The sequence below is a fragment of the Paraburkholderia sp. CNPSo 3076 genome, assembly GCF_026343935.1.
Classification (GTDB): Bacteria; Pseudomonadota; Gammaproteobacteria; order Burkholderiales; family Burkholderiaceae; genus Paraburkholderia; species Paraburkholderia nodosa.
This window is the reverse complement of sequence record NZ_JAPMAL010000010.1, coordinates 1-230,686: the sequence shown is the minus strand read 5'-3', so window position 1 is coordinate 230,686 and position 230,686 is coordinate 1. Positions and strand designations below refer to the sequence as shown.

Below are 230,686 nucleotides of genomic sequence, written 5' to 3'. Positions count from 1 at the left end.
GGCGGCCTCGCGCTCGCGGTCGGCATACTGGTCGACGACGCCACGGTCACGATCGAAAACATCGAACGGCATCTGCATCTGGGCGCGAAGCTGCACGACGGCATTCTCGAAGGCGCGGGCGAAATCGCGGTGCCCGCACTCGTCTCGACGCTGTGCATCTGTATCGTGTTCGTGCCGATGTTCTTCCTCACCGGCGTGGCGCGTTTCCTGTTCGTGCCGCTCGCGGAAGCCGTGGTGTTCGCGATGATCGCGTCGTACATCCTGTCGCGGACGCTGGTGCCGACGCTCGCCATGCTGCTCTTCGAGGGTCACGATCCCACCGCGCATGCGCAGCGCGCTCGAGGCTCGCTGTTCGCGCGCATACACTGGCGCTTCAATCATGCGTTCGAGCGCGTGCGCGCCAATTACATCGCGCTATTGAGCTTGCTGCTCTCGCGCCGCAAGCTTTTCGGAGGCACCTTCCTCGCGTTTTGCCTGCTGTCGCTCGTCCTCGTATTCTTCCTTGGACGCGACTTCTTTCCTTCGGTCGATGCAGGCAATATTCGTTTGCACATGCGTGCGCCAACGGGTTTTCGCATCGAGGAAACCGCGCGCCTGGCCGACCAGGTCGAGCAGGTGGTTCGCGAAGTCGTGCCGCCCGATCAACTCGAAACGATCGTCGACAACCTCGGGCTTCCCTATAGCGGCATCAACCTCTCGTACAGCAACGCGGGGACGATGGGCACGCTCGACGGCGAAATCCAGATCGCACTGAAGCCCGATCACGATCCCTCGCGCATTTATATCGACAAGCTGCGGACCTTGCTGCCGCAACGTTTTCCGGGCGTCGAGTTCTTCTTCCAGCCCGCCGACATCATCACGCAGATTCTCAACTTCGGTCAGCCCGCGGCGATCGACGTGCAGGTGGTGGGTGCGAATCTGAACCAGGACATGGCGCTTGCGAGCACGCTGCTCAAGCAGGTACGGCAACTGCCGGGCGCCGTCGATGCGCACATCGAGCAGCGCAACGACGAGCCCGCGCTCACGCTCGCCATGGATCGCACGCGCATGCAGCAGTTGAACCTGAGTCCGCAAAACGTAGCGCAGGACGTGCTGATCGCGCTCTCGGGCAGCACGCAGACTTCGCCCGCGTTTTGGGTGAGCCCGCAAAACGGCGTGGAATACCCGCTCACGGTGCAAACGCCGCAGTATCGCGAAACCTCCATGAACGAAGTGATGGGCACGCCCGTTTCCGCGCGCGCGACGAATCCCAATGCGCCGCTGCAACTCGTGAGCAACCTCGTGCAGCTCAAGCCGCACGGGGGGGCGGCCATCGTCACGCACTACAACATCCGTCCCGTGATCGACCTGCTCGTGAGCGTAGAGGGCAGCGATCTGGGTTCCGTGGGCGTGAACATCAACGACATCATCCGGCATGTGCAGGCGCACGCGCCGCGCGGCACGACCATCACCATGCGCGGGCAGATCGGCACGATGCGTTCGTCGTACGTGGGTCTGGGCGTCGGCATTGCGATGGCGGTAGTGCTCGTATATCTGCTTATCGTCGTGAACTTCCAGTCGTGGGCCGATCCGCTCATCATCATCAGCGCGCTGCCCGCTGCGCTCGCGGGCATTGCGTGGATGCTGTTCATCACCGGCACGCACCTGAGCGTGCCAGCGCTCACCGGCGCGATCATGACCGTGGGCGTCGCGACCGCGAACAGTATTCTCGTGGTCTCGTTCGCGCGGCAGCGTCTTGCTGCCGGCGCGTCGCCGCTTGCCGCCGCGCTCGAAGCGGGCGCCACCCGCATACGCCCCGTGCTGATGACGGCGTTCGCCATGATGATCGGCATGGTGCCGATGGCGCTCGGCCTCGGCGAAGGCGCGGAGCAGAATGCGCCCCTCGGGCGCGCGGTGATCGGCGGCCTGCTGTTCGCTACGGTCTCTACGCTTTTGTTCGTACCCCTGATGTTTGCGACCGTGCATACCCGGCTCGCCCACCGCGCCGCCGCGAAACGCGAGCGCGCGGCGCAGCGCCGCGGTGCGCGAGGCGATACCCGTTAAGTCACTATGGCCGAAGACATGAACGAACCTCACCACCATTCATCTCTCGACATCGCCGTGGGCGGCGAGCAGGGCATGGACCTGCCGGCGCGCGGCCAGGCGGGCAAGCGTGCACGCTTTGTGCTGATCGTGGTCGCGCTGCTGCTGGCTGCGGGCGCCACGCGCACGATCGTGTCGAACCTCATGAACGCCCACCATCTCGCCGACGTCACGAAACAGAACGCGAAGCAGTACGTGAGCGTCGTGCAACCGGTGGCCGCGGGCACGGACGGCCGCATCGTGCTGCCGGGCACGCTGCGCGGCTTTGTCGAAGCGCCGATCTACTCGCGCGCGAACGGCTACGTGCGGCGCTGGTACGCCGATATCGGCGCGCATGTGCAACAAGGGCAGTTGCTAGCCGAGATCGATACGCCCGAGATCGATCAGGAACTCGCCCAGGCGCAGGCGCAGCGCGATCAGGCCGCCTCGACGCTCGCGCTCGCGAAGACCTCGTTCGATCGCGCACAGCAATTGCGCCAGCGCGATGCGGTCTCGCAGCAGGAACTCGACGACCGCCAGGGCGCCTTCAACACGGACCTGGCGAATCTCGCCGCCGCCGACGCGAACGTGCGCCGCCTCACGGAGATGAAGTCGTTCCAGCGCATCGTCGCGCCGATCACGGGCATCATCACGCAGCGCAACGTCGATATCGGCGACCTCGTGAACGCGGGCAACGGCGGGGCGGGTCATGCGCTCTTTTCGATCGCGCAGTCCGACCCGCTGCGCCTCTACCTCGACGTGCCGCAGACCTACGCGCAGCAGGTAGCGGTCGGCCAGCACGTGAGCGTGACCGAGCAGGAGCTGCCGGGCGTCACCTTCGACGGCACCGTCACGCGCACGGCGCAGGCCATCAACGTGGCCACGCGCACGCTGGAGGCCGAAATCTCGCTGCCCAATCACGACGGCAAGCTGCTGCCCGGTGCCTACGTGCAGGCCGCCTTGCAGACCGACGCGAAGGGCTTGCTCACGGTGCCGGGCAACACGCTGCTGTTCCGCTCGGAAGGCCCGCGTCTTGCAGTCGTCGATGCGGATGGCAAGATCAAGCTCAAGGCGGTGGAAATCGCGCAGGACCTGGGGCAGACGCTCGAAATCAGCGGCGGGCTGGCGCCGACCGATCGCGTCGTGCTCAACCCGAGCGACTCGATCGCAGACGGCGACAGCGTCGTCGTGGTCGCGCCGAACAAGACCGAATCGGCGCGCGAGGCCGCCAGGCGGAGCGCGACGTGACGATGCGGCAAAACACGCGGCAACGGCCGCTCGCTTACGTCACGGCGCTCGGCGCGCTCGGTCTCGCAGCTTGCACCGTGGGCCCCGACTATCACGCGCCGCAAACGCAAAGCCCCGCGGCCTGGCGTGTCGATTCCGCCGATTCATACTGGCACGCGGCACAGCCTTCGCATGCACCGCTCGATCCGCAATGGTGGAACGCATTCGACAACGCCGAGCTCGACAGTCTGGAAACCGCGGCGCTCGCTGAGAACCAGACGCTGCGCGTGGCCGCCGCGCACTACGCGCAGGCTCGCGCGACGCTCGCTTCGGTGTCGTCGCAGCAAAGCCCGCAGGTCGGGCTCGACGCCGGCCTCGCGCGCGAGCGCATTTCCGCGAACCGGCCGCTCACGAACTACGCGACGCCCAACACGTCGACCGTGCAGAACCAGGTGAGCGTCGGCGCGACCGTGAGCTACGAGCTGGACCTGTTCGGGCGCATCCGGCGCATGGTGGAGTCGGCGCAGGCGTCGACGCAACAGGCCGGCGACGATCTCGCCAACGCGCGCCTCGTGCTCACCGCCGAACTCGCCACCGACTATTTCGCCATGCGCGAACTCGACAACGAGATCGACGTGGTGAACCGCTCGGCGCAACTGCAGCAAAAGGCCCTCGATTTCGTGACCGCGCAGCACGATCTCGGCGCGGTTTCCGGTCTGGAACTGCTGCAGCAAAAAGCCCAGCTGGCGGCGACGCAAACCCAGGTGCATCTGCTCGAAAACCAGCGGCAGCAGGAGCAGAACGCCATTGCCGTGCTAGTCGGCAAGCCCGCGCCCGAATTCACGATTGCGCAGAAGCTCACGCCGCTGCCGATGCCCGCGCTTCCCACCGGGCTGCCGAGCGAGCTGTTGCAGCGGCGGCCCGACGTGGCCTCGGCCGAGCGCGCGATGGCTGCGGCCAATGCGCAGATCGGCGTGGCGCGCTCCGCGTACTTTCCGGACATCACGCTTTCGCCCACTTTCGGCTGGGAATCGACGCGTTTTGGCGGTCTTTTTTCCGTGCCGAGCCTCATGTGGTCGGTGGGCGCGACGGCCAGCGAGGTGCTGTTCGACGGCGGCAAGCGTGCGGCGGGCGTGGATTTCGCGCAGGCCGGCTACGAGTCAGCCCAGGCGTCTTATCGTCAGACCGTGCTCACCGCGTTCCAGGAGGTGCAAAATGCGGTAACGGGCCTTTCGGTGCTGGAACGCGCCTCGACCGATGGCCAGGCGGCCGTGGACGACGCACGCAAGTCCTTCGATCTCGCCAACGACCGCTATCAGGGCGGGCTCGTCGCGTTCATCGACGTGCTAAACGCGGAGCAGCAGTTGCTTGCCAGCGAGCGCCAGGAAGTGCAGATTCACGGCCAGCAGGTCGCCACGGTGGTCTTTCTCGCGAAGGCGCTGGGCGGCGGCTGGAGCGCCGACGACCGCGAGATGGCCTGCAGCGCGGGCACGTGCCGCGCAGTGCCGAAGGCAGAGGGCAGAAGCTGAGTCGCATGCAAGGACTGAAAGCGGGGCATACAAGAGGGCTTGAGCGGGCCCGGCACCAGGGTATATAAAAGCGCGCAACGGCGGTCACGCGCCGCGTCGGCCGGCAACGCCAGGGCAGCGCGCAAAGAGGAGGGCGGGCATGAAAGTATTGGTAATCGAAGACGAGCGCAAGGTCGTGGACTATTTGCGCAGCGGACTCACGGAGCAGGGCTGGGTCGTGGACGTTGCCATGGACGGCGAGGAAGGCGCGTGGATGGCCACGGAGTACGACTTCGACGTGATCGTGCTCGACGTCATGCTGCCGAAGCTCGACGGCTTCGGCGTGCTGCGCGCCGTGCGCACGAAGAAGGACACGCCGGTCATCATGCTGACGGCGCGCGACCGTGTGGACGACCGTGTGCACGGCCTGCGCGACGGCGCCGACGACTATCTCACGAAGCCGTTCTCGTTCCTCGAACTCGTCGAGCGGCTGCGCGCGCTCACGCGGCGCGCGCGCACGCAGGAGTCCACGCTGATTTCGGTGGGCGATCTGCAGGTGGACCTCATCAGCCGCCGCGCGACGCGCGACGGCGTACGCCTCGATCTCACGGCGAAGGAATTCCAGTTGCTTTCGGTGCTCGCGCGGCGGCGCGGCGAGATTCTCTCCAAGACGCTCATCACCGAGCTGGTCTGGGACGTGAATTTCGAAAGCAACGCGAACGTGGTGGAAACGGCGATCAAGCGGCTGCGCGCCAAGCTCGACGGCCCGCACGCGGCGAAACTGCTGCACACCATACGCGGCATGGGCTACGTGCTCGAAATGCGCGAGGAAGGAGGCCAGACGTCATGAAACGCTCGATCTCGCTGCGGCTTTCGGCGATGTTCGCAGCGGTGTCGCTCATCGTGTTCACGCTCACGGGCGCGGGCCTCTTCTTCCTGATGCAGCGTCAGCTCTTCAACGAGCTGCGCGAAACGCTCGACACGCGCGCGCGCATTGCGAGCCTGATCATTTCGCACGCACCGGACGTGCAGAAGTGGGCCTTCGTGCAGGAAAAGCTGCGCGACCTCTCGCCCGCGGATAGCCGCATGCATTACTACGTCGAAGGCCCGGATCCGCGCTTTCGCTTCGGTACGCCCATCGTCGGCAAGATCACCGGTGACGTGGGCCCGAATCATGTGCTCGTGCGCCCGCCGGGTTGCAGCTACGACATCATCACGACGACCTTTATCGTGCCCGCGAGCGGTGACCGGCCCCAGGTGAAACTCGTGGTCGGCAGCGACTGTGTGCGCACCGAAGGCATGCTGCGGCGCTTTGGCATTGCGCTCGGCGTGCTGATCGCGCTGTCCACCATCGCGGTCGCACTGCTGAGCCGCGCGGTGACGCGCTTCGGACTTGCGCCGCTCACGCGCCTCTCGCGCGAAGCCTCGCAGTTGAGCCCCTCGAACCGGCGCCAGCGGCTGCATGCGGACGAGCTGCCCGAGGAACTGCACGAACTCGCCACGTCGTTCAATGGCGCGCTGGAGCGTCTCGACAAGGCTTACGAGCGCCTCGAGTCGTTCAACGCCGACGTGGCGCACGAGTTGCGCACACCGGTGAGCATCCTGATTGGCCAGACCCAGGTGGCGCTCACGCGCGACCGTTCGGTCGAGCAGCTGCAACAGACGCTGCAATCGAATCTTGAGGAATTCGAACGATTGCGTGTGATCGTGAACGACATGCTGTTCCTCTCGCGCAGCGATCGCGGCGAACGCGCGACGGACCTCACGGAAGTGTCGTTGCGCTCGGAGATCGAACGCATGCTCGATTTTCTGGAAATGCCGCTGGAAGAGGCGCAACTGCGCGTGGAAGTGCAAGGCGACGCGCGTGCATGGGTGAATACGTCGCTGATCGGGCGCGCCGTGAGCAACCTGTTCGTCAACGCGATCCAGCATTCGCAGTCCGGCACGACGCTGCGCGCCACGGTCGCGCCGCAGAACGGTCACGTCGAGATCGCCGTTTCGAATCCCGGCGAGCCGCTCGATCCGGTGACGCGCGAGCATATTTTCGACCGCTTCTACCGCATTCAGGAGGCGCGCTCGAACAGCCACGAAAATCACGGGCTCGGGCTGTCGATCGTCAAGGCCGTGGCGGAAATGCACGGCGGCACGGTGTTCGTGCGCAGCGCAGACGGCGTCAACACGTTCGGGTTTTCGGTGGCCGTGGACGGCGCCGAAGCACCCGAAGCGCCCGTTACCGGTATTGCACGCCAGGGCCGCGCCGGCGTGCCGCTGCACGTTTCGCCCTAGCGCTGAACTAATGCGGCCCGGAAGCTGCGCTTACACGGGCTCGTCTTCCACGGGCGTGCTTTCGTTTTCGATGTAGTGCTGGTCCTTGCGCAGCAAGTCCCAGCAACTGATGAAAAGCGCGGCGACGAGCGGCCCGATCACGAAGCCGTTGATGCCCATGAGCGAAATGCCGCCGAGCGTCGAGATCAGCACGACCCAGTCGGGCAGGCGCGTGTCCTTGCCCACGAGCAGGGGGCGCAGCACGTTGTCCACGGTGCCGATCACGACGGAGCCGAAGATGATCAGCCCGACCCCCTTCGCCACCGCGCCAGTGGAGAGGAAGTAGATCGCAATGGGCCCCCACACTAGCGCCGCGCCCACGGCGGGCAACAGCGAGAGCAGCATCATCACGAAGCCCCACAGCAGCGCGCCCTGAATGCCGAGCACCCAGAGCGCGATACCGCCCAGCCCGCCCTGCACGACCGCCACCGCCACATTGCCCTTCACCGTCGCGCGGATCACCGTCGTGAACTTGCGCATGAGATGCAGTTTGTGCTGCTCGTCGAGCGGAATGGCGTCGCGCACGAGCCGCGAAATTTCGCGGCCGTCGCGCACGAGGAAGAAGAACAGATAGAGCATCACGCCGAAGCTCACCAGAAATTGCAGCGTGTTCTGCCCGACGGAGAGTGCACGCGTGGCCACGAACTGGCTGATCTGCGCGGCGCCCGCAGAAAGGCGCTGCTGCAGCCCCGGCAGATCCATGAGGTTGTAGCCCGCGAGCAGGTTCTGAATCGACTCGGGCATGGCATGGACGATCTGCGTGAAGTACGCGCCGAAGTCGAGGCTGCCGCTGCGCACCTGCTGATACGCCGAGGCGACCTGCTGCACGAGCGTGGCCGTCACTAGTGTGAGCGGAAAGATCACGATGACGAGGCAGATGGTGAGCGTAATGAGCGCGGCGACATTGCGCCGCCGCCCGAGCCGCGCGACGAGCCGGCGCTGCACGGGCTGGAAGATCAATGCGAGTATGGCGCCCCAGAGCACCGTGCTGAAGAACGGCGCGAGGATGAAGCAAAGCGCGATGGACACCGTGAACAGCAGCAAATAGAACGATGTCTGGTGAAGGTGCTTGTTGCCTTCCATGTGCGATGAATTCCGGTTAAAGCTGCCAGGCGGACGAACGGCGGCATCGTCCGATGATACCGGCAAGGCCGAGCGGGCCATCGGGCGCAGCGCGCGCCCAGTGGTTCACTGTGCGCCCACGAGCCGCACGCGCGTGATTTCCGAAGGCGCGCCAAGGCGCTTGGGCGGCCCCCAGTAGCCCGTGCCGCGGCTCGTATAGACCCACAGGCTGCCGAGCTTTTCGAGGCCCGCCGTGAACGGCTGCTGCAGCCGCACGAGAAAATTCCACGGGAAAATCTGGCCGCCGTGCGTGTGGCCGGAGAGTTGCAGCGTGAAGCCCGCGTCGACGGCGGCGTGGGCCGTGCGCGGCTGGTGCGCGAGCAGCACGCGCGTGTTGACGTCGGCGGGCGCGCCGCGCAGCGCTTCGGCCGGATCGCTGCGGTGCGCGGGATCGAACTGGCCGCCCGTGTAGTCGGTCACGCCGGCCAGCACGAGCCGCGCGCCGCCATGCTCGATCACCACATGCTGGTTCATCAGCACCGTGAGGCCGATGCGGCGGAACTCGGCAATCCAGGCGTCTGCGCCCGAATAGTACTCATGGTTGCCGGTCACGAGATACACGCCGTGATGCGCGTTGAGCTTGCCGAGCGGCGCCGTGTGGTCGGCGAGATGCGCCACGCTGCCGTCCACCACGTCGCCCGTGATGGCGACCACGTCGGCGTCGAGCTGGTTCACGGCGCGCACGATGGCATCGACGTAGCCGTGCTTGATCGTCGGCCCGACGTGGATGTCGCTCAGTTGCACGATGGTGAAGCCGTCGAGCGCGGCGGGCAGGCCGCGAATCGGCACCTCGACGTTGCGCACGCGCGCACGCCGCCGCGCGTTGAAGAAGCCGAACCCGGAGGAGAGGAACGCAAGCACGATCACCGCGGCGGCGCTCACGGTGCGCCAGCCGGCGAGATCGATGGCCTTGGGCCAGAGCGCCTCCACTGTCATGGCCGAGGCGAGCACGATGTCGCGCGCGATCGTCAGCATGAGCAGCGACGAGAAGAAGCCCATGGCGAGCATGCCGATCCAGGCGAGGCGGTCGCCGAGCGGCTGGCGCTTGAAGCGCCGCGCAAGCATGCCAGGCGGAATGAACAGCACCGAGAGCACGAGCCACAGCACGGCGAGCCATTTGCCGGCGGCGGCCACGGGCAGGTCGGGAATCAGGCGAAAGCCGACATAAGCATGCAGCAGCACGCCGATGGCAATGAAGCGGACCAGAAACGAGAGTCGGGGCATGGCGGCGCAAACGGATGGGAGCGGACCGACGCGGGTTGGCGCGCCGGGCACGGCGCGCTGCAGCAAAGCCCAGTCGTCGAGGCCCGCTCGGAAACCCGGTGGACGGGGCAGCACAGGTAGGCTGCGTTGCATTTTACCGGCGCAGCAGACTTCGTGCCGCTCGGTGGCGGCGATTTTCGGATGGGGATGCTGCGACGCAGCATGAAGGGGTTGATCGTTCATGCAAGAACATACATGCATGCGTGTATGCATGGGCCTTGATGCTTTATCGCCTACGCGTGTGGCAGTGCGGCATTTCCCTGGATTGCCAGCGCGATCCCACTCGTCGCACTATGTTCTCGTGGGGCCGGGCACACTCTATTAAACGTCCATTGAATCGGCCCCTGCGATGGACTATGCTCGAAACGAGGCCCGCGCGGTTTCGGGCGCTCTGGGGGAGACGGATCATGAAAGGTATCCGGCCGGTCACACATGGGCTGCATGAGGGTCTGCATGGTCGTCACGTCGGGCACGAGGGCAGCCACGTCATGCTGCCGATGGTCGTTCTCTCGATCATGGCCATCGCGCTGTATATCGCGGTCAAGCACATCGATATTCTCGATATTGGCCGAAGTGCGTTATTCGATGTCGTGATGGTGTTCGTCGCGCTCGGTATTGCGGGCATGTTCGGCGTGCTGGGTGCCTGGCTGCGGTCCCGTACCACCGACGAACCCGCCGAAGGCTTCTGCTTCATCGGCGCCCTCATCGGCGCGGCGGTGTTCTACATCGCGCTGCTCACCTGAGTCGTTTGCTTGCAGTGTCGGTTGATTCGCTATCCTGCGGGAAGCGAGGGCGCGCGGCGGCCAGGTCCGCGCCATGCGAAACTGCGTGTTTTCCCGCTCGATTGAAGCACGCTCGATGTTTGATCTTTTCGACGATACGCCTGCCCCCGACGTGGCATGGCATCCGTCATGGCTCGCGCCAGAGGCGGCCGCCGAGGCGCTCGCGCGCATCATCGCCGAGGCCGACTGGCGCCAGGAACGCATCCGTACGCCTGGCGGCTGGGTGGACCAGCCGCGCCTCACGGCCTGGCAGGGCGACCAAGGCGCGGTGTACGTCTATTCGGGCATCCGAAACATCCCGCAGCCGTGGACCCGCCAGGTCGCCGAACTGCGCGACGCCGTCTCGGCGCTTTGCGGCGTGCGCTTCAACAGCGTGCTGCTCAACCGTTACCGCACGGGCACGGACAGCATGGGCTGGCACGCGGACCACGAACCCGAACTCGGCCCCGAGCCGGTGATCGCCTCGCTGAGTCTCGGCGCGACGCGGCGCTTCGACTTGCGCCACAACGCGACGGGCGTGGTGCGTTCTTTCCCGCTGACGAGCGGCAGCCTGCTCGTGATGCAGGGAAAGACCCAGGCGCAATGGCGCCATCGCGTGCCGAAGGAGCCTGCCGTGAGCGGCGAGCGCTTGAATCTCACGTTTCGTCTGGTAACGCCGGGTTTGCGGAAATAGGCGTCGAGAACGCTGCAGATGGGTGATAAATCGCCGATCTTCGACGCGAAGTCTACGCGCGCACGAGCGGCTTTTCGCTAAAAAGCGAATAAGAATTTATGCGCATAAACGCCAAAGTCGGCATTGGCGCGGCGATCAGACGTCCTCGCCGAGCCGGCGCCGCACGATCGCGACGAGACGCTCCAGCGGCAAACCCGAGCCCGCGAGCGCGGTCACCTCGGGATACTGCTCGCGCGCGATGTCCGTGAGCACCTGGCCGGGCGGCGCTTCGACCAGCACGCTTGCGCCCGATTCGATCATGACCGTAAGCGCGTCGTACCAGCGCACTGTGAAGCGCATGTTGGTGGCGAGATCGGCGCGGATGGCGTCGGCGTCGTAGAGCGGCCGGCCGCCGCGATTGTCGACATACACGCTACGCGGCGTACGAAACGGTATGTCGCGTGCCCACTCGGTGAGCGTATCGGCGGCATCGGCCAATAGTTCGCAATGCGAAGGAACGGCCACTGCGAGCCGTTGCGCCTTGCGCGCGCCAGCGGAGAGCGCACGGGCCGCGAAGGCTTCGAGCGCGCCATCGGCGCCGGCTACGACGATCTGGCGCGGCGCGTTGACGTTCGCCACGTACACTCGCTCGCCGCCTTCACCTGCATGCGCATCCGCGAGCGTTTCCACTTGCGTCTCGCTCAGCCCTGCGACGGCCGTGAGGCCATAGCCCGATGGCCACGCGTTTTCCATCAGCTCGGCGCGTTTGCGCACCATGTGCAGCGCGTCGCCAAACGCCAGGGCCTCGCAGTTTACCGCGGCCGCATAAGCGCCCACGGAAAGCCCGGCGCTGAATTGCGGCGCGAGTCCTTCGTGCGCCAATGCTCGCGCAACGGCTACGCCCGCGACCGTGAGGCCGATCTGAACGGCAACCGTGGAGCGCAAGGCGTCGTCGCTATCGAGCGTGAGGACGTCGAAGCCGAGTACCGCCGACGCCTCGTCGAGCGTCGCCCGCACGGGGTCGTGCTGCGGCAGTTTGTGGAGGAAGCCAGCGTTTTGCGCGCCCTGGCCGGGAAAGAGCAGGGCGAGCGTCATGGCGCTTGCCACGGGTCGGCGACAAGCAGTGCGCCGCTGGAAGCGCGCGCCAGCACGCGCGGCGTGTGCGCCGCGAGTTCGGCGAGCGCGACTCCGCCTGCGGGCGTTTCGAGTTGCGCGTCGATGCGTGTGCCGGAGCGGGTGGCGGCTTGCGCGAACGTCTGCGCCAGCGCGTCGATCGCCGCGCGTGAGACGCGCTGCGGCAGGCGAATCAGGATATCGAGATCGCTCGATGCCGTGAGGGTGGGAACGCCCGTGGCGAGTTCGAAACCGGCGCTGCCCGTGGGGCCCCAGACGTAATGGCGCAACGGCGCGGCGCTTGTGCGCAGGGTGGCGAGCGCGATGAACGCGGGCAGTGCGCGGCGTGCGCGAAGCGGATCAACGCCGAGCAGATCCTCCGGAGCGGAAGATGATTCGATATCCTCAGTATTGAGCCAGATGCCGAAACGCTCCGAACGTACGCTGCCGCGCACGCCTACCGCCACGAAACCCGCCGCCGCGCGCGTGCGTCGCACGACCACCCAGGGCGCGCGAGCAAGCGCGGCGCGTACCCAATCCGGCTCGTCGCGTGACGGTGTATGGCGCGCGACGCGCAGCAGGTCGTGCGCGCGCCAGCGCGCGTCGTCCACACGCGGCGTGTCAACGGCAAACGGCGGGGCCGCGCAGACGCGCATCAGCTAGCGTCCCACTGTTGCGCCAGGCGCTTGCGCACCTCGATCGACGCCGCACGCGTACGCTGCGCCGACTCGCCTTGCAGACGATGCGCGAGCCCGCTCGTGTTGCCGCGTGCCTCCCGCACCTTCTGTGCGAGCACATCGCGCACGCGGGCGATCTGCGCAACGCTCGGCGCGTCCGCATCGACGCCTTCGATCAGCTCGTCGAGCAGACCGAGCTTCGCGAACGAAGCCATCGAATACGACATCGGCACGATCTTTTCGCCCAGCTCGTCGAGGTCGTCGACGCTGCGCCGCGTGACGCGTGCTGCCGCTTCCTTGCCCATGGCGTGGACCATCGTGCCGGGCGCGTCGAGCGCGACGATGCGATTGGCCTGATAGCCATGCGCGAGAAACGCGCCCGACATGGCGGGCCCGACGATCAGCGCCACCACGGGATGCCCCGCGAGCCGCGCGCTTGCGTAGGCGTCCACGGCCGAGGCGCAGGCGAGGTGAATGCCGAGCATCTCCTCGCGATAGCCGTAAGCCTGGCTCTTCACGTCGACGATCGCGATGATGGGGCGGCGCTTGCCGCTCGCGGCGTCTTCGGCAATCGCTTCGCGCACGGCCTTCGCGAGACGCCAGCCTTGCTCGAGGCCCACCACATTCTCGCGCGCGCGCGGAAAGCGGTTCGCGGGATCGGGCGCGACGGTGATGAAGCGCGCGGTCTCGTTGTCGAGCGGCGCGTCGGCGTATTGCACGCACGCGCCCTGTGTGTCGGCGCCCGCGAGGGCGCGCAACCAGCGTGCGCCGCGGCTCGTCGTCGTGTCGTTCATGCGTTTTCTCCGCTCAGGTTCAGGGGCGAAGCGGTGAACACCGCACGCATCGTTTCGGGGGTGACGCTGGCGGGATCGATCTGCGCGAGTTTCGCGAGCGTGGCATCCACATCGGCCGAGCGCGGCGTGTGGGGCGCGCCTTGCGAAAACGCCGCGCGCACGGCGGCGCGCACGTCGTCCACGGCGTCTTCGACGAGGGCATCGGCGAAACCCGTTTGCGCGCGCTGCTCGCCGCCGATCAATTGCCACACCTGGCGGCGGTCGCTCGAATCGAGTTCCTCGATGCCGGCTTCCTGCTCGATCACCTCCGGACCATTCATGCCGAGGCGGCCTTGCTTCGTCATCACGAGCGTCGAACACAGGGCCGCCGCGAGCGACATGCCGCCAAAACAACCCACCATGCCCGCGATCACGCCGACCACGTTCACGTGCGCGCGCAACGCGACGATGGCGGCCTGGATCTCCGCAATCACGGCGAGGCCGAGATTGGCCTCCTGCAAGCGCACGCCACCGGTTTCGAACAGGATGACGGGCCGCACGATCTTGCCGCGCTCGCAGTCGGCGAGCGCCAGTTCGAGTGCGGCGGCGATCTTGCTGCCCGACACTTCGCCGATGCTGCCGCCCTGGAATGCCGATTCGATCGCGGCGACGACGGCGGGCTCGCCGTCGATGGTGCCGCGCGCGATCACCGCGCCGTCGTCGGCTTGGCAGACGATGCCCTGCAACGGCAGCCACGGCGATTCGATACGGTCGAACGGCCCGAGCAGTTCGCGAAACGTGCCCGCGTCCAGCACGGCGGCTGCGCGTTCGCGCGCGCTCAATTCAATGAAGCTCTCGCGCAGCAGCGTGGCGGGTGTCAGTTGACGAGTGCTGCTCATGATTGCGCCTCCTGCGCGGCTTCCACGGCTTCCGCGAGCCGTAGCGCCACCACGCCGGGCGTGGCGCCGAAGTCGTTGATCTCGATGAGCGCCGCGCCGTCGTAGCGCGTGAAGAAGCGGTCGAGCACGCTCTTCCAGATGTGGCTATAGCCGTCCACGCTCGTATGCACGACCACGCGCGCCTGCATGTCGCTCGCGGGCTGCAGCAGCACTTCGAGATCGCCCGAGCCCACCACACCCACGTGGGCGCGCGTCGTCACAGCGCGTTGCGCCGGATAGTCGAATGTCAGTTGTTCCATGAAACCGTCCTCCCGCCCATGCGGTGCTGAACCAGTCTGTCGATGAAGAGCGTCGCGGCGAGCAGATCGGCCGCGCCACCCGGCGATGCATTGAGTGCGAGCAGCGCGCGTTCGAGCGCATCGAACGCGGCGCGGCCGGCTTGCGTGGCAAGGCCGCCCGCCTCGCGCACGCGCTGCGCGCCCGTTTGCGCGGCCTCGCGCCCGGCGAACCCCGCGCGATGCAGCAGGCAGGTGTCGTCGAGCGAGGCCATGATCGCGAGCAGGGCGTCCACGCGCGCGTGGGCTTCGTCATGGCCTTGCGCGCGTGCGGCGTGCAGTGCGGGCAGGCCCACGCGCACGACGTGCGGAAAGCCGTCTTGCGCTTCGCTGCGCGCGCCGCCCACGTTGTAGCGCTGACGCACGCGCTCGCCGTTGCTTTGCGCGGGCTGCGCGAGCAGGTCGTCGAAGCGCGCGATCTGCGCGGCCGTTTCGCAGATGTGCGCCGCGTGGGCACACTCGCTGTCGCGGCTTTCGGGCGTATGCACGATCGCCGCGCCCGCCACCAGCAGCCCGACAATCCAGATCGCGCCGCGATGCGCGTTGCTGCCTTGCGTCGCGCGCATCATCGCGGCTTCGCCGGCGCGGCCGATGCGCGCGAGATCGGTGCGCAGCGCCGTGCCGGGCGCGGCGCCGCGCGAAGCGCGCGCGAGCGCTTCGAACGTGGGTTCGAGCGCGTGCGCGGAGCGCTGCATCGTCGCGAGATCGAGATCGTTGTGCGCGCCACTACCGCGCGCGTCCACGAGCGCGGGCTTGGGCGTGAGGCGCGCTTCTTCGATCAGCGCGTCGCGGGCGAAGCGTGCGAGCTGCGCGTCGGAGGAGGGCAGCCGCGAGTCGCCAGCGGACGACACGCGCCGCACGAGACCCGCCGAGCCTTCGGCAAGCACCGTAAAAGGAAGCGTGCGCATCGCGCTTACCAGCTACGGAAGCGGGCGGGCGGTGTGTAAAGCCCGCCGGACCACGTCACCAGGTCGTCGATGCTGCGCGCCGCGAGCAGCGAGCGCTTGGCCTCGCCGCGCAAAATGCCGAGATCCTCGGGGAATTGCACGATGCCGCGGCGGCGCAGTTCGTCGGTTTTTTGCTGCTGCGCGCGCAGGCCGATGGGCGTCACGCCCGCCACGGCCGCGAGCGCGGCGCGGCGCTCGTCGATGCCCTCTGCGCGATGCAGGTGCGCAATGCCCTCTTCGGTCACGACATGGCTCACGTCATCGCCGTAGATCATCACGGGCGCAACGGGCATGCCGCTCTTCTGGCCCACGGCGATGGCGTCGAGTTCATCCACGAAGGTCGGCTCGCCGCCTTTCTTCCAGGTTTCCGCCAGTTGCACCACCAGCTTGTGGCCGCGCGAAACCGGGCCGTTGTCCTTGAGCAGCTTGAGCCACGCTTCGCTCGCATGGCGCCGTCCGCGCGGATCGTGGCCCATGTTCGGCGCGCCGCCAAAGCCCGCGAGCCGGCCGCGCGTGACGGTGGACGAATTCGCGTCCGCGTCGATCTGCAGCGTCGAGCCGATGAAGAGATCCACGGCATATTGCCCTGCGAGCTGGCACAGCACACGGTTCGAGCGCAAGCTGCCGTCGCTGCCGGTGAAGAACACATCGGGCCGCGCGGCGATATAGTCTTCCATGCCCACTTCGCTGCCGAAGCAATGCACGCTTTCCACCCAGCCCGATTCGATGGCGGGAATCAGCGTGGGGTGCGGATTGAGCGTCCAGTTGCGGCAGATCTTGCCCTTCAGGCCGAGTGAATCACCGTAGGTGGGGAGCAGCAATTCGATCGCGGCGGTGTCGAAACCAATCCCGTGATTGAGCGCGGCGATGCCATAGGGCGCATAAATGCCCTTGATGACCATCATCGCGGTGAGCACCTGCAAGTCGCCGATGTGGCGCGGATCGCGCGTAAAGAGCGGCTCGACCGCGAACGGCCGGTCGGCCTGCACGACCACGTCGACCCACGAGCCGGGAATGTCCACGCGCGGCAGTTCATCGACGACTTCGTTGACCTGAACGATCACGATGCCCTGACTGAACGCGGCGGCTTCGGCGATGGTCGGTGTGTCCTCGGTATTCGGGCCGGTGTAGAGATTGCCGTGGCGGTCGGCTTTTTCGGCGCACAGCAGCGCGACCTGGGGAATCAGGTCGACGAACATGCGCGCGTACAGCTCGACATAGGTATGGATCGCGCCCACTTCGAGCTGGCCGTCTTCGAGCAACTGCGCCACGCGCAGGCTCTGCGGCCCAGCGAACGCGAAGTCCACGCGGCGCGCAATGCCGCGCTCGAACAGCGTGAGATGCTCAGGGCGGCTGATGCTCGAGATCAGCAGGTGAACGTTGTTGACCTTGGCCGGATCGGCCTTGGCCAGCGAGCGCGAGAGGAAGTCGGCCTGCTTCTGGTTGTCGCCTTCCAGTGCGACGCGATCGCCGGGGCGGATCAGCAGTTCGAGCGCATCGGTCATGCGCGAGGCGGGCAGGACGCCGTCTTCGAGCCAGCCCGAAACGGCGGTGAGGCGGCGGGCCTTTTCGTCGCGGCGCGTGGTCCACGAACGCGGCGCGAGGTCACGCGAGGTTGGCGTATCAGCTTGAGGCTTCATCGGCAGTTCGGCTCCGTGAGCGGGAAGAGGCGGCGCGTGGCTTTGCGGCGGCAGTGTGCCCCGAAGGCGGCACAGCCGGCAGCGCGGCGCGCTCGGTCAGGAAACGGTAGATAAGTTCGCCGGTGCCGAGCAGGTGCTCGGCCACGAGCTTTTGCGCAGTGGGCATGTCGCCGCGCTTCACGGCGTTGAGAATTTCGGTGTGCTCACTATCGGAATCGCCCTTGTATTCGGGGAAGCCAAATTTCAGGCGCAGATAACGTTCGCCGCGCCGATGGAGCGCGGTGAGCATCTCCATCAACTGCGGGCGGCCGGCGGGCGCATAGAGGCTCATATGAAAGGCCTCGTTGCGCGCGACATAGAGCGACGGATCGCGCTCGCGCTTCGCGGCGGCGGCCAGCGCGGTCACCTCGCGCAGCGTGGCACTCGTGTGATTCGGAATGGCGAGGCCGAGCGCGAGGCTTTCGAGCGCGGAGCGGATCTCGTAGATTTCGCGCGCTTCGTCGGCGGAGAGGGAGGCCACGCTCGCGCCCTTGTTCACCTCGATCTTCGCCCAGCCTTCGCTCGCGAGCTGGCGCAGCGCCTCGCGCACGGGGATGGCGCTGACCGAAAAATGCCGCGCGATCGCGTCCTGGCGCAGCGGCGCATTGGGCGCGAGCTTGCCCTCGACGATCGCGCTGCGCAGGGCGTCGGCGATCATGCGCGAGGTGCTGGTGCGAGGCGCGGCAGCGCCTTCCAGGGGAAAACCATTCGTTGCGTCGCTCATGAGATCAAATATTATATATAAAACGACCAAGGCGAAAGCCTCGAAAACCCGGAACACAGAAACACCAGTTTCACTATAGACGGGTAAGAAGAACGGGGGCTTACAGGGAGTTCCTGAAGGGGGCCGGCACTGCCGCGGCCTGCATTTCCGCGTTTCGCGGCGCGCGTGCGCATCCGGCCGCGCGGGCTGGCGAGGCATCAAAGGAGAGAGGAGCATCATGAATTCGATCACCGAGTCCGCGCGGCGAACCCGCACCAAGACACCGCTCAACCGGTCGCAGATCGCCGGTTTCTGGGGCGCCTGGGCAGGCTGGACGCTCGACGGGATGGACTCGTTCATCTACGCCCTCGTGCTCACCCCCGCGCTCACGGAGTTGTTGCCGCGCTCGGGGTATGAGGCGAGTGCGGCGAACATCGGGCTTGCCGGCTCGATCCTGTTCGCGCTCTTCCTCGTGGGCTGGGGGCTGTCGTTCATCTGGGGGCCGCTCGCGGACCGTTTCGGGCGCACGCGCGTGCTGGCCGGCACCATCTTCATGTTTGCGATCTTCACGGGACTTTCGGCCACCGCGCAGAGCGTGTGGGCGCTCGCCATCTACCGCTTTCTCGCGGGCGTGGGCATAGGCGGGGAGTGGGCGCTCGCGGGCACCTACGTGGCCGAATCGTGGCCCGAAGACCGCCGCAAGATGGGTGCGGGCTATCTGCAGACCGGTTATTACGCGGGCTTCTTCATTGCGGCCGCGCTCAATTACACGGTCGGCGTGCACTTCGGCTGGCGTGCCATGTTCCTCACGGGCGCGGTGCCGGTGGTGGTGGCCATCCTCGTGCTCACGCGTGTGGAGGAACCAGCCACGTGGCAGAAGTCGGAGGCAAGCCATGTGCATCGCGGCCGCCCGCTGCGTGAAATCTTTGGCGACGTCTACCGCCTGCGCACCGTGGTGGCGTGCGCGTTGCTGACCATCGCAATCATCGGGTTGTGGGCAGGTGCGGTTTATGAACCGTCCGCCGTGATCCAGCTGGCGACGAAGGCGGGTGCGAACAAGGCCGAGGCGATCCGCACGGCGTCCATCGCCACGGGCATCCTGTCGATCGGCACGATCCTTGGTTGCCTCGCACTGCCACCCATGGCCGAGCGCATCGGCCGCAAGTGGACGCTCGCCGTCTATTTCACGGGCATGGCCGTGACGATCGCGGCGAGCTTCGGCTGGGCGTTCTACCTGGAGAACGGACTCGTGCCGTTCATCGCGCTGCTCTTCGTGCTGGGCTTCTTTGGCGGCAACTTCGCGCTGTTCAGCCTCTGGTTGCCTGAACAGTTCGAAACGCGTGTGCGCGCAACGGCGTTCGCGTTCTGCACGTCATTTGGCCGCTTCGTGGGTGCGGGCGTGAACTTCCTGCTGGGCGCGGCCGTGCTGCGTATGCACACACTCGGCGTGCCGGTGGCGCTCACGGCGCTGGCCTTCGTTCTCGGGCTCCTGATCATTCCGTTTGCGCCGGAAACGAAGGGTCAAACGCTGCCTTCCTGATCCCGATATGCGGCGCGTTGATTAGCGCCGCGCCTTCACGAGCCTCGGCGGCAACAGGCGCCAGCCGAGATTGACCCCGAGGCTCGCCGCTACGATCAGCGCCATGCCCGCAAGCTGGGGCACGCTCAGCGCCCGACCGTAGACGATCGCATCGACGGCGATCGCGGTGAGCGGATACACGAACAGCAGCACGGCGATCACGGGTGTCGTCAACATCGGCAGCGCGCCGTAGATCAGCACGTACGAAAGCCCCGTGTGCAGCACGCCCATGCCCACGAGCCAGCCCCATTGCGTTGCCGAAATATGCGCGAGTTCTAGCGGCGCGAGAAACGGCGCGATGAGCGGCAGGCACACGGAGCCCACCACGCATTGCGTCAGCGTGAGCAGATGCGGGCGAAAGTTGCGCAGGCTCTTGGCGATCAGCGTGACGCTCGCATAGAGCACCGAGCCGCCCAGCGACTCGCCAATGCCGATCATGTAGCTCGTGCGATCGGCCACGTGGGTTTCCGCGAGCACGCCGGAAGCGAGCACGAGTCCCACGAAGGCAATGCCGATCCAGCCCAGCCGGTCGGCGCCGAGCCGCTCGTGAAAGAGCGCTGCGCCCATCAGCACGACCCAGAACGGCTGCACATGGAACACGACTGTCGAAACGGCAATGCTCGTGCGATGGATCGCGTCGAAGAAGGCGACCCACTGCGTGACCATCAACACGCCTGAAATCAGCGCGAGCGTGAGCGTGCGGCGCGTGAACTGCCGCGGCGAAAGCCAGCCCTTGAACGCGCAATACCCGGCGAGCGCGAGCATGCCGAAAAAGCAGCGGAAGAACACGAGCGTGAGGGCGCCGAGACGCGCCTCCTCGACGAACACGCCGATCGTGCCCATCAGGAGGCCGCCGCCCGCGAGCATGAGGACGCCTTGCTGGCGCTTGCCGTGATGTTCGGATTGCATGGCCGGAACTGGGGAATCGAAAGCGGGTTGGAGACAGCTTAAGTATTCGCCGGTTGCGGGGCGCGGGCAAACGAATTAAATTGAAGAATTCCATCAACGCAGCTTATGAATAGGCTGCCACCCGGCCCTCTCGCGTATGAACCCCGAATTCGACATCGATTTGCTGCGCACCTTCGCCGCCGTGGCGGACGCGGGCAGTTTCACGAAGGCCGCCGTCTCCGTGCATCGATCGCAGGCGGCCGTGAGCATGCAGATCAAGCGGCTCGAGCAGATGCTCGGCACCACGCTATTTACGCGCGACACGCGCAATCTCGCGCTCACGCGCCCGGGCAACACGCTGCTCGAATATGCGCGGCGCGCGCTCGATCTGCAGGAAGAGGCGTGGGCGGCGCTGGTGCGGCCCGAGGTGACGGGGCGCGTGGTGCTCGGCGCGCCCGACGACTACATGGCGTCGCTGCTTTCGCCAGTGTTGCGGCGTTTTTCTACCCTCTATCCGCATGTGGAGATCGAGATCGTCTGTGCGCAGAGCGTCGCGCTCGGGCCGATGCTGGCCGACAACAAGATCGACATCGCCTTCGTCACGCGCGACCGCAAGATGCGCGGCGAGTTCGTGCGGGCCGAGGAGATGGTCTGGGTGGGGTCTGCCACCGACCCCGCGCCGCTTGCCATGTCGCCGCTGCCGGTGGGGCTCTACGAGCATGGCAGCGTGGCGCGCGCGCATACCGTGGCGGCGCTCGATGCCGCGCACATCCACTACCGCGCCGCGTATAGCAGCGCGAGTTTGATGGGTTTGACGGCGACGGTGGAGGCGGGCATTGCGATCGTCGCGCTCACGCGTTGCAGCGTGCCGGCGCGCTTCGCGATCCTTGGCGAGGCGCAGGGCCTGCCAAAGATCGAACCGCTGGAAATCGTGGTGGCGCGCAGCGTCAAGTCGAACCGGCCGACTTGCGACTACCTCGCGCAGCAGATGGTGCAGGACCTTTCAGTACCGCGTCAGCGCGGGTAGACGCTCACTTCGCCGCCCACCGCAATCCGCACGCGCTCGCCTTCGCGCGGCGTGCGATAACCGGGCACGCGCGCGCGGACCGTTGCGTGCGCATCGATCAGTTGCAGCGTGAGCGCGGCGTCCTGACCCTGGAAGGTGATGGCGCGCACCACGGCTTCCAGCGCGCCGTCGCGTTGCGCCGTGTCGGGTAGCACGTCGATCTGCTCGGGGCGCAGCATCACGTCCACGGCGCCTTCTTGCGCATGCTGGTCTTGCTGGATCGGCAGCGCGCCGAGCACGCAATGCGCTCGCCCGTTGGCAACCGTACCCGGCAGCAGCACCGCCTCGCCGATGAAGGCCGCGAGTTCGCGCGTGGCCGGGCGGCGATACAGCGTTTGCGGCGGCCCGCTCTGCAACAGCTTGCCGCGCCACAGCACGGCGACTTCGTGGCCGAGCGAGAGCGCCTCGGCCTGGTCGTGCGTGACGAGCACGGCGGTCGCGCCGGCCGCGGCGAGCGCGCGCGCCACGGCTTCGCGCGTTTCCACGCGCAGCGCGGCGTCGAGCGACGAGAACGGCTCGTCGAGCATCACGAGGCCGGGAGAGGGCGCGAGCGCACGGGCGAGCGCCACGCGCTGCTGCTGGCCACCCGAGAGCTGTTGCGGCGCCCGCGATGCATAGGATTCCGGAAGACCGACGAGTTCGAGCAATTCGGCTACGCGATGCTGCGCGCGCCGCTGCGCACGCGGCAGGCCGAACACGATATTCTCGGCGACCGTGAGGTGCGGAAAGAGCGCACCCTCTTGCGGCACGTAGCCGATATGACGCTGCTCGGTCGGCAGATGCAGGCGGTCGCCGGCGACGCGGCGGCCGTCGATCTCGATCGTGCCGGCGTCGGCGCGCTCGAAGCCGCACAGCACGCGCAGCAGCGTGGTCTTGCCGCTGCCCGAAGGTCCGAGCAGCGCGACGAGCGAACCCGAGCGCACGGAAAGGTCGATGCCGTGCAGGACCGGGTGGCCGTCGAAGGCCTTCTGGAGGCCGGAAATGCGAAGTGTGCTCATGGGGCTAAGTGAGGCTCAGGCGTCGTCGGGCGGCGCGTTGATCGTATCGACCGGCATGTTGACCGTTGCATGGCCCGCGAGCGCGGAACGGCCCGCAAACGCGAACAGCAGGCCCGACGCTGCGAGCGAAAGCGCGGTGAGCAGTGCGGCATAGGGCGCGGCGGCCGCGAAGGCGAGCGTCGAGGTGTCGGTCCAGACCTGCGTGGCGAGCGTGTGCGTGCCGATGGGGGCGAGCAGCAGCGTGGCGTTGAGTTCGGTGACCACCGAGATGAACACCATCGAGGCCGCGGCGCCGAGGCCGGGACCCGCGAGCGGCAGCACGACGCGGCGCAGTGTTGCGAACCATCCCAGGCCGAGCGCGCGCGCGGTATCTTCGAGGCGCTGCTGCGCTTGCATGAGCGCCGCGCGCACGCTCACAAGCGCAAGGGGCAGACAGAGGATCGCGTAGGCCGTGATCAGCAGCGTGGTGCCCTGGTAGAGCGGTTCGAGCGCGCGCACCGCGAGCGAGACGATGGCAAGCGCGATGACGAGACTGGGCACGCCCTGCGCGATGAAGGCCGTGCGTTCGAGAAACGTGGCGGCGCGGCCGGGATAGCGCGCAAGCAGGTACGCGAGCGGCAGCGCGAGCAGGGTGGTGAAAAACGCGGCGGTAAGGCCGAGGCGCAGCGAGGCGAACGTGGTCGAAACCAGCAACTCCGGCGAGACATCCGCGGGCGTGATTGCCGCCGCGCCGGGCTGCGTGAGCCAGTAGCCGATCATCGCGAGCGGCACGCCGAGCGTCGCCGCATTGAGCGCGACGAAACCCGCCGCGACGGGCCAGCGCCAGCGGCCGAGCGCATGGCGCACGCTCGCGCGGCGCGCGCCGCGATCCACGCGCTCGTAGCGCGCGCGCCCGCGCACGCGAAACTCGAGCACGAGGCACACAAGGCAGAGCAGGATCAGCACGCAGGCCAGCAGCGATGCGCCGCCCCCATCGAAGCTCGTGCGGTATTCCGCGTAGATTTCGGTTGTGAACGTGCGAAAGCGCAGCAGCGTAAATGCACCGAATTCGGAGAGCACGCCAAGCGCGACGAGCAGCATCGAGCCGAACAGCGCGGGTCGCAATTGCGGCAGCACGACGCGCACGAAAACGGCCCAGCGATTGCAGCCGAGCGCGCGCGCCGATTCTTCGAGCGCGGGGTCGAGGCCGCGCAGCGCGGCGGCCACGGGCAGGTAGACGAGCGGGAAGTAGGCCGTCGTGATGACGATGAATGCGCCGAGAAAGTCCTGCAAATCGAGGCTCAGCGAGACCCACGCGTAGCTCGTGACGAAGGCGGGCATGGCGAGCGGCGCGGCGGCGAGGAGCGCCCAGGCCCGTCGCCCCGGCACGTCGGTGCGCTCGACGAGCCATGCCACCGCGGTACCGAGCACGGCGCAGGCGAGCGTGGCCGAAACGGTGATCGAGAGCGTGTTGACGAGCAACTCGCCAACCAGCGGCCGGAAGATCAGCTCGGCGGCGTCGACCAGACCAAAGGACAGCGCGCGCCAGAACGTCAGGGCGAGCGGCAGCAGCACCAGCAGCGGGCCGAGCGCGGCGGCGGCGAGGAGCGCGCGCGGCGCACGCCGCCGCGCGCGGGGGGGAGGGCCCCCCGCGACATCCACTTGATGAGACTCAGGCACGGCTTGCGCCGTCGTAACTGCTTCACTCACGATCTTGCTTCGTACTCCATGCCGATTACAGCAGGCCAGCCTGACGCAGCAGCTTGCCCGCCTGGCTGTCGTCGCCGAGCTGCTGGATGCTCAGCGCGGGCGGCTTCAGCTGGTCGAACGGCTTGTTGATGGGATCGCTCGCCACACCGGGCCGCAGCGGGTACTCGAAGCTGATGTGGTCCTGCGCCATCAGCTTCTGCGCGCGCTCGCTCACAAGGTAGGCGAGGAACTTCTGCGCACCGTCCACATTGTGCGCGGACTTCATCACGGCGGCACCCGAAACATTGACGAGCGCGCCCACGTCGCCATCGGCGAAATGCGCGACGGCACTCTGCGTTTTCTTGTCGCCGATCTCGGCGTGCAGGCGGTCCCAATAGTAGTTGTTGATGATGCCGGCGGCGACCGCGCCGCGATTCACGGCAGCAACCACGCCTTCGTCGTCGTCGAAGATCTGCGAGTTGGTCTTCAGACCCTTGAGCCATTCGAGCGTTGCGGCCTCGCCCTTCACGGCGAGCACGGCGTCGACGAGCGGCAGGAAGTCGGCGTCGCTCGGTGCGATGCCGACCTTGCCCTTCCATTCGGGTTTGGCGAGATCGAAAATCGACTTCGGCAGTTGCGCGGGCTGCACCTTGGCCGTGTTGTACGCGAGCACGTTCTCGCGCGCGGTCACGCCCACCCATTGTCCTTGCGGCGAGTTGTAGCGAGCGGGCACGGTCGCGAGCGTCGCTTGCTGCACGGGGGAGAGCAGGCCCTTTTCTTCCAGCAGCATCAATTCCGGCGAGTTCTCCGTGAAGTAGACGTCGGCCGGCGTCTTCTCGCCTTCGGCGACGAGCTGCGCCGCGAGCGCCGGACCTTCGCCGCTGCGGATCTTCACGTCGATGCCAGTCTGCTGCCCGAAGTCCTTCGCAAGCTGGTTCACGACCTGCTCGTGCTGTGCGTTATAGAGCGTAATCGAGGCCGCGTGCGCGGCCAGCGGCAGCATGCCGGCAAGCGCGAGCGAGAGGGCGGCGGCGCGCAGCGGTGCGCGCATCATGGAAATTTTCATATTACTTCGTTGTCCGTTGTTATCGATGGATCTCAGGCGCTGAACAGCTCCGCGCCGATGAACGAGCCCGCTTTCGCACCGGGCGGGCATGCGAAGATCGCGCTGCCGACGTGCGTCGTGAACTGGTTCATCATGTCGAACTTTGCGAGGCGCTCGTTGATCGGAATGAAGCCCGTACGCGGGTCGCCCTGGTGAGCGACGAAGATGAGGCCCGCGTCATATTCGGTTTCCTGGCGCCACGGCGGCCAGCGCTCGATATAGAAGTCTGTGCTGTCGTTGTACGAGTACGAGCGGCGCAGGATCTGCGCGCCATTATTCGACGCGCGGTTCGACAGACGCACGTGCGAGTTCTCGGGTATCTGCGGATTGCCGTCCTTATCTTGCGCGTCGAGATCGACGTTGTCGAACTCCTTCTTCTGGCCGATAGGCGCGCCGCTGTACTTGTGGCGGCCGAACACCTGCTCCTGGAAGCCCAGTTCCATCTGGTCCCAGTGCTCCAGCGTGATGCGGATGCGGCGCACCACCGTATAGGTGCCGCCCTGCATCCACGGCGCGTCGGCGGCGGTGGCCCAGACGTACTGATTCATCGCCTTCGGGTCCGTGGTCGGCGGGTTGTTCGTGCCGTCCTTGAAGCCCATGAGGTTGCGCGGCGTTTGCGCGCGCGGGCCCGAGAGAAAGCCCGCCTGGCCCCAGCGCATCGTCAGGATTCCATAGCCCTGGCGCGCGAGCTGGCGCACCGCGTGGAAAGCGACTTGCGCGTCGTTGGCGCACGCCTGCACGAAGAGATCGCCGCCGGTCTTTTGCGCGATCAGCTGGTCGCCGTTGAAGCGCGGCAGGTCGACGAGCGCGGCAGGGCGCTTGTGCGCGAGACCGTAGCGGTCCTTGTCCTGCGATGTGAAGAGGCCGGGGCCGAAGCCGAAGGTGACCGTGAGGCCAGCCGGGCCGAGGCCCAGCACGTCGCCGGAATCGGGCGCGGGGTGGTCGTCGCCAGTACCTTCCAGCGAGGCCACTGGCTGCGCCTGGCTCATGCGCGCCGCGGACTCGGTCCACTTGCGCAGCAGGTTGATGACGTCGTCGCGCGAGGTCGTCGTGAGGTCGAAGGCCGCGACATACGTGTGCGCCTGCTGCGGCGTCACGATGCCGCCCTGGTGCTCGCCGTAGAACGGCTCGACGGCGAGCATCGGGTCGGCAGGCATCGCGTGGTGCTTTGCCTCGGCGGCCTGGGCGAGGCCGCTCGTGGCCGCGCCTGCGCCGAGGCTCGCACCGAGCGCGGCACCGGCTTTCAGGAAGCCGCGCCGCGCAGGGCGCGATGGTTGGTTGGGGGTATCGTCGGAGGACATGATTATTTAGCCAGCACGAGAGTGTTTACGTCGTCTTGCACGTAATAGAAGCCGTCGCCTGCCGGGGTCAGCGCGATGCCGAACAGGTCGCCGTTGCCCGGAGGAGTTTGCGCCTTGTCGGTATCGATCCAGCGCGCGTAGAGCTGCTTTGCCGCGGCCGGGTCGATCTCGACGACCTGGCCGTTCAAGGCATTCGTCACGAGCAGGTGGCCCTGCGGTGTGGCGATCATGGCGAGCGGGCGGTGCAGCAGGCCGTCGGCGGTGAGCTGGCGGCCCACGCCCGCGCTTGTGTCGCGCGTGAGCGGGTCTTCGATCACGTTGATGCGGTTGCCGATTGCGTCGGACACGTAGAGCAGCTTGTTGTCCGCCGAAAGCGCGAGGCCGGTCGGGCCGACGAGGAACACACCCTTGTCCGCCTGCGCGCCGAAGCCGCTCGCCACCACGGTTTCGCTCTTCAAGGCCGGCGCCTGGCCGCTCGGGATGTCGAGATCGAGGCGCAGCACCGTGGCCTGCTTGAACACCGGCGGATTGCCGTCCGCGCCGCCCACGCCAAAGCCCGCGTTGCTCACGAACAGCGTGGCGTGGTCGCCGTTGTCGACCACGGCCATGTTGCCCCACGGGTCATTGATGTTCGGACTGCTGATGACCTTGGCGATCTTGCCGCCGCTGTCGAGCACGATCATGCAGCCCGCGCCCTTGGTGCCGGTCGTGCCGTCGTTGCTCGGCGTGCTCCCCACGATGACCCAGCCCGACTTGAGCATCGTCATCGCGGTCGAAAGCCCGACGCCGCCCGGGCATTCCTTGAGATCGCGCGGAATCGTCGCGAACAGCGTCATCTGCTTCGTGTCGGGACGATAGTCGACGATCGTGCTGCCGGTGCCCTGCAGGTTGGCCGCGTTGTTGAAGTTGTCGACCAGCACGTCGCCTTCTTTCACGGTGCCGGAGGAGACCGGCGCGACGAAGATCGCATACGGGTTCTGGTCGCCGTTGTCGGGCACGGTGTTGATGAGCGTGGTGTGGTGCTTGACGGTCTCGAGCAGGCCCTGCGGGTCGGCGTGAGCGGCCAGCGGCGCGCCGGCGAGCGTCGCCGCGGCGGCAAGCGCGAGCGCGGAGCGGACCGCGTGGACCGTGCATTGCAGGAGCGTGCGCGTAGCGTGTTTCATACTGAATCTCCGTGCCTCGCGCGGCCGACGCACACGCCGGTAGAAAAACGCGAGGACCTGGTGTTGGACATGGTTTCGATCGCGAGGCTTAGAACGTGATGTTCGTCCGCACGCCGATCACGAACGTATTGCGCAGCGGCGCGGTCGGATCCTGCGGATTCTGGCCGGCGCCCGCGTTGAACGTGTATTGCGCGTCGGCCTGGAGAATCCACCATGGCGTGACCTGGTACTGATAGGTGGCTTCGAGCGCCGTTTCCTGCGTGCGCACGCCGTAAGGACCGCCGGTGAACATCTGCTGGTCGAGGTCGAGGTTGTGCACGTTGTTGCCGACCTTGATGTACGTGGCGGCGAGGCCCACGCTGTCGTTATCGCGGCCCTTGAGCGGCGCCTTCATCACAATGCCGAGGTTGGCCGCGAGGCTCACGAGATTGCGGTCGCTGGGCGCGCCCATCACGCGCGCGAACACGCCGATGCTGCGCGGCTCGTCCGGGTCGGGACGCCAGATCATCTGGTCGGCCACCGCATAGAAGCTGTAGTTGCCCTGGTGCTGCGCCGGGATGCCGGTCGAAGCCGGATTCGCGAGCGAAAGGCCCGTGTTGTCGAAACGCTGGTCGGCGAATGAGTTGTTGTTGTACCAGAAGCCAAGCTTGTAGGTACCGGGCAGGCCGTGACTGTCCGCACTGACCAGCTCGCCTTCGGACGGCTGGTTGATGGCGTACTGCAACTCGCCGATCCACAACGTGCCGTTATGCAGATTAAAGTTCGTACCACTAAGGTTGTTCGGATCGTTGCCGAGCGGGTCGCCGGAGAACACGCCGGCGAGCGCCGTCAACGAAGGCGTGATCTGTCCGCGCACGCGCACGCCGAGACCCGCGAGCGGATAGGCGGGGCCGCCCGAGGGCATGTCGTACGAAGGCAGTGCCGGCCAACCGAACATCGTGTTGATGAAGAGCGCCCCGTACTGGCTCACGATGAATTCCTGGTCGAGACTCTGCTGACCGATCTTCACGTCGAGGCGCTTGTTGAAGAACGATTGCTGATACCACAGCTCCCACAGGCGCGTGGTCGGCGTCGCTTCAATGCCGCTTGCCGTGTTCAGCGTGCCGAGGTTCGACGTGCTCAGGTTGGTGCCGTGGATCTGCAGGGCGCTCACATTGAAGAGGCCGCCCGGAATGCCGAGCGCCTTGCTCGTGTCGACCTGGACCGTCGCCGTCGTGAGGCCGTCGTACGCGCCACCGGTCTTGAGACCGCCGCGCAGGTTCGCGAGGTACTCGCTCGTCTCCGTGAGCTGGAATGTGACACCGTATTTACCGAGCCACGGCCGCAGGCCGCCCATGTCGCCGAGCATGGTCTGGCGCGACCAGAAGCCGGTCCAGAAATTCGACGGCTGCGCCTGAATGGCGAGATCGGCTTCCGGTGCTTCAGGGGCGGCGTCGGGGTTCGCGTTGCTTTGTGCGCGGGCGGCTCCGCACGCGAAAGTGGCGCTCGCGGCAAGCACGGCAATGGCGCGCAACGCCGGTGCTCGCCGACGCGCCGGGCGGCCCGGCGCTGCGCTGCGCGAGCAGGCCAGCGCAGACACGCGGACGGTTCGGGTCGATTCCATCGTATTCCTTACTTATTGAAATGATTGCTTGATTGATCGCGTTTGTTATTCGCAAGCCGCTGAATACCCGACATCTCCAGACGGCGCCATCGTACTAATAGTGAATGCGAGCGTCAACAAAAACGAGAATGATTCTCAACTGTTTTACGCTTGCTTTACACTGAGTCATCGACATTCTTACTAAATGCTGTCGTTCGTGTGTTTGCGCATTACAGATCGTTAGTTTTCGACGAGTTAGTCAGGTGAATGAAGTCGCTTATCATCACAGCTGTGAACGCAGGCTCGACGCTCAAACTTCAAAACAAACTGGCTCCATGACCGGCTACGAACTCGATCTCGACATGTACTTCGTCCGCATCGGATACGACGGTCCGCGCGCCGCGACCCTCGCCGTGCTGCGCGAATTGCATCGTCTGCACCCGCTTGCCATTCCGTTCGAGAATCTCGATTCGCTGGCGGGCCGGCGCGTGTCGATCAAGCTGCCGGACATCGTTGCAAAGCTCGTGACGCAGCGCCGCGGCGGCTACTGCTTCGAGCACAACACCTTGCTCGCGCACGTGCTCATGCAACTGGGCTTTACGGTGGCCCCGCTCGCCGCACGTGTGCTGTACGGGCGTGAACCCGACGCGCGCACGCCGCGCACGCATATGCTGCTTCGGGTGGAGGCGGAAGGCGACACGTGGCTTGTCGACGGGGGCTTCGGTGCGGCGACGCTGCGCGCGCCGCTCTCGTTTTCGACAGATGCGGAACAGCCGACGCCTCATGAACCGGCGCGGCTCGTGACGTTGTCGGCGAACGAGCGCAAGCTGCAATTGCACGATGGCGAGAAGTGGATCGATCTCTATCGCTTCGAATTGACGCCCGCGGAGTGGGTCGATTACGAAGTAGCGAACTGGTACACGTCGGCTTCGCCCGATTCGTTCTTCACGTTCAGCCTGATGGCGTGCATCGCGCGCGAAGGCGGCCGCGCGATCCTGTTCAACGAGCGCTTTACCGAGCGCGACGCACGAGGTCAGGTGAGCGAGGAGCGTACGATCGCAACTGGAGCGGAACTCGCGCAGTGTCTGCGTGAACGCTTCGGCATCGATCTCGCACGCGGCGAAGCGGGGCAGCGTATCGACGCCGACACGCTATATGCGCGCATGATGTCGCACAGCGTGCAACAGTAGGCGCGAGTCGGCGTCCGACGCGACGCCGCGCCCGCACGCAAGGAGGGCATCATGACTGAGCTGAAAATGACGAAAGCGCTGATGGCGAAGCTGTTCGTGCAAGTCGTGGTCTGGTTCGGATTGATGGGCGTACTGTTGTTCGTTTCGGCGGGCACGCTGGCGTGGACGGCGGCGTGGCTGTGGCTCATCGAGTGGGCGTTGTGCGGCGTGTGGATCGGCCTGTGGCTCGGGCGCGAAGATCCGGGCCTCCTCGTCGAGCGGCTCGCGCCGTTCGCGCAACGCACGCAGCAGCCGTGGGACCGCGTGTTCATGCTGTGCGTTTCCGTGGGTTTTTGCGCGTGGCTGTGCCTGATGGGAATCGACGCCGTGCGCATGGGCTGGTCGCGCGTGCCGCTGTGGCTCAGCGTGCTCGGCGCCATCTTCATCTTCGTCGATATCTATGCGACGCGCGCCGTCTTCGCCGCGAACCGCTTTGCGGCGCCCGTGGTGAAGATTCAGAGCGAACGCGGCCATACGGTCAGCGACACCGGCCCGTATGCGTACGTGCGTCATCCGATGTATGGCTTCGCGCTGCTCTTTCTCGTCGGCACGCCGCTCATGCTCGGTTCGTGGTGGGGGCTTGCGTGCGTGCCCGTCATGGTCGTGGGGATCGGCTATCGCGCGGTGCGCGAAGAACAGACGCTGGCGGAGAATCTGCCCGGCTACCGCGAGTATCTGGCGCGTGTGCGTTATCGCTTCGTGCCGGGCATATGGTAGTGCGAGATTAGCGCGTGGCGGGCGAAGTCAGAGCTTGCGCGTAACGGCGATAGAGCCAGGCGAGCGCCGTGGTGGTGAGCAGCGCGAACACGATGTTGCCGATGCTCTGGCCAATGGCGAGAGCGGTGAGCCAGCCCGGCTGCCGTACGGTTTCAGGCGTGACGCCCGCGAGGCCCATGCCGATCAGCACGAGCAGGCCGCATACGGCAATGGGTAGCGCGGCGACGAAGGTGACGCCAAAGAGGCTCCAGAAGTGCCCACGGCTGTCGCGCCATGCGGCGCCGAAGGCGATCGGGCTGCCGACTGCGAGCGCCGGAAAGAGCAGCGAGAGACGCACCGCCACGAACATCCAGATCGCAATGACCACCAGAAAGAGGAACGCCGCGCCGCCCTGGTATTGCGGGCGCAGCACGACCCACAGCAAGAGCGCGAATGCGCCGAGCGAGACCGCCAGAATGAGACCGACCGCGAAAATGCGCAGGAACGGCTTGGCTCCGGCCGGCATGAGCGGCGCGCTGCGCTCGCCTAGCAGCACGAAGCGCGAAATCTTGAGCGTGAACCAGAGGTAGACAAGCGAATTCAGGAGCGAGGCGAGATTGCCGAGCGCAATGAGTCCGGCGGAGGGCGTCGCGCCTTCGGCCGGCACGGGCCGCCCGGCGAGCCCGAACCAGCCGAGCGCCGCGTAGATCGCAAAGGTCCCCGCGACGAGAACCGGCATTTGCACGGCAGCCTGCCAGGCGCTCGCCCATGCGCGCTTGACGCATTCCATGAAGGTCATCTGTTGCATGAAGTTTTCGCACGAGTGACAGGGAGCCTACAGTCTAACGCGGCGTGGTCAAATCGAGTGCACTCGTGCAAATCACTTCACGGCAAACAGCGTGAGGTTCATGAAGACCTTGAACGCGAACCCGAGCGACACGGCCGCGGCAACGCCCGCACACCAGAGGAGTGCGAACCACAGCCAGCCGGGCAGCGCCCGGCGCGCCGTGTTAGTGGTAGTGATGGGTGTCGCCATGACGCACCTTGCCTCTAAAGACCCAGTAACCGAGCATCGTGTACGCAAGGATGACCGGCAGAATGAACGCTGCGCCCGCGAGCGTGAACATCTGGCTCTCGCGCGGCGCCGCCGCTTCCCACAGCGTGAGGCCCTGCGGAATCGCGTAGGGCCACAGGCTCACGAGCAGGCCCGCATAGCCGAGCAGCACGAGCCCGATGGCCGCGATGAAGGGCGTCTTGTGATGGCGCGCATGCACGGCCCAGCGCATCCATGCGGCGCAGGCGAGCACGAGCAGCGGCACCGGCGCGAGACGCCAGAAGAGGCCTGAACGGAACCAGCGTTCGGCGATGGCCGGGTCCTGCAGCGGCGTCCACAGGCTCACGAGCGCGATGAAGCCGAGCAGCATCACCGTGAGCGGCCAGACGAGCTTGCGCAGGCGGCGCTGCAGGTCGCCCTCGGTCTTCGCGACGAGCCAGCAGCAGCCGAGCAACGCGTAGGTCGCGACGAGCCCGAAACCCGAGAGCAGGCTGAAGGGCGTGAGCCAGCCGAAGGCGTCGCCGGCGAACTGGCCGCCGTCCATCGGAATGCCTTGCAGGAATGCGCCGAGCGCGATGCCCTGGAAAAACGCTGCGCCCGTCGAGCCGCCGATGAACGCGAGGTCCCACAAATGCTTGGTACGATTGGCCTTGGCGCGGATCTCGAACGATACGCCGCGGAAGATCAGGCACGCGAGCATGAACACGAGCGGCAGGTAGAGCGCGGAAAGCACGGTCGAGTACACCACGGGGAACACGGCGAAGAGTCCCGCGCCGCCGAGCACGAGCCAGGTCTCGTTGCCATCCCATACGGGGGCGACCGTGTTCATCATGAGATCGCGCTCATCCTCGTCGGGAAAGAGCGGAAACACGATGCCGATGCCGAGATCGAAGCCGTCCAGCACCACGTAGAGGAGAAGGCCGAGCGCGATGATCGCGGCCCAGATGACGGTGACATCCATTTGCTTGCTAGCCTCGTAACGATGAATGCGGGGGAGCCTCAGGCGTCGATCAGCTGATCGGCGGCGGACATGGGACGGCGCGCGGTCTGACCCACGGTGAGCGCAGGGTGGGCCACGCGCGGCTCACGTGGTTCGTGGGGCGAATGTGGCCGGGTGTCGGGCAACGCAGGACCTTTGCGCAGAAGCTTGAGCAGGTAGTAGACGCCCGTGCCGAACACGAGGCAGTACACCGCCACGAACGCCATCAGCGAAACGCCCACCTGTTGCGCCGTGAGCGGCGACACCGCTTGCGCCGTGCGCATCACGCCGTAGACCACCCAGGGCTGACGGCCGGCCTCGGTCGTGACCCAGCCCGCGAGCAGCGTGATGAAGCCCGTCGGTCCCATGGCGAGCACGAAGCGCTGGAATCCGCGCGATTCGTAGAGCGTGCCGCGCCGGCGCAGCACCCAGCCGGTCACGCCGAGCAGAATCATCAGGATCCCTAAGCCGACCATGACGCGGAAGCTCCAGAACAGCAGCGGCGAATTGGGCCGCTCGTCGGCGGGGAAGGACTTGAGGCCCTTGATCTCGCCGTCCCAGCTATGCGTGAGGATCAGGCTGCCCAGGTGCGGAATGGAAACGGCGTAGCGCGTCGTCTCGGCCTGCATGTCGGGAATACCGAACAGATTGAGCGCGGTGCCGCCTTGTTCGGTGTCCCAGATGCCTTCGATCGCGGCGATCTTGGCGGGCTGATATTCGCGCGTATTCAGGCCGTGCGCATCGCCCACGAAGGCTTGCACCGGCGCGAGCACGAGCAGCAGGCCGAGCGCCATCGAGAACATCTTCTTGATGGCGGGGTCGCGCCGCCCCTTGAGCAGATGCCACGCGCCGCTCGCGGCCACCACGAGCGCGGCCACGATGAACGCGGCGATCGCCATGTGCGCGAGACGGTACGGGAACGACGGATTGAAGATGATCTTGAACCAGTCCACCGGCACGACGTGGCCATCGACGATCTTGAAGCCTTGCGGCGTCTGCATCCAGCTATTCGAGGCGAGGATCCAGAACGTGGAAATGAGCGTGCCGATGGCGACCATCAGCGTTGCGCCGAAGTGGGCGCGCGGGCTCACGCGGTTCCAGCCGAACAGCATGATGCCGAGGAAGCCCGCTTCGAGAAAGAACGCGGTCATGACTTCGTACATCAGCAGCGGTCCGGTGATGGGGCCCGCGAACGACGAAAAGCCCGACCAGTTGGTGCCGAACTCATAGCTCATGACGACGCCGGACACGACGCCCATGCCGAACGCCACGGCGAAGACCTTCGACCAGAACAGGCAGAGGTCCTTGTAGAACGGTTGACGCGTTTTGAGCCAGCAGGCTTCGAGTACGGCGATGAAGCTCGCGAGGCCGATGGAGAGCGCCGGAAAGACGATGTGAAACGAGACGGTGAAGGCGAACTGCAGCCGGGCCAGGTCGAAGGCGGATAGTGACGTGTGCATGTGCGTGCCTGTTGCTTGCTTACCGGGAAAAGCGCGGAAGAAACGTCGCACGGCGAGGCAGTGGGGGCGCTGCGCTTCTCGTGCAATGGACGTAAGCGTAGGGGAACGGCGGCAGTTTTGCTGCACTGCGACGTGCGCCAGCGTGTCGCAGTCGTCAATATCAATGAGACGAAAACATGCGCTAACGCATTGATACAGATCAATTTAGATTAAACGCTCGTTGTGCGGCGGGGGCGTGCGAAGGGTGTCGCGCTGCGTCAATACACCGCGCAGCCGCATTGGGTGCGGCAATGTGCCTCGGCGAGCGGCGTCAGGACTCGTGCGGGGGAGAAGTCAGGCGCGCCTGGCGGCGCGAGCGGTGCGTGCGACGCCAGGCGGAAACGATCAGGAATGCGATGAAAATGGCGGCTTTAGCGTGGATCGCTCCACAGCTTGCCGGCCGTCGCCCAGTTTTCCGGCTTCACGTCGTGAAAAATGATGTCGACGGATTGCGGTTCGACGCCGAGCACCTTGCACGTGGTCTCGGTCAGGGCGGCGGCGAGCTGGCGTTTTTGTTCGACGCTGCGGCCTTCGAACATTTCGATGTGGAATGTCGGCATGCGGGTCTCCTTGAAAAGTTAGCGAAGCGATGGAATGGGCGCGATCAGTCGCGGTATGACGAATCGATGCGATCGAGCTTGCGCAGCAGCGCCGGCCATTCGAGCACGCCTTCGATCGCGCCGCCGTCGCGCAATTGCTCGGCCGTGCGTTCGGCCACCTCGGGTGGTGGCAAGACGAGCGGCACGCCGCCGGCCTGCGCCTGCAGCTGAATTTCGCAGGCCTTGATGAGCGTCGCCATCAGCACATAAGCCTCGGCCACCGTGCGGCCGGTGGTGAGCGTGCCGTGATTGCGCAGCAGCATGGCCGGTTGCGCGCCCAGGCTTGCCGTGAGGCGCGTGCCTTCGGCGGGCGTGAAGGCGAGGCCTTCGTAGTCGTGCCACGCGAGCTGGCCGTAAAAACGCAGTGCGTGCTGCGAGGCGGGCAGGAGGCCGTCGCGCTGGATCGACACGGCGATGCCCGCCGTATTGTGCAGATGCATCACGCACACGGCGTCGGGCCGCGCGAGATGGACAGCCGCGTGCAGCGCGAAGCCGGTGGCGTTCACGGGATGCTCGCTTGCGCCGACGATACGGCCTTCGGTGTCGATCTTCACGAGGTTCGAGGCGCGCACTTCGTCGAAGGCGAGGCCGAACGGATTGATGAGGAAGCGGCCTGTCTCGCCGGGTACGGCGGCGGAGACGTGCGTGTAGATGAGGTCGTCCCAGCCGTTGAGTGCGATGAGGCGGTAGGCGGCGGCGAGATCGACGCGCAGTTGCTGCTCCGCGGCGGAGCGCGGCGCGGTCTCGGCGCAGGTGCTCGTCGGGCGATGGGCGAAAGACATGGCGATTCCTTCAGCGGACGATGGACTCTTCAGACGGCGTGGAAGACGCAGGGCGCAGGCGCCGCGCCGCCGCGTGCACGCTCCAGCTTGCCAGCACGAACGGTGCGGTCAGCGCGGGCAGTCCATAGCGTACTGCGGCCAGATGCAGGGCCGCGGCGAGCATGGTCGCACAGATTGCGGCGCGTGTGCCGAGGGCGCAGACCGCGAGCGCGGCGAGCGCGCCGTTGAAGCCCGCGAGGCCCGCGGCGAACGCGTCCGGGCTCGCGCCGCACGCGAGTTCGAGCGTGCTCGCGAGCGCCGCGCCGCCGAGCGCGTAGGCGGCTGCGCGCCGCGACGACCAGGCGAGGCCCGCGAGCACGCATAGGCCTGCCGCCGCGCCCGATGCAAAGGTGGTTTGCGCAAGGCCGCTCAACACGCCGGCGGCGGCGTGTGCGGCGGCTGCGAGCGGGGTGCCGTGTGGGGCCAGCGGTGCTGCGGCGATTGCGCTGGCGACGGGAGCGCTGCCGGGGTGCAGCGGCAGCCAGATGCAGGTCGCGATGAGGCAGGGCATGGAATACAGGCCGAGCCGGGCGCGCGCGAGGCGGCGGTTCAGCGGCCCGGCGAGCCACGCGCTCGCACCGGCCGCGATCAGCGCAAGCGCGGCCGCCGTGCCCGCATCGCCGACGAAGGTGAACGCCGCGAGCGCGGCGAGCGCACCGTTGTAGCCGGCAAGGCCGTCGCGGATCGCCGCTTCTGCGTGGCCTGCCACGACCGCGCAGACGTTGGCCGCCGCGGCGCCAAGCAGGGCGGCGAACGCCAGCCGCCAGTCGGTGAGCGCGAGCGCCGCGAGCAGGCACGCGCCCGTTCCCGCATGCGCCTGCAGCACGATCTGGCCGAGGCTGCGCAACAGTGCGCCAACGGCGGCGGTATCGGCAGTGGCGCCGGCAGCGGCGGAAAATCGGGCGGACATGGCGAAGGCGTGACGTGCGGGTGCGGGCGGGTGCGGCCCCCGGTGCGAGGCGCACGGCGGCCAGAGTGCGAGCATAGGCGATGCAGACCGCCTCGCGCATGCGCGCGTGTTGATAGTCGCTATTTGTCGCCGGGTTACGATATGCGCAAGGTGGTTATCGAGGTCATCCAGAGACAGCTTTGCATGGGACCAGAGTAAGTGCTAAAGCACTAACTCTGGTCGACAGCGTTATATGGGAGGCGAACGATGCGTGAAGTGCGTTGGGCATCCGAGACGGGCGAGGGTATTGAGCATCTGGCGTTCGATGCGCATTGCGGCCCGAAATTTGGCGAAAAAGGTGACACGATCCGTGCGGAAAGCGTGGTCATCGGCGAGCGCTACGGCAAGTCGTATGGCCTGTGCTACGCCATCGAGTGCGACGCGCACTGGCGCGTGCGCTGGGCGGCGTTTCGCGTGATGGGCGGCCGCTCGCTCGTGCTCCACAGCGACGGCAAGGGCCACTGGACCGACGGCGAGGGGCGCGCACTGGAAGCGCTCAACGGCTGCATCGACATCGACATCGCCGCGACGCCGTACACGAACACACTGCCGATCCGGCGTCTGGGCCTCGCGCGCGGCGAGCGCCAGCCGATCCGCGTGGCGTACATCGCCGCGCCCGAGCTGGAGCCCAAGCCCGTCGAGCAGGCCTATGTGTGCATCGAGCGCGACCGCGAGTATCGCTACGAGGGGATCTTTCGCGACTTCACGGCGAACCTGCGCGTGGACGAAGACGGGCTCGTGATCGACTATCCCACGCTGTTCCGGCGCCTGCCGCTGCCGGACCGATAGAAGGCGGCGACCAGACGCTTATGCCGCGCCGCCCGCGCTCTTGCCGAACAGCAACTGTTCGACCAGCGTGTTGTCGATGGTTTCGTTGTTGAGCGTGCGCGCGAGCAGTTCGCCCGCGAGCAGCTGCGGCGAAAACACCATGTCCGGCTGCAACAGGCGCAGCCGCTGCAGGTTGCGGCTGTCGTTGACGAGCGCCACGGTGCGCACCTTCGGCGCGATCTCCTTGATCGCGAGAATCACGAAGGCGTTCTCGGCGTCGTCCGTGCGCAGCGCGAGCGCGGCGAGCGCGGTCTCGGCGCCCGCGTTGTGCAGCGTGGCGGTGTCGCTCGCATCGCCGACGATGAGATCGGCCTCTGGCGGATAGTTGTGCGGCGTATTCGGCGCGACGATCACGGTCGCCGTGTAGCCGCGCTTGAGGAGCCCCGCGTACACGCTGTGCGCGAGCGGCGACGCGCCGACGATCAGATAGTGGTTCTTGCGGGTCACGTTGGAAATGCCTCCCTTCACGATGCGTTTCAAATGGCCGCCGATCACGGGCCCGATCACGGCGCTGATCGAAGTCGCGAACACGGTGATGCCGAGCACGACGATCGAAGCCGTGAAAAGCCGGGCGGTGTCCGTGCGCGGCACGATATCGCCGTAGCCGACCGTGGACATCGACACGATCGAGAAATAGAACGCCGTGACGAGATTGCGGATAGGTGGCGCAAAGTCGTCGCCGAGGTATAGCGAGCCGAACACCGCATAGACGACCAACGAGCCAATGCTCAGGAATGCGAACAACGAGCCCACGGCGACGCTCGCGCGATCGAAGTGGCGCCAGTAGTAGATGAGCGCGCAGGCCAGTGCGAGCGAGAAGCCGGCGAGCGCGTGGCTGCGATAGTCGCCCCACAGGCAGATGCTGGCTGCGCCGGCGAGCAGCACCAGTGAAAGCACCCACGCCACGCGCGCCCGCAGCGCGATGCCGAACGACATCATCGTGAGGCCGGTCGCAACGAGCGCCTGGGGCAGCGCGAGCACGCCAAACGCGTTGATGAGCGTGATCCAGTCGTCGAACCAGTTGCCGCGCGCGTGTTCGAGCGCTTTCTGCGCGACCGGGCGCACCAGCAGCAGGCCGTCGATCACCAGCAGCAAGGCCAGGTAGCCGTGCGGCACGAGCCCTCTGGCGTAGCTGCGCAGGCGGCGCGCGTACGCCTTCATTGCTGCGCTTGTTGCGTCGATTGCGCCGATTGCGTCGGGTGCTCAGGTTCCGCCGGTTGCGTCTGCACGATGTGCAGCTCGCGCGTGCGCAGGGGCAGCGAGCACTGCGCGTCATTGAGCGCCTGGCGCACCTTGCGCGAAAGCTCCCAGCGCATGTCCCAGAAGGTGTCGATGTTCGACCACACACGAATGTTGAGCACGGCGGTGCTGTCGTCGAAGCGCGCCACCATCACTTGAGGCGCGGGCGAGGCCAGCACGCGCGAGTCGGCGGCGGCGAGCGTGCGCAACGCGTCGATGGCGCGATTCACGTCGTCGCGCACCGACACTTCCACTTCGAGGTCGAGCCGGCGCGTGGGATTGCGGCTGAAATTTCGAATCGAATTGCTCCACAGCGCGCCGTTCGGCACGTATTCGCAGATGCCGTCGGGTTTCGTGAGGCGCGTGGTGAAGAGGTTCACGGCCTCTACGGTGCCCGCGACGCTCCCCCCGCCGCCGTCGATATAGTCGCCCACCTTGAACGGCCGCAGCAGCAACAGCATGATGCCGGCCGCGATGTTCTGCAGCGTGCCTTGCAGCGCGAGACCGATCGCGAGACCGGCCGCGCCGAGCACCGCGACGATGCTGGCGGTCTGGATGCCGATTTGCGAGAGCGCGCCGATGACGGCGACGAGGCGCACGCCCCACACGGCGGTGTCGCGCACGATGGGGCGCAGCGTGGGGTCGATGCCGCCGCCGCGCCGCGCGATCCAGTTGGCTACGCGCCGGGAGAACCACCAGCCGAACCAGAGGATTGCCGCTGCCGCGCACAGGCGCAGCGCGAGCGCGGAGAGCGCGTCCCACAGGAAGCTCCAGTTGGCCGGGTGCAGGTGTTCGAGGAGGGGTTGCATGGCGAATCAGTCCTTGTCTGCGGAGCCTTGGGTCTGGCTCCGTTGCGAAAGGACGTATTGTACGAGCGGCGTTTCGCTTGCGGCGCGCGTATGGCGTGCCGCGATGCTGTTGAGCGTCGCGCGTCAGCCCTTGGGCGGCGTATCCGCGCCCGGCCCGAGCGTGCGCTGCATGAGCGCGGTGTCGCGCCACTCGCCGTGCTTGAAGCCTACGCCGTGCAGCGTGCCAGTCAGTGCGAAGCCCAGGCGCTCGTGCAGCTTGAGCGAGCCGCCGCGCGGGTCGGCGACCACGGCGATCATCTGCCGCCACGGGCCTGCCTCGCAGCGTTCGATCAGCGCATCAAGCAGCGTGTGGCCGAGTCCGCGGCCGCGAAACGCCTCGTCGATATAGATCGAGTCTTCGACCGTGAAGCGATACGCCGGACGCGGCCGGTAGGGCGTGGCGTAGCAGTAGCCCGCCACGCGGCCGTCGATCTCGGCGACGAGCCAGGGCAGGCCGTGTTCGCGCACGGCGGCGTAGCGGCGCAGGAGTTCGTCGAGCGAGGGTGGCGTCTCCTCGAACGACGCCGTGCCGTGCAGCACGTGGTGCGCGTAGATCGCGGCGATGGCGGGAAAGTCTTCGGCGGTGGCGTCGCGCACGAGCGCGTCGGAGTGTGGGTTCATCGGTTGGATCGAGGCGCGAAGGCAAAGGGGAAGGAGGTTTGCGTTCCTCACTATGCCTCGCGCGGGCGCGCTTTTGAAGCGCGCCAAAAAGCCCGACCTAGACGCGCTGCGTGCCCGCGCGATTCGCGACAGCGGAAGCGCCGCTCGCGCGCCCGAAGCGCCGCGCGCCTGCCACGCACGCGATCACCACGGCGGTGACGGCGATCATCGCGGGCGGCACGGACTCGTGCAGCAGCAGCGCCGCGAGCACGAAGCCGAAGAACGGCTGCAGCAACTGCAACTGCCCAACACCCGCAATGCCGCCGAGCGCGAGCCCGCGATACCAGAAGACGAAGCCAATCAGCATGCTGAAGAGCGACACATAGCCAAGCCCCCACCACGAGGCCGCGCTCACTGCGACGAGCGACGCGGGCCGCAGCCACCACGCGAGCGGCGCCATCACGGGCAGCGAGATTACGAGCGCCCAGCAGATCACCTGCCAGCCGCCCAGACGCCGCGAGAGCCGCGCGCCTTCCGCATAGCCGAGCCCGCACACGACGATCGCGCCGAGCATGAGCGCGTCGCCGAGCGGCGAGGCGTCGATGCCGTGGCGCAGCGCGAACGCCACCACTGCGGCGCTGCCCGCAGCGGAAAAGATCCAGAAGGCCGGCTGCGGACGCTCGCCCCCACGCAGCACCCCGAACCCGGCCGTGGCGAGCGGCAGCAAGCCGACGAACACGATGGCGTGCGCCGAACTCACGTGCTGGAGCGCGAGCGCCGTGAGGAGCGGGAAGCCCACCACGACGCCGAGCGCGACGATGACGAGCGGCCAGACCTCGGCGCGCGCGGGCCGCGCCGCGCGCAGCGCAACAAGCAGCAGCACGCTGAGGATGCCCGCGATGGTCGCGCGCACGCTGGTGAGGAACACGGGGCAAAGCCGAGCACAGCGAGCCGCGTGGCGGGCAGCGAGCCGCTGAAAATGAGGACGCCTGCAAGGCCGCAGAGCCAGCCGTCGGTGGTGGAATCGAGCGTTTTGCGCATGGGCGTGGGCAAGAGGAAAGATCGGAGATCGATCCGCGATGATGCGCGCCGCGCCGCGCGAAGGTAAGCTACAGATCAGTACAATTTGTTCAAACTGTATTGAACACGGAGCAGTACAGATGAAAGACAGAGCGAGGGCGCAAGCGCTGCCCATGACGCGCGTCGAGCAGGTAATGCAGGCGCTGCGCGAGCGCATTGCCGCGCGCTCGCTGGCTGCGGGCGCGCGCGTGCCGTCCATCCGGGCGATGAGCGAGCAGCTTGGCGTGTCGAACTCGACGGTGGTGGAGGCCTACGAGCGCCTCGTCGCCGAAGGCGTGCTCGTCGCGCGGCGCGGCGCCGGTTTTTTCGTGGCCGGGCACGCGCCGCCGCTCGCGCTCGCCGCGCTCGGGCCGCAGCTCGACCGCGAGATCGATCCGCTCTGGCTCACGCGCCAGTCGCTGCAGACCGAGGCCGACGCGCTGCGGCCCGGCTGCGGCTGGCTGCCCGCCTCGTGGCTGCCGCAGGACGCCGTGCGGCGCGCGCTGCGCGCGCTCGCACGCGACCCGCGCGCGCCGCTCACCGATTACGCCTCGCCGCTCGGCCTGCCGGCGCTGCGCCAGCAGTTGGCATGGCGGCTCGGCCAGCACGGCGTGGAGGCGGCGCCCGGGCAGATCGTGCTGACCGACGGCGGCACCCAGGCGCTCGACCTCCTGTGCCGATTTCTGCTGGAGCCGGGCGACACCGTGCTCGTGGACGACCCGTGCTACTTCAATTTCCAGGCGCTGCTGCGCGCGCATCGCGTGCGCGTGGTCGGCGTGCCGTACACGCCGACGGGCCCGGATCTCGCCGCGTTCGAGCGCACGCTGGCCGAATCGCGCCCGCGCCTCTACGTGACGAACTCGGCGGTCCACAACCCCACTGGCGCGACGCTCGCGCCCGCCGTTGCGCATCGCCTGCTCAAGCTCGCGGAGGAACACGACCTCCTGATCGTCGAGGACGACATCTTCGCCGACTTCGAGATCGAGCCCGCGCCGCGCCTCGCGGCCTTCGACGGGCTCGCGCGCGTTGTGACGATCGGCAGCTTCTCGAAGACGATGTCGGCGGCGGCGCGCTGCGGTTTCATCGCGGCGCGCGCCGACTGGATCGAGCCGCTCGTGGATCTCAAGCTCGCGGTCTCGTTCGGCAATGGGGAGATGGTGGCGGAACTCGTGCATCGCCTGCTCGTGGACGGCACCTATCGGCGGCACCTGGACGGCTTGCGCGCGAAGCTCGCCGACGCCATGGGCGAAACGCTGCAGCGGCTTTCGGCGCTGGGCCTGACCGCATGGACGCGTCCGCAGGCGGGACTATTCGTATGGGCGCAATTGCCGGACGGACTCGACGCCGCGCAGATCGCGCGCGAGGCGCTGGTGGAAGGCGTGGTGCTCGCGCCGGGCAACGTGTTCAGCGTGTCGCGCAGCGCGGGCGATTTTCTGCGCTTCAATGTTTCGCAGTGCAATCGTCCGAAGGTCTACGAAACATTGCAGCGTGCGATGGAGCGGGTGGCGCAGCCTGCATGAAGCGGCCGCGCCCGTGCGTCACGGTTCGTGACGCAGATAGCCTTCCTTCGACGGATCGCGCATGCGCCACGAGACGATCAGCGAAATCGCGCACAACGCGGTCACGTACCAGTAGAACGTGGACTCGCTGCCGACCGACTTGAACCACAGCGCGACGTATTCGGCCGAGCCGCCGAACAGCGCGTTGGCCACCGCGTACGAGAGGCCCACGCCCATCGCGCGCACTTCGGGCGGGAACATCTCGGCCTTGATGAGGCCGCTGATCGACGTGTAGAAGCTGACGATCGCCAGCGCCACCGTGATCAGCGCGAACGCGGCCACTGGGCTCGACACGTCCTTGAGCGCGTGCATGAGCGGCACCGTGCCGATCACCGCGAATGCGCCGAACAGGATCATCGACGTGCGGCGGCCGATCTTGTCGGACAGCGCGCCGAACACCGGCTGCATCAGCATGTAGACGAAGAGCGCGCAGGTCATCACGCTGCTGGCGGTTTTCGCGTGCATGCCGGCCGTGTTCACGAGGTACTTCTGCATGTAGGTCGTGAACGTGTAGAAGATCAGCGAGCCGCCTGCCGTGAAGCCCACCACCGTGAAGAACGCCCCCTTGTGCTGCCACACGCCGCGAATCGTGCCCGCGTCGCGCTTGTGGCGCGACTCGCTCGTCGAGGTTTCGTCGAGCGATTTGCGCAGATAGAGCGAGATCAGCGCGGCGAATGCGCCGACCACGAACGGAATGCGCCAGCCCCAGGCCTTCAGATCTTCGGTGGAAAGCGTTTGCTGCAGGATAACGAGCACGAGCAGCGCGCAGAGCTGGCCGCCGATCAGCGTGACGTACTGGAACGACGCGAAGAAGCCGCGCCGGCCCTTGAGCGCGACCTCGCTCATGTAGGTCGCGCTCGTGCCGTACTCGCCGCCCACCGACAGCCCCTGGAAGAGCCGCGCGAGCAGCAGCAGGAACGGGGCGAACGCGCCGATCTGCGCGTAGGTGGGCAGCATGGCGATCACGAGCGAGCCGCCGCACATCATGAGCACCGAGATCATCATCGCGGTGCGGCGGCCGTGGCGGTCGGCGATGCGGCCGAACAGCCAGCCGCCGATGGGGCGCATGAGGAAGCCCGCGGCGAACACGCCGGCGGTGTTGAGCAACTGCGTGGTGGTATTGCCGCTCGGGAAGAACGCGGGTGCGAAATACAGCGCGCAGAACGAGTAGATATAGAAGTCGAACCACTCGACGAGATTGCCCGACGAGGCGCCGACGATGGCGAAGACGCGTCGCCTCGTGTCTTGCGCGGATAGCGTGGTTTGGTCGGTCTGGACGTCCATGGGCGGGTCTTCTCCTGGTTTGTGTGTTTTGTGGCGAGCGGCCGTCATGCGGCCGTCGCGAGAGTTGGAACGCGCGCCGCCGGGTCCCGGCGCGCGATGCCCGCGATTTTAGCTAACTGTAATTAAAAGTGTGGAAAATGTAATGATGGTGCGAACGGGCTCCATCGGGCCCCATCAGGTCGATGTAATGCCGGTTCGCGAGGCACAAAAAAGCCAGCGGGGAGCCGCTGGCTGGAAGGGAGAAAGCGAGGGAAACGCGCTCAATGCTGCTTGCGCAGCGGCACGTCGCGCAGCAGCCAGGACAGCGCGAACGAGAACACCACCACGACCGCAGCCGAGAGATAAACCGTGTGCAGCGCGCCGGCGAACGCGTCGAGATACTGCGCGTGCAGCGTGGGCGGCAGATGGTGGATCACGTCGGGCGTAAGCGGCTGCGGCAGTTCCACGCCGGCGGTAAGCACCTTTTCGAGCCGCGCGTTCAGCCCATGCGAGAACACGGCGCCGAACGCGGCCACCCCCACCGAGCCGCCAATCGAGCGGAACAGCGTCGCGCCCGACGTGGCCACGCCCATGTGGCGAAACTCCACAGCGTTCTGCACGGCGAGGACCAGCACCTGCATCACCATGCCGAGGCCGCAGCCGAGCAGGCCCATGTAGAGATACATGAGGTGAATGGGGGTGTCGATCCGCAGGCGCGCGAGCAGCATCATCGCCACGGCCACGAGCGCCGTGCCCGCAATCGGGAACATGCGGTACTTGCCGATCTTGCTGATGATGCGGCCTGTGATGATCGACATCACGAGCACGCCGCCCATCATCGGCAGCATCTGCATACCGGCCTGCGAGGGCGTCGAGCCCTTCACCACCTGCAGATAGAGCGGCAGGAACGTCACCGAGCCGAACAGCGATACGCCCACGATGAAGCCGATCAGGCTCGCGAGCACGAAGGTGCGCTCGCGAAAGAGTTCGAGCGGGATGATGGGCTCGGCAGCGTGCTTTTCCTCGTGGATGAAGCCCGCCACGGCGACGATGCCGAGCAGCAGCGTGAGCCAGAGCGTGGGCGAAGTCCACGGCAGCAGCGAGCCGCCCTCGCTCGTGAAGAGGATCAGGCAGGTGAGGGCGGCGGCGAGCCAGCCCGCGCCCATGTAGTCGATCACGTGCTTCACGTGTGCGGCGCGCGGTTTGAACACCGCGCCGATCACCACGAGCGCGATCGCGCCGAGCGGCAGGTTGATGTAGAAAATCCAGCGCCACGACAGATGCTCGACGAGAAAGCCGCCAAGCAGCGGCCCGATCACCGTGGCGATGCCGAACACGCCACCGAACATGCCCTGATACTTGCCGCGCTGCGCGGGCGGGATCACGTCGCCGATGGCGGCCATCGTCACGACCATCAGGCCCCCGCCGCCGATGCCCTGGAGGGCGCGCAGCACGATGAGCTGTTCCATGTTCTGCGCCACGCCGCAAAGCGCCGAACCGATCAGGAAGATCACGATGGCGGCCTGCAGCACGATCTTGCGCCCGAACAGGTCGCCGAACTTGCCGTAGAGCGGCACGACGATCGTCGAGGTGAGCAGGTAGGCCGTGACGACCCACGAGAGCCGGTCGAGCCCGCCCAGCTCGCCGACGATGGTGGGCAGCGCCGTCGAAACGATGGTCTGGTCGAGCGCAGCCAGCAGCATGACGAGCAGGAGCGCCGGAAACAGCAGCCGGATCGGCGGGTGGCCGTCCCGCGGGTGGCCGCCGGCATCGGCAGCCGCCGGGCCCGACGGCTGCGCCGCCGCTTTCGAGTGAGCGCCAGCCCCCGCCGTAGCGGGCACAGGGTGTTTCGTGCTGGGTTCCATCGTGTCCATCTGCCTTGAAATTAATTAATTCGGAGGTTAATATTAGGACAATTGTTCCAGTTGGTCAAAATTCAATTCGTTACCCGATAAAACATTCATGAAAGTGCCAGAAACCACCCTCGACAGCGCAGGCGGCACATCAGGCCGGCCGGCCGCGCGCCGTCCCGGCCGGCCGAGTGGCGGCGCGGGCGGGGCGGAGCAGCGTGCGCGTCTGATCGACGCGGCGCTTGCGTTGTTTGCGCGCCAGGGCATTCTCGACACGTCGCTTGCCGCCATCGCGCGCGAGGCAGGCGTGACGCCCGCGATGGTCCACTACTACTTCAAGACGCGCGATCAACTGATCGACGTGCTGATCGACGAGCGTTTCGTGCCGCTGCGCGAGGCGCTTGGCGACATCTTCGCGGAGCATCCCGACGATCCCGTGGCGGCGCTCACCGCGCTCGCGCAACGCTTCGTGGCGTTGGGGCAGCGCAATCCCTGGTTTCCGCCGCTGTGGGTGCGCGACGTCATCAGCGAGGGCGGCGTGCTGCGCCAGCGCATGCTCGAGCGCCTCGGCCGCGAGCACCAGGAAGCGGCCCACACGGCAATTGCGCGCTGGCAGCGCGAGGGCCGGCTCAATGCGGCGCTGGAGCCTTCGCTGCTGTTCCAGTCGCTGATGGGCCTCACGCTGCTGCCGCTCGCCACCAGCCAGATGTGGCGCGGCGACGCGCAGCAGCCTCACGTGGGCGTCGAGGCGATCGCGCGCCATGCGGTCGCGCTCATTACCGAGGGCGTGGGGCCTCGTCGCGTCGACGTACGCGCCGATACGGGCATTGATACGGATTAATCGCCGCCGTGCGTCGTGGTACGCTCCGTGACCTTTGCGGCACGGCCCGTGCGCTGTGCCGCGCGAATGTTTCCCGGTCGAGGTCCGGTCTGCCTTCTTCTTCGGTTTCTTCCCGCGTTAGTGCCAATCAAGCGCCCGCCATCGTCTGGTTTCGCGACGATCTCCGGCTTGCCGACCAGCCCGCGCTGGCGCAGGCCACGGCGAGCGGCCTCCCGCTGATCTGCGTCTGGATCCACGATCCGCACGCCTCGGGCGAGCGGCCGCAGGGCGGTGCGGCGCGCTGGTGGCGTCATGCGTCGCTGCGCTCGCTCGAAGCGGCGCTGGCCGCCCGCGGCGGCCGCCTGCTGCTCTTGCGGGGCGACGAGGCGGCAACGCTCGACGCCCTCGTCACGGAAACCGGCGCGCAAGCTGTGTACTGGAACCGCCGCTACGGCGGGGCGCAACGCGAGGTCGATCGCGCCCTCAAAACCTCGCTGCGCGAGCGCGGCGTCAGCGTCGAGAGCTTCAGCGCTCAGCTCCTCAACGAGCCGTGGACGGTGCTCAATCAGTCCGGCGAGCCGTTCCGAGTCTTCAGCGCCTACTGGCGCGCCTGCCTGCGCATGGGCGATCCGCCGCCGCCGGAAGGCGAGCCCGAACGGATGATTTTTCAATCGCTGCCAGCACGTCTTACCCAGCGCGCATCGAAACTTGACGCACTCGGCCTCGCACCACGCGCGCCCGACTGGTCGGGCGGCTTGCGCGAGGCCTGGCCAGCGGGTGAGGAAGCCGCGCTGGAGCGTCTGCGCGCGTTCCTCGCCACCGACCTCGACGCCTACGCCGGCGAGCGCGACGAACCCGGCGACGCCGCCACGAGCCGCCTCTCCCCGTATCTCGCCGTCGGCGCAATTTCGCCGCGCCAGGTCTGGGCGGCGCTCAGGGCGGCGCAGCACGCTCACGGACGTGGATCGGCGCGCCGCGCCGCGAGCGCCGAAAAGTTCGCGAGCGAGCTGGGCTGGCGGGAGTTCTGTCACTACCAGCGCTTTCACTACGCCGATCTGGCAACGCGCAGCCTGCGTCCCGCTTTCGACGCCATGCCGTGGCGCAAGGACACGGCTGGCCTGAAAGCGTGGCAGCGCGGGCTGACCGGCTACCCGCTCGTCGATGCCGGCATGCGCGAGCTTTGGCACACGGGCTGGATGCACAACCGCGTGCGCATGGTCGCGGCGTCGTTCCTGAGCAAGCATTTGCTGATTGACTGGCGCGCGGGCGAGTCCTGGTTCTGGGACACGCTCGTCGACGCCGACCCGGCCAGCAACCCGGCCAACTGGCAGTGGGTGGCGGGCTCGGGCGTGGATGCCGCGCCGTACTTCCGCATCTTCAATCCGGTGCTGCAGGGCCAGAAGTTCGACCCGCGCGGCGCCTATGTGCGGCACTGGGTGCCAGAGCTGGCGGGCCTGCCCGACGCGCTCATGCATCAGCCCTGGAAGGCCAGCGCGCAGCAACTCGAGGCGGCGGCCGTGCGCCTCGGCAAAAATTATCCAGAACCTGTCGTCGAGCACGAACTGGCGCGCCAGCGTGCACTCGAAGCCTATGCGCAAACCGGCAGAGCCTGGGGGCTCACCGCTTCGCGACAAGGTTCGAAGCAGGACGCAAAACAGGGCGGCAAAGCATGAGTGCGGCCGTCATCGGGCTGTCTTGTGATGCGGCTATCGTGCGCGGCGCGGATCGGCGCACTCGCAGCGCGCAGGAACCGGACGGCATTAAGATTGCTTTATCAGGACGGCCGGCGTTGCCGTACGCCCGGCGTGACACCGGGCTCGTCGCCTCGCGGCACTCGGCCTGACAGACAGAAAGGCATGTAAGCAAACACAATGAACGCAGTACACAAGCTCGACCGGACGACCATCGTCCTCGTCGAAGACGACCCGCACAGCCGGGCGTCACTGACTTCGCTGCTCGAGGCGGAGGGTGCGCATGTCGTGGCGGTCGAAGACGCTGAAACGGGCGTCGAAGCGGCCCTGAGCCTGCACCCCGACGCCGTGGTCTGCGATCTCGACCTGCCGGCCATGGACGGCTTCTACCTGATCCAGCGTCTGCGCGACTACGAAATTCGCGGCGATCACGCACCGACCGTCGCGGTCGCGCTCACGGGCCATACCGACGAAAGCTGGCGTTTGCGCAGCATCGGCGAAGGTTTCCAGCACTTCATGACCAAGCCGGCCCGGCCGGAAGAACTGGTGACGCTGCTGAGCGACGCGATCGACGCGCGCCAGTCGCTGTGACGCCGCGCGCGTAGCGCGGCGGCAAAGGTGCGGGTGCGGATGGACTGAAGCGCCGCGACATGCGGCGCGGCTGATCTGTTGCCCGCGCTGAACGGCGGGCGAAGACGGTCAGCTAACGGACGAGGACTGCGCGGCGGCTTCGGGCGCGGCGGCGGCCGCCGCCTGTGCAGCCTTGTCATCCTGATTAGCTTGACTCTCCTGGCATTGCGCGCAGAGACCCTTGAGCTCGATGCCGTCGCCGGCGAGCCGGTAGCCCGCGGCCTCGATCTGCGCGACCAACGCCTGGCGCAGCTTGGGCTCGTGCAACTCGGTGACGTTGCCGCACTGCTGGCACACCACGAGAATGCCGTGCTGACACTGCGTGAGGTCGTGGCACACGGCGAACGCGTTGATCGACTCGATGCGGTGGATGAGCCCCGCCGACAGCAGGAAGTCGAGCGCCCGGTAAACCGTGGGCGGCGCCGAACCCGGATGGATCTGGCGCATTTCGTCGAGCAGGGAATACGCCTTGGTCGCGCGTCCCGATGCGAGCAGCAACTCCAGCACCTTGCGGCGGATCGGCGTGAGCTTTTCGCCGCGCTCGCGGCAATAGGCCTCGGCCATCGCGAGCGCGGACTCGACCGAAGCGCCCTCTACGCGGTCGTGCGAGTGGGCGTGGCCGTGATCGTGCGCGTGGTCGTGCGCCTCGCCGTGCGTGTCGCTGTGCAAGGCCGGGGCGTCCGGGGACGGTTTTGCTGTCTTCATGCTCGCGATTATACGGGGCGCGCCGCCGGCCCGCCCGCGCCGCCATGGAGCGACGGCTCAGGTGAGCGGCAGATCGATGTACTTGCGGAAGCCCTGGCGCTGCGCGATGCGCTGATACCAGCGCTCGATATTCGGCAGCGGCTCGCGCTCCACGCCTTCGAGCCCGAACCAGCGCCGCGCGTACGCGCCGAGCACGATGTCGGCGAGCGAGAAGCGCTCGTTTTCCATGAAGAAGCGGCCTTGCAGATGGTGGTCGAGCAGCCGCCAAAGCGGGGTCAGCTGATCGAAGTCGGCCGCGAGCTTCGCCGTGTCGCGCTTTTCGGGCGGCGTGCGCACGAGCGCGAGGAACACCGGGCGCTCGGCGGGCGCGAGCGTGCCGATCGACCAGTCGAGCCAGCGCTCGATCGCGGCGCGCACCTTCGGGTCGGTCGGGTAGAGCAGGCTCGAGGGGCCGTACTCCATCGCCAGATACCGCAGGATCGCGTTCGACTCCCACAGCACGAACGTGCCGTCGGTGATCGTCGGGACCTTGCCGTTCGGATTCATGGCGAGATAGGAAGGCTCGTTGAGATGGCCGAACGGGCCGCCCGCGTCGATGCGCTGGAACGGCAGCACGAGTTCATCGCAACACCACAGGACTTTCTGGACATTCACCGAATTGGCGCGTCCCCAGATCGTAATCATCTGGCGCGTACTCCTTGCAAGGGGAAAAAGGGTCAAGCCTGGCGCAGGCCGCCACGATACACGATTCTCGCGCGGTTTTTTGCGCAGCCCGGCATTTCGTAGAATAGGCGCTGCGCGGCGCTGTGAGTTCCGCTGTCGCGCCCGATTCGTGCGGCGCCGCTCCCTCGCTTTCCTGCGCGGCCGTCCCGCCTCGACCCCCAACTCACGTCCGAGACCCGCCCATGGCCCGCATTGTTCCCGACGACTGGCAACATCTCGAAGCCACCGGCGCCGCCGCGCGCGAGCGCGAAACGCTCGCCGCGCTCGCGCGCGGTTTGCCGAACGGCTACACCGTCTATCACGGCGTGCACTGGACGCGACTCTCCGAAGGCTTTTCGGTCTTCGGCGAGGCCGATTTCGTGATCGTCAGCCCGGCCGGGCGCGTGATGATCGTCGAGCAGAAAACGGGCTTTTTGCGCGAAACGCCGGGCGGGCTCGTCAAGGCCTACATGCAAACCGAGCGCAACGTGGCGATCGCGCTGGCGCGCACGGTCGAAGGGCTGCACCGGCGCTTTACGGCGTCTTTCGGCGCGGGCACCTATGTGCTCGAAGAGCTGTTCTACTGCCCCGACCACGTGGTGCGCGAGCCCGCCATCGCGGGCGTGAACCCGGCGCGCATCGTCGACGCCACGCGCAAGGCGCAACTCGCCGCCATCGTGCTCGAAGCCATGCCCGCCGACGAGCCGCGCCTGCCGTGCGCCGCCAAGATCCATCACTTTCTCGCCGACGAACTTTCGCTCACGCCCGACACCAGCGCGCTGCTCGGCGCGGCGGGCACGCTCGTCACGCGGCTCGCGGGCGGCCTCGCCACGTGGGCGCGGCGGCTCGAATTCGCCCCGTTCCGGCTGCGCGTGATCGGCACGGCGGGCTCGGGCAAGACGCAACTGGCCGTGCAGGTCATGAAGGACGCGGTGGCGCGCGGCGCGCGGCCGCTCTACGTGTGTTTCAACCGGCCGCTCGCGGACCACATCGCGCAGCTCGCGCCGCCCGAGGCGAAGGTGGCGACCTATCACCAGCTGTGCGACTGGGTCGCGCGTGACGGCGGCCACGTGCCCGACTTCGAGAGCCCCGGCGCGTTCGACGACCTCGTGCGACGCTTCGGCGAGATGCCGGTTGCCGAACGCTGGCAGTTCGATGTGCTGATCGTCGACGAAGGACAGGATTTCCAGCAGCCGTGGGTCGGCGCGCTCGAACGCCTGTTGCGGCCGGACGCTGCATGGTGGTGGCTCGAAGATCCGCTGCAGAACCTGTACGTGCGCGAGCCGCTCGCGCTGGCGGGCTGGACCGTGCTGCGCGAGAACACGAACTACCGCAGCCCGCGCGACATCCTCGCGTTCCTGCGCGACGTCGCGGGACCGACCGTGCCCGCCATCGCGCAGCTCGCGGCGGGGAGTCCGTTCGACGGCTCGGACGTGACGGTAGCGAGCTGGGACGAGCATGAACCCGATCCCGGCGCAGAACCCGGGGCGGTTCTGGCGACCAAACGCGCGATTACACAGGCGCTTTCGCTCGGCTTTCGCAAGCAGGACATCGTCGTGCTTTCCTATCGCGGCCGCGAGCATTCGCTGTTCACGGCGCTCGATCAGCTCGGTCCGCACCGGCTGCGCAGTTTCACGGGCCAATATGACCTGTTCGGCAATCCGCAGTACCGCGAGGGCGACGTGCTGCTCGATTCGATCTACCGCTTCAAGGGCCAGTCCGCGCCGTGCGTGATCCTGACCGAGGTGGACTTCGAGTCATTCGACGAGCGCGCCGCGCGCAAGCTCTTTGTCGGCGCTACGCGCGCGGCCTTGAAGCTCATCGTGGTGGCGTCGCCGCGCGCCGCGCGGTTCATCGAGGGCCGGCGCAGCGGCGTCTGAGCGCTTGCTCGCTCAGCTCCAGGCCGAGGCGCCGATCAGCGTGCCCGTGCGCGCCTGGGCGTTCCACCAGATCACGCGCAGGAGCGGCGCGCTCTGGGCGATCAGGATGGCCTGCACCGGATCGCTCTCGATGAAGTGCGTGACGCCGCTGCGGATGGCCGCCGCGGCCTTGTGCGCAGCCACGGCCGCGGCCGTGTCGTCGTGCTCGTCCGGCGTACGCATGATCAGTTCGAGGTGCCCGAAGCCGTGGCGCTCGAGCCACGCGAGCGTGCGCTCGCGGTCGATCTCCGGACGCCCCGTGATGATCGCGCGCGTGCGTTTGATGTCGATGCCCGGCAGGCGCTCGAACGGCACCAGCTCATCGCGCTCGGCGAGCGCGGCGACGAGGTCTTCGTCGTAGCGCGCAATCGGGATGTCGGGCAGCAGGACACCGTCGAGATCGATGGCGTAGACGGCGTACTCGTGGTCGTCGGCCATGCGCGTGCCTTCGCCTTCGCCGTCGCGGATCCAGTCGGCGCGATAGCGGTCGGTGTAGGCCTGGCGCTCCCACGGGAACAGCGCGAAATAGCCGCTTGCGTCGATCGAATAATCGGGGCGCAAACGGCTGAGGTCGTCGTAGGCGCCGGTGAGCGTGCGCACGACGAGCCCGTGCTCGCTCAGAAACGCGATGCAGTCCACGAGCGTATGGCCGCGCCCCGCGATGTCCTCGCAGAGCAGCACTTTCGAGCCCGGTTCGGGCAGCGGCAACGTGGAGTCCCAGCGCACTTCGCGCGTGGTGCGGTCATAGCGCAGGAACGCGACACCCGCACCCGTTGCGTGCGAAACCATCAGCGCCAGCGGCGCGCCGCCGCGCAAGATGCCGACCACGAGGTCGAATTCCTCCGCGACCAGCGCCGGTTGCAGCGACTCGACCCAGTGATCGAGCTGTTCGTAGGTGAGCGGAACGACAGGTTTATCCATGGGGTGAAATGGGTGACGAAGCGCGTGATCGGCAACTGTGCGGCAAATGCGCAACGCGCGTTTCGGATAGCGGTGTACGAGAAAAAGACGGCTGTTGTCAGTGCAATGTTTGACGATATTATGCCTATGCTCACCAGCGCCTGCTGGCATGGCGGGCGGAGGTCGCGGGAAATCGAGGGAAAGCAGCAGAAAAAACGGCGCATTGCCGCAAAAAGCGGCGCAGCGTCGCACGAAGACACACGACAACGACGCGAATCATCGCGCGAAAGGGCTCGGGCAAGATGTGGCATTGGATGGGATGGCCAGGCTGGCGGCGCTGGGCCGCCGTGGCGGGGTTCGCACTCGCGGCTCCGCTTTTTGCACCCTCGGCGCAGGCGGCGGGTTCTACGGGTTCGCTCTCGCTCGACGTCGATGGCGAGGTGCGCGTGACCAACAACGCGGCCCACACGGCGTATCACTTCAGCGAGGCGCAGCTGCTCGCGCTGCCCGCGCATTCGATCACGACGGCTACGACGTGGACGCCGCGCTCGACCTTCACGGGCCCGCTGCTTTCGGACGTGCTCAAGGCCGTGGGCGCTTACGGCAGCCAGATCGAGATCCACACGCTCGACGACTACACTTGCGTGGTGCCCGTGGCCGACGCCGCGCGCTATGGCGTGGTGGTCGCCTATGAGATGAACGGCCAGCGCCTGAAGGTAAGCAATTTCGGCCCGTTGTTCCTGATCTATCCACGCGACCAGCATCCACTCGAGCTCGACGGCGCGGCCGGCGACTCGAAGTTCGCGTGGCAGATCAAGTCGATGACGATCAAGCGGTGAGTAGCGGGTGATACAACGTCCCTTACGACGTCTCCTGCAGGCGATCATCTGGATGGCGGCGCTCGCGCCGCCCGTGGTGGCGGTCGGCTATCTGCTCTATGCGAACCTGCTCAATCCGCAGGTCGTGCAGCGCATCACGGGCAATTACGACGGCCTGTACTGGGACGCCGCGCAGCTCCAGATCGCCTACGCGCGCTTCGAGAGCCAGTTGCTGATGTTCGCGGACGGCATCGACCGCGATCTCGACAAGGTGCGGCTGCGCTACGAGGTGCTGCAGTCGAAGCTCAACGTGATGAAGGGCTCGACGCTCTCGCTCGACTCGACCTCCGGCCTCAAGCGGCGCCAGGACGCCGATCTCGCCATTCTGGCCGCGACGATCTCGCCGTTCGAGGCTGAAATCGCCACGCTCGCGGATAACCCCGAACGCGCGGTGCCGATGCTCATGGCGCTCGACCTGCACTGGACCCAGGTCACCGACCTGGCGCTGAACCGGCGTTTCGCCGATGTGACCGAGCGCGAGGCGATCCGGCACGACTTCATCGCCAAACGCCGGGAACTGTTTGCCTCAGGGCTTGTGCTGCTCGTGCTTTCGGCGGCGGCGGGCGTGCTGCTCGTGATGAACGGCTACCGGCGCACGCGTCTGCTGCACCAGCAGCGCGCGGCGCTCGAAGCCGAGCACCAGGCGAGCCGCGCCGCGCGCGAGGCGAGCATGGCGAAGGACGCCTTCCTCGGCATGATCAGCCACGAACTGCGCACGCCGCTGCACGCGATCGTCTCGTCGATCGAGCTGCTCGGCTTCAACTCGCATTCAGAAGCCGACCGCAAGGTGATCCAGCGCCTCGAAACCGCCGCGCGCCAGCTCGAAGCGCAGATGAAGGACCTCACCGACTACGCGCGTCTCGGCGCGGGCAAGCTCGAATTGCGCCAGGAAGAGTTCGAGCCGCGCGAACTGCTGCAGTCGATCGTCGACGAGAACGAGCAGGCGGCGCGCTCGCGCGGGCTCGTGTTCGAGCATGCGTGGGTGGGACCGCAGCGGCGCGTGGTGGCCGACCCGCATCGTATTCGCCAGATCGCCGGCAACCTGGTCACGAACGCGATCCGCTACACGGAGCGCGGCAAGGTGCGGCTCGAATTCTGGCTGCAGGCGCCCGCGCGGTCCGCGCGGCCATCGCAGGATGAGGAAGGCGCGCTGAGGCCCGCTGGCGGCGACACGCTCGTGATCGTCGTCGGCGATACGGGACCTGGCGTGGCGGCGGACCAGATTCCGCTCATCTTCAAGGAGTTCACGCAGCTCGACACGTCGCGCTCACGGCGCTACGAGGGCGCGGGGATGGGGCTCGCGATCGTGCGGGGCCTCGTCGAACTGTTCGGCGGGACGATCGAGACGCAAAGCCGGGTGGGCAAAGGCACGACCTTCACGGTGCGCATACCCGTCACGCCAGTGGAGCCGCCGGTGCCCGCGGCCATGGCCGAAGCGGCGCTGCCCGCGCGGGCGCTGCCGCAGGTGCTCGTCGTCGACGACAACCCGCTCGTGCGCGATTCGCTATGCGAGATGGTCGCGCACATGGGCTACCGCGCGCTCGCGGCCGGCGACGCCGACAGCGCGCTCGCGCTGCTCGCGCACGAGGCGTGCGATGTGGTGCTGCTCGACCTGCACATGCCGGGCCGCGACGGCTACGACTTCGTGGCGGGGCTCGAAACCGCGCAGGACGTGCTGGCGCAGCCGCGTGTGATCGCCGTGAGTGCCGACGTGGCGGGGCTCGCGGCGCTCCCGGACAATGTGGGCAAGACGGGCGGCGAGGGCGCGCTGTTCTTCGACCGGCTCACGAAGCCGGTGCATTACGAGGTGCTGCGCGCGGCGTTGCAGCGCGCGCTGAGCGCGCCGCGCGCGGCGGCCTGAAAGGCGTGGGCGTGGGCAGAGAGGACAATGCGCGGCGTTAGCCGCGATTGAGCCGCTTCGAAAGGTCGGCGACGAGAATCGCCATGCGCGCCGGCTTTTCGTAGCAGGCCACGTTGTAGTGCCGCACGACCTGGCTGATCTCCGACTCGCTGGCCTTGCCGGTCAGCAGTTCACCGGTGAGCACGAAGATGGGCGCATCGGGGTTCTCGGAGGCGCGCACGCTGCGGATCGCCTCGGCGGCGGTCTGGCTGCCGAACAGCCAGTCGATCACCACGCCGTCGAACACGTTGTTTTCGAGCGCTTCGTTGAACGCCGCGAGGCCGTAGAGCGCGAGCGCCGTGTAGCCGCTGTGCTCGAGGTAGTCGCGCAGGTTATCGGCGGAGGAGCGGTCGTCGTCCACGACGGCGATGAGCGGCTTGTCGGACTCGGCGCGGCGCGGGTAGATCTCGATCTTGTGGACTTCGCGCGCGTTCTGGTAGAGCGCGCCGTCCGGGCGCACCACGCGCCACTGGCCCTGCTTTTCGTAGGCGACGAAGTCGGGGCGGCTGCCCGCCTCGACCGGTGCGCCGATCCACGCGGTGCAGGGCAGCTCGGCGGCGCTGACGCAGAGCATCGCCTCCTGAGCGCTCGCCCCGACCATGCCGGGGTCGAGCAACTGCGCGCCGAACAACTGGCCCGCCGGTTCGCCGAACGCTTCGGCCACTTTCTTGATCTGCGCGAGCGTCCACGGGCTGTTGCCGCGCAGCTTGCGGTGCCCCTGTGAAAAGCTCAGGTCAAGAATCCGGCACAGCTCGGTCGTTTGCTGACGCTTGCCGATGCCGTGACGGCTCATCAGCTCGCGTACGCGCTCCGCCACCGAGGCCGAGTCGGTTGTGTATGCAACGTTCGACATACTGCTCAAAGGAGGGATTCGTGGATTCAGTTTCTGATTGATCATGCCGTGGCGCCGTGAGGCCGGTCTGACCGGACCTCGCGCGGGCCGCACACGGGAGCACGATATTCTAAACGCATAAAATGCCAAACGACGGCGCTATTTTAGCTAAATGTAATGCGGCGCCGAATAACGAGGATGTAAGCGTATATTCGGCTTCGTTTACACCAGGCTTGCGATATTCGCGGCATTGCGGGGAAGACGCGTGGCTGCGAAGATGCACGATTTTGAACGCCGTGCGCTCGCGCGCGGAAGATCAACCTTACTGTCGCGAGGGGTATCGTTTGGACGACGTGCGCAACGGCGGGACATGGCGGCATGAAGGCGTGCCGTATTACAGCCAGTGGGGCAGTGCAGACTGGGTGGCGCCCATCGTCGAGCGTGGCGCCGACCCGTGCGAGGACCCGCACTGGCGGGCGAGCGGCTTCACCGAGGCCGGCGCCTACCGCTTCTGGGCCAAGCGCCTGTGCGGCCTGACCTGCCTCGAATCGGCGCTCGACTATTGGGGCGTCGCGCATGCGCCGCGCGCGCAGATGCTCGAAGAGGCGTTGCGGTACGGCGTGTATCGCGTGCGTGAAGATGGCGGCGTGGACGGGTTGATCTACCGCCCGTTCGCCGGATGGGTGGAAGCCGCGTTCGGCGTGCGCGTGGCGGTGATGACCGACGAGGGCATCGCGGCGAGCGCCGCGCGCATCGATGCCGAAACGCTCGCCATCGTCTCCGTGAGCCCCGAGATCCGCTACCCCGAGCGGATGCATCCCGGCCAGGGCGGCCATCTGATCCTGCTGCACGGACGTGGCGACGGCGGCGTCTGGTTCCACAATCCATCGGGCATCGCGCCGTATCAGGCTGATGCCTGGCTGCCTTATGAGACGGTTGCGCGGTTTCATGCCCGGCGGGGTATGGCGCTTAGCCGGCCGCGCTTTTAGCGTGCGGGACGCTGTATTTTTGGCGCTTTGCGCGTTTTCTTGTGTTCGCGTCTGTACGCGGGTGCCGCCCCGCACAGGGGCAACGCCTGCATACCGACGCGAAAACAAGGAAAGGCGAAAGCACGGACCTTGCTACAAAAACCTCAAACGCTCAGGCGTGCGCCGGCTGCAGCCCCCCCAACAACTGCCGCACCCGCGAGAGATCGCGATTGACCGCGCCCGCGTCCTCGAACAGCTCCGCGAGCCAGTCGACGAACACGCGCACGCGCGGCGACAGCTGGCGCGACTTCACGAACGCCACGGATACCGGCGTGGGCAGCGGCTTCCATTGCGGCAGGACCTCTTGCAGCGCACCGCTGTCGAGGTACGGCTGCGCCGCGAGCAGCGGCGGCTGGATGAGACCATAGCCCTGCAGACCGCACGTGAGGTAGGCGAACTCGTCGGAGACATGCACGAACCCGTCCACCTTCACCTTCGTCGGACTGCCGTCCACCTCGAAGTCGAACTCGAACGGGCGGCCCGTGAGCGGTGAAAGGAAGTTGACGACCGGATGCTGCGCGAGATCGTCGAGCGTTTGCGGCGCGCCGTGCCGCTCGAGGTACGCGGGGCTCGCGCAGGTCACGTGCTCCAGCACGCCGAGGCGCCGCGCGGCGAGTCCCGAGTCGGGCAGCTCGCCGAGCTGGATGCTGCAATCTACCCCCTCGCCGACGAGATCGACGTTGCGCAGGCTCACGCCGATCACGAGGTCGATCTGCGGATAGCGCGCGTGGAAGTCGTCGAGCGCAGGCAGCACGATCGCGTTGGCAATGAGCCCCGGCATCTCCACGCGCAAGCGGCCGCCGATCGCGCCGGGCGACTGGCGCACGCTCGCTTCGGCATCGTCGATGTCGGCGAGAATCTGCGAGGCGCGCTCGTAGTACGCGGCGCCTTCGGGCGTAAGCGACAGGCGCCGCGTCGTGCGCACGAGCAATTGCGTGCCGAGCAGCGATTCGAGGTTTTGCATCACCGTAGTGGCGCTGGCGCGCGGCATATCGAGTGACTGCGCGGCTTTGGTAAAACTATTGGTGTCGACGATGCGTACGAACGTGCGCATCGCCTGGATGCGGTCGATCACGGGCGAGCTCCTGACAATGGGCTTGAGGCTTGAACGAAATCCGCGCTGCTGCAGAAAAAGGGTGAGCCGCGTAGCGATGAATGCGCTTCGCGGTGCCGGCGTCTCGCGGAAAGCGACGCTCAGCGGTTAAACGGCGATGACGATTGGATGGCGGCGCACGCGGGCGCCGGCTCGACTACGGGAGGCCAAAAAAGGAGGCCTCGAAGGGGAAGGGCTGGCGGGCCATCCGGAACGGATGGCCCGGCGGGGCAGGGTGTTACATCTGGATGCGCGGCGCTGGTTGCCTGCGCGGCGTGCGCGTTACTTGCGCAGCGAATCGAGGTCGATCACGAAGCGGTACTTCACATCGCTCTTGAGCATGCGCTCATAGGCGTTGTTGATGTCCTGCATCTTGATCATTTCGATATCCGACGTAATGCCATGCTTGCCGCAGAAGTCCAGCATTTCCTGGGTTTCTGCAATGCCGCCGATCAGCGAGCCCGCCAGACGGCGGCGCTTCATGATCAGGTTGAACACTTGCGGCGACGGGTGATCGTGCTCGGGCGCGCCCACCAGTGTCATCGTGCCGTCACGGCGCAGCAGCTCGATGAGCGGGTTGAGGTCGTGCTGCGCGGCCACGGTGTTCACGATCAGGTCGAAGCTGTTGGCGTGCGCCTTCATCTGCTCCGGGTCCTTCGATATCACCACTTCGTCCGCGCCCAGGCGCTTGCCGTCTTCGATCTTCGAGGGCGACGTGGTGAACAGCACCACATGCGCGCCCATCGCATGGGCGAGCTTCACGCCCATGTGGCCGAGGCCGCCGAGACCCACGATGCCGACCTTCTTGCCGGGGCCCGCGCCCCACGTGCGCAGCGGCGAATACGTGGTGATGCCCGCGCACAGGAGCGGCGCGGCCGCGGCGGCATCGAGGTTCTCGGGCACGCGCAGCACGAACGCTTCGTCCACCACCAGCTGCGTGGAGTAGCCGCCGTAGGTGATGTCGCCGCTCACGCGGTCGGCGCCGTTATAGGTGCCGACCCAGCCGTTCTCGCAATACTGTTCGAGGCCTTCGGCGCAGCTCGGGCAGGTGCGGCACGAATCGACGAGACAGCCCACGCCGACGAGTTCGCCCACCTTGTATTGCGTGACGCCCTTGCCGACTTCGGCCACGCGGCCGACGATCTCGTGGCCCGGCACGACCGGGAAAATCGTGTTGCGCCATTCGTCGCGCGCCTGGTGCAGGTCGGAGTGGCACACGCCGCAGAACAGCACGTCGATACGGACGTCGAGTTCCCGCAGGTCGCGGCGCTGGAATTCGAACGGGGCGAGCGGCGAGGCGGCGTCGCGGGCGGCGTATCCGTAGGTTGGGTACATGTGTTGGCTCTCCTCTAGTGCATGGGTGTTGCGGCAGGGTTCCCATCGTAAGGATCGGGGCCCACCCAGGGAATACCTGAAGCTATCGAAGACTTGCCTGATTCTCCTGGCGCGCAGCGCATCGACGGGTTCGGTGATAGATTGGCAAGCCTGTTTCTCTGCCTGACTTCATCTTTTGGGGCACAACCGATATGGGCTACGTCAAAACCCTCGCCGCGGCGGCCATCGCGCCGGCGGCCGCCACGCAGGCGCGCACGGTCGACCTGCTCATGCAAATCACGCAGCGCGACGGCGTGCACGCCACGGCGGTCGAAGGCGTGCGGCTCTACCGCGGCAGCGAAAGTCATCCGCGCCAGCCGGTCATGTACGAACCGAGCATTTTCATCGTCTGCCAGGGGCGCAAGCGCGGCTTTCTCGGCGACCAGGTGTTCATCTACGACGCCCAGCAATACCTGGTCCTCTCGGTGCCGATGCCGTTCGAGTGCGAGACCGAGGCGAGCCCCGAGAAGCCGATTCTCGCCATCTCGATCCGCGTCGATCTCACGACCGTCGCCGAACTGCTCATGGCGCTCGACGATCCGCGCCGCGCCGTGTCCGAACCCTCCGGCATCTACGCCACGCCGCTCGACGCTACGCTGTCGAACGCCGTGCTGCGCTTGCTCGAAGCGCTCGCGCAGCCGTACGAGGCGCGCATTCTCGGCCCATCGATCGTGCGCGAAATCTGCTACCGCGTGCTCATGGGCGAGCAGGGCGACGCGATTCGCGCGGCGCTCACGCATCAGCATCACTTCGGGCGTATCGCGAAGGCGCTGCGGCGCATTCACACCGACTACCGCGGCGACCTCGACGTCGAAACGCTCGCCTCCGAGGCGGGCATGAGCCTTGCCGTTTTTCACGCGCACTTCAAGGCCGTCACCTCGACGTCGCCCATGCAGTACGTGAAGACCACGCGCCTGCATCATGCGCGCCTCCTGATCACGCACGATGGCCTGACCGTGAGCGCGGCGGCCACGCGCGTGGGCTATGAAAGCGCGTCGCAGTTCAGCCGCGAATTCAAGCGCCTCTTCGGCATGAGCCCGGCCGACCAGATGCGCCGGGCGCGCGACGCCGCAGCCGCCGCGGCCGCGCCGCGCGTCGAGGTGTTGCCGCCGCGCTATGTGACGGCCGTGTGAAGTCTGAGCGCGGTCGCTGCGGCATTCGATTCGCATATCGAAACAATGACGGGGTGACACGACGATGAAGCCATGCCTGCTGATCCTGATACTGCTTGCCGATGAAGACCTCGCCGGGTTTGGCGGACAATTCGACGTGATCTATGCGCCCGATGCCGATGCGCGCACCAAAGCGGTCGCAGAACGCGGCAAGGACGTGCGCGTGGTGCTCACCAACGGTACGACAGGCCTCACCGCCGACGAAATCGATCGCATGCCCGCGCTCGAACTGGCGGGCGCGCTTGGCGCGGGCTACGAGAATATCGCGCTCGACCACGCACGCGAGCGTGGCATCGCGCTGTGCAATGGCGCGGGCGTCAATGCCGACTGCGTGGCCGACCACGCGCTCGCGCTGCTGCTCGCGGCCGTGCGCGCTGTGCCGCAATTCGACGCCGCCTGCCGCACCGGTGTCTGGCGCGACGCGCTGCCCATGCGCCCCACGGTCACGGGGCGGCGGATCGGCATTGTCGGCTATGGGCATATCGGCGAGAAGGTCGCCCGGCGGGCGGCGGGCTTCGGCATGGAACTCGGCTATCACAACCGCAAGCCGCGCGAAGGCGCTCAGGCGCGCTACTTCGAGAGCGTGATGGCGCTCGCGCAGTGGAGCGACTTTCTCGTGATCGCGACGCCGGGTGGCGCGCAAACGAAGCATCTGATCGACCGCGCCGTGATCGATGCGCTGGGCCCGCAGGGTTTTCTCGTCAATGTGTCGCGCGGCAGCGTGGTCGATACGGCCGCGCTTGCGCTCGCGCTGAAGGCGGGGACGCTGGGCGGCGCGGGGCTCGATGTCTACGAGGGCGAGCCGCAGCCGCCCGCTGCGCTCATCGGGTTAGACAACATCGTACTGACGCCGCATGTGGCCGGGACGTCGCCCGACGTGCGCACCGCCACGGTGCGCCACTTCGCCGAAAACGCGGCGCGGCACTTCGCGGGCGAGGCGCTGCTCACGCCGCTTTGAAGGTGCGCGTTGCGGGCTTTTAGCGGCCGCATGCGCCGCCCTGTGTATGCCACCGCGCGCGGACGCCGGCAGCGCATGACGTATCATCCCTTCTGTGCGAGCCACAATCGCTGTTCGAGCGGCCGCTAATGACCACAACGGCCATGAACCTGGCGCGACACGCTGCCCAATTTGCAGATCTGGGCTGTGACGCCAGGGCGGTGATATCGAAGGCTCAAAAATGAAAACGCTGATTGGCGCGCTGCACGAGCACGCGGCCCACGTGGTGAACCGCTTCTACGAGGAGCTGGGCCGCCTGCCCAAATCCCGCCGCATCCTCGAAATGCTTTCGGTTGCGGAACTCGCGCACCTCAAGGCGCGGCAGATCCAGAATCTTCTTGCTCTCGCCGGTCTCGGCCTGACCGCGCGCGAGCACGAGGACATGGCGCTGCGCATTGGCCGCATTCATGCCATCGTCGGGCTCGACAAGGAAGAACTCGTGCGCAGCCGCGGCATTCTTCAGGAACTGATCTACGCGGACGTTGGCCGCACCGTCAGCACACAGCAGCTCTCGCTCTACGCGCGCCGCCTGACCACCGACCTCGCGTGGCAACTCAAGGCGTATCAGGCCGTCCAGGACTCGCAGCAGGAGGCGCTGTTGCGCATCACGCGTCTTGTGTGGGAAGCGGGCAGCTACACGAATTTCATCGACCAGGTGATCGCCGCACTGGCGGCGCACGACGAAGTGAGCGCCTGCGCCATCGGCCGTCCCGACGAAGCGGGCATTTTTCACTTCGAGGCCGGCGCGGGCGGCAGGACGGAAGGCGGCATGCTCAACGTGCTCGCCGGGCACGATCAGGAAATCAGCGTGCGCGCCGATCATCCGCAAGGGCAGGGGGCCATTGGGCGCGCGTGGCGCAGCGGCAAGCCCGAGCGCGTGGTCAACTATCAGACCGATCCGCTTGTCGCGCCGTGGCGCGATCTCGCGGCGCGCGAAGGCGTGCGCTCTTCGGTGGCGATTCCGCTGGCCGCGCCCGGGCAGCCGCCGCTCGCCGTGCTGAGTTTGTACAGCGCGTTTCCGGGCGGCTTCGTCGGGCCCCATCAAGTGGCCTTCGTCGATTTGCTGCAAACGCTGCTGGGCTGCGCCGCGATGCGCATCCCCGCCAACGACGGCCTGCGCGCCGCGGTGCCGGTGAGCGTGCGCCAGCATTGGGCGGCGCTCGTGCGCACCGGCGCGCTGGAAATGCACTATCAGCCGCTGCTCAGCCTCGCAACGGGCAAGGCGACCAAGGTCGAAGCGCTGGCGCGCCTGCGCGACGGCGAGCGCCTGCTCGTGCCCGACGTGTTCCTCTCGGCGCTCGCCTCCGACGATCTGCTCGCGCTCTTTGCACGCGGCATCGACCAGGCGCTCGCCGACCGCGAACGCTGGTACGCCCAGGGGCGCGACCTCGATGTCTCGATCAACTTGCCGCCGGCGGCACTCAACGACATCCGCTATTTCGAAGTCACCCGCACCGCGCTGGCCGCGCACCGGTGCCCGGCTGCGCGGCTCACGCTGGAAGTTCTGGAGAACGAAGCACTGTCGCTGAGCCAGGGGCAGCGCGCCATTCTCGCGAAGTTCCGTGAGCTAGGCGTGCTGTTCGCGCAGGACGATCTCGGTGCCGGGCATAGCGGCCTCACGCGCCTGCGTGAGTTGCCATTCGACTGGATCAAGCTTGACCGCGAGATGGTCAAGGTGAGCGGCGGCGGCGCGCTCAACACGCTGCGCGTGATCTACCAGTTGACGCGTCTCGGCCATTCGCTGGGCAGGCTCGTGCTTGCCGAAGGCGTCGACACGCTCGACCTCCTCCGCGCGCTCGCCATTCTCGGCGTGGACGGCGCGCAGGGCTATGGCATCGCGAGGCCGATGGAGGGCGCACGCCTCATCGAATGGCTCGACACGACACCGGCCTTCGCCGCGACCGCGAACGTCGAAGGCGGCGCCGGAACGGAGAGCCTGCTGGCGCGGCTCGCCCGCTTCGTGATCTGGGAAGAGCGCATGCTCATGATCGCGGCGGTCCCCGCAGCGGCGCAAGACCTCTTGCGCGTGTTGACGCGCGAAGAAGGCGCGGGCGGCAGCGCGCCGCTCGCGCAGTCGCTGGCGGGCTTCGGCGACATTCTGCCTGCGGGCGCACAACGCGATGCGCTGCATCGGGAGGTGGTCGGCGCGCTGCTGACCGAAGGCCCGAACAGCGAAGCGTGGCGCGTTGCGCTGAACGGGCTGATCGAGGCCATCGTGGCGGCCGTGTAGGCGAGGGCACTAATCCTGCAACGCGAACGCCACATCGCTTTGCGTGGCCGACGACTGCTTACGCTGCAGCACCGCGATACACACGAGCGAAATGGCCGCAAGCGCGCTGTAGAACAGCGCCAGCGGCCACCACTGGCCCGGATAGTCATGCGCGAGCAGCGTGCCGACGAGCGGTGTGAGGCCGCCCGCGAGCGCCGCGCAACATTGGTAGGAGATCGAAATAGCCGAGTAGCGCACGCGCACCGGGAACGCATTCGTCATGAAGCCCGCCATCACGGCGTACGAGCTGCACATGCACATCACGGCAATCGCAATGCCGACCACGATGGCGACCGGCCGACCGGTGGAGACGAGCACGAACATCGGGTAAGGCGAAATCATGGCCAGCGCGGCGGCCAACACGAGGAAGCGCCCGGCGCCCACACGCTGGGCAAACCAGCTGGAAAAGAGCTGCGTAAAGAGCTGGATGAACGCGACGACGAACAGGCAGTCGAGAATCAGCCCGCGGTCGAGCCCGAGCGTTTGCGTCGTGTAGTTGAGCATGAAGGTGTTGACGAACCACGCGCCCGCCACGCCGATCACATTCGCGCCGAGGCACAGCAGCACGGCGCGCCACGAGTCGCGCAGCACTTCGACGATCGGCATCGCGGCGGTGCGGCGCTGCGTCCTGATCGCCTCGAATTCCGGCGATTCGCCCACGCCCGATCGAATCAGCAGGCCGACCACGAGCAGCACCGCGCTCGCGATGAACGGCAAACGCCAGCCCCAGGAAAGGAGCGCGTCCCGGTCGAGATGCGCGACGCTGCGAAACGCCAGCAGCGCGAGGATCAGGCCGGCCGGGCTGCCGAGTTGCGCAAACGAGGCGAGAAACGTGCGCTTTTCCCTGGGCGCATGCTCGCCCGCCATGAGCACCGCGCCGCCCCATTCGCCGCCAATCGCAATGCCCTGCGCCACACGCAGCAGCACGAGGAGCGCCGGGGCGAGCGCGCCGGCGCTCGCGTAGGTCGGCAGAAAGCCGATGCCCACGGTGCCGAGGCCCATGATCGACAGCGTCGCGACGAGCGCCTTCTTGCGGCCGATGCGGTCGCCCAGATGCCCGAACACGAGCCCGCCGAAGGGGCGCGCGAAAAATCCCACGGCGAAGGTGCCGAACGAGGCGAGCGTGCTGTAGAACGGCTCGTGGGAGGGGAAGAACAGCTTGCCGAAAATGAGCGCCGAAGCGGTGGCGTAGATATAAAAGTCGTACCACTCGATGGTGGTGCCGACGAAGGCGGCGAGCGAAGCGCGGGCGGGCTGGCGCGCAGGGGTGGTGCCAGGGCGGGTCATGCATGTCTCCTGAATCGGGGTGAGCCGGCTTGGGCCGGTCTGTATTCCGTTAAGATCGGATGGAACGCCAGGCGCTTGGCGTCGTTTCGGGCTCCTTGACAATGCCGGCTTCGAAGAGCCGTTGCTGCGTATCGGCGTCGATGCCGAGCGCGTCCATCACGGCGCGCGTGTCGGCGCCCAGCGCGGGCGGGCGCGTGCGATAGGTCGGCGGTGTGCGCGAGAGCTTCACGGGCGCGCCCGTGCCGCGATAACCATCCATCTCGACGATCATGCGGCGGTGCTGCGTGTGCGGATGCGCGGCCACGGCGTCGACGGTCTGCACGGGGCCGCACGGCACGCCGGCCCGGATCAGGTCGCGCGCGAGTGGCTCGCAGTCGTGCGCGGCAAGCCGCGCTTCGAGTGCAGCCTTGAGTTCCCGCCGATGCGCGCAGCGGCTGCGGTTGTCGGCGAAACGCGGGTCGACGGCGAGGCCGGGTACGCCCAGGTGCGCGCAGAGCTTCGCGAACTGGCGGTCGTTGCCCACCGCGAGGAAGATGGGCGCGCTGAGCGTCGCGTAGCTGTCGTACGGCGCGATGTTCGGGTGCGCGTTGCCGCTGCGCTGCGGCGTGCGGCCATTGCCGAAATAGTTCGGCAAATGCGGATGCAGGAGCGACACGCCGCAATCGTAGAGCGCGATATCTACCGACTGCCCGAGGCCGCTCTTTTCGCGCTCGGCCAGTGCGAGCAGAATGCCGGCGAGCGCGTTCAGACCCGTGACCATGTCCACGATCGGCAGGCCGAGGCGCAGCGCGGGGCCGTCGTGCTCGCCGTTCACGCTCATCAGGCCCGCCATCGCCTGAATCACGGCGTCGTAGCCGGGCAGGCCGCCGAGCGGGCCGTCCGGACCGAAGCCCGAAATCGCGCAGTGAATCAGGCGAGGAAAACGTGGACGCAGATCGCGCTCGTAGTCCATGCCCCAGCGCGCGAGCGTGCCCGGCTTGAAGTTTTCGACCAGCACGTCCGCGCCTTCGAGCAGTTGCCACAGAATCTCGCGACCTGCTTCGCGCGAGAGATCGACGGCGATGCCCTGCTTGTTGCGGTTCACGCCAACATAGTACGACGCCGTATCGCCGACGAAGGGTGGGCCCCAGCCGCGCGTTTCGTCGCCGTCGGGCGGTTCGAGCTTGATGGCTTCGGCGCCATGGTCGGCGAGCGCCTGGGTGCAGTACGGACCGCCCAGCACGCGGCTCAGATCGATTACGCGCAGCCCATGCAGCGCGCCGTTCACCCTGGTTGATGTGGATTCCTGAGTTGTATTCATCGCGTGTCGCCCTGCTGTGCCGGCATAAGTTGCATGGCCTGATCGAGCGTCAGCGCTCGTTCGTCCACCAGCGCGCGCAGCGTTGCCGCGTTTTCGTCGCGTTCGTCGAGCGCGAGCGGGTCGCGCGGCAGGAGCTTGTGGCGCACGAGCAGATGCGCGAATGCGAGGCGCCGGTAATCGGGGGCGTTGTGCGAAATCTGCGCGGCTTCGCAGGCCATGAGGGCCGCCGTCGTGGCGTGATAGAGCGCGCTCGCGGCCTGGCGCACCGATTCGTCGCGGCCGCATTCGGCCACGCTCACGAGCGCCGCGCCCGCGCGGTCGAATACGTCGCGCAGGAGCGCTGTACTGGTTTCAGGCAGGCCGCTTTGCGCAAGCTCCGCATGCACGTGCTGCGTCAGCGCCTCGAGCGCGCCTTCGCGCTTCGCCGCACGCGCGACGTCGAGCGCGACGATATTGCTCGTGCCTTCCCAGATCGAGCCGAGATGCGCGTCGCGCACGAGACGCGGGTCGCTCCACTCCTCGATATAGCCCACGCCGCCGCGCACTTCCATGGCGTCGCCGGTGACGCGGCGCGCGTCGCGGCAGGCGCGGAACTTGATGAGCGGCGTGAGAATGCGCACGCACTTCGCCGCGAGTTCGTCGCCGGTATCGGCGCGCGTGAGCAATGTGGCGATGCGCATGAACATCGAGCGCGCCTGTTCGGCGGGCAGCATCATCTTGAGCAATTGACGCTGCATGAGCGGCATTTCGATGAGCTTGCGGCCGAACGCCTCGCGGTTGCGCGTCACGTGCAGCGCCTCGGTCACGGCGCGGCGCATGAGGCCCGCCGCGCGCACGCCGTTCGACAGCCGCGACATGTTGATCATGTCCGCCATCTGATGAAAGCCGCGGCCCACCTCGCCGATCAGGTACGCCTGCGCGCCTTCCAGCACGATCTCGCCGCTCGCCATCGAGCGGCTGCCGAGCTTGTCCTTCAGTCGCACGATGCGATAGGCGTTGCGCGTGCCGTCGGGGAGCGTCTTCGGCAGCAGGAAAAGCGCGAGGCCCTTGATGCCGGGCGGCGCGTCGTCGGGGCGCGCAAGCACCATCGCGAGATCGGCGTCCGCGTTCGAGCAGAACCACTTGTCGCCGTAAAGACGCCACACGTCCTCGCCATTTGCGTCGCGCTCACGCGTGGCGCGCGTGGCGATACGCGCGACGTCCGAGCCCGCCGCCTGCTCGGTCATGAACATCGCGCCCTGGTAGAGCGTGTCGAAGTCCTGCGACGCGAGCATCGGCAAATAGCGCGCAACGAGTTCGGGCGAGCCGAAGCGGCGCAGCGTGCGCGTGAGCGAGTCGGTCATGCTCACCGGGCAGCATAGCCCGAACTCGGCTTGCACGAACAAATAGGTGAGCGCGTATTTGACGAGCGGCGCGGGCGCGTTCTTGCGATGGCTCATGGCTGCGAGGCCAAGCTCCGCGTAGGCGACGCGTTCGAGCGCCACGTAGTCGGGATGCTTGTCGATGCGCTGGATCGCTTCGCCGCTGCGCGTGCGCTGTTCGAGCGTGGGCGGGTGCTTGTCGGCGACTAGCGCGAGCGCGTCGAGTTCGTCGGAGGCGCGCTGGCCGAGCGCGACGAGGCGCGTTTCGATCGCGCCGAATGCGGTATCGCCGAGATAGCTGCGCAAAAGGGGCGCGAAGCCAGGATCGCTCGTGTAGAAGTTGATGCCGCGGCTATCGGGAATGTTGGCCGAGCCGCTGGCCGCGGGGGCGGGGTTCGCCTGTGCGGGCTGGGTGGCGAAGGCGGGGCGATCGCTCATCGTGTGCTGTCTCCATGCTGTTTTGCTCTGCGATTCGGCGTAGCTTAGGCGCGGCTTCGATAACGGTCCAATACAACCAATGTCATGTACGATAAGCGCTATCTATCGATAAAACGCCGAAGGAGCCCGCCATGGAACTCAAGCAACTGCGCTATTTCGTGGCGGTAGCCGAAGAGCTGCACTTCGGGCGCGCGGCGCGCCGGCTCTTCATTTCGCAGCCGGCGCTGAGCTTCGACATCCGCAAGTTCGAGGAGCAGCTAGGCGTGCAACTGCTCGAGCGCACCAACAAGGCCGTCGCGCTGACCAACGCAGGCAACGTGCTGCTCGAAGAGGCGCGGCGGCTGCTGGAACAGGCCGACGAAGTGCGGCGGATCGCGGCGCGCTCCGCACACGGGTTGGCGGGGCGGCTGCGCATTGGCTTCGTCAATTCGATGCTTTATCGCGGGCTGCCGGAGGCGGTGCGGCGTTTCGAGGCCGATCATCCGGCGGTGGAAGTGGTGCTGCGCGAGATGAACACGGCCGAGCAGGTGCAGGCGCTGCACCGCCTGCAGATCGATCTTGGCTTCGCGCATTGGGGGCGCTTCCCGGCCGAGGTGCAATCGGAGCTGCTGTTTTCCGAGCCGTTTCTGTGCTGTTTGCCAGAAGCGCATAGGCTCGCGCGCAGGCGTCGTATAGAACTTGGCACGCTCGCGCGCGAACCGTTCATCCTGTTCCCGCGCTCGGTCTCGCCGCATTATCACGATCAGATTATCGCGACCTGCGTGGAGGCTGGATTCAGCCCGCAGATTCGCCACGAAGCGCGGCTCTGGCAAACCGTCGTGACGATGGTGGAGTTCGGCATGGGCGTCGCGCTAGTACCCGCCGCGCTCGGCGCTGCGGGCGGCGGGCGCGTGGTATTCCGCCCATTGGCTAGCAATCCTTATGAATCGCAGGTGCTAAGGCTCGTGCGCAGTGGCGAGGCGAGTGCGCTGGCACAGGGGTTTGCGGGGTATCTCGGGGGGCGCAAGGAAAACAGGGCGGACGCGAGGCCGCCCCGTACGTGAACGCCGTCAGACCTCAACCGCAAGTCCCGATCTCTCCGCACGCCGTGCAGAAGTCGCACCCGTCTTTGCGGATCACCGCATTCGCCCCGCACGACCCGCACTTGCGGCCGAGCATCGCGTGGGCAAACGCGTGCTGGGTATCGGCGGGCAGCGCGTTGTCGCCGGCCAGCACCTGGTCGCCGGGATGCTCCGCGCCGGCCCGCGCGTTGCCGGTGAGTTGCGCGGGCAACGCACCGGCGCGCCGCTGCGCGAGCAGCCGTGACGGCACTTGCCGTCCCTCGGCATCGAGAAAGCCGCGCCGATGCAGAATCTGCTGGATCGCGTAGGCGATGGCCGCGACCTCGGAGTCGTGCCACAGCGGAATGCGCCGGCCGTCCAGACGCTGTGTCTCGCCATAGCGCACCTGGCCGCGGTCCCACGACACCTTGCGCAAATCCTGCAGATTGCGCGCGACAAACCCGCCGCGCGCCGCGAGCGAGAGCGAACGCATGGTCGCCGTGATCCATTGCTGCTGCTCGTCGCGCTGGCCCACGGGGATGAAGAATTCGATAGGCCGCTCGATCGTCACGGCTTCGCCGCCCACCTGGCCCGTCACTTCGAGAAACGAGACCGCCACGTAGAGCGACACCTTGCCCGTCTGCGTGATGTATTCGATCTTCTCGATCACGGCGGGCAACTCGCCCTTGGGCCGATGGTCGATCGCCACGCGCAGCGGGTCGAGCAGGGCGTCGCCGAGCGCGTCGTCGGCGCTTGCCCCAGTTTCGGGGGGCAGCGTTTGCAGCACCGCGCCGAGCGTCTCGTTGGGACGGTAGGTCGCGAGGCCCTTGAGGCCGCGCCGCCATGCGTCGAGATAGAGGTTTTCGAAGTCTTCGAACGGATAGTCGGCGGGCACGTTGACGGTCTTCGAGATCGACGTGTCGACGTACGGCTGCACGGCCGCCATCATCGCCACGTGCTCCTGCGCGCTCATTTCCAGCGCGCTCACGAAGTACGCGGGCAGTGCGCTCACGTCGCCGCCCAGTTCGCGGTACACGCGCCACGCGTGGTCTTCGACGTTGAACGTTTCGCGGCTGCCGTCGGCCATGCGGCGCGTGCGCTGATAGGTCCACGAGAATGCGGGCTCGATGCCGTTCGAGACATTGTCGGCGAACGCGAGGCTCACCGTGCCCGTGGGCGCGATGGAAAGCAGATGGCTGTTGCGGATGCCGTGCGTGCGGATCCCGGCCTTGAGGTCGTCGGGCAGGCGTGAGGCGAAGGTGCCTTCTTCGAGGTACGTCCTCGCGTCGAAAAGCGGGAACGCGCCGCGCTCGCGTGCAAGCTCGACGGAGGCGCGATAGGCGGCATCGCGCATCGTGCGTCCCACGCGCGCGCCAAATTCGCAGCCTTCGGGTGAGTTGTAGCGGATGCCGAGCATCACGAGCGTGTCGCCGAGTCCTGTGAAGCCCACGCCGATACGCCGCTTGGCTGCCGCCTCAGCCTGCTGTTCGGGCAGCGGCCAGAGCGTGGCGTCGAGCACGTCGTCCAGAAAGCGTACCTGGGTGCCCGTGCGTTCGGCGAGTTGGTTCCAGTCGAAATTTGCGTTGCCGCCGCGCATTTGCGCGAACGGTTCGGTCACAAAGCGGGTGAGGTCGAGCGGTCCGAGGTTGCAGCAACCGTAGGCGGGCAGCGGCTGCTCGCCGCACGGGTTGGTCGCGCGGATGGCTTCGAGCGCGCGCAGGTTGTTGTCCTCGTTCATGCGCGAGATGAAGACCACGCCGGGTTCGGCTACGTCGTAGGTCGAGCGCATGATCGCGTCCCATAGCGCGCGGGCGCGCGTTTCGGCGTAGACCCACAGGCCGTCGTCGCGGCGCTGCAGGTCGCCCGAGGCGCGCAGCGCGGGCGAGGGCTCGGCGCGATGCACGAGCTGCCAGGGCGTGTCGTTTTCCACGGCGCGCATGAATTCGTCGGTCACCGCGACCGAAACGTTGAAGTTGTTCCAGCGACCCTTCGAATGCTTGGCCTCGATGAATTCGGGCAGGTCGGGGTGATCGCAGTCGAGCACGGCCATCTGCGCGCCGCGCCGTGCGCCCGCGCTTTCCACGGTGCGGCACGAGGCGTCGAACACGTCGATATAGCTGCACGGGCCCGATGCGCTTGATCCCGTCGACTTCACGTGCGCGCCGTGCGGCCGGATCGCCGAAAAGTTGTAGCCCACGCCGCCGCCGCGCCGCATGGTTTCGGCGGCCTGCAGCAGCGCGACGTAGATGCCGGGGCGGCCTTCGTCGTCCACGCCCTGGATGCTGTCGCCCACCGGCTGCACGAAGCAGTTGATCAGCGTGGCTTCGATGCCGGCGCCCGCCGCGCTCATGATCCGCCCCGCGCCCAACGCGCCGTTGCGCAGATTGTCGACGAAACGCGCCTCGACCTCGGCGCGCAGCGCAGGCGGCTCGACCTGCGCGACGCCGCGCGCGACGCGGCGGTAGATGTCGTCGGCGGTCTGCTCGTCGCCTTTGGCGTACTTCTCGAGCATCACGTCGAGCGAGAACTGCTGCGGGGGAAATGGAAGCGGGGGCGTGTTTTCTGCCATGACGGGGCCTCGCGAAGCGCCGCGCGGGAGGCGGCGGTTGAAGGGCGTTCGAAGGGCGTTCGAAGGGCGGCGGCTGCGCCGCGACCGTTCAACCTTACCCCAGCGGCGCGCGGCGTGCACGGCGGCGCGGCCGCGCATGCGGCGGCGCCGGAGCATGCCGGCGTCGCGGCGGCGCGGGCGGGTCTGCGGTTACACTGCTCCCGCCTGCATGCGGGCACCGAATGTGGAGACGGGAGAGGAGACTGGATGACGAACGAAACGGCGCCCGTGGTCTACCGCGACACGGTGCGAGCAGAGTGGGTCGATTACAACGGCCACCTGCGCGACGCGTTCTACATGCTCATTTACAGCTACGCGACCGACGCGCTGCTCGACGCCATCGGGCTCGACGCGGCTGCGCGCGAGGCGCGCGGGCGGTCGATGTACACGCTGGAGGCGCACCTGAACTATCTCCACGAGATCAAGGAGGGCGCGCCGGTGCGCGTCGAGGTCCGGGTGATCGAGCACGACGCGAAACGCGTGCGGCTGTATCTGGAGATGTTCGCGGGCGATCTTGACGATGCGCTTGCCGCGCCCGTCTCGGCGAGCGAGCAGTTGCTCTTGCACGTGGACCGCTCGGGCCCGCGCGCCGCGGCCTTCGACGCCGATGTGCTCGCGCGCGTGGCGGCGTTGTGCGCTGCCTCGGCGGGCTTCGCGCCGCGCCATGCTGCGCGGGCGATCTCGCTCGCGCCTCGTTAAGGCCGCCCGGGCGACGTCGCTGCGCTTACTTCGCCAGTTCCGCGCCGATGAGGTCGCCGAACACTTCGGCGGCGATCATGACGGAGGCGTTGAGCGGCGCGGGACGTTCGGCCGGCTTGAACACGGCGTCGCCGCGGCGGATCTTGCGGCGCGACACCGCGCAGGTGCCCGAAGAATGCGCCGAGCGGCGGCGCCAGCGCTGTTCGCCATAATGGCAGCGACCGGGTTCGACCCAGCGGATCACCAGCGCCGTATCCGTCTGCTCGAGTATTTCGATACGCTCACCGTTGGCTCCGTCAAGCGAGAGGCACGCTTTTTTCTTCATTGTCGGCTCCGTAAGTGTGGTGCCGCGAATGTAGTCCTGCGCGCTGACAAGTGCCATTCTGTCGCCGTTGAAACACCATTCCATTATCAGCAACAATCGCCCTGCGACACGTTGCGATTCACGAAGGAATGGGGGTTTGCGGCGGATTTGGGGTCGACATCTCGAATTTGTGCAACGCACTGTTGTACGTGGCGCGACATCGAGTGGCCCGAAAACGGGCGCCTGGAGGGCGTTCCAGGGTGGGGACGGAACGGCTGGGGGAGATCTGGATCTGAGGTAAGACCGGCCCGGCTGGATGGTTGTACCGCACCAGCGCAGCCACGAAACCCGGGCACCTGTTTTTTGAATTTTCAAGAGGTTACATGATTCATCGTCCGCCTGCTCCGAACTCCGCAAACGAGCAGAAAATCCAGCGCGCCGCCTCCGCGGTGCTGTACGCCACGCTCGTGTTGCTGGCGCTGTGGATCGTGCGCGAGTTCCTGCCCGCCGTGGCCTGGGCGAGCGTTTTTGCCATCGTCCTGTGGCCCACCTATCAGGCGATCGAGCGCCGCGCCTGGTTCAAGGGCCGCAAGACTCTGATCGCCACGCTGCTCACTGCCGCGATCGGCCTGCTCGTGCTCCTGCCGATCGCCGTCACGGCCATTCAGGCCGGCGGCGAAGCCCACGAGCTTTACCTCTGGCTGCGCGACGCCCAGGCGAGCGGCGTGCCGGTGCCGGACTTCGTTTCGCATCTGCCGGTCGGCAGCCGCCAGGCGAGCGACTGGTGGCAGGCCAATCTCGCCCAGCCGCTCAAGGCGTCCCCGGCGATGAAGAGCCTGCACGGCGACACCATCGCCTCGTTCGGCCGCCACTTTGGGGCGCGCGCCGCCCACGCCACGATGACGTTCGGCTTCATGCTCGTCACGCTGTTCGTGATCTTCCGGGCGGGCCCGCGTCTTTCGGCGACGGTGATGCGCGGTGCGCGCCGCGCCTTCGGCGCCGACGGCGCGCAGCTCCTGCAGCGCATGGCCGCTGCCGTGCGCGCCACGGTCACGGGGCTCGTGGTCGTGGGGCTGGGCGAGGGCGTGCTGCTGGCCGCCGCCTATATCGCGACCGGCGTGCCGCACGCGGCGCTGCTCGGCACCGTCACCGCCATCGCGGCCATGCTGCCGTTTTGCGCGCCCATCGTGTTCGGTGGCGCGGCGCTGTGGCTCGTCATCCAGGGTTCGTTGATCGCGGCGGCTGCGCTCGCGATATGGGGATTCGTGGTGGTGTTCATCGCCGAGCATTTCGTGCGGCCCGTGCTGATCGGCAGTTCCACGCGTCTGCCGTTTCTGCTCGTGCTGTTCGGCATTCTGGGCGGGGCGACGACCTTCGGGCTGATCGGCATCTTCATCGGCCCGGCGCTCATGACCGTGCTGATGGTGCTTTGGGTGAACTGGGCGGAGTGACGCCCAGTTACGCTCAGTTCGCGGCGAGGCGCCCCGCTCAACGCAAGCAGGCGAGCGTGTACTTGAGCGCGGCCGGCAGCAGTTCGCGCCACACCGGCCACACGTGGCCGCCGTCCACGACGCGCAGTGCCGCGGGGTTGCCCGCCTCGCGCAGCCGCGTGTAGAGCAGCGACGACTCGGCCTGGATCAAGAGGTCGTCGTCGCCGGCGGCGATGAAGAACGGCACGCGCCAGGGCCGCGCGAAATACGGCTTCCAGAGCGCCGGATAGTTGAGCGTGCGCCAGATCTGCGCGTCGAACTGATGGTCGCCGAACACGCCCACGTGACGCGCCGCCGAACTGGGTGGCGGGTCGCCCGCATAGACCGCCGGGGAAAGCAGCAGCGCGCCGCAGAACATGTCGGGGTGCTCCAGCGTGTAGCGCAGCGCGCCGAACCCGCCCATCGAAACGCCGCCGATCGCGCGGCCGTCGCGCGCGTCGTCCACCGCGAAGTGCGACTCGATCTCGGGCAGCAGATCCTGGAAGAACGCCGTCTCCATCCTCTCCTTGCGGTCGACGTACCAGTCGGTGCCGCCCTGCGGCATCACGATCACCACGGGCGGGATCTCGTGACGGGCGATCAGCGCGTCGGCCGTAGTCTGGAGCTGGCCTTGCGTGACCCAGTCCATGGGCTCGCCGTTGTTGCCATGCAGGAGATAGAGCACCGGGTAGCGGCCCTGGTCGGCCCGATAGCCGTTCGGCAGGTACACCACGTAGGGCCAGTCGCGGTTGAGCGCCTCGGCGTGGAACGTGCGGACCACGATCGTGCTCGCCGCGGCAGGCGCCGCTGGCGTGACGAACGCCGCGCAAGAGAGCGCGAGCGGGAACAGCGCGGTGCGAAGGAGTCTGCGCATGGCAGGGACATCGAGGGCGGTGGCGCGCCGGCGGCGCGGGGTCATTATGCTAGCAGCCGCTCGTACGCGCCGGAAGCCGTGATCGGCGAGCCGGCGCGCAGTGCATGGTCTGCGAGCCGCGTCGTTTCAGGCGGAGGCTTTGGCGCGCGAAGGCAGCAGACGCCTGAGCGGGTCTGACGCACGCGCGACGAGCAGTAGCGCGGTGATCGCGACGGCATCTGCGCAGAGGCCGAGCGGCACGTTCAGATAGCCGTCGGTGTACCAGTAGAGCACCGAATCGACCGTGAGCGAAATCACGGCGCCGGCCACGAACGAGAGCATCCCCTTGCGGCCCACGAGGCCCACCCAGGGCAGCGCATGCGCCACGCGCTTCGCCCACCCGAGGCGGATGACATGCGCGGTGAGCCACGCGATGCCAAGGAAGTTCAGCACGCGAAACCATGCGAGGTTGCGCTTGAAGTCGCCGTCGAGCGCGACGTTGCCGAGCTGCAGGTGATAGATCGCCGCGCCCGCCACGACAGCGAGTGCGGCGAGGGTCACGAGCGTGCCGGAACGGTGCACGTTCACCCGCTGGAACACGGGCTGCGCCTGCGCGATCACGCCGAGCACGAACATCAGTTGCCAGCCGAACGGGTTGAAGTCCCATTGCACGTCTTCGACGTGCGGCAACCACGGCGCCAGGTGCGGCGCGACGCCCCAGAGCGCGAGGCTCACGGCCAGCAGCAGCCACGGCCGTGTGCGCGCGAGCGGCAACGCGAGCGGGGCGGCGAGGGCGAAGCAGGCGTACATCGGCAGCACGCCGGCCAGATACGGCTGGCGGCGCAGCAGCACGATGTCGCGCAACGCGGCGGCAGGCGCGAGCGTGAGATCGTCGAGATCGGTGGTGGCGAGGTTGGGCGCATCCACGTTGCACGCCACGAGAATTGCGGTGACGAGCAGCATCAACAGCGCCGTCACGACGAACGCGCGGTAGATCTCGAACGCGCGCTTGATGAAGCGCTGCCGCGCCGCTGCCTCGGTGCGACGTGCGCACAGCGTGGCCCACGCGGTGGCCGTGGCGAAGCCGCCGAGGAAGACGAAGACCTCGGCCGCGTCGCACAGCGCGTAGGCGTGCAGCGTGACGCGCGAGACGATGCTGCCGCCAATGTGATCGACGACGATGATGAGCAGGACGAGGCCGCGGAAGAAATCGAGTTCGACTAGACGGTTGGATGACTTTGACATGTTGGGGCAGCAGGCCGGGCCGGCATGGGGCGCATGAAGCAGCCGATGATGCTGAACGGGCCGGGCGGGCAGATGCTGGAAGTACCTGGCTGGAAAATCAGGAAATCAGGAATTCGGGCGGGGTTCGCGGCGCGCCTCGCGCCGGGAACCGTGAAGCGGTCACCAGGGGGCGGCCGCACGACAAACGCAGGAAAAGACCTGAAGAATACGCGAGGGTTCCCGCCAGATGCGGGTTTACGTTGACGCCGTCGATATTAGCGCAATTTCAAATACCTTTCAGTGAGCGCCGCCTGTGCGCCGTTCAAGTTTCCGGGGCCTGTGCCGATAAGGCAGGGGAAGGGGCACGATCATGCTGTCGCGGCAAATGCCGCTCTGACGCGGGTTTGGGCAATTTCTTCTGGCCCTTTGTCGATGCTTTTATCGGGCAAGAATTCGGCTAATTAACATTTGTTTCAAAGTGTTCTCCCTAGGCTGTTTTCATGGAGTTGCGCCTTACAATGCCGGATCGAATTTGAGATGGCACGCTCGTTCGCTAATACAACGATCGCGTGCGTTGAATGTTTATGGTTCGAGATGCAGTCGATTTAGACGCAGATCGGAGCAGTCGGCGCAGGCGAGTCGGAGCGCCATGAGGGGCGGGAGCGCGGCATACGCAGCAGACCGTCCGGGGCATCCGCTCGCTGCATCACAAGGCTGCAAGCACCGCAGGAGAGAGGAATGTTCGAAGACGATCGTATCGGTCAGCGCGGTCTCAGGGGGTTCTGGGCTGCGTTGGGATTGGCGGCCCTGCTGGGCGGCTGCGCCAACATGAACCAGCAGCAACCGCAACAAGAACCGCAGCCCGACACGGCGGCAGCGGCGCCCCCGGCTTCCGATGCCGCGAGCGCCGACGCCAGCGCACAACAGGCGGCGAATGCGCCCGTCACGCGCGTCGTCACGAAAACGACCTACGTACGCGTGCGCCGCGGCGACACGCTGCAGCGCATCGCGCAAAAGCACAGTGTTTCGGTCAAGGATCTGGCCGCCTGGAATCACCTGAAGCCGAACGGTCACCTGCGCGCAGGCCAGTCGATCAAGCTGGTTTCGAAGCAGACGATCACCGTTCAGGTGGCCGCGCCGCAAGCTGGCAGCGCGACGGCGAACGCCAACCCGAACGCCGCCGTAAACCGCCAGGTTGCCGCCGAAGTGGCGCGCCACGCGAGCAGCGTCGCGCTCGTGTGGCCGGCGCATGGCCGTGTGGTCGAGCCGTTCGCGCCGGGCACGACGCGCGGCATCGAGATCGCGGGCAAGGCCGGCGACCCCGTGATCGCCGCCGCCGACGGCAAGGTCATGTACGCGGGCACGGGTCTGAACGAATACGGCAGCCTGATCATCGTCCAGCACAACAAGGACTTCCTCACGGCTTACTCGCACAACCGCCGTCTGCTCGTGAAGACCGGCGATACGGTGCACCAGGGCCAGCAGATCGCCGAGATGGGCAGCGAGAACAATGACCGCGTGGCGGTGCTGTTCGAGGTGCGCCGCGATGGGAAGCCGGTGGATCCGATGCCGTATTTGCCGTCGTCGCCGCAGGGCTGAGCGCGGCGTTTCGGATCGCGGCGCAAGGAAGCCGCGTTTCCAGTGTCCAGACTGCGCGGCGAGAACAACAAAACCGCCCTGACGCATCGCAACGTCAGGGCGGTTTTTTCATCACCGCAAACCGCGCACTGCTTAAAACCGCTTCTTAAAACGCGTCCCCCGGCACCCGCACCCAGCCTTCCATCAGCACGCGCGCGCTGCGGCTCATGATGGCCTTCGTGACTGTCCATTCGCCGTTTTCCTGGCGCGCCTCGGCGCCCACGCGCAGCGTGCCCGACGGATGCCCGAAGCGCACCGCGCTGCGTTCGCCGCCGCCCGCCGCGAGATTCACGAGCGTGCCGGGAATGGCCGCCGCGGTGCCGATCGCCACGGCCGCCGTGCCCATCATGGCGTGATGGAGCTTGCCCATCGACATGGCGCGCACCAGCAGGTCCACATCGCCGGCTTCCACGCGCTTGCCGCTCGACGCCGTATAGGCAGCGGGCTTCGCCACGAAAGCGATTTTCGGCGTGTGCTGGCGCGTGGCGATCTCGTCGAGGTTCTTGATGAGCCCCATGCGCAGCGCACCGTGCGCGCGGATCGTCTCGAACTTCTCGAGCGCCTGCGCGTCGCTGTTGATCGCGTCCTGCAATTCCGTGCCCGTGTAGCCGATGGCCTCGGCGTTCACGAAGATCGTCGGGATGCCCGCATTGATCATCGTGGCCTTGAGCGTGCCCACGTCCGGCACTTCGAGATCGTCAACGAGATTGCCGGTGGGGAACATCGAGCCGCCCGCGCCTTCTTCATCGGCGGCCGGGTCGAGGAATTCGAGCTGCACTTCGGCGGCGGGGAAGGTCACGCCGTCCAGTTCGAAGTCGCCTGTCTCCTGCACGTGGCCGTTCGTCATCGGCACGTGCGCGATGATGGTCTTGCCGATGTTGGCCTGCCAGATGCGCACGATCGCCACGCCGTTGTCGGGCACGCGGCTCGGGTCGACGAGGCCGCCGCTGATCGCGAACGGGCCCACGGCGGCGGAGAGATTGCCGCAGTTGCCGCTCCAGTCGACAAAGGCCTTGTCGATGGCGACCTGGCCGAACAGGTAGTCGACGTCGTGGTCGGGCTTGCTGCTTTTGGCCAGAATCACGGTCTTGCTCGTGCTCGACGTCGCGCCGCCCATGCCGTCGATCTGCTTGCCGTACGGGTCGGGGCTGCCGATCACGCGCATGAGCAGCTTGTCGCGCGCGACGCCGGGCTGCTGCGCCGAAGCGGGCAGATCCTGGAGGCGGAAGAACACGCCTTTGCTGGTGCCGCCGCGGATGTAGGTGGCGGGGATCTTGATCTGAGGTACGTGTGCCATGTGTTGTCCTGAAACGAAGGGCGGCGCGCGTGTGACCGCTGCGCCGCCCGTTTCCCGTTTATGCCGCTGCCTGCGACGATTCGAGGAAGTCCTGCGCGAAACGCTGCAGCACGCCGCCCGCCTCGTAGATCGACACTTCTTCGGCCGTATCGAGCCGGCAGGTGACCGGCACTTCCACGCGCTCGCCGTTGCGGCGCTCAATCACGAGCGTGAGGTCGGCGCGCGGCGTGCGCTTGCCGATGACATCGTAGGTTTCCGTGCCGTCGATGCCGAGCGTCGTGCGGTTCGTGCCCGCCTTGAACTCCAGCGGCAGCACGCCCATGCCGATCAGGTTCGTGCGGTGAATGCGCTCGAAGCCTTCCGCCACGATCACTTCCACACCCGCGAGACGCACGCCCTTGGCCGCCCAGTCGCGCGAGCTGCCCTGGCCGTAATCCGCACCCGCGACGATGATGAGCGGCTGCTTGCGTTCCATGTAGGTTTCAATGGCTTCCCACATGCGCGTGACCTTGCCTTCCGGCTCGACGCGCGCAAGTGAGCCCTTCTTCACGGCGCCGTCCACCACGGCCATCTCGTTGATGAGCGTGGGGTTCGCGAAGGTCGCGCGCTGCGCCGTGAGGTGGTCGCCGCGGTGCGTGGCGTACGAGTTGAAGTCCTCTTCGGGCAGGCCCATTTTCGCGAGGTACTCGCCCGCTGCGCTGTCCAGCAGGATCGCGTTGGAAGGCGACAGGTGGTCGGTCGTGATGTTGTCGCCGAGCACCGCGAGCGGGCGCAGGCCCTTGAGCGTGCGCTCGCCAGCCAGCGCGCCTTCCCAGTACGGCGGACGACGGATGTAGGTGCTTTGCGCGCGCCAGTCGTAGAGCGGGTCGGTCGTTTCGCCGCTTGCCGCGGTGGCCGCAAACATCGGCTCGTACACCTTGCGGAACTGCTCGGGCTTCACGCTCTTCGCGACGATGGCGTCGATCTCTTCGTCGCTCGGCCAGAGGTCCTTGAGATACACGGGCTTGCCGTCCTTGTCCGTGCCGAGCGAATCGCGTTCGATGTCGAAGCGGATCGTGCCCGCAATCGCGTACGCGACGACGAGCGGCGGCGAGGCCAGGAACGCCTGCTTCGCATACGGGTGAATGCGGCCGTCGAAGTTGCGGTTGCCCGAGAGCACGGCGGTCGCGTAGAGGTCGCGGTCGATGATTTCCTGCTGGATCTTCGGGTCGAGCGCGCCCGACATGCCGTTACACGTGGTGCAGGCAAACGCGACGATGCCGAAGCCGAGCTTTTCCAGATCGGGCAGCAGGTTGGCTTCTTCGAGGTAAAGCTCGACGGCCTTCGATCCCGGCGCGAGCGAGCTCTTCACCCACGGCTTGCGCGTGAGACCGCGCGCGTTCGCGTTGCGCGCGAGCAGCGCGGCGGCGATCACGTTGCGCGGGTTGCTCGTGTTCGTACAGCTCGTGATGGCGGCGATGATGACCGCGCCGTCGGGCATCTGGCCCGGCGTTTCTTCCCATTTGCCCGCAATGCCGCGCTCGGCGAGTGCCGAAGTCGGCAGACGCTTGTGCGGATTCGAAGGACCGGCCATGTTGCGCACCACGCTCGAAAGATCGAACGTGAGCGTGCGTTCGTATTGCGCGTTAGCGAGCGTATCGGCCCAGAGGCCCGCGGTCTTCGCGTAGGTTTCGACGAGCTTGACCTGCTCTTCTTCGCGGCCCGTGAGGCGCAGATACTCGAGCGTCTGGTCGTCGATGAAGAACATCGCGGCCGTGGCGCCATATTCGGGCGCCATGTTCGAGATCGTGGCGCGGTCGCCGAGCGTGAGGCTCGACGCGCCTGCTCCACGGAACTCCAGATACGCGCCCACGACCTTTTCCTTGCGCAGGAACTCGGTGAGGGCGAGCACGATGTCGGTGGCGGTGATGCCGGGCTGGCACTTGCCAGTGAGTTCCACGCCGACGATATCGGGCAGGCGCATCCACGAGGCGCGGCCGAGCATGACGTTTTCGGCTTCGAGGCCGCCCACGCCGATGGCAATCACGCCGAGCGCATCGACGTGCGGCGTGTGGCTGTCGGTGCCGACGCAGGTGTCGGGGAACGCCACGCCTTCACGCGCCTGGATCACAGGCGACATCTTCTCCAGATTGATCTGGTGCATGATGCCGTTGCCCGGAGGGATCACGTCGACGTTCTTGAACGCTTTCTTCGTCCAGTTGATGAAGTCGAAACGGTCCTCGTTGCGCCGGTCTTCGATCGCGCGGTTCTTGTTGAACGCGTCCGGATCGAAGCCGCCGCATTCCACGGCGAGCGAGTGATCGACAATCAGCTGCACGGGCACGACCGGATTCACCTTGGCGGGGTCGCCGCCCTGGTCGGCGATCGCGTCGCGCAGGCCGGCGAGGTCGACGAGCGCCGTTTGCCCGAGGATGTCGTGGCAGACCACGCGCGCCGGGAACCACGGAAAGTCGAGGTCGCGCTTGCGTTCGACGAGCTGCGTAAGCGAGGCGGTGAGCGTGGCCGCGTCGCAGCGGCGCACGAGGTTTTCGGCGAGCACGCGCGAGGTGTACGGCAGCGTGCCGTAGGCGCCGGGCTGGATGGCCTCGACGGCTTCGCGCGCGTCGAAGTAATCGAGCCGGGTGCCCGGGAGGGACTTGCGGTAGGCGGTATTCACGGCTTGGGGACCAAATGTGTTGTAAGCGGCGGTGCGTGGGATCGAAGGCGATGGCGTCACTCTACGACGCATCGCCTCCGGCGATCAGCGCTTGCTGATCGGCGTGAACTTCAGATTCTCCGGACCCGTGTAATTCGCGCTCGGGCGGATGATCTTGTTGTCGATGCGCTGCTCGATGATGTGCGCGCTCCAGCCGGCCGTGCGCGCGATCACGAAGATCGGCGTGAACATGGCGGTCGGCACGCCCATCATGTGATACGACACGGCGCTGAACCAGTCGAGGTTCGGGAACATCTTCTTGACTTCCCACATCGTCGATTCGAGGCGCTCGGCGATGTCGAACAGCTTCATGTTCGACTGCTCCTTCGAGAGCTTCTTCGCGATTTCCTTGATGACCTTGTTGCGCGGGTCCGAGATCGTGTACACCGGGTGGCCGAAGCCGATCACGACTTCCTTTTTCTCCACGCGCGCGCGGATATCGGCTTCTGCGTCGTCGGCGTTTTCGTAGCGCGACTGGATCTCGAACGCGACTTCGTTCGCGCCGCCGTGCTTCGGACCGCGCAGCGCGCCGATCGCGCCCGTGATGGCCGAGTAGATGTCCGAGCCCGTGCCCGCGATCACGCGGCCCGTGAACGTCGAGGCGTTGAACTCGTGCTCGGCGTACAGGTTGAGCGACACGTGCATCGCGTCGACCCACGACTTCGACGGCGCGCGGCCGTGCAGCAGGTGCAGGAAGTGGCCGCCGATCGAGTCGTCGTCGGTTTCGACTTCGATGCGCTTGCCGTTGTGCGAAAAGTGATACCAGTACAGCAGCATCGAGCCGAGCGACGCCATCAGGCGGTCGGCGATATCGCGCGCGCCCGACAGGTTGTGGTCGTCCTTCTCGGGCAGCACCGTGCCGAGAATCGAGACGCCGGTGCGCATCACGTCCATCGGGTGCGCCGAGGCGGGCACGGCTTCGAGCGCCGTCTTCACGTTGGCGGGCAGGCCGCGCAGCGCCTTGAGTTTCGCCTTGTAGCCGGCCAGTTCGGCCGTGTTCGGCAGCTTGCCGTGCACGAGCAGGTACGCGACTTCCTCGAATTCGCACGCCGTGGCGAGGTCGAGAATGTCGTAGCCGCGATAGTGCAGGTCATTGCCGGTGCGGCCCACGGTGCACAGCGCCGTGTTGCCCGCCGTCACGCCCGACAGCGCAACGGACTTCTTCGGCTTGAAACCGCCAGCGGCTTGCGTGGTGTTTTCTGCTTCGCTCATGGTGTCTTCCTCTCTCCAGGTATCTGTGAACTATATGGTGGGCGGATTTACTTCTTAGCGGCAAAGAGCGCGTCGAGCTTGTCTTCGTACGCGTGATAGCCGAGGTAGCGGTAGAGGTCTTCGCGCGACTGCATCGTCGAGACGGCGGCCTTTTGCGTGCCGTCGCGCTTGACGGTCTCGTAGAAGTTCAGCGCGGCGGCGTTCATCGCACGATACGCGCCGCAGCAATAGAGCGCGATATCCACGTTCGCGCTCTTCAGTTCTTCGGTCGTGAAGAACGGCGTCGAGCCGAATTCCGTGAGGTTGGCGAGAATCGGCACCTTCACGGCGGCGCGGAAACGGCGGTAGTCGTCGAGCGTCTTCATCGCTTCGGGGAAGATCATGTCCGCGCCCGCTTCCACGTAGGCCACCGCGCGCTCGATCGCGGCGTCGATGCCTTCCACGCCGGCCGCGTCGGTGCGGGCCATGATGACGAAGCCGTCGTCGGTGCGCGCATCCACGGCGGCCTTCACGCGGTCCACCATCTCGCCGGTCGCCACGACTTCCTTGTTCGGGCGATGGCCGCAGCGCTTCTGGCCCACCTGGTCCTCCAGGTGCACGGCGGCCACGCCCGCCTTGATGAACGACTTGATCGTGCGCGCGATGTTGAAGGCGCCGCCCCAGCCGGTGTCGATGTCGACCATCAGCGGAATGTCCACGGCGTCGGTAATGCGGCGGGCGTCGATCAGCACGTCGTCCATGGTGCTGATGCCGAGGTCCGGCACGCCGAGCGAGTTGGCGGCCACGCCGCCGCCCGAGAGATAAACGGCCTTGAAGCCGGTCGCCTGCGCGAGCTTGGCGGCATACGCGGTGATGGCGCCGACCACTTGCAGCGGCTGTTCGGCGGCCACGGCTGCGCGGAATTTTGCGCCGGCGCTTGCGGGGGATTTGTTGTTCATGCGTGATGTCTCCAATTGAATCGCCGCCTGATACTGCAGGTAGCGTGCCAGCTCCGCGCTACGAGACTAACGCGTTGATTTTGCGACGGAATCGTGCGTGCTGGTAGCAGACCCTGATTTCCAGGATGAAATCGCAATTTCAAAAATGAAATCGACGCGCGATAATGCGAAATCCGGCTGACGGCCGGCTTTCGGCTACACCGGCCCTCGACGCCACGACCGTATCGTTGGACATCATGAACCGCTTTCCCGCTCCCGCTTCCTCCGCCATCCGCCCGCGTGTGTGGGCCATGGGCATCAGCCGCCTGCGCGACCTGTTTCGCGACATCGCCCGCGAATACGACGAACTCGCGGACCTGCGCGTGGTGCCGCGCGGCTTCGAGGAAGCGGTGGCCGAAATCGCCGCGGCGGGGCCGAACCAGCGGCCCGATGTGGTGGTGGCGGCGGGCTCGAACGGCACCTATCTGAAGGCGCGTATCGACCTGCCCGTGGTGCTCGTGCAGCCCACCGGCTTCGACGTGATGCAGGCGCTCGCCCGCGCGCGGCGCGAGGCCGATCTCGTCGCGCTCGTCACCTACGGCGAGACGCCCGTAGAGATGCGGCGCTTTGCCAGCGCCTATGGCATCGACGTGGTGTTCGGCCAGTACCGCACGGTCCAGGACGCCGAGGCCTGCGTGCTCGACCTGCGCGACCGCGGCGTGGGCGCGGTCGTGGGGCCGGGCCTCGTCAACGATCTCGCGGCCCGGCTCGGGCTCGTGCCGTTTTTCGTCTACTCGCGACCCTCGGTGCGCGCGGCGTTCGACAACGCGCTGGATCTCGTGCAAGCCACCTGGCGCGAAACGCAGCGCCGCCAGCGCCTCGACAGCGTGTTGCAACATCTGCGGGACGGCGTGGTCGCGCTCGACGCACGCGGCCGCGTGGAGGCGATCAACCAGCGCCTCGCGGCCGTGCTCGGCATCGATCCGGCGGCGGCCGCGGGCCAGTCGCTCGCGGCGCTCGCGCCCGACATCGCCTTCGCGCTGCCCGAAGCCGACGGCGAATCGCTCGAGACGGTGCGCGGCGTGAGTTACGTCGTGCATCGCGGGCCGCTCGTCGACAACGGCGTGACGACGGGCGCCGTGCTCACATTCCAGGAGTCGCGTGCGGTGGAGCGGCTCGACCGCACATTGCGAACGCGTCAGCGCACGCAGCAGTTCGTCGCGCGCTACCGGCTGGACGACCTGAGCGGCGCAACGCCCGGCATCGAGCGCGTGCGCCAGCTCGCGCGGCGCTATGCGAAGTCGGACGCCACGGTGCTGATCCGCGGCGAAAGCGGCACCGGCAAGGAGATGATCGCGCAGGGCATTCATCGCGAGAGCCCGCGGCGCGACTTTCCGTTCGTCGCGATGAACTGCGGCGCGTTTCCCGAGGCGTTGCTGGAGAGCGAGCTGTTCGGCTACGAGGAGGGCGCGTTCACAGGCGCGCGGCGCGGCGGCAAGGTGGGGCTCATCGAGGCGGCGCACCGCGGCACGCTCTTTCTCGATGAAATCGGCGAGATGCCGTTGCCGTTGCAGAGCCGCCTGCTGCGCGTGCTGCAGGAGCGAGAGGTGGTGCGCCTCGGCGCCACGGAGCCCACGCGCGTGGACGTGCGGGTGGTCGCCGCCACGCACCGCGCGCTCACCGAGCAGATCGAAGCGGGCGAGTTTCGCGCGGATCTCTTCTATCGCCTGAACATTCTCAATCTCGCCATTCCGCCGTTGCGCGAGCGCGCGGCCGATATCGCGCTGCTGGCGGGAGAACTGCTGTTGCAGGCCTCGCGGCGCGAGCCGCGCGTGGCCGTGCGCATCCGCACGCCCGAAGACGCGGCGCGCACGCTCGCGCTGGTGAGCGGCGCGCTCGCGCGGCACGCATGGCCCGGCAACGTGCGCGAGCTGCAGAACGTGGTCGAGCGGATGGTGGTGGAGCTGGCTGATACGGAAGAGGAGGTGCTGACGCCCGACGTGTTGCGCTCGATCGCGCCGGAGGTGTTCGAGTCGCGCCACGCGGCGAGTGGCGCCGCAGCGACGGCAGGCGAGGGCGCGCTCACCCTGCGCGAGCGCAGCCTCAACACCGAAGCCGACGAAATCCGCGCGGCGCTCGACGCCTGCAACGGCGATCGCGACCGCGCGTGCGAGATGCTCGGCATCAGCAAGACGACGCTCTGGCGGCGTCTTTCCGCTGCGAAGGGCAAGCGCGGCAGCGCGGCCGCCGAGGCAGCCGTGGCCACGGCGCCCCGCAAGGCGCCGCGCGCCTGAATCGCGCTCAGTTCTTCAGGGCGTTAAGGAGCGGCGCCACCGTCCCGTGCAAGTGCAGGATCTCGGGGCTCGCCTGCAACAACGCCTGATAGCGCTCGTAGAATTCCGCCGATTCCTCGCCGGAAAAGAGCGCGGCCACGCCCTGCGCCGCGCCGATGCGATCGTCGGGGCTCGCATCCTTGGCGTCGAGCGTTTCGTCGACGTTGGCGATCACCGTCGAGAGCGGCATGAGCCAGCGAAAGCCCGAGCCGTTGATGAGCACCTGCAGGAAGGCCGCCGGCGTGACCGGTCCGAACTCGCGTTCGTAGTCCTTGCGCTCGTGGTCGAGAATCGCCTTGTGCAGCGTGAGCAGGGGCTTGCGCACGGTCGTGAGGAATTGAATCGCGCTTTGTTCGTTCATCGTGCGGCTCCTTCTGTGGCGCTCGTCGGGTCGTGACGCATCGTCGAATGGCGCGCGCCGGATCATGAGGTGGCGCGAACCGTTCGCGCCGATATGCGGACGATGGTAGCGCAATGGCCGGTCGGAAGTGGCCAAGCGGTAGATGAGCCGTGGATGAGCGCGGCGGCGCTACACTCTGCCGGTCCGCGAAACCGCGATGCCCGCGCGCCGATCACCCCGAGAACGCTTCGATGACGATGACGATCCTGCCACTGCACCGCGACGACCTGCCGCTCGACACCGCCGAGCTGGCGCGCTTCATGGTCGGCAAATATCTCGTGCGCGACCTGGCGCGCGGACGCATGGCCGGGCGGCTCGTCGAAGTCGAAGCGTATCCCGTGGGCGACTCCACGAGCTATGCCTACATCGGACGCCGGCCCTATAACGCCGCGATGTTCCTCGAGCGCGGTCATGCCCACGTACGGCTGACCTACGGCAGCGCCTGGATGTTCAACATGTCGAGCGAAGCCGTGGACGTGGGCGCGGGCATCCTGTTTCGCGCGCTGGAGCCGCTCGAAGGCATCGGCGCGATGGAGGCGCTGCGCCCCGGCGTCCCGCTGCGCGATCTCGCGCGCGGGCCGGGGCGGCTCTCGCAGGCGTTCGGCATTGCGGCGGCCTTCGACGGCGTCGACCTGTGCCGCGGGCACGGACTCTGGATCGGCCGCGCGGACGAACCCGAGCGGCCCGTGGGCGTGACGACGCGCATCGGGCTCTCGCGCGAGATGGACCGGCCGCTGCGCTTCTACGAACTGGGCAGCCGGTTCGTGAGCGGCCCGCGCAAGCTGCTGGACGGCGGCGTCGCCCCGCTGTGACTGGCTCGGGCGCCCCGGCGGAATCCGCGGGAAGCGCCGCGCCGCAAGGCGCTCGCGGGACGTGGTATGCGCGCGGCATTGTTGCCGCGAATGAAAGTGTATTTTCTCAAAATAAGGGTTTCCCCTGGGCTCCTGTCTCAATAAACTCAAATCACTGGTTCGGCGATGCAATCAGACACTGCCGCCGGCATAAAACAAGTGATGGAGGTAATGAACATGAAGTCCCGTACCCTGATTCAAGCCGCATTCGTCGCCGCCCTCGTGGCGGCTCCGGCCCTTTCGTTTGCTCAGGTGCAAGGCAACGGTCCGGTCACGCGCGCCGAAGTGAAGTCCGAACTGATCCAGCTCGAGAAGGCCGGCTACAACCCGGCTACCGCCAACGACGCGACGTACCCGAGCGACATCCAGGCCGCCGAAGCCCGCGTGAACCAGCAGCAGGGGCTGGCGCAAGCGCCGGCAGCGGAGACGAGCGGCTATGGCCCGTCGACCTCGGGTTCGGCCCAATCGGGCCAGCCGGCCACGGTGCGCCCTTCGCAGTCGGTGTACTTCGGCAACTGAGCGGGAAACTGAGCGGGCAGTTGAGCGGATAACCGGGCAGGGCGCGCCGTCAGGGGCGCCAAAGTCCAGAGAGCGCGAACGGTGCATATGGCCGTCGCTCAGACACCGGCACAGGCGACATCGATCGGCCACAGGCTAGCCGCTTCCGCGCAAGCCGGTGCCCGGGCGCTTCGAGCGGGCACAGCGGCCCGCGCAAGATGACCCGGCACCCGCCCCCACCCAGCAACGCCCCTAACCGATACCGGCGAAGGCGGACAGCGTTCCGGCTTTGTCGCACGCCGCCCGCGCAAGCCATCGCGCGATTTTTCATGCGTGGAACCTCCGCCGCCGAAAGGTGGCTTCGCCCAACCCCTTCGGGATTGGGCGCTTTTTCACGTCTGGCGGTCTGGAGGGGCGGGAGCGTTACGTCAGGCGCTGGGCCCGCCGGTGATGTAGTGCTCGAGCTGCTCGATCGTGAACTTTTGCTCGGCGATGATTTCCTTCACCAGGTCGCCGATCGACACCATCCCCACGAGCTTGCCGCCGTCCATGACGGGCAGGTGGCGCATGCGCCGCTCGGTCATGAGCGCCATGCAGTCGTAGGTGGTCTGCTCCGGTTCGACGAAGCGCACGTGCGTGCTCATGATGTCGCGCACGGCGGTCGTTTTCGAAGATCGGTCCATCAGCACGATCTTGCGCGCGTAGTCACGCTCCGTGACGATGCCGGCGATCGTTGGACCGTCGGTCACGAGCAGCGCGCCGATCTGCTTATCGGCCATCAGGCGGATTGCGTTGTAGACGGAATCGGAGGCTTCGATCGTGTAGACCACCTGTTCCGGCTTCGATTTGAGTACCTGTGCAACGCTTGTCATAGGGCGACCCCTCTTCGTCCTTCTGGTTGTCCGGTCTTTGCGCGGCGCGGCAGGCCGGGTGTATTGCCCGTCAAGCCATTGGAAAGCCATACCAGTATAGGCGGCTGGCGTGCCATGCGTCGTCGGGGTATGCGCGGGGTCGCACCATTTATGCCGGGGGCATGCGGCGCGGGCCGAGCCGTCCACTACGGGGCTGGGCGGCGGGGCGGAGCAAATGGCGGTAAACTCCGGTTCCGAACCTCAACCCGGCCCCTAGCCGGTTTTGCCAGTTTTTTGCTCGAGAATCATGCCTACGCTTCCTGAGTCGTCCTGTGCGGACGGCGACAACGCCAATGAATGCGTCGTGCTTGACGCGACCGCCACGCTGCCGACCCGCTACGGCACGTTCGAGTCCTATGTCTACCGGGTGAAGGACGGCGGCGCCGAGCATCTCGCGCTCGTCATGGGCGACGTGGGCAGCGGCGAGCCCACGCTGACGCGGCTCCACTCCGAGTGCCTGACCGGCGACGTGTTCGGTTCCTACCGCTGCGACTGCGGCGAGCAGCTCGACCTCGCGCTGCGCTACATCGCGGCCGAAGGCCGTGGCGTGCTGCTCTATCTGCGTGGCCACGAAGGCCGGGGCATTGGCCTGTCGAACAAGATTCGCGCGTACCAGTTGCAGCAGCAGGGCCGCGACACCGTCGAGGCGAACCTCGATCTCGGTCTGCCTGACGACGCGCGCGAATACGATTCGGCGGCAGCGATCCTGCGCCTGCTGAAAGTGTCGTCGGTGAAGCTCATGAGCAACAATCCGAAGAAGTTCGACACGCTCAGGCAGCATGGCCTCCCGGTGATCGAGCGCGTGGCGCTCGCGATTCCGATGCGCGAGGAAAACGAGCGTTATATCCGCACCAAGCAGGTCAAGTTCGGGCATTACTTCGAAGAAAACGAGTAAGGGCAGACCCGGCGTTTTCCGGGGAGGTCTTAAGCGATCCAATAAGCGCCACAAGTTATTGAATTAAAAGCAAAATATTGGTTTATTTGCGTCTCGGGTGCGTCGACGTTCGTTTCCGTGCGCCTATACTTGCCGTGTCGGCGTAGGTTTTTACGGCGTTGTGCAGAAAACCTACGCCGAGGGAAGAATGCACTTCGATGCACGTGTGGCGGCGAAGCTGCCGAGCGGCGAGCAGATGACCTTTGAGCAATTTCCGGGATTGCGCCTCCAGACTTCGGCGAGCCGCAAGTCTTGGACATATCGCTACAAGTCGCCAGTCGACGGTCGCATGCGACAGATCAAGCTCGGTGAAGGGCCGGCGATGGCATTTGCTGCGGCGATTGCTGGGTGGGAAACGAACCGCGTAGAGCGTGATTCGGGGGGGAACTATCTGCGCTGCACCGAAAGCGCGAATAAGCTGCAACCCGCCCATCGCCAACGGACTACACCGCCTAAGGGGGCAGTCGAGGTCGCGCGCATATTCAAGGCAATGCTGGGGCCAATTGCAGATTTGCGCGCCGCCACCATCACACGCGCTCAGGCCTTCGACTTCCTCGACTCATACCGGTCAACGCCAGTGCTCGCGGGACGCCTGCGCATGGAATTGAGTTGTGCCTGGCATTACGCGCTCGATGCCGGCCAGCCGGCAGGAATCACAGGTTTCAGGATGCTGGTTCAACCATTTTCGTCATCGCTTTAAGAAGCTTCGCAAACCAGGGTGAGTCATGCACTGTGTTGCAGATGTGTGTTCGTTCAAGGGACCGCACATGGTGCGATGTAATTCGCGTCGCCCGCCAATGATGGCCGTGGCGGTGATCGGGCCGACACCGGGTACCTGGGCGATCTTCCTGCAAAGCGTTGAGTGTTTCATGAATGACTTGATCGAGGTTTCGAAGAAATGCAGACGTTCCTCGATCGCGGCCAGGTGTTGCAGCAGTTCAGTGAGCAGCGTCTGACAGAACGACGTCAACTCATCAGCGCTTGTACGCAGCAGTTCCGGAATCGCGCGCCTGAAGGCTTCCGGCGAACGCGCGATCGTGAGGCCACGCTCGCCAAGCAGGCCGCGCATCTGGTTGATTAAGGCCGTACGGTGGCGTAGCCGGATCGCCCGCATGCGATGTGCAGCCTGGATATCCTGCTGCTCGACCGATTTGATGGTCACAAAGCGCATCGTGGGTCGAGAGGCCGCCTCAACAATTGCCTCGGCATCGTTGCGGTCATTTTTGTTGGTCTTGATCAACTGGAAGCGGCGTGCCCAGTGGTGCGCGGTAGTGCACGCCTCCATCACCACCATGCGTGGCTTCAGCGTCCTGACGCTCTCAAGCAGCGAACAGAACGGCGAGGGCCCGGCGTGCAGTGCGCCTTTAGCCGACATTGCTGGCAATTCGAACTCCAATACTGACTGATCTTCAGGCCGCGCTCAACGGTCGCGAATGGCCAGATGAGCCGCTCGCCTGCCGGGCACCGATATTCGTTCATCTTTGCGTTGTAAATGAAGTCTTCCTTGCCGAAGCGGCCATCGGCCGTTGCGCTCGACGTCACTGTCTTCGGAACGAACACGGTTACTGAACCTGCTAACTGCTCTCGTAGGCATTGCGACGCTAGGTGCCGGAGTCGGCTGGCTCGTCTATACCTGGTTCGTTGATCTCGAAGTGCCTTACTTTGCGATCCCACTCGTGCTATGCGTGCCGGTGATCGCGGCGGTCGCATTTCGCAACTGCTGGGATTGATGTGAACACGCCGGTGTGTCGCTCCCGACGCGCTCGAGTCGGCGCGCCGTTGCGCTCGCCGCGCGTATGCCGTCACCGGCGGCTCTGAAACACCCCCTTTCCGTTTCACCTCCAACACCTCCGTTGATCCCGTCGCTGCTGCAACCCAGCGGCAACGCTGCGTTCGTTCGGCCGCCCGAAGCCCCGCGTCCAGCCCGCTTCATTGCTCTTGCGCTGACGACTCTTCGCTCGCCTTTCGATTCGCAACGAGCGCGAGCCTCGTCGCGCAGTCCCGCTGCTTGTCCTCGCCATGCCCATGTCCGCGACCACGCCAGACCGGTCCGCGAAACGGCCGTCCAAGGAAATCTACAAATATCGTTAAGTGCCTGTTTTTTAAGAACGTTCTGATAGGGCTGGCCGTCCCCGCTCGACATAATCATCTGGGTCCCATAAGGGCACCTTCCGGATGAGCGCGCATCGCTCGTCGCTATCTGCGGCGAGACGGCAAGCAGACATTCGGCGAGAGCAGCCAGGTCACGGCAGGTGCCCAGGCTGCACAAAACAGTTACTTTTTCTGGAAATACCAAGTGATGAAACTCAAGCTTCTCTCCATCCTGGTCGCCACTGGGGCAGCTCTGATGGCCCAAGGCGCATTCGCCGCCGACGGCACGATCCAGTTCACCGGCAACATCACCGCGCAGACCTGTACGATCAACGGCAACGGCTCGGGCAGCAACAACTTCACGGTGGCGCTGCCCACCGTGTCGGCGTCGACGCTTGCCACGGCGGGCCAGACCGCGGGCCGCACGCCGTTCAACATCGCGCTCAGCGCCTGTACGCCGGATAGCGGCAACGTGCACACCTACTTCGAGGCAGGTCCGACGGTCAACGCCGCCACCGGCCACCTCGTCCTGAACGCCGGCGGCGCGACAAACGTCGAAATCGGCCTGCAAAACAGCAACTTCACGAACATCGCGCTCGGCGCAGCCGATGCTTCGCAGAATTCGCTGCCTGTCGCCATCAACAACGGTTCGGCCATGCTGAACTACTACGCGCAGTACGTGGCAACCGCCGCGGCAACGGCCGGTGCGGCGGATTCGAGCGTGATGTACACGATCGCCTACCAGTAATCGTGTCGCTGGGCGAGGCGAGGCAGGTCATCCCGCCTCGCCTCGCCTCGCCTTGCCGCTCGCTACTCGCTACTCGCCGTACCGCTTCCCGCTTTAGCCCCGCTTACCTAACGATGAAAGCCAACCGCGTACTCAAGGCGCTCGTCGCCGCTGCTTTCGCTGCCGTCTCGCTGGCAGCGAGCACCAACAGTCATGCCTCCGTGGTGCTCGCCGGCACGCGAGTGATCTACAACCAGCGCGAGCCGGAAGTCACGCTCAAGCTGTCCAATGTCGGCCAGTCTCCCGCACTGGTGCAGGTCTGGATCGACAAGGGCGATCCAAAGGCCATGCCCTCCACGATCGAGGTGCCGTTCACGATCACGCCGCCCATCGCACGGATCGATCCCGGCAAGGGGCAGACGTTGCGCATCATCTATACGGGCGAACCGCTCGCCACCGATCACGAATCGGTGTTCTGGCTGAACGTCCTCGAGATTCCGCCCAGGCCGACCGGCGACGCAGCCGATATCAACAAGCTGCAACTGGCATTCCGCTCGCGCATCAAGCTGTTTTTCCGTCCCGAGGCACTGAAGGCCGATCCACAGCAGGCGGCTGAGCAGATGACCTGGCGCCTCATCGCGGACCACGGGAAGAACGCGTTGCAGGTCAGCAATCCGTCGCAGTATCACGTGTCGTTGACGGGCGCGGAGCTCCAGGACGGCGCCAGCAAGGCCACCCTCGCCGACGGCGCGATGATCGCCCCGGGCGAAACCGCCAGTTTGCCGCTGGCCGGCAGCGTGAGCGGCTCGGCGGCGGCGAAGGTCCGCTACCACGTCCTCAACGACTACGGCGGCAACGTCGATGGCGAAGCGCCGTTACTGCAGGGTCCGGCGCCGGCGCTGTCCCGTATGGCGGCCCCTGCCGCGCCCTGAGCCGGCGTCCCACCGGTCGCACGGCAGGCAGGAGCCAGCGCGATCGCAAGCGCCTCATCGAGAGGCCGATCCCCCAGCTAAAAGTGGTGCGCGTGCCGCGTGCGAGCGGCAGGGATCCGCTTTCGCAGTGAGAAATGTCGCCATGAATGTTAGAAATGCTTATCGTCTATCGGGGCTGCGTCTGCGACCCCTATGCGCATGCGTGCTGTACAGTCTCTCCGCGGGCCACTTCGCCTGCGCAGCGGGCGAGCCCGCCAAGGTCGCGCAAGTCCAGTTCAACGACACCTTCCTGAACCAGTTCGGGCCTTCCTCGGTCGATATCAGCCGCTTCGACAAGGGCAACGTTTCGCTGGCCGGCCAGTATCGCGCCGATCTGTTCGTCAACGAGGCCTGGCTCGGCCGTGCCGAAGTGACCCTGAAGCAGATGGAAGGGGAGCGCGTCGAGCCCTGCTTCGATCGCGCGCTGCTCGAACGCATGGGCATCGACCTCACGCGTCTGCCGCACGATAAGGCCGCGTTGCTCGAAGGCGGCAGCGATGCGTGCGCGCCATTGTCCTCGCTCATCGACGCCGCGGCAGCCACGTTCGACAGCAGCGAGCTCCGGCTCGACGTCAGCATTCCGCAGGCGGCGCTGAGCCGCCGCGCGCGGGGCTATGTGGATCCGCGCTACTGGGACGACGGCGTGCCGGCCGCGATCCTTCAATACAACGGCAATATCTACCATGCCCAGGCCAGCGGCGCGTCGTCCACGCAGAGCTATCTCGGGCTGAACGCTGGGGTCAACGTCGGCGCCTGGCGCTTTCGTCACAACGGCAGCCTGACCAACAGCAATCAGACCGGCACGCACTATCAGAGCATCCAGACCAGCCTGCAACGGGCGATAGCGCCTCTGAAGAGTCAGCTGGTCGTGGGCGATGCCTTCACGGATGGCGCGATGTTCGACAGCGTCGGCTTTCGCGGCGTGCAGCTCGCCACCGACGACCGCATGTACCCGGAATCGCAGCGCGGCTATGCGCCGACCATCCGCGGCATCGCGCGCAGCAACGCGCTCGTGCAGGTCACCCAGAACGGCAACGTGCTGTACGAAACGAGCGTCGCGCCCGGGCCGTTCGAAATCGACGATCTCTACGCGACCGGTTACGGCGGCAACCTGCAGGTCGTCGTGACCGAGGCCGACGGCTCGCAAAGCATCTCGGTGGTGCCGTATGCCGCAGCCGTGAACGCGCTGCGGCCAGGCATCACGCGTTTCAGCATCACGGCGGGCCAGTATCGCGACGCCATGTTGTCCGCCCACCCGGGGCTTGCACAGGCCACCGTGCAGCACGGCTTCACGAACCTGCTGACCGGCTATGGCGGCGTGACGATCGCCGAGGGTTATGCGGCGGCCGTGATCGGCACCGCACTGAACACGCCGATCGGCGCGTTCGGCCTCGATCTCACGCAGTCGAGCGCGTCGCTCGGCAGCCAGCCGTCGCGCAGCGGGCAGAGCCTGCGCCTGAGCTACAGCGAGCTGATCGCGCCGACCAACACGAACGTCGCGGTGGCCGCGTATCGCTACTCGAGCAGCGGCTACCTGAGCCTGCGCGACGCCATGTTCCTGCGCGAGACCGGCAACGCGGCCGGGAGCTTCTACGGTGGAGGCATCCAGCGCAACAGCCTGCAAGTCACCGTGAACCAGAGTCTGCCGCCGGGCTACGGCGCGTTCTATGTCACCGGCTCGACGCAGGACTACTGGAACCGCTCGGGCACCGACACGCAGTTTCAGGCGGGCTACAACAACAGCTTCAGGCGCCTCAACTACAACGTATCGGTGTCGCGTCAGTACATGCTGACCTCGCGACAGTGGGACAACCGTTTCATGCTCACGGTGGGCGTTCCGCTCGGCACGGGCGCCCATGCGCCGTACTCGTCGACCAGCCTGCAAACCGGCTCCGATCACACGACGAACCTGCAGACCTCGGTCACCGGCACCGCGGGCGTCGACAACGCCTTCAGCTACGGCGTGAATGCCGGCTATACGGGCGGCGGCAATACGCGCGACGTGACGAACGCGGGCGGCAACGTGGCATACCGCTCGCCGGTCACCACGGTGACGGCGAGCGCGTCTACGGGCACCGGCTACAACCAGAGCGGCGCGGGCCTTTCGGGTGGCATCGTCGCCTATGGGGGCGGCGTGGCGTTCACGCCGGCGATGGGCGAGACCATCGCGATCGTCGAAGCCCGCGATGCCGCCGGCGCGCGCGTGACCGCCGGCAGCGGCCTGCGCGTCGATCCGTGGGGCCATGCGATCGTGACGAATCTGACGCCGTTCGCGAGCAACGAGATCGAGATCGACCCGAAGGGCCTGCCGGTCAGCGTCGAATTGAAGTCTACGATGCAGCGCGTCGCACCGACCTCGGGTGCCGTTGTCCGGGCGAAGTTCGAGACCGACAATCCCGGCGCCTCGCTGATCATCAAGGCCCGCATGGCCGATGGCACAGCGGTGCCGTTCGGCGCGCAGGTCCACGATGCGGCGGGCAATGTCGTCGGCACGGTGGCGCAGGGCGGACGCATCGTGGTGCGCGGGCTCAAGTCGGAGGAGGGCGATCTCACGGTGCAGGTGAACGATGCCGCAAACAAGGCGTGTCAGTTGCACTACGTGCTGCCCAAGGCGGCGCTGGCCAATGTGAGCGTGTGGTCGACGATCGAAGCGATATGCGATGGCGTTCATCTGCTTGCGAACGCGCACTGATGGCGGGTCGTTCGCGAACGGCGCCCCCGCCGTCCTCTGGACAGGGCCTCGGGCGTTGCGAGCGGCGGCCTCCGATGCTGCTCTGGGTTTGCAGCGCACTGGCGGCACCGCACGAGCGGCTTCCTTGTCCCGGTGCAGCCGCCTCGAGTCTCCGGACACGCACCTCGTGCCCGTGCGGACACCCCTTCAATAACGGCGTGAGGCGACCATGCAATTCGATGATTCAAGGAAGACAACGATGATGTTCTGGATGCTTCGATGCGTGCGACGCCGTCTTGGTGCGGCGCTCCTCGTTGCGGCAGGTGCGCTGACGAGCAGCATGGCGTATGCGGCGGTTTGCACGGCCAACGTCACTGCGCTCAACCTGACCCTGCCGACCGGCACCTACACGGTTCCTCGCGATGCGCCCGTCGGCACACAATTGACGCCGTTCACCGCGTTTCCGACCGGCGCGCCGTATTCGAACCTCTGGACCTGTAACGTGCCCGCGAACACCTGGGCGGGGCCGGCCACCATGGCCGTGGGCCTGACCGATACGGGGACGACGTTCACGGCGCCGAGCGGTGTCGTGTATCGGGTCTACAAGACGAATCTGGCCGGCGTGGGCATCGTACTCGGCGTCGAAAACTTTGTCGCCTCGGCGTGGTTCCCGCCTGGCTGGGGGATCCCTCTGAGCTGGCATCAAGGCAATAGCTGGCAGAGCGGCGGCCAGGCGCAAGGCGCGATTTTCGGCGTATCGGCTACCTTTGCGTACGTGAAGACCGGCCCCATGCAGGGCGGCACGACCAACGTAAGCGGACTCGTGGCGCAGACGGCGATGCAGATCGGCAGTTCCTACGAGAACGTCGCCAACATCGTCGTCTCGGGCAATGCGACCTTCGTCGTGGCAGCGTGCACGACGCCCGATGTGGCCGTCGACCTCGGCTCGCATCGCTCGTCGGAGTTTCGCGGTCCGGGCAGCTATAGCAGCGCGACTGGCTTCAATATCCCGCTCAATAACTGTCCGGCGGGCATGAACAGCATCACCTACCAGATCGATGCGACCACGAACCTGATCAGCAGCGCGGCTTCCGTGGTGGCGCTCGACGGCGGTTCGACCGCCACGGGAATCGGCGTGCAATTACTCGACGCAGCGGGCAACACTTTCCCGCTCGCCACGTCGACGGCCTTTAGCGCCTACCGCGGCAGCACAGGCGGCAGCTATGCGATTCCGATGAAGGCGCGCTACTACCAGAGCGGCGCGAGCGTCGGCCCCGGCACGGCCAATACGTCGTTGACGTTCACCATGACCTATCGTTAGCGCGCCGAGAACGGGCGCCCGCGCGCAACCGGCCCGGGGCGCGGCGCGTCATCGGCCGCGGTACGCCCCGCTCAGCGTTTCGGGCATAGCCGCTTCATTACTTCGAAGAAAACGAATAGGAGCGCCGATATCGAGACTGCCCCGGCCGCGCCCAGCAATGCGGCGCAGCTGGCTCGTCTAGCGCAAACCCCCTGACCGGCGCGCGTGACTCACGGCTGCCACGAGGCCGTATCTGCGGACCTTTTCATAAAGCGTACTTTTGGCGATGCCCAGCTGATTCGCTGCCTGCGTGAGATTGCCGGCGTGGCGATCGAGCGCCCGGCGGATCGTTTCGGCTTCGGTCATCCGCAGCGATGCCTCCGCGCCCTGTTCCGATGTGCCTGCAGCGCCTGGCGCGCCACACTCTGGCACCACAGGAGCGCAAACCTCCGCAGGTAACGTCTCCACGCTGATCGTCGGGCCGTGGGTTAGCAGGAGGGCGCCTTCGATCGCGTTGCGCAGCTCGCGCACGTTGCCCGGCCACGAATAATCGAGCAGACAGGCATAAGCCTCATCGTCGAACGATCTGTCCTGCAAACCGTAAGATGCGCACATATGCGCGAGCCAGTATGCAATGAGGGCTGGCAGATCTTCTGTACGCTCGCGCAGACTCGGAATCGACACAGTCGTCACCGCAATGCGGTAGAACAGGTCCATGCGGAACGTGCCCTTGCCAATGGCATCCTTCAGGTCGCGATGGGTTGCGGCAACGAGCCGGAAGTTGACCTTGCGCGGCGTGTTCTCGCCTAGCCGGTATATTTCGTTTTCCTCCAGAACGCGCAGCAGATGCGGCTGAATGTCGAGCGGCATTTCGCCGATCTCGTCGAGAAACAGCGTGCCGCCGTTGGCCGCTTCGATCTTGCCCGCTGCTCCCGACTTTCGCGCCCCGGTAAAAGCACCTTCGGCATAGCCGAACAGTTCGCTCGCAAGCAGGTCTTTCGAGAGTCCGCCGCAGTTCAGTGCGACGAATGGCCCGTTTGCCCGTTCGCTGGCCTGGTGGATGCCTTGCGCGAAGAGCTCCTTGCCCACGCCTGTCTCGCCGAGCAACAGGACAGGGACCTTCGAGGGCGCGAGCTGGCGCGCCTTGTCGACGGCCGCGCGCAATACGCGGCTGTCTCCGACAATGCGCCCGAAGCCGCGGGTCGCGACGTGATGTGGCTCGCGTTCGCGGGCAACCGGTTTTGCGCCGCGAACGGCGGGGGCGCCGGGGATCACGATCATGAAACCCACGACACCGTCTTCGCGCAGTATTTCGACATGGGCATGCCGCAGCCAGGCCGGTGCTGCCGCCGAAGCGACGGTGCCTGACCTGGTGTCCAGTCCCGGCAGCATGAAGCTGGCGTCGAGCTGCACGTCGAAACCGAGTCGCCGCAGCGCGGGCCCGATCTGGGCATTCGCCTTGACGAGACGCCCCTGCTCGTCAACGATGAGTACCCCGTCCGGGCCGTTGGTACCCAGGCGTGACGCGCACAGGTCCAGCACGCGCAAACGCCGCTGCATGGCATCCTTGGCAAGCCGGCTTTCGATGCGCCCCGCGAGCGACACGGTCAGCGCAAGCGTGTAGCGGCTGTAGGTGTCCGCGAGTCCCGAGACATCGATCACGCCCAGCACGTGGCCATGGAACGGATCGCGGATGACGGTTGCCGAGCAGGTCCAGCGCTTGATGCCGGCGCAGAAGTGCTCTGCGCCGTGAATCTGCACGGGCTGCCCCAGTGCGAGTGCAGTCCCGATCGCGTTGGTGCCGCAGTTGAGCTCGGTCCAGTTGCAGCCGGGCACGAGTCCGACCTCACGCGCGGGCTCGATGATCCGCATGTCGCCTTCGTGCTTCAGGACGATGCCGTCCGGGTCGGCAAGCAGCATGACCGTACCGGTCTGCGTCAGCAACTCGCGGATTTGCTGCATGAGCGGCAGACTTGCGCTGATCAGACGGTTGCTGGCGCCTTGCCACTGCATCAGCTGGTCTTCGCCGAGCGGCGGCGGTGCGCGATCCGCTGCCGGGTTGACCTGCCCCAGGAGGCAGCGCTGCCACGAATCGTCGACGACGCCGCGCACCTCGGTCGAGTGCCATTCGTCGCCGCCCACCCGATGCTCCCATGCCGTCATGATGCCGGCGTCGTGCTGGGGACTGGAAAACCAGTCCATGGGCGTGCCTGTCTGTTGCATACCTGTCTCCTGGCAGTTCGCGTTTGCAGCAAACCGTGAGGCCGTTGCAACCGGCCTCTTTTTTCATTCCAGTCTTGCCCGGCAGGACCGGCCGGGCTCGTTGCTGGGTATCGTACTCCGATCCGGTGCCATGACCGGCTCGCAATCGATCCCGTACAAGCAATGCGTGCGCCAGCCGGCTCCTGGCGGACTTCGTGGCGCATGCCGCTAGCGCAATCGGGCGAGTCGGCTTCAACTGGTTGAGCGAAAGCGCGACCGGAAACACGCCGGCCGTCCGGAAATCGAACGGCCGGAAAACGAACGCCCCGCTTCGCGCTGTGCGAAAGCGGGGCACACCGGCGTCAAGGCGCGCCGGCCGGTTCGAACATCAGCCTAATCGACCCGCTCGGGGACCGGCAGCTTGACCCATTCGGCGTAGAACGCGTCGATGTCGGGCTCGAAGTCGTGGACGACCGGATACCACGGCGTCGGCGCCTCCACGTCATGCATCGCTGCGCACGTGGGGCAGTAGTATTCGCGGTACACCTGCCATTGCGTATCGGGCGCCATCAGCCGTGGATAGACCTCGTCCATGGCTTCGTCGGTATCGCGTACGAAGACGTTGGCGTGCAGCTTCCAGTTTTCCCGGTAGTCGCAGAACACGTGGCCGCAGTCGCACTGCGTGACCCATTTCTTCGTCGCCCATTGCTGCACGATGTACAGGTGCGGCCCGAGCGGCAGCACAATGCGGTCCTTCCAGCCGAGCCTGGCCTGCAGCGACTCGACGTACATCTGAAACCGCTCGCCGTCCTTGGGCATCGACAGCATGCGCAGCGTCGTGTCCCAGTCGAGCTTGCCGTCGACCAGATTCCTGATCTGTTCCCTGGTGTAGGTGGACATGGCGTTTCCTCCTCGAATTCCTTGATGGTTGCGCGAAAGCCGGCGGACTTACTCTTCGACCAGCACGACGGTCTTGACGTCGGGCATCTTCGAGAGGTCCATGCGGAATTTCGAGCCGTAGGTCGGTACGTCGAGCTCGTCTTCGGTGAGCGTCCACGAGTCCGGCAGATCCCAGAACGCCCGGAACTGCTGCTCGAACTTCGTCGAAAGCCCGAAGCTCGTTGCGAACATGTGCTGCACCTGGGGCGCGGCGTGTTTGAGCACGATGCGCTCGCGTTCGCTTTTCATCCATTCGCGCGTGGGTTGCGAACGGGCCAGGCGCTCATTGCGGATCGCGACACGCTGCAGCGCAGTTGCTTTTGCGTCGACGGTCCAGAGTCCGTTGGCATCCTTCGTCGCGACGGCGCCGTACACCTTCTGCGCGTATTCGGGCAAGAGCAAGGCACTGTTCAGATCCCGTTCGACGGCTTCGGGCTCGCGATCGAGCGGGTCGCCAAAGCCGGGGCCGCCGCGCAGATAGTTGAGGTAAAGATCGTAGTTGCTGTAGCAGTCCTCCGTGGTCATGCACTGATGATCGCGCTTGATGATGGCGCCCGCGTTCAGGTGATTCTCGTAGTCCGGGAAATCCGGGTTGGCATCGCCGCCGAGCGGCAGGCTTTCGCCCAGCGCGATGCGCTCCTTCAGGCCGGTGCGGTGCGCCTCGAAGCGGTAGCCGGTGGCGCTCGGGTAGCCGCCCATGAGCCCCCAGTCGCTGTTCATGTAGCCGTTGCCCATGAAGAACATGGTCCAGTCCTGCGCCTTCCACACCATGCGCAGCGTTTCGAAACCGCACCCGCCGCGATACTTGCCGTAGCCGCCTGAGTTCGTCTTGATGTTGCGGCCGAGGTAGAGCAGCGGTTCCGCCATCTCCCAGATCTCGATATCGCCCATGTCGCCTTCGGGATTCCAGATCGCGGCGGCATGACTGAGGCCGTCCTTGACTGCGCAGGCACCCGTGCCGCACGACGAAGCCTCGAAGCTGTTGACGGCATGGATGTCGCCATCCTGGTTGATGCCGCCGCCCTGCAGCCAGTTCGACGTGTTGGCGTTGCCGGCGTTGACTTCCTCGAGATAGCCGCGGCTGAAGTAGGCCTGCGAGAGACCTCGCCACAGCGCGCTCCAGCCCGAAACCAGGAAGTGCCAGGCATAGGCGTGACCCGTGCGGCGGTCGTCCGGATTCATCCACGCGCCCTTGGGCAAATGGAACTCGGTGCCGAAATAGGCGCCGTCGTTGATGCGCTGCGTGGGGACGAGTGTTTGCGTCATCATGACCCAGATGCCGCTCGTGAACGCGACCTGGTGCGCGTTGTACGAGTGCCAGCCCCAGCGGCTCGCGCCCTCGAAGTCGAGCCGCCACGTACCGTCCTTGCGGATTTCCATCTCCACGGGCGAGTGCATGATCGAGTCGAGTTTCGCGAACGCCGACGAGGTCTGCACATCGGGATGGTTGTACGGCACGTCGACGAAGGCGACCTTGCGATACTTGCCCGGCAGCGTCATCGCCTTGATGCGGGTCTGCAGACCCCTGCGTCCTTCCTCGATCACTTCATAGGCAAACTTATCGTACGCATCGAGCCCTTCCTCTTCGATCACTTCTTCGATCAGGTTGCGGATCATGTGGCAGCCGGCAATGCGCGTGCGTTCGTCGAGAATCCAGTACTTCGGTGTGCGTACCGAACGCTGGCTCTCGTGGAGCCAGTCGCGCAGCGGTGTGTCGTTCACGCCGGTCTTTCGGCACGTGATCATGTAGCCGTCGCCGAAGCGCTGCACCTGGCCTGTCGACATCGATCCCGGTGTCACTGCGCCCGTGTCGATCACGTGGGTCACGCCGCCCACCCAGCCGACCAGCTTGCCGTGCGAAAAGATCGGCACGATCGTCGCGATGTCGCACGGATGGACGTTGCCGATCGAGCAGTCGTTGTTGGTGAACATGTCACCGGGATGAATGCCGGGATTCGCTTCCCAGTTATTTTCGATCATGTACTTGATTGCCGCGCCCATCGTGCCGACGTGGATGATGATGCCGGTGGAAGTGAGCACGCAGTCGCCCGCGGCGTTGTAAAGCGTGAAGCACAGTTCGCCTTCCTGCTCGACGATCGGGCTTGCCGCGATCTTCTTCGCGGTTTCGCGCGCATGGACGAGGCCGCCGCGCAGCTTCGAAAACATCTTTTCGTAGCGGATCGGATCGCGCTCGCGCAATTCGAGCCGCTCGAGCCCGTTGTAATGGCCCGTTTGACCGGTGCGCGCGAGGATGCCGTCGCGGAACTGCTTGAGGGTCTGGCCGTTCTTAAGGAGGTCGGCGAAGCCAACTTCCTGGCTGGATAGCATGTTCATTGCGTGTCTCCTTGCTGGACTTCCCTGAGATGGAAGAGGCGGTGCTTGTCGAGCGTGGTCGCGAAACCTTTAGGAACGACGAAGGTTGTCGCGTCGGATTCGATGATGGCCGGGCCGGTGATCTCGTTGCCGGGCTTGAGTGCCTCCATCTTCCACAGGACGGCGTCATGCCATTGCTTGTTGCGATAGAGCCTGCGCACGCCGGTTCGCGCCTCGGCCGGCGGCAAGGCACCGCCTTCCGCGTCCTCGGGGAGCACGGGCTTTTGCGTGATCACCATGCCGCGCATGATGGCGCCGGTGACAGAGAAGCCAAGCTCGGGCGAACGCGCCGAACTGGCATAGACTCGGCCGTAGGTGTCCTCGAATGCCGCGACGATGCGGTCCCAGTCCCCAGCCTGCGCGGCGCTGGCGATGGGCGATTCGATCTCGAGGTCGTTGAGCTGCCCCATGTACTGCATGCGAAAACCCGGGCGCAGGATCACGTCCTGCTCGCTGAAGCCATTGATGCGGAATTCTTCGACCACCTTGGCGGCGAGTTCTGACCACGCCTTCTGGATGGTTTGCGCGGCGAGGACCTTGTTGTCGTCGCTGGCCAGTTGCGGCAGCGCCAGATCGACACTTTTGTCATACCGATACTCGAAATCCGCGCACGCGCAGCCGAATGCCGAGAAGCCTGCGGCCCACGCGGGCACCACGACGTCCTTGAAACCGAGCCCTTCGGTGTAGCCATAGGTGTGGACCGGGCCCGCGCCGCCATACGAAAAGCAGACGAACTCCGTCGGGTTGTAGCCTTTCGCGCTGACGTTCGAGCGCAGGTACTCGCGCAGTTGCAGGTCCAGCAACTCGATTACGCCAGCGGCCGCATCTTCGACAGAGAGCCCGAGCGGACCGGCGATCTGCGCCTTGATGTGCTCGCGCGCGCGGTTGACATCGAGCTTGATCTGGCCGCCGAGGAAGTTGTCAGGGTTCAGGTAGCCCAGCACCACATGGCAGTCGGATACCGACACGGTCGCGAGCCCGCTCTGCGGCCAGCAGGTGCCGACGCGATAACCGGCGCTGTCCGGGCCGAGCTTGATCGCGCCGCTATAGGGATCGAGTCGCACGAAACTGCCCGCGCCGGCGCCCACTGAATCCATCGTGACGAGCGGCAGCGACAGCACGAGGCGAGCCATGTCCGGATCCGATGCGATCGCGAAGTTGCCCTTCGTGATGAGCGCCATGTCGAACGACGTGCCGCCGATATCCGAGCATGCGATGTTGTCGTAGCCGAGGGCCTCGCCGAGCAGCTTCGAGCCGATCACCCCGCCGATCGGGCCCGAGACGATCGTGCGCGCGAGTTCTTTCGCCTTCCAGCTGATCGTGCCGCCGTGGGTCGCCATGACCCGCAGGTCGAATTTCGCACCGTGCTTGCGGAAGCGGTCGCTGACCTTTTGGAGCGTCTGCCGCGACGGCTCGGCTGCATAGGCCTCGAGCACGGTCGTATTCATCCGGTGGCTTTCCTTGCGCTGCGGATAGTAGTCGACCGAGGCGAACACCGGGATGTCCGCGCCGATCGCCTTCAGTTCCTCGCGCACGATGTCGCGCGCCAGGCGCTCGCTCGTAGCGTTCTTGTGTGACTGCAGGAGACAGATCACGATGGCCTTCGCGCCCGCTGCGACCAGCTCGCGCGTCGCCTGCCGCACTTCGGCGTCGCGTACGGGAATGACGATTTCACCCTGGACGTCGGTGCGCTCGGTGACGCCGCGCGTGCGCGAGAGCGGCACGAGCGGCTCGTCATAGCGGTGCGTGTTCAGATGAATCCGCTCTTCGAGCGCATAGCCGAGGTAGCTCTGGATCGCGCGGCCCATCGAGTGCACGTGCTCGAAGCCTTTATTCACGAGCAGCCCGACGTCGAGCCCCTTGCGCTGCACGACGCGATTGAGCATGGCCGTGCCGGAGTACACGCAGGTCACGAGCTCGGGATAGACGGCGTCGACGTCGCGCTGCCAGTGCGCGAGCGCGTCCTGCGACGAGTTGAAGATCGCGAATGATTCGTCCTCAGGGTTGCTCTGCGCCTTGCCGACGACGAATCGCCCATCGGCGCGCACGAAGAAGGTGTCGGTCATCGTGCCGCCGGCGTCGATGCCCAACACCTGGACTTGCGAAAGCCCTTCCATGGTTTGTCTCCAATGATTGAAGTAGTCACGAGCCGCGTTGCTCACGTTTGACCGAATGCATCGCATGCGATGTGGCGGCTCGCGCTCGTCTCTGCAACAGCCATGCCATTGGCGGGCAATCCAGACCAGAGCCCCGCGTGACAATGCCGCGCGAGCAGAGCCAGGCGCAAGGGCGGGGAGGCGGTACGTCCAGAACAGCAGCTCGACGGCCGGTTTTCAGCCTTGACCGGCGATCGAATGCCGGTCGGTCGAGCGCATCGGATGGTGAATGTCGTTGCGGGCTCACCTGGATGAGGGAGCGGATACGTCCAGTCGCGCAGCGACTTCACTACGTCAAAGAAAACGAATAATCTCGAAGCAGCGCCGCAACGAGAGATGGGGCCGGGCACGGCAATTGCTCACCGCAAAACAAATTAGCTGGAACAGGGAGAAACAATGTCCAAGCGCCTCAACACGCGCCTGCGTGCGCTCGTCCCTGCGCTCGCCAGCGCGTGCCTCGCAACCGGCCTCGTGCTCGCGTCGTCCGACGCCAGCGCGCAATCCGCGGCCTACACGAGCGAACCGGTGGATCTGTACGCAGGGCCTTCAGGCGACTATCCCGTCGTTGCCGAACTCGGACCCGGCCAGCCCGTCACCGTGATGGGCTGCGTGGGCGACTATTCGTGGTGCGACGTCACGGTGCCCGGTCTGCGCGGCTGGGTCTACGGTGGGTATCTCAGTTATCCGTATCAGGGCAACTACGTGCCGCTCACCGACTATGGCGCGGAGATCGGCCTGCCGATTGTGGCGTTCTCGCTCGGCGCCTACTGGGGCAGTTTCTATCGCGACCGGCCATGGTATGGCGAACACCAGCGCTGGGAGCACGTGCCGCCGCCTGAACGCGGCCGCCCGCCGACAGCGCCGGCGTGGCATGGTGCGCCGGGCCGTCCGCCCGCCATTCAGCCTGGCGGTGGCGGCCGCCCGCCCGCGCCCAATGAGCCGATGCGCGGCGCACCGCCGCCCGGAGCGCAACGCCCGCCTGGCAACCCCGAAGCGCCGCGTGCGCCGGGCTACATGCCGCCGCAGGGCGCGGGACGCCCGCCCGGCAATGGAGAACCGCCACGCGCGCCCGGCAACGTGGAGCAGCCGGGCACCATGCGTCCCCACGAGGCGGGGCATCCGCCCGAGCAGCAGCAATTCGGCGGCCGGCCGCCGGCCGGCGCTCCCGCGCAGGGCTATGCGCGGGAGCCGGCGCCCCAGCCGCAGGGCGGCATGCGTGCGCCCGGGCCCGCGCCTGCACCTCAACAACCGCAGGGGCGGCCGGCCGCGCCGCCTCAGGGTGGTCAGGGCGGCCATGCTCCCAGCCAGGGCGGCGAACGGGGCAACGAGCGGCAAACCGAGCACTGACGCATAGTGCGTTTCTTCGCTGCAGCGGCGGGATCTCCATGGCGGGAATCCCGCCGCTGCTGTTTTCCGGCTGCGGGTTAGGATTGCGAATCAATCAAGGTGCATGACGGTCATGCGCCCCGATATGCAGGCTCGCAAGAGCCGTCGCCCAACCCATGCCATCCGCCTGGCTTTTTTCCGCTTTTCGTCGGTTCTGACAGATTTAACAATCCCTGACAGTAAATTCATGGCGCCCAGGTGAGAATACGTCGTCGCGGCTAATGCAGGCATGGCCGCATGCCGCCAGCGCCACGCGAGCTTCGCGCATGCGCCACTGGCAACGGATATCTGCTACGGGGGCTGGCTCGCTCGGGACCTGGCGACGCAGTCAGCAAGAGGAAGTCAGAGCGAACCCGAGTTCGCCGGATAACGCTGGGAAAACCAGTGCTTTGAGGTGGACGTGGCGATGGCGGCACGTGCCTCGTCGTGCAGGGAGGCGGCTGCGGCCGGCTGACAGCGTCGGGCGGTGACGCTGGCAGCGGGGCTCGCGCCGCGTACGACGATGACTGCGCTGGCGGTCCGACTCCGGGGGCGGAATCCGGAGACCATGCAGTGCGCTGCACGCGGCCGTCGCCACATTTTTTTCCGCACTTCAGAACGCATTCTCTTTGCCGCTTCGCGCATTGCGAGCGGCTCGACGTTGTTGCGTCCGCGAAAAAACGCCTGGCCGCTTCACACTTCTGATGCTCTGCCTGCTTGTCTTCACGGGGGCTACATGTTTTTCCGATCCGGCCGTATGCGTTTTCCACCGGGCTCGCGCGTGGACGGGCCCGACAGCGGCCGCGAGTTCGACCGCATCGAGCTCGACCTCGCGCGCGACCGGCATGCGCGCGCCGCGATGGAGGCCTACGCGGATTCCTGCGCGGCCGAACTCCCGTGGCTCAGCGAAGCGCTGAACCTTTCGCGTTTCGGCGCGGCCGAGCGCCTGTCACAGTGTTCGTCCACGGTACTGCGCGTGTTCATGATGGCGCAGTCGCGCGCGGCCTTGCAGCCCGACTATGCGCACGCGGCATGGGAGCACGTGCGCTCCCATCTGACCGCGCTGCTCGCGCAATCGCCGTCGGCTGCGGGCGAGGAGGCCAGGCCCGGTTCGAACGAAGGCAAATTCGACTACCATGAGTGATTAACATGAGAGCGATCTGTTCACCGAAGTCGAGCGCGGCCTCGCGCTCCCATTTTTTTCGAGACGCGGCGAATGTAGCGGGCTTCGGCGCACGGCGGGTCCCGCGTGCCGCCAGGGCCCGGGCGGATGGCCGGCGACCCGGCGCCGGTGCGCGCGCCAGAGCCTGCCAGACGATGGTCCCGGTAGCAGCGCGGTGCGGCAGGGAGGCAGTCCATCCTGAGACGATGAATAACAAACCTGGTTGCGGGGTGCTATGAGAGTTGCAGTACTGGATGACGATGCAGCGCAGACAGAGTTCGTCTGCCAGGCCTTGAGCGCGGCGGGCCACGCCTGCCACGCGTTTGCCAAGGGCAGCGAGCTCGTCAGGCAGCTTCGGCGGCAGACATTCGATCTGCTCGTGCTCGACTGGAACGTGCCCGACATGGCGGGCGACGAAGTGCTGCACTGGGTGCGGCAGAGCCTCTCCACGCGCCTGCCGGTGCTCTTCATGACGAGCCGCAGCCGCGAGGCCGACATCGCGCAAATGCTCAACGCCGGCGCCGACGACTATGTCGTCAAGCCTGTCTCGGCGCCGGTGCTGATCGCCCGCGTCAATTCGCTGCTGCGCCGCGCCTATCAGCTGCACACGCCCGCGTTCAAGGAAACCTTCGGCGAGTACGAGTTCGACCTGAAGTCGCGCCAGGCTTCAGTGAGCGGCCGCAACGTCGCGCTCACGCAGAAGGAGTTCGATCTCGCGCTGCTGCTGTTTCAGCACCTGAGCCGGCCGCTGTCGCGCGCGCACATTCTCGACGTAATCTGGAAGCAGTCCGACGACATTCCTTCGCGCACGATGGACACGCACGTTTCCATGCTGCGCTCGAAGCTCGGCCTGCGCCCCGAAAACGGCTATCGCCTCACGCCGATCTACGGCTACGGTTACCGGCTCGAGCGTATCGAGGGGGACAACGCGTGACGGGCGCGCGTGCGGTGCGCGCCACCGCGGCGCCGTTCCTTGCCTTCGCGCTCGCGTTCCTTGCACTTCCCCGCGGCGCCGAGGCGCGTGAGGGCGCTGCGGCGCAGCCGCCCGAGATGACCACCTACGTCACGCGCCCCGGCGACTCGCTCTATGCCATCGCCACGCGTTACCTGCGCAATCGCGCCGACTGGAAGAAGCTCGCGAGCCTCAATCATGTGAACGAGCCGCGCCACCTCCGGCCGGGCACGGCGCTGCGGGTGCCGGTCGCGCTGCTGCGCCAGGATGGCCTGAGCGCGCAGGTGGTCGCCGCGAACGGTCCGGTGCAGCATGCGTTCCGCGCCGGTCCGCTCCTGCCGCTCACGGTCGGCGCGAGCCTCGTTGAAGGCGACCGGGTGCAGACCGGCCACAACGGCTTCGCCACCCTCGAACTGGCCGACGGCTCGCATATCGCGCTGCCGCCCGATACCTCGCTCGACCTTGCCACGCTGCGTCAAACGGCGCTCACGGGCGCGACCGACCGCATCGTCGATCTCCATCATGGCGAGGTGAACAGCGAGGTCACCCATGCCACGAAGAAGGACGATCGCTTCCAGATCCGCTCGCCTTCCGTCGTGGCCGGCGTGCGCGGCACGCAGTTTCGCGTGAGCTATGACGGCGACAAGGGCGCGACGGCGGTCGAGGTGCTGGACGGCGCGGTGGGCGTCGACGCCGACTCGCCGGCCCGTAACCGCCACGGCGCTCGCGCGCAGCCGCCGGCACCGGGTACGCCGCTCAGCGCCTCGGAGCAACTCGTCGCCGCGCACCATGGCAACCTCACGCTGGCGGGCCAGCCGGCGGGCGCGCCCGTCACGCTGCTTGACGCGCCCGAGCTGCTGCATCCGTCCAAGGTCCAGGACGACGAAGACGTCGCCTTCGAAATCGCACCCACAGCGGGTGCGAGCGCCTGGCGCGTGCAAATCGGCCGCGACGCGGGCCTGCTCGACATGATTCGCGACCAGCGCAGCGCCGACCCGCGCGTGTCGTTTGCCAACCTCGACGACGGCACCTACTTCGTACGCATCTCCGCCATCGACGCTCGCGGTCTCGAAGGCATGCCGGCGTCATATGCGTTCGAGCGCCGGCGCGTCGCGCTCGGCACGAGCGCCGGTCCCATTGAAGGCTCGCGCGACTTCGCGTTCCGCTGGTTCATCGACCGCAACGCGCCGAACACGCGCTTTCGCTTCGTGCTCGGCACGACGTCCGATCTGCGCGCGCCGCTCATCGACCGTACCGACATCACGGCGGGCGACGCGGTCGTGCGCGACCTGCCGAAGGGCGTCTACTACTGGACGGTGATCGCTGAGCAGTTCGACAACGGCCACTATTACCAGAAGGCAAGCCCGGTCCAGTCGTTCAGGCTCGACTGGTGACTCGGCCAGACGAGGTGGAGCCGCGCATGAGCGTGAGGCCGCCCGCGCGCCTTAGCCGCTCAGTCGGGCGACGCTTCCTGTTCGAATGGGCCGGAGTGGGCTGCGCGGGCGTGGTCGTGGTCGTGCTCTGCGTGCTCTGGCGGCTCACGAGCGGCGCCGACCATCTGGTCTATGACCGCCTGCTCTCTGCGCGCGCGCTGCCGGTGTCGCCCGACATCGTGCTCGTGGAGATCGACAATGCTAGCGTCGCCGCGCTCGGGCGCTGGCCGTGGCCGCGCGAGCTGCATGCGCGGCTCGTCGATCAGCTCGCGAAAGCGGGCGCCGCGGCCGTCGTCTACGACGTGTTGTTCACCGAATCGTCTCCCGACGACGCGCACTTTGCGCAGGCGCTGCGCGCGCGCCCGGCGTTCCTCCCCATCCTGCTCACCCCCGCCGACGACACCGGTCGCCGCGAGGCCGTGCGCCCGGTCGCGCCGCTCGCGCAGGCGGTCGCCGGCATGGGCCATATCAACTTCGAAGTCGATAGCGACGGCATCGTGCGCAGCGTCGCGCTCTTCGAAGGCGACGCGCAGCAGCGCTGGCCGCAACTGATGGTGCCGGTCTGGCGGGCGGTGCGCAACGATGCCGTGAAGCTCGCGCACGGCACGCCCGCGGCCGCGCAGCGCGATGATGTCCTGCATGCGGCGGCGCCTGGCACCGAATCGCGTTTCCTGATTCCGTTCGGCGCGAATTCGCAGACCTTCCACAAGGTCTCGTTCGCCGACGTGCTCGATGGCCGCGTGGCGCCCGAGCAGTTGCGCGGGCGCGTGGCGATCGTCGGCGTCACGGCCTCGGGGCTCTACGACCGCTTCGCCACGCCGCTCTCGGGTACGCTCGGGCCGCTGCCCGGCGTGTACATCCACGCCATCGTGCTCGACACGCTGCTCAACGGCAGCGCCATCCAGCCCGCGCCGCCGGTCATGGTCGTGTTTGCCTCGCTCGCGCCGCTCGTGCTGCTGCTCGCGGGCTTCCTCGTGCTCTCGCCGCTGCGCACGCTGCTGCTGCTCGCGCTCCTGATCGCCGTGTCGCTCGGTGCGAGCGCGGGCATGCTGCACGCGCGCCTCTGGCTCTCGCCCGTGCCCGCGATCGTCGCGCTGCTCATCGTCTATCCGGTGTGGAGCTGGCGCCGCCTCGAAATGACGATGGCTTACCTGCGCAAGGAACTGCGCCAGCTCGCCGACGAACCCTACCTGCTGCCCGAGGCGGCCACGCCGCGCCGCGAATTCGCCGGCGACGCGCTCGCCCAGCAAATGGCGCTCATGGCGCAGGCCGCGCAGCGGCTGCAGGACATGCGCCGCTTCGTGTGGGACAGCCTCGATTCCGTGCCGGAGCCGATTCTCGTGGCCGATCTGCGCGGTGTCGTGCTGATCGCGAATCACGCTTCGCGTGCGTATCTCGAGCGCCTGGCGGTGAGCGCCGCGGAAGGGCGCCGGATGCAGGACGTGTTCGGCGACCTCGCGCTCGTCAAGCCGATCGACCCGGCGCCCGATGCGATGGCGTTTGCGCACGCGCATTGGCCCGCGCCGCTCGACCCGGCGCGCGACGAGTTCGCGGAGCTGATGGAGCGCGGCGTGGAAGTGCGCGCGCGCGACGGCAGCGACTATCTGCTGCGCTACGCGCGCTGTACGAACGCGCAGGGGCAGGCGGTGGGCTGGATCGCGGGTCTCGTCGACGTGACCGAGCTGCACGACGCCGAACGCCAGCGCGAGGACGCGCTGCGCCTGCTGTCGCACGACATGCGCTCGCCGCAGGCCTCGATCGTCGCGCTCGTCGAGACGGAGCGCGAGCGGGGCACGCTCGGCTCTGAGCCCGTGCGCGGCGTGATGGAGCGCATCGAGCGCTACGCGCGCCGCTCGCTCAAGCTCGCCGACGACTTCGTGCAACTCGCGCGCGCCGAGTCGCAGGTGTATGCGCTCGAGCCCACGAGCCTCGCGGAACTGGTGATCGACGCGAGCGACGAAGTGTGGCCGCAGGCGCACGCGAAGCGCATCCAGATCGACACCGTGTTCGAAGGCGAGCAGATGGGCTGGATCAACGCCGACCGCTCGCTCATGACGCGCGCGCTCGTGAACGTGCTGAACAATGCAGTGAAGTACAGTCCTGCGGATACGCGCATCGTCTGCACCGTCGCGCTGGACGAGCGCGTTGCGCCGCGTGTGGTCTGCTCGATTCGCGATCAGGGCTACGGCATCGCGCAGGAGGATCAGGCGAGGCTGTTCCAGCCGTTCCAGCGCTTTCACACGGAACAGCGCCCCGAGGTGAGCGGTGCGGGGCTCGGCATGGCGTTCGTGAAAACCGTCGTGACGCGCCACGGCGGCGATGTCCAGCTGGACAGCGAGCCAGGCAAGGGCACCGTCCTGACGATGTCGCTGCCCGCGTTCGACGCGCCGGTTTGAGCCGCAGCGGGCCGTTGCGGCTGCGCATGAATAACCCGAATGCCGCTGGCCGCATGCCGGCGGCAACCCGATGGAGTGTTTCGTGAAGACCTTGCTGTCGATCTGTCTCCTGCCGATATTCGTTGCCCTCGCCGGATGCGCGGGCGTGACGACCGACGTCGCGGCCACGGGCGCGCTACCCGCTGCGGCGGCGACCAGCCAACCTGCGACCTACCGTTTTGCGCCAACGCCCGCCCAGGCCGAAGCGGGCGAGATTCTCCCGTACCAGGCGTTGCTGAGCGAAGGTCTCGCGCAGCGCGGCTTCAAAGCAGGCGCGCCCGAGGCGGCGCGCTATCTCGTCTCGGTGGCGTGGGACACGCGTCCCGCCGAGGTGAAAGTCGTGGACGCCGGCTGCGGCGCCGGCTGCGCGCCGGCCGAGGGGCCGTCGTTGCCGTGGTTCGGGCGGCCCTACGTGCATACGCTGACGCTGCGTTTCTTCGCGTTGCCCGATGGCGGCGAGGTCTACAAGGTGAGCGCCGTGAAGCGCGACCGCAACGCCGATGCACGCGAGGCCGTGCCGTACCTCGTGGCGGGCGCACTGGCGCGGCTGCCGTACGCGGGCGCGCCGCAATGGCGCGTCAAGCTGAAGGGGCCGGCCAACGCCGGCACGGCGGATCACGCGCCGGGCATACCGGAAGTGCTCTCCGTCTCACCCGTCAATCCGCAGTAGTTCAGGGCAACTTTCCCCAGGCCGCGTCGAACGCGAAGGCGTTATGCTGGCTCCAGAATCTGGCGCAACGGTTGCGCGCAGACATCACGGGAGTCGCTCATGTTCGATCACATTGGATTGCGCGTGCAGGATCTCGCACGCAGCGTGCGTTTTTACGAGGCGCTGCTCGCGCCGCTAGGCGTCGTGGTGTGTATGCGCGACGACACCTACGCGGGGCTCGGCCAGCCGGGCGAGCCCAAACTCTGGCTGCACGCCGTATCCGCCGACGCCGCGCTGGCGCCGCGCGGCGTGCATGTGGCGTTCGCGGCGGCGAACCGCGCGGCGGTCGTTGGTTTCTATGAAGCGGGCCTGCGCGCAGGCGCGAAAGACAATGGCGAACCCGGCCTGCGTGCCGACTACAGTCCCGACTATTACGCAGCATTCCTGATCGATCCCGACGGCAACAACGTCGAGGCCGTCTGCTACGCGCGCGAAGCGTAAGCGGGCGTCAGGCGCCAGGCGTGGCATCCGGCGCCGCCGCGGGCACGCTGGCCGCCTCGTCCTGCGGCCAGCGGTTTTCGAACACGCATTCGCCAAGCGGCTTGCGTTCGGCCCATTTCTCCATTTCGAGCATCGGCTGCGGGTAGAATGCGTCGACCTGACCCACGCAGAGTATCGCCACCGGCTTGGCGCCGGGCGGCATGGCGAGCAGGGCGCGCACCTCGTCGACGTCGAAGATCGACACCCAGCCCATGCCGAGCCCTTCGGCGCGGGCCGCGAGCCACATGTTCTGGATCGCGCACGCCACCGAGGCGAGGTCCATCTCGGGCAGCGTGCGGCGGCCGAAGACGTGGGCTTCGCGGCGATCCATCAGCGCGACCACGAGCACCTCGGCGCAATCGCGCATGCCTTCCACCTTGAGCTTCATGAACTCGTCGCGGCGTTTGCCCAGCGCATCGGCGGTTGCAATGCGTTCGCGCTCGACTGTCGCGTGAAGTTGCTCGCGCAGCGAATGGTCCGTGATGCGCACGATCCGCCACGGCTGCATGAAGCCTACGCTCGGCGCGTGATGCGCGGCGTCGAGCAGGCGCGCGAGCGTCGCGGGATCGATCGGGCCCGGTGCGAAGTGCCGCATGTCGCGGCGCTCGTAAATCGCGCGGTAGACCGCCGCGCGTTCGGCTTCGTCAAAGGGCTGTGCCATGAAAGAGTGCGGCCGCGAAAGCCGGGTTGGAGGGCCAGTAAGCGTGCATATAGGTGGCCGTGATCGAGCCGTGCCGGTACAGCGCCTCGCCGGGCGCGCCGGTTTGTGCGTGGTGTGCCGTGAGCGCGGGCGCCAGCGGCGTGGCGACGCGCGAATAGTGAAACGTGTGGCCGCGCAGCGCGCCAAGCGCGCCGTCGAGCTGCTGCATGCCGAGCGCCGCGAAGCGCTTTTGCATGACCGCAACGCCTGGCAGCAGGCCAAGCATCGGCGTACGCGTGCCTTCTACGTCGGTCAGTGCGTCGAGCAGATAGAGCATGCCGCCACATTCGGCGACGAGCGGTTTTCCTGCGGATACATGCGCGCGCAGCGAATTCGCGCTCTGCGTATTGTGCGCGAGCGTCGAAGCATGTAGCTCGGGATAGCCGCCCGGTAGAAAGATCGCATCGACGCCGGCGGGCGCGGGCTCGTTCGCGAGCGGCGAGAAGTAACTCACGTTCGCGCCCAGCGATTCGAGCAACGCGATGTTCGCCGGATAGAGAAACGAGAACGCGGCGTCGCGGGCAACGGCGATATGATGGCCTTCGAGCTGGCGCGCAATCGTTTCGTCATGCGAAGGATCGGAGAATGTCACCGCAGGCGGCAATTCGACGAGCGCGGTTTGCGCGAGCGCGTCGGCGGCGCGTTCGATGCGCGCGTCGAGGTCGTCGATCTCCGCCGCCTGATGCAGGCCGAGATGACGGTCGGGCAGCGCCATCGTCGCTTCGCTCGCGACGTGGCCGAGCCAGCGTACGTCGGCGGGCACCGTTTCCTGCAGCATCTGCGCGTGGCGCGGCGAGCCCACGCGGTTCGCCAGCACGCCATGAAACGGCACGTCCGGCCGAAAACGCGCGAGACCGAACGCGATCGCGCCGAAGGTCTGCGCCATCGACTTCGCGCTGACGATGGCGGCCACCGGCACGCCAAACGCGGTCGCGAGATCGGCGCTGCTCGGCGTGCCGTCGAACAGGCCCATCACGCCTTCGATGAGGATCAGGTCGGCTTCGCGCGCGGCCTGCGCGAGCAGGGCGCGGCACGCCTCTTTGCCCACCATCCACAGGTCGAGCGAGAGCACCGGCGCGCCGCTCGCGCGTGCGAGGATCATCGGGTCGAGAAAATCCGGCCCGGTCTTGAAGACGCGCACGCGTCGGCCCGCGCGCCGGTGCAGGCGCGCGAGGCCAGCGGTGAGCGTGGTCTTGCCCTGGCCCGAAGCGGGCGCGCTGATGAAGAGCGCGGGGCAGGCAAAGGTTGCGCTCATGCGCTTAAAACTCCACGCCCTTTTGCGCTTTCACGCCTTGCTCGCGATACGGATGCTTCACGAGGCGCATTTCCGTGACGAGGTCGGCCGCTTCGATCAGGGCGTCGGGCGCATGGCGGCCCGTCACGACGACGTGCACGTGCGGCGCGCGCGACGCGATCACACCGAGCACTTCGTCGAGCGGCAGGTACTCGTATTTGAGCACCGTGTTGAGTTCGTCGAGGATCACCATGGCGTACTCGCCGCTCTCGATCATGCGCTTCGCTTCGTCCCAGCCCTTGCGCGCGGTGGCGATGTCGCCGTCGCGATTCTGCGTGTTCCAGGTGTAGCCGTCGCCCATCGTCACGAAATCGCAGTGCGCAACGCTGCCGAGAAAATCACGTTCGGCCGTGTGCAGCGCGCCCTTGATGAACTGCACGACGCCAAGCTTCATGCCGTGGCCGAGCATGCGCACCGCCATGCCGAACGCGGCCGTGCTCTTGCCCTTGCCGTTGCCGGTGTTGACGATCAGCAGGCCCTTTTCGCGCGTCGCGGCGGCCTGCTTCTTCTCGTGGCCTTCGCGGCGGCGTTGCGTCATGCGTTGGTGCGATTCGGGATCGGTTTTCATCGTCGGGAGTGGGTTGGTTGCGGCGCCTTCGCGTCCGCGTTTGCGTGGTTTGGCAGAAAGCCTGCGATTGCGACCGTCACACCGTCGAGCGCCAGCTTGCCGCGCACGAGCGGAGCGCCGCCCGCTGCAAGACGCGCGCAGGGTTCGCACACGCCGTCCACGCCGAACTGCGCTTGCGCGGCTGCGGAGGGCGCCGCCAGTGTGGGCGTCGCGGCGAGTTGCTCGCGCGTGTACGTTTGCAGCGGCAGCGCATGTGCGGCGCAAAACGCTTGCAAGGCGGGTTCGCCGGCTTTGGCGTCGAGCGTTGCCACAGCCGTTACGCTGTCGAGCGGCCACGCGCCGAGCGCGGCGCGCACCGCGGCATCGATCTGCGCGAGCGTCACGCCGCGCCGGCAGCCGATGCCGAGCGCGAGCGGCGGCACGCGCTGCGTGGGTTCCAGCGTGGCTTCGAATGAGGCTGCGCGCGAGGCGCGATTTTCGGCAGGATTCACGGCGAGAGCGTCGATCGAAGGCTGATCGCAGAGGCAAAACGAGCAAAAGAGTCGCGTTCCGGCCGGCGCCGGATGCGCGCTACGATAGCACACGCGTTTGCGGCTTCCCACGCCTTCCTTGACGCGCAGGCCCCCCGCGCCTACACTCGCACGCACTCTGGTGCTCGCGTGCGCGACTCATAATGCGCGCGCAGTTAAACGGGAATCAGGGAGCCATCCCGCCTCGGGCATGGCCAACCTGAACTGCACCCGCAACGGTACAACGAGCGCGGCGTTCGCACGAATGCCGCAAACCGCTTCCATGCTTTACGCAGTCCACGCCACTGTGCAAGCCGGCCGCAAGGCCGCTCGCGCGGGAAGGCGAAGCGGTGTCTCGTCAGTCCGGATACCGGCCAGATACGTGGGATTCGCGCTGCGGGGATGCGGTGCCGGATCCGTGATTTTCATGCGTCAGCCGGGCGTGGCCCGGGTGCGTTTCTGGTCGTTCGTCCCCTGCAGGTTGTTGAATCGTTACGCGTGACAGCGTCTCCACGGATACGCGCGTGAGCGCAACACGACACCCGCACGAACGGCAGGCGCGACGCACCATGCCCCTCGATCCGGCCTGGCGCCGAAGGAGCACTTCATGCAAATGCGCAAGATTCCGGTCACGATCGTGACGGGCTTTCTCGGCAGCGGTAAAACCACGCTGCTGCGTCACATTCTTCAGCACGCGGGCGGCCTGCGCGTCGCGGTCATCGTCAACGAATTCGGCGAACTCGGTATCGACGGCGAAATTCTGCGTGGCTGCGGCATTGGCTGCGACGAAAACGGCAACGAAACCGAAGGCCAGCTCTACGAACTCGCGAACGGCTGCCTCTGCTGCACCGTGCAGGAAGAGTTCTTCCCCGTGATGGAGAAACTGCTCGAACGCCGCGGCGATGTCGATCACGTGCTGATCGAAACCTCGGGTCTCGCGCTGCCCAAGCCGCTCGTGCAGGCGTTCAACTGGCCGTCGATCCGCAACGCGTTCACCGTCGATGCGGTCGTGACCGTGGTGGACGGCCCCGCCGCCGCGAGCGGCCAGTTTGCCGAAAATCCGCAGGCCGTCAACGCGCAGCGCCGCGCCGACCCGAATCTCGATCACGAATCGCCGCTGCATGAGCTGTTCGAAGACCAGCTTTCGGCCGCCGACCTCGTCATTCTCAACAAGACCGATCTGCTCGACGAGGCGGGCCAGGACGCGCTCATCGCCGAGCTGCGCGAAGAGCTGCCGCCGCAGGTGAAGATCGTGCGCGCGCAGCACGGCAAGCTCGATCTGCATACGCTGCTAGGGGTCGAGGCGGCCTCCGAGGAGAGCATTCATCTGCGGCACGACCATCACGGTTCCGCCGACGATCCCGATCATCACCATGACGAGTTCGACTCGGTTGTGGTGTCAGGCAATGCCGCTTCGCGCGAGACCGTGATCGAGGCGCTGCAACAACTCGTCGATGCGCACACGATCTATCGCGTGAAGGGCTTTGCCGCGTTGCCGGGCGCGCCGATGCGCCTCGTGATTCAAGGCGTGGGCCGCCGCTTCGACAGCTATTTCGACCGCCGCTGGAACACGCGGGAAAGCGCGGCGCAGCCGCTGGCGAGCCGCTTCGTGCTGATCGGCGAGGACCTCGATGGCGCGACGCTGCAAGCGGCCTTCGACGCCGCATTGGCGAACGTGCAGACCGCGGCCGCGAAGTGAACGTGCCGAGCTAGACGAGGCCGTCCCATGCATTTGCTGCGCACCACGCCCGGCGGTTTCGTCGACGACACGCAGGGCGTTATCCGTATCGACCAGCAGCCCGCCGAGATCGTCGTGCTCAGTTCGGCGGACACGACGCTCGCGCTGCTGGCGAGCGTCGTGCCGCGCTTGCCCGCAGGTTTTCCCAGCGTGCGGCTCGCGAACGTCACGTATCTGCGCCAGCCCGCGTCGGTGGACTTCTACGTCGAAGACGTCCTGCAGCACGCGCGCGTGGTGGTGGTCGATCATCTGGGCGGCGAAACATACTGGCCTTATGGCATCGAGCAGGTCGTCTCGCTCGCCGAGCGCCGCGGGCAACTGCTCGCGATGTTTTCCGGCGACTTGCAGGAAGACCCCAATCTCATCGCGAAGAGCCGCGCCGAGCCCGAGTTTTGCCGCTTGCTGTGGCGTTATCTGCGCGAAGGCGGCGCGGCCAACGCCGAATCGTTCCTGCGTGGGCTCGCGTGGCGGGCATTCGACTGGGGCAGCGAGCCTGCGCCGCCCGTCGCGCTCCCCGCCGCCGCGCTCTATTGCCCGCAGCGCGACGTCGCGACCATCGACGAATGGCGCGCGCGCTGGCAACCCGGCGCGCCGGTCGTCGCGCTGCTGTTTTACAAGGCGCATCTGCAGGCGGCGAACACCGCCGCGTTCGATGCCCTCATCGCCGCGCTGCTCGCGCGCGGCATGAACCCGCTGCCGCTTGCGATCACGTCGCTCAAGGACACCTTGAGCCGCGACGTACTCGATCAACTGGCGGCCGAGCACGACGTCTCACTCGTGCTGAATACCACCGCATTCGCAGCTTCGTCGCTCGACGACCCCGAACCGATCGCGCTGGCCGGCGATGCGCCTGTGCTCCAGGTGATCCTGAGCGGCGGCAATCGCGAAGACTGGGTGAAGGACAATCACGGCCTGAATTCGCGCGACATCGCCATGCATATCGCGCTGCCCGAAGTGGATGGCCGCGTGATTACGCGCGCGATCAGCTTCAAGGGCCTCGCGTACCACTGCAAGGAGACGCAGGTCGATGTCGTGCGCTATCAGCCCGATGTCGAACGCGTGGCGTTCGTCGCCGAACTGGCGCGCCGGTGGTGTCGTTTGCGCAGCTTGCCGAACGCAGAGAAGAAGCTCGCGCTCGTGCTCGCGAACTATCCGATGAGTGAAGGGCGCATCGGCAACGGCGTGGGGCTCGACACGCCGGCCTCGGTGGTCGGCATCCTGCGCATGCTGCGCGACGAAGGCTATCGCGTGGCCGACCTGCCCGAAGACGGCGACGCGCTCATGCGCATCCTCACGCAGGGCGTAACGAACGATCCCGACACGCGCGCGCTGCGCCCCGCATGGCAGAGTCTTTCCCTCGACGACTACCGCGCGCGCTTCTCGCAGTTGCCCGCCGAGGCGCAAAACGCGCTGATCGCGCGCTGGGGCGTGCCAGAGGATGACCCCACACTGCGCCGTGGCCGCTTCATGATTGCGGGCTGGCGCTGCGCCCAGGTGTTCGTGGGCATCCAGCCTTCGCGCTCGCGCGGCGACGACACCTACGCGAACTATCACGACGCCGAACTCGTGCCGCCGCATGCGTATCTCGCGTTCTACTTCTGGCTGCGCGAGACGTTCGGCATCGACGCCATCGCGCACGTGGGCAAGCACGGCAACCTGGAGTGGCTGCCGGGCAAGAGTGTGGCGCTCGCCGACACCTGTTGGCCCGACATGGCGCTCGGGCCGCTGCCGCATCTGTACCCGTTCATCGTCAACGATCCGGGCGAGGGGAGCCAGGCCAAGCGCCGCGCCCAGGCCGTGATCATCGATCACCTGATGCCGCCGCTCACGCGCGCCGAAAACTACGGGTCGCTGCAAGACCTGGAACGTCAGGTCGATGAGTATTACGAAGCATTGATGGTGGACCCGCGCCGCGCGAAGCTGCTGCGCAAGACCATACTCGCGACGATCATCGAGCACCGGCTGCATGAGGAATTGAGCGTTTCCGCGCCGCAGGATCAGGCCGGCGAAGACGAATTGCTCACGCGCGCCGACGCTTACCTCTGCGAGCTGAAGGAAGCCCAGATTCGCGACGGCCTGCATACGTTCGGCGCATCGCCGCAAGGCCAGCAGCGGCGCGACACGCTGCTCGCGCTGGGGCGCTATGCATGCGGCGACGGGCAGGGCGCGAACGCGGGCCTCATCGACGCGCTCGCGCGAGACCTGCGCATCGATCACCTCGTCGATCCGGCCACGGTCGATTGGGCTGCGCCGTGGCAGGGCCCGCAGCCACCGCTGCTCGCCGGTGTGAGCGATACGCCATGGCGTCATGCGGGCGACACGCGCGAACGCCTGGAAATGCTCGCAGCCACGCTGATTGAAGACATTTGCTCAGGCCAACGAAGCGATGCGGAGCGTGCATCGCTGCCGCACGCGGCCCAGGTGCTCGCGCGCCTGCGCGACGACGTGCTGCCGCGCCTCGACGCCTGCGGCCCCGAAGAGATACGCCAGTTGCGCCGTGGCTTCGAAGGCCGCTTCGTACCGCCAGGCCCCAGCGGTTCGCCTTCGCGCGGCCGCCCCGATGTGCTGCCCACGGGCCGCAACTTCTACTCCGTCGATACGCGTGCCATTCCGACCCAGGCCGCGTGGGCGCTCGGCATGAAATCGGCGCAGCAGCTGATCGAGCGCCATCTCCAGGAGCACGGCGACTACCCGCGCGCCGTGGGGCTTTCGGTCTGGGGCACGGCGACGATGCGCACCGGCGGCGACGACATCGCCCAGGCATTTGCGCTGATCGGCGTGCGGCCGAAGTGGGCCGCCGGCAGCCACCGCGTGACCGACTTCGAGATCATGCCGGTCGAGGCGCTCGACCGGCCGCGCATCGACGTGACGCTGCGTGTATCGGGCTTCTTCCGCGACGCGTTTCCCAACGTGATGCATCTGTTCGACGCCGCCGTGCAAGCCGTGGCCGATCTCGACGAGCCGGAGCACCAGAACCCGCTGCACGCACGCGTGCTGCGCGAGCGCGATGCGCTGGTTGCGAACGGCATGGCCACCGACGAGGCGCGCCGCCGCGCGGGCTGGCGCGTATTCAGCGCGCGTCCTGGCGCGTACGGCGCGGGCTTGCAGTCGATGATCGACCATCGCCAGTGGCAGACCGACGCCGATCTCGCGAACGCATATCAGGCGTGGGGCGGCTACGCCTACGCGCAAAAGAGCGCGGGCGACGAGGCGAGCGATGCGTTCCGCGCGCGTCTCGCGACGCTCGATGTGGTCCTGCAGAACCAGGACAACCGCGAACACGACCTGCTCGACTCGAACGACTATTACCAGTTCCAGGGCGGCATGGCCGCGGCAGCGCGGCATTTTTCGCAGGCGCAGCCCGCGCTCTATCACGCGGACCACAGCAACCCCGCTGCGCCGCGCATTCGTCCGCTGCACGAAGAGATCGCGCGCGTGATCCGTTCGCGCGTGGTGAACCCGAAGTGGATCGACGGCGTGAAGCGTCACGGTTACAAGGGCGCGGCGGAAATGGCGGCGACCGTGGACTATCTGTTCGGCTATGACGCGACCGCGCGCGTGGTGGGCGATCATCAGTACGCGCTCGTCGCGAACGCCTACGTGCACGACGACGACACGCGCGAATTCATGCAGCGTCACAATCCGCACGCGCTGCATGCCGTGTGCGAGCGCCTGCTCGAAGCGATCCAGCGCGGTCTCTGGCAGGAGCCGGGCGAGCATCGCGCAAAACTCGAACACCGTCTGCTCGAAGCCGGGCAGCATCTGGAAGGATCAGGACCATGAGCGCTGCGGCCACGCGTCCCGCGTTTCCCTTTACCGCGCTGGTCGGCCAGGCGCTGTTGCAGCGCGCGCTGCTGCTCGCGGCCATCGACCCCGCGATCGGCGGCGTGCTGGTGAGCGGGCCGCGCGGCACCGCGAAATCCACGGCGGCGCGTGCGCTCGCGGCGCTCTTGCCGGAAGGCGCGTTCGTCACGCTGCCGCTCGGCGCGAGCGAGGACAAGCTGATCGGCACGCTCGACCTCGAAGCGGCGTTGCGTGAGAGCGCGGTGCGCTTCGCGCCGGGGCTGCTCGCGCGCGCGCATGGCGGCGTGCTCTACGTGGACGAGGTGAACCTGCTGCCCGATGCGCTCGTCGACGTGCTGCTCGACGCGGCAGCGAGCGGCGTGAACACCGTGGAGCGCGACGGCGTCTCGCACATGCACGACGCGCACTTCGTGCTGGTCGGCACGATGAATCCCGAAGAAGGCGAGTTGCGGCCGCAATTGCTCGATCGCTTCGGCTTGATGGTCGAACTCGGCACGCCTTATGACGTCGCAGAGCGGCAACGCATCGTCAAGGCGCGGCTTGCATTCGACGCCGATCCGCAGGCGTTTTGTGCGGCGCGCGAGACCGAACAGCGCTCGCTCGCGCAGCGTATTGCGGCGGCCCGCGAAACGCTCGGCAAGCTCGACTGGAGCGATGCCGTCCACGAGCGCGCGGCGCAGCGTTGCATCGAGGCTGCCGTTGACGGCTTGCGCGCCGATCTCGTGATGCTGCGCGCGGCGCGTGCGCTCGCCGCATTCGAAGGGGCGCGAGCGGTGAGCCCGCAACACGTCGACGAGGTTGCCGATTGCGTGCTCGCGCATCGCCGGCACGCCATGCCGCAGCGTTCCGATGCGCCGTCTTCCCCCGAGCCGCTGCCGCCGGCATCCGCGCCCGGGCGCGAAGACAGGCATACCGAAACAACATCGGCTACCGATTGGGGCGAGTTGCCGCCCGAGCCCGTTGCGGCAAAGGCCGTGAAGGATGTCATCCCGCTGCCCGCAAAAAAACGCTGACCCGTCGGGCACAGGCCGCCGCCTCGGCACAGGGCGGCGCTCGACGGCGAGAAGGCCCGGGGCGCGGTCTCGCGCAAGTCGCGATGCGCGGCGAGCGCATTGCGTGGCCGCCCACGCTCGCGGCCAAGCGCGTCGGGTCATTGCAGGCGCAACATTTGCGCTTCGCCAAACGCAAGACGGGTTCCGGCGCGCTCTATTGCTTCGTGCTGGACTGCTCGGCCTCGATGCTCGCGCGCGGCCAACTCGCGCTCGCCAAGGGGTTGTTGATCGCGCTGTTCGATCGCGCCCGCGCCGAGCGTGTGGAAGTGGCGCTGATTGCTTTCGGCGGTGCCGGCGCCGAGCTGAGGTTCGGGCCCGCGGTGCCGCGCTGGTGGAACGAGCGCTGGATCGAGCCGATCGGCGGGGGCGGCGGCACGCCGCTCGAAGCGGGCATCGGCCGCGCCGCGCAAGTACTCGAAACCGCTGCGCGCCGCGATCCGGCGCGCGCGCGCCATCTCTGGCTGTTCAGCGACGGCCGCACGACGCAGTGGCCCGCGCGGCCACGCCACGCCGACCACGTCACGGTGATCGATTGCGAACTTGGCGCGCTGCGCTTTGGGTGCTGCGAGGCACTCGCCCATGCATGGGCCGGTGAGTGCCTGAACGCGGAGGGGTTGCTCGCCTGAACGCTCGTTAGCGCGTGCCGCCGGTCCAGTACAGCACGTCGTCCTGACGATCGAATACGTAGACTTTCATCGCCATCTGCTCGGCGGGCGTGAGGCGGTCGAGTTCGAGGCCAAGCGTCGCGTGCGTGGGGGCGCCCGTTTCCGCCTGCACGTTGCGGATGATCGCGGTGGTTTCGATCGCCGTTGCGTTGTCGCCCGAGCGCAGCTGGAATGCCACGCGCAGCCGCTCGCCAACCTTGCCGAGCGCCCACGCGGCGCTCACCGAAAGCCCGAGCGCGCTGATCCCGCGCGCGAGCGCCACGCCGTCATAACCCGCGCCTTCCTCGCCGATGCCGTAGCGCACGGGAAATTGCGCGCGCACGCGAATCGAGCGCCGTTCGCGCAGGCGACGGATGTTGGCGGCCTTCGAAAGCACGAGGTAGTCCAGCGGCGAGTGGCTGAGCGCATGCACGGTGCATACGAAGCGATAGACGGCCTGGCTCGCAATCGCGACGATCTCCACGTTTTCGCCCGGCGTGACGGCGATGGGGCGGCCATCGATATAGGGCGTCGTCACGAAAAGCGCCTCGTTGGGGGCGAAGCCGATCAGGCGGCATGGGTGCATCGGCGCGCCGCTCGCGCCCATCTGCGGACGCAGGCCCATCAGCGCGCCGATGTTCAGGTGCATGTCGCGCGCGGTGGTGGCGGTATCGCCGGCATTGGCCGCGTTCGCGGCCGTCGCGCTCTCCGGTGCAACCTCGCGCCTTTCGATGTCGCCGCGACGCGGCGCGAAATGCTGGAACAGAAAGTCGCGTTCCGCCTCGCCCATCAGCACCGAGCCGGCATCGAGCAGCAGTGCACCGTCGCGATCGACGACAGGCCAGGCGAGCGGCTCGCCTACCGGCAGGGCTTCCGGCGTGAGCGGGGCGGCTTGCGTTGCGGCGTCGGTGGCTTCGGCTTGATCTTCGGTGGTCAGGTTGGTCATCGGCGCAGGGCTAGGCGGTGAGCGGTTCGCGTCGCGAATGCACTTCGCGGGTTCATCTGGTTTACGGCGTTGCGGCAGGGAAATTGAGTGCGTGCCGCGATTCGAAGGCGGTTTCGCGAGCCGCAGTATGATGGCCCCTGAATGCAATCTGTAATCGGCCGGCACGCGGTGCAAGCGGTATCAACCAAACGCGCGGAGCAAGAGGAAACGCCTCATGAAGCTCTGGACACGATGTTTGCGAATCCTCCGCCAATGGAACCGGGCGCTCATGCAGTGGGTGGGGGGCCATCCGTTCATTGTCGGCACGATGGGCTCGCTGGTCGGCGCGACCATCGTGGCCATCGTACTGGTGGGGCTGATGCAGCAGCGCACCCAGGCCATCGCCAGCACACAGCACAATTCGGCCGCGCTCGTTGCACTGATGTCGAACGACCTCGAGGCGAATTTCGGCATCTACGACCTCCTGCTGCTCGATGCCGCCGACAGCGCGCGCGACCCGCGCACGGCAGGCCTTCCGGCCGACATCCGCCGCAAGCTGCTGTTCGGCCGCGTGGCCACCGGCGCGTATCTCGACGACGCGTTCTACGCTGACGCGGGTGGCCGTATCGTCGAATCGCGGGACGGCCGCGCGTATCCCGGCGTCAATCTCGCGGACCGGGACTACTTCACGGCGCAGCACGAGCGCTCGGTCGGCATGTATATTTCGGACCCGATTCGCTCGCGCTCGCGCGAAGGCCAATATTCGATTGCGCTCTCACGCCGCGTGAGCGAGTACGACGGCTCGTTTGGCGGCGTCGTGCTGCTCACGCTGCGGCTCGCGTATTTTCAGCAACTGTTCGACCGCGTCGACGTCGACGCGAAGGGCAGCGCGTTCATCCTGCTGAGCGACGGGACCATGCTCGCGCACCGCCCCTATTCGGACTACGAAGTGGGTGCGCAAATCGGCGAGCTGGATTACGTCCAGCCGATGCTGAAAACCAGTGCCGGTTCGTTCATCGCCGCGGGCGAGGGGGACGAGGTCGAGCGCATCTACACGTTCAAGCGCGTTCCGCACACGTCGCTCATCGCGGTGGTCGCGCCTTCCGTGGACGGCGCGCTCGACGCTTGGCACCACCGCCTGCGGATCTACGCGCCGATGGCGTTGATCTTCGGCGCGTTGATCGCGGCTTCGTCGTGGCTGCTCGCACTGTCGATGCGCACGCGGCTCGCTACGCAAAAAGAATTCGAACGCCTCGCGGTCACCGACGCGCTCACGAGCCTCTACAATCGCCGCGCACTCGACTTGCGCATCGAAACCGAATGGCAGCACGCGAGACGCGCGGGCGAACCGCTCTCCGTGCTCTTCATCGACATCGACAAGTTCAAGCTCTTCAACGACTTCTACGGACACGCCGAGGGCGATAAAGTGCTCGCCGCCGTGGCCCGTGCGATACGCGAGGCCTGCCGCCGCGCAACGGACATGGTGGCGCGCTATGGCGGCGAGGAGTTCGCCGCGGTCCTGCCGGCCACGCCGGCCGACGGCGCCGTGAAAATCGCGGAAGCGGTGCGCCAGCAGGTGGCGGCGCTGGGAATCGCGCACGAGCACAGTGAATACGGCACGCTGACCGTGAGCATTGGCTGCGCCACTTGCGTGCCGCGCGAGCGCGGCGGCGCCCAGGCGCTGCTGCGCGCCGCCGACGCGGAGCTTTACGCGGCGAAACAGGCGGGGCGCAATCAGGTGAAAGCGCGCGAGTTCGAGGGTGCGCCACCCGACCCGCGCGACTCGCTACCCACGTTGAAGGCGTAAGTTTCTTTTAGGTATCCTCGCGATACCAGCGGGGCGTGTAAATCCACTCGCTGCCGTCGCTGCGAGCGAACCCGCGCGTGGCCGACGACCCGACGATCACCATGGTGCGCATATCGACGTCCGCCGAACGCAGTTCGCCCAGGGTCATGGCGCGCAGCGTCTCGCCGGGGCGGCCCACGTCGCGGCCCAGCACCACGCGCGTGTGCGGCGCGCGCACGCTGCGCAAGATTTCCAGCGCGCGCTCGAGCTGCCAGGGCCGCGCGCGCGAGATCGGGTTGTAGAACGCCATCACGAGATCGGCCTGCGCCGCGTGCAGCAGGCGCTTTTCGATCACTGTCCACGGCTTCAGGTTGTCGGAAAGCGACAGCATGCAGAAGTCGTGGCCGAGCGGCGCGCCGACTTGCGCCGCCGTGGCGAGCGCCGCGGAAACACCTGGCACGATCGCCAGTTCGACGGCATGCCAGCGTGCGTCATCCGAGCCTTCGAGCGCTTCGAGCACGGCGGCCGCCATGGCGAACACACCGGGGTCGCCCGACGAGACCACGGCCACGCGCCGGCCCTCACTCGCCATCTCGAACGCGTGGCGGGCGCGCTGCAATTCTTCGCGGTTGTCGGTGGCGTGGCGCTGCTGGTCCGCGCGAAACGGGCCCGCCATCTCCACATAGGTGGCATAGCCGACGATATCGGTGGCGCTGTCGAGCGCGGCGCGCGCGGCGGGCGTGAGCAAGTCGGCGCGGCCGGGGCCGAGGCCCAGCACCGTGAGCTTGCCGCGCGCGCGGCCCAGCGCAAGCGGGTCGAGCGGCGCGGCCGCGCAGGCGAGGGCGACGCCGTTGTCGTTCGGCGCATAGCGTTCGACGTTTGCCGCAAAGTCGAGGGCGGCGAGCGTGGCTTGCGCGGTGTTCTCCGCGCTATCGACGAAGCGCAGCGGTACGCCGAGTTCCGTTGCCGCCTGCGCGAGCGACGCATCGCGCATGTGCGCAGCAGGGGCGACGAGCGCCGCGAGCGCGAGCGGCGCGAGGCCATGTGCAACGAGTGCGCGGCGCACGCAAGCGGCAAGCGCTTCGCGTGGCGCACCCACGGCCGCGACGATGCTGCGAGGATGAATCACGAGGTCGTCGGGACTGCCGTCCCAGCTGTGCGCGCTCACGCGTATCGCATGGCGCGCCGCGGCGTCGCGCGGCAGATCGACGTTTTCCAGCCACGGTGCCTGGCCGTCCACGCGTGTCGTTGCGCCCGCCAGCAGATCGGAGACGAAGCGCTTGCCTTGCGCGAGGCTCGCAAGCGCATAACCCGCGGGCGGATTGAGCAGGCAGGTGCCGAAGCGCAATTCGCCGCTCGTGGTGATGGCGGGGGCAACTGCGAGCGCCGTGCCAATTTCGCGTGCCATGACGTTCACGCCGGTGAGTCCACCGAGCAACGGCACGACGGCGCTGCCGTCCTCGGCGAGCGCGAGCACCGGCGGCTCCGCGCCCTTGTTGGCAAGGAGCGCCGCGAGGCAGCGAATCACGATGCCCGCCGCGCACAGCGCGACGATGGGCAGGCCACGCGTATAGCATTCGCGCAAATGCGCGCCAAGCTCGCTGAACGCGACATCGCCTGCCACGCGGCCCTGGAGCGCATGGACCTGCGCGCCTGGGTAAAGCGCCTGCACGCGCCGCGCCGTGGCGAGTGCGCCGGGACCGAGAATGACGATGGCGGGCGGCGTCACGACTGCCATTTCACCCCCGGCACGACGAGCAGCGAGAAGTAGGGCGAAGCCATCGGATCGACGTCGTCGAGCGCGACGATACGCTGGTTCGCCATCGTTGCGCGCTCGACATATAGCGCGCGATGCGCGAGGCCCAGCTCGCCCAGCACGCGGCGCACCTTGTCGAAGTTGCGGCCCAGTTTCATGATCACGGCGGCGTCAGCGTCGGCCAGGCGCCGGCGCAATTCGTCTTCGGGCAGCACCCCGGAGAGGACGGCGAGGCTCTGGTTGCGGTAGACGAGCGGCACGCCGAGCACCGCCGCGCCGCCCAGCATCGAGCACACGCCCGGCACGACTTCGGCCTCGTAGCGCGCGGCGAGCCGATCGTGCAGATACATGTACGAGCCGTAGAAGAACGGATCGCCTTCGCAGATCACGGCCACGTCGCGTCCGGCGTCGAGATGGCGCGAAAGCGTTTGCGCCGCGCCGTCGTAGAAGTCGGCGATGATCGCTTCATACGAGAGCGGCGGTTCGAGCGCTTCGGTCGTGACGGGGTACACGAGCGGCAGGCGTTCCTGCTCCGCTTCGAGATGGCCCTCGACAATGCCGAACGCATTGCCTTTCTTGCCCTTCGCGACGAAATACGCGACTACGGGCGCGGCCTTGAGCAGGCGCAGCGCCTTGAGCGTGAGCAGTTCGGGGTCGCCGGGGCCGACGCCAATGCCGTGCAGACGTCCTTTGCGGATCATTTATTCGGTCTCCGAAGCGAGTGCGTTGACGGCGGCGGCGGCCATCGCGCTGCCGCCGCGGCGGCCGTGCACGACGACGAAGGGCACGCCATGACTTTCGGCTGTGAGCTGCGCCTTGGACTCGGCCGCGCCGACGAAGCCCACGGGAAAGCCGAGGATCAGCGCGGGGCGCGGTGCGCCGGCGGCGATCATGTCGAGCAGATAAAAGAGCGCGGTAGGCGCATTGCCGATCGCAACGACGCTGCCTGCAAGGTGCGGCCGCCACAGTTCGAGCGCGGCTGCCGAGCGCGTGTTGCCGATCTCGCGCGCGAGATCCGGTACGGCGGGATCGTCGAGCGTGCAGATCACGGCGTTGTTCGCGGGCAGGCGCGCGCGCGTCACGCCATTGGCGACCATTTTCGCGTCACAGAGAATCGGCGCGCCGCCCGCGAGCGCGTTGCGGCCCGCCGTGCCCGCGCCTGCGGAAAACGCGAGGTCGGCGGCCACGTCGACCATGCCGCAGGCGTGAATCACGCGCACGGCGAGTTTTTCGAGGTCGACGGGAATGCGCGAGAGGTCGGCTTCGGCGCGGATCGTCGCGAACGACTTGCGATAGATCGCCTGGCCGTCGCGGATGTAATCAGACATCTTGGGTACTCCGGGGCTGCTGCGCGAGTGCCAGCGCAGCGGCTTCGATCGTCAGGTTGCGCGCGACGAGCTGGCCGAAGCCGCTTTGCGTATCGTCGCGCTGGTACAGGTCATAGTGGTCCGGTGCGCTGGCGAGCAACGTGAACGGCGCGCAATGCGCGGCCGCGCAGGAGCGCTCGCAGCCGCTCAGGTGGGCTTCGGCGCCGGGCGGCAGCAGGGCGGCGAGGCGCTGTGCGTCGGCTTTCGTGTCCGCGTGGCTTTTTGCGCATCCCGTCGAGCCCGTGCACGCGATCAGGCGTGCAAGCGGGTTGGCGCGCGAGACGATGAGGCCGAGCGCGTGCAGGCGTTCGAGCGCGGCGGGCATGGCGTGCGCGGGCACGTTGGGCAGCAGCACGCCTTGCCATGGCGTCACGCGCAGCGTCGCATCGCCTGAGTCTTCAGCGAGTGCGGCTAGCGCGCGCAGCGTTTGCGCGTCGATACGGCCGAGCGCGGGCTGCGCGCCCACATAGCCGCTGCCGTCGCTGCGCAGCGCGTGTGCGCCGAGGCGCAAGTCGGCGGGACTCGCCGCGCGGCGCCATGCGTGCAGGGCGGCGTCGTCACGCATCAGCGCGCATTCGCCATGCTGTTGCGCGCGCTGCAGCAGCGCGTCGAGCGAGTGAGCGGACAGCACGTCGCGCATGCGTGTTGCGTCCACTCCGGCGAGATCGAGGAACGCATGCAGCAGCGCGCGCATCGATGCGCAAACGTCTTCGGCGGCGAGCGTGCCGACTGGCCGCGCCGTGGGGCAACCCGCGAAGCCCACCGCGAAGCGCACCGTCGCGCCATGCGGCAGCGCGGCGAGCCAGATGTCGTGCGGATGCTCGAGCATCGCCACACGTTCGCCGCCGTCCAGTTGCAGCGCGAACTTGGGCGAGAGCGCGGCGAAACGCGGCTCGCGCTGCATCATGTCGATGAGCGCGGCGGTGAGTGCCGTCGTGTCGCACAACGCATTCGGGTCGAGGCCCGCGAGCGGGCTCAGCATCACGTTGCGCAGTTCGTCGGCGGTGCACGCGCGCTCGACCGGGCTCGCGGCGTCGACGCCGGCGGGGCCGAGGCCCGCGTCGATCAGCGTGGCGCTCAACGCCGCGTCCTCGCCTGCACGCACGCCGCGAATCTGCACGTTCGCGCGATTGGTCAGTTCGAGCACGCCGCTCGCATGCGTCGACGCGGCGTCGGCGAGGGCGCGTGCCCGCGCGGCGCTCAGCACGCCGCCAGGCAGACGGATGCGGCACAGGCCGCCGTCGCGCGCCGCGACTATGCGCACGAGCCCCGGGCACGCCGAGGGGCGGAGCACGGCCAATGCAGCAGCGGGCGAGACGGGTTTCGTTTCGTGTTTCAAGGGAATACCGGGTAAGCATTGCGCGGCAGCAGCGCGCTGCCCGCGCGCCAGGCGGGAAACGGCAGCGATATCGGTACACCCCGCCCGATATGGGTTCGCGCGAACATTCGGCCGGCAGGTCTCCTGGCTCGCAGGTCGTCGACCGCGTCGGCCTTCCCGGTAATACCAGTGGCTCGGGTGGATGCGGTCTCGCTGCTCACAGTCGCGGGGGCGGCCACAGCTTGCTGTGTTCCCTTACTCCGGTCCCATGCAAAGTTGCCTTAACGGCGCCGGCGGACACGGTATTATGCCCGTTTTCACGCGTGCTTCGCCCCACGATCGGGCTGCGGGCCCGTGGCGGTCTAGAGAAACAGGCAACGGTGGGAGAGCGAATGCAGGGCACGCAGGCATGGCTGACGGTGGTGGGCATCGGCGACGATGGCTACGCGGGGCTCGGGCGCGACGCGCGGCGCGCGCTGTTCGACGCGGCCATCGTGACGGGCGGCGAGCGCCATCTCGCGATGCTGCCCTCGCGCGTGCGTGCGCGGCGCGAAGCGTGGCCGCAGCCGTTCAGCGTGGAGGCGCTGCTTGCGTACCGCGAGTCGAATCTGTCCGTATGCGTGCTTGCGAGCGGCGACCCCATGCTGTTCGGCGTGGGCGCGACGCTCGCGCGCCGCGTGGCGCCCGGTGAAATGCGCGTGCTGCCCGCGCCGTCGTCGCTCTCGCTCGCGGCGGCGCGCAGGGGGTGGGCGTTGCAGGATACGGCGATGGTCTCGCTCGTCGGCCGTCCGCTCGATGCGCTGCGCCGCCATCTCTACGCGCGCTCGCGCGTGCTCGCGTTGAGCGCGGATGGGCGCACGCCCGCGGCGCTTGCCGCGTTGCTCGCCGCAGCGGGCTTCGGCGCCACGCGTCTTGCCGTATTCGAGCATCTGGGCGGCCCGCTCGAGCGCCGCATTGAAGGCCGCGCCGATGCGTGGCACGTCGAAGAAGCCGCGGCACTCAATCTGGTCGCGTTCGAATGCGAAAGCGATAGTGTGCAGACGCCCGCGCGCGGCTGGACGCTCACGCCCGGCCTTCCCGACGACGCCTACCGCCACGATGGTCAGATCACGAAGCGCGACGTGCGCGCACTCACGCTCGCACGTCTCGCGCCGACGCCCGGCGCGCTGCTTTGGGACGTGGGCGCGGGCAGCGGCTCGATCGGCATCGAGTGGATGCGCTCGCACGCCGCTTGCCGCGCGATCGCGATCGAGGCGCACGCCGAGCGTCAACGTTTCATCGAGCACAATCGCGCGGCGTTGGGCGTACCGGGTTTGCAACTCGTCGCGGGCCGCGCGCCCGACGCGCTCGCAGGACTTGCCGCGCCCGACGCGGTCTTCATCGGCGGCGGCGTGACCGTACCCGGCGTGCTGGCCGCGTGCTGGGCGGCGCTAGCGAGCGGCGGGCGGCTCGTCGCGAACGCGGTGACATTGCAGAGCGAAGCGGCACTCGTGGCATGGCGCGCGCAGCACGGCGGCACGCTCACGCGCATCGGCATCGGCGAGGCGCAGCCGCTGGGCGGCTTCGATACCTGGCGTCAGGCCTTGCCTGTCACGCTTTACGAGGCCGTCAAGCCGTGACGGCGCGCATCCTGCTGCTCGGCGGCACCGGCGATGCGCTGGCGATCGCGCGCACGCTCGGCCCGCAGCACGTGTACTCGCTCGCGGGCCTTGGCCGCGTGCCCGCCGATCTCGCCTGCGCGGTGCGTGTGGGTGGCTTTGGCGGGGCAGAAGGACTCGCGCGCTTTCTCGTCGACGAAAACATCGCACTCGTTTTCGACGCCACGCATCCCTATGCCGCGCAGATCAGCGCCAACGCGGCGCGCGCGTGCGCTGCGGCACAGGTGCCGTACTGGGCGCTGCGGCGTGCGCCGTGGCAGCCGCAGCCCGGCGACGACTGGCGCATGGTGAGCGGCTGGGCCGGCGTAGTCGAAGCGATCGTGCCGTTCGCGCGCCCGCTCTTCACGCTCGGGCGCGAGCCGCTTGCGCATCTGAACGAAGTGCCGCCGCAGCAGCACTGGACGATCCGTTGCCTCGAAGCGCATCCCGGCCATGCCCGCGCTCGCGTCATCGACGCGCGCGGGCCGTTCACAGCCGTTGGCGAGCGCGCGCTCTTTACCGAAGCGCGCATCGACGTCGTGGTCAGCAAGAACAGCGGCGGCGGCGCGACCGAAGCGAAGCTCGCCGTCGCGCGCGAAATGGGCTTGCCTGTGGTGATGATGCAGCGGCCGCCGCTGCCCGCAGCGCAACGTGAATTCACGTCGGCGCAAGCGGCAATCGACGCGCTCGCGAACCCTATTTAGCGGAGTTTCCACGCATGACCGTTTTCTTTATCGGCGCGGGTCCGGGCGATCCTGAACTGATCACCGTGAAGGGCCAGCGCCTCGTGCGCAGCTGCCCCGTCATTCTCTACGCGGGCTCGCTCGTGCCGCCCGCCGTGCTGGAAGGCCACCGCGCGCACAAGGTGGTGGACACGGCGCCGCTCACGCTCGACGAGATCGTCGCGTTGCTCGAAAGCGCGCATGCCCAGGGCTTCGACGTGGCGCGCGTGCATTCGGGCGACCCGTCCCTCTTTGGCGCAATCGGCGAGCAGATCCGGCGGCTGCGTCTACTTGGTATTCCTTATGAAGTCGTGCCCGGCGTGACCGCGACCGCTGCGTGCGCGGCGGCGCTCGGCAGCGAACTCACGCTGCCCGGCATTTCGCAGACGCTCATCCTTACGCGCTACGCCACGAAAACGTCGATGCCCGAAGGCGAGCAGCTAGCCGACCTCGCGCGTCACAAAGCGACGCTCGCGATTCACCTGGGCGTGCGCCATATCGCGCGCATCGTCGAGGAATTGCGGCCGCACTATGGCGAGGATTGCCCGGTCGCGGTGATCTATCGCGTGAGCTGGCCCGACGAGGAACGCGTAACGGGCACGCTCGCGGATATCGCGCAGAAGGTGGTGGCTACGGATATCGAGCGTACGGCGCTGATTCTCGTGGGGCGCGTGCTCGCGGCGGAGGGATTTGCGGATTCGACGCTGTATGGGGCGCAGAAGCGCTAGGGCTACGAAAGCGCGCGCAAGTGCGCCCGCAGCTTGTCCACCTCGCCATCGGCAAACTCCTTTTCGATTTCCTCATGCGTTTGCTGCCATAGCGGAAACGCCGCGTTGAGCAGCCGATGCCCCTCGTCGGAGAGGCTCAGCAAACGGCTGCGCTTGTCTTCCGGGTCCTGCTCGATCACGACGAGGCCGCGCCGCTCCAGTGGCTTGAGCGCGGCCGTGAGCGTGGTGCGGTCCATGGCCAGCAGCGACGCCACGTCTTTCATGCCGGGCGGATGCGGACGATTCAGCGACATCAGCAGCGAAAATTGCCCGTTCGTGAGATCGAGCGGACGCAGCACGTCGTCGAAAATGCGCGCGAGATTGCGTGCCGCGCGCTGCATATGCAGACACAGGCAGCAATCGCGCACCAATAGCGTGGTTTCGAAGGGAAGTTTCTTTGCACGTGCCATGGTTGCAATTATGTTGATATCAACCTATGCTGTCAAGGCCGGATGGGCGACATGCCGTTGTTCCCGTTTTTCAGACCAGCAACCAGACCAGCAGTTGGAGGACACATGAGCGATCAGAAACTGTTTCTCGCTGTTTTTCTCGGTACCAAAGACAACGCACGCATGAAGGGTTGGGCGGCGCTTTCCGAAGCGGATCGACACGCAAAGGAGAAGGAGGGCATTGCGGCCTGGCACGCGTGGGTCGAAAAGCACAAGGCGTCGATCGTCGATATGGGCGGGCCGCTCGGCAAGACCAAGTCGATTGGCGAGCATGGCATCGCGGATACGTCTAACGCGCTAACGGGCTATACCGTGCTGCGTGCCGCATCGCACGAAGAGGCCGCGAAGCTGTTCGAAGGGCACCCGCATTTTTCGATTTTCCCGGGCGAGGGCGTCGAACTGATGCCGGTTCTGCCGATTCCCGGTGTCTGAACGGAGGCGCGTCATGAAACTGTACGGTTTTGCCGGCACCCGTTCGCAACGCGCGCTATGGGGCCTCAAGGAAGTCGACGCCGATTTCGAATTCATCTCGGTCAATCTGCTCGAAGGCGAGCACAGGCGGCCCGAATACCTGCGCATCAATCCCGCGGGCAAGGTGCCCGTGCTGATCGACGGCGACCGCGTGATTCCCGAGTCGGCTGCCATCGTGCTGTATCTCGCGGATAAATATCCGGAGAAAGCGCTATTGCCCGCGGATCTCGACGAACGCGCGCAGGCGTATCGCTGGACCCTGTTCGCGGTCACCGAGCTGGAACAGCCGCTTTGGAGAATCACACGGCATTCGTTCCTTTATCCGCCGGAAAAGCGCAGTCCGGCCGATATCGAACTCGCGCGGGAGGACTTCAGGGCCATGGCCGCGGTGCTCGAGAAGCACCTCGAAGGACGCGAGTTCATCGTCGGCAACAAGCTTTCGGTCGCCGACTGCGTGACGGTTTATCTGATGGACTGGGCCAACGAAGTGCAACTGCTCGACGGCTTCCCGGGCTTGCAGGCGTATCTCGAACGCCTCTACGCGCGTCCCGAGGCGCCGCAGCGCATTGCCGAAGCGCGCAAGGCTGCATAAATAGAAAACGGCCCAACCGGAACCTGCCGATTGGGCCGCCTCGCTGCCGCGTTACGCAATATCAATGCGCCCGCGCATGCTCATGATCCACATGCGTGCGCGGCTGCGTCACCGTGCTCACCACCGCAAGCACGATCACGTTCACGAACAGCGCAAGGAAGCCGATGTTGACGTCCTTGATGGCGTCCGGTGCGAACGGAAGCAGTTGCGCGACGCTCAGGTGCGTCATCGTCGTGACGATGACGACCAGCACGCCCGCCACGATGCCGCAAAACGCGCCTTGCTTCGTCACGCGGTTGCGCGCGGAAAGGCTGCACACCAGTGCCGGGAACAACTGCGTGACGAAGTTATAGCCCATCAGCAGCAGCGCGACGATGGTTTCGCCGCCCCGGAGCGTGAAGCCCACGGCCACGAGCGCGATCACCGGCACGAACAGGCGTGCGAGCTTCGCGACGCGCGCGTCGTCGGCGTTCTTCACGAGGCCGCCGCGGTAGACGTCATTGGCAAGCAGCGTGGATGCCGTCGTGAGGATCATCGAACCCGGCACGAGCGCGGTGAGCACGCCGGCCGCGCCGATCACGCCCACGAACCACGGATCGAACGTTTGCAGCGCGAGGCGAAAGAGCGAGAGGTCGATGTCGCCGCCCTTGAGTCCCGGCACCTTGAGCACCGCCGCGAAACCGCAGAAAAACACGAACAGCAGAATGAGCTGGTAGAGCGGCAGGATCATCGCGTTGCGGCGGAAAATACGCTCGTTCTTCGCGGTATACACCGACATGAACGTGTGCGGCCACATGAAGAAGCCCAGCGCCGTGAGGAGCACGGTGGACTGGAACCACGTTACGCTCTGGCCGCGTGCCGGGAAGGTGAGGAAGCCGGGCTTGGCCGCGTCGATGGCGCGGAACATCTCGCTCAGGCTGCCATAGTGGTGAATCGGCAGGTAGATGCCGAGGAACACGGCGATGGCGAGAATCATCGTGTCTTTCACAACCGAGTTCCATGCGCAGCCGCGCACGCCCGAAGCGATCACGTAGACCGTCACCACGATCGCCCCGATCCAGATCGCCGCCGTTGACGAAACCGCGCCATACGAGGCCGTCGTCACGATGATGCCGAGGCCCTTCAATTGCAGCACGAGATAGGGCACGAGCGCGAGCACGCCCACACACGCCACGAGCACGCCGAGCGCGGGGCTCTGATACTTGCGCGCGAAGAAGTGCGGCTGCGAGACGAGCCGGTGCTGCTTGGCGAAGCGCCATACGGGCGGCAGCATCCAGTATGAGAGGATGTATGCAAGTGTGCCGTAGGCAAGAATGTAGTAGACGGGCGCGCCCTTGCCGTAGGCGAAGCCGCTGCCGCCCAGAAACGTGAAGGTCGTGTAGATTTCGCCCGCCATCAGCAGGAACACGAACGCGGTGCCGAAGCTGCGTCCGCCCACCGACCACTGCTCGAGACTCATGTCGTGTCCCCGGCGGGCGCGCACGCCGAGGAAGAGCGCGACGAGGGTCATCGCCGCGATGATGATGAGGGCGCTCATGATCGCACCTCCGCATCCGCTTCGCCCGAAAGCCGGTTGACCGGGTCGAGCCGGTAGACGATGCCCATGATCACCGCGGCCAGCACGACCCACATGACGATCCACGCGAGCACGAGCGGCATGCCGAGCACGAGTGGCTCGGTGCGATTGACGAACGGCACCCCTAACAGGATGCCGATAAAGGGCAGGGCAGCGAGCAACCGCAGTGACATGGCAACTCCTCTTTCATATGAGAAGAAAAGAAACGTCGCGTCGGGGTGCGAGGCAACCCACTCTATGCTTGTGAACGCGCCCCGTAAAGCTGCCAAAAATACTGAAGGGCCCGCTGTAAAAATTGCTGCAACGCGCCATTTTTCAGGGCATCGAGCGACGTCGATCAGGCACGCCTAATGCCGATCCGGCTACACTTCTCGCCAGCCCGGCGCGCTTTTTGCGCATCCCCTTACCGGATCGACTCCATGATCGAGAGCCTGATTTCAGACATCCTGTTCGGTTTCACCGGACTCATCAGCATCATCAATCCCATTGGCGTTGCCTTCGTTTTTCTCGACCGCACCGCGAACCTCACCGACGAAGAGCGGCGCCTGCTGGCCAAGCGCGTGGCGATCAATGCGTTCTTCGTGCTGGTCGCGGCGTTTTTCGTGGGCACGCCCATCCTGCATTTCTTCGGCATTTCCATGGAAGCGTTGCGTATCGGCGGGGGCCTCGCGGTGGCCGTGAGCGGCTGGCAGATGCTCAACGCGCCCGAGCCCGAGCCGACTCCGGCCGATCACCCGGTCAAGCCCATGAGTGCGAGTTCGGCCTCCGGCAAGGCCTTTTTTCCGCTGACCATTCCGCTCACCACCGGCCCCGGCTCCATCGCCACGGCCATCGCGCTGAATGCCAATCGCACGCACAAGCTTTCGGCGTGGCTGCTCTCGAGCTTCGCGTCGATCGTCATCTCCACGCTCGTCATGCTCGTGATCTACTACGTGTATAGCCGCGCCGCGCGGCTGTCGCAGTACCTGGGTGTGGAAGGCACGCGCGTGGCCATGCGCGTGTCGTCGTTTCTGCTCCTGTGCATCGGGGTGCAGATCATACTGACTGGCCTGACCGGCTTTCTCACGCCGATCGCCGACCTGCGCGCCGCAAAGTAGCGGCGCCTGCAAGCGGGCCGGCATACGCAAGCGTCCTTACGCGAAGGAGACCACCATGTGCCGCTGGCTCGCTTATACCGGGAACCCCGTGCAGCTCGAAACCGTGCTGTTTCACGCCCGCCATTCGCTGATCGATCAAAGCCTGCACTCCACCAAAGGCGCGACCACCACGAATGGCGACGGCTTCGGGCTCGGCTGGTATCAGGACCCGCACGACATTCCCTATCGCTACCGCAGCGTGCATCCGGCCTGGAACGACCGCAACCTGCGCGAACTAGCGCGCGCGGTGCGTGCGCCGATGTTCGTCGCGCACATCCGCGCGGCCACGCATACGCCCGTGCAGGAAACGAACTGCCATCCGTTTCGCCACCGGCGCTGGATCTTCGCGCACAACGGGCTGATCCGCAGCTATCCACTGATGCGGCGCGATCTGCTGGTCGCGATCGATCCGGGGCGCTTCAACGCGCTCGAAGGGTCGACGGATTCGGAAACGATGTTCTATCTCGCGATGACGTTCGGCCTCGAAGTCGATCCCGTTCTTGCGCTGGAACGCATGGCGGGTTTTGTCGAGGAAACCGCAAAAAAGCATGGCGTCGAGCCGGCGCTCAATATGACCGTCTGCGCATGCGACGGCGAGCAGATCGTCGCCGCGCGCTATTCGAGCGAGCGCAATTCGCGCTCGCTCTATCACACCACGGCGTTCCGGCATCTGCGCGAACTGTATCCCGACGACCCGCGCATCGTGGCGGCCGGCGACGATGCCTATCTGCTCGTTTCCGAGCCGCTTGGCGATGCGCCCGATGTATGGGCCGAAGTGCCGGAATCGACGGCGATCGTCGTGCGCGGGCCCACGGTCGAGTACCGGCCGTTCGCACCTATCTCACCTTAAGGCGCCTCAAGTCGACGTTACGCGCGGCGGCGCCTTTGCCGTGCCGCCGCGAGTGCGAGCACCTCGTCGAAAAGCGTGACGTCCACGGGCTTCACGAGATGCATTTCGAAGCCCGCTTCGCGCGTGAGTTCGATGTCGGCGGCCTGGCCGAAACCCGTCATCGCGGCAAACAGGGTGTGCCTGAGCGGCGGCAGCGCGCGCAGGGCGCGCAGCGTCGCATAGCCGTCGATCTCGGGCATGGCGATGTCGATGAGCGCGGCGTCGGGCGTGAAGCCGTCCACTTCCTCGCGCGCGTGGGCGGCGCTGTAGGCCACGCGCACGTCGTGCCCTTTGAGTTCGAGCAGCGTGGCGAGGCTGTCGGCCGAATCGCGGTTGTCGTCGACTACGAGCACGCGCAGCGGCGGCACGCCGGCTTCGGCCAGCGCGGCCAGCTCGGCCGTGTCCGGCATGAGCGGCGGCGGCTGCACGGCATGCGCGGTCTCGCGCACGAGCGGCAGGCGGATCGTGAACGTGCTGCCTTTGCCGGGCCCGGCGCTCCTGGCCGAGATGGTGCCGCCATGCAGCTCGACGAGCGAGCGGCACAGCATGAGGCCGATGCCGAGCCCGTTTTCCGCGGGCCCGGGCGCCGAGCGGTCCTGGCTGAAGAGGCCGAAGATCGACTCGTGCGTGCCGGGCCGCAGGCCGCGGCCTTCGTCGTGCACCTGGATCTGTACGGCGCGCGCGGCGGAACGCACGTCCACGACGATATGGCTGCCGTCGGGCGAGAACTTCGAGGCGTTGTGCAGCAGGTTCTGCAGCACCTGCACGAGCCGCGTGTGGTCGCCCGTCATGGTGAGCGTCTTGTCGGGCATCTGCACGTCCACGTGCTGGCCGCGCGCCGAGGTGAAGGGCTGCGCCGCGTCGATGGCGTGCGCGACCACTTCGTGCAGGTCGAGCGGCGCCTCGCGCAACTCGATCTTGCCCGACGTGATGCGCCCGACGTCGAGCAGGTCGTCCACGAGCCGCGTGAGGTGCACGATCTGCCGGTCGATCGTGTCGCGTGCGCGCTCGATGTCGGGGCTCGGCGCAGCCATGAGGCGCATCGTGGCCACGGCGTTGCGCACCGGCGCGAGCGGGTTGCGCAGTTCGTGCGCGAGCAAGGCGAGGAACTGCTTCATCTGCTCGCTCGAATGCTCGAGTTCGTCGGTGCGGCGGCTTTCGGTCATGTCGCGCGTGACCTTTGCGAAACCTGTGAGCCGGCCGTGGCCGTCGTGCACGGCTGTGATCGTGACGCTGGCCCAGAACATCGAGCCGTCCTTGCGCACGCGCCAGCCCTCGGTCACGACCCGGCCCAACTCCTTCGCGCGGCGCAGCTCGCGTTCGGGCTGGCCAGCGGCGACCTCGTCGGGCGGATAGAACACGGAAAAATGCTGGCCGACGATCTCGGCCGGGCGGTAGCCCTTCAGGTTGGTCGCGCCGGCGTTCCAGCTCACCACGTGGCCCTGCGGATCGAGCATGAACATCGCGTAGTCGCTCACGCTTTCCACGAGCAGGCGAAAGCGCTCCTCGGAAAGGCGCAGCGCCTCGACCTGGCGGCGTTCGGCGGTGAGGTCGCGCGTGACCTTGGCGAAGCCGGAGAGCGAGCCGTCGCGCTCGCGCAGCGCGGTGATGACGACGTTGGCCCAGAACATCGAGCCATCCTTGCGCACGCGCCAGCCTTCGTCGTTGAAGCGTCCGTGCAGCGCGGCCTGCTCCAGCTCGTGATCGGGCCAGCGGCGCGCATTCGCTTCGTCGGTGTAAAAGCGCGAGAAATGCTGGCCGATGATCTCGTGCGCTTCATAGCCCTTGATGCGGGCCGCGCCGCGATTCCAGCTCACGATGTAGCCGCGCGTATCGAGCAGGAAGATCGCGTAGTCCTCGATCGGCTCCACGAGCGCCTCGAAGCGGCGTTCGTGGTGGCTTTCGGCGGCGGCGTTGTGCGGGGCGATGCCGGAGTCGGGCGTCGTCATGGTCCTCGGGTCTGTCATACGGCCTGTTCACAAGTTTGACAGGCTCTGGCCTCTTGAATGGACGGCCCGCGTACAGCGGGCGCCGCAGCTTACCACGCGCGCTGCCCTGAGCGGTCGTACTTTTCGGCCATTGCCGGAATGCCCGCGCGCACGTGGCGTTCCGCGCGGCGGACCTGGCGGGTGAGCAGCACGACGTGGGGCGGCACCACGCGGCGTGCGCGCAACGTCCAGAACGCGCCGCGCAGCAGCGCCACGCCCGCGGGCCCGAGCGAGCGCTGGCGTGCGAACACGGCGAGCGCACGGCCGGTCGCCGCGAACGCATCGCGCGCGGGCAGGCGCATCCATGCCACCCAGGCGGTGTTGCGCGCGAGCGCGCATTGCTGCGCGCGCGTGAACCAGCGGTAAAGCGGTTCGCGATGTGCGAGCGCCTGCTCGCAATAGACGATCTCATGGCCGGCCGACAGCATGTCGAGCGCGGCAAGCTCCTCGGCGCCGCCGTGTGACAGCCGCTCCTCGTAGCCGCCGAGTGCGCGGAACACGGCCGCGCGGAAAATGCACGCGCCCGCCATGAAGTTCGCGAGCGCCGGGCCGGCGTCGCCTTCCGCGCCCGGCGACGTGGCGGCGAGCATCAGGCAGGCGGGGTGAATTTCGCGCTCGTCGCCGCTTACCACGCGCGCATTGAGCACGGCGACTTGCGCATGGGCGTCTAGCAGCTGCGCCGCGCGCGCGAGCGCGCCGGGTGCGAACCAGGTGCTGTCGTCGCAGCACGCGACGTAGTCGGTGCGCGCGAGCAGCACGGCGCGATTGAAGCCGGCCATGCCGTGGTCGCCCAGCGACTGGACGATGCGCACTTGCGGAAAGAGCGACGCCAGCAGGGAGACGGTGGAATCGGTGGAGCCGTTGTCGGCCACGATGAGGTCGGGGTGCTCGGGAAGGGCGGTGAGGCGCGCGACGGTATCGATGGTTTGACGTACGTGATTGCGCGTGAGGACGACCACCGTCACGCGCGGCGCGCTGGGAGTTCCGGGGGCAGGGGCGGAGTCGTTCATCGCAGCAGGCGGCGGGAGCCGGCCGGTGAGTTGTCGAATTGACCTATGTCAGCATACGCCGATGGCGCGCGACATGCAGTACATGACGTGCGCCAGAGGCGGGGCGGCGCAGCGGCGGTGCTGCACTGCACATTCGAGAGCTGCGCAATTTTCGCGCCGCATGCGGGCGGTGCGCGCGATCAGTTCGATTAGCCGCCCAACCAGCCGCTCAGTCGCGCGCGCAGACTTCGTCGAGGTGGCCGAGCAGGTCGGCGGGATCTTCGTACACGCGCAGCGCGCCCGCACGCTCCAGTTCCTCGGTGCCGTAGCCGCCCGACTGCAGGCCAATGCCGAGCGCGCGGCAGCGCTGGGCCGCGAGCATGTCCCAGACGCTGTCGCCCACCACGAGGCAGCGCTCGATCGGCACGCTCAGCCGCAGCGCCGCGGCGACGAAGAGATCCGGATCGGGCTTGGCGTGGCGCACTTCGTCGCGCGTGACCACGGTCGTGACGGACGGGTCCACGCCGAGCGCCTGCAAGTTCACGGACGCCGTGGCGAGCCGCCCGCTCGTGGCGATCGCCCAGGGCACCTGCGCGGCGCTCAGGGCGTCGAGCAGCGCGCGAGCGCCGGGCAGCGGCCGCACCTTGTCGGCGTGGCGGCGATAGGCGTCAGCGTGTAGTTTTTGCAAGCGTGCGATACGCTCGGGCGCGATCGTCTCGTGGGCCTCGTGCGTCTCGCGCAGCAACTGGTTCATGAAAAGCCCGCCGCTCATCCCGATGCGCCGATGAATGCGCCACACCGAAAGCTCGATGCCGTCCGCGTCGAGCGCTTCCTTCCATGCGAGCACGTGCTGATACACGCTGTCGACGAGCGTGCCGTCGAGGTCGAACAAAAAGGCCGTTTCGTTGCGCATGGGTGGCTCCTGTTGCAACACGACGATTACGCAGTGGTAGCGCAAAAAGTGTACGCCGCGGCGGGCTAGCGGCGTCGCCTCAGGGCGCGCTGGCAGCAGCCGCGCCGGACGCCGCCGGGGCGCCTTGGGCGGCGCCCGTCTGCGGATACATCTGCAGCAGCACGCGCAGTACGCCATTGGTCCATCCAAAGCCGTCCTGCAGCGGATATTCGCCGCCGCCCGCCGACGAGGCCTTCGTGGCCGACGCGCTCACGTCGTACTTCTCGACGAGCTTGTGCGTGCGGGTGTAGTAGGCGAGATTCGTGGCGATCCAGCGCGTGGCGATTTCCTGCGCCAGGTCCTGCTCGCCGTAGCGGCGCAGCCCCATGACCGCGAGATATTGGAGCGGCGCCCAGCCGTTCGGCTCGTCCCATTGCTGGCCGGTCGCGACCTGGGTGGTGGCGAGGCCGCCGGGGCGCAGCAGTCCGGCGCGCACCGCGGCGGCTACTTCCTGTGCCTGGGCCTTCGTCGCGGCGCCCGCATAGAGCGGGTAGACGGTCGCCGCCGTGAGCCGGTGCGTGAGCGTGCGGTGTGCGAAGTCGTAGTCGCTGTATGCGTGCAATTGCGGATCCCAGAGCACGCGGTCGATGGCGTCGGCGCGTTGTTGCGCGCGCTTCGTCATCAGTTCGGCCTCGCGCGCGTCGCCCTTCAGGCCGTAGGCCTTCGCGAGCGTGCGTTCGAGGATCACCATCAGCGAATTGAGGTCCACCGGCGCGAGCGAGGTCACGTCGATGGTCGAGAGGGTGTGGCCGTCGGCGAGCCAGCGCGAACTGTAGTCCCAGCCCGTTTCCGCGCCCGCGCGCAGGTTGCGCCAGAGGTCGGAGGCATCGCGCTGCGGCGTGGCGCGCGCGGTGAGGATGTCTTCGCGGTACGACTCGTCGCGCGGGCGGTTGCGCGCGTCCCAGTAGCGGTTGAGCAGCGTGCCGTCGGGCAGGCGCACGAGGTGGCGCGCGGCGTGGCCGGGCTTGAGCGTCTGCGCGCCGGCCATCCAGTAGTCGTATTCCTTGCGCAATTGCGGCAGGTAGTGGAGGTACACGGCGTCGCCGTCTTTCTCCGCGACGAGGCTCACCATCTGCGCGAAAAACGGCGGCTGCGAGCGGCTCAGGTAGTACGTGCGATTGCCGTTCGCGATATGGCCGTAGCGGTCGATCAGCGCGGCGAAGTTGTTCAGCTCGTCGAGCGCGAGTTCGTGGCGGCCGCTGGCTTCCAGGCCGAGCATGATGAAGTACGAATCCCAGTAGTAGATTTCGTTGAAGCGCCCGCCCGGCACGACGTACGCGTACGGCAGCGGCAGCAGCGACGAATACGGATCCGGCTTCGCGTCGGGGCGGCGGCTCAGCACGTTCCAGAGTGTGTCGATGTGGCCGACGACATCCTGGTTCGGATCGGAAACGTAGTGGTTTTCAGTTTGCGCCGGGGCCGTGAAGTACTGGTTCACGAACTGCGTGAGCGCGGCCTTGCGCGCGGCGTTGTCGTGCAACCCCGCGTGCTGCTGGCGCCAGCGCTCGTAGGCCGCCGTGATCTGGCTCGGGCGCTCGTTGGGCAGCATGTCGGCAAACGTCTTGCTGTCGGGGAAGATCTGCGCGAGCTGCACGTCGTGATAGAGGCGGCCGTAGAGGTCGGCGGGCGTGGCGGGCTGGCTCTCTTTTGCCGCGTCATGCTGCGCTGGCGAGCGAACCGGCTTTGCCGATCGCGCGGACGTTTGTAATTCCTGCGCGTTGGCCGGCGCGCTCGCGGAGGCCGCGGCGTCGGCCTGGGCGTCAGCGGCATGGGCGGTTTGCGCGAGCGGCCAGGTGAGGCACAACGCAGCGGCGAGCGTGGCGGCAAACGGGATGGAGCGGGATTTCGTGGCGGATGCGGGCGTGCGGGAGCGGAACGGAAAAGACATGGCCTTGATGTTTTTGATGGGCGACGAGCGCGCCTGCGCGCGAACGTGGGGCGCAGGCGAAGCGTGCCAAAGAGCAATTTCCGTTCCGCACGACGGGCTGGCGAGACGGCTGGCGCCTGCGGCATTATTCGAAATCGGGATAGTCCATATTCTCCATATCGCGTTGCGCGATAACAGGTGAAGCGGCGAAACTTGCGAAAAATCAATTCAAGCAACGCCGCATCAGGAGACATCTCATGCGCACTCAGGTTGGTATCATCGGCGCCGGGCCCGCGGGCCTGCTTCTTTCCCATCTTCTGCATTTGCGTGGCATCGACTCGGTCGTGCTCGAGCTGCGTGGCCGCGAGCAGATCGAATCGACCATTCGCGCCGGCGTGCTCGAGCAAGGCACGATGGACGTGCTCACCGAAGCGGGCGTCGGCGAGCGCATGAAGGCCGAAGGCGCGCTGCATCACGGCTTCGAACTCGCGTTCGAAGGCAAGCGCCGCCGCATCGATCTCACCGGCCTCACGGGCAAAGCCATTACCGTCTACGCGCAGCACGAAGTGCTCAAAGACCTCGTGGCCGCGCGCGTGGCTGCGGACGGCAAGCTCTTCTTCGACGTCTCGGACACGTCGATTCACGGCGTCGAATCCAGCACGCCGTCGATCCGCTTCACGCACGAAGGCGAGGCGCACGAGCTGCACTGCGACTACGTGATCGGCTGCGACGGTTTTCACGGCGTGTCGCGCGCCTCGATTCCGGCGGCGCTGCGCCAGGACTACGAGCGCGTGTTCCCGTTCGGCTGGTTCGGCATTCTCGTCGAGGCGCCGCCCACGTCCGACGAGCTGATCTACGCGCGGCACGATCGCGGCTTCGCGCTCGTCAGCACGCGCTCGCCGAACGTGCAGCGCATGTATTTCCAGTGCGATCCGAAGGACAACGTCGATCACTGGTCCGACGACCGCATCTGGGCCGAGTTGCACGCGCGCGTCGATTCCCGCGAAGGCCACCAGGTGGTGGAAGGCAAGATCTTCCAGAAGAACATCGTGGGCATGCGCAGCTTCGTCACGACCACGATGCAGCACGGCCGCCTCTTTCTCGCGGGCGACGCGGCGCATATCGTGCCGCCTACCGGCGCGAAGGGCCTCAATCTCGCGGTGGCGGACGTGCGCGTGCTGACCGGGGCGCTGGTGGCGTTCTACAAGGAAGGCCGCACCGATCTGCTCGACGGCTATAGCGAAACGGCGCTGCGCCGCATCTGGCGCGCCGAACACTTCTCGTACTGGATGACGCGCATGATGCACCGCCTCGACGATGCCACGCCGTTCGAGCAGCGCCTGCAGGTCGCCGAGCTGGAGCACGTCACCACGTCGCGCGCCGCCGCGACGGCGATGGCCGAGAACTACGTGGGCGCGGTTGCCGTGTGAGGTAGGCGCAACGAATGAAATGGCCGCGCGGGTCCCGAAGGGCTCGCGCGGCTTTTTTTTGCATGTCCGGCGGCGCGTTGGACCGTTTCAAGCCGGTTTCAAATCGCCGTGAGCGGCGCGATGCCCAGTTCGTTTGTGATATCGGCGAAGGGTTTTCTTACGGAGTCGGGCAGAACGATCGTCTGCATATGCCGTGCGCGATTCTCCGCCTCATATTGGCCCGGATATTGCACCGGCTGCGCCGGATCCTGCGGCGGGCAGCTGAGCAGATAGTCGAGGAACGATTCGACCTCCTGCGAGCGCCACGTCGTGTTGAAATCCACCTGCGGATCGAGCACCAGCGCGAACAGATTGTTGGTCGCGACGCCGTTGCGCGGGTTGTCCGGATGGATCGTGCCGCCGCCCGAGAGCACACCCGCGAGCAGTTCCGCCACAAGCCCGAGCGCATAACCTTTGTGCAGGCCAAACGGCAGCAGCGCGCCGGGCGGGTCGGCGAACAGCACGTTCGGGTCGGTGCTCGGTTGGCCGTTCGCGTCGATCACCGAGCCGTCGGGCGCCGGCAGGCCGTTTTCGGCGAGCACGCGCGCCTTGTTCACGGCAATGGCGCTCGTGGCGATATCCACGACGAAGGGCGGCCGCCCGCCCGGCAGCGGGCCCGCGAAGCACAGCGGGTTGGTCGTGAGTCGAGGCTCGCGTCCGCCGAACGGCGCGACGATCGGCGCGCGGTTCACCACGTTGGTGAACGCGAGCAGCACGTAGCCCTGCGCCGCGACCATTTCGCCGTAGTGGCCCATGCGCCCCAGGTGATGGCTATGGCGCAGCGTCACGATGCACTGGCCATGCTCGTGCGCGCGGGCGATCGCGTCTTCCATCACGACCTTGCCAATGTGCTGGCCAAAGCCACTGTGGCCGTCATAGCCGATCAGGCTGCCGCGGTCGACTACGCGTTCCGCGCGACCATCGGCGGCCACGAAACCCGCGGCAAGCACGCGCTTGTAGTTAGGCAGGATCGACAGGCCGTGGCTCGCGTAGCCCACGCGGTCGGATTCGATCAGGTGATCGGCCACGTCGGCGGCAATGTCTTCAGGCACCGAGACGTTCGTGAGCACGGCCGTGGCGAAGCGGCGTGCGTCGTCGATCTTGACTTCCATGAGCGGCTCCTTGCTAACCGTGCAGCGTTCGGGTGCAGTGTTCAGATCCAGCCCAGCCAGCGCCACCACGTCGCGGCGAACAGCAGCAATAACACGTAGCCGACGATCGTCAGCACGATGCCCACGCGCGCGAACTGCTTCGCCGTAAACGTTTCGGTGGCGAGGCACACCATGTTTTGCGGCGCATTGATCGGCAGGATGAAGCCGAAGCTCACGACGTAGCCGAGCAGCATGGTGAGACCGAGCCGGTTGAAATCGCCCTGCATGGACTGCAGCACCGACACGAGAATCGGCAGCATCGCGGAGGTGAGCGCCGTTGCGCTCGCAAATCCGAGGTGGATGAGGATGAGGAAGGCCGAGAGAATCGCGAAGGCCATGAACGGGGTGGCGGTGTCGAGCCCCGTGTGATGCGCGACGAGGTCGCCGAGCCATTGGCCGGCCTTCGTCGTGAGCAGCGCCGTGCCGAGGCTGATGCCCACGCCGAACACGATCACCGTGCCCCACGGAATGCGGCTTTGCACGGTCTTCCAGTCCATCACACCAAAGCGCGGCAACAGCAGCAGCACGAGCCCAACGTAAGTGACCGAGGTGGTATCGAACGGGTGCAGCTTGCCTTCGGTCGCCCAGAACAGCAGCAGGCCGATGGAAACACCCAGCAGGCGTTTTTGCGGGCCCGTCATGGGGCCGAGTTCGCGCAGCGAGGCTTCGACGGCTTCCTTGCCGCCCGCGATAGCGTCGGCTTCGGGCGGCAGCATCTTCAGCACGATGAAGAGCAGCGCCGCCGACATGACGATCGCCCAGGGCGCACCCGCAATGAGCCAGTCGAGCCACGTGACGCGCGCGCCGAGCATCTTGTCCATGAAGCCCACGGTCAGCAGATTCTGCGCGGCGGCAGTCTGGATGCCGACGTTCCAGATGCTGGTGGCTTGCGCGACCACGATCATGATGCCCGCCGCGATGTTCGAGCGCTTGTCCACGCCGAACGCCGAGATCACGCCCACCATGATCGGCACGACGCAGGCGCTGCGCGCGGTGGCGCTCGGCACCACGAGCGAGAGCACGATGGTCACGGCGACCGCGCCGATCAGGATGCGCCGCGTGGTGGTGCCGATCAGCGAGAGCGTGACGAGCGCAATGCGCCGGTCGAGCCCGGTGACGGTCATCGCCGCGGAGATAAAGAGTGCGCCGGCCACGAGCGCGAGCGCGGAATTCGAGAAGCCCGCGAGCGCCATGCTGATGGCTTTGTTGGTGCCGTAATCGACAGCGGGGTTGTCGATGGTGGGCGCGGTCCCCACGAGAAACGCCATGAGTGAGGTGATGATGATGGCGCTCGCTTCGTACGATACGGCTTCGGTGAGCCACACGACCACGGCGAACGCGAGGATGGCGAGCATGCGCTGGCCGGCGGGCGGGAGGCTATCGGGCAGGGGCAGCAGAAGCACGACGACGAGCGCGATCACGCCCGCGATCAGGCCCACAGGTATGCCCTTTTTCTGCGGCGCGGCGCTCGCGTTGGCGGCTGGCTGGGGTGCGTTCATGGCGAAGACTCCATGTTGGGCATGCATGCGGCATGGCTCGCGTGTCGCTTCTGGCAGGGCGCATACAGCGTCGAAAAGCGGCGGTGTGGCGGCTTGCGAACGAGTCAGCGCATTCGCTTCGCGGATGGTACTGCCATTCGACTGATGAAGCGTTTAGTGTGTACGGCGGGAGCGGGCGAGCGCGAAGGCGGGGGAAGGGCAGCGTGGCAGCATGCTGCGGGTGATGCGGGCAAGTTGATGGTGGAGGCGTCGTTTTAACCGGCAAAACAGCCGGTTAAAACGGCCGCCGACGCGAATTACTGGCTGGCGCCAGCAGCAGCGTTAGCTTTCTTCTGTGCATCCTGCAGGTTCTGCGGATAGTTCGGGTCGTTCAGTGCCGGCTTGTAGCCCGCGTCTTCCAGCTTCTTCAGCTCGGCGTTGTTCTTCGCGCGGGCTTGCTTGCGTTCGGCCTTGCGCTGCGCTTTGGCCTGAGCCTTTGCCTGCGCCTTCTGTTCCTTGGTGAGCGGTTGCGAGGCCGTGGCCGTGGCCGCGGCGGGTGCGCTGGCTTCCGTTTGCGCGAATGCCGGCGCGGCAACGCCGATCAGGAATGCGGCGGTCGCCGCGGCGAGAGTCAGCTTGCTGGTGGTGGAGTGCATTAATTCCCCTAATGACTGGTTTGAACGACTTACTCAGGGCTGGGACGACGGGCGCAGATGGCTGCGGCGCGCCCGTTGCTCAATGTAATCGATCCCCACCAAAGACGGTAGCAAGCGCTGACCCTGGCTTGCTGGTAACCGCAGCGGCGACCCCGGCGGCCTCGCTGGGCACTCAGGCGCCGAGTTTCGCGGCCGCCGCTGCGACTACGCGCGCGCGTTCGGCGAGCGACGCAGCTGTCTGCGCGCGCAACCTTTCCACGATCACACGCGGCGCGCTGGCGGGGTCGCCCGCATCGAATGGCGGCGCGGGGGCGTATTCAAGTTCGAGCTGGAGCGCCTGGGCGGCCTCGTCGCCGATCAGCTCGGCGGCGAGCGTTAATGCGAAATCGATACCGGCAGTGATGCCGCCGCCGGTCAGCACGTTCCCGTCGCGCACCACGCGCGCTTTCACGGGCAGCGCGCCGAGCGGCTCCAGCAGTTCGTGGAAGGCCCAGTGCGTGGTCGCGCGGCGTCCGCGCAGCAGCCCGGCCGCGCCGAGCACGAGCGCGCCCGTGCAAACCGAGGTGACGTAGCGCGCCGTGCTCGCCTGGCGGCGCAGGAACGCGAGCGTCTCGTCGTCGGGAATCAGCAGGGAGACGCCACTGCCGCCCGGCACGCAGACCACGTCGAGTGGCGGGCAGTCCTCGAAGGTCGTGTCGGGCGTGAGCATGAGACCGGTGCTCGAGCGCACCGGATCGCGCGTCTTCCAGATGAGCCGCGCCTGGCTGTCCGGCATCGACGCGAGCACGTCGTACGGGCCGGTCAGGTCGAGCTGCTGAACGTTGGGAAATGCGAGAAATCCGATTTGCAGTGCCATGTGGGGTTCCCGGTCAAGATTGGACTGTCGCAAAGGGTCGACAGCTGTGTCGATGATTCGGAAATCACTGTAATCTCGCCCCGGTCCACAACCATGCCAAAAACCACGCAAAAACTGCCAGCGGCGCACGTGCGAGCCGCAATCGGAAAGCGTTCACTGAACGAGACACGCGCCGCGTTCAGCCGCCGCTTAACTTGCGGCAACTGAAGCGGCGCGTTGGCTGCTTCAAACTCAGGCCGGCATCTTGCGGAACGTCACCGCGATGCGGTTCCAGCCGTTGATCGCGATGATCGGCAGCGTGAGTCGGCGATCTCCTGATCGCTGAAATGCGGCTTCACGCGTTCCCAAACGTCGTCGGGCACGTGCGTTTGCGCGAACAGCGTGACCGATTCGGTCCATTCGAGCGCCGCGCGCTCGCGTTCAGTGTAGAACGGCGTTTCGCGCCACACCGATACCGTGGCGAGCCGGCGATCGGTTTCGCCGCCCTTACGTGCATCAATGGTGTGCATGTCGACACAACAGGCGCAGCCATTGATCTGCGAAGCGCGCAGGCGCCCCCGTTCTGCGAGCGGCTTTTCGATCGAGCTTTTGCTCGCGCGCTCTTCGAGCGCAATCATGGCCTTCGTGCCTTCCGGGTTGGCCTTGTAGAAATCCAGACGTGCTTGCATGAGCGTTCACCTATCGAGTTGAATTTCGTGGCGCTGTCGTCGACAGCGAGGTTGACAACGATGCGTTGGACTCGCGAACTGCGTAACCGCAGGTGCACTTTAGGCGTTGTCAATCAGGCGTATTCGCAGCGCCACGACGTGCTGCTCGCGCATCTGAGCGGACCGCTTGCGCCGTGGCTCGAACCCGTCATGCCGAACACGGCGGGGTTGCACCTGGCGGCACGGCTCGTCGCGCCGCTCGACGCCGCCGCGCTCGCGCAGGCCGCGCGCCGCGCGTCGATCGGCCTGCACCCGCTCGCGCCGTTTCATCTCGAAGCGCCTGTGCAGAGCGGTTTTCTGTTCGGTTACGGTGGAGTCGACGCCGAGCGTATCGACGCCGCGCTGACGTCGCTCGCCACGCTGCTGCGCACGCTTTGACTGCATCTTGCCGTCTCGGCGACACCGGCGTGGCAGCCGAAATCGTGCAAAAACGCCATACGTATGGCGCTTTCCTGATGAACGCGGCGTGCGCCGCGCCGACCGAAGTGCGTCGTCCGTCAGCGATTCGGGCGCGTCCGGGGCACGTTTACCCCTGTAAACAGGCGTCAAAATGTGATCGAGAGTCAGCGCCGCGCAACAAAATCGTAACGACAATGCAAAAGCTTCACGCAAAACGCTTGCGCGTATGTAGAATCCGCCGTTGAAGCACGTGCATTCCGCAGTGCTTCTTCGATTCACTGACCAACACTGGTAGGAGAAACATGCCGACTTCCGCAAAGAAAGTGGCCGCAAAAAAGGCAGCTGCCCCGGCCAAGAAGGTTGCCGCAAAGAAAGCGCCCGCCACCAAGACGGCCGCAGCTAAGAAGGTCGCCGTGAAGGCGTCCGGCGCACCGACGCCGATCAAGGACACCTTCACGAAGGCCTCGCTGGCTACCCACGTCGCTGAGCGTGCAGGCGTCGAGCCGAAGGCTGCCAAGGCCGTGCTCGCCGCGCTGGAAGACACGATCCTCGGTTCGGTCCACAAGAAGGGCGCTGGCGAATTCACGCTGTCGGGCCTTCTGAAGATCGTCGTCCAGGCCGTGCCGGCGAAGAAGAAGCGCTTCGGCAAGGATCCGTTCACGGGCGAAGAGCGCTGGTTCCCGGCGAAGCCCGCATCGGTCCGCATCAAGGCGCGCGCCCTGAAGAAGCTGAAGGACGCAGCAGCAGCCTGATCGCGCTGATTGCGCTACAAGCCGCGGCCTTCGGGTAGCGGTTACCCGTCAGTACCAAAAAATCCCCGTTGGCGTCGAGCCCACGGGGATTTTTCATTTGGTACGTGCAATGCGCACTGAAACTGCTTTGCTATGTCCTGATGTTATGGCTGATATTCAGTATGATATCTCTGTATTTGCGATATGGTCGTCGTCGATATCATATGAAAGTGATGCTTTAGACAGAATAGTTCAACCATCCATAACAAGGTGTTATGCAGACAGCCGACCTCAGTTTGCGCCAGGTGGAAGCGTTTCGCGCGTTGATGCAATGGCGCACCGTCACGCGCGCGGCACAGGCGCTCGGCATTTCTCAACCTGCGGTGAGCCGTTTGCTTGCCGACTTCGAAGCAAAGGTGGGGTTCGCGCTTTTCGAGCGGCGCCGGGGGCGTTTGCTGCCGACCGTCGAGGCCCATACGCTGCAAGACGAAGTCGAGCGCGCGTTCTTCGGTTTCGAGCGCGTGGCTCAGGCGGCCGCGCAGATTCGCGCGCAACGGCGCGGCGTCGTGCGCGTTGCCGCTTCGGCGGATCTTTGCGCCGACTTCCTGCCGCGCGTGGCCGCCGCGTTTGCGAGCGAGCACGAAGGCGTCGATTTCGAATTGCTGACGGGCGAGGCCGCCGGGATTGCCGAGCGGGTGGCGGCGCAACGCTGCGATCTCGGTTTCGTCGCGCAAGCCGTCGCGCATCCTGGCGCGCGTCTCGAGTATCTGGGTGAATGGCCGCTGCGCTGCATCGTGCCGCGCGGGCACCGGCTCGCGCGCAAACGCGTGATTCATGCGCAAGACTGCGCGGGCGAACCCTTCATTTCGTTTGCCGCGGCGAGCGAGGCGCGCCTCTCGATCGACCGGCACTTTGCCGAATGCGGGGTGGCGCGCGAGCCCGGCGTCGAAGCGGCGCTCGCGCAATCCGTCGTGGCGATGGTGGAGGCGGGGATGGGCATCGCGCTCGTCGACGCGCTGACAGCGCAGCACGCGAGCGCGCGGGTGAGCGTGAAGCGCTTCACGCCCGCGCTGTCGAGCGCGCTCCATGTCGTGCGCGGCACGCAGCGCGCGGCGACGGCGCTGAGCGACGCGTTCGTGTGGCACGCCGCCGCCGCGCTGGCGCGGCTGCGTTGAGCCTTTCGCTCGTGTAAAAGGCGTGTAAAAGGCGTAAGTCAAGACTTTACGTGAACACGCCGTGGGGGATTGCTTCTAAAACCCGGCGGCCATAAAAAAACCAGCCAGGGCTTGCGCCTGAGGCTGGTTTGTGGGGCGTTTCGTTTTTAGCTGCGTGGTCTCGCGAGCTGCGCCGGAAGGGCTCGTCAGCCCGTTCCGGCGCCGGGCCGAAGCCCGGAGTAAAGCGTTGCTTAGAACTTGTGGCGGATGCCCAGGCTGACCATGGTCTGCGAGCTCGTAGCTGAGTTGTAGCCGTACGAGCCGATCGACGCGCCTGCGATCGACGTCGTGGTCGCGCTGTCGCGCTGCGTGCCGTTGGCGTGCTGCCAGGCCGCCACAGCGTACAGGTCGGTGCGCTTCGACAGGTTGTAGTCCGCGCCGAGCGAAACCTGGTTGTACGTGTTCGAGGTGTCGCCAGAGCCGTGCGTCCAGGTGTAGCCGAGGCCGAGCAGCAGTGCCGGGTTCAGCTGATAACCGAGGTAGCCGCCTGCGACGTTGAAGCGCTGGTTCGACGGGAATGCCGAAGCGCTGTCCCGGCGCATCTGAACGTTGCTGTAACGGCCGTTGAACGTGAACGGACCAGCGACGTATTGTGCAGCCACCGAAGCAATGCCAACCGACTTCGCCGAAGCGTAAGCCTGGGTGATCTGGCTGCCGTCCTGGAACATGGCGTCCGACGTTGCGCCCGAAGCCCAGCCGCCGTTAGCCGCGCGCGATGCCGGCGACGACGCGTTGTCCATGCGGACGTAGCCGCCGGCGACGTTGAACGAGCCGATGCCGTACGTTGCAGCAGCACCCCAGGTCTGACCCGAGCCGGTCGAGCCAGCCACGCCGCCAAACGCGTACATGCCTTCGAACTGGAAGCCTTGCAGAACTGGCGAGACGTACTTGACCGCGCTGTTCGTACGCGAGCTGTTGTCGTTGTTGTCGACGTCACCCGGGGTAGCGAACGTGCTGCCGAAGTAGTTGTCACCCGTCAGCGGCTGAACCATGTCGACCACGGGGTCGTACTGGCGGCCGAACGTGACCGTACCGTACTGGTCGTGCGACAGGCCAACGAATGCTTGACGGCCGAAGATCGCCGTGTTGCCGTTGTACTTGCCCATCTTGCCGCTGTTGATGTCGAAGCCGCTTTCCAATTGGAAAATTGCCTTAAGGCCGCCGCCCAGATCTTCCGTGCCCTTCAGGCCCCAGCGGTTACCCTGCAGGTTGCCGCCGACCAGGGCGACCAGGTTCTTGTTTTGACCTTGGCTGTTCATCGTGTGGTTGACGTACTGGATCGATTCGTCGATCACACCATAGAGGGTCACGCTGCTTTGAGCGTGAGCGGTGCCAGCTGCGGCCAAGAGGGCCAGCGAGAGGGTCGAGAGAGCGACTCGTTTCATTCTGTTTTCTCCACGCAGAAATTGTTTAGTTGTTGCGCGTTGCAGAATAACGCAGCAGGCCAGGCGACCTGAAATGAAAAAATAAAGATTGTCGCGAAAACCTGACACCGGCCAGAACCCCTTGTCAGACGGGGCCTCGGTCCACTATGCCGTTTTAAGAAATATTGGATTGTTGATCGAGCATTATTGTCGTTTTTGATAAAAGTTCCGTAAACAGCCGTTATTTTTTCGCCTTACTGCGACCTTGGGTGGCCGCCTCAATTGGCGCGGCGGCATTGGGGTGGCGGCGCCTGCCGGCGGCTGTCATGGCGAGCGCGGCGCTGGCGACGAACAGCACCGAACCCCACGGGTGGCGCTTCACGTAGCGGTCCGCGGCGGCGACCGTGCGGCCCGCGTGGACCAGCGTGAGCGCGGCCGCGTAAGTGGCGCTGTCCTCCATGCGCACGACCGAACGGCGGATCTGCAGCCCCGATTTCAGCCTCCCGAACGCGCCGCCATGCGCGCTCGCGCGCCCGATCGCGCCGAGCGGAGTTTCCGATCGTGTCGATTTGTCTGCCAAAATGGCTGCCGCCAGAGCCGCAGGCATTGCCGTGGCGGCCGTGCCGGCGTTTCCGATCGGCACGGCCGATGGCGCCAGCGCAGCGGCGGGACGGTCCGCACGCTTCGTGTCGTGCCGCGCGACGATGGTGGAGGCGGCGAGCACCGAGGCCAGCTTGGCGCGGCTGCCGGGCGGTGTTTCCTCAAGGAAACCCCACGCGCCACGCGGGTCGTGCATGCGCCCGCGCGCGGCCGAGAATTCCGCGCCGAGCAGGAGCACCGCCGCTGAAAAATAGAGCCACATGAGCAGCACCGCGAGCGAGCCGGCGGCGCCGAAGGCCGTCGCCATGCCCGCGTGCGCGAGATAGAGCGCGAATAGCTTCTTGCCCGCCGAGAACAGCACCGCCGCGACGATGCCGCCCACCATCGCGTCGCGCCAGCGCACGTCGGCGTCGGGCAGGAAGCGCAGCAGGGCGCCGAACGCGACGGCCAGCACCACGAGACCCACGGCGAGTTGCATCAGGTTGCCAATGATCACATAAGGAGAATTGCCCCAGAGCCACTGACCGACGAACGTAATGGCCGTGTCGAGCACGAGCGAGACGATCAGCAGGAACGCGACGCCCAGCACGAGGCTGAACGAAATGAGCCGCACGCGCACGAGCGCCATCATGCTGGAGGGACGCTGCCCGTCCGGCGGCCAGACGATGTTCAGCGCGGAATTGAGCGAGGAGAAGGTTGCGGACGCGCCGATTACGAGCAGGGCGAGCGAGATAATCGCCGCGACGCCGCCCTTGCCGCCCGCCCGGTGCGCGTTCTGCACGATGGTGGTGATGCCCGCGGCCGCGTCGTCGCCGAGCACGTTGTGGACCTGGCGGAAGAGTTCGCCGCGGGCGGCATCGTCGCCAAAGAACCAGCCGGCCACGGCAATCACCATCACGAGCGTGGGCGCGAGCGAAAACGCCGAATAGAACGCGATGCTCGCCGCCAGCGACGGGCAGCGATTGGCAATGAACTGGCGCAACGCGCCCACCACCCACGACGCTTCCTTGCGCGCGGCGGACTGCAGTCGTTCGGTGGAAAGCGTTGACATGATGGAGCGCCCCGCGGTGGTGCTTCAGTGGTTCGTTTTCGTCACAAAGTTGGCTCGTTCAACATTCAATATTAGCAAGCGGGGTTCCCGGGCGATCTCGCGCTGCACGTAAAGCTCGCGGGCATCCAGCGCGATCCGTCTCCCAAAACGTCTTATACTGAAAAAACCCACAACCAGGCCGAGGACGAATCATGCTGCAGATGTCCCGGCGCCAGTTCCTCAAGGTCACGGCTACGTCGCTGGCGGGTTCCAGCCTCGCGTTGATGGGGTTCGCGCCCGACAACGCGCTTGCCGAGGTCCGACAATACAAACTGGCGCGCACCACTGAAACCCGCAATACCTGCCCGTACTGCTCGGTTGGTTGCGGGATCCTCATGTACGGTCTCGGCGATGGCGCGAAGAATGCTACGACGAGCGTCATCCATATCGAGGGCGATCCCGATCACCCCGTCAATCGCGGCACGCTGTGCCCGAAGGGCGCGAGCCTGATCGATTTCATTCATAGCGAGAGCCGCCTCAAGTACCCCGAGTACCGGGCGGCCGGCTCGAACGAGTGGAAACGCATTTCGTGGGATGAGGCGCTCGACCGGATCGCGAAGCTGTTGAAGGAAGATCGCGACGCGAACTTCGTCGAGAAAACCGCCGACGGCAAGACCGTGAACCGCTGGTTGACCACGGGCATGCTGGCCGCATCGGCGGGCACCAACGAAGTCGGCTATCTCACGCACAAAGTGGCCCGCAGCATGGGCCTGCTAGCATTCGACAACCAGGCGCGTGTCTGACACGGCCCGACGGTGGCAGGTCTTGCCCCGACGTTTGGCCGTGGAGCGATGACGAACCATTGGGTCGACATTCGCAATGCGGACGTGATTCTGGTGATGGGCGGCAATGCGGCCGAGGCGCACCCGTGCGGCTTCAAGTGGGTCACGGAGGCGAAGGCGCACCGCAAGGCGCGGCTCATCGTGGTGGACCCGCGCTTCACGCGCACGGCATCGGTCGCGGACTTCTACGCGCCGATCCGCACGGGCACGGACGTCGCCTTTCTTGGCGCGGTGATCAGCTACTTGCTCACCAACGACAAGATCCAGCACGAGTACGTGAAGAACTACACGGACTTCTCGTTCATCGTGCGCGAAGACTACGCGTTCAACGACGGCATTTTTTCGGGCTACGATCCTCAGAAGCATTCGTACCCAGACAAGTCGTCGTGGAACTACGAGCTCGGCGACGACGGCTTCGTGAAGACCGACGACACGCTGCAGAATCCGCGCTGCGTATATCAGCTGCTCAAGCAGCATTACTCGCGCTACACGCCCGAGATGGTCGAGAAAGTGTGCGGCACGCCGAAGGACAAATTCCTGAAGGTGTGCGAAATGCTTGCGAGCACGGCCGTGCCGGGCCGCGCGGCCACGATCATGTATGCGCTCGGCTGGACCCATCACTCGATCGGCTCGCAGAATATCCGCACCGGCGCGATGGTGCAGCTCCTGCTCGGCAATATCGGCATTGCGGGCGGCGGCATGAACGCGCTGCGCGGCCACTCGAACATCCAGGGGCTGACCGACCTCGGGCTCATGTCGAACCTGCTCACGGGTTACATGACGCTGCCGTTCGAAGCGGAGCAGGACTACGACGACTACATCAAGAAGCGCGCGTCGCAGCCCATGCGGCCGAACCAGCTCAGCTACTGGCAGCATTACGGCGCATTCTTCGTGAGCTTCATGAAGTCGTGGTGGGGCGACGCAGCCACGAAGGACAACAACTGGGGCTACGACTGGCTGCCCAAGCTCGACAAGCCGTACGACCTGCTGCAGACCATCGAGTTGATGAATCAGGGCAAGGTCAACGGCTATATCTGCCAGGGCTTCAACGTCATGGCGTCCTCCCCGAACAAGGCCAAGACCGTCTCGGCGCTCAGCAAGCTCAAGTGGCTCGTGATCATGGACCCGCTCGCCATCGAAACTGCCGAGTTCTGGAAGAAGTACGGCGACTATAACGATGTCGATCCGACTTCGATTCAAACCGAAGTGTTCCGTTTGCCCACCACGTGCTTTGCGGAAGAAAACGGCTCTCTCGTGAGTTCGAGCCGCGTGCTGCAGTGGCACTGGAAGGGTGCGGAGCCGCCGGGCGAGGCGAAGAGCGACCTCGAGATCATGTCGGGCCTGTTCCTGCGCATACGCGCCGCGTATCAGAAGGACGGCGGCAAGCTGCCCGATCCGATCGTCAAGCTCGACTGGCCCTATTCGAATCCCGCGAGCCCTACGCCGGAAGAACTGGCGAAGGAGTACAACGGCCGTGCCCTCGCCGACCTGACCGATGCGAAAGATCCGACCAAGGTGCTCGTGAAGAAGGGCGAGCAGCTCTCGGCCTTCGCGCAGCTGAAGGACGATGGCACGACCGCGAGCGGCTGCTGGATCTTCTGCGGCGCGTGGACCCAGGCGGGCAACCAGATGGGTCGGCGCGACAACGACGACCCCACGGGCATCGGGCAGACGCTCAACTGGGCCTGGGCGTGGCCGGCGAACCGGCGCGTGCTGTACAACCGTGCCTCGTGCGACGTGGCGGGCAAGCCCTTCGATCCGACCCGCAAGCTGATAGGCTGGAACGGCAGTGCATGGACGGGCGCGGACATACCCGACTACAAGGTCGATGAAGCGCCCGATCAGGGCATGGGGCCGTTCATCATGAACCCCGAGGGCGTGGCGCGCTTCTTCGCCCGCGACGGCATGAACGAAGGTCCATTCCCTGAGCATTACGAACCGTTCGAGAACCCGCTCGGCTATAACCCGTTCCATCCGAACAACCCGCTCGCCACGAGCAATCCGGCGGCGCGCGTGTTCCCCGACGACCGCAAGACGTTTGGAACCGCGCAGCAGTTCCCGCATGTGGCGACCACGTACCGGCTCACCGAGCACTTCCACTTCTGGACGAAACACGCCCGGCTGAACGCGATCATTCAGCCGCAGCAGTTCGTCGAGATCGGCGAGGCGCTCGCGAAGGAGGTGGGCGTGGTGGCGGGCGAGCGCGTGAAGGTGTCGAGCAATCGCGGCTATCTGGTCGCGGTGGCGGTGGTCACCAAGCGCATCAAGCCGCTGACCATCGAGGGCAAGACCGTGCATCAGGTTGGCGTACCGCTGCACTGGGGCTTCACGGGACTCACGCACCCGGGCTATCTGACGAATACGCTCACGCCGCCCGTGGGCGACGGCAATTCGCAGACACCCGAGTTCAAGTCGTTCCTCGTGAAGGTCGAAAAGGCATAGGGGGCGCGAACCATGGCATTGCAATCACTCGACATCAAGCGCATCTCAGCCACGACCACGCCGCCGCCGGGCGTGCGCGAGCCGGTCACGGGCACGGTCGCGAAGCTCATCGACGTGACCAAGTGCATTGGCTGCAAGGCGTGTCAAACGGCGTGCATGGAGTGGAACGATCTGCGCGACGAAATCGGTGTCAATACGGGTGTCTACGACAATCCGCACGATCTCACCGAGCACTCGTGGACCGTCATGCGGTTCTCGGAATGGGAGAACCCGGACGGCAACCTCGAATGGCTGATTCGCAAGGACGGCTGCATGCATTGCGAGGACCCGGGCTGCCTGAAGGCGTGTCCGTCGCCGGGCGCGATCGTGCAGTATACGAACGGCATCGTGGATTTCCACCAGGAGAATTGCATTGGCTGCGGCTTTTGCATCACGGGCTGCCCATTCAATATTCCGCGCCTCTCGCAGAAGGACCGTCGCGTCTACAAATGCACGCTGTGTTCGGACCGCGTGGCGGTGGGGCAGGAACCCGCTTGCGTGAAGACCTGCCCGACGGGCGCAATCGTGTTCGGCACCAAGGAAGACATGAAGCAGCATGCGGCCGAGCGCATCGTGGACCTCAAGGAGCGCGGCTTTCAGAACGCCGGGCTCTACGATCCGCCGGGCGTGAGCGGCACGCACGTAATGTATGTGCTGCATCACGCGGACCGGCCCTCGCTTTATCACGGGCTGCCCGATAACCCGCGCATCAGCCCGATGGTGCGGCTCTGGAAGGGCGCCGCCAAGCCGATCGCACTCGGCATCATGGCGCTCACGGCGCTGGCGGGTTTCTTCCACTACACGCGAGTCGGCCCGAACGAGGTGACGGAAGAAGATGAAGTTGCCGCGCGCGACGAGGCGCGGCGCATGCGTGGCGAACCGCCCGAGGAGCGCAGCGATGAAAGACGATGAACCGCAACTGATCGAGCGCTACACGCCCAACGAGCGCAGCAACCACTGGATCACCGCGATCAGCTTCATCCTGCTCGCGCTCTCGGGCCTCGCGATGTTTCATCCGGCCATGTCCTGGCTTTATGCGGTGCTTGGCGGCGGCCAGTGGACGCGTATTTTGCATCCGTTCATCGGCATCGTGATGTTCGTCTCGTTCCTGCTCCTTGCGTTGCGCTTCTGGCATCACAACTATCTGGACAAAGACGATATCCAGTGGATGAAACAGATGGGCGACGTGCTCAACAACCGCGAAGACAGGTTGCCCGAGATCGGCCGCTACAATGCGGGCCAGAAGCTGTTATTCTTTGTGATGGTGGTTTGCCTCGTGCTGTTGCTTTTGAGCGGCATCGTGATCTGGCGGCGATATTTTTCGATCTATTTCTCGATCGAGATTATCCGGCTCTCTTCCCTGGTGCATGCGGTAGCGGCGTTCGTGCTGATGTGCGGCATCATCGTCCATATTTATGCAGCGCTTTGGGTGAAGGGGTCGATCGGCGCGATGACGCGCGGTTACGTCACTTGGGGCTGGGCGAGAAAGCATCATCCGCGCTGGTTCCGCGAGAGCATCAAGTAACGCACAGGCTGCGCGCCGCCTGCCGCGCCGTTGGCTAAGGCAGTGGCGGCGCGAGCGGCAAACCGCCGGCGCCCGCGAGGGCACGGCGGTTTTTTCTTTGTGAAGCCGTTCTGGAGCAGACCGTCGTGACGCAACGCATTCTCGACCCGCAGCAAATCGAATCGCTCGATCCTTCGGCGATTCCGCGCATCCGTCTGCCCGAGCGCTTCGCCTTTTTCAGCACGCGCGCCGTGCGCCTGCGGCATCTCGCGGACCACAATCCCATTGGCGGCTACGTGCGTCTCATGGCAGCGCTCGTCGATGCGCAGCAGGAGGCGCTCGAACATTGCAGCGCGTCCATGCCTTCGCGCGAAGCCATTGCGAACGCGCAGCATCATTGCATGCCGATACTGCCGGCGATTTCGGGCGAGCGTGATCCGCAATGGCACGCCGTGCTATTGCGTCTCGCCGATCGGGTCGAAGCGGCAGGAGCCGTCGCGCCTGCGCTCGCGAAAGTGCTAGACGAACTGCGCGCCATGAACGAAGCGCAACTCGACGTCCAGGCCGATGCGGTTCTCGCGCAGCGCTACACCGAAGTCGCACCCGCCACCGCGCCGTTCATCATGGCCGCGCTGCAGGTGGTGTGGACCGACCTCGCGAGCCGCATCGATGTGCGGGACGTGCCCTATGTCGACGCACCGGGCGTATGTCCCGTGTGCGGGTCGCCGCCCGTTGCCAGCATCGTGCGCATTGGCGGCGCGTATCAGGGCTATCGGTTTGCGCAATGCGGCCTGTGCGGCACCGAGGCGCACGTGGTGCGGGTGAAGTGCACGAACTGCGATTCGACCAAGGGCATTGCGTATCACGGCATCGAAGGGGGCAATGATGCACTCAAGGCCGAATCGTGCGACGAATGCCATACGTACCGCAAGATCGGCTATCAGGAGAAAGACCTCGATTTCGAGCCGCTTGCCGACGACCTGGCGAGCCTCACGCTCGATCTGCTGATGAGCGATGCGGGCTACCGTCGCGCGAGCCCGAATCCGTTGCTGTGGCCCGAAGTGCCTGGCGACCAGTAAGGAGCCGCGCGCGCCATGAGTGAAACCATGGGACAAGCAGCGGAGCACGACGCGCACGCCCTTCATGTGGTGCTCGCGAAAATGCCGGCCGTCGAGCGCGTGATTGCCTCGGAGCAAGCGCAGCCGCTGATTGCGCAGTACGGACGCACCCAGGTGGTGGCCGCGATACGCGCCACGCAGGACGACTGGCGCCGCGATGTGCGCGCCGGTGCGTTGACGCAGGAAAACAAGGATGCCGAACCATTTTCGCTGGAGCGGGTGATAGCGGCGACCGCACAGCGGTTGGCCGAGCGCACACAAAGCCGCCTGCGTCCGGTCTTCAATCTCACGGGGACGGTGCTGCACACGAATCTCGGCCGCGCACTGCTGCCCGACGAGGCTGTAAAAGCCGTGGTGCAGGCGCTCACGCAACCCGCGAACCTCGAGTTCGATCTCGCGAGCGGCAAGCGCGGCGATCGCGACGACCTGATCGACTCGCTGATCTGCGAGCTGACGGGCGCTGAAGCCGCGACCGTCGTGAACAACAACGCGGCGGCCGTGCTGTTGCTGTTGAGCGCACTCGCCAATCGCAAGGAGGTCGTCGTTTCGCGCGGCGAACTGGTCGAGATCGGCGGGGCGTTTCGCATTCCCGACATCATGAGCCGGGCGGGCGCACGCTTGCGCGAGATCGGCACGACGAACCGAACGCATCTCAAAGATTACGAAGCGGCGATCAACGCGCGTACGGCGCTCCTGATGAAAGTCCATTGCAGCAACTACGCGATCAGCGGCTTTACAAAGAGTGTCGAACTCGATGAACTCGCGCCGCTGGCGCGTCAGCACGGCCTGCCCGTAGCAGTCGATCTGGGCAGCGGGACGCTCGTCGATCTCGCGCAATGGGGCTTGCCAGCCGAGCCCACGGTGCGCGCGACCGTGGAAGCGGGTGCGGACCTCGTGACCTTCAGCGGCGACAAGCTGCTGGGCGGCCCGCAGGCGGGGCTGATCGTAGGGCGCAAGGCGCTCATTGCGAAGATCAAGAAGCACCCGCTCAAGCGCGCGTTGCGGGTCGGCAAGCTCACGCTCGCTGCGCTCGAACCGGTGTTGCGGCTCTATCAGGCGCCCGAATTCTTGCGGGAGCGGCTCACTACGCTGCGCCTTCTCACACGGCCCGCCTTGCAAATGCAAGAGGCCGCGCAGCGCGCGCTGCCCGCGTTTCAGCGCGCCATCGGCGAAGGGTACGCCGCAAGCGTCGAGCCGATGTTCAGCCAGATCGGCAGCGGCGCGCTGCCCGTGGACGTGCTGCCGAGCAGCGGGCTCGTCGTGCGCCATGCGGGTAAGGGCGGCAGTGGCCGCGTGCTGCTCAAGCTCGAACGCGCCTTGCGCGAACTGCCGCGGCCCGTGATCGGCCGCATTGCCGACGACGCCCTGCGTCTGGACCTGCGCTGCCTCGAACCCGCGGACGAAGCGGCGTTCGCGGCGCAACTCGCGGAGCTGCGTCTGTGATCGTCGGCACGGCGGGGCACATCGACCATGGCAAGACCACGCTGGTCCGCGCATTGACCGGCGTGGACACCGACCGCCTGAAAGAAGAGAAGGCGCGCGGCATTTCGATCGAACTGGGTTACGCGTACCTGCCGCTCGCCAACGGCGACGTGCTTGGCTTCATCGATGTGCCCGGGCACGAAAAGCTCGTCCATACGATGGCGGCGGGTGCGTGCGGCATCGACTTCGCGTTGCTCGTGATTGCCGCCGACGACGGCGTGATGCCGCAAACGCGCGAGCATCTCGCCATTCTGCAACTGCTGGGCGTGCGGTATGGCGCAATCGCGCTGACCAAGTGCGATCGCGTGGATGCGACGCGGCTCCCCGCCGTGCGCGCCGAAATCGCCGCGTGGCTTGCTAACACGGTGCTTGCGGACGCACCTGTATTCGAGACCGATGCAACGCAGCCGCATGACGAAGGCGTGGCGCGCCTCGACGCCTGGTTGCGCGAGCGCGCGAGTACATGGCGGGCGCGACGAGACGATGGGCTCTTTCGCCTCGCAGTGGATCGCGTATTTACGCTGACGGGCCAGGGGACGGTGGTGACGGGCACCGTATTCGCCGGGCGCGTGCAGGCAGGCGACGCGCTCGTGCTCGCACCCGCCGGCACTCCTGTGCGCGTGCGCGGCCTGCATGCGCAGAATCGCGCGGTACCGGCCGGCGATGCGGGCCACGCCGGCCAGCGTTGCGCGCTCAATCTCGCGGGCATCGACAAGGCGCAGATTGCGCGCGGCGACTGGATCGTCGATGCACGGCTGGATGAGCCGGCCGTGCGTCTCGACGTCGAACTGCAGTTGCTCGACGACGCGGGCATCACGTTGCAGCACTGGTCGCCGCTGCATGTGCATCTCGGCACGACGCATCGCGTTGCGAACGTCGCGTTGCTCGAAGGCGAAACACTCGCGCCGGGCGCGGCTGCCCGCGTGCAGCTCGTGTTCGAAGCGCCGATGCACGCATTGCCGGGAGACCGCTTCATTGTTCGCAACGCGCAGGCGAACCATACCGTAGGTGGAGGGCGCGTGCTCGATCCGTTCGGCCCGTCGCGGCGGCGCCGGACGCCGGAACGGCGTGCATGGCTCGACGCGTTGCGCAAGTGGCTCGACGAAGCGAACCTGGCACCGCTGATCGAACAAGCGCCGCGCGGTATTGCGCGCGCGACGTTGGTGCAGTTGACCGGTTACGACGAAGCTGCGCTTGCTTTGCCGGCCGATGTGATTTCCATCGCAGCGCAAGGACGCGACGACGAAGGTGCGGTGATCGCACATGCGCACTGGACGAGGCTCACCGAGCGCATTGTCGAGGCGCTCGCCGACTTTCATGCGCGCTCGCCCGACGAGCAGGGGCCGGACGCGGCACGGTTGCGCCGCATGGCGGCACCGCTCGTGAGCGATGCCGTGTGGCGCGCCGCGATTGAAGCGCTCGAGCGCGAGGGGCGCGTGGCGCGCAGCGGGCCGTGGCTGCATCTGCCGTCACACGTGGTGACGCTCGACGCCGACGACGAAGCGCTTGCCGCGCGCCTCATGCCGCTGCTCGCACAAGGGCGTTTCGATCCACCGTGGGTGCGGGATCTCGCGCGCGAGACGCGGCAGCCGGAAGAGAAGGTGCGTGCGCTGCTGCGCAAGCTCGCGCGCCTGGGTATGGTGTATCAGGTCGTGCGCGATTTATTTTACGATCGCGACATGGTGCAAACGCTCGCGCGTGCCGTTGCGCAGATTGCCGAGGAGCAGGGCGGCGCGGTCAATGCCGCGGCGTTTCGCGACGCCACGGCATTGGGCCGCAAGCGCGCGATCCAGATTCTGGAGTACTTCGACCGCGTTGGATATACTCGCTTTCAGCGCGATACGCATCTGCTACGGCACGATAGCCGGATGCGCGAATGGTTGTAGGCACATCGATTTCTGTTGGCGGTTGCAGGTGGTTTGGGTTTGACGAAGGAAGGCATTCGTATCCGGTGGTACGGCCGGGCTTCAAACCCGGTTGGGGGCGTCAGCCGCTCCCGGGTCAGTTCGACTCTGGCTGCCTTCCGCCAGTTTGTTCGCGGGAATATGTGGTTGTTGTTTGTGGAGTTCATCAATTAATGTCGTTTACGACGAGAATTGGTTGGTTTTGTTCTGCCCCAATTTTCCGTTGAGGACTTATCCGGAGCATTGATAAGCGCAACACTCTCGGATCGAGTTTTGCTACTTCAAACGTGCTGATCTTTCTTCCTGTTTTCTGAGACATCCGCGTCGCGACTCTATCTCTCGTTGGCCTTATGTTCTCTAAGCGTAGTTCTTGAAAAGACTTCAAATAGTCGTTGAAGTGCGCTATCTCCGAAAAAATGCGGTCGTCGAAGCGCCATTTGCGAACGCTTCAGGGTTTTGATGGATGTCATCCAGAAATTCGGCGATCAAACGCGCCCGTCGGACTTGTTCATCACTTACCCGTCGAGTCTCGTGGTTTGCCAGACTGGTTGCATCAAGACGAGATAATCCTCGGAGCCAGAACGTGAACGGCTTGCGTTCTGCAGCCTCGGCGACGGCCTCGAGGAGAGTGCCGTGAATGGGGCAGACTTCCGCACAATCGATCGACCAAAGTATGCGGTTGTAATTTTGGCGACGCAAAGTCTCGTCATCGCGGTAGCAGGATGGGCAGAAGCGCTCTTTTTCGGAGAGAAGTTTCGTGCATGCGACCAAACCTCGCAGCGGAAGCAGCGTTCTCAGAATGAGGTCAGTGCGCAGTGTAAGTTACTCGAGGGCGTCGACCCTCGCACCGACATGTGCCATCGACATCAGAATGACATGACGCGGCAAAATTGAGTTCTTTATTCGTTAATTGGCGAATTCGCAACGGACAATTGCGATCGTCGTTTCGACGTCTGGCGTGCATATAATTCTAGCCGTCACGCAACACAGTATCTGAACGATATTTCAACAAAGGAATACTAATGAAAAAACATTTGATTGCCAGGATGGGTAAAGCGAAAACACAAAACGCGCATCGGATCGTACAGTACGCGCTTCGCAGTGCTGCCACGGCGTCTACGCCTGACACCGCAATCGACCTCCTTGGCGAGGCGTTGCTGGAACTGGAGCGCCTGCTTGCGCGAAGGAGCGCGCGGGTGCCAGCGGTTCCCGTCGATCCGAGTCACCGCCTGAGCACGCATGCATATGCTTTCGTATCGGCGATCGTGTGATGCTGCAATCGGCGACGTAGAGATCGTTGACGAGCGCGGCAGACGCGTGGATCACCGCAAGAAAGCCGGTTTTTCGAACAAAGTTGACTGTTAGCACAATATTGATAATAATATCATATATGCGGATGGCCGATGTGCTCGCGCGGCCCCGAGCCACGTGCGCACCGATGCACGCCGTACGACTGCAAACCAGGCGACGCACGCCTGGCAGCCCAATTTTCCAACCGTTGACCATGAAACCGCGAACGCTGCTTTCGATTGCAAGTCTTGCTGTCTGGGCGATAGCGGCAAATGCCGTAGCCGCTGGTACGGCCGACGGCGGACCACCAGGCATCGTGCTGGCGCCACCGCCTGTGATCGCGCCGCCTCCCGCCATTCTCCTTCAGCTTCCAGATCCCGGCGCGGCGGCCGGCGGTCGAGTTGATGGCGGCCAGAAGCATCGCGATAGCCGGTCTCGTCAGTCAAAACCGGCAAGCGCAGCCTCGGCTACCGTAAAGGTTTAACCGATGATTCCCCATTGCGGAACGAGCGATTCGTTTGAACGGTGGCGAGAATGAAACGACGTCCGGGTTTCCTGACCGCCGTGTGCGTTGTTGTCTTCGCCGCGGTGCTTGGCGGGTGCGCATCGATAGTGACGCCTGCGCCTCGCGTCATAGCGATTGTCGTTCCCCCGATGCCAGCGCCCGTGGCCGTCATGCCACCCGCGCCGCCAGACGTGGTGCGGCCGCGCTTCACGGACATTGCCGAACACTCGGACCGGCGGCCGGACGTCACGGCTCCCCGGACGAAGGACAAGGACGGCCCATCCTGCTCGCCAAACGACAATCGCCGCGCTTTTGCCACAACGATGGCGATCTGACCTGACACCGCCCGTTGACCGTCTCGCGAAGCTGAATGCGCGGAGTAGCAGGCAGCCGGCAGAGCATGGCACGCATCGGGTTTGGCAACGCGTCACGCCGTCGTGCGCGCTGGATGCCTGGCAACAATTGTTGCCGCGGCCAACGGGTGCGTACCCTGATGCGGGAACACTATCCATCAAGGACCACACTCGCGGGCCCAATTACCTCATGCGATTGAACACCGGAAGCGCGCACCCATGATTACTTACCGTCGCCAATCAGTTTTCTGGGGAGCCGTTGCCTTGTCGGCCGGCGTCCTGCTATGGAGTCTGCGCCCCGTGCTCACGCCGTTTCTTCTCGGCGCAATGATCGCGTATATCCTGCAGCCGGGCGTGGAATGGCTGGTGCGTCGTACCAAGAGGACTCGCCGCGCTCACCATGATCTGCCTGTTCGCGTCGGTGGGCACGTCGCTGATTTTGCTCGTATTCCTGATCGTTCAGAAGGAAGGGCCTGAGTTCGCGCAACAGGTTCCATTGCTCGCGGCGCAGCTCGACGCTACGTTCAAGCCGCGGCTGGCTTCGCTGGGGATCAACTATTCGCTGGATCTGGCAAATGTTCGCGAGGGGCTGGCAGCGCGTCTGATCGCCAGCGAGCAGGGCGCTGCCGTTGCCGTCTGGCGGTACCTTTGCACAGGCGGCAACGTGATGATCAATGTCGTGGGGAACCTGGTGCTGGTGCCGCTCGTGCTTTTCTATCTGCTCTACGACAGGCACGAGGCATTCGAGCGCCTGGAGAGCTTCGTGCCGCGGCGCTGGCTGTGCAAGACGCGGGAGTTCGTCACGGAGATCGATAAGATGATGTCGCAGTATCTGCGTGGTCAGTTGCTTGTCGTCGCAATACTCGCGGTGTTTTATCCCGTCGCGCTGGCGCTCGCGGGACTGGACATCGCGCTGCCCGTCGGCCTGCTGACGGCGCTTGCCGTCTTCATCCCATACATCGGATTCGCAACTGCGCTGGCATTGGCGCTGACCGCTGCGCTGCTGCAATTCGGAGGCTGGTACGGCGTGGTTATGGTGGCCGTCGTGTATGGAGCAGGGCAGATTCTCGAAAGCGTCATTCTCACGCCGCGGCTTGTCGGCGAGCGTATCGGCCTGCATCCGCTCGCAGTCATTTTCTCGTTGCTGGCTTTCGGGAAGCTGTTCGGTTTCTTCGGTGTCCTGCTTGCGCTACCCGCCAGTGCCGTGTTTGCATCGGCGTTGCACGAATTGCGGCGCCGCTATCTGGCGAGCGCGCTCTATCAGGCGTGAGCAGCAAGAGGCGAGCGCCCGCTGTGCGGCGCGCCGCCGGAAAACTATGTACGCACAGGCAGGCCGGATGCGCGTCGCGCTCAACGCGAGTCCCGCTCGGCCCGCTTGCTCGCGGTACAGCGCTGGCTCGCTTCAGCTGCTCGCGTTGTGTGGTGGCGCGGGCAGCGGGCGCCGCGCGATCGTTTCCGCCTCATGGCGTTTGAGGCCGAATGCCTGCAGGACGATCGCTGCTGTATTTTCGGCGAACTTCTCGGCTCTTGAGCGCAGAACTCTCCGCGCGCGAACCGCCCGCTTCGATGATGTCGACAGATCGAGTTCGGCCGCGATTCCGGCGAGCACCGTGCCGATCACGGAAACGACGCACATCAGTTCGTCTGCGACCATGAAGCGCTCCTTCGAAATGCCTATTGCCGTATCGCGCAGCAGCCGCTGACCAAGCCCCCTGCTGAGCGCGCGCCTGGACAGCCCTTCGCGTATCAGCAATTGTCCCCAGAGCGGCTCGCGAATGGCGCGCAACAGTGTATGGCGTACCGACACGGCGATCATTTCCGCCGGGTCGGACAGCCCGATTGCGAGCTGGTCGAGCGTGTCCGCGAATTCCTCGAACAGCCAGTCGACGAGCGCGGCGAAGATTCCTTCCTTCGAGTCGAAGTGGTTGTAGAACGACCCGAAACCCACATCGGCGGCCTCCGTGATCTCGCTGATGGTCACGCCGTCCATTCCTTTCTCCGCCACCAGGCCGAAGGCGGCGTCGAGCAACCGGACGCGCGTCTCGTATTTACGCCGTGCCAGACGGGGCGATCGCCCTTCCGTCGAGTCACGGCTTGCGCCCGGCGCACTGAGCTTGGGCCGGCGACTCGCGCGCATTTTGGGGACATCTGGCATGGGGCCTCCTGATTCTCAGTTTTGTCAGATTGTAGATTTAAATCTCAATATTGACAATGTGATCAGAAATGGATCTAATGTCATCCGGTGTGCTGGGCGTAGCGGAAACAGGGAAGTCGGCAAGACAAGAAGGAACCGGGTGGATGCAGCGAAAGCGTCTGTGACGCGCTGCCGGACACTCGACCCCTGTCCGCAGACGCCGCGCACGAAGCGCGTGGGCATAAGCCAACGCGTCAATCGGAGGCTGCTGATCCGCAGCGTGCTGCATGGCGACGACCCGCGGCAAAACGCCGGGCAATAGTTGCGTCGCGTCGTTGCAGAGGATCGGTAACGCATGGGTTGGCTTTTTTCCTGGTTTTATCACCTGCCTTTTGAACATCGTGAAACATTCCGGTCCTGTCGCGCTGAAACGGGCGCGCTCCTCGTTCTCTTCCCTGTTCCGGCGGACGCACAGGTTGCCCGTCGTCATCGCGGCGTGTAGCGCGATCCTCCTTGGCGCATGCCATCAGCGTGAAGCCGCCATGCCGGAGCCCAAGCCCGTGGTGGCGCGCGCCGTTCATCCAGATGGGCGTGTGCCGAGCGCGTCATTGCCGGCGCAGGTGCAGGCACGCTACTCCACGCCTCTGTCGTTCCGGGTCGGCGGCAAGGTCGTCGAACGGCGTGTGCGCATCGGCGACACCGTGAAGGCCGGGCAGATCGTCGCGCTGCTCGATCCGACCGATTTGCAGAACAACCTGGTCAACGCGCGCGCGCAGCTCGATGCGGCGGAGCATCGCCTCGTTTTTGCGAAGCAGCAGCTCGACCGCGATGAGGCGCAGGCGCGCGCGAACCTCATCGCAACGGCGCAGCTGGAGCAGTCCCAGGACGCCTACGCTTCCGCACTTGCACAGCGCACCTCCGCTCTCGCGCAGATGGCGCTCGCGACGGATCATCTGCGCTACGCGACGCTCACGGCCGATCACGACGGCGTCATCACGTCGGAAGACGCCGATACCGGGCAGAACGTGCAGGCCACCGAGGCCGTGTACCACCTCGACTGGACGGGCGACGTCGACATTGTTTGTGACGCTCCGGAAAGCACCGTCAACGCGCTAAGTGTCGGCGGCAAGGCGCGCGTGTCGTTGCCGGCACTTCCTGGCGAGTCATTCGATGCGACGGTGCGTGAGGTGTCTGCCGCCGCAGATTCCCAAAGCCGCACCTGGCGGGTCAAACTGTCCCTGACTGCGCCGACAGCCGAAGTACGTCTCGGCATGACGGCCAACGTGAGCTTTGCCGTCGCAGCCGATGACGCCGCGGGCGAGCCGTACACGCTGCCGGTGACAGCGCTTTTCCATCAGGGCGCAAGCCCTGCCGTATGGGTCGTTCGCAAAGGGAGCGACACGCTCGAACTGCGCCCCGTCACGATCGAGCGATACGACGAGCGCACGGTGTCGATCGCTTCCGGTTTGCACGATGGCGACCGCGTCGTGCTGCAAGGCGTGCATGCGGTGAGTTCGGGGCTGCACGTACAGGTGGTGCCTCCGCTGCATCAGGAGGACCCCACGACATGAACGCCCGCGACCATGAAAACGCGCGCGACAGCGCGCCCGTGAATGCTTCCGGCAAAGACGCCGCTGACGCAACCGGCTTCAATCTCTCATCCTGGGCGCTGCGGCACCAGCAGCTCGTGATCTTCCTGATCGGCCTCGCCACACTGTTCGGCGTGATCGGCTATACCCGCCTCGCGCAATCGGAAGACCCGCCGTTCACGTTCCGCACGATGGTCATCAAGACCTACTGGCCGGGCGCGAGCGCGCGCGAGGTGCAGGAGCAGATCACCGACCGGATCGGCCGTCAATTGCAGGCGGCGCCTTATGTCGACAACATCAAGAGCTACTCGCGGCCCGGCGAGTCGATGATCTTTTTCGCAATGAAAGACTCGGCGCCCGTCAAGGACGTGCCCGAGACGTGGTACCAGGTCCGCAAGAAGGTCGGCGACATCGCGGCGACGTTGCCGAAGGGAACGGTCGGGCCGTTCTTCAACGATGAGTTCGGCGACGTCTACACGAACATCTACGCGCTCGAAGGCGATGGCTTTTCTCCCGCACAACTCCACGACTATGCGGACAAACTGCGCACCGCGCTGCTGCGCGTACCGGGTGTCGCGAAGGTCGACTACTTTGGCGATCCCGATCAGCACATTTTTGTCGAGATCTCGAACGCGCGGCTGACGAGCCTGTCGCTTTCGCCACAGCAACTGGCTCAGGCCATCGACGCGCAGAATGCGGTCGCACCAGTGGGCACCTTTACGACGGCGGATGACCGCGTGTTCGTGCGCCCAAGCGGCGCATTCAAGGACGAACAGGCACTCGCGGACACGCTGATCACCGTCAACAAGCGCACGTTCCGCCTCGGCGACATCGCGAGCATCAAGCGTGGCTACGACGATCCACCCGTCACGCAGATGCGCGTCGGCGGTCAGGCGGTGCTCGGCATCGGCATCACGATGCAAAAGGGCGGTGACGTCATCGACCTCGGGAACGCACTCGACGCAAAGGCGGCAGAGCTTCAGCAATCGTTGCCCGCGGGGCTGAAGCTTGCGCCCGTCTCGAGCATGCCGCACGCGGTCAAGCACTCGGTCGACGAGTTCGTGCGTTCGGTCGGCGAAGCGGTAGCCATTGTGCTGGTCGTGAGCCTCGTTTCGCTTGGCCTGCGCACAGGCATGGTGGTCGTCATCACCATTCCGATCGTGCTCGCAGTGACGGCGCTGTGCATGCATGTGTTCGGTATCGGGCTGGACAAGGTGTCGCTCGGTACGCTTGTGCTTGCGCTGGGCCTGCTTGTCGACGATGCGATCATCGCCGTCGAAATGATGGCCGTGAAGCTGGAGCAGGGCTGGAGCCGCATGCGCGCGGCGGCCTTTGCCTATTCGAGCACGGCATTTCCGATGCTGACCGGAACCCTGGTAACGGTCTCGGGCTTCCTGCCGATCGCGCTCGCGAAATCGAGCACGGGTGAGTACACCCGCTCGATCTTCGAGGTGTCGGCCATCGCGCTGATCGTCTCGTGGTTCGCGGCGGTCGTGCTGGTGCCCCTGCTCGGCTTTCATATGTTGCCGGAGCGCAAGGCTCACGCTGGCGCGGGACATGATCATGAGCACGAGGTGTACAACACGGGCTTCTACCGCCGCCTGTCGGGCTGGGTCACATGGTGCATCGAGCGGCGCTGGGTGGTGCTCGGCGTCACCGGCGGTCTGTTCGCGCTCGCCATGATCGCGTTCACGCGCGTGCCGCAACAGTTCTTCCCGAACTCCGAGCGGCCCGAACTGCTGGTCGATCTGAGGCTGCCGGAAGGCGCGTCGTTCCAGGCCACCCTGCGTGAAGCGCAGCGCCTTGAGAAAGTCCTGCAAGGCAAGCCCGGCATCGATCATTACGTCGACTTCGTCGGCACCGGCGCGCCGCGCTTCTATCTGCCGCTCGACCAGCAGTTGCAGCAGCCCAACTTCGCGCAGTTTGTCATCACCGCGAAGGACGTCGAGACGCGCGAGGAGCTGATGCACTGGCTCGACGCGAAGCTGGAGACGGACTTCTCCGGCGAGCGCACGCGCGTCGCACGACTCGAGAACGGACCGCCCGTCGGCTTCCCGATCAAGTTCCGCGTGAGCGGCGACGATATCGCAACGGTGCACTCGATCGCCGAAACGGTCGCGGATCAGGTCCGTGCCGACCCGCGCACGCGCAACGTGCAGTTCGACTGGGACGAGCCGGCCGAGCGCTCGATCTCGTTCGAAATCGACCAGAACCGTGCGCGCCAGCTCGGCGTGACGTCGCAGGACGTGTCCAGCTTCCTGGCGATGACGCTGTCTGGCTACACGGTCACGCAGTATCGCGAAGGCGACAAGCTGATCAATGTCGATCTGCGTGCGCCGAAAAACGAGCGCGTCGATCCCGCGAAGCTCACGAGCCTTGCCATCCCCACACCGAACGGCCCGGTGCCGCTCGGCTCGCTCGGGCGCGTGCGCGACTCGCTCGAATACGGCGTGATCTGGGAACGCGATCGCCAGCCGACCATCACCGTGCAGGCCGACGTGAGCGGCGACGCGCAGGCCATCGACGTGACACGCGAAATCGAGCACGCGCTTGCCGCTGCGCGCGCCAAACTGCCGGTCGGCTATCGCATCGAGGTGGGCGGCGCGGTCGAAGAAAGTGTCAAGGGCCAGACATCGATCAACGCGGAGATGCCGCTGATGATCATCGCGGTGCTGACACTGCTGATGATCCAGCTGAAGAACTTCGCGCGTACCTTCATCGTCGTGCTGACCGCGCCGCTGGGCCTGATTGGCGTGGTCGCTGCCCTGCTGCTTTTCGGCAAGCCGTTTGGTTTCGTCGCATTGCTGGGCGTGATCGCGATGTTCGGCATCATCATGCGTAACTCCGTGATTCTGGTGGACCAGATCGACCAGGACATCGCTGCCGGGCACGCGCGCTTTGACGCCATTATCGGGGCGACCGTGCGGCGCTTCCGGCCGATCATGCTGACGGCCGCTGCCGCGGTGCTCGCGCTGATTCCACTGCTTCGCTCCGGCTTCTTCGGGCCCATGGCGACGGCGCTGATGGGCGGCATCACCGTCGCCACATTGCTGACGGTGTTCTTCCTGCCGGCGCTCTATGCGACCTGCTTCGGGGTCCGCCGTGACGAGCACGGCGCGCAACAGGTCGTCGAGCATTCGGAGGGTTGATCATGAGTTTTACTTGCAAGATATCCGTGGCGGTCGCGGCTGCAGCACTCGCCTTGACTGCGTGCTCGTTCGGGCCCAGCGGCGAGCCGCCGCCCATGCCGGCGCCCGAGCGTTATGGTGCCGAGGCGCAGCCAGCGAAGACAGTGGTCGCCGGTGGCATCGCGCAGACATTCGATATCGGCGCGACTCCCGGACCGCAGTGGTGGCGGCTTTACCGGTCCGCCGCGCTGGATGCACTCGTCGACGAAGGATTGCGCAACAGCCCGACGCTTGCGGCGACGCAGCGTACGCTCGCGTCGGCGCAGGAGGAACTGCGCGCGCAGGTCGGCGCATCGACGCTGCCGTCGATCGACGGCGCCGCGCAGGTCGAGCGTGCGCGTACGGCCGTGGTGCCGGGCCTTGGGCCCGAGCAGGTCCAATACAATTTTTTTGCTGGACAGTTGTTTGCGCATTACACGTTCGACCTGTTCGGCCAGACGCGGTACACGAACTCCGCGAGTGCGGCCCGCGTGAATGTGCAGGCTTATGAACTGGAGGCGTCGCGGCGTGCGCTTGCCGCGAACATCGTCGGCACCGCTATCAATGCGGCAGCGCTCGATCGACAAATCGCACTCACCGAACGGCTCGTTGCCGTGTCCAGGGATGCTGCGAATGAGGATCAGCAGCGCTACGCGCTGGGCTCGGTCTCGCGCGCACAGGCGCTTGCGTCAAAACAGGACGCGGCTGCCATCGCGGCGACGTTGCCGGCACTGCGTCAGCAGCGCGCGTGCGCGATCCATGCGCTGGCCGTGCTGATGGGCCGCACGCCGGACAACGCGCCGGTCGTGCCGGACCTCGACAGCCTGTCGCTGCCCGGGCACGTGCCCGTCGCCGTGCCATCGGACCTGCTGCGTTCGCGCCCGGACATCCAGGCAGCGGATGCTGCCGTCAAAGCGGCAGCCGCGGACGTGGGCGCCGCGACTGCCCAACTTTTTCCGAGTCTCTCGCTGACGGGTTCAATGGGCCGCGGCGGGTTTAGCTGGCCGATGCTGCTTTCGGGCGCGGGCGGACTGTGGGCTATTGGCGCCAGCCTGTCACAGCCGATCTTTCATGGTGGCGCGCTGTTCGCACAGCGCCGCGCATCGATCGACGCGTACGACGCCGCCGTGCTGCACTACAAATCGACGGTGCTGTCTGCGTTCCAGGATGTGGCGAATTCGCTCGCTGCCCTGGATAACGATGCGCAGACGCTCGCCTCGACGGACGAAGCCGCAGACGCAGCTCGCACGGCATTTGACGATACCGCGTCGCGCCATCGCATGGGCGCCCTGCCTTCGGGTGCAACACATGCCAGCGAGTCGCGGTATCTCAACGCGCAGATCGCTGCCACGCGCGCCGCAGGTCAGCGCATGAGCGATACGGCGGCGCTGTTCCAGTCGATGGGTGAGATGCCAGCCGCCCAGCAGACGGCAGCGATTGCGCGATGACCACACGTTCGTGAAAGCGGCGACGGCGGTCGGGCCGAATCTGATCGCCGTCGTTTGCCGGTGAATGAGTCAGTGGTTCCCGCCTGGACCGGCTGACAGCCGTCTGGAACATATTGATCGTCCCCGCTGGGACAAGCGCCGCAAGCAGGCGTTGCGCCAGCGGAGGCGGCCGCATTTCTGCTTGATCCCCTATGGAATATCAGAGACTGATTGTCTGCCACGAATGCGATCTGCTGTTTCGCAAGCCTCGCAGTGTCGGGGGGTGCCGCGCTACCTGTTCACGCTGCGGCGCGACCCTGACATCGCTACCCGGCGCGGGACTGTCGCTCGACTGGATCTGCGCTGTGACGCTCGCCGCGTTGATCACCTTTTGCATAGCGCAGTCTTTCGCCGTAATCGAACTGCACGCCAACGGCATGACGTCGGAGGCGACGCTGTTTGGTGCGGTGCACACGCTTTGGTCGGGCAACATGCGTGTCGTCGCGACGGTGGTGTTCTGCGCGTCGATACTCTTTCCGTTGGTCGAACTGTTCGCGCTGCTGTATGTACTGGTGCCGCTTCGGCTCGGCAAGCTGCCGCCGCGTTTTAACAGGATGTTGCGCGTCGTCCAACTCGTCCGCCCGTGGGGCATGGTTGAAGTGTTCATGCTCGGCGTGCTGGTGACGATCGTGAAAATGGTCAGCATCGCCGAGGTGGTCGCCGGGCCGGGATTGTTCGCATTGGGCGCGCTCACCGTCATGCTGGGGATAGTCGCCTCGTTCGACCCGAGCAGGCTCTGGACCGTCCGTGACGAAATCGTGCTTTCTCAAATGGCCGGGGTTCGCTGGTCACGAGTGAGTTCAGGCCGTGGGCGTTTCACGCGTCTACTGCGAATGCGCAAGGCCGGTTCGTTGCCTGCCATCACGGCGAAGCGTGCCGGACTTGTCGGTTGTCATGCCTGTGGTCTCGTTCAGACGCGTGTCGAACGTCAGATCCACCAGCACTGCTCGCGATGCCAGCACGTGCTGCACGAACGCCGACCGGAAAGCCTGACACGAACGGTCAGCCTGCTTCTTTCTGCTGGGTTTGCCTATGTTCCGGCGAACCTGCTGCCCATCATGCATGCGTCGTCACTGGGCCGCCAGGAAGACGACACCATCCTGAGGGGAGTCGCGTACTTCTGGTCGTCTGGAGACTGGCCGCTCGCCATCGTCATATTTGTCGCCAGCGTTCTGGTGCCGATGCTCAAGCTGGTGGTTCTCACGCTACTCACGGTAGCAGCCCGTCGAAGTTCCAGGTGGCGCGCCCGGGAAAGGGCAAGTCTGTACCGGATTGTCGAGCGCATTGGCCGATGGTCGATGCTCGATGTCTTTGTCGTCGCACTGACGGTAACGCTGGTGCATTTCGGCTCGTTTGCCGTCATCACTGCGGGTCCCGCCGCGCTCGCCTTCGCCGCGGTCGTCATCCTCACCATGCTCGCGTCGCATCAGTTCGATCCGCGGCTCATCTGGGATAACGCGGATGCAGCACAGTCTCCCACCCCGACGATGAACGATGGAGCGCTGGCTGCTCCTCTCCATACAAACCGGAATTCCTGAAACAGCTTTCGAACGATGCATCTTTCCAATCTATCCCCTCCCGAACTCAAGCCGCGCAAACGCTGGCTGCCATCCCTGATCTGGCTGGTACCCCTCATCTCCGCATTGATCGGTGTCGCGCTGGTGACCAGATCCATTGCCGAAAAGGGACCCGTCGTAACCGTCACCTTCAATAGTGCAGAGGGCATGGAAGCTGGCAAGACAAAGGTCAAGTACAAGGACGTCGAGATCGGTACGGTGCAAGCCATTTCGCTGTCCAGCGATTTGCGGCGTGTCCTTGTGAGCGTCCAGCTGAACAAGGACGCCGGGAAATTTGCGACGCAGGGCACGCGGTTCTGGGTGGTGCGCCCGCGCATCGGTGCCAACGGGATCTCCGGCCTTGGGACATTGCTCTCTGGCGCGTATATCGGCGTGGATATCGGACGCTCGACTGAAAGCCAGGCGATGTTTCTGGGTCTCGAGAACCCGCCCATTGTCACGACGGGACAGCCGGGGCATCAGTACACGCTCCGGGGCGAGTCGCTGGGCTCGATCGATATCGGCGCGCCCATTTTCTACCATCGTATCCAGGCGGGTCAGGTGGTCGGATACTCGCTCGATCCCGGCGGTGCGGGGGTCATCGTGAATGTCTTCGTCAATGCGCCGTTTGACCGGTACGTCAGTGCCAATACGCGGTGGTGGCATGCGAGCGGCGTCGATCTGCATCTCGATTCGAGCGGCCTGAAGCTCAATACACAGTCGCTTGCGACCGTCGTCGTTGGAGGCCTGGCGTTCCAGTCTCCGGCAGGGCAGGACGCCGGCGAGCCGGCTGCCGGGAAGGCCGTCTTCCGGCTTGCCGCAGACGAAGCGGACGCCATGCGCGAGCCAGACGGCCAGCCGCTCAATGTGATGATGCGCTTCGATCAGTCCTTGCGTGGGCTGTCCGTTGGAGCGCCCGTCGATCTGCGCGGCATTGTGCTGGGGCAGGTGACCGACATCGGTATCGAATATGACGAAACCCACAAAAGCTTCAGCATGAGGGTGTCGATGGCACTTTATCCGGACAGGCTCAGCCGGCGCTCCAGTGACGCGCTACCCGCGCCGGACTCGCCTGGCGGTCACGAATTGCTCGAGCACCTGGTGATGCAAGGCCTGCGCGGGCAGTTGCGGACCGGGAGCCTGATAACGGGCCAGCTTTACGTCGCCCTTGACATGTTTCCGAAGGCGCCTCGCGCGAGCGTCGATGTGCGTCGCAGCCCCATCGAACTTCCGACAGTACCGAATACGCTCGACGAGCTCCAGGTGCAGGTGGCGGACATCGCGAAAAAGCTGGACCAGGTGCCGTTCGACCGGATCGGCGCCAACCTGAATGGAGCACTGGAAAACGCCAACAGGCTGTTCGGGCACATGGACACCGAAGTCGTACCGCAAGCCCGTGACACGCTGGCCGCGGCGCAAAAGACCTTCAGCACGGCGGAATCGACGCTGCGCGCGGCCGCGCCAATGCAGTCGGACATTCAGGATGCGATGCAGCAGCTAACGCGCACGCTGCAGTCGCTCAATACGCTCGCAGATTACCTGGAGCGTCATCCGCAGGCACTGCTTTTCGGCAAGAAGGGAGACACGCGATGAAACCGATGCAATCCGGCTCGTGGCGCGCGATGGCGCGGACCGTGAGCATCATTGGCCTGTCCGTCCTGACGGCGTGTGCTTCGCCGGCCACGCGCTTCTACACGCTCGGCACAGATGCGCAGCCGACCATGGCGAGCAGCAAGGCAGGCTCTTCGTCGCGGATAGACATACGCCCGGTGCAGGTGCCGCCCTCCGTCGCGCGCAGCCAGCTCGTGGTGCAGGTCAACGCGACGCAGGTAAAGGTGCTGGAGGATGATCGGTGGGCGTCGTCCCTGCCGGACGAGATCCGCTATGCGCTGATTGCGGGCGTGAGCCAGGAGGCCGACGGGCCGGGCGCAAAGGCCGTCATGCGCAATGAGGACGATCCCGTCTATCAGGTTGCTGTCGACGTCCAGCGCTTTGAATCCTGGCCCAGTTCACATGTGCTGGTTGACGTTGTGTGGACTGTGGGCGCGTCGCCCGGCGCCGAAACATTGACCTGTCACAGCGTCGTGAGCGAGCCGGTACCGGACGGATATCAGGCGATTGTGCTCGGCCATCGCCATGCGATAAGCGCCGTCGCCGGGCAAATAGCCGAGGTCGTGCGCGGCCTCGCTACAAGGCCCGTGGACAGACCGTTGAGGACCGCGGGGGCGTGGCGCGGAACGGGAAAGACGACGCTGTCCTGCCCGCAATTCGCGGACGGCGTGCAAACGGCGGTCAACGGGGCAGCTGCGCGCTTCGGGGAATGAGCCGCGTCTGCCTGTTGTCCGGCGAGGCCGACGCCCGACCGCCCGACCGGCAGGCTGCCGACAGCGCGGCCGCAAAAGAGAGCGGGGAGACCGTATCGAAGGTTCGCTGACGATACCGTCGCGCCGGTCGTCCGCGCTGACCGATCTCAGTTTTCGTCGACAGCTTCATCCACGATGGGCAGTGGGCGCGCGGCGATCTTTTCCGCCTCCGCGCGTTTTAGCCCGAGCGTTTGCAGCAACATCGCGGCCGTGCGCTCCGGAAAGTGCTCGCCGCTGAAACCGAGTTCCTTCAGCACGCCTGCGGCGCTCGCACCCGGCACAACAAAGTTCAGCTCGGCGGCGATGGCACAGAGAACGGTGCCGCCCACGGCAAGAAATCCGATGAAGGGGTCGGCAACGACGAAGCGCTTGGCCGCAATGCCGTTGCCGATGTCGCGTAGCAGGCGCTGCCCCAGGCCGCGGCTCATCGCGCGGGCCGAAAAGCCTTCACGTATCAGAAAACGTCCCCAAACAGGATCGTTGCGCGCGCGCAGAACCGTATGGCGCACGGAGACGGCGACCACTTCTGCGGGGTCGGAAATGCCCGCCGAAAGGCGGTCCAGCATGTTCGCAAACTCGTCGAATACGCTGTCGACGAGCGTCGCATAGATCGCTTCCTTCGATTCGAAGTGGTTGTAGAACGAGCCGAAGCCCACGTCGGCGGCCTCGGTGATTTCGTTGATCGCTACGCCCTCCATGCCCTTTTCGGCCATCAGCCTCAGGGCAGCGTCGAGCAGGCGGGCACGCGTCTCACGCTTGCGGCGGGCTCCGCGCGGTTCCCGCTCTTCGACAAGGGGAGTCGGGGCGACCGGCGCTGCAACCGTGGAACGCTTGACTGCCCTGCGATTTGTCGTGTTCGTCATGGTGGATCCTGGTCTGATCATATTCCACAGTATAGATTCGAAGGTCTATATTGACAAAACGATCAGCAATGAGTTTAATGTCATAAACGGTCTCGAGGGCCGATCTAACTAAAACTGATGGAGTGACTGTGGAGACAGCAATCAGACATGGCGCCGCGCCAGGCGGCCTGCATCACCTTATCCGTCCGCCCATCGCGGCATCGGAACCCACTATCCATAGCGGGTCGCTGAATCGACCCACGCCGAAGGCAGCGAGCGCTCCCTTCGGCGCGTGGAGTGGCGCGAGAGGCTACCGACGCATCCGCACGATCGCCCACGATTGTCGCAGTGCCGCCGAACACTCAATCAGGCGCCAGCATGTTCCGCGGCACCATCTCACCACCGGCGCGGCATCTCCCGAAGCCGCATTTGCCATCGCAACCGCCTGATTACGTACCGCCATGAAACTGACTACTGCACAGCCGGCTCGTCACCCCCATCCAACGGCGAAGGCAACTGCATTGGCCTATCTGATATTCGACCGGCCAGATCTCGAGCAAGCCGAACATTTTCTCAATGACTTTGGGCTACAGACCGTATCGCGGGAGGCGGCGCTCCTGCTTTTGCGTGGCACCGGGGCATCACACTTTTGCTATGTAGTGCGTAAGGCGTCGAAAGCGCGGTTTGTCGGGTTCGGCCTGCAGGTGGGCAGCAGGACAGAGCTTGACGCACTCGCGAAGCTGCCTGGCGCGTCAGAGGTCGAACTCTCTGCGCAATTGGGCGGCGGCTACGTGGTGCGACTGACAGACCCTTCCGGTTTCGGTATCGAAGCAATATGGGGCCAGGCGCCCGCGTCAGCGTTGCCGCATCGGCAGCCGTTGCCATTCAATTCCGTCGATGCCACCGTTCGCGTCAACGGTACGCAGCGACCGCCCGAGCACGCCCCGGAAGTCATCCGGCTAGGGCATGTCGTACTCGAACTCGCCGACTATCAGGAGACCTGTGCGTGGTACACGCGCCATTTCGGTTTGATCCCGAGCGACGTTCAGGTGCTTCCAGACGGCTCGCCGGCTGTCGCATTCATGCGTCTGGATCTCGGCGACAGGCCGGCCGATCACCACACGCTTGCGCTTGCACAGGGCTTTGTCGCGACGTACAGCCACAGTGCTTACGAACTCATTGACGCGGACGCGGTCGGTATGGGTCAGCGCATGCTGCGCGACAAGGGATGGACGCACGCCTGGGGCATCGGCCGACATATTCTCGGCAGCCAGATTTTTGACTACTGGCAGGATCCGTGGGGTGACAAGCACGAGCACTACTGCGATGGTGATCTGTTCACCGCCGACGAGCCGACCGGGATCCACGCCGTGAGCCGTGAGGCGATGGCCCAGTGGGGGCCAACCATGCCGCGCAGTTTCACGAAACCCAGGTTCACGCCCGCAAGCATTGTGGCGCTTTTCAGAAACCTGCGCCGTAGCCCTGACCTGACGTTAAGCAAGCTGCGAACGCTGGCAAAGCTTTTCGCCTGAACCACACCCAATCTACAGACTCCGGAGCATTCAGTAATGGCACTTCATGTCCTGCATTACTTTCATGATGGCCGCGCCCAGTGGGGCGTGGTCGCGGATGGCGCCATCACGCCGATTCCAGGCGAGTTCAGGTCGACCGGCGCATTTATCGAGGCCAATCCGGTCGAGCGCCTCATGACGCTCGACGGTCCGTCGATTCCGGAAGCGCAAGTGCAGTGGCTGTCGCCCGTGACCATCGACCAGCAGTTCATCTGTCAGGGCGCGAACTATCGCCAGCATATGATCGAGTCCGGCATGGACCCGGACGTGAAGAAGTTCAACATGATCTTCACGAAGGCAACAAGCTGCATCGTTGCGGCCGACGCGGCCGTCGTGAAGCCAGGCGCGGTGCGGTTCCTTGACTATGAGATCGAGCTTGGACTCGTCCTCAAACGCGATATCACGTCGCGTGAAACGATCACCGACGAAAACCTGCATGAGTACGTTGCCGGCGCTGTCATCGTCAACGACTATTCCGCGCGCGATATCCAGATTCCGCAGATGCAGTTTTACAAGGGCAAAAGCTACCGGACGTTTGGCCCTGTCGGTCCTTACCTTTGCCTGCTCGAGAAGCATGACATTCCGAAGTTGAAAGAGCTCGTGCTGACGCTGACAGTCAACGGAGCCGTGCGCCAGAGTGACACGACTGCGGGACTTGTCTATGGTCCTGCAGAGACCCTCACGGAGCTTTCGGGTGTACAGGACCTGCGTACCGGTGACCTGCTCGCGACCGGCACGCCCTCCGGTTGTGCACTGAGCGTTCCAACACCCGAGAAGCAACGCGCCGCAGCGCAGCTGCCTGAAGCGGAAAAATGGCGACTTTTCCTGAAGATGCAGGAGGACAGGCCGCAGTACCTCCAGGTCGGGGACGTCGTCGAGGCAAAAATCGTCAGCCACGATCGCTCCATCGATCTGGGCGTGCAACATAACGTCATCGTCGAAGAGGCAGCATGAAAGACGTCGCGAACGCGCAGGATGTCCGTGCTGTTGAGGCACAGGGACAACTGCCGGATCTTCCGTCGAGTACCTACGAAATGATTCGTCGGGGCGCTGCCATCAATCCATCCGCGCCCGCGCTCTCTTTCTTCCTGACAGCCGACGAGTACGCCAGCCCCGAGTGCTGGACGTACAGCGAACTGGTGAGTGATATCACGCGCACCGCGAACCTTTTTTCGCGACTGGGCGTGCAAGGGGATACGGTCATCGCCTATGTGCTGCCGAATCTGCCGGAAACGCACTTCGTGATCTGGGGAGGCGAAGCGGCGGGGATTGTCTGCGCGATCAATCCGCTGCTTGAAAGCGACGCCATCGGCGAACTGCTCAAGGCCTCAGGCGCCAGCGTGCTCGTAACGCTCGCGCCATTTCCTGGGGCTGGGACTGACCTGTGGCAAAAAGTGCAATCGGTGTTGCATGACGTCCCCGCATTGCGGGAACTGGTGCTCGTCAATCTAGCCGACCGGTTTCCTGGAGAAAAGGGATTCGCGGCCCGGACGCTGCAGCGTCGTGAGAGCGCCAGGCTCCATGGCGAGGGTGGTGTGAGAAGCGCGGTTCCAGCACAGATTCGAATTCATGACTTCACCACCGCCAACTCGGGTGAGTCCGGGGTAATGCTCAACGGCTCACGTCGGCTCAGCATCGATGATGTTTCGTCCTGCTTCTGCACGGGTGGCACCACGGGACTGCCGAAAATTGCGATGCGCCGGCATCGTAACGAGGTGGCCAATGCGTGGAACGCGGGTCAATTCTTTGGCGAAAGCATCGGTCCGGGCAAGACGATATTTTGCGGGCTACCCCTTTTTCACGTCAACGCCGTAATGGTGACAGGACTGCTGGCGTTCTCGCGCGGTGCCCACGTCGTCCTCGGCACGCCGCAAGGCTATCGGGGTGAGGGCGTTGTCAAGCGCTTCTGGGAGATAGTCGCGCATTACCACATCAACTTCTTCAGCGCCGTTCCGACGCTCTATGGTTCACTGCTGGACGTTCCGGTTGGAGAGGACGATATCAGCTCGCTCGAGTATGGCTTGTGCGGCGCTGCGCCGATGCCGGTCGAACTGCTTCGCAATTTCCAGCAGCGTACGGGGATTCGAATCCTGGAAGGCTACGGTCTCACCGAAGGCGCCTGCGTTAGCAGCGTGAATCCGCCATTCGGGGAGCGCAGGGCGGGCTCGATCGGTCTTTGCCTCCCTGGTCAGGCAATGAAGGCCGTGGCGGTCGATGAAGCGGGCCGGTATGTACGGGATTGCGCGGTGGACGAAGTCGGCCAGCTGGTCATTTCCGGGCCAAATGTGTTTGTTGGCTATTCCAGGCCCGAGCAGGACAGCGGCATCTGGACAGACCTCGGCGACGGCGAACGTTGGCTCAATACTGGCGATCTGGGGCGCCGCGATGGCGACGGATACTTCTGGCTCACTGGCCGGAAGAAGGAGCTGATTATCCGGGGTGGACACAATATCGACCCTGCGGCAATCGAGGAAGCACTGCATCGTCATCCGGCGGTCCAGATTGCCGCTGCCGTGGGGCGTCCCGACATGCACGCGGGCGAGTTGCCTGTCGCCTATGTCCAACTCAAGCCTGGCGTCACGGCAACCGAAGCGGAACTGGCCGAATTCCTGCGTGACGGGATCAGCGAGCGCGCTGCGTTTCCGAAGGGAATACGGGTCGTCGATACGATGCCCCTGACGGCCGTCGGCAAGATTTTCAAGCCAGCGCTGAAGCGGCGAGAAGTGGCTGACGCGCTACGGTCGGCTCTCGTCGAGGCTGGCGTTAACAATGCAACCGTTAGCATCGTTGAAGACGCCTCACGCGGGATTGCGCTTCACGTCGATCTCCCCGGTGCAGAATCCGAAGGCATGGCGCGCGCCACGCTAGGGCGTTTTCCTTTCTCCTTTTCGCTGTCTGTGTCGGGAAGACCAGCAGGCGAAGGTAACAGCACTGCAGCGATAGAGACACGCTAACCGCACGCTCACGCGTACGCGCCGCAATATCGCGCCTGATTTGGCAGTTGCATGGCTTAGTCGCTGGAGCAGTCGTTATTGGTTGGGGAAGAAGATGGGCATTGCACCAGAAAGCAGCTTGCGTTCGCTGGTTGAAAAATGGTTTGGACCGATTTCTGCGACGCCGGTACGGATCACCCGATCCGGTCGCGCGCAGTCGAATCAGCAAGTCTCCGTCCATATCGAGCTTCAGTTACCGGGAGGAGCGGTGGGCCTGTTCTTCTTCCGGCACCTCGACGGTTCGTGGCGGGTCTTCCCGCCGGAGGCCGAACGCCCGGTGATGCGTGTTCACTGACGTGCCTGCCAATCAGGACAGGAGAAACTGGTAACAGCACGAAAGACGGCGGACCCTGGATCTGGACGTTTTCGTTTCGGGGCAGAAGGCAGCGTGAAGGAGGAGAGCATCGAGAAGTCAATGGGAAGGCACCATTTAACTTAGCATAACTACATAACACGCTGGCCAGATATGACCGGACGTGATCAAAGCAGACAAATGCCGACACAATTCGGTCCCGGGCACTGAGTGGAATGTGACAACGGTGCTGTTGGGATAAATATCCGGCCAAAGAGACAGGAGAAGACACGTGAGGAATCACAGGAGAACGATTCGCTGCGCCGGTCTGGCGGTTTGCATCTGCTCGGCTGCGCTTGCTGGTCATGCAAACGCCCAGACTGCAGGTAGCTTTACCGTGGCGACGGGGTGGCTGCACGTCGCGCCGCAGAGCAGTGCAACGCCGCTCACCGTGGAAAGCGTTGATGGAATGACGGTGAATCAGCCACTACCCGGTAGCGGTGCGCACGCGACGTCCACGGATACGATGGGAATTACGACCGAGTACTACGTCACCGATCACATCGGCGTTGCCACGCTGATTGGGCTCCCGCTGACAGTGAATCTGGTTGGTGATGGCTCACTCGCCAGGTATGGCGCCCTTGGCTCGACGCGACCGATGCCGCCCGCTATCGTCCTTCGCTACCACCTGCTCGGCGCCCAGTTGAAATTCCGTCCTTTCGTCGGGTTAGGCGTGAACTATACCTGGTTCACCCAGGTGCGCACGACCAACACTCAATTTGTCACAGACAGCCTCGGCCCCGGTGGGTCCGCGCATGCATCGCTCAGCTCGTCCTGGAACCCGGTATTCGAAATCGGGGCGTACTACGCGATTACAAACCACTGGTCCGTTGGAGCCAGCGTCGGCTACGTTCCCGTAAAGACTCACCTGACGCTGGACGGGACAACAGCGAATGGAACGCAAATCGTTTCCCGATCAACGATCCGGCTTAATCCCGTCAATGTCTTCCTGAACGTCGCCTACACCTTCTAGCCGACACGAACAGCGCCCCGCGCGGACGCCTGACATGGCGGCACAGTTTCACCAATAGAGATTTCAATGAACAACACAGAGGTCGAAAGCGGCCCTTCGAAACAGGTAGATGACGCGTGCCCGGGCGTAACGACGCGTTTTACGGGTCCGTTCAGCCGCGCGGGAGTAACGGTCACGCATGCGTTTGTGTTTTCTCCTCGCGGCGATATCTCATTCCGGATGAAACGATGAAGCGACAAGTACTTAAATCGATTCTTTTTGCGTTGCCCAAGGTCCTCGACCTGACGGCACGCCGCTTCCCTGCCTATCGCGATCGGCTAAAGCAGCGCGATCTCGTCGCGTGGATCGGGCTCATGGATCAAAGCATCGGCCGCGTCATCAAGCTCAAGAACGGCCGCATCCGGTCGTGTGCCGGCAGGCATCCGCAGCCCGACGTGCGCATGCTCTTCAAGGATGTGGCAACCGCACTGAAATTTCTCTCCGCCACTCCAGACTACCTGGAGATCATTCACGCAGCGAAAAATTTCAAGGTGGTTACTGAAGGCGACGATGAACTGCTGGTGTGGTTCATGCAAACGCTGAGCATGATGCAAACCATCAGCCTGCCGATGGGTACGCGCATGCACGACGGCACGCAGCGCTACACCACGTGCACCAACGGCGGCCCGTTATTCGTGTACGTGAAAAATGGTCGCATCATTCGCGTGACGCCTGTCGATCTCGACAGCAAGGATGCTCCGAGTTGGGAGATCGAAGCGCGCGGACGCCGGTTTAGCCCGCCCCGACGAGGCCTCGTTGCACCGCACGCATTGGCGATCAAGTCGCTCGTCTACTCGGACAAGCGCATTCTTCGTCCGATGAAGCGAGTCGACTTCGATCCTGACGGGGAACGCAATCCGCAGAACCGCGGCAAGTCGGCTTATGTGCCCATCAGTTGGGATGAGGCGCTTGACATCGTCGCGAAGGAGATTAACCGGCAAAAACGCGTTCACGGCCCCGGGTCGATTACGTTCCCGATGTCGTCCCATCACCAGTGGGGCAATGTTGGCTACTACCTGAGCGCGCTAACGCGCTTCGCCAACCTGATTGGCTTCACCCGGGTGGCTGCGAATCCGGATAGCTGGGAGGGATGGTACTGGGGCGCGATGCATCACTTTGGCAACTCGATGCGCGTGGGCGTGCCGTCAGGCTATGGCGGCATCGAAGACTGCCTGAGGGAGGCGGAAATGGTTGTCTTCTGGTCCTGCGACCCGGAAAGCACCAACGGGGCGTACGCGGGATTCGAAGGCACGCCGCGGCGTCTATGGGCGAGGGAACTGGGAATCGAGTTCGTTCACATCGATCCGCACTGCAATCCAACCGCGCAGTTGCTCGGTGGGCGCTGGATTCCCGTGCGCCCGCAAACCGATGCCGCGCTCGCGACCGCCATCATGCACGTTTGGGTCGCGGAGGGTCTGTACGACGAGGATTACGTTGCCAACCGCACGACTGGCTTCGATGAATGGCGCGCCTACCTGCTGGGGGAAACCGACGGCGTGCCGAAGACTCCCGAATGGCAGCAGTCCGAGACTGGCGTGCCAGCGAAGGATGTGCGTGCGCTCGCGCGCCTGTGGGGCAAGAAGAAGGTCTATCTCGCCGTCGGCATGACAGGTGCGGGGTTCGGCGGCGCAGGACGCGGCGCGACCGGGGCGCAATGGGCGCGCTGCATGATCATGATGATGGCGATGCAGGGGTGGGGCAAGCCAGGCGTCAATTTCGGGTGTCTGGAACTCGGCGCTCCGCATGACCTGCACTTCTATTTTCCGGGCTATGCAGACGGTGGCATGTCTGGCGACCTCGCGTGGACGGCCAATGCCGTGAACAACTATCAGCGCATGCCTCACATCCTGACCATGAATCCCGTCAAGCAGATGGTTCCGCGGCAGCAGCTACCCGATGCCATCATCAATGGCCATGCAACGGGATACCTGTGGGACGGTATGTCACAGGAAGCGCAGTTCGCGCCGTTCAGCTACCCGATGCCAGGCTATTCGCCGATCCACATGATCTATCGCTATGGCGGATCTGCTTTCAGCACCGTCACGAAATCCGGACGCTGGGCCGACGCCTACCGCCACCCGAGCATCGAGTTCGTGGTCAACCAGTCGATCTGGATGGAGGGCGAGGCGCAGTTCGCCGATATCATTCTGCCGGCGTGCACGTCGCTGGAACGATGGGATATTGGCGAATGGTCGAATTCGGGCGGCTATGCCCATCACGGCTTCAGCACTGTCAATCATCGCATGGTGATGATGCAACACAAATGCATCGAGCCGCTGGGCGAGTCCCGCTCCGATTACGACATCTTCACCGCGATTCTGACCCGTCTCGGGCTTGGGGGCGTGTTCACCGAAGGATGCGGCGAACTCGATTGGGTCAAGAGGGTATTCGAGTCGTCGGATCTGCCGGATCACATTTCGTGGCGAAACTTCTGCCGCAAAGGCTATTACGTCGTACCACCCGAGAAGCCTGAACTGCGCCACCCGGTCGACATGCGCTGGTTCGCGGAAGGTCGTCGCAAGGATCTGCAGGAACCGCATCCCATGCCGTCGCAGTACGTCGAAAAGTTCGGCATGGGATTGCAGACGCCCAGCGGCAAGATCGAGTTCGTACCTGAGTTGCTGAAGCGACACACCGCCGACAACCCCGAGCGGCCGCCGCTGAACCGGTATATCCCGTCCTGGGAAGGGCTGCGCAGCGAACTGGCCCAGCGCTATCCGCTGCAACTGATTGCGACTCATAGCCGGTACAGCTTCCACACGCATTGCGACGGCAAGAATTCCTCGGTCAACAGCGTCGAAGATCATCGCGCTTTGATCGGCGGGCATCGATTCTGGTTGCTGCGGCTCGGTCCCGCCGACGCGGCGGCAAGGGGGATTGCCCACCGCGATCTCGTCAAGGTCTACAACGACCGCGGCGCTGTCATTTGTGCCGCTGACGTGTCGCCTCTGGTTGCCGCCGGCGTGGTCAAGTCATACGAGGCGAGCGCTGAATTCCAGCTCATCGAAATCGCCGGCGAGCGTGTCGAGATCGGCGGCTGCATGAACATGCTCACTCCTGACCGGTCCCAGACGGCGGGCACGAGCAGCATGAGCCCGAATTCATGCCTCGTGCAGGTTGAAAAGTGGAAAGGCGCCGACGCGTTCATGCTCGGTCGCGCAGCGTGAGGAGCAGGCAATGAGCAAGTGGAATCTGGTTATCAAGGTCGGGCAGTGCGAGAACTGCCAGAACTGCGTGATCGCCGCGCGAGACGAGCACGTGGGCAACGACTTTCCCGGCTACTCGGCACCCGCTGCGGCCGATGCCGAAAGCCCCATCCGCATCCTGCGCCGGGTGCAGGGCGACGCGCACCTGGTCGAGACGACGTACCTGCCGGTCATGTGCAATCACTGTGACGATGCACCATGCATGCGAGTGGGTGGCGACGCCATCCGCAAGCGCGCCGACGGCATCGTCATCATCGATCCGGATAAGGCGCGAGGCAGAAAGGACATCGTGAAAGCCTGTCCGTACAAGGCGATCGTGTGGAATGAGGCACTGCAGTTGCCGCAGACCTGGATCTTCGATGCGCATCTGCTCGACCAAGGGTGGCAGCATCCGCGATGCGAACAGTCATGCCCGACGGGCGTATTCGAAACCGTCAAGCTCAATGACGCCGCGATGGCACTGAAAGCACGACGGGAAGGACTCAGGGTTTTGGAGCCCAAACTCAAGACAAAGCCCCGTGTGTGGTATCGCGGCCTCGAACGCTGGGATACCTGCTTTATTGGCGGTAGCGTCAGTGCACAGGTGGGGCAGATCGTCGAATGCGTCGCCGATGCCGCCGTCGCGCTGCATACGGGCGACCAGAAGGTGGCCGATACCGTCACGGACGCGTTCGGCGATTTCCGGTTCGCAGGCCTGGCCAAAGACAGCGGTCGCTATCGAATCGAGATACGTCATGACCTCGGCAATGCGTCGCGTGAATGTCTGATGGGCGAAAGCGTTTATCTGGGCGAGATCGAGCTCGTCCAGTCGACCAACGAAGTCGAGGCTGCCTGACGCCACAACAGGAGAACCATGCTGGAGACGGCAGACCGATGGCCGTCAGTGCCGCCGGACGGGCGCTGTGCGGGCCGGCTGGTATGGGCAAGCGGTGCAGCCACAGCACGTGCGGCTGTACTGCATCGACTTTTCTTTCACTCACGCCCTCATTTTCATTGTTGACTAAATGATCATAAATGAGTGTAATATACAAACATGCAGGCAACCCGAACAGATGTTGACTTATTGAGAAACCGCTGCCCGACAGGCGCGCGCCTTCGTTCCGGCGAACGCAGAACGCGACATTCGGTAAGCGCTACGTCATGGATCACAAACGCTTGACACGCGCACAAAGGAAGCAGCAGACCCGCGAGCGCCTTTTTGACGCTGCAAGAACCGTTTTCCTTGAGAAGGGCGTGGCCGCTACGAGCGTGGAAGACATCGCTGAGGCGGCGGGTTACACGCGCGGAGCCTTCTACTCAAATTTCCGCGGCAAACAGGAAGTGCTGGCTGAACTGTTGCGGCGCGATGCAGTTCTGGCACGTGAGAACCTGCAGGCCGTCGTCGAAAAGGGCGGCACGCTCAAAGATACGCTTGCGCGAGCGATCGCCTGCTACAGCAACGGGGAGCTTGATAGCGATTGCTTCCCCCTCTGGATTGAGGCGCAACTCCTTGCGCGCCGAGATAACTTGCTCGGGGAGCGTCTTGATGTATTGCGGCGCGAGACGCTCGTACAGGTCAGTAACTGCATGCGGACGTTCGCGGAGGATGCCGACAGTGCATGGCCCGTGGACGCTGATGCGTTCGCGGTCGCACTGGTGAGTCTGTGCGATGGCATTCAGTTGTTCAGGATGTGCAATCCGCAGACGGTGAAGGACCTGGCAATCCAGTCAGTGCTTGCCGAACTCGCTTCGTGCATGTCGTGGCAAAAGCGGGAAGAAAAACGAGCCGACGCGCATCGTGCGAGAGAAACCGCGTGAAATGCACGCGCCGCGTTTCGCCCGATCTGTATCGCGCGGGAAGCGGTCAAGCTCGGAGATCCGGTTTGCGAAAGTTCGTCGACCGGACACTGGTCAATGCAGACGCGATGATCTGCGCTAGCTGTGTCGGAAAATCGCTGCGACCGAAAACTCGCAATGTTCGCGTTTGCCTGTGGTCAGCGGCTCGTTGTCCGTAGCCAGCGGTCCGCCGTCCAGACGCCACAAGGCGATACCTCAAACGTGACCATCAATGCCGTAACAGTGACACTTGGTTTACCTAATCGATGGAATATATCGAAAGTTTGCGCCTTTTCCGCACCATCGTCGAAGTCAAAAACTTCCGACGCGCTGGCGAAATGATGGACCTGTCCCCCTCGGTCGTTTCCCGGGCGATCGCGTCGCTGGAAGAGCGCCTTGGGGCACGACTGTTTCACCGGTCGACTCGGCAATTTTCGTTGACGGAAGCCGCGGAGCGCTTTTACGACGGGTGTTGCCGCGTCCTCGACGATCTGGATTGCATGGAAGCGAGCGCTGCGGGCCACGGCCGGCTGCCGACGGGAGTGTTACGACTGGTTGCGCACACGACGGCTGCCCTGACGTGGCTGGCGCCGCTGATTGCGTCGTTCAGACGCAAACATGGAAACGTCACTCTCGATATCACGCTAACTGAGCGGCCCGTTGACCTGACGGCCGACGGTTACGACCTGGGTATCGTGCTGCCTTTCATGCTGGCAACGGATCTGGCGGTGACACGGCTTCTCCAGCGGTTGCCACTCGTCATCGTGACAACGGAAGCCTACCTTGCCAGGCATCCCCGACCACGGCATCCTGCTGATCTTGAGCAACATGCATTCGTGACGGTTCCGCCGTCGATGCACAAGCCATTTGTCTCGTTTCGGATAGAAGAGGAGAACATCGCTGTCCCGATCAACTACGAGATAGCTTCGAACAATCCGATCTTTAACCGCGACGTCATTCTGGAAGGATTGGGCATTGGTTTGCTTCCCATCACGCTCGTGGAAGAAGACATCAAGTCGGGACGACTCGTTCGAATTCTGGAAGACTTTGAGATCACGGATACCGCGGCGGAAGTCCGGCTCGCGTACATAGGGCGCGCATTGTTGCCAGCGAAGGTTAGAGCGTTTATCGATCACGCTGCGGAGTTTTTCGAAGTTGGCGAGGACAGTGCCACTCGTGCGCAGACCGCCCGGGAACGCCGATGATGCAATGGGTAGTCAGGAGCTTGATGACTTTCCCGACATTTCGTCGCTTTCGTCCATACGAACCCGCTTGTCACGCACGTGGATCTCGTCTACGCATTCGGAAGACGAGCGACGCCGGAGAGGATGTCTGGGGTGGGGCGTGTCCACATCCGACATCGCGCGCTGTTCGGTATGAAGGTTGCGATTTTTTCACCATATTGACATAACAATCAATTGTGAATGTAATGTCATTACTGGCCTTTGATGACGTCCCAAGCGAGAGCGGTGTCATGGACACAGTCACATGCCAGGCGCGCAGTCGGGAGCGTGTAAATGCAGGCGGCCGTTGCCAATTGAACACGATGAACGCAACACTCTTATCAGCAACAGCGGCATTGTTCGGTGCAGCCATCGGTGGCCTAACATCGCTTGTTACTCAACGAACGCAGGCAAGGGCAGAGTCGCTTGCGCACGACCGCATCCGTCGGCAGGAACTCTACAGGGAATTTATCGAGCAGGCATCGCAATGCTATGTCCACGCGCTACAGCACAAAGAGCCGGACGTTACCGCTATCGTCAGTCTGTTCGCGAAGATAAGCCGCATGCGTGTCCAATCCTCTCCGGAGGTTGCAATTGAAGCCGATCGGATCGGGCGAAAGATTGTGGATACCTATGATGCGCCGGAAAAAACTTTCCTTGAACTGCGCGAAATGCTCGCCGATGGTTCGATCGACATTCTGAGCCGATTCAGCGATGTTTGCCGCGACGAATTCGATACCCTGCAGTCGGAGCAATCTTGAGTGAAAACTCGACACGCGGCTTGTGCGAATCGTCGAAGTTGAAGCCCGGCCATTGACAAGACCGCCAATATGACGACAGGTCGCCACAGAGCGGGTGATAGGCGGTGGCTGATTGCGCATGATATGGAACTGGCGCGAAGTGCTTCTCACATCTCAAGCATGCTGCACGAAGAAAGCATGCAGGCAGCCATCAGGGAAACGCTTCTTCAGTTTGAGGCCGCACACGGACCTGAGGAACTGAACATATTTACGCGTGCACTCGCCATGAAGCTGGAGGAGCGCGGAAACCTGAGAGCCGTAGAAGTCCTTCTGGGGTTTGTAAAGCGTGGCCCGTCGCCTGGGGCAACGCGTTAAACCTTCGCTCCGCACGCGTTCGCGCAGGAACGGCAGTGTTCCGATGCGCCGAAGGAAAACTTGTATAGCAACAGTGAAGGCGGAACGTGAGTCCCCAGTTGCCCAGAGCGTCGAGTCGAGGCGATGTTCCGGGTTGCGTCATGGCCAGTCATTTGCGAACCGATTTCGTACAACGTGACTAGCGGTACCTGAAAGCGTTTCGATTGATCAACGTAGCGCAATGGGAGAGGGCAACAATGGCAAAGCGAATTGCTTATGTAACGGGGGGCATGGGTGGAATCGGGACCGCAATATGCCGGCGGCTCCATAGCGACGGATTTACCGTCGTGGCCGGCTGTGGGCCAAACTCGTTGCGTCGCGAACGGTGGCTGGCCGATCAGGCCGCGCTCGGTTTTTCCTTCACTGCGTCGGAAGGCAACGTCGCGGACTGGGAATCAACCGAGGTCGCCTTCGCCAAAGTGAAGAAGGAGATCGGCGACATCGATGTGCTGGTGAACAACGCGGGCATTACGCGAGACGGCGTTTTTCGCAGGATGTCTCGTGAGAATTGGAACGATGTCATCGACACGAATCTGACCAGCCTTTTCAATGTAACCAGGCAGGTCATCGAGGAGATGGTCGGAAAGGGGTGGGGGCGCATCATCAACATCTCCTCGGTGAATGGACAAAAAGGACAGTTCGGCCAGACCAACTATTCGACCGCGAAGGCGGGCATTCATGGCTTTACGATGGCGCTTGCCCAGGAAGTCGCCACAAAGGGCATCACGGTGAATACGGTATCCCCTGGATACATTGGGACGGATATGGTTCGGGCCGTTCGTCCCGAGGTGCTTGATGCCATCGTCCAGAGCATTCCAGTCCGGCGCCTCGGAGAAGCCATCGAGATCGCTTCAATTGTCTCGTGGCTCGCCAGCGACGAAGCAGCCTTTTCGACTGGAGCAGACTTCTCGCTAAACGGTGGCCTTCACATGGGGTAGCGGTCTCGACCGAAGGTAATTGGCTCTCTCGCTGGTAACAGGGTGGCAGAGCCATTTCGGCGACCACCAGATGAAGTGGAGAGTGGGCCCGACGCGCCCTCTCCGTCACGCATCTGGTCGGCGGCCCCCTTGACGCGAGCATGCCGGTGAACTGCTTGAACCGGTGATAGATACCCGCTTGGACCGCGACCAGTTGCTCGACGCGGGAGGAGGGCTCGTCGTCCTATCGTCACCTGTCTGACTATCCGGGACTGCATCCCGTGACCGCACACGGCTTATTTCGGCTTGCTCGGCACAGTCCGCGCGTTCAGTGATGGCGGACGTACAAACGTGTCAACCGCAGTGTCTACCGGCTTGCCACGGCCTCAGGATCGCTGGGCTGCCAACCACCACCCAGTGCCTCGAAGGCAGCAACCGCTGCCTTTGCCGATTCCGTTTGCGCCTGCACCCGCTCATCGGATGCGCGCAGCAAGTTTTCGTCGGCCTGCAGGACTTCAATCAGGCTGACGACACCTTTTTGATATGCCGCAAACGAAGCGGCTCGGGCCCGCCCGAGTGAGTTCACTCCCTGCGTGAGCACCGCGGCCTCTTCTTCCCGCTTGACGAGTGCTGAAAAGGCGTTCTCCACATCTTCCGTTGCATGTAGTGCAGCAAGCCGATACGCGGCCAACATTTCGGCGTCCTGGCCCCTGGCCTGCGCGATCTGTGCATTGATGCGGCCGAAATCGAACAGACGCCAGCGCAGCCCAAGCACCCCGGCCGCCTGACTCGCGCCGCCAGTGAACAGATTGCCCGCGGCCATCGATGTTGCGCTCCCGATCAGTCCACTCAGAGAGAATTTCGGGTAATACTCGGCGATGGCCACCCCGATGCGCGCGTTCGACGCAGCCAGGCGACGCTCGGCCACGATCAGGTCGGGTCGGCGCCTGAGCAACTCTCCCGGCGTTCCCGTGCCCGCGATCCGCGGGGCGGCCGGGATGTCGCCAGCATCGACCAGCTCGGCTTGATGCGTGCCGGGCTGCGAGCCCAGCATCACATCCAGTGCGTTCATGGCCGCATCCAGTGTCGTCTCCAGGACAGGGACGGATGCCTGTACCTGGGCCAGCGCACCCTCAGCCTGGCTCACCTGAAGATCGGCCGCCAGTCCTTTTCCATACAGAAGCTTGATGGTCGAGAGCAGATCCTGCTGCGTTTGCACCTGCCGCCGGGCAACCTTCAGACGGGCCTGCAATCCACGAATCGTGATGTAAATATCGGCAGTCTGCGCCGCCACAGCCAGGCGTGTGGCCACCGCGCCGGCTTCCGAAGCCTGGTACTCCGCAAGAGCCGCCTGCCGCCCGCGACGCAGGCCACCGAACACATCCAGTTCCCAGCTCGCGCTGAAATTGGCCTCGTAGTCGTTGCCGTAGCGGTCGAATCCGGGCGTCGAATTCAGGACCTGCCCCAAGGGCGTTTCGACAGATTGGTAGACTCGCGCCGCCTGGCCGCTGACATTGCCTGAAGGCAGCAGCGCGGCATTCGCTGCCCCGAGTCCTGCGCGCGCCTGCGAGACGCGCGCGGCGGCCTGCGCGAGGTCCAGATTCTGTTCCAGCGCGAGCGCGACGAATCGTGTGAGTTGCGGATCACCGAAACCCGTCCACCACGTGACCAGGTCAGCACTGGCCACCGCGTGCCGGTGATTCACTGCGTCCTGGCCCTGGAACTGCCCGGGCATGGCTACATTGGGCCGGACGTAATCAGGGCCCACGGCGCAGGCTGTCGAGAGGCCGGCAACAATGATCGCGGCGAGGATGTGATTGGGTAGCATGACCGTCTGCGCAGGGTTACTGTTGTGACCATAATACCAAATGGTCACCAGTTGTCTATTGCTGTATGCTATCCCCATGAAAAAAGCCACCACTGCTCCCATCACGACTCGCGGCCCCGCTGACCACGAGATACGAGATCAGATTGTTGTCGCCGCCACCGAGCACTTCAGCCGGTATGGCTACGAGAAAACGACGGTCTCCGATCTCGCCAGGGCGATCGGGTTCTCCAAGGCCTACATTTACAAGTTCTTCGAGTCCAAGCAGGCCATTGGCGAGATGATTTGCGCGAACTGCCTGCACGAGATCGAAACCGAGGTCAGGGCGGCCGTCGCCCAGACCGATCTGCCGCCGGAGAAGTTGCGGCGAATGTTCAGCGTCTTCACCGAGGCGAGCCTTCGTCTGTTTTTCCAGGACCGCAAGCTCTACGAGATTGCAGCATCTGCGGCCACGGAGAATTGGCAGGCCGTGCTTTCGTATGAAGCGCGCGTCCAGAAACTGCTTCAGGACATCCTGCAGGAGGGTCGGCAGAGCGGGGACTTCGAGCGCAAAACACCGCTTGATGAGACCGCGATGGCGATCTATCTGGTAATGCGCCCCTACCTGAACCCGATGCTCCTGCAGTACAGCTTCGATTACACGAAGGTCGCGCCTGCGCAACTGTCCAGCCTCGTGCTCCGCAGTCTGTCGCCTTGATGGGAATTTCGTTTGTGACCATTGACTAAATTGGTCACTTGAACCACAATGAAAGCCCCGATTCCTCCATCAATGGGACTTTCATGCTCCGGCGTCGCCTCGCTACCTCTGCAGTCGTCTGTGCACTGCCACTTGCGCTAGCCGCCTGCGACGGAAAAGCGCCTTCCGATCCGCGCACCGAGACGCCCCTGGTGCGCACCGCCATCGCCCAGGCGGCGATCCCCGCGTCCCGTTCGTTTACCGGAACCGTCGCCGCACGCGTGCAAAGCGACCTGGGATTTCGCGTCTCCGGCAAGGTGCTGGAGCGGCTGGTGGATGCCGGGCAAACCGTCAAACGTGGCCAGCTGCTGATGCGCCTCGACCCCATTGATCTGAAGCTTGCCGCGCAGGCCCGGCAGGACGCGGTCACCGCCGCGCGGGCACGGGCGCAGCAGACTGCGCAGGATGAGGAGCGCTACCGCGACCTGCGCGGTACCGGGGCGATATCGGCTTCGGCGTACGACCAGGCCAAGGCGGCCGCCGATGCAGCCAGGGCGCAGCGCAGTGCGGCCGAGGCGGACGCCGACGTCGCGCGCAATGCGACCGGCTATGCCGAACTGGTGGCGGACGGGGATGGCGTCGTCATGGAAACGCTGGCCGAACCGGGCCAGGTCGTCAGCGCCGGACAGCCGGTGGTGCGCCTGGCCCACGCCGGGCGCCGCGAGGCTGTGATCCAGCTGCCGGAAACCCTGCGCCCCGCCATCGGTTCGGTCGCCCAGGCCACCCTGTTCGGTAGCGGCGGCGCCAGCGTGCCAGCCACGCTGCGCCAGCTCTCGGATACGGCGGACCCGCGTACCCGCACCTTCGAAGCACGTTATGTGCTGCAGGGTGCGCTGGCCGACGCGCCGCTGGGCGCAACCGTCACGATCGAGATACCGGACGCACGCGTGGCGCTCCTGGGCGGCTTGCAGGTGCCGATCGGCGCAGTGCTCGACGCGGGCAAAGGGCCCGGCGTGTGGGTCGTCAACGGCGAACCGGCCAGGGTTGCATGGCGGCCGGTCACGGTCCTGCACCTGGACGACGACAGCGCTCGCGTGTCAGGGGCGTTGAAACAAGGCGAGCGCGTCGTTGCGCTCGGTGCCCAGTTGCTGCGCGAAGGCGAACAGGTCCGGCTGCCCGGCCAGGCCGTCGCGGTGGCGAACGAAGGAGCCCGTCCGTGAGCGAAGGCCGATTCAACCTGTCGGCGCTCGCCGTGCGCGAGCGCTCCATCACCCTGTTCCTGATCTGCCTGATCTCTCTGGCCGGACTTCTGTCGTTCTTCAAGCTGGGGCGCGCCGAAGACCCGGCGTTCACGATCAAGGTGATGACCATCATCACCGCGTGGCCTGGTGCCACCGCGCAGGAGATGCACGATCAGGTCTCGGAGAAAATCGAAAAGCGCATGCAGGAGCTGCGCTGGTACGACCGGACCGAGACATACACGCGACCTGGGCTGGCCTTCACAACGCTGACGTTGCTCGACAGCACACCGCCGTCGGAAGTGCAGGAGGAGTTCTACCAGGCCCGGAAAAAAATCAGCGACGAGACAGCTAATCTTCCGGCTGGCGTGATCGGGCCGATGGTCAACGACGAATACGCGGATGTCACCTTTGCACTGTTCGCGCTGAAGGCGAAGGGAGAACCGCAGCGCCTGCTCGTGCGCGATGCCGAAACGCTGCGCCAGCGATTGCTGCACGTGCCGGGCGTGAAGAAGGTCAACATCATCGGCGAGCAGGCCGAGCGCATCTACATCCAGTTCTCGCATGACCGGCTGGCAACGCTCGGTGTCAGCCCGCAGGACGTGTTCGCCGCGCTCAATGGCCAGAATGCCCTGACGCCGGCCGGCTCCGTGGAGACCAAAGGTCCGGAGGTGTTCATTCGCCTGGACGGCGCCTTTGACAACCTGCAGAAGATCCGCGACACGCCAGTCGTGGCGCAGGATCGCACGCTGAAGCTGTCGGACATTGCCACTGTCGAGCGCGGTTATGAAGATCCAGCGACATTGATGATCCGCAACAACCGCGAACCAGCCTTGCTGCTGGGCATCGTGATGCGCGACGGCTGGAATGGGCTCGATCTCGGCAAGGCACTGGACAGCGAGGTCGGCGCAATGAATGCCGGGATGCCGCTGGGAATGAGCCTGACCAAGGTCACGGATCAGGCCGTCAACATTCATTCGGCGGTCGACGAGTTCATGCTCAAGTTTTTCGCCGCTCTGCTGGTGGTCATGCTCGTGAGTTTCGTGAGCATGGGCTGGCGCGCAGGCCTGGTGGTTGCCGCCGCCGTGCCGTTGACGCTGGCCATCGTGTTCGTGGTGATGGCCGCGACAGGCAAGAACTTCGACCGCATCACCCTGGGATCCCTGATCCTGGCGCTGGGCCTGCTGGTGGACGACGCGATCATCGCCATTGAAATGATGGTGGTGAAAATGGAGGAAGGCTACAGCCGTGTGGCCGCCTCTGCCTATGCCTGGAGCCATACTGCCGCCCCCATGCTCTCAGGCACGCTGGTGACGGCGGTCGGCTTCATGCCCAACGGCTTCGCGCGGTCCACCGCAGGCGAATACACCAGCAACATGTTCTGGATCGTTGGCATTGCACTGATCGCATCCTGGGTCGTTGCCGTGGTGTTCACGCCGTACCTCGGCGTGAAGATGCTGCCCGACTTCAAAAAGGTCGTAGGGGGGCATGACGCGATCTATGACACGCCGCGCTATAACCGCTTCCGGCGGCTGCTCACGCGCGTCATTGCGCGCAAATGGCTGGTCGCCGGGTCGGTCGTTGGCCTCTTCGCCCTGGCCATCCTCGGAATGGGCGTGGTCAAGAAGCAGTTCTTCCCAATCTCCGACCGTCCCGAAGTGCTGGTCGAGGTGCAGATGCCCTATGGCACATCCATTTCCCAAACCAGCGCCGCTACCGAAAAGGTGGAGGCGTGGCTGGCTAAACAGAAGGAAGCCAGGATCGTCACGGCTTACGTCGGGCAAGGTGCGCCGCGCTTTTACCTGGCCATGGGGCCGGAGCTGCCCGATCCGTCGTTCGCCAAGATCGTGGTCCGCACCGACAGCCAGGACGAGCGCGACGCGTTGAAGCAGCGACTGCGTCAGGCCATTGCCGACGGTCTCGCCCCGGAAGCGCGCGTGCGGGTCACACAACTCGTGTTCGGGCCGTATTCGCCGTTCCCGGTCGCCTATCGCGTCGCCGGTCCGGACCCGGACACGCTGCGCGCAATCGCGGCTGAAGTTCAGCAGGTGATGGAGGCCAGTCCGATGATGCGCACGGTCAACACCGACTGGGGCACGCGCTCGCCCGCGCTGCACTTCACGTTGCAGCAGGACCGTCTGCAGGCGGTGGGGCTCACGTCCAGCGCGGTGGCGGAGCAGCTGCAATTCCTGCTCACCGGCGTGCCTGTCACCGCCGTGCGTGAGGACATTCGAACCGTGCAGGTTGTCGCGCGTTCGGCCGGCGACGTGCGGCTCGATCCGGCCCGGATCGGCGATTTCACGCTGGCCGGCGCGGGTGGGCAACGCATTCCGCTGTCGCAGGTGGGCAAGGTCGACGTGCGCATGGAGGAGCCGATCATGCGCTGGCGCGACCGTGTGCCGACGATCACGGTGCGTGGCGACATTGCCGACAACCTGCAGCCGCCGGACGTATCAACGGCGATCACCGGGCTGCTTCAGCCGATCATCGCGAAGCTGCCCAGCGGCTATCGCATCGAGCAGGCGGGCTCCATCGAGGAATCGGCCAAGGCGACGACCGCCATGTTGCCGCTGTTCCCGATCATGCTGGCGATCACGCTGGTCATCATCATTCTCCAGGTCCGCTCGATTTCCGCGATGGTGATGGTGTTCCTGACGAGTCCGCTCGGCCTCATCGGTGTCGTTCCGACATTGGTCCTGTTCCGGCAGCCTTTCGGTATCAACGCGCTGGTCGGCCTCATCGCGCTCTCGGGCATCCTGATGCGCAACACGCTGATCCTGATCGGGCAGATCCATCAGAACGCACAGGCGGGACTAGATCCGTTCCATGCGGTCGTCGAAGCCACCGTGCAGCGTGCCCGCCCGGTGATCCTGACGGCCATGGCGGCGATCCTGGCCTTCATCCCGCTGACGCATTCGGTGTTCTGGGGAACCCTCGCCTACACGCTGATCGGCGGCACGTTCGCCGGGACGATTCTGACCCTGGTGTTCCTGCCGGCCATGTATTCCATCTGGTTCAGGATCCGGCCCGGCAACCCCGCGGATCCGCACAAGAGCCGGGATCATCAGTCATCGCGTTCAGAACCGATGACGCACGATGCGCTCGACGCGCGCAGTTAAGACACCATCAATTCACCAAACGGAGCTGTTCATGTCGAATTCCACGGTTGTCGTTGTGACCGGCGTGTCATCGGGTATCGGACGCGCCACCGCCGAGAAGTTCGCGCGGCGAGGCTGCCGCGTATTTGGCACGGTGCGCAGCATCGCAAAAGCGGCGCCTATCTCCGGCGTCGAGCTGGTCGAGATGGATGTTCGCGACGATGCTTCGGTCAAGGCCGGAATCCAGTCCATCGTCGATCGTGCCAGTCGAATCGACGTGCTCGTCAACAATGCGGGAACGAGCCTGATCGGTGCCGTGGAGGAAACTTCGACTGCCGAAGCTGCGGCCCTGTTCGACACCAATGTATTCGGCATCCTGCGCACGACGCAGGCGGTACTCCCTCACATGCGAGAACAACATGGCGGAAGGATCGTCAATGTCAGTTCGGTGCTTGGCTTCCTGCCCGCCCCGTACATGGGCCTCTATTCGGCGTCCAAGCATGCCGTCGAAGGGCTGACGGAAACGCTGGACCATGAGGTGCGCCAGTTCGGCATACGCGCAACGCTGGTCGAACCGACTTTTACCAGGACCAGGCTCGACGTCAATGCGCCCAAGGCGGGTTTGAAAATCGCCGACTATGACCGCGAGCGTGGCCTTGCATCGAGCGCAGTCGTGAACAGTGTCAAAGGTGCCCCCGAGCCCGATAGCGTGGCAAACACAATTGTTGAAGCAGCGCTTGGGAGCTGGCGCATGCGTCGTACCCCGGCGGGTGAGGCCTCTCTGTTGAGCAAATTGCGGCGCTTCATGCCCTCCGGGCCCGTTGATTCAAGCTTGAGGAAAACATTCGGGCTTGCGTGAAGCCTTACCTCGCGCTGTAGCGCGGGCGTGTCCGTCGCCCTCGTGACGCCAGCAGACCCCTAACCAGTGGTTCGCTTCAGGCACCCGATGTCGCGACGACTTCCGGCCATTATCGCTGACCCCGCTGGAGCGGCGATGTTGTCAAGTGAGGCAGCAAGCAGCTGGAAAATTCAGATATGAAAAGCCAGGCCGTTGATTCTCCGGTATTAGCCATCGGAGAAGTCACCGCACTCGCGTTGAATCATTTTTTTGCCCAGCGCGCAATGCGCGCTTTCTGGGCACATTTCGACAAAGAGCTTCGAGATTCCGACGTTACCGCATCGCAGTTCTGTATGCTCTCCTTGCTGCATCAGACGGGGCCCCTGATTTTCGGCGACATGGCAGCAGAACTGGCAATGGACCGATCAAGTCTATCCGCCAATCTCGCACCCTTGTTCCGCCGCAGGCTTGTTTCAACGATCGCCCACAAGGGAGATCGACGGAAACGTCAGCTCATCGTTACGAGCGAGGGAGGCAAAGCTGTAGCATCCGCAATCGTCCCCTGGTTGCGGGCCTACCAGGACACCTTTGCGTTTGTGAGACTGATCGATATGGATTCAATGCGTGATCTTTTTCACATCATGCAAGATATGAATCGCTCGACGAACTGAAGGAAGCCAGCGCCGTTCCGGCTCGATCAGCGTCTCGACCCCTGCTGCGCAGTGGTTAGCCAGATGAGCCAAAGGCTGCCGCTAACCTGGAAGCTCATCGTGATCCGATATACATAACACCCGTCGCAAGCCCCGCTAACTCATGACTCGTTCCCTCGCGAGATGTTGCAACTTTGGGCGGACATCCCTCCAGTCTTCCGCATCTGGCAGCGGCTCCTGCCTGACGGTTATCGAAGGCCACTGCTTTGCCAATGTGATATTGAGGTCGACAAATTGGCGCTGGCTCTCGTCGATCTCCTCAGCCGATACGATGGCATCGATCGGGCACTCCGGTGCACAAACGCCACAATCAATGCACTCGTCAGGGTCGATCACTTTGAGCTCGGTGAGCAACGCGGCTGAAGATTCAAAAATGCGGGTGTACCGTCGGCAATTTGATATAGCGGTTGAACTGAAGGGGGGAGGCCCGGGTGAGCCTGCTCTGCATCGGCATTTCCGTCGCACATGGGTAGCAGGCCGCCCTTGCCGGCCTTCGAGAGGTGGCAGCCCGCGCAGTTCGCCTTGTTCGGGTCTTCTGCGCGTGGAGCGTCTGGGACTCGAATCTCGCGATGCACTTCAGCCGTATGGATGCCCAGCTCGATGGATTCCAGGGCTTTATCCGGGCCGCGTCATGCCGACTCGCCTTGTTGTAAATCTGTAAGGATAAATTTCTTGGCAGCAGTGGAATAGGGACGCACGTGCGTGGTTTACCCACCAACACGGTGCGACCACGGAACGATCGAGCCAGATCTGATCGTCGACGAACAACTTCCACGAAGCCTGCAAATGAGCCGAACGATAATTCAGCCTCTCTGGGTCCGCACGACACACTGGATCAATGCCGTGGCGGTCGCGCTGATGGTGACAAGCGGCTGGCAGATATACGATGCCTCGCCAATCTTCGCGCGACTGAAATTTCCCGCAAGCATGACATTGGGCGGCTGGCTGGGTGGCGCATTGCAATGGCACTTCGCGATCATGTGGCTGCTGGTCGCGAATTATCTTGCCTACGTGTCCCTGAACATCCTTTCAAAGCGCCTGTGGAGAAAGCTTCTCCCGATTCGTTTCAGCGCCGTAGCTCGGGATCTTGCCGCCGCGATGGGCGGCAAGCTGGGGCACGAGGATCTGACTCGCTACAACGCGGTTCAAAAGCTGGCGTATGTGGTGGTTATCGTGGACATCGCGATCGTGATCCTTTCGGGGTTGGCGGTCTGGAAATCGGTTCAGTTACCTCTGTTGCGAACGTTGATGGGCGGATACGACAACGCACGTGTCGTCCATTTTTTCTCGATGAGCATTCTCGTCGCGTTTTTCATCGTGCACGTCATCATGGTCGCATTCGTGCCGCGCTCACTGCTCCTGATGATTCGCGGACGGTAAACGATCATGCGCCCACGCAAAAAACAAGCCAATGCGTTTCTCGTCTCGAACGCGGATTCGATCATCAAGGACGTGCGCAGTGAATTGAAGAGTCCCGCGCGCAGATTGCTCGGCAGACAGATACTCACGCTTGGCGGCATTGCCATGCTCTCAGGCTGCGATCTCTCGAACGACAAATCGGTGAATACCGCTCTGCGCAAGATGTCGTTCTTCAACGACCGCGTGCAGGCGCTGCTGTTCGATCCGAACAAGATGGCGCCGACGTATCCGGAGTCGATGACTACGCGGCCTTTCCCGTTCAACGCGTTCTATGCCATCGACGACGTACCCGAAGTCGACGCCGCGACTTATCGGCTGCAGGTGGGAGGACTCGCGAACGGCAAACGCAGATGGACGCTCGACGAACTTCGAGCGCTGCCACAGGAAAGTCAGATCACGCGGCATATCTGCATCGAGGGTTGGAGCGCCATTGGACATTGGGGCGGTGTGCGTTTCTCCGATTTTCTCCGCCGTGCGGGCGCCGACACAACAGCGAAGTACGTCGCGCTCCATTGCGCCGATAACTATTGGACCAGTATTGATATGCCGACAGCCCTGCACGCGCAAACGTTGCTTACGCTGACGTACGACGGCGATGTGCTGCCGCCAAAATACGGCTTTCCGATGAAGCTGCGCATGCCGACCAAACTCGGCTACAAGAATCCGAAACATATCGTCGCAATCACGCTGACGAACGAGTATCCCGGTGGTTATTGGGAGAACCAGGGCTATAACGGGTTCGGCGGTTCCTGAAGTGCAATCGATTCCTCCCTCAACGCATATCCGCTACATGGAGCATTCATGACCATTCGACTGAAAGTTGGCGCGACCATTGCCGCAATGGCGCTTGCCGGCGGCGCGCTGGCGCAAACTCCTGATGCCAGGCCCGTACGTATTCGCGGCAATATCGTTTCCCTCGACGGCGATGTTCTCAAGGTCCATCGACGCAGTGGCGACACGGTCTCAATCGCCCTCGAGACAAACGTTCCAGTGTCGTCCGTCAAAGCGATGCAGCTGTCCGACATCAAGCCGGGTACGTTCGTCGGCACGGCAGCGACGACGGGCACCGATGGCAAGCTGACGGCGACCGAAGTCGTCGTCTTTCCTGAAGCCGCGCGTGGCACGGGGGAGGGTCACTACGCGTGGGACCTCGGTCCGAACAGCACGATGACCAACGCGAATGTTGATACTGTCGTGCAGGGCACGGAAGGTCGCAATCTGAAGCTGTCGTACAAGGGCGGCAGCAATGAGATTACGGTGCCTCCGAATGTCCCGATCGTCACCTTCATGCCGGCTGCGCGCTCCGATCTGGCGCCAGGCAAGCAAGTCTTTGTGGTTGCGAAACCAGCGTCACAGGGTACGTATGCCGCGCAGCGCCTGGTGGTCGAAAAGAACGGGGTCGTCCCGCCAATGTAAGAGGAAGCGTTCGGATTCCGCAGAAGTTCTTCGGCAATCACGATCCACGTGCCGGACCGGGGCGCGGACACCCGTCCCGGTCCGGCGCGTGGTGTCCTCTCTTCCCTGGCGCCGGCGGCGCGAGCGGGGAATTCCGATGCCCCCGAATGGAGTAGCAATGTCAATTGCCCAGTGTTTCACGAAGGCGTACGGATCCCGCAATCCGCGGCACGCCTTGCTTCTTTCGCAGTGGGGCAGCAGGGGCCAGGACGCAGCTGTTCTCGCCACTCGAGGAGATCCAGAATGCCGGGGTGCTGGAAGAGCACGCTCTCGACTACGTTGAAACCGGAGACCAGAATCAGGTCCTGCTTGCGATCAACAATCCTGATCACACGGCGATCATTCACGATCCTGAGGTGACACGCGCCAGCGCGCTGCTGACGCGCGTCTCCCCATCCCACAACGGCTACTACTTCGGCGGCACTACCTGACCACGGATCTCGCCGTCCGGGTGGTCCTTCGTGTGGACATTGATGTAGAGATCGCCCGCGACGAATTCCTTCGCCTGATCTGGCGTCAGCGTACTCTCGCCCTTGAGGGGGCCCTCAATGGGGGTACTGGTGCTACCCACTTTCGTCAGCCAGACGACAGCTTTGCCATTCTTTCCCGCTGGCCCGACGTGGAAGTGCGCCATCGTTACCGGACTCGAGAGGTCGCTGTACGTTACGTTCCAGGTGACCTGGCGTATGTCGGGATCGTAAGTGAGCCTGGCGTCTCCTGTGCCCCTGGTTTGTACCGTCGCGCGGAGAGCCAGGCCACGTGCTGCGCATTAGCGCCTGCCGCGCTCAGTAACCACCGCCTGACGAATTGGTCGAAGTGCTTGACGCGCCATTGCCGCCTTGATTCATATCGCCGCTCGCGGCCACGGATCCAGAAACCGCGGCCATTCCGAGGCAAACGAGACATACAAGGACCATCCGAAGCCGCTTCATGATGATTTCCTCCTGAGGAAGCTCGTTGGAAGTTCCGCTGAGGGGTATCCAGCGAGGCATGAGTTGCGCAATTACCGACGACGCCGTCACGCGGTTCATCGCGAACGCAGGCGCCTACACAGCCATAAACGCAGCGCACAGACGCCTTATTCCTTACGCGCAACAACGATGCCCGTTTGGTTGAAGGGCCGCACCAATGCGGATATATCAACCGGCGTCGGCGCATGGCTTCTTCTTGCCGTCTTTCGAGCTTTTTGCTGCCTCGCCAGGCGATCTACGGCGCTACGACAAGCGCCGTATGCATCCCGCTGCATAGTGTCCCGGCTTGTTGCAGATCAGCGCGTAGTGGCCGGGCACGAGCTTGAACGACACGCGCTTGGTCTTGCCCGGCGCGATGTCTTCGACTTCGCCGATCTTTTTCCGCTTGCGCTCCAGCACCAGTCCCTTATTGACGGGGAGTGCATCGTCCGCGAGATCCGTCTTGAGCACGACGAGTTCGTGTTCCATGTTGTTGTCCGCAGCATTCCTGACTTCAAGCGTGATGCGCCCCGCCTTCACGCCGTCATATCGATCGGCGACCCGCACGGATCGGACCCCATGAAACCATTATTTTTCCCGGTTACACGCCAGCGACTGACGACCCGGTCACCGGCCGTATTTTGAAACGTCTCGATGACCTCGAATCTAAAGTCGTCGATGCTGGCGAGGAACGCTGTCCCCCACTTCTTGAATTCAGCGCGTGAACTGATCAGCACGCCACCCGACGTGATGCCGAAGTCCTCGGAAACCAGTTCGTCCACGGCGTCGGGGTTGCGCGACTGCCAAACCTGCTGCCAAAAATTATCGACAATCTCGATTGAGTTCCGCTTGCCCATCTCTATACCCCTAAAGCTATGACCTTAATGCGTTCCGGGATCTTCGAATCACCTGAAGGCTTCTCGACGTGGTGTTTGCAAGGCGCAAGCGCGAGGGCTCGGCTCATTGCGGGCGGGTGATCTGGCGCGAACCCCTGGTCTGGCTCGCCGCGAAAGGCTATCGAAACGACGCGTCGCGTCCAGCGCGCCTCATCATGATGCCGCCACCGTGTGCCTATCGCGAAGTGATGACCGACACGCTGGACGCTGCGCGCCGCGAATGGACGGTTGCGTGCACGGCCAGCAATCTGATCGGCGTGCAGGCAGCGGTTGCCGGAGGATTGGGTGTCACGGTGCTGGCCAGATCGTTCCTGCGAAGCGGTATGAAGGTTCTGCCTGCGTCCGCGCAATGGCCGGCGTTACCCGCATCCGAAGTCGCGGTCATCGGCGAGGATCCAGCGACACAGTTCATCGTGGAGCCGCTGGTTTCGATGTTCGTCGAGGTGTTGACGGCAGGGTCGTCTGTAACGTCGGACGAAGAGACCGGGGCGGTGAATATGCCTGTTTGAAAGACAGGCTATTCGCGCTGCGGAATAAAGGAACCGCGGCGTTCCGACGACCATGCACAGGTTGCAGTCGGCTGGCCGAAGACTGCCGCGGCCAGGCCCGCGCTGCGGCCCTCTCCGCGCGCCATCAACAGATGGATCAGAGCGCTGAGTAAGCGCAGATAGCGCTACTGGAGTTGCCTCATGGTGGGACTCGTTCCCGCCGCGATTTACTGTGAACTCGATGTGCGCTACCCGATCTTCGGCTTCCCGTATTTGCCTGACGTAATCGCCGCGCATGCCGAGTCAGGCCGCTTCGTCGTGTTCGGGCTCGCGCGCGAGTTGCCGGAGACATCCCGGTGATCATCGCTCAGGCGAGGAACAGCTAGCCGGCAAACTGCTGCACCGATCTGTTGCTGCTCGCCGGCGCGCAGCAGCTTGCCGACATGGCCAGCGTGCTTGAGGTGATGCCTCCCGGACTCGTTGCGCTCGTCGAGAGATTGCGTGAGCGTTTTGGCGTCGCTGCACTCACCACGCGGGCTATCCCTTAGATTCCCCTGCAAACCGCGCGAATATGTCGATTTTCGCAGGACACATCCGCTTATTTCGACGAAATCGGCGCAGCACTCGATCCATATAATCGAACCGCAAGAGATTCGTGCAACGCATGGCGTTTAGAAAACGATCGTTCGAATCGATGCGAGAACAACGGCGCGTGAGTCGACGGCGGAAAACACCGATAGAAGCATGCAAAAAGCGCCGCGCACGCGCGGCGTCACGTGAAAGGTGAGCGAGACGCACGTAAGAGCGGAACAAAAAACGAGCCAAAGCAGCTCGTACTCTGGCTGCGCATTGCCTGGTTTAAAACGCGATGTGCGCGTGGATATAACTCAACGGAGACAAAACGGTATGAAGAGGATCGGCAGCGGCAATCAGAGCATTCCCCGGTTGTGCATTGGCCGGAGCGCAGGCAGGACGGGTGGGGGGGCGCGATGAGCCAGGCACTCGAAAGCGGACGCACCGTTGACGTCCAGGCATTCATCGACGATCAGCATTTTTCGCTCTTCCACTGCATGCTGTTCGTGCTGTGCTTTCTCACCATTGCACTCGATGGCCTCGATACCGGCGCGATGGGCCTCATCGCGCCCACACTCGCGCAGGACTGGCACGTGCCGCGCACCTCGCTCGGGCCCGTTTTGAGCGCTACGCTCGTTGGCATCGGCGTGGGGGCGCTGCTGGTGAGCCCGATCGCCGACCGCATTGGCCGCCGCAGCGTGCTGATCGGCTCCGTGGCGTTCTTCGGCGTGTGGAGCACGGCGGCGGCCTTCGCTACCTCGATGGATGCGCTCACCGTCATGCGCTTTCTCACGGGCGTCGGCCTAGGCGCAGCGATCCCCAACACGGCGACGCTGATGTCCGAGTTCGTGCCGGCGCGCATTCGCGGCCTGGCCGTCAACGGGATGCTGGTTGGCTTTGCAGCCGGCAACACCGTAGGCGGCGTGCTCTCAGGCTGGCTGATTCCCGCATTCGGCTGGCGCAGCGTGCTGCTCGTGGGCGGAGTTGCGCCGATCCTGCTCGCGTGCCTGCTGCTCGCATTCCTGCCGGAATCGGTGAAATTCATGGTGTCGCGCGGCAAGCCCGCGGAACGCATCGCGCACGCGCTGCGGCGTCTCGCGCCCAACGCGCGCCTTGACGGCTGCGTGTTCGTGAGCGAGGCGCATGCACCGCGCGAGCACGTCAGGCGCTCGCCGGTGCTCGAGTTGCTTTCGCGCAAGTACGCGGTGGGCACGATCATGCTGTGGGTGGCCTATTTCATGTGCCTCGTGGTGTTGTATCTCATCAACAACTGGATGCCGACACTGCTTAAAGCCTCGGGCTTCTCGTTGCCGCAATACGCCGCCACGTCCGCCTGGTTCCATTTGGGTGCGTGCGTGGGCATTCTTTTCACGGGCTGGCTGATGGACCGCATGAGCCCGGTGCGAGTGATCGCGCTGTTCTATACGCTCACGGCGCTCGTGGTCCTCATCATCGGTCGTAACATGGCGCACGACGCGAGTCTCACGCTGCTGATCGTCGCCACCGGCCTCACGCTTTCGGGCGCGGCTTCTTCGATGTCCACGCTCGCCACCCAGTTCTATCCGACCACGAGCCGCGTGACCGGTTGTGCGTGGATGCTGGCGATCGGGCGTCTCGGCGCCGTGGCGGGCACCTTCGGCGGCGCATTCCTGCTGAGCCTGAACTGGGAGTTCTCGGCCATTTTCGGCCTGCTCGCCGTGCCTTCGCTGATCGCCGCGGGCGCGCTACTCGTGCTTGGACGTCACGCGCCGCACCTGCGCCGAGCGGAACTCGTGGCGGGTACGCCGGCGGCCTCACAACACTGAGAGTATTGAGTGCCGCGCCAGTCACGCCTGCGCGGAACCCCATGAGGCCGCGCCAGAGCGTGCGCGGTCGCTGAACCCACCCACAGATGGACGAACGGGCACACGGCGCGCCGCGTGCCGGGGCCCGCTTCGTCTCGCGCAATGCAATGAGGAAAGTTTCAATGGCTCCAGAAAACAGGGCGCTGCCGCTTGCCGGCGTGCGCGTGCTCGATCTATCGCGTGTGCTGGCCGGACCGTGGTGCGCCATGGTGCTCGGCGACCTCGGTGCGGAAATCATCAAGGTCGAGCATCCCGGGCGCGGTGACGACACGCGCGACTGGGGCTTGCGCATCGGCCGCACGGAAACGGCCTATTTCAATAGCGTGAACCGCAACAAGCGCTCGCTCACACTCGATCTGCAAACGCCAGAAGGCCAACAGATCGCGCGCGAAATTGCGCAGACCTCCGATGTCGTCATTCAGAATTTCAAATATGGCGGGGCCGAAAAACTCGGCCTCGGTTACGAGCAGTTGAAAAAAGAAAACAGCAAGCTCGTGTATTGCTCTATTTCCGGTTACGACCGCGCCGGCCCCGAGGCGGAGCGTCCCGGCTATGATCTGCTCGTGCAGGGCGAAGCCGGATTGATGGCGCTGAATGGCGAAGCCGAACGGCCGCCGCTCAAATTCGGCATCGCAGCCGTCGATCTTTTCACCGGCATGTATTCGGCCCAGGCCATCCTCGCGGCGCTTTACGAGCGCGAGCGCGGCGGCAACGGGCACCACATCGAAATGGCGCTGTTCGACTGCGGGCTCATGATCACGGCCTATTACGGACTCGAAGCGCTTGTGGCGGGCGAAGATCCGCCGCGCTTTGGCAACGAGCATCCGTCTATCGTGCCATATGGTGTATTCGAAGCGGCCGATGGCCCGCTTGTGGTGGCGGTGGGCAACAACGGCCAGTATGAGCGCTTTTGTCGCGAAGTGTTGCGCCGTCCAGAACTTGCCGAGGACGTACGCTTCAAAACCAATATCCTGCGTTCGCAAAACCGTGCGGCGCTGCTGCCCGACATTCGCCGCGCGATCGCAGGTGAAAAACGCGCCGCGCTGCTCGACAAGCTTACGGGCGCCGGCATTCCATGCGGCGAAGTGGCGGGCTTGCGCGAAGCCCTGCTGTCGCCGCGCGCCACCGAGGCGGGGCTCGTGACGACCCAGCCGCATCCGTATACCGAGTCGGGCACGACGCCCGTGCTCGCGCCACCATGGCGCTTCGATGGGGAGCGCTTGCCCGTGCGACACGCGCCGCCGCAACTGGGCGAGGGCACGCGCGACGTGCTGCAAGGCGTGCTGGGCTATAGCCCCGAGCGCATCGGCGAACTTGCGAGCCGGGGCGTGGTGTGACCTGACGCGGCGCGCATTAGCCAAGCGCGCGCCACACGCTTTTGAAAATCTCGTGGAGGGATGCAGTCGCCTGTTGTTTCAATATAAAGCCTCATCATAAAGTTCGGATTGCAAACTAATACATATATAAAAGAATCCAATTCTGGAGACGTCATGAAGAAGAGTCACTTTTGGGTCGGGTCGGTCGTCGCACTTGCAGCGGCGAATGTGCATGCGCAGAGTTCCGTCACGCTGTACGGGCTGATCGATCTCGGCATCAACTATTCGACAAACGCGCAAACGGGCCGCAATGCCGACGGTTCGCTCAAAGGCAAATCGCAAGTCAACATGAGCGACGGTGCGACGCGCGGCTATGGCGGCAGCCGCTGGGGCTTGAAGGGATCGGAGGATCTGGGCGGCGGGCTTTCGGCGATCTTCACGCTTGAAAACGGCTACAACATTGTCAACGGCGCCATCGCGCAAGGCGGCGCCATGTTCGGCCGCCAGGCTTTCGTTGGGTTGAGCAGCAACACGCTCGGCACAGTCATGTTCGGCCGCCAGTACGACACGCAATCGGACTTCGTGGCGAATTATTCGCCGGCCCTCATCGCGGGCATTTCGGGTGCCGTGCCCGGTGACGTGGACGGACTTGGCCACACTCGCCGCGTAAACAACGCCATCAAATACCTGAGTCAGAACTATCGCGGCTTCACCTTCGGCAGCATGTATTCGCTGGGCGGCCAAGCCGGCGACTTTACGCGCAGCCAGGTATGGGCGCTCGGCGCGAACTACGCGATCGGCGGATTTTCCGCGGCCCTCGGCTACTTCAACGCGCGCGATCCGAACCTTTCCTCGTTCGGCAATAGCCCGAACAATGGCGGCCCGACCACGAATAACATGGGCTCGGCCGGTTCGCTCACGACGGCGCAATCCAATCCGATCTACGCGGGCTATTCCTCCGCGCATACGTACGAGATCTATTCGGCGGGCACGAGCTACAAGTACGGACAGACTACCCTCGCCGCCACGTTCAGCCATTCGGCGTTCGACAAGCTGGGCGATCTCAACGCCGGCCCCAACCCGTTTCACTACAGCGGCACGGCCATCTTCAATACGGCCACCGCCACCGTTTCGTACCTCGCCACGCCCGCACTGCTGGTCGGCGGCGCTTATACCTACACGCATGGCGGCGGCGCGGGCGGCAATGGTTCGGCCACGTATCATCAGGGCATTTTCGCGGTGCAGTACTTCCTCTCCAAGCGCACTGAGCTGTACTTCTTCGGCGTGTATCAAGCCGCATCGGGCACTGACTCGCTTGGTCAACCGGCTGTTGCCAGCATCGAGTTAATGACGCCCTCCAGCACAAATCATCAGTTTGTCGGGCGCGTAGGCATGATCCAGCGCTTCTGATCAAAGACGCCCTTTTCGCCTGAAGCGCTTTATGGCCGCTGTCCGGTTGCCGCCGGTCAGCGGCCAGTTGCTTTGTGAGCGGACTTTAGAAGGCGATGCAGCGTTCGTTTTGACCGCGCCGCGAAAGAACGACGGGCAAAAAGAAAAACGCCGCTTGAATCAGCGGCGCAAGAAACAACGTGGAGAACCGGCTCAATGCAAGGTGAGCTGCACGAGCTTGTGAGTCGAGGCGTTGAAATTGACCATCGGATTGGCTTCGCGATTGGCTGTCTTGCGAATCTTGCCGACTACGAAATCGTGCGTGCCGAGTGGCTGCGTGCAGACGATATCGCATTCGAGGCTCGCGAGCGCGTTCGTGAGCACAGGCAGGCCATGCTGGCCTTCGCTCCAGCAGCCTTCGCTAAAGCGCTGCGGTCCTTGCGGTGCACCCAGGAACCTGGCCATGACCGGCCCATGGTCCTCGCCCAGAATATTGGCGACAAAGCGGCCACTAGCCATGAGCGGCGCGCGCATGGACGACGACTGGTTCACGAAAAAGCCCGCGAGCGGCGGCTCGGCCGAGATCGACGTGAGGCTCGAGACGATCATGCCCGCCACGGCTTCGCCGCTGCCGGTCGTGATCGCGCTGATGCCCGCGGGCAGGGCGCGCATCGCGGCCTTGAAGTCAGCTAGCGAAATGACTTCGTCGCTGTCGTTGAGCGTGATGTGCGCGCGGATTTCGCCGCGCTCGTTCACCCAGCCAAAGCGCGCCGCGTAGTCGATCATGCCCGTGAAGCCCGCTTCCCAGATTGCATCGCCCGCGTGCCCTGAGAGAAATCGCAGCACGGAAGGCGCAAGCAGAATATGATCATCGCCGTCGCGCCGGCCAATGCGCGCAACGGCCTGGTCGAGCCGCTCGCGTGGCTGCGGGTCAACGAGCACGTCGAGTTTCTTGAAGTTCGACGCATCGAGTAACGTGATCGCCCCCGCGTTGGTCAGGTGCAGACGCATGGCTGCCTCCTCAGACCGTCGTGGTCAACTGGCCCACTTCCTTGCGGATGGCCGGAATGATCTTCTCGCCCCACAACTCGATCTGCTTGAGCATGGTCTTCTGATCGAAGTCGCCAAGCTGGGTCTGCAGGGCAATATGCTTCGGACGCAGAATGCTGATCTCCTCGAGCATCTTGTCGATCACCTCGTTGACCGAACCCACGGGCAGATTCTTGCGCAACTGTTCGAAGCTCAGGTCGGTGGGCGAAGGCTCCTCCTTCACCATGTAGCCGTCTTCGGAATGTGCGCGGCGATATTTGAGGCTTTCCGAAATGCGGCGTTGAAAGCGTGCGCAATCCAGGTACGCATCGACTTCGGCCTTGTTGTCCGAGGCATAGCCGCAGCGCAGGAAGCCGAACTTGACGTCGCGGTCGAGGTCCTTGCCGTTTTCAGCGGCAACTTTTTCGAGCCGGCCGCGCAAGTTCGCGATGGCGTCCGTGCCGTTGAGCAGCGCGGTCACGAACAGATTGTGGTTCTCGCGCACGCCCCGCCCAAGTGTGACGGGATTGCCGGAAGTGATCCACATTGGCGGCATGGGCTCCTGAATGCAGCGCACGGCGATCGAGCTGGGCGGAATCTTCAGATACTTGCCGTCGTGCTCGAAGATCTTTTGCGTGAGCCCCTTGGGAATCACGTCGAGGAACTCATTGAAGATCGCGCCCGATTCGGCAATGTCTACGCCAAAGCGTTCGAATTCGAATTCCTGATAACCCGAGCCGACCCCAAGGTCGAGGCGGCCGTTCGATACGGTATCGACGAAACCGACTTCAGCGAGAAAACGCGCCGGGTGATAAAGCGGCAGAATGCAGACCGCCGTGCCGAGACGAATGCGCTTCGTCTTACCGGCCGCGTGCGCCACCGTCATGAGCGGCGACGGCGAAAGCGAATAGTTGTTGAAGTGGTGTTCCGCATACCAGGCGGTGTCGAATCCGGCCTGTTCCGCAACAACCGTTTGCTCGATCGAATTGCCGATGACTTGCTGCGAAGTCTGATGATAGCCCCGTTGCTGGGCCAGGATGAAAACGCCGAATTCCATAGTGCTCCTCTCTCTTTATAAAACCCAAAGGGCTTAAGAGGAATTCTAGATTCGCCATGTTATTATCAGGAATAACGTAAAACATGCGTTCTGTACTGCAAGAACTGGAGGAATCATGGATCGACTTCGTGCGATGGAGCTGTTTCTCTCTATTTCACGAACAGAGAGCTTTTCGGAAACCGCGCGCAAGTTCGGGGTTTCCGCCACCTCGGTTTCTCGCATGATCACGGAGTTCGAAAGCGAGCTGAACGTCAAGCTGCTGCTGCGCTCCACGCGCCAGGTCGTGCTGACCGAGGCGGGGCAGGAATATGCGCGGCATCTGGAGGGCATTCTCTGGAGCATCAGCGAGGCGCAGAGCAGCATCACGGCCATTAGCGCCGCGCCCATGGGAACCTTGCGCGTGCATTCGCGTATGATGTTCGGCCTCGGCGTGCTGCCGCCACTCATTGCCGAATTTCGCCGGCAATACCCGGACATCCATGTCGAATTGATTCTTGGCGAATCGAAAGCCGACTTGCGTCGCCAGCAGATCGATATAGACTTTCGCATTGCGCCGCCCGTGGAAGCGGGGCTCAAGCGGCGCATTCTCTTCAAGAGCGAACGCTATCTCGTGGCCTCGCCAGGCTACCTGGCGGCGCACACGCTGCCCGAAACGCCGGAGCAGATCGCCACGCACGAATGCCTCGCCTATACGCTGCCCGGCGATAACTACATCTGGCGCTTCAAGCAGGACGAAGCGGTGGAAGAGGTAGCCTTCAAGCCGCGCCATGTCAGCAACAACGGCATCGCCCTGCTGGAATTCGCACGGCTTGGCGAAGGCATTGCACTGCTCGACGATTACACCGTGCATCACGATATCGCGAGCGGGCGGCTCGTGCGGCTCATGCCGCAATATCGAGTGAGTAATACGTCGTTTGAGGACGGGATGTACGCCACCATACTCGACACGCCCATGATTCCCGCGAAAATCCGCCTGTTTCTGGACTTCATTGCGGCGCACGTGTCGGGCAAGGAATTGCGCTTTTCCGCTTACGGCGACGCGCTGGCGCTTTGAGCGCGTAAGGTTGCGCAAGGACGCGCCGTATCTCACGCGGCGCGTATGCGGCACGTAAAGCGCGGCGCGCCGCGGTAGCCCGCTCCGCGCAGGCGCAGCAGCGCGCCGTCGAGTTCGCCGCTCGCGCGCAGCCGGCCGCTATCGGTAATCGACGTCACGTAAATATCGTCGAGCAGCGGGCCGCCAAAGCAGAGCGACGCGGGATGCGCGAGCGGCAAGTCAATGCGATCGGTCATGCGGCCTTGCTCGTCGAAGCGCGCGATTGCGCTCGCGTGCACGAGCGCGGTCCACAAACCGCCTTGTGCGTCGAAGCAGCAGCCGTCGGGCGCGGAGCCCAGCGCTTCGGTATTCACGAACGCGCGGCGCTCGCCCAGCGCGCCGTCGCTTTCAATAACGTAAGACCAGATGGTTTTCGCTGCACTGTCTGCAATATGAAAGCGGCCATTCACTGGATGCTCGGCCGGCCCGTTTGCCACGCCAATTCCACCATCGAGCTTGACCAGCGCGCCGTCGCATTGCAGCCGGTATATGCCGCCTAGCGGCGCTTCACCGTTCTCGCGATAGATGTGCATAGTGCCCACGACGAAGCTGCCGTCGCGCATCGCCGCGCCATCGTTGAGCCGCAGGTTCGGATGGCTGGCCTCGATGTGCGCAAGCGAGCGGCACTCGCCGCTTGCCGTATCGAGCAGCGCGATGGCTTCCTTGAGCGCGACGATCAAATTGCCGTCGTCATTCAACGCGAACGAACCGGCAGGCGGTGGCACGTCGTAGTGCGTGCTCGCGTCCGTCTGCGGGTCGACGCGGTAAATCCGTCCCTTTCTGCTGTCGATGAACCACAGGCTTGCCTGCGCGGCGTCCCACACCGGGCACTCGCCAAGTGCTGCCGTAATCGTCGTGATGCGCTCGATTTCGATTGCCATGAAGCAGAATCATCCATTCGAATCAGGGTAATTGCGGAGTGCAGAAACGCGAAGCCAGCCGGACGCGCGCGACACATCCCGCCGTGTCCGTGCACGACTCTGCGCATCGTAAATCGCATCCATTCCTGCGAATAGCACGAGTTTTTGCAGGACACATCCAACGATTTCGGCGGAAATCGCAGGAGTGGTCCGTCCATATAATCGGTTCGCAGGAGCCCATGCCAATGTCCGGCTCGCTAGCGCGGCAACCGGCATGGAGTCGAGAACACGAGGAGGCAATCATGCAGATGAAATTCGAAGCCCCACTGCGGGCCGCGCGCGCCGTCGCGCCCATTGCACATTCGAACAAGGGAGCGCGAGCATGAGCGATCGTATGGTGCGGCTCGAAGTGGCCGATGGCGTGGCGCTCGTGACGATGGCGCGCGAGCCGGTCAACGCGTTGAACCGCGAAATGCGCCGCCAGATCATCGCGACCTTCGACGAAGTATCCGAACGCGATGATATTCGCTGCGCCGTGCTCACCGGCATCGGCAAGGTGTTTTGCGCGGGTGCCGATTTGCGCGACCGTCCGGATAACGAAGTGGCCGGCGACTTTCTCGAACACAACCGCTTGACGCGCGAAACCGGCAATGCGATTCGAGAATGCGCGAAGCCCGTCATTGCTGCTGTGAATGGCGTGGCGCTCGGCGCGGGGCTCGGTTTGATGGCGTCCTGCGATATCTATTACGCGTCGCAAGAGGCGACCTTCGGCATGCCGGAAATCAACGTGGGCCTGGCGGGCGGCGCTTCGATGCTGCGCACGCTGTTTGGCCGCTCCACGGTCCGGCGCATGTTCTTCACGGGCCAACGCCTGAGCGCGCACGACCTCCTGCGCCGTAACGTGCTGGAAGACGTGCTGCCTGCGAGCGAGTTGCTCCCGGTGACGATGGCGCTTGCGCGCGAGATCGCCTCGAAAGCGCCCCTTGCGATCGTCTACGCAAAGCGCGCGGCCAACATGGTGGAAGTGATGCCGCAGCGCGAAGCATACCGTCACGAGCAGGACTTCACGATGGCGCTTTCGAAGACCGAGGATGCACGCGAAGCGCGCATTGCCTTCCTCGAAAAGCGCGCACCCGTTTTCAAGGGCCGCTGAAACATGAACGCCAGTGAAATTCAGCGGCCCGGCGCGGGGCTGGACGCGTTCTTCAACGCGCGCGGCATCGCCATCGTGGGCGCTTCGGACGACATCAACAAGATCGGCGGACGCCCAGTGCATCTGCTGCGCAAATACGGTTACGCGGGGCCGGTCTATCCGGTCAATCCGCGTGGTGGCGAAGTCCAGGGCTTAAAAGCCTACGCTTGTGTGCGCGAAACGCCCACCGCGCCCGACCTCGCCATTCTCGCGGTGCCCGCGAATGCAACCGCCGACGCGTTGCGTGATTGTGCCGCGCGCGGCGTGCGCGGCGCCATCGTGCTCTCCTCGGGTTTTGCCGAGACCGGTCCCGAGGGTGCGGCGCTTCAGGCAGAACTCGTTTCGATCGCACGCGAAGCAGGCATGCGCATCCTCGGCCCGAATTGTCTTGGCACTGTAAATGTGCTCGACGGCACCATCGGCTCGTTTTCCATTGCGCTCGAAGAGAGCATGCCGCCCGCAGGCCATGTGGGCATCGTCTCGCAGTCGGGCAACGTGGGCAGCCATACCATGCAATGCGTGGCGCGCCGCGGGCTTGGCGTGAGCCGCTTCATCGCAACCGGCAACGAAGCCGATATCGACGTGGCGGACGGCATCGCCGCGCTTGCTCATGACGATCAAACGCGCGTGATTCTCTGCTGTATGGAAACGTGCCGCCATGCGGATCGCCTGATTGCCGCGCTCGAAGCCGCGCGCGAGCGCAACAAGCCTGTGATCGTGCTGAAGATCGGTGCGACCGAACAGGGTCAAAGCGCGGCCGCTTCACATACGGGCGCGCTCGCCGGTTCGGACGCGGTGATCGACGCCGTGTTCCGCCGTCATGGCGCATTGCGCGCGCGCTCGATCGAAGAGATGCTCGACGTGGGCCACGCGGCTTCGCTGCTGCTGCCTGCGCGCCTGCCGCAAACGGATACGGCCACGCTGGTCGCCGCGTCGGGCGGCTTCGGCATCATGATGGCGGACGCGATGTCCGAGGCAGGCATTGGCTTGCCGCCGCTCGCGACTGCCACGCGCGCGCGCATCAATGAAGCGGTGCCCACGGCCGGCACGAATAACCCCGTGGATGCGTCCGCGCAGATGTCGAGCCGCCCCGACATTCTGCTCAAGATGCTCACGGCACTGCTGGATGAACCGAACGGCAGCACGCTCGTCCTCTTCATGTCGCTCTCGCTATTCAATTCGCGGCTGCGCGGCATCTACCTCGACGCGCTCGCTCAAGTGCGCAAGAGCCATCCTGAGCGCTTGCTCATGATCGTGAGTCACGGCCCCGCCGACGCCGTAGCACAGATCAATGCGCTCGGCATCCCGGTGTTCGGCAGTATCGACGCCGCGGCGCGCGGTCTCGCTTCGCTCGTGCGCCTCGGCAAGCTGCGCGGCCAGGCCAGTGTACCGCGCTACTCGGGGCCGGTAGAGCGCATCGATCCCGAGGTGTTTCGCAACGAGCATCGCGCCAAGGCCGCATTGGCGGCGGCGGGCATCGAAGTACCGCAGGAAGCGATCGTGTCGGGCACCGACGAAGCGGTGCGCTTTGCCGACTCGATCGGTTACCCCGTAGTTCTGAAGATCGCTTCGGAGGACATCGCGCACAAGACAGAAATTGGCGGCGTGGCGCTGGACCTGCACGATGGCGGCGCCGTGCGGGCGGCCCATGCGCGCCTGCTCGCCAACGCGGCGCAGCTTGCGCCGAATGCGCGTATCGATGGCGTGCTGGTCGCGCCCATGCTGCGCGGCGGAGTGGAAATGATCGCGGGCGCGTCGCGCGATCCCGTCTTTGGTCCGGTTGTGATGGTGGGCATGGGCGGCATACATGCGGAAATTCTCAAGGATGTGGCTGTACAGCGCGCACCCGTCACGGAGGCCGAAGCGCTGCAGATGATCCGCTCGCTTCGCATGTTCCCGCTGCTAGACGGGGCGCGAGGCCAGCCGAAGGCCGACCTCAGCGCAGCGGCGCGCACCGTGGCGCGGCTTTCGGAGTTTGCGTGCCGCCATGCCGACGACGTGGCAGAAATCGACATGAATCCCATTCTGGTCAAGCCCGCGGGAGAGGGCGCTGTCGTACTCGACGCGCTCATGATTTCCGCAGGCAACCCACCGTCCAATCAGTGAGGATAACGATGTATATGGACAAGAGCCCGGCGGTGCCCAATCCCGCAGCGGGGCGGGCGGTTTATCGCCAGCATGCACGCGATTGGTTGCGCGCGAACCTGCCCGAGCATATGCGCACGGACAGCCTCGCTTATCGCGCCCCCACGATCGACGAATGCCGCGACTGGGAGGCACAAATGTATCATGCCGGCCTTGCGGGCATGACCTGGCCGCAGGCCTACGGCGGCTACGGCCTCACCATGCGCGAGCATCTTGCGGTGAGCAAGGAGGTCGGCGCGCTGCCCATGCCAGAAAGCGTCAGCTCGATCGGCAAGGAACTGGCCGGACCGATCATCATGGCAGTAGGCACCGAGGAGCAAAAACGCGCGTTCCTGCCCGCGATTCTCGCGATGCGCGAGTACTGGTGCCAGGGTTTCTCCGAGCCGGATGCCGGTTCGGATCTGGCGCGCCTGCGCACGAAAGCCGTGCAGGAAGGCTGCACATGGCGCATCAACGGCCAGAAGATCTGGACGAGCGGTGCGGCCAAGGCTCATTACTGCTTGCTGCTCACGCGCACGGGCACGGTGGCCGACAAGCATCGCGGCCTGCTGATGTTTGCCGTACCCATGAGCACGCCGGGCATTCGCGTGGTGCCGATCAAGTCGATCGACGGCAAGGAGTCCTTCGCCGAAGTGTTTTTCGACGATGTGGTGGTGCCCGATAGCGCACGCCTTGGTGCGCCCGACGAAGGCTGGAGCGCGGCGATCCGCGTGCTCTCCATCGAGCGCGCGACCAACCGCATGTACCGTCCGTGGCGATTTGAATGCGAGTTGCGCCAGCTCGTGAGCGCTTGCAAGTCCGACACCTTGCTCGCGCAATATCTCGACGACGGCTACTACCAGCGGCGCATAGGCGACGTGGTGTGCGAGATCGACGCGCTCAAGGGGCTCGTCGAGCGCACCGTCGGGCAGGTGATGGAAGGTGAGTCGCTGGGCGCACGAGGCTCGCTCACCAAGCTCTACTGGTCGGAATGCCACCAGCAATTCGCGAGCCTTGCGCTTTCTCTGGTCGCGCACGTGAGTCCCGCATCGAGCCCGCTCGCGCAGCGTGCTCGCAAGACTTTCACGCATGCCTACCTGTTTTCGCGCGCGGAGACGATCTATGCCGGCACTTCCGAGGTGCAGATGGACGTGATCGCGCAGCGCATCCTCAAACTGCCGAAGGATCTTTGATATGACGATGCGAGACGACGGGCTCAAGCCCGAGGAATTCGCACAGGCCGCCGTCGCCCCCATCGACGACGCGAAATCGCGCGCGCTGCGCGACGCAGCGCGCGTATTGGCGGACGCGGGACTGATTGGGGTGTGCACTTGCGAGGACGATGGCGGCCTTGGCCTCGACATCGACTTCGCGGTGCCAATCGCTCATGCGGCGGGCAAGCAGCAACTGCGCTTTCCCTTGCTGGAGCAGATCGCGCTGGCGAAGGCGTTCGGGGGCACCAGGATTGCCGCCGCGCTAGTAAGCGGTGAAAGACTCGCCACTGTGGCGCTTCAGGGTGGCATGGAGCAGGGAGTCGCCGGACACGCACGGCACGCGAACGAATGCGATTGGGTGCTGGTTGCTGACGCTCAGGGCGGCGGCGCGCTCGTGGACGTGAGCTCGGCAAGATACGAAACCGATGGCGCGCTCGATCCCGAATGCCCGCAAGTCTGGCTCGCGCTCGATGGCGTTGAAATGATCGCGACGCTGAACGCCGACACTTATTTGGGGCTCCGTCGCGATCTGCAGGTACTCGCTGCCGCGTTCGCAAATGGCGCGGCCGACGGAGCGCTCGAATCCGCCGCCGCGTTTATGTCCACGCGTGTCCAGTTCGGCCGCCCGCTTTCCGCGAAACAGGCCGTGCGCCATCTGCTCGCGCGCATGAAGCTCGTGCAGGAAGCGTCGGCCGCCGCGATTCGCCGCTCGATCGCCACGGACGAATATGAAGCCGTGCGTGACGCGCGGCCCGCGCTGGCGGGCACGCTCGCGAACGCGGCATTCGTGATCGAAAAGGCTATTCATCTGCATGGCGGCATGGGCTTCACGTGGGAAGTGCCGCTGCACTATTCGCTGCGCGAGGTGCGCAAGCTCGATGCGTCGTTCGGCGCTGGCGGGCTCGCTCGCGAAGTGGGTTGTGAATTCATCGCTGCACAGTGAGGAAGACAGATATGCAACAGGACATGAATGCTCGCGTGGCGCTTGTCACCGGCGCGGGCGCCGGGATTGGCCGCGCTACTGCGCGTGCGCTGGCGGCGCGCGGCGCGATCGTCGGCGTGAACGATCTGAGAGAAGAACTTGTGGACGCGACGGTGGCGCAGATTCACGCGGAAGGCGGCCAGGCCTTTGCCGTGGTGCGCAACGTCGCCACGCGCGAAGGCATGACCGAGGCCGTGCAGGCGGCGCGCGAGCATGGCGGGCGTTTCGATGTGCTCGTCAACAACGCCGCGTGGGTGCGCTATCAGGCCGTGCCCGAGATCGCGCCCGAGACGGTGGATCGTATGCTCGACATTGGCTTCAAGGCCGCAATCTGGGGCATCCAGGCCGCCACGGAGGTCATGGATGCCGAACGCGGCGGCGCGATCGTCAACGTGGCCTCGACGGCGGCGCTACGCTCGGCGGCAAGCTCCGTGGTGTATTCGGGCATCAAGGCGGGAATACTCGGCATCACCCGCGCCGCCGCGGCAGAACTCGGCCCGCGCCGTATCCGCGTGAACGCGGTTTGCCCCTCGGCCGTGCCGACCGAAGGCACGCAGCGCAACCGCAACATGGAGCGCGATGCGGCGCGCGTGGCGCGCACGCCGCTCGGCCGGCTTGGCGTGGTGGAGGATATCGCGCGCGGCATCGCGTTTCTCGCAAGCGACGAGGCCGGTTTCATCACGGCCCAGGCGCTGACGATCGATGGCGGTATCACCTTCACGAATATATAGGAACGCCAGGCAATGAGTTCGAGCGCCGAAAAGACGGTTTTGATCACCGGCGCGGCCTCTGGTATCGGCCGGGCGGCTGCGCAGCGTTTCGCGGCGGCCGGCTGGCGCTGTGTGCTGGTCGATCGCAACGGTGAGGCGCTGGATCGGCTCGTGTCGAGCCTGCCTGCAGCGGGCGGCGCGGTGCATCTGGTGCGCGTGGCCGACCTGATGCAGCCCGACCAGATCGCAGCGCTCGCCGTGGGCGTGCCCGCGCTCGACGCGATCATCAACAACGCCGGCATGTCGCTGCAACTCGACGTAATCGGCGACGCGGCCCGGCGTTGGGCGGGCATGGGTTGCGATATCGGAGGAAAAACGTACCGGGCGACGCTGGATGCCTCGGTGCTCGGCGCGGAACCGGGCAATCGCCTTGCCGCCGTGCACGCGGCAGCGGCGCGCTTCGCGCGTGAACACGGGCAGCGGGCGAGCCTGACGCTGCTGCTTCCACGCGACGCAGCTAATGCAGACTGGCGCGCGGCTGGCGACACTGGAGCGGCTCGCATGCTGGTCGCTACGCTCGCCTGCGAATGGGGCGCGCGTGCGCTGCGCATCAATGCGCTCACTATCGATGCTCGGGCTGACCAACATGAGATTGCCGCGCTTGCACCGATCGTGCATTTCGTGGCCGGCGCACAGGCGCAGTTCGTCACCGGACAAACATGGCGCGCGGGTATGTGAGCGCCGCATCGTTCTGCGCGGCGAACTTCGACTTGCAGAACGGACACACAAGAAAGGAGACAGCATGAACGAAAGCGATGCCATGCGCGCGCGCGTGAAGGCGCAATTCGTCGAGGCGCGCGGCTACTGGCGCCCGTGGACCGAAGCGATCCTGCAGGCGCATCCCGCGCTTCTGGAGCAGTACGCGCGTTATGCGGCCTACCCCGCGCGCCATGGTCCGCTATCCGCACGCATGGTGGAGCTGATTTATGTGGCGCTCGACGCCTCGTCGGCGCATCTGTATGCAGCGGGGCTCAGGACGCATCTGGCGGGCGCGTTTGCCGCGGGCGCGAGCGAAGCCGATATCTTCGACGTGCTGCATCTCGTCGCCGCGCAGGGGCTCGAATGCGTGTATCAGTCGGCGGCGATACTCGCGCAGGAAGCGGCGGAAATGGCCATGTCGTCAATCGATGTGGCGCTGCGCACGCGAATCGAGCGACTATGCCCGCAGGCCGCAAGCATGCTGCAGACGCTTGCCACGCTGGATCAGACCTATGTGGACGTGCTGCTCGATTTTATCGAGCACGGTTCGACCGGCAAAGGCCTGAACGATGCGGAGCGCAGCCTCATTCAGATCGCGCTGCATGCCTGCTTCACCGCTTTCAATCCCGATGGCGTGCGCCGCTTCGTGCGAGCGGCGCTCGATTGCGGCACAACGCCGTCGGAGGTTCTTCAGGCGGTGCAACTGGGCGCACATCTGTCCGTGCATGGTACGGCACTCGGTGCGACGGTGCTGGGAGAATTGCGCGGCGGCGCCACTATGAGTGAGCATCGAATAAAACAACAGGAATCCTGATTGATGAATACCAAGTCGTGGCTGGACCTCGAAGAGAAAGTTTGCGTCGTTACCGGCGCGGCGGGCGGGATCGGCGCGCAAATCGCGCTTGCGCTCGCACGCGAGGGCGCGCATGTGACGCTGCTCGACCGAGACAGCGCGGCATGCGCGGTGATTGCCGGGCGCATCGTCAGCGAGGGCGGGTACGCGATCGTGATTGACTGCGACGTCGCGGATAAGACAAGTGTGGTCGAAGCTGCGCGCGAGAGCGAACGTGCGCTGGGACGCTGCAATGTGCTCGTGAACAACGCGGCCATCACTTTACGAGGCCCGTTGCTCGAATTGGATGTCGATCACTGGAACCGCGTGCTCGCAGTGAATCTCACCGGCGCGCTGCTATGCGCGCAGGCTTTCGGCCAGCAAATGCGCGCTTTGGGGAGCGGCTCGATGATCCATGTCGCCTCGATTGCGGCAAGTTCGCCGATCCCGTTGGGTGGGGCATACAGTGCGAGCAAGGCGGCGCTCGCGATGCTTGCGCAACAGCTTGCCGTCGAACTCGCCGACGACGGCGTTCGCAGCAACGTCGTGAGCCCAGGGCTCGTGCGCACACCGTTGAGCGCGCGCTACTACGAAGATCCCGCCATGCTGCGCGCTCGCACGAAGATGGTACCGTCTCGGCGAATCGCGGACCCGCAAGATATTGCCGATGCAGTGCTCTTTCTCGCGAGCGAACGATCGGGCTACGTGAACGGACAGGAATTGCTCGTGGACGGTGCGCTCGGCCGTAACGTCATGGCGCTCGTGCCGCGGCCCCAATAGCGCCTGTCAAAGCCATTTTCAAATATCCAGCAGCTAGTTAAAAAGTGGATTTGACACCCAATTGATGCAGGTGCTGGCTCACTCGTCTGGATTGGGACGGTCAACGCGAACTGCGCAGGTGCTCAGCGAGCATTTGGGTTGGGCTGGCTGGATCAAGGCAATGCTTACTTGTCCGGTTTTCGTAGGGGATACGATCTATGCTGAATCGGAAGTGCACTCGAAGCGCGAGTCGACATCGCGTCCGACTCAGGGAATCGTGATGTGAGAAGGTCGCTGACGCGCAAGCGCGTCGGCTGTTTCGTCAAGGGAAGGAGATACGGTTTGAAAATCCTCGTGGCAGTGAAACGCGTGGTGGATGCGAATGTAAAAGTCGGCGTGAAGTCGGATGGCACGGGCGTCGACATCGCCAACGTGAAGATGTCGATGAACCCGTTCGACGAAATCGCCGTGGAAGAAGCGGTGCGTCTGAGGGAAGCGGGCGTGGCGACGGAAGTCATCGCGGTGTCCGCGGGCGTCACGCAAGCGCAGGAAACGCTGCGCACGGCGCTGGCCATCGGCGCGGATCGCGCGATCCTGATCGAGTCGAACGAAGACCTGCAGCCGCTGGCTGTGGCCAAGCTGCTGAAGGCACTCGTCGACAAGGAACAGCCGCAACTGGTCATTCTCGGCAAGCAGGCCATCGACGACGATTCGAACCAGACTGGCCAGATGCTCGCCGCGCTGGCGAACCTCCCGCAGGCTACGTTTGCTTCGAAGGTCGTGGTTGCAGACGGCAAGGCTACGGTGTCGCGCGAAGTGGATGGCGGCGCGGAAACGCTGTCGCTCACACTGCCCGCAGTCGTCACGACGGATCTGCGCCTGAACGAGCCGCGCTACGTCACGCTGCCGAACATCATGAAGGCGAAGAAGAAGCCGCTGGAAACCGTGAAGCCCGAAGACCTGGGCGTCGATGTCACGCCGCGTCTGAAGACGCTGAAGGTTGCCGAGCCGCCGAAGCGGTCGGCAGGCGTGAAGGTGCCGGACGTGAAGACGCTGGTCGAGAAGCTGAAGACGGAAGCCAAGGTGCTGTAAGGGGAGCAGACGAAAATGACGAATCTGGTTGTTGCCGAACACGACAATAAGTCGATCAAGGCCGCAACGCTGAATACGGTTGCCGCAGCACAGAAGATTGGCGGCGACGTGCACGTGCTGGTCGCGGGCCACAATGCGCAGGCGGCTGCGGATGCAGCTGCGAAGATTGCAGGCGTGGCGAAGGTGCTGCTGGCCGATGCGCCGCAACTCGAAGTCGGTCTCGCGGAAAACGTCGAAGCGACGGTCCTCGCGATTGCGAAGAACTACTCGCACATCCTCGCTCCGGCAACGGCAGCGGGCAAGAACGTCACGCCGCGCATTGCCGCGAAGCTCGACGTTGCGCAGATCAGCGATATCACGGCAGTCGACAGCGCCGACACGTTCGAGCGTCCGATCTACGCAGGCAACGCGATCGCAATCGTCCAGTCGAGCGACCCGATCAAGGTGATCACGGTCCGCACGACCGGTTTCGATCCCGTCGCAACCGAAGGCGGCAGCGCAGCCATCGAGAAGATCGAAGCGGCGGCAGACAGCGGCCTCTCGAAGTTCGTGAGCCGTGAAGTGACGAAGCTCGACCGTCCGGAACTCACGAGCGCGAAGGTCATCGTCTCGGGTGGCCGGGGT

Annotated in this window: 196 protein-coding genes, 1 tRNA gene, 5 pseudogenes and 2 riboswitches (1 of these 204 cut by a window edge); of the genes and pseudogenes, 113 read left to right on the top strand and 89 right to left on the bottom strand. The window is 65.3% G+C overall.

Features of this window, described 5'->3' with window-relative positions:
* The 5 genes from M3A49_RS14140 to M3A49_RS14120 all read left to right on the top strand — a co-directional run.
* Nucleotides 1-2,043: the 3' portion of an efflux RND transporter permease subunit gene (locus tag M3A49_RS14140; RefSeq protein WP_266229186.1), read on the top strand. Its footprint begins 1,167 nt before the window's first position; the window shows 2,043 of its 3,210 coding nt (coding positions 1,168-3,210); its start codon lies beyond the left edge, outside the window; the stop codon is at nt 2,041-2,043.
* Nucleotides 2,044-2,061: 18 nt separating this feature from the next.
* Nucleotides 2,062-3,309, top strand: coding sequence for an efflux RND transporter periplasmic adaptor subunit (locus M3A49_RS14135; RefSeq protein ID WP_266229185.1), 1,248 nt, complete (start codon nt 2,062-2,064; stop codon nt 3,307-3,309).
* A 2-nt stretch (nt 3,310-3,311) separates the two neighbouring features.
* Nucleotides 3,312-4,817, top strand: coding sequence for an efflux transporter outer membrane subunit (locus tag M3A49_RS14130; RefSeq protein ID WP_266229197.1), 1,506 nt, complete (start codon nt 3,312-3,314; stop codon nt 4,815-4,817).
* 139 nt (nt 4,818-4,956) lie between these two features.
* Nucleotides 4,957-5,646, top strand: coding sequence for a heavy metal response regulator transcription factor (locus tag M3A49_RS14125; RefSeq protein ID WP_028205637.1), 690 nt, complete (start codon nt 4,957-4,959; stop codon nt 5,644-5,646).
* On the top strand, nt 5,643-7,082 hold the full coding sequence (locus M3A49_RS14120; RefSeq protein WP_266229184.1) for a heavy metal sensor histidine kinase: 1,440 nt from the start codon (nt 5,643-5,645) through the stop codon (nt 7,080-7,082). Before M3A49_RS14125 ends, M3A49_RS14120 begins: the two co-directional genes overlap by 4 nt.
* Nucleotides 7,083-7,112: 30 nt before the next feature.
* Here M3A49_RS14120 and M3A49_RS14115 read toward each other — a convergent pair whose 3' ends face one another.
* Nucleotides 7,113-8,204 carry an AI-2E family transporter gene (locus tag M3A49_RS14115; protein WP_254357043.1) on the bottom strand — a complete coding sequence of 364 codons (1,092 nt, stop codon included), beginning with the start codon at nt 8,202-8,204 and terminating at the stop codon, nt 7,113-7,115.
* Between the two features lie 105 nt (nt 8,205-8,309).
* Entirely contained in the window at nt 8,310-9,467 is a 1,158-nt protein-coding gene (locus tag M3A49_RS14110; RefSeq protein WP_254357044.1) for a metallophosphoesterase, read from the bottom strand.
* A 446-nt stretch (nt 9,468-9,913) separates the two neighbouring features.
* On the opposite strand from M3A49_RS14110, the gene M3A49_RS14105 reads away from it, so the two are divergent.
* Nucleotides 9,914-10,249, top strand: a complete 336-nt coding sequence (locus M3A49_RS14105) for a hypothetical protein (RefSeq protein ID WP_266229183.1) — start codon at nt 9,914-9,916, stop codon at nt 10,247-10,249.
* 115 nt (nt 10,250-10,364) lie between these two features.
* On the top strand, nt 10,365-10,961 hold the full coding sequence (locus M3A49_RS14100; protein WP_266229182.1) for an alpha-ketoglutarate-dependent dioxygenase AlkB family protein: 597 nt from the start codon (nt 10,365-10,367) through the stop codon (nt 10,959-10,961).
* A 135-nt stretch (nt 10,962-11,096) separates the two neighbouring features.
* Here M3A49_RS14100 and mdcH read toward each other — a convergent pair whose 3' ends face one another.
* Genes mdcH through M3A49_RS14060 form a run of 8 tightly spaced genes read right to left on the bottom strand, consistent with a single transcriptional unit; the run spans nt 11,097 to nt 18,087 of the window.
* Nucleotides 11,097-12,035, bottom strand: coding sequence for a malonate decarboxylase subunit epsilon (gene mdcH, locus M3A49_RS14095; protein WP_266229181.1), 939 nt, complete (start codon nt 12,033-12,035; stop codon nt 11,097-11,099).
* Nucleotides 12,032-12,709, bottom strand: coding sequence for a malonate decarboxylase holo-ACP synthase (locus tag M3A49_RS14090; RefSeq protein ID WP_266229180.1), 678 nt, complete (start codon nt 12,707-12,709; stop codon nt 12,032-12,034). Before M3A49_RS14090 ends, mdcH begins: the two co-directional genes overlap by 4 nt.
* Complete coding sequence (mdcE, locus tag M3A49_RS14085) at nt 12,709-13,524, bottom strand: biotin-independent malonate decarboxylase subunit gamma (RefSeq protein WP_266229179.1); 816 nt, start codon at nt 13,522-13,524, stop codon at nt 12,709-12,711. Before mdcE ends, M3A49_RS14090 begins: the two co-directional genes overlap by 1 nt.
* Nucleotides 13,521-14,402, bottom strand: a complete 882-nt coding sequence (locus M3A49_RS14080; protein ID WP_266229178.1) for a biotin-independent malonate decarboxylase subunit beta — start codon at nt 14,400-14,402, stop codon at nt 13,521-13,523. Before M3A49_RS14080 ends, mdcE begins: the two co-directional genes overlap by 4 nt.
* On the bottom strand, nt 14,399-14,701 hold the full coding sequence (locus tag M3A49_RS14075) for a malonate decarboxylase subunit delta (RefSeq protein WP_042265098.1): 303 nt from the start codon (nt 14,699-14,701) through the stop codon (nt 14,399-14,401). Before M3A49_RS14075 ends, M3A49_RS14080 begins: the two co-directional genes overlap by 4 nt.
* Nucleotides 14,689-15,645 carry a triphosphoribosyl-dephospho-CoA synthase gene (locus tag M3A49_RS14070; RefSeq protein ID WP_266229177.1) on the bottom strand — a complete coding sequence of 319 codons (957 nt, stop codon included), beginning with the start codon at nt 15,643-15,645 and terminating at the stop codon, nt 14,689-14,691. Before M3A49_RS14070 ends, M3A49_RS14075 begins: the two co-directional genes overlap by 13 nt.
* Nucleotides 15,646-15,650: 5 nt before the next feature.
* Complete coding sequence (gene mdcA / locus M3A49_RS14065) at nt 15,651-17,324, bottom strand: malonate decarboxylase subunit alpha (protein WP_266229176.1); 1,674 nt, start codon at nt 17,322-17,324, stop codon at nt 15,651-15,653.
* Nucleotides 17,308-18,087 carry a GntR family transcriptional regulator gene (locus M3A49_RS14060; protein ID WP_254357052.1) on the bottom strand — a complete coding sequence of 260 codons (780 nt, stop codon included), beginning with the start codon at nt 18,085-18,087 and terminating at the stop codon, nt 17,308-17,310. The genes mdcA and M3A49_RS14060 overlap by 17 nt, the downstream gene beginning before the upstream one ends.
* Before the next feature lie 217 nt (nt 18,088-18,304).
* Here M3A49_RS14060 and M3A49_RS14055 point away from each other — a divergent pair, with 217 nt between their 5' ends.
* A complete protein-coding gene (locus tag M3A49_RS14055) occupies nt 18,305-19,606 on the top strand; it encodes an MFS transporter (RefSeq protein ID WP_266229175.1) in 1,302 nt (433 codons plus the stop codon).
* A 21-nt stretch (nt 19,607-19,627) separates the two neighbouring features.
* On the opposite strand, the gene M3A49_RS14050 is transcribed toward M3A49_RS14055, so the two are convergent.
* Nucleotides 19,628-20,554 (bottom strand): DMT family transporter, encoded by a 927-nt coding sequence (locus M3A49_RS14050; protein ID WP_254357054.1) that lies wholly within the window; start codon nt 20,552-20,554, stop codon nt 19,628-19,630.
* A 136-nt stretch (nt 20,555-20,690) separates the two neighbouring features.
* On the opposite strand from M3A49_RS14050, the gene M3A49_RS14045 reads away from it, so the two are divergent.
* On the top strand, nt 20,691-21,560 hold the full coding sequence (locus tag M3A49_RS14045; protein ID WP_266229174.1) for a LysR family transcriptional regulator: 870 nt from the start codon (nt 20,691-20,693) through the stop codon (nt 21,558-21,560).
* Here the strand turns inward: M3A49_RS14045 and M3A49_RS14040 are convergent.
* From M3A49_RS14040 to M3A49_RS14015, 6 genes are all read right to left on the bottom strand, one after another.
* Nucleotides 21,548-22,597, bottom strand: coding sequence for an ABC transporter ATP-binding protein (locus M3A49_RS14040; RefSeq protein ID WP_266229173.1), 1,050 nt, complete (start codon nt 22,595-22,597; stop codon nt 21,548-21,550). The genes M3A49_RS14045 and M3A49_RS14040 overlap by 13 nt on opposite strands.
* A gap of 15 nt (nt 22,598-22,612) precedes the next feature.
* Nucleotides 22,613-24,256, bottom strand: coding sequence for an ABC transporter permease (locus M3A49_RS14035; RefSeq protein WP_266229196.1), 1,644 nt, complete (start codon nt 24,254-24,256; stop codon nt 22,613-22,615).
* 55 nt (nt 24,257-24,311) lie between these two features.
* A complete protein-coding gene (locus M3A49_RS14030) occupies nt 24,312-25,331 on the bottom strand; it encodes an iron ABC transporter substrate-binding protein (protein ID WP_266229172.1) in 1,020 nt (339 codons plus the stop codon).
* A gap of 32 nt (nt 25,332-25,363) precedes the next feature.
* Nucleotides 25,364-26,671, bottom strand: coding sequence for an iron uptake transporter deferrochelatase/peroxidase subunit (efeB, locus tag M3A49_RS14025; RefSeq protein WP_266229171.1), 1,308 nt, complete (start codon nt 26,669-26,671; stop codon nt 25,364-25,366).
* A gap of 2 nt (nt 26,672-26,673) precedes the next feature.
* Nucleotides 26,674-27,834 carry a hypothetical protein gene (locus tag M3A49_RS14020; protein WP_266229170.1) on the bottom strand — a complete coding sequence of 387 codons (1,161 nt, stop codon included), beginning with the start codon at nt 27,832-27,834 and terminating at the stop codon, nt 26,674-26,676.
* An 88-nt stretch (nt 27,835-27,922) separates the two neighbouring features.
* A complete protein-coding gene (locus M3A49_RS14015) occupies nt 27,923-29,437 on the bottom strand; it encodes a carbohydrate porin (RefSeq protein WP_266229169.1) in 1,515 nt (504 codons plus the stop codon).
* Between the two features lie 314 nt (nt 29,438-29,751).
* Here M3A49_RS14015 and M3A49_RS14010 point away from each other — a divergent pair, with 314 nt between their 5' ends.
* Both M3A49_RS14010 and M3A49_RS14005 read left to right on the top strand, forming a co-directional pair.
* Nucleotides 29,752-30,606 (top strand): arylamine N-acetyltransferase family protein, encoded by an 855-nt coding sequence (locus tag M3A49_RS14010; RefSeq protein ID WP_266229168.1) that lies wholly within the window; start codon nt 29,752-29,754, stop codon nt 30,604-30,606.
* A 78-nt stretch (nt 30,607-30,684) separates the two neighbouring features.
* Nucleotides 30,685-31,362 (top strand): methyltransferase family protein, encoded by a 678-nt coding sequence (locus tag M3A49_RS14005; RefSeq protein WP_254319589.1) that lies wholly within the window; start codon nt 30,685-30,687, stop codon nt 31,360-31,362.
* 7 nt (nt 31,363-31,369) lie between these two features.
* On the opposite strand, the gene M3A49_RS14000 is transcribed toward M3A49_RS14005, so the two are convergent.
* The 7 genes from M3A49_RS14000 to M3A49_RS13970 form a co-directional block, all read right to left on the bottom strand.
* A complete protein-coding gene (locus M3A49_RS14000) occupies nt 31,370-32,149 on the bottom strand; it encodes a hypothetical protein (RefSeq protein WP_266229167.1) in 780 nt (259 codons plus the stop codon).
* A gap of 72 nt (nt 32,150-32,221) precedes the next feature.
* Complete coding sequence (locus M3A49_RS13995; protein WP_169739115.1) at nt 32,222-32,377, bottom strand: hypothetical protein; 156 nt, start codon at nt 32,375-32,377, stop codon at nt 32,222-32,224.
* Nucleotides 32,352-33,356, bottom strand: coding sequence for a cytochrome d ubiquinol oxidase subunit II (gene cydB / locus M3A49_RS13990; RefSeq protein WP_266229166.1), 1,005 nt, complete (start codon nt 33,354-33,356; stop codon nt 32,352-32,354). Before cydB ends, M3A49_RS13995 begins: the two co-directional genes overlap by 26 nt.
* A gap of 38 nt (nt 33,357-33,394) precedes the next feature.
* Complete coding sequence (locus tag M3A49_RS13985; protein ID WP_266229165.1) at nt 33,395-34,834, bottom strand: cytochrome ubiquinol oxidase subunit I; 1,440 nt, start codon at nt 34,832-34,834, stop codon at nt 33,395-33,397.
* 410 nt (nt 34,835-35,244) lie between these two features.
* The gene (locus M3A49_RS13980) at nt 35,245-35,433 is read right to left on the bottom strand and encodes a 4-oxalocrotonate tautomerase (RefSeq protein WP_028205614.1); all 189 of its coding nucleotides are present in this window, start codon (nt 35,431-35,433) and stop codon (nt 35,245-35,247) included.
* 44 nt (nt 35,434-35,477) lie between these two features.
* On the bottom strand, nt 35,478-36,254 hold the full coding sequence (locus M3A49_RS13975; RefSeq protein ID WP_266229164.1) for a class II aldolase/adducin family protein: 777 nt from the start codon (nt 36,252-36,254) through the stop codon (nt 35,478-35,480).
* Nucleotides 36,255-36,264: 10 nt separating this feature from the next.
* Nucleotides 36,265-37,203, bottom strand: coding sequence for an urea transporter (locus M3A49_RS13970; protein ID WP_266229163.1), 939 nt, complete (start codon nt 37,201-37,203; stop codon nt 36,265-36,267).
* A gap of 246 nt (nt 37,204-37,449) precedes the next feature.
* Between M3A49_RS13970 and M3A49_RS13965 the strand changes: the two genes are divergently transcribed.
* Nucleotides 37,450-38,031 carry a putative glycolipid-binding domain-containing protein gene (locus M3A49_RS13965; protein ID WP_266229162.1) on the top strand — a complete coding sequence of 194 codons (582 nt, stop codon included), beginning with the start codon at nt 37,450-37,452 and terminating at the stop codon, nt 38,029-38,031.
* Nucleotides 38,032-38,049: 18 nt separating this feature from the next.
* On the opposite strand, the gene kch is transcribed toward M3A49_RS13965, so the two are convergent.
* The 4 genes and pseudogenes from kch to M3A49_RS13945 form a co-directional block, all read right to left on the bottom strand.
* Nucleotides 38,050-39,231, bottom strand: a complete 1,182-nt coding sequence (kch, locus tag M3A49_RS13960) for a voltage-gated potassium channel protein (RefSeq protein WP_266229161.1) — start codon at nt 39,229-39,231, stop codon at nt 38,050-38,052.
* Nucleotides 39,228-40,118 (bottom strand): mechanosensitive ion channel family protein, encoded by an 891-nt coding sequence (locus M3A49_RS13955; protein WP_254357068.1) that lies wholly within the window; start codon nt 40,116-40,118, stop codon nt 39,228-39,230. Before M3A49_RS13955 ends, kch begins: the two co-directional genes overlap by 4 nt.
* Before the next feature lie 123 nt (nt 40,119-40,241).
* The gene (locus tag M3A49_RS13950) at nt 40,242-40,778 is read right to left on the bottom strand and encodes a GNAT family N-acetyltransferase (RefSeq protein WP_266229160.1); all 537 of its coding nucleotides are present in this window, start codon (nt 40,776-40,778) and stop codon (nt 40,242-40,244) included.
* 97 nt (nt 40,779-40,875) lie between these two features.
* Nucleotides 40,876-41,798 (bottom strand): annotated as a pseudogene (locus M3A49_RS13945) (DMT family transporter).
* 119 nt (nt 41,799-41,917) lie between these two features.
* On the opposite strand from M3A49_RS13945, the gene M3A49_RS13940 reads away from it, so the two are divergent.
* Complete coding sequence (locus M3A49_RS13940; protein WP_266229159.1) at nt 41,918-43,336, top strand: PLP-dependent aminotransferase family protein; 1,419 nt, start codon at nt 41,918-41,920, stop codon at nt 43,334-43,336.
* 18 nt (nt 43,337-43,354) lie between these two features.
* On the opposite strand, the gene M3A49_RS13935 is transcribed toward M3A49_RS13940, so the two are convergent.
* Together M3A49_RS13935 and M3A49_RS13930 are read right to left on the bottom strand one after the other, a co-directional pair.
* Nucleotides 43,355-44,659, bottom strand: a complete 1,305-nt coding sequence (locus M3A49_RS13935) for an MFS family transporter (protein WP_266229158.1) — start codon at nt 44,657-44,659, stop codon at nt 43,355-43,357.
* Nucleotides 44,660-44,919: 260 nt separating this feature from the next.
* Nucleotides 44,920-46,503 carry an MDR family MFS transporter gene (locus M3A49_RS13930; RefSeq protein ID WP_266229157.1) on the bottom strand — a complete coding sequence of 528 codons (1,584 nt, stop codon included), beginning with the start codon at nt 46,501-46,503 and terminating at the stop codon, nt 44,920-44,922.
* A 97-nt stretch (nt 46,504-46,600) separates the two neighbouring features.
* Here M3A49_RS13930 and M3A49_RS13925 point away from each other — a divergent pair, with 97 nt between their 5' ends.
* The 3 genes from M3A49_RS13925 to M3A49_RS13915 all read left to right on the top strand — a co-directional run bounded on the left by M3A49_RS13925 (nt 46,601) and on the right by M3A49_RS13915 (nt 49,590).
* Nucleotides 46,601-47,329, top strand: a complete 729-nt coding sequence (locus M3A49_RS13925) for a TetR/AcrR family transcriptional regulator (RefSeq protein WP_266229156.1) — start codon at nt 46,601-46,603, stop codon at nt 47,327-47,329.
* Between the two features lie 89 nt (nt 47,330-47,418).
* A complete protein-coding gene (locus M3A49_RS13920; protein ID WP_266229195.1) occupies nt 47,419-48,981 on the top strand; it encodes a cryptochrome/photolyase family protein in 1,563 nt (520 codons plus the stop codon).
* 198 nt (nt 48,982-49,179) lie between these two features.
* Nucleotides 49,180-49,590 (top strand): response regulator, encoded by a 411-nt coding sequence (locus M3A49_RS13915; protein ID WP_028205606.1) that lies wholly within the window; start codon nt 49,180-49,182, stop codon nt 49,588-49,590.
* 108 nt (nt 49,591-49,698) lie between these two features.
* Here M3A49_RS13915 and M3A49_RS13910 read toward each other — a convergent pair whose 3' ends face one another.
* The gene (locus tag M3A49_RS13910) at nt 49,699-50,334 is read right to left on the bottom strand and encodes a Fur family transcriptional regulator (protein ID WP_266229155.1); all 636 of its coding nucleotides are present in this window, start codon (nt 50,332-50,334) and stop codon (nt 49,699-49,701) included.
* 57 nt (nt 50,335-50,391) lie between these two features.
* Nucleotides 50,392-51,018, bottom strand: a complete 627-nt coding sequence (locus M3A49_RS13905; protein ID WP_266229154.1) for a glutathione S-transferase family protein — start codon at nt 51,016-51,018, stop codon at nt 50,392-50,394.
* A gap of 221 nt (nt 51,019-51,239) precedes the next feature.
* On the opposite strand from M3A49_RS13905, the gene M3A49_RS13900 reads away from it, so the two are divergent.
* Entirely contained in the window at nt 51,240-52,916 is a 1,677-nt protein-coding gene (locus M3A49_RS13900) for an ATP-dependent helicase (RefSeq protein WP_266229153.1), read from the top strand.
* 12 nt (nt 52,917-52,928) lie between these two features.
* Here M3A49_RS13900 and M3A49_RS13895 read toward each other — a convergent pair whose 3' ends face one another.
* Entirely contained in the window at nt 52,929-53,876 is a 948-nt protein-coding gene (locus M3A49_RS13895) for a phosphoribosyltransferase (protein WP_266229152.1), read from the bottom strand.
* 293 nt (nt 53,877-54,169) lie between these two features.
* Between M3A49_RS13895 and M3A49_RS13890 the strand changes: the two genes are divergently transcribed.
* Together M3A49_RS13890 and M3A49_RS13885 are read left to right on the top strand one after the other, a co-directional pair.
* Nucleotides 54,170-54,694, top strand: coding sequence for a molybdopterin-dependent oxidoreductase (locus M3A49_RS13890; RefSeq protein ID WP_266229151.1), 525 nt, complete (start codon nt 54,170-54,172; stop codon nt 54,692-54,694).
* Nucleotides 54,695-54,746: 52 nt separating this feature from the next.
* Entirely contained in the window at nt 54,747-56,594 is a 1,848-nt protein-coding gene (locus M3A49_RS13885; RefSeq protein ID WP_254357086.1) for a hybrid sensor histidine kinase/response regulator, read from the top strand.
* A 37-nt stretch (nt 56,595-56,631) separates the two neighbouring features.
* Here M3A49_RS13885 and M3A49_RS13880 read toward each other — a convergent pair whose 3' ends face one another.
* Nucleotides 56,632-57,486 carry a helix-turn-helix domain-containing protein gene (locus M3A49_RS13880; RefSeq protein ID WP_028205599.1) on the bottom strand — a complete coding sequence of 285 codons (855 nt, stop codon included), beginning with the start codon at nt 57,484-57,486 and terminating at the stop codon, nt 56,632-56,634.
* 323 nt (nt 57,487-57,809) lie between these two features.
* On the opposite strand from M3A49_RS13880, the gene M3A49_RS13875 reads away from it, so the two are divergent.
* Nucleotides 57,810-58,454: a C39 family peptidase gene (locus M3A49_RS13875; protein WP_254357079.1), complete on the top strand. Its 645-nt coding sequence runs from the start codon at nt 57,810-57,812 to the stop codon at nt 58,452-58,454.
* 151 nt (nt 58,455-58,605) lie between these two features.
* Here the strand turns inward: M3A49_RS13875 and M3A49_RS13870 are convergent, their stop codons facing one another.
* Nucleotides 58,606-59,568, bottom strand: coding sequence for a LysR family transcriptional regulator (locus tag M3A49_RS13870; RefSeq protein WP_254357991.1), 963 nt, complete (start codon nt 59,566-59,568; stop codon nt 58,606-58,608).
* A gap of 300 nt (nt 59,569-59,868) precedes the next feature.
* Entirely contained in the window at nt 59,869-60,921 is a 1,053-nt protein-coding gene (locus M3A49_RS13865) for an NAD(P)-dependent alcohol dehydrogenase (protein ID WP_266229150.1), read from the bottom strand.
* 191 nt (nt 60,922-61,112) lie between these two features.
* On the opposite strand from M3A49_RS13865, the gene M3A49_RS13860 reads away from it, so the two are divergent.
* From M3A49_RS13860 to M3A49_RS13850, 3 genes are all read left to right on the top strand, one after another.
* The gene (locus M3A49_RS13860; RefSeq protein ID WP_069266198.1) at nt 61,113-62,093 is read left to right on the top strand and encodes an AraC family transcriptional regulator; all 981 of its coding nucleotides are present in this window, start codon (nt 61,113-61,115) and stop codon (nt 62,091-62,093) included.
* Nucleotides 62,094-62,157: 64 nt separating this feature from the next.
* On the top strand, nt 62,158-63,090 hold the full coding sequence (locus M3A49_RS13855; RefSeq protein ID WP_266229149.1) for a 2-hydroxyacid dehydrogenase: 933 nt from the start codon (nt 62,158-62,160) through the stop codon (nt 63,088-63,090).
* Nucleotides 63,091-63,310: 220 nt separating this feature from the next.
* A complete protein-coding gene (locus tag M3A49_RS13850) occupies nt 63,311-65,359 on the top strand; it encodes an EAL domain-containing protein (RefSeq protein ID WP_266229148.1) in 2,049 nt (682 codons plus the stop codon).
* A 9-nt stretch (nt 65,360-65,368) separates the two neighbouring features.
* Here the strand turns inward: M3A49_RS13850 and M3A49_RS13845 are convergent, their stop codons facing one another.
* The 3 genes from M3A49_RS13845 to M3A49_RS13835 are packed head-to-tail and all read right to left on the bottom strand — an operon-like array spanning nt 65,369 to nt 69,784.
* Entirely contained in the window at nt 65,369-66,685 is a 1,317-nt protein-coding gene (locus M3A49_RS13845) for an MFS transporter (RefSeq protein WP_266229147.1), read from the bottom strand.
* A gap of 49 nt (nt 66,686-66,734) precedes the next feature.
* Nucleotides 66,735-67,985 (bottom strand): CaiB/BaiF CoA transferase family protein, encoded by a 1,251-nt coding sequence (locus M3A49_RS13840; RefSeq protein WP_266229146.1) that lies wholly within the window; start codon nt 67,983-67,985, stop codon nt 66,735-66,737.
* Entirely contained in the window at nt 67,982-69,784 is a 1,803-nt protein-coding gene (locus tag M3A49_RS13835; protein ID WP_266229145.1) for an acyl-CoA dehydrogenase family protein, read from the bottom strand. The genes M3A49_RS13840 and M3A49_RS13835 overlap by 4 nt, the downstream gene beginning before the upstream one ends.
* Before the next feature lie 131 nt (nt 69,785-69,915).
* On the opposite strand from M3A49_RS13835, the gene M3A49_RS13830 reads away from it, so the two are divergent.
* Nucleotides 69,916-70,827 carry a LysR family transcriptional regulator gene (locus M3A49_RS13830; protein ID WP_254357998.1) on the top strand — a complete coding sequence of 304 codons (912 nt, stop codon included), beginning with the start codon at nt 69,916-69,918 and terminating at the stop codon, nt 70,825-70,827.
* 13 nt (nt 70,828-70,840) lie between these two features.
* Here the strand turns inward: M3A49_RS13830 and M3A49_RS13825 are convergent, their stop codons facing one another.
* Nucleotides 70,841-73,393, bottom strand: a complete 2,553-nt coding sequence (locus M3A49_RS13825; RefSeq protein WP_266229144.1) for an adenosylcobalamin-dependent ribonucleoside-diphosphate reductase — start codon at nt 73,391-73,393, stop codon at nt 70,841-70,843.
* Between the two features lie 246 nt (nt 73,394-73,639).
* Here M3A49_RS13825 and M3A49_RS13820 point away from each other — a divergent pair, with 246 nt between their 5' ends.
* Nucleotides 73,640-74,131, top strand: a complete 492-nt coding sequence (locus tag M3A49_RS13820; RefSeq protein WP_266229143.1) for a thioesterase family protein — start codon at nt 73,640-73,642, stop codon at nt 74,129-74,131.
* Nucleotides 74,132-74,156: 25 nt separating this feature from the next.
* Here the strand turns inward: M3A49_RS13820 and M3A49_RS13815 are convergent, their stop codons facing one another.
* Nucleotides 74,157-74,456 (bottom strand): DUF3331 domain-containing protein, encoded by a 300-nt coding sequence (locus M3A49_RS13815; protein WP_028205587.1) that lies wholly within the window; start codon nt 74,454-74,456, stop codon nt 74,157-74,159.
* Between the two features lie 362 nt (nt 74,457-74,818).
* Here M3A49_RS13815 and M3A49_RS13810 point away from each other — a divergent pair, with 362 nt between their 5' ends.
* Nucleotides 74,819-75,886 carry an AI-2E family transporter gene (locus M3A49_RS13810; RefSeq protein WP_266229142.1) on the top strand — a complete coding sequence of 356 codons (1,068 nt, stop codon included), beginning with the start codon at nt 74,819-74,821 and terminating at the stop codon, nt 75,884-75,886.
* A gap of 37 nt (nt 75,887-75,923) precedes the next feature.
* Here M3A49_RS13810 and M3A49_RS13805 read toward each other — a convergent pair whose 3' ends face one another.
* Entirely contained in the window at nt 75,924-76,778 is an 855-nt protein-coding gene (locus M3A49_RS13805) for an alpha/beta hydrolase (RefSeq protein WP_266229141.1), read from the bottom strand.
* A 126-nt stretch (nt 76,779-76,904) separates the two neighbouring features.
* Entirely contained in the window at nt 76,905-78,002 is a 1,098-nt protein-coding gene (locus tag M3A49_RS13800; protein WP_266229140.1) for an OpgC domain-containing protein, read from the bottom strand.
* Between the two features lie 33 nt (nt 78,003-78,035).
* Here M3A49_RS13800 and M3A49_RS13795 point away from each other — a divergent pair, with 33 nt between their 5' ends.
* Together M3A49_RS13795 and M3A49_RS13790 are read left to right on the top strand one after the other, a co-directional pair.
* Nucleotides 78,036-78,245, top strand: a complete 210-nt coding sequence (locus M3A49_RS13795; protein ID WP_266229139.1) for a hypothetical protein — start codon at nt 78,036-78,038, stop codon at nt 78,243-78,245.
* A gap of 474 nt (nt 78,246-78,719) precedes the next feature.
* Nucleotides 78,720-79,580: a peptidoglycan DD-metalloendopeptidase family protein gene (locus tag M3A49_RS13790; protein ID WP_266229138.1), complete on the top strand. Its 861-nt coding sequence runs from the start codon at nt 78,720-78,722 to the stop codon at nt 79,578-79,580.
* Nucleotides 79,581-79,725: 145 nt separating this feature from the next.
* On the opposite strand, the gene prpF is transcribed toward M3A49_RS13790, so the two are convergent.
* From prpF to prpB, 4 genes are all read right to left on the bottom strand, one after another.
* Nucleotides 79,726-80,916, bottom strand: a complete 1,191-nt coding sequence (prpF, locus tag M3A49_RS13785; protein ID WP_266229137.1) for a 2-methylaconitate cis-trans isomerase PrpF — start codon at nt 80,914-80,916, stop codon at nt 79,726-79,728.
* Nucleotides 80,917-80,974: 58 nt separating this feature from the next.
* On the bottom strand, nt 80,975-83,572 hold the full coding sequence (gene acnD / locus M3A49_RS13780; RefSeq protein ID WP_266229136.1) for a Fe/S-dependent 2-methylisocitrate dehydratase AcnD: 2,598 nt from the start codon (nt 83,570-83,572) through the stop codon (nt 80,975-80,977).
* A gap of 84 nt (nt 83,573-83,656) precedes the next feature.
* The gene (gene prpC, locus M3A49_RS13775; protein WP_266229135.1) at nt 83,657-84,823 is read right to left on the bottom strand and encodes a 2-methylcitrate synthase; all 1,167 of its coding nucleotides are present in this window, start codon (nt 84,821-84,823) and stop codon (nt 83,657-83,659) included.
* Nucleotides 84,824-84,870: 47 nt separating this feature from the next.
* Nucleotides 84,871-85,761, bottom strand: a complete 891-nt coding sequence (gene prpB, locus M3A49_RS13770; RefSeq protein ID WP_266229134.1) for a methylisocitrate lyase — start codon at nt 85,759-85,761, stop codon at nt 84,871-84,873.
* A gap of 236 nt (nt 85,762-85,997) precedes the next feature.
* On the opposite strand from prpB, the gene prpR reads away from it, so the two are divergent.
* The gene (gene prpR / locus M3A49_RS13765; protein WP_266229133.1) at nt 85,998-88,034 is read left to right on the top strand and encodes a propionate catabolism operon regulatory protein PrpR; all 2,037 of its coding nucleotides are present in this window, start codon (nt 85,998-86,000) and stop codon (nt 88,032-88,034) included.
* Between the two features lie 7 nt (nt 88,035-88,041).
* Here the strand turns inward: prpR and M3A49_RS13760 are convergent, their stop codons facing one another.
* Nucleotides 88,042-88,434: a hypothetical protein gene (locus tag M3A49_RS13760; RefSeq protein ID WP_069266209.1), complete on the bottom strand. Its 393-nt coding sequence runs from the start codon at nt 88,432-88,434 to the stop codon at nt 88,042-88,044.
* Nucleotides 88,435-88,664: 230 nt separating this feature from the next.
* Between M3A49_RS13760 and M3A49_RS13755 the strand changes: the two genes are divergently transcribed.
* Both M3A49_RS13755 and M3A49_RS13750 read left to right on the top strand, forming a co-directional pair.
* Nucleotides 88,665-89,285 carry a DNA-3-methyladenine glycosylase gene (locus M3A49_RS13755; protein ID WP_254358009.1) on the top strand — a complete coding sequence of 207 codons (621 nt, stop codon included), beginning with the start codon at nt 88,665-88,667 and terminating at the stop codon, nt 89,283-89,285.
* Nucleotides 89,286-89,501: 216 nt separating this feature from the next.
* Nucleotides 89,502-89,843 (top strand): DUF4148 domain-containing protein, encoded by a 342-nt coding sequence (locus M3A49_RS13750; protein ID WP_266229132.1) that lies wholly within the window; start codon nt 89,502-89,504, stop codon nt 89,841-89,843.
* Between the two features lie 407 nt (nt 89,844-90,250).
* Here the strand turns inward: M3A49_RS13750 and M3A49_RS13745 are convergent, their stop codons facing one another.
* A complete protein-coding gene (locus tag M3A49_RS13745) occupies nt 90,251-90,694 on the bottom strand; it encodes a CBS domain-containing protein (RefSeq protein ID WP_254358011.1) in 444 nt (147 codons plus the stop codon).
* Nucleotides 90,695-90,980: 286 nt separating this feature from the next.
* Here M3A49_RS13745 and ribA point away from each other — a divergent pair, with 286 nt between their 5' ends.
* Nucleotides 90,981-91,628: a GTP cyclohydrolase II gene (ribA, locus tag M3A49_RS13740; RefSeq protein WP_035513597.1), complete on the top strand. Its 648-nt coding sequence runs from the start codon at nt 90,981-90,983 to the stop codon at nt 91,626-91,628.
* A gap of 187 nt (nt 91,629-91,815) precedes the next feature.
* Nucleotides 91,816-92,367 (top strand): hypothetical protein, encoded by a 552-nt coding sequence (locus tag M3A49_RS13735; protein ID WP_266229131.1) that lies wholly within the window; start codon nt 91,816-91,818, stop codon nt 92,365-92,367.
* Here the strand turns inward: M3A49_RS13735 and M3A49_RS13730 are convergent.
* The gene (locus M3A49_RS13730; RefSeq protein ID WP_266229194.1) at nt 92,356-92,952 is read right to left on the bottom strand and encodes an IS110 family transposase; all 597 of its coding nucleotides are present in this window, start codon (nt 92,950-92,952) and stop codon (nt 92,356-92,358) included. The genes M3A49_RS13735 and M3A49_RS13730 overlap by 12 nt on opposite strands.
* A gap of 44 nt (nt 92,953-92,996) precedes the next feature.
* Nucleotides 92,997-93,233, bottom strand: a pseudogene (locus M3A49_RS13725) (IS5/IS1182 family transposase); the annotation flags it as partial.
* On the opposite strand from M3A49_RS13725, the gene M3A49_RS13720 reads away from it, so the two are divergent.
* The 5 genes from M3A49_RS13720 (at nt 93,194) to M3A49_RS13700 (ending at nt 99,448) form a co-directional block, all read left to right on the top strand.
* A complete protein-coding gene (locus M3A49_RS13720; RefSeq protein WP_266229130.1) occupies nt 93,194-93,397 on the top strand; it encodes a hypothetical protein in 204 nt (67 codons plus the stop codon). The pseudogene M3A49_RS13725 and the gene M3A49_RS13720 overlap by 40 nt on opposite strands.
* Before the next feature lie 569 nt (nt 93,398-93,966).
* A complete protein-coding gene (locus M3A49_RS13715; RefSeq protein WP_266229129.1) occupies nt 93,967-94,506 on the top strand; it encodes a fimbrial protein in 540 nt (179 codons plus the stop codon).
* 2 nt (nt 94,507-94,508) lie between these two features.
* Nucleotides 94,509-95,417: a fimbria/pilus periplasmic chaperone gene (locus M3A49_RS13710; protein WP_323183146.1), complete on the top strand. Its 909-nt coding sequence runs from the start codon at nt 94,509-94,511 to the stop codon at nt 95,415-95,417.
* A 142-nt stretch (nt 95,418-95,559) separates the two neighbouring features.
* Complete coding sequence (locus tag M3A49_RS13705; protein WP_266229128.1) at nt 95,560-98,148, top strand: fimbria/pilus outer membrane usher protein; 2,589 nt, start codon at nt 95,560-95,562, stop codon at nt 98,146-98,148.
* Between the two features lie 238 nt (nt 98,149-98,386).
* Nucleotides 98,387-99,448 (top strand): fimbrial protein, encoded by a 1,062-nt coding sequence (locus tag M3A49_RS13700; protein WP_266229127.1) that lies wholly within the window; start codon nt 98,387-98,389, stop codon nt 99,446-99,448.
* Between the two features lie 177 nt (nt 99,449-99,625).
* Here M3A49_RS13700 and M3A49_RS13695 read toward each other — a convergent pair whose 3' ends face one another.
* The 4 genes from M3A49_RS13695 to M3A49_RS13680 form a co-directional block, all read right to left on the bottom strand.
* The gene (locus M3A49_RS13695; RefSeq protein WP_266229126.1) at nt 99,626-101,650 is read right to left on the bottom strand and encodes a sigma-54-dependent Fis family transcriptional regulator; all 2,025 of its coding nucleotides are present in this window, start codon (nt 101,648-101,650) and stop codon (nt 99,626-99,628) included.
* A 372-nt stretch (nt 101,651-102,022) separates the two neighbouring features.
* Complete coding sequence (locus M3A49_RS13690; protein ID WP_266229125.1) at nt 102,023-102,529, bottom strand: acetone carboxylase subunit gamma; 507 nt, start codon at nt 102,527-102,529, stop codon at nt 102,023-102,025.
* Nucleotides 102,530-102,577: 48 nt separating this feature from the next.
* Nucleotides 102,578-104,902 (bottom strand): hydantoinase B/oxoprolinase family protein, encoded by a 2,325-nt coding sequence (locus M3A49_RS13685; RefSeq protein WP_254355522.1) that lies wholly within the window; start codon nt 104,900-104,902, stop codon nt 102,578-102,580.
* Complete coding sequence (locus M3A49_RS13680) at nt 104,899-107,058, bottom strand: hydantoinase/oxoprolinase family protein (protein WP_266229124.1); 2,160 nt, start codon at nt 107,056-107,058, stop codon at nt 104,899-104,901. Before M3A49_RS13680 ends, M3A49_RS13685 begins: the two co-directional genes overlap by 4 nt.
* Before the next feature lie 435 nt (nt 107,059-107,493).
* On the opposite strand from M3A49_RS13680, the gene M3A49_RS13675 reads away from it, so the two are divergent.
* The 7 genes from M3A49_RS13675 to M3A49_RS13645 all read left to right on the top strand — a co-directional run bounded on the left by M3A49_RS13675 (nt 107,494) and on the right by M3A49_RS13645 (nt 115,594).
* Complete coding sequence (locus M3A49_RS13675) at nt 107,494-108,444, top strand: SH3 domain-containing protein (protein WP_266229123.1); 951 nt, start codon at nt 107,494-107,496, stop codon at nt 108,442-108,444.
* Nucleotides 108,445-109,219: 775 nt separating this feature from the next.
* Nucleotides 109,220-109,606, top strand: a complete 387-nt coding sequence (locus tag M3A49_RS13670; RefSeq protein WP_266229122.1) for a peptidase — start codon at nt 109,220-109,222, stop codon at nt 109,604-109,606.
* A 253-nt stretch (nt 109,607-109,859) separates the two neighbouring features.
* Nucleotides 109,860-110,558, top strand: a complete 699-nt coding sequence (locus M3A49_RS13665; RefSeq protein ID WP_028205569.1) for a response regulator transcription factor — start codon at nt 109,860-109,862, stop codon at nt 110,556-110,558.
* Nucleotides 110,555-111,970, top strand: coding sequence for a FecR domain-containing protein (locus M3A49_RS13660; protein ID WP_266229121.1), 1,416 nt, complete (start codon nt 110,555-110,557; stop codon nt 111,968-111,970). Before M3A49_RS13665 ends, M3A49_RS13660 begins: the two co-directional genes overlap by 4 nt.
* A 26-nt stretch (nt 111,971-111,996) precedes the next feature.
* Complete coding sequence (locus M3A49_RS13655) at nt 111,997-114,405, top strand: CHASE2 domain-containing protein (protein WP_266229120.1); 2,409 nt, start codon at nt 111,997-111,999, stop codon at nt 114,403-114,405.
* A gap of 82 nt (nt 114,406-114,487) precedes the next feature.
* On the top strand, nt 114,488-115,114 hold the full coding sequence (locus tag M3A49_RS13650) for a DUF4136 domain-containing protein (RefSeq protein WP_266229119.1): 627 nt from the start codon (nt 114,488-114,490) through the stop codon (nt 115,112-115,114).
* Between the two features lie 99 nt (nt 115,115-115,213).
* Complete coding sequence (locus M3A49_RS13645) at nt 115,214-115,594, top strand: VOC family protein (RefSeq protein WP_266229118.1); 381 nt, start codon at nt 115,214-115,216, stop codon at nt 115,592-115,594.
* Between the two features lie 7 nt (nt 115,595-115,601).
* On the opposite strand, the gene bluB is transcribed toward M3A49_RS13645, so the two are convergent.
* From bluB to M3A49_RS13625, 4 genes are all read right to left on the bottom strand, one after another.
* On the bottom strand, nt 115,602-116,294 hold the full coding sequence (bluB, locus tag M3A49_RS13640) for a 5,6-dimethylbenzimidazole synthase (protein WP_254355529.1): 693 nt from the start codon (nt 116,292-116,294) through the stop codon (nt 115,602-115,604).
* Entirely contained in the window at nt 116,278-117,588 is a 1,311-nt protein-coding gene (locus M3A49_RS13635) for a cobyrinate a,c-diamide synthase (protein ID WP_266229117.1), read from the bottom strand. Before M3A49_RS13635 ends, bluB begins: the two co-directional genes overlap by 17 nt.
* Nucleotides 117,589-117,592: 4 nt before the next feature.
* Nucleotides 117,593-118,195, bottom strand: coding sequence for a cob(I)yrinic acid a,c-diamide adenosyltransferase (gene cobO, locus M3A49_RS13630; RefSeq protein WP_266229116.1), 603 nt, complete (start codon nt 118,193-118,195; stop codon nt 117,593-117,595).
* A complete protein-coding gene (locus tag M3A49_RS13625) occupies nt 118,192-118,842 on the bottom strand; it encodes a cobalamin biosynthesis protein (RefSeq protein WP_266229115.1) in 651 nt (216 codons plus the stop codon). The genes cobO and M3A49_RS13625 overlap by 4 nt, the downstream gene beginning before the upstream one ends.
* A riboswitch (cobalamin riboswitch) is annotated at nt 118,828-119,098 on the top strand. (Overlaps the previous gene by 15 nt.)
* 213 nt (nt 119,099-119,311) lie before the next feature.
* On the opposite strand from M3A49_RS13625, the gene cobW reads away from it, so the two are divergent.
* The 4 genes from cobW to M3A49_RS13605 all read left to right on the top strand — a co-directional run bounded on the left by cobW (nt 119,312) and on the right by M3A49_RS13605 (nt 125,924).
* Entirely contained in the window at nt 119,312-120,403 is a 1,092-nt protein-coding gene (gene cobW / locus M3A49_RS13620) for a cobalamin biosynthesis protein CobW (protein ID WP_266229114.1), read from the top strand.
* Nucleotides 120,404-120,430: 27 nt separating this feature from the next.
* Nucleotides 120,431-124,225, top strand: a complete 3,795-nt coding sequence (gene cobN / locus M3A49_RS13615) for a cobaltochelatase subunit CobN (RefSeq protein ID WP_266229113.1) — start codon at nt 120,431-120,433, stop codon at nt 124,223-124,225.
* Entirely contained in the window at nt 124,222-125,259 is a 1,038-nt protein-coding gene (locus M3A49_RS13610) for an ATP-binding protein (protein ID WP_266229112.1), read from the top strand. The genes cobN and M3A49_RS13610 overlap by 4 nt, the downstream gene beginning before the upstream one ends.
* Before the next feature lie 83 nt (nt 125,260-125,342).
* Nucleotides 125,343-125,924, top strand: a complete 582-nt coding sequence (locus M3A49_RS13605; protein ID WP_266229111.1) for a vWA domain-containing protein — start codon at nt 125,343-125,345, stop codon at nt 125,922-125,924.
* A 7-nt stretch (nt 125,925-125,931) separates the two neighbouring features.
* Here M3A49_RS13605 and M3A49_RS13600 read toward each other — a convergent pair whose 3' ends face one another.
* Nucleotides 125,932-126,888: a flagellar brake protein gene (locus M3A49_RS13600; RefSeq protein WP_266229110.1), complete on the bottom strand. Its 957-nt coding sequence runs from the start codon at nt 126,886-126,888 to the stop codon at nt 125,932-125,934.
* A 235-nt stretch (nt 126,889-127,123) separates the two neighbouring features.
* Between M3A49_RS13600 and M3A49_RS13595 the strand changes: the two genes are divergently transcribed.
* Nucleotides 127,124-128,674 (top strand): sensor domain-containing diguanylate cyclase, encoded by a 1,551-nt coding sequence (locus M3A49_RS13595; protein ID WP_266229109.1) that lies wholly within the window; start codon nt 127,124-127,126, stop codon nt 128,672-128,674.
* Nucleotides 128,675-128,681: 7 nt separating this feature from the next.
* Here M3A49_RS13595 and cobJ read toward each other — a convergent pair whose 3' ends face one another.
* The 4 genes from cobJ to cobG are packed head-to-tail and all read right to left on the bottom strand — an operon-like array spanning nt 128,682 to nt 133,115.
* Nucleotides 128,682-130,391 (bottom strand): precorrin-3B C(17)-methyltransferase, encoded by a 1,710-nt coding sequence (gene cobJ, locus M3A49_RS13590; RefSeq protein ID WP_266229108.1) that lies wholly within the window; start codon nt 130,389-130,391, stop codon nt 128,682-128,684.
* Nucleotides 130,379-131,110, bottom strand: coding sequence for a precorrin-2 C(20)-methyltransferase (locus M3A49_RS13585; RefSeq protein WP_266229107.1), 732 nt, complete (start codon nt 131,108-131,110; stop codon nt 130,379-130,381). Before M3A49_RS13585 ends, cobJ begins: the two co-directional genes overlap by 13 nt.
* Nucleotides 131,111-131,737, bottom strand: a complete 627-nt coding sequence (locus tag M3A49_RS13580) for a precorrin-8X methylmutase (protein ID WP_266229106.1) — start codon at nt 131,735-131,737, stop codon at nt 131,111-131,113.
* A complete protein-coding gene (cobG, locus tag M3A49_RS13575; RefSeq protein ID WP_266229105.1) occupies nt 131,730-133,115 on the bottom strand; it encodes a precorrin-3B synthase in 1,386 nt (461 codons plus the stop codon). The genes M3A49_RS13580 and cobG overlap by 8 nt, the downstream gene beginning before the upstream one ends.
* A 95-nt stretch (nt 133,116-133,210) precedes the next feature.
* A riboswitch (cobalamin riboswitch) is annotated at nt 133,211-133,404 on the bottom strand.
* Between the two features lie 82 nt (nt 133,405-133,486).
* On the opposite strand from cobG, the gene cbiE reads away from it, so the two are divergent.
* The 3 genes from cbiE to cobM are packed head-to-tail and all read left to right on the top strand — an operon-like array spanning nt 133,487 to nt 136,181.
* Entirely contained in the window at nt 133,487-134,713 is a 1,227-nt protein-coding gene (gene cbiE, locus M3A49_RS13570; RefSeq protein ID WP_266229104.1) for a precorrin-6y C5,15-methyltransferase (decarboxylating) subunit CbiE, read from the top strand.
* Nucleotides 134,710-135,435 (top strand): cobalt-precorrin-6A reductase, encoded by a 726-nt coding sequence (locus M3A49_RS13565; protein WP_266229103.1) that lies wholly within the window; start codon nt 134,710-134,712, stop codon nt 135,433-135,435. Before cbiE ends, M3A49_RS13565 begins: the two co-directional genes overlap by 4 nt.
* A gap of 14 nt (nt 135,436-135,449) precedes the next feature.
* Nucleotides 135,450-136,181, top strand: a complete 732-nt coding sequence (gene cobM / locus M3A49_RS13560; protein WP_266229102.1) for a precorrin-4 C(11)-methyltransferase — start codon at nt 135,450-135,452, stop codon at nt 136,179-136,181.
* Nucleotides 136,182-136,183: 2 nt separating this feature from the next.
* On the opposite strand, the gene M3A49_RS13555 is transcribed toward cobM, so the two are convergent.
* On the bottom strand, nt 136,184-136,630 hold the full coding sequence (locus tag M3A49_RS13555) for a MarR family winged helix-turn-helix transcriptional regulator (protein ID WP_266229101.1): 447 nt from the start codon (nt 136,628-136,630) through the stop codon (nt 136,184-136,186).
* 105 nt (nt 136,631-136,735) lie between these two features.
* On the opposite strand from M3A49_RS13555, the gene M3A49_RS13550 reads away from it, so the two are divergent.
* Together M3A49_RS13550 and M3A49_RS13545 are read left to right on the top strand one after the other, a co-directional pair.
* A complete protein-coding gene (locus M3A49_RS13550) occupies nt 136,736-137,101 on the top strand; it encodes a hypothetical protein (RefSeq protein WP_028205549.1) in 366 nt (121 codons plus the stop codon).
* A 13-nt stretch (nt 137,102-137,114) separates the two neighbouring features.
* The gene (locus tag M3A49_RS13545) at nt 137,115-137,732 is read left to right on the top strand and encodes a glutathione S-transferase family protein (RefSeq protein ID WP_266229100.1); all 618 of its coding nucleotides are present in this window, start codon (nt 137,115-137,117) and stop codon (nt 137,730-137,732) included.
* A gap of 61 nt (nt 137,733-137,793) precedes the next feature.
* On the opposite strand, the gene M3A49_RS13540 is transcribed toward M3A49_RS13545, so the two are convergent.
* Together M3A49_RS13540 and M3A49_RS13535 are read right to left on the bottom strand one after the other, a co-directional pair.
* On the bottom strand, nt 137,794-139,269 hold the full coding sequence (locus M3A49_RS13540; RefSeq protein ID WP_028205547.1) for a sodium:solute symporter family protein: 1,476 nt from the start codon (nt 139,267-139,269) through the stop codon (nt 137,794-137,796).
* Nucleotides 139,266-139,481 carry a DUF3311 domain-containing protein gene (locus M3A49_RS13535; RefSeq protein ID WP_028205546.1) on the bottom strand — a complete coding sequence of 72 codons (216 nt, stop codon included), beginning with the start codon at nt 139,479-139,481 and terminating at the stop codon, nt 139,266-139,268. Before M3A49_RS13535 ends, M3A49_RS13540 begins: the two co-directional genes overlap by 4 nt.
* Before the next feature lie 246 nt (nt 139,482-139,727).
* Here M3A49_RS13535 and M3A49_RS13530 point away from each other — a divergent pair, with 246 nt between their 5' ends.
* Nucleotides 139,728-140,405: a MarC family protein gene (locus M3A49_RS13530; RefSeq protein WP_266229099.1), complete on the top strand. Its 678-nt coding sequence runs from the start codon at nt 139,728-139,730 to the stop codon at nt 140,403-140,405.
* A gap of 55 nt (nt 140,406-140,460) precedes the next feature.
* Nucleotides 140,461-141,294 (top strand): class II glutamine amidotransferase, encoded by an 834-nt coding sequence (locus tag M3A49_RS13525; protein ID WP_028205544.1) that lies wholly within the window; start codon nt 140,461-140,463, stop codon nt 141,292-141,294.
* Between the two features lie 17 nt (nt 141,295-141,311).
* Here the strand turns inward: M3A49_RS13525 and M3A49_RS13520 are convergent, their stop codons facing one another.
* The 4 genes from M3A49_RS13520 to treF form a co-directional block, all read right to left on the bottom strand.
* Nucleotides 141,312-143,300 carry a PAS domain S-box protein gene (locus tag M3A49_RS13520; RefSeq protein ID WP_416338955.1) on the bottom strand — a complete coding sequence of 663 codons (1,989 nt, stop codon included), beginning with the start codon at nt 143,298-143,300 and terminating at the stop codon, nt 141,312-141,314.
* A gap of 71 nt (nt 143,301-143,371) precedes the next feature.
* Nucleotides 143,372-144,331 (bottom strand): glycosyltransferase family 2 protein, encoded by a 960-nt coding sequence (locus M3A49_RS13515; protein ID WP_254355550.1) that lies wholly within the window; start codon nt 144,329-144,331, stop codon nt 143,372-143,374.
* Between the two features lie 208 nt (nt 144,332-144,539).
* Nucleotides 144,540-145,223 (bottom strand): HAD family hydrolase, encoded by a 684-nt coding sequence (locus M3A49_RS13510; RefSeq protein WP_254355551.1) that lies wholly within the window; start codon nt 145,221-145,223, stop codon nt 144,540-144,542.
* 79 nt (nt 145,224-145,302) lie between these two features.
* The gene (gene treF, locus M3A49_RS13505) at nt 145,303-147,150 is read right to left on the bottom strand and encodes an alpha,alpha-trehalase TreF (protein WP_266229097.1); all 1,848 of its coding nucleotides are present in this window, start codon (nt 147,148-147,150) and stop codon (nt 145,303-145,305) included.
* On the opposite strand from treF, the gene M3A49_RS13500 reads away from it, so the two are divergent.
* Together M3A49_RS13500 and M3A49_RS13495 are read left to right on the top strand one after the other, a co-directional pair.
* The gene (locus M3A49_RS13500; protein ID WP_266229096.1) at nt 147,149-147,331 is read left to right on the top strand and encodes a hypothetical protein; all 183 of its coding nucleotides are present in this window, start codon (nt 147,149-147,151) and stop codon (nt 147,329-147,331) included. The genes treF and M3A49_RS13500 overlap by 2 nt on opposite strands.
* Nucleotides 147,332-147,386: 55 nt before the next feature.
* Nucleotides 147,387-148,559: a 4-hydroxybenzoate 3-monooxygenase gene (locus M3A49_RS13495; protein ID WP_266229095.1), complete on the top strand. Its 1,173-nt coding sequence runs from the start codon at nt 147,387-147,389 to the stop codon at nt 148,557-148,559.
* A gap of 98 nt (nt 148,560-148,657) precedes the next feature.
* On the opposite strand, the gene M3A49_RS13490 is transcribed toward M3A49_RS13495, so the two are convergent.
* The 5 genes and pseudogenes from M3A49_RS13490 to M3A49_RS13470 form a co-directional block, all read right to left on the bottom strand.
* Nucleotides 148,658-149,710, bottom strand: coding sequence for an Ldh family oxidoreductase (locus tag M3A49_RS13490; protein ID WP_254355553.1), 1,053 nt, complete (start codon nt 149,708-149,710; stop codon nt 148,658-148,660).
* A 41-nt stretch (nt 149,711-149,751) separates the two neighbouring features.
* Nucleotides 149,752-151,248 carry a DASS family sodium-coupled anion symporter gene (locus M3A49_RS13485; protein WP_266229094.1) on the bottom strand — a complete coding sequence of 499 codons (1,497 nt, stop codon included), beginning with the start codon at nt 151,246-151,248 and terminating at the stop codon, nt 149,752-149,754.
* Between the two features lie 296 nt (nt 151,249-151,544).
* Nucleotides 151,545-151,883: a DUF4148 domain-containing protein gene (locus M3A49_RS13480; protein WP_266229093.1), complete on the bottom strand. Its 339-nt coding sequence runs from the start codon at nt 151,881-151,883 to the stop codon at nt 151,545-151,547.
* A 172-nt stretch (nt 151,884-152,055) separates the two neighbouring features.
* Nucleotides 152,056-152,739, bottom strand: coding sequence for a DJ-1/PfpI family protein (locus tag M3A49_RS13475; protein WP_254355556.1), 684 nt, complete (start codon nt 152,737-152,739; stop codon nt 152,056-152,058).
* Nucleotides 152,740-152,970: 231 nt separating this feature from the next.
* Nucleotides 152,971-153,407: pseudogene (locus M3A49_RS13470) on the bottom strand (carboxymuconolactone decarboxylase family protein).
* Between the two features lie 60 nt (nt 153,408-153,467).
* Between M3A49_RS13470 and M3A49_RS13465 the strand changes: the two are divergent.
* The 3 genes from M3A49_RS13465 (at nt 153,468) to M3A49_RS13455 (ending at nt 155,751) form a co-directional block, all read left to right on the top strand.
* Nucleotides 153,468-153,824, top strand: coding sequence for a hypothetical protein (locus M3A49_RS13465; RefSeq protein ID WP_266229092.1), 357 nt, complete (start codon nt 153,468-153,470; stop codon nt 153,822-153,824).
* 323 nt (nt 153,825-154,147) lie between these two features.
* Nucleotides 154,148-154,597, top strand: coding sequence for an HU family DNA-binding protein (locus M3A49_RS13460; RefSeq protein WP_028205533.1), 450 nt, complete (start codon nt 154,148-154,150; stop codon nt 154,595-154,597).
* A gap of 254 nt (nt 154,598-154,851) precedes the next feature.
* The gene (locus M3A49_RS13455) at nt 154,852-155,751 is read left to right on the top strand and encodes a LysR substrate-binding domain-containing protein (protein WP_266229091.1); all 900 of its coding nucleotides are present in this window, start codon (nt 154,852-154,854) and stop codon (nt 155,749-155,751) included.
* A 230-nt stretch (nt 155,752-155,981) separates the two neighbouring features.
* On the opposite strand, the gene M3A49_RS13450 is transcribed toward M3A49_RS13455, so the two are convergent.
* Both M3A49_RS13450 and M3A49_RS13445 read right to left on the bottom strand, forming a co-directional pair.
* Nucleotides 155,982-157,175 (bottom strand): porin, encoded by a 1,194-nt coding sequence (locus M3A49_RS13450; protein WP_254355559.1) that lies wholly within the window; start codon nt 157,173-157,175, stop codon nt 155,982-155,984.
* Nucleotides 157,176-157,395: 220 nt separating this feature from the next.
* A complete protein-coding gene (locus M3A49_RS13445; RefSeq protein ID WP_266229090.1) occupies nt 157,396-158,805 on the bottom strand; it encodes a YihY/virulence factor BrkB family protein in 1,410 nt (469 codons plus the stop codon).
* Between the two features lie 191 nt (nt 158,806-158,996).
* Between M3A49_RS13445 and fdnG the strand changes: the two genes are divergently transcribed.
* From fdnG to M3A49_RS13410, 7 genes are all read left to right on the top strand, one after another.
* Complete coding sequence (gene fdnG / locus M3A49_RS13440) at nt 158,997-162,068, top strand: formate dehydrogenase-N subunit alpha (RefSeq protein ID WP_266229089.1); 3,072 nt, start codon at nt 158,997-158,999, stop codon at nt 162,066-162,068.
* A gap of 12 nt (nt 162,069-162,080) precedes the next feature.
* Entirely contained in the window at nt 162,081-163,019 is a 939-nt protein-coding gene (gene fdxH, locus M3A49_RS13435) for a formate dehydrogenase subunit beta (protein WP_254332467.1), read from the top strand.
* Nucleotides 163,006-163,632, top strand: a complete 627-nt coding sequence (locus tag M3A49_RS13430) for a formate dehydrogenase subunit gamma (protein WP_254355562.1) — start codon at nt 163,006-163,008, stop codon at nt 163,630-163,632. The genes fdxH and M3A49_RS13430 overlap by 14 nt, the downstream gene beginning before the upstream one ends.
* A gap of 125 nt (nt 163,633-163,757) precedes the next feature.
* Entirely contained in the window at nt 163,758-164,690 is a 933-nt protein-coding gene (gene fdhE / locus M3A49_RS13425) for a formate dehydrogenase accessory protein FdhE (protein ID WP_266229088.1), read from the top strand.
* Nucleotides 164,691-164,705: 15 nt separating this feature from the next.
* Nucleotides 164,706-166,172, top strand: coding sequence for an L-seryl-tRNA(Sec) selenium transferase (gene selA, locus M3A49_RS13420; protein WP_266229087.1), 1,467 nt, complete (start codon nt 164,706-164,708; stop codon nt 166,170-166,172).
* Nucleotides 166,169-168,097, top strand: coding sequence for a selenocysteine-specific translation elongation factor (gene selB / locus M3A49_RS13415; protein WP_266229086.1), 1,929 nt, complete (start codon nt 166,169-166,171; stop codon nt 168,095-168,097). Before selA ends, selB begins: the two co-directional genes overlap by 4 nt.
* A 47-nt stretch (nt 168,098-168,144) precedes the next feature.
* Nucleotides 168,145-168,240: transfer RNA gene (locus tag M3A49_RS13410), tRNA-Sec, on the top strand.
* 277 nt (nt 168,241-168,517) lie between these two features.
* On the opposite strand, the gene M3A49_RS42680 is transcribed toward M3A49_RS13410, so the two are convergent.
* Nucleotides 168,518-168,886, bottom strand: coding sequence for a TniQ family protein (locus tag M3A49_RS42680; RefSeq protein ID WP_416338954.1), 369 nt, complete (start codon nt 168,884-168,886; stop codon nt 168,518-168,520).
* Between the two features lie 251 nt (nt 168,887-169,137).
* Here M3A49_RS42680 and M3A49_RS13405 point away from each other — a divergent pair, with 251 nt between their 5' ends.
* Nucleotides 169,138-169,386 carry a hypothetical protein gene (locus tag M3A49_RS13405; RefSeq protein ID WP_266229085.1) on the top strand — a complete coding sequence of 83 codons (249 nt, stop codon included), beginning with the start codon at nt 169,138-169,140 and terminating at the stop codon, nt 169,384-169,386.
* A gap of 1,096 nt (nt 169,387-170,482) precedes the next feature.
* Nucleotides 170,483-171,533: pseudogene (locus tag M3A49_RS13400) on the top strand (AI-2E family transporter).
* A gap of 132 nt (nt 171,534-171,665) precedes the next feature.
* Here the strand turns inward: M3A49_RS13400 and M3A49_RS13395 are convergent.
* Nucleotides 171,666-172,418: a TetR/AcrR family transcriptional regulator gene (locus tag M3A49_RS13395; RefSeq protein WP_266229084.1), complete on the bottom strand. Its 753-nt coding sequence runs from the start codon at nt 172,416-172,418 to the stop codon at nt 171,666-171,668.
* A gap of 521 nt (nt 172,419-172,939) precedes the next feature.
* Between M3A49_RS13395 and M3A49_RS13390 the strand changes: the two genes are divergently transcribed.
* From M3A49_RS13390 to M3A49_RS13365, 6 genes are all read left to right on the top strand, one after another.
* The gene (locus tag M3A49_RS13390; protein ID WP_266229083.1) at nt 172,940-173,968 is read left to right on the top strand and encodes an efflux RND transporter periplasmic adaptor subunit; all 1,029 of its coding nucleotides are present in this window, start codon (nt 172,940-172,942) and stop codon (nt 173,966-173,968) included.
* A complete protein-coding gene (locus M3A49_RS13385; protein ID WP_266229082.1) occupies nt 173,965-177,135 on the top strand; it encodes an efflux RND transporter permease subunit in 3,171 nt (1,056 codons plus the stop codon). Before M3A49_RS13390 ends, M3A49_RS13385 begins: the two co-directional genes overlap by 4 nt.
* Nucleotides 177,136-177,137: 2 nt before the next feature.
* Nucleotides 177,138-178,601: an efflux transporter outer membrane subunit gene (locus tag M3A49_RS13380; protein WP_266229081.1), complete on the top strand. Its 1,464-nt coding sequence runs from the start codon at nt 177,138-177,140 to the stop codon at nt 178,599-178,601.
* Between the two features lie 191 nt (nt 178,602-178,792).
* Nucleotides 178,793-180,178, top strand: coding sequence for a PqiA/YebS family transporter subunit (locus M3A49_RS13375; protein ID WP_266229080.1), 1,386 nt, complete (start codon nt 178,793-178,795; stop codon nt 180,176-180,178).
* A gap of 15 nt (nt 180,179-180,193) precedes the next feature.
* A complete protein-coding gene (locus M3A49_RS13370) occupies nt 180,194-181,789 on the top strand; it encodes an intermembrane transport protein PqiB (protein ID WP_266229079.1) in 1,596 nt (531 codons plus the stop codon).
* Nucleotides 181,786-182,520 (top strand): PqiC family protein, encoded by a 735-nt coding sequence (locus tag M3A49_RS13365; RefSeq protein WP_266229078.1) that lies wholly within the window; start codon nt 181,786-181,788, stop codon nt 182,518-182,520. The genes M3A49_RS13370 and M3A49_RS13365 overlap by 4 nt, the downstream gene beginning before the upstream one ends.
* A 146-nt stretch (nt 182,521-182,666) precedes the next feature.
* Here M3A49_RS13365 and M3A49_RS13360 read toward each other — a convergent pair whose 3' ends face one another.
* On the bottom strand, nt 182,667-183,422 hold the full coding sequence (locus tag M3A49_RS13360; protein WP_266229077.1) for a TetR/AcrR family transcriptional regulator: 756 nt from the start codon (nt 183,420-183,422) through the stop codon (nt 182,667-182,669).
* Nucleotides 183,423-183,862: 440 nt separating this feature from the next.
* Between M3A49_RS13360 and M3A49_RS13355 the strand changes: the two genes are divergently transcribed.
* The 11 genes from M3A49_RS13355 to phbB all read left to right on the top strand — a co-directional run bounded on the left by M3A49_RS13355 (nt 183,863) and on the right by phbB (nt 197,665).
* Nucleotides 183,863-184,933 (top strand): VOC family protein, encoded by a 1,071-nt coding sequence (locus M3A49_RS13355; RefSeq protein WP_266229076.1) that lies wholly within the window; start codon nt 183,863-183,865, stop codon nt 184,931-184,933.
* 36 nt (nt 184,934-184,969) lie between these two features.
* On the top strand, nt 184,970-185,926 hold the full coding sequence (locus tag M3A49_RS13350; protein ID WP_266229075.1) for a fumarylacetoacetate hydrolase family protein: 957 nt from the start codon (nt 184,970-184,972) through the stop codon (nt 185,924-185,926).
* Entirely contained in the window at nt 185,923-187,926 is a 2,004-nt protein-coding gene (locus M3A49_RS13345) for an acyl-CoA synthetase (RefSeq protein WP_266229074.1), read from the top strand. The genes M3A49_RS13350 and M3A49_RS13345 overlap by 4 nt, the downstream gene beginning before the upstream one ends.
* A 94-nt stretch (nt 187,927-188,020) precedes the next feature.
* On the top strand, nt 188,021-188,260 hold the full coding sequence (locus M3A49_RS13340) for a hypothetical protein (protein WP_266229073.1): 240 nt from the start codon (nt 188,021-188,023) through the stop codon (nt 188,258-188,260).
* A gap of 289 nt (nt 188,261-188,549) precedes the next feature.
* Entirely contained in the window at nt 188,550-189,290 is a 741-nt protein-coding gene (locus M3A49_RS13335) for an OmpW/AlkL family protein (RefSeq protein WP_266229072.1), read from the top strand.
* A gap of 227 nt (nt 189,291-189,517) precedes the next feature.
* Nucleotides 189,518-192,496 (top strand): molybdopterin-dependent oxidoreductase, encoded by a 2,979-nt coding sequence (locus M3A49_RS13330; protein WP_266229071.1) that lies wholly within the window; start codon nt 189,518-189,520, stop codon nt 192,494-192,496.
* A 10-nt stretch (nt 192,497-192,506) separates the two neighbouring features.
* Nucleotides 192,507-193,370, top strand: a complete 864-nt coding sequence (locus tag M3A49_RS13325; protein WP_266229070.1) for a 4Fe-4S dicluster domain-containing protein — start codon at nt 192,507-192,509, stop codon at nt 193,368-193,370.
* Between the two features lie 305 nt (nt 193,371-193,675).
* Nucleotides 193,676-194,332 carry a TetR/AcrR family transcriptional regulator gene (locus M3A49_RS13320; protein WP_266229069.1) on the top strand — a complete coding sequence of 219 codons (657 nt, stop codon included), beginning with the start codon at nt 193,676-193,678 and terminating at the stop codon, nt 194,330-194,332.
* 284 nt (nt 194,333-194,616) lie between these two features.
* Entirely contained in the window at nt 194,617-195,555 is a 939-nt protein-coding gene (locus M3A49_RS13315; protein WP_266229068.1) for a LysR family transcriptional regulator, read from the top strand.
* A gap of 269 nt (nt 195,556-195,824) precedes the next feature.
* On the top strand, nt 195,825-196,334 hold the full coding sequence (locus tag M3A49_RS13310) for a hypothetical protein (RefSeq protein WP_266229067.1): 510 nt from the start codon (nt 195,825-195,827) through the stop codon (nt 196,332-196,334).
* Between the two features lie 590 nt (nt 196,335-196,924).
* A complete protein-coding gene (gene phbB, locus M3A49_RS13305; protein ID WP_266229066.1) occupies nt 196,925-197,665 on the top strand; it encodes an acetoacetyl-CoA reductase in 741 nt (246 codons plus the stop codon).
* A gap of 346 nt (nt 197,666-198,011) precedes the next feature.
* Here the strand turns inward: phbB and M3A49_RS13300 are convergent, their stop codons facing one another.
* Nucleotides 198,012-199,472 (bottom strand): efflux transporter outer membrane subunit, encoded by a 1,461-nt coding sequence (locus tag M3A49_RS13300; protein WP_266229065.1) that lies wholly within the window; start codon nt 199,470-199,472, stop codon nt 198,012-198,014.
* A gap of 76 nt (nt 199,473-199,548) precedes the next feature.
* On the opposite strand from M3A49_RS13300, the gene M3A49_RS13295 reads away from it, so the two are divergent.
* From M3A49_RS13295 to M3A49_RS13275, 5 genes are all read left to right on the top strand, one after another.
* A complete protein-coding gene (locus tag M3A49_RS13295) occupies nt 199,549-200,166 on the top strand; it encodes a TetR/AcrR family transcriptional regulator (RefSeq protein ID WP_266229064.1) in 618 nt (205 codons plus the stop codon).
* 83 nt (nt 200,167-200,249) lie between these two features.
* Complete coding sequence (locus tag M3A49_RS13290; protein WP_266229192.1) at nt 200,250-201,365, top strand: efflux RND transporter periplasmic adaptor subunit; 1,116 nt, start codon at nt 200,250-200,252, stop codon at nt 201,363-201,365.
* Entirely contained in the window at nt 201,362-204,502 is a 3,141-nt protein-coding gene (locus tag M3A49_RS13285; protein ID WP_266229063.1) for an efflux RND transporter permease subunit, read from the top strand. Before M3A49_RS13290 ends, M3A49_RS13285 begins: the two co-directional genes overlap by 4 nt.
* 31 nt (nt 204,503-204,533) lie before the next feature.
* Entirely contained in the window at nt 204,534-205,340 is an 807-nt protein-coding gene (locus tag M3A49_RS13280) for an oxidoreductase (protein WP_266229062.1), read from the top strand.
* 176 nt (nt 205,341-205,516) lie between these two features.
* Nucleotides 205,517-205,990 (top strand): MarR family winged helix-turn-helix transcriptional regulator, encoded by a 474-nt coding sequence (locus M3A49_RS13275; RefSeq protein ID WP_266229061.1) that lies wholly within the window; start codon nt 205,517-205,519, stop codon nt 205,988-205,990.
* A 135-nt stretch (nt 205,991-206,125) separates the two neighbouring features.
* Here M3A49_RS13275 and M3A49_RS13270 read toward each other — a convergent pair whose 3' ends face one another.
* The gene (locus tag M3A49_RS13270; RefSeq protein ID WP_266229060.1) at nt 206,126-206,365 is read right to left on the bottom strand and encodes a DUF3470 domain-containing protein; all 240 of its coding nucleotides are present in this window, start codon (nt 206,363-206,365) and stop codon (nt 206,126-206,128) included.
* A gap of 450 nt (nt 206,366-206,815) precedes the next feature.
* Here M3A49_RS13270 and M3A49_RS13265 point away from each other — a divergent pair, with 450 nt between their 5' ends.
* The 4 genes from M3A49_RS13265 to M3A49_RS13250 all read left to right on the top strand — a co-directional run bounded on the left by M3A49_RS13265 (nt 206,816) and on the right by M3A49_RS13250 (nt 209,334).
* A complete protein-coding gene (locus M3A49_RS13265; protein ID WP_266229059.1) occupies nt 206,816-207,409 on the top strand; it encodes a cytochrome b/b6 domain-containing protein in 594 nt (197 codons plus the stop codon).
* 6 nt (nt 207,410-207,415) lie between these two features.
* Nucleotides 207,416-208,201, top strand: coding sequence for a molybdopterin-dependent oxidoreductase (locus M3A49_RS13260; protein ID WP_266229058.1), 786 nt, complete (start codon nt 207,416-207,418; stop codon nt 208,199-208,201).
* Between the two features lie 48 nt (nt 208,202-208,249).
* Nucleotides 208,250-208,864, top strand: coding sequence for a hypothetical protein (locus tag M3A49_RS13255; RefSeq protein ID WP_254355588.1), 615 nt, complete (start codon nt 208,250-208,252; stop codon nt 208,862-208,864).
* Between the two features lie 164 nt (nt 208,865-209,028).
* Entirely contained in the window at nt 209,029-209,334 is a 306-nt protein-coding gene (locus M3A49_RS13250) for a hypothetical protein (RefSeq protein WP_266229057.1), read from the top strand.
* Here the strand turns inward: M3A49_RS13250 and M3A49_RS13245 are convergent.
* The 3 genes and pseudogenes from M3A49_RS13245 to M3A49_RS13235 all read right to left on the bottom strand — a co-directional run bounded on the left by M3A49_RS13245 (nt 209,313) and on the right by M3A49_RS13235 (nt 210,710).
* Nucleotides 209,313-209,591, bottom strand: coding sequence for a CHRD domain-containing protein (locus M3A49_RS13245; protein WP_323183149.1), 279 nt, complete (start codon nt 209,589-209,591; stop codon nt 209,313-209,315). The two genes, M3A49_RS13250 and M3A49_RS13245, sit on opposite strands and share 22 nt — an antisense overlap.
* A gap of 518 nt (nt 209,592-210,109) precedes the next feature.
* Nucleotides 210,110-210,393, bottom strand: a pseudogene (locus M3A49_RS13240) (hypothetical protein); the annotation flags it as partial.
* Nucleotides 210,390-210,710 (bottom strand): ester cyclase, encoded by a 321-nt coding sequence (locus M3A49_RS13235; RefSeq protein ID WP_266229056.1) that lies wholly within the window; start codon nt 210,708-210,710, stop codon nt 210,390-210,392. The pseudogene M3A49_RS13240 and the gene M3A49_RS13235, both read right to left, overlap by 4 nt.
* Nucleotides 210,711-210,778: 68 nt before the next feature.
* On the opposite strand from M3A49_RS13235, the gene M3A49_RS13230 reads away from it, so the two are divergent.
* The 5 genes from M3A49_RS13230 (at nt 210,779) to M3A49_RS13210 (ending at nt 216,380) form a co-directional block, all read left to right on the top strand.
* Nucleotides 210,779-211,258 carry a LysR substrate-binding domain-containing protein gene (locus M3A49_RS13230; protein ID WP_266229055.1) on the top strand — a complete coding sequence of 160 codons (480 nt, stop codon included), beginning with the start codon at nt 210,779-210,781 and terminating at the stop codon, nt 211,256-211,258.
* A 180-nt stretch (nt 211,259-211,438) separates the two neighbouring features.
* On the top strand, nt 211,439-211,597 hold the full coding sequence (locus M3A49_RS13225; protein ID WP_266229054.1) for a hypothetical protein: 159 nt from the start codon (nt 211,439-211,441) through the stop codon (nt 211,595-211,597).
* A 629-nt stretch (nt 211,598-212,226) separates the two neighbouring features.
* Nucleotides 212,227-213,615 (top strand): MFS transporter, encoded by a 1,389-nt coding sequence (locus M3A49_RS13220; protein WP_266229053.1) that lies wholly within the window; start codon nt 212,227-212,229, stop codon nt 213,613-213,615.
* Nucleotides 213,616-213,776: 161 nt separating this feature from the next.
* A complete protein-coding gene (locus M3A49_RS13215) occupies nt 213,777-214,991 on the top strand; it encodes a CaiB/BaiF CoA transferase family protein (protein ID WP_254358386.1) in 1,215 nt (404 codons plus the stop codon).
* Between the two features lie 153 nt (nt 214,992-215,144).
* A complete protein-coding gene (locus M3A49_RS13210; protein WP_266229052.1) occupies nt 215,145-216,380 on the top strand; it encodes a porin in 1,236 nt (411 codons plus the stop codon).
* Between the two features lie 192 nt (nt 216,381-216,572).
* On the opposite strand, the gene M3A49_RS13205 is transcribed toward M3A49_RS13210, so the two are convergent.
* Together M3A49_RS13205 and M3A49_RS13200 are read right to left on the bottom strand one after the other, a co-directional pair.
* On the bottom strand, nt 216,573-217,370 hold the full coding sequence (locus tag M3A49_RS13205; protein WP_266229051.1) for a flavin reductase family protein: 798 nt from the start codon (nt 217,368-217,370) through the stop codon (nt 216,573-216,575).
* Between the two features lie 10 nt (nt 217,371-217,380).
* A complete protein-coding gene (locus M3A49_RS13200) occupies nt 217,381-218,445 on the bottom strand; it encodes an LLM class flavin-dependent oxidoreductase (RefSeq protein ID WP_266229050.1) in 1,065 nt (354 codons plus the stop codon).
* A gap of 115 nt (nt 218,446-218,560) precedes the next feature.
* Between M3A49_RS13200 and M3A49_RS13195 the strand changes: the two genes are divergently transcribed.
* A complete protein-coding gene (locus tag M3A49_RS13195) occupies nt 218,561-219,499 on the top strand; it encodes a LysR family transcriptional regulator (protein WP_266229049.1) in 939 nt (312 codons plus the stop codon).
* Nucleotides 219,500-219,531: 32 nt separating this feature from the next.
* On the opposite strand, the gene M3A49_RS13190 is transcribed toward M3A49_RS13195, so the two are convergent.
* Nucleotides 219,532-220,419: an SMP-30/gluconolactonase/LRE family protein gene (locus M3A49_RS13190; RefSeq protein WP_266229048.1), complete on the bottom strand. Its 888-nt coding sequence runs from the start codon at nt 220,417-220,419 to the stop codon at nt 219,532-219,534.
* 361 nt (nt 220,420-220,780) lie between these two features.
* On the opposite strand from M3A49_RS13190, the gene M3A49_RS13185 reads away from it, so the two are divergent.
* The 10 genes from M3A49_RS13185 to M3A49_RS13135 form a co-directional block, all read left to right on the top strand.
* Nucleotides 220,781-221,551 (top strand): enoyl-CoA hydratase/isomerase family protein, encoded by a 771-nt coding sequence (locus M3A49_RS13185; protein WP_254358380.1) that lies wholly within the window; start codon nt 220,781-220,783, stop codon nt 221,549-221,551.
* Between the two features lie 3 nt (nt 221,552-221,554).
* Nucleotides 221,555-223,696 carry an acetate--CoA ligase family protein gene (locus tag M3A49_RS13180; RefSeq protein WP_266229047.1) on the top strand — a complete coding sequence of 714 codons (2,142 nt, stop codon included), beginning with the start codon at nt 221,555-221,557 and terminating at the stop codon, nt 223,694-223,696.
* 14 nt (nt 223,697-223,710) lie between these two features.
* A complete protein-coding gene (locus M3A49_RS13175) occupies nt 223,711-224,907 on the top strand; it encodes an acyl-CoA dehydrogenase family protein (protein WP_254358378.1) in 1,197 nt (398 codons plus the stop codon).
* Nucleotide 224,908: 1 nt separating this feature from the next.
* A complete protein-coding gene (locus M3A49_RS13170) occupies nt 224,909-225,871 on the top strand; it encodes an acyl-CoA dehydrogenase family protein (protein ID WP_254358377.1) in 963 nt (320 codons plus the stop codon).
* Nucleotides 225,872-225,882: 11 nt separating this feature from the next.
* Nucleotides 225,883-226,641, top strand: a complete 759-nt coding sequence (locus M3A49_RS13165; protein ID WP_266229046.1) for an SDR family NAD(P)-dependent oxidoreductase — start codon at nt 225,883-225,885, stop codon at nt 226,639-226,641.
* A gap of 12 nt (nt 226,642-226,653) precedes the next feature.
* Nucleotides 226,654-227,358: an SDR family NAD(P)-dependent oxidoreductase gene (locus M3A49_RS13160; protein ID WP_266229045.1), complete on the top strand. Its 705-nt coding sequence runs from the start codon at nt 226,654-226,656 to the stop codon at nt 227,356-227,358.
* Nucleotides 227,359-227,422: 64 nt separating this feature from the next.
* Nucleotides 227,423-228,193, top strand: coding sequence for a carboxymuconolactone decarboxylase family protein (locus M3A49_RS13155; protein WP_254358373.1), 771 nt, complete (start codon nt 227,423-227,425; stop codon nt 228,191-228,193).
* A 3-nt stretch (nt 228,194-228,196) separates the two neighbouring features.
* Nucleotides 228,197-228,991, top strand: coding sequence for an SDR family NAD(P)-dependent oxidoreductase (locus tag M3A49_RS13150; protein ID WP_266229044.1), 795 nt, complete (start codon nt 228,197-228,199; stop codon nt 228,989-228,991).
* 321 nt (nt 228,992-229,312) lie between these two features.
* Complete coding sequence (locus M3A49_RS13140) at nt 229,313-230,062, top strand: electron transfer flavoprotein subunit beta/FixA family protein (RefSeq protein WP_266229043.1); 750 nt, start codon at nt 229,313-229,315, stop codon at nt 230,060-230,062.
* A gap of 15 nt (nt 230,063-230,077) precedes the next feature.
* The coding region (locus M3A49_RS13135) for an electron transfer flavoprotein subunit alpha/FixB family protein (protein WP_266229042.1) at nt 230,078-230,686 on the top strand (609 nt) is incomplete at its 3' end.

Coding starts and splice junctions, on each gene's coding strand:
- M3A49_RS14135 (WP_266229185.1), top strand. CDS start 2,062: ATGAACGAACCTCACCACCATTCATCTCTCGACATCGCCGTGGGCGGC.
- M3A49_RS14130 (WP_266229197.1), top strand. CDS start 3,312: ATGCGGCAAAACACGCGGCAACGGCCGCTCGCTTACGTCACGGCGCTC.
- M3A49_RS14125 (WP_028205637.1), top strand. CDS start 4,957: ATGAAAGTATTGGTAATCGAAGACGAGCGCAAGGTCGTGGACTATTTG.
- M3A49_RS14120 (WP_266229184.1), top strand. CDS start 5,643: ATGAAACGCTCGATCTCGCTGCGGCTTTCGGCGATGTTCGCAGCGGTG.
- M3A49_RS14115 (WP_254357043.1), bottom strand. CDS start 8,204: ATGGAAGGCAACAAGCACCTTCACCAGACATCGTTCTATTTGCTGCTG.
- M3A49_RS14110 (WP_254357044.1), bottom strand. CDS start 9,467: ATGCCCCGACTCTCGTTTCTGGTCCGCTTCATTGCCATCGGCGTGCTG.
- M3A49_RS14105 (WP_266229183.1), top strand. CDS start 9,914: ATGAAAGGTATCCGGCCGGTCACACATGGGCTGCATGAGGGTCTGCAT.
- M3A49_RS14100 (WP_266229182.1), top strand. CDS start 10,365: ATGTTTGATCTTTTCGACGATACGCCTGCCCCCGACGTGGCATGGCAT.
- mdcH (WP_266229181.1), bottom strand. CDS start 12,035: ATGACGCTCGCCCTGCTCTTTCCCGGCCAGGGCGCGCAAAACGCTGGC.
- M3A49_RS14090 (WP_266229180.1), bottom strand. CDS start 12,709: ATGCGCGTCTGCGCGGCCCCGCCGTTTGCCGTTGACACGCCGCGTGTG.
- mdcE (WP_266229179.1), bottom strand. CDS start 13,524: ATGAACGACACGACGACGAGCCGCGGCGCACGCTGGTTGCGCGCCCTC.
- M3A49_RS14080 (WP_266229178.1), bottom strand. CDS start 14,402: ATGAGCAGCACTCGTCAACTGACACCCGCCACGCTGCTGCGCGAGAGC.
- M3A49_RS14075 (WP_042265098.1), bottom strand. CDS start 14,701: ATGGAACAACTGACATTCGACTATCCGGCGCAACGCGCTGTGACGACG.
- M3A49_RS14070 (WP_266229177.1), bottom strand. CDS start 15,645: ATGCGCACGCTTCCTTTTACGGTGCTTGCCGAAGGCTCGGCGGGTCTC.
- mdcA (WP_266229176.1), bottom strand. CDS start 17,324: ATGAAGCCTCAAGCTGATACGCCAACCTCGCGTGACCTCGCGCCGCGT.
- M3A49_RS14060 (WP_254357052.1), bottom strand. CDS start 18,087: ATGAGCGACGCAACGAATGGTTTTCCCCTGGAAGGCGCTGCCGCGCCT.
- M3A49_RS14055 (WP_266229175.1), top strand. CDS start 18,305: ATGAATTCGATCACCGAGTCCGCGCGGCGAACCCGCACCAAGACACCG.
- M3A49_RS14050 (WP_254357054.1), bottom strand. CDS start 20,554: ATGCAATCCGAACATCACGGCAAGCGCCAGCAAGGCGTCCTCATGCTC.
- M3A49_RS14045 (WP_266229174.1), top strand. CDS start 20,691: ATGAACCCCGAATTCGACATCGATTTGCTGCGCACCTTCGCCGCCGTG.
- M3A49_RS14040 (WP_266229173.1), bottom strand. CDS start 22,597: ATGAGCACACTTCGCATTTCCGGCCTCCAGAAGGCCTTCGACGGCCAC.
- M3A49_RS14030 (WP_266229172.1), bottom strand. CDS start 25,331: ATGAAAATTTCCATGATGCGCGCACCGCTGCGCGCCGCCGCCCTCTCG.
- efeB (WP_266229171.1), bottom strand. CDS start 26,671: ATGTCCTCCGACGATACCCCCAACCAACCATCGCGCCCTGCGCGGCGC.
- M3A49_RS14020 (WP_266229170.1), bottom strand. CDS start 27,834: ATGAAACACGCTACGCGCACGCTCCTGCAATGCACGGTCCACGCGGTC.
- M3A49_RS14015 (WP_266229169.1), bottom strand. CDS start 29,437: ATGGAATCGACCCGAACCGTCCGCGTGTCTGCGCTGGCCTGCTCGCGC.
- M3A49_RS14010 (WP_266229168.1), top strand. CDS start 29,752: ATGACCGGCTACGAACTCGATCTCGACATGTACTTCGTCCGCATCGGA.
- M3A49_RS14000 (WP_266229167.1), bottom strand. CDS start 32,149: ATGCAACAGATGACCTTCATGGAATGCGTCAAGCGCGCATGGGCGAGC.
- M3A49_RS13995 (WP_169739115.1), bottom strand. CDS start 32,377: ATGGCGACACCCATCACTACCACTAACACGGCGCGCCGGGCGCTGCCC.
- cydB (WP_266229166.1), bottom strand. CDS start 33,356: ATGGATGTCACCGTCATCTGGGCCGCGATCATCGCGCTCGGCCTTCTC.
- M3A49_RS13985 (WP_266229165.1), bottom strand. CDS start 34,834: ATGCACACGTCACTATCCGCCTTCGACCTGGCCCGGCTGCAGTTCGCC.
- M3A49_RS13980 (WP_028205614.1), bottom strand. CDS start 35,433: ATGCCGACATTCCACATCGAAATGTTCGAAGGCCGCAGCGTCGAACAA.
- M3A49_RS13975 (WP_266229164.1), bottom strand. CDS start 36,254: ATGTCTTTCGCCCATCGCCCGACGAGCACCTGCGCCGAGACCGCGCCG.
- M3A49_RS13970 (WP_266229163.1), bottom strand. CDS start 37,203: ATGTCCGCCCGATTTTCCGCCGCTGCCGGCGCCACTGCCGATACCGCC.
- M3A49_RS13965 (WP_266229162.1), top strand. CDS start 37,450: ATGCGTGAAGTGCGTTGGGCATCCGAGACGGGCGAGGGTATTGAGCAT.
- kch (WP_266229161.1), bottom strand. CDS start 39,231: ATGAAGGCGTACGCGCGCCGCCTGCGCAGCTACGCCAGAGGGCTCGTG.
- M3A49_RS13955 (WP_254357068.1), bottom strand. CDS start 40,118: ATGCAACCCCTCCTCGAACACCTGCACCCGGCCAACTGGAGCTTCCTG.
- M3A49_RS13950 (WP_266229160.1), bottom strand. CDS start 40,778: ATGAACCCACACTCCGACGCGCTCGTGCGCGACGCCACCGCCGAAGAC.
- M3A49_RS13940 (WP_266229159.1), top strand. CDS start 41,918: ATGAAAGACAGAGCGAGGGCGCAAGCGCTGCCCATGACGCGCGTCGAG.
- M3A49_RS13935 (WP_266229158.1), bottom strand. CDS start 44,659: ATGGACGTCCAGACCGACCAAACCACGCTATCCGCGCAAGACACGAGG.
- M3A49_RS13930 (WP_266229157.1), bottom strand. CDS start 46,503: ATGGAACCCAGCACGAAACACCCTGTGCCCGCTACGGCGGGGGCTGGC.
- M3A49_RS13925 (WP_266229156.1), top strand. CDS start 46,601: ATGAAAGTGCCAGAAACCACCCTCGACAGCGCAGGCGGCACATCAGGC.
- M3A49_RS13915 (WP_028205606.1), top strand. CDS start 49,180: ATGAACGCAGTACACAAGCTCGACCGGACGACCATCGTCCTCGTCGAA.
- M3A49_RS13910 (WP_266229155.1), bottom strand. CDS start 50,334: ATGAAGACAGCAAAACCGTCCCCGGACGCCCCGGCCTTGCACAGCGAC.
- M3A49_RS13905 (WP_266229154.1), bottom strand. CDS start 51,018: ATGATTACGATCTGGGGACGCGCCAATTCGGTGAATGTCCAGAAAGTC.
- M3A49_RS13900 (WP_266229153.1), top strand. CDS start 51,240: ATGGCCCGCATTGTTCCCGACGACTGGCAACATCTCGAAGCCACCGGC.
- M3A49_RS13895 (WP_266229152.1), bottom strand. CDS start 53,876: ATGGATAAACCTGTCGTTCCGCTCACCTACGAACAGCTCGATCACTGG.
- M3A49_RS13890 (WP_266229151.1), top strand. CDS start 54,170: ATGGGATGGCCAGGCTGGCGGCGCTGGGCCGCCGTGGCGGGGTTCGCA.
- M3A49_RS13885 (WP_254357086.1), top strand. CDS start 54,747: ATGGCGGCGCTCGCGCCGCCCGTGGTGGCGGTCGGCTATCTGCTCTAT.
- M3A49_RS13880 (WP_028205599.1), bottom strand. CDS start 57,486: ATGTCGAACGTTGCATACACAACCGACTCGGCCTCGGTGGCGGAGCGC.
- M3A49_RS13865 (WP_266229150.1), bottom strand. CDS start 60,921: ATGTACCCAACCTACGGATACGCCGCCCGCGACGCCGCCTCGCCGCTC.
- M3A49_RS13860 (WP_069266198.1), top strand. CDS start 61,113: ATGGGCTACGTCAAAACCCTCGCCGCGGCGGCCATCGCGCCGGCGGCC.
- M3A49_RS13855 (WP_266229149.1), top strand. CDS start 62,158: ATGAAGCCATGCCTGCTGATCCTGATACTGCTTGCCGATGAAGACCTC.
- M3A49_RS13850 (WP_266229148.1), top strand. CDS start 63,311: ATGAAAACGCTGATTGGCGCGCTGCACGAGCACGCGGCCCACGTGGTG.
- M3A49_RS13845 (WP_266229147.1), bottom strand. CDS start 66,685: ATGACCCGCCCTGGCACCACCCCTGCGCGCCAGCCCGCCCGCGCTTCG.
- M3A49_RS13840 (WP_266229146.1), bottom strand. CDS start 67,985: ATGAATACAACTCAGGAATCCACATCAACCAGGGTGAACGGCGCGCTG.
- M3A49_RS13835 (WP_266229145.1), bottom strand. CDS start 69,784: ATGAGCGATCGCCCCGCCTTCGCCACCCAGCCCGCACAGGCGAACCCC.
- M3A49_RS13830 (WP_254357998.1), top strand. CDS start 69,916: ATGGAACTCAAGCAACTGCGCTATTTCGTGGCGGTAGCCGAAGAGCTG.
- M3A49_RS13825 (WP_266229144.1), bottom strand. CDS start 73,393: ATGGCAGAAAACACGCCCCCGCTTCCATTTCCCCCGCAGCAGTTCTCG.
- M3A49_RS13820 (WP_266229143.1), top strand. CDS start 73,640: ATGACGAACGAAACGGCGCCCGTGGTCTACCGCGACACGGTGCGAGCA.
- M3A49_RS13815 (WP_028205587.1), bottom strand. CDS start 74,456: ATGAAGAAAAAAGCGTGCCTCTCGCTTGACGGAGCCAACGGTGAGCGT.
- M3A49_RS13810 (WP_266229142.1), top strand. CDS start 74,819: ATGATTCATCGTCCGCCTGCTCCGAACTCCGCAAACGAGCAGAAAATC.
- M3A49_RS13805 (WP_266229141.1), bottom strand. CDS start 76,778: ATGCGCAGACTCCTTCGCACCGCGCTGTTCCCGCTCGCGCTCTCTTGC.
- M3A49_RS13800 (WP_266229140.1), bottom strand. CDS start 78,002: ATGTCAAAGTCATCCAACCGTCTAGTCGAACTCGATTTCTTCCGCGGC.
- M3A49_RS13795 (WP_266229139.1), top strand. CDS start 78,036: ATGAAGCAGCCGATGATGCTGAACGGGCCGGGCGGGCAGATGCTGGAA.
- M3A49_RS13790 (WP_266229138.1), top strand. CDS start 78,720: ATGTTCGAAGACGATCGTATCGGTCAGCGCGGTCTCAGGGGGTTCTGG.
- prpF (WP_266229137.1), bottom strand. CDS start 80,916: ATGGCACACGTACCTCAGATCAAGATCCCCGCCACCTACATCCGCGGC.
- prpC (WP_266229135.1), bottom strand. CDS start 84,823: ATGAGCGAAGCAGAAAACACCACGCAAGCCGCTGGCGGTTTCAAGCCG.
- prpB (WP_266229134.1), bottom strand. CDS start 85,761: ATGAACAACAAATCCCCCGCAAGCGCCGGCGCAAAATTCCGCGCAGCC.
- prpR (WP_266229133.1), top strand. CDS start 85,998: ATGAACCGCTTTCCCGCTCCCGCTTCCTCCGCCATCCGCCCGCGTGTG.
- M3A49_RS13760 (WP_069266209.1), bottom strand. CDS start 88,434: ATGAACGAACAAAGCGCGATTCAATTCCTCACGACCGTGCGCAAGCCC.
- M3A49_RS13755 (WP_254358009.1), top strand. CDS start 88,665: ATGACGATGACGATCCTGCCACTGCACCGCGACGACCTGCCGCTCGAC.
- M3A49_RS13750 (WP_266229132.1), top strand. CDS start 89,502: ATGAAGTCCCGTACCCTGATTCAAGCCGCATTCGTCGCCGCCCTCGTG.
- M3A49_RS13745 (WP_254358011.1), bottom strand. CDS start 90,694: ATGACAAGCGTTGCACAGGTACTCAAATCGAAGCCGGAACAGGTGGTC.
- ribA (WP_035513597.1), top strand. CDS start 90,981: ATGCCTACGCTTCCTGAGTCGTCCTGTGCGGACGGCGACAACGCCAAT.
- M3A49_RS13735 (WP_266229131.1), top strand. CDS start 91,816: ATGCACTTCGATGCACGTGTGGCGGCGAAGCTGCCGAGCGGCGAGCAG.
- M3A49_RS13730 (WP_266229194.1), bottom strand. CDS start 92,952: ATGGAGGCGTGCACTACCGCGCACCACTGGGCACGCCGCTTCCAGTTG.
- M3A49_RS13715 (WP_266229129.1), top strand. CDS start 93,967: ATGAAACTCAAGCTTCTCTCCATCCTGGTCGCCACTGGGGCAGCTCTG.
- M3A49_RS13705 (WP_266229128.1), top strand. CDS start 95,560: ATGAATGTTAGAAATGCTTATCGTCTATCGGGGCTGCGTCTGCGACCC.
- M3A49_RS13700 (WP_266229127.1), top strand. CDS start 98,387: ATGATGTTCTGGATGCTTCGATGCGTGCGACGCCGTCTTGGTGCGGCG.
- M3A49_RS13695 (WP_266229126.1), bottom strand. CDS start 101,650: ATGCAACAGACAGGCACGCCCATGGACTGGTTTTCCAGTCCCCAGCAC.
- M3A49_RS13690 (WP_266229125.1), bottom strand. CDS start 102,529: ATGTCCACCTACACCAGGGAACAGATCAGGAATCTGGTCGACGGCAAG.
- M3A49_RS13685 (WP_254355522.1), bottom strand. CDS start 104,902: ATGAACATGCTATCCAGCCAGGAAGTTGGCTTCGCCGACCTCCTTAAG.
- M3A49_RS13680 (WP_266229124.1), bottom strand. CDS start 107,058: ATGGAAGGGCTTTCGCAAGTCCAGGTGTTGGGCATCGACGCCGGCGGC.
- M3A49_RS13675 (WP_266229123.1), top strand. CDS start 107,494: ATGTCCAAGCGCCTCAACACGCGCCTGCGTGCGCTCGTCCCTGCGCTC.
- M3A49_RS13670 (WP_266229122.1), top strand. CDS start 109,220: ATGCGTTTTCCACCGGGCTCGCGCGTGGACGGGCCCGACAGCGGCCGC.
- M3A49_RS13665 (WP_028205569.1), top strand. CDS start 109,860: ATGAGAGTTGCAGTACTGGATGACGATGCAGCGCAGACAGAGTTCGTC.
- M3A49_RS13655 (WP_266229120.1), top strand. CDS start 111,997: ATGAGCGTGAGGCCGCCCGCGCGCCTTAGCCGCTCAGTCGGGCGACGC.
- M3A49_RS13645 (WP_266229118.1), top strand. CDS start 115,214: ATGTTCGATCACATTGGATTGCGCGTGCAGGATCTCGCACGCAGCGTG.
- bluB (WP_254355529.1), bottom strand. CDS start 116,294: ATGGCACAGCCCTTTGACGAAGCCGAACGCGCGGCGGTCTACCGCGCG.
- M3A49_RS13635 (WP_266229117.1), bottom strand. CDS start 117,588: ATGAGCGCAACCTTTGCCTGCCCCGCGCTCTTCATCAGCGCGCCCGCT.
- cobO (WP_266229116.1), bottom strand. CDS start 118,195: ATGAAAACCGATCCCGAATCGCACCAACGCATGACGCAACGCCGCCGC.
- cobW (WP_266229114.1), top strand. CDS start 119,312: ATGCAAATGCGCAAGATTCCGGTCACGATCGTGACGGGCTTTCTCGGC.
- cobN (WP_266229113.1), top strand. CDS start 120,431: ATGCATTTGCTGCGCACCACGCCCGGCGGTTTCGTCGACGACACGCAG.
- M3A49_RS13610 (WP_266229112.1), top strand. CDS start 124,222: ATGAGCGCTGCGGCCACGCGTCCCGCGTTTCCCTTTACCGCGCTGGTC.
- M3A49_RS13605 (WP_266229111.1), top strand. CDS start 125,343: ATGCGCGGCGAGCGCATTGCGTGGCCGCCCACGCTCGCGGCCAAGCGC.
- M3A49_RS13600 (WP_266229110.1), bottom strand. CDS start 126,888: ATGACCAACCTGACCACCGAAGATCAAGCCGAAGCCACCGACGCCGCA.
- cobJ (WP_266229108.1), bottom strand. CDS start 130,391: ATGGCAGTCGTGACGCCGCCCGCCATCGTCATTCTCGGTCCCGGCGCA.
- M3A49_RS13585 (WP_266229107.1), bottom strand. CDS start 131,110: ATGATCCGCAAAGGACGTCTGCACGGCATTGGCGTCGGCCCCGGCGAC.
- M3A49_RS13580 (WP_266229106.1), bottom strand. CDS start 131,737: ATGTCTGATTACATCCGCGACGGCCAGGCGATCTATCGCAAGTCGTTC.
- cbiE (WP_266229104.1), top strand. CDS start 133,487: ATGCAGGGCACGCAGGCATGGCTGACGGTGGTGGGCATCGGCGACGAT.
- cobM (WP_266229102.1), top strand. CDS start 135,450: ATGACCGTTTTCTTTATCGGCGCGGGTCCGGGCGATCCTGAACTGATC.
- M3A49_RS13555 (WP_266229101.1), bottom strand. CDS start 136,630: ATGGCACGTGCAAAGAAACTTCCCTTCGAAACCACGCTATTGGTGCGC.
- M3A49_RS13550 (WP_028205549.1), top strand. CDS start 136,736: ATGAGCGATCAGAAACTGTTTCTCGCTGTTTTTCTCGGTACCAAAGAC.
- M3A49_RS13545 (WP_266229100.1), top strand. CDS start 137,115: ATGAAACTGTACGGTTTTGCCGGCACCCGTTCGCAACGCGCGCTATGG.
- M3A49_RS13540 (WP_028205547.1), bottom strand. CDS start 139,269: ATGAGCGCCCTCATCATCATCGCGGCGATGACCCTCGTCGCGCTCTTC.
- M3A49_RS13535 (WP_028205546.1), bottom strand. CDS start 139,481: ATGTCACTGCGGTTGCTCGCTGCCCTGCCCTTTATCGGCATCCTGTTA.
- M3A49_RS13530 (WP_266229099.1), top strand. CDS start 139,728: ATGATCGAGAGCCTGATTTCAGACATCCTGTTCGGTTTCACCGGACTC.
- M3A49_RS13525 (WP_028205544.1), top strand. CDS start 140,461: ATGTGCCGCTGGCTCGCTTATACCGGGAACCCCGTGCAGCTCGAAACC.
- M3A49_RS13520 (WP_416338955.1), bottom strand. CDS start 143,300: ATGACAGACCCGAGGACCATGACGACGCCCGACTCCGGCATCGCCCCG.
- M3A49_RS13515 (WP_254355550.1), bottom strand. CDS start 144,331: ATGAACGACTCCGCCCCTGCCCCCGGAACTCCCAGCGCGCCGCGCGTG.
- M3A49_RS13510 (WP_254355551.1), bottom strand. CDS start 145,223: ATGCGCAACGAAACGGCCTTTTTGTTCGACCTCGACGGCACGCTCGTC.
- M3A49_RS13500 (WP_266229096.1), top strand. CDS start 147,149: ATGGCCTTGATGTTTTTGATGGGCGACGAGCGCGCCTGCGCGCGAACG.
- treF (WP_266229097.1), bottom strand. CDS start 147,150: ATGTCTTTTCCGTTCCGCTCCCGCACGCCCGCATCCGCCACGAAATCC.
- M3A49_RS13495 (WP_266229095.1), top strand. CDS start 147,387: ATGCGCACTCAGGTTGGTATCATCGGCGCCGGGCCCGCGGGCCTGCTT.
- M3A49_RS13490 (WP_254355553.1), bottom strand. CDS start 149,710: ATGGAAGTCAAGATCGACGACGCACGCCGCTTCGCCACGGCCGTGCTC.
- M3A49_RS13485 (WP_266229094.1), bottom strand. CDS start 151,248: ATGAACGCACCCCAGCCAGCCGCCAACGCGAGCGCCGCGCCGCAGAAA.
- M3A49_RS13480 (WP_266229093.1), bottom strand. CDS start 151,883: ATGCACTCCACCACCAGCAAGCTGACTCTCGCCGCGGCGACCGCCGCA.
- M3A49_RS13475 (WP_254355556.1), bottom strand. CDS start 152,739: ATGGCACTGCAAATCGGATTTCTCGCATTTCCCAACGTTCAGCAGCTC.
- M3A49_RS13465 (WP_266229092.1), top strand. CDS start 153,468: ATGCGTTGGACTCGCGAACTGCGTAACCGCAGGTGCACTTTAGGCGTT.
- M3A49_RS13460 (WP_028205533.1), top strand. CDS start 154,148: ATGCCGACTTCCGCAAAGAAAGTGGCCGCAAAAAAGGCAGCTGCCCCG.
- M3A49_RS13455 (WP_266229091.1), top strand. CDS start 154,852: ATGCAGACAGCCGACCTCAGTTTGCGCCAGGTGGAAGCGTTTCGCGCG.
- M3A49_RS13450 (WP_254355559.1), bottom strand. CDS start 157,175: ATGAAACGAGTCGCTCTCTCGACCCTCTCGCTGGCCCTCTTGGCCGCA.
- M3A49_RS13445 (WP_266229090.1), bottom strand. CDS start 158,805: ATGTCAACGCTTTCCACCGAACGACTGCAGTCCGCCGCGCGCAAGGAA.
- fdxH (WP_254332467.1), top strand. CDS start 162,081: ATGGCATTGCAATCACTCGACATCAAGCGCATCTCAGCCACGACCACG.
- M3A49_RS13430 (WP_254355562.1), top strand. CDS start 163,006: ATGAAAGACGATGAACCGCAACTGATCGAGCGCTACACGCCCAACGAG.
- selA (WP_266229087.1), top strand. CDS start 164,706: ATGAGTGAAACCATGGGACAAGCAGCGGAGCACGACGCGCACGCCCTT.
- M3A49_RS13405 (WP_266229085.1), top strand. CDS start 169,138: ATGAAAAAACATTTGATTGCCAGGATGGGTAAAGCGAAAACACAAAAC.
- M3A49_RS13395 (WP_266229084.1), bottom strand. CDS start 172,418: ATGCCAGATGTCCCCAAAATGCGCGCGAGTCGCCGGCCCAAGCTCAGT.
- M3A49_RS13390 (WP_266229083.1), top strand. CDS start 172,940: ATGCCGGAGCCCAAGCCCGTGGTGGCGCGCGCCGTTCATCCAGATGGG.
- M3A49_RS13385 (WP_266229082.1), top strand. CDS start 173,965: ATGAACGCCCGCGACCATGAAAACGCGCGCGACAGCGCGCCCGTGAAT.
- M3A49_RS13380 (WP_266229081.1), top strand. CDS start 177,138: ATGAGTTTTACTTGCAAGATATCCGTGGCGGTCGCGGCTGCAGCACTC.
- M3A49_RS13375 (WP_266229080.1), top strand. CDS start 178,793: ATGGAATATCAGAGACTGATTGTCTGCCACGAATGCGATCTGCTGTTT.
- M3A49_RS13370 (WP_266229079.1), top strand. CDS start 180,194: ATGCATCTTTCCAATCTATCCCCTCCCGAACTCAAGCCGCGCAAACGC.
- M3A49_RS13365 (WP_266229078.1), top strand. CDS start 181,786: ATGAAACCGATGCAATCCGGCTCGTGGCGCGCGATGGCGCGGACCGTG.
- M3A49_RS13360 (WP_266229077.1), bottom strand. CDS start 183,422: ATGACGAACACGACAAATCGCAGGGCAGTCAAGCGTTCCACGGTTGCA.
- M3A49_RS13355 (WP_266229076.1), top strand. CDS start 183,863: ATGAAACTGACTACTGCACAGCCGGCTCGTCACCCCCATCCAACGGCG.
- M3A49_RS13350 (WP_266229075.1), top strand. CDS start 184,970: ATGGCACTTCATGTCCTGCATTACTTTCATGATGGCCGCGCCCAGTGG.
- M3A49_RS13345 (WP_266229074.1), top strand. CDS start 185,923: ATGAAAGACGTCGCGAACGCGCAGGATGTCCGTGCTGTTGAGGCACAG.
- M3A49_RS13340 (WP_266229073.1), top strand. CDS start 188,021: ATGGGCATTGCACCAGAAAGCAGCTTGCGTTCGCTGGTTGAAAAATGG.
- M3A49_RS13330 (WP_266229071.1), top strand. CDS start 189,518: ATGAAGCGACAAGTACTTAAATCGATTCTTTTTGCGTTGCCCAAGGTC.
- M3A49_RS13325 (WP_266229070.1), top strand. CDS start 192,507: ATGAGCAAGTGGAATCTGGTTATCAAGGTCGGGCAGTGCGAGAACTGC.
- M3A49_RS13320 (WP_266229069.1), top strand. CDS start 193,676: ATGGATCACAAACGCTTGACACGCGCACAAAGGAAGCAGCAGACCCGC.
- M3A49_RS13315 (WP_266229068.1), top strand. CDS start 194,617: ATGGAATATATCGAAAGTTTGCGCCTTTTCCGCACCATCGTCGAAGTC.
- M3A49_RS13310 (WP_266229067.1), top strand. CDS start 195,825: ATGGACACAGTCACATGCCAGGCGCGCAGTCGGGAGCGTGTAAATGCA.
- phbB (WP_266229066.1), top strand. CDS start 196,925: ATGGCAAAGCGAATTGCTTATGTAACGGGGGGCATGGGTGGAATCGGG.
- M3A49_RS13300 (WP_266229065.1), bottom strand. CDS start 199,472: ATGCTACCCAATCACATCCTCGCCGCGATCATTGTTGCCGGCCTCTCG.
- M3A49_RS13295 (WP_266229064.1), top strand. CDS start 199,549: ATGAAAAAAGCCACCACTGCTCCCATCACGACTCGCGGCCCCGCTGAC.
- M3A49_RS13290 (WP_266229192.1), top strand. CDS start 200,250: ATGCTCCGGCGTCGCCTCGCTACCTCTGCAGTCGTCTGTGCACTGCCA.
- M3A49_RS13280 (WP_266229062.1), top strand. CDS start 204,534: ATGTCGAATTCCACGGTTGTCGTTGTGACCGGCGTGTCATCGGGTATC.
- M3A49_RS13275 (WP_266229061.1), top strand. CDS start 205,517: ATGAAAAGCCAGGCCGTTGATTCTCCGGTATTAGCCATCGGAGAAGTC.
- M3A49_RS13265 (WP_266229059.1), top strand. CDS start 206,816: ATGAGCCGAACGATAATTCAGCCTCTCTGGGTCCGCACGACACACTGG.
- M3A49_RS13260 (WP_266229058.1), top strand. CDS start 207,416: ATGCGCCCACGCAAAAAACAAGCCAATGCGTTTCTCGTCTCGAACGCG.
- M3A49_RS13255 (WP_254355588.1), top strand. CDS start 208,250: ATGACCATTCGACTGAAAGTTGGCGCGACCATTGCCGCAATGGCGCTT.
- M3A49_RS13235 (WP_266229056.1), bottom strand. CDS start 210,710: ATGGGCAAGCGGAACTCAATCGAGATTGTCGATAATTTTTGGCAGCAG.
- M3A49_RS13225 (WP_266229054.1), top strand. CDS start 211,439: ATGGTGGGACTCGTTCCCGCCGCGATTTACTGTGAACTCGATGTGCGC.
- M3A49_RS13220 (WP_266229053.1), top strand. CDS start 212,227: ATGAGCCAGGCACTCGAAAGCGGACGCACCGTTGACGTCCAGGCATTC.
- M3A49_RS13215 (WP_254358386.1), top strand. CDS start 213,777: ATGGCTCCAGAAAACAGGGCGCTGCCGCTTGCCGGCGTGCGCGTGCTC.
- M3A49_RS13210 (WP_266229052.1), top strand. CDS start 215,145: ATGAAGAAGAGTCACTTTTGGGTCGGGTCGGTCGTCGCACTTGCAGCG.
- M3A49_RS13205 (WP_266229051.1), bottom strand. CDS start 217,370: ATGCGTCTGCACCTGACCAACGCGGGGGCGATCACGTTACTCGATGCG.
- M3A49_RS13200 (WP_266229050.1), bottom strand. CDS start 218,445: ATGGAATTCGGCGTTTTCATCCTGGCCCAGCAACGGGGCTATCATCAG.
- M3A49_RS13195 (WP_266229049.1), top strand. CDS start 218,561: ATGGATCGACTTCGTGCGATGGAGCTGTTTCTCTCTATTTCACGAACA.
- M3A49_RS13190 (WP_266229048.1), bottom strand. CDS start 220,419: ATGGCAATCGAAATCGAGCGCATCACGACGATTACGGCAGCACTTGGC.
- M3A49_RS13185 (WP_254358380.1), top strand. CDS start 220,781: ATGAGCGATCGTATGGTGCGGCTCGAAGTGGCCGATGGCGTGGCGCTC.
- M3A49_RS13180 (WP_266229047.1), top strand. CDS start 221,555: ATGAACGCCAGTGAAATTCAGCGGCCCGGCGCGGGGCTGGACGCGTTC.
- M3A49_RS13175 (WP_254358378.1), top strand. CDS start 223,711: ATGGACAAGAGCCCGGCGGTGCCCAATCCCGCAGCGGGGCGGGCGGTT.
- M3A49_RS13170 (WP_254358377.1), top strand. CDS start 224,909: ATGACGATGCGAGACGACGGGCTCAAGCCCGAGGAATTCGCACAGGCC.
- M3A49_RS13165 (WP_266229046.1), top strand. CDS start 225,883: ATGCAACAGGACATGAATGCTCGCGTGGCGCTTGTCACCGGCGCGGGC.
- M3A49_RS13160 (WP_266229045.1), top strand. CDS start 226,654: ATGAGTTCGAGCGCCGAAAAGACGGTTTTGATCACCGGCGCGGCCTCT.
- M3A49_RS13155 (WP_254358373.1), top strand. CDS start 227,423: ATGAACGAAAGCGATGCCATGCGCGCGCGCGTGAAGGCGCAATTCGTC.
- M3A49_RS13150 (WP_266229044.1), top strand. CDS start 228,197: ATGAATACCAAGTCGTGGCTGGACCTCGAAGAGAAAGTTTGCGTCGTT.